The organism is Oribacterium sp. P9, assembly GCF_046365365.1.
In the GTDB taxonomy this organism is placed as follows: domain Bacteria; phylum Bacillota; class Clostridia; order Lachnospirales; family Lachnospiraceae; genus Oribacterium.
Genome location: NZ_JBKEIS010000001.1, coordinates 212,129 through 442,814, shown reverse-complemented (window position 1 = coordinate 442,814; position 230,686 = coordinate 212,129). Strand labels below are relative to the sequence as shown.

The 230,686-nt window shown below is 54.0% G+C and carries 184 protein-coding genes, 1 tRNA gene, 1 rRNA gene, 2 pseudogenes and 1 riboswitch; of the genes and pseudogenes, 23 read left to right on the top strand and 165 right to left on the bottom strand.

All coding sequences use genetic code 11. The features are described from left to right. Nucleotides 1-79: 79 nt before the first annotated feature. The gene (locus ACK8P7_RS01840; RefSeq protein WP_410042516.1) at nt 80-1,321 is read right to left on the bottom strand and encodes an SPFH domain-containing protein; all 1,242 of its coding nucleotides are present in this window, start codon (nt 1,319-1,321) and stop codon (nt 80-82) included. A 296-nt stretch (nt 1,322-1,617) separates the two neighbouring features. On the opposite strand from ACK8P7_RS01840, the gene ACK8P7_RS01835 reads away from it, so the two are divergent. Then, complete coding sequence (locus ACK8P7_RS01835) at nt 1,618-2,097, top strand: S-ribosylhomocysteine lyase (RefSeq protein WP_410042515.1); 480 nt, start codon at nt 1,618-1,620, stop codon at nt 2,095-2,097. Nucleotides 2,098-2,389: 292 nt separating this feature from the next. Here ACK8P7_RS01835 and brnQ read toward each other — a convergent pair whose 3' ends face one another. The 19 genes from brnQ to ACK8P7_RS01740 all read right to left on the bottom strand — a co-directional run bounded on the left by brnQ (nt 2,390) and on the right by ACK8P7_RS01740 (nt 25,041). Then, entirely contained in the window at nt 2,390-3,514 is a 1,125-nt protein-coding gene (gene brnQ, locus ACK8P7_RS01830) for a branched-chain amino acid transport system II carrier protein (RefSeq protein WP_410042514.1), read from the bottom strand. A 77-nt stretch (nt 3,515-3,591) separates the two neighbouring features. Further along, the gene (locus ACK8P7_RS01825; RefSeq protein ID WP_410042513.1) at nt 3,592-5,406 is read right to left on the bottom strand and encodes a DUF5722 domain-containing protein; all 1,815 of its coding nucleotides are present in this window, start codon (nt 5,404-5,406) and stop codon (nt 3,592-3,594) included. A gap of 80 nt (nt 5,407-5,486) precedes the next feature. After that, nucleotides 5,487-6,047 carry a hypothetical protein gene (locus ACK8P7_RS01820; protein ID WP_410042512.1) on the bottom strand — a complete coding sequence of 187 codons (561 nt, stop codon included), beginning with the start codon at nt 6,045-6,047 and terminating at the stop codon, nt 5,487-5,489. 182 nt (nt 6,048-6,229) lie between these two features. Further along, nucleotides 6,230-7,450, bottom strand: a complete 1,221-nt coding sequence (gene tyrS, locus ACK8P7_RS01815; RefSeq protein ID WP_410042511.1) for a tyrosine--tRNA ligase — start codon at nt 7,448-7,450, stop codon at nt 6,230-6,232. An 85-nt stretch (nt 7,451-7,535) separates the two neighbouring features. Then, nucleotides 7,536-8,585, bottom strand: coding sequence for a 3-deoxy-7-phosphoheptulonate synthase (locus ACK8P7_RS01810; RefSeq protein ID WP_410042510.1), 1,050 nt, complete (start codon nt 8,583-8,585; stop codon nt 7,536-7,538). A 238-nt stretch (nt 8,586-8,823) separates the two neighbouring features. After that, nucleotides 8,824-10,176, bottom strand: coding sequence for a sensor histidine kinase (locus tag ACK8P7_RS01805; protein ID WP_410042509.1), 1,353 nt, complete (start codon nt 10,174-10,176; stop codon nt 8,824-8,826). A gap of 19 nt (nt 10,177-10,195) precedes the next feature. Beyond that, complete coding sequence (locus ACK8P7_RS01800) at nt 10,196-10,909, bottom strand: response regulator transcription factor (protein ID WP_410042508.1); 714 nt, start codon at nt 10,907-10,909, stop codon at nt 10,196-10,198. 191 nt (nt 10,910-11,100) lie between these two features. Further along, nucleotides 11,101-11,865 carry a phosphate signaling complex protein PhoU gene (gene phoU, locus ACK8P7_RS01795; protein WP_410042507.1) on the bottom strand — a complete coding sequence of 255 codons (765 nt, stop codon included), beginning with the start codon at nt 11,863-11,865 and terminating at the stop codon, nt 11,101-11,103. 11 nt (nt 11,866-11,876) lie between these two features. Next, nucleotides 11,877-12,083 (bottom strand): hypothetical protein, encoded by a 207-nt coding sequence (locus tag ACK8P7_RS01790; protein WP_410042506.1) that lies wholly within the window; start codon nt 12,081-12,083, stop codon nt 11,877-11,879. Between the two features lie 13 nt (nt 12,084-12,096). Then, nucleotides 12,097-12,849 (bottom strand): phosphate ABC transporter ATP-binding protein PstB, encoded by a 753-nt coding sequence (pstB, locus tag ACK8P7_RS01785; RefSeq protein WP_410042505.1) that lies wholly within the window; start codon nt 12,847-12,849, stop codon nt 12,097-12,099. A gap of 21 nt (nt 12,850-12,870) precedes the next feature. Continuing rightward, nucleotides 12,871-13,695, bottom strand: coding sequence for a phosphate ABC transporter permease PstA (gene pstA / locus ACK8P7_RS01780; RefSeq protein WP_410042504.1), 825 nt, complete (start codon nt 13,693-13,695; stop codon nt 12,871-12,873). A gap of 11 nt (nt 13,696-13,706) precedes the next feature. Next, entirely contained in the window at nt 13,707-14,606 is a 900-nt protein-coding gene (gene pstC, locus ACK8P7_RS01775; protein WP_410042602.1) for a phosphate ABC transporter permease subunit PstC, read from the bottom strand. 239 nt (nt 14,607-14,845) lie between these two features. Continuing rightward, nucleotides 14,846-15,817, bottom strand: coding sequence for a substrate-binding domain-containing protein (locus tag ACK8P7_RS01770; RefSeq protein WP_410042503.1), 972 nt, complete (start codon nt 15,815-15,817; stop codon nt 14,846-14,848). Between the two features lie 276 nt (nt 15,818-16,093). Further along, complete coding sequence (locus ACK8P7_RS01765) at nt 16,094-16,936, bottom strand: SDR family NAD(P)-dependent oxidoreductase (protein ID WP_410042502.1); 843 nt, start codon at nt 16,934-16,936, stop codon at nt 16,094-16,096. Between the two features lie 301 nt (nt 16,937-17,237). Continuing rightward, on the bottom strand, nt 17,238-17,459 hold the full coding sequence (locus ACK8P7_RS01760; protein ID WP_410042501.1) for a hypothetical protein: 222 nt from the start codon (nt 17,457-17,459) through the stop codon (nt 17,238-17,240). A gap of 572 nt (nt 17,460-18,031) precedes the next feature. Next, nucleotides 18,032-19,651 carry a Na+/H+ antiporter NhaC family protein gene (locus ACK8P7_RS01755; protein WP_410042500.1) on the bottom strand — a complete coding sequence of 540 codons (1,620 nt, stop codon included), beginning with the start codon at nt 19,649-19,651 and terminating at the stop codon, nt 18,032-18,034. A gap of 201 nt (nt 19,652-19,852) precedes the next feature. Then, nucleotides 19,853-20,024, bottom strand: a riboswitch (Lysine riboswitch). A 67-nt stretch (nt 20,025-20,091) separates the two neighbouring features. Continuing rightward, nucleotides 20,092-21,915 carry a coproporphyrinogen III oxidase family protein gene (locus ACK8P7_RS01750; protein WP_410042499.1) on the bottom strand — a complete coding sequence of 608 codons (1,824 nt, stop codon included), beginning with the start codon at nt 21,913-21,915 and terminating at the stop codon, nt 20,092-20,094. Between the two features lie 70 nt (nt 21,916-21,985). Further along, a complete protein-coding gene (locus ACK8P7_RS01745) occupies nt 21,986-22,681 on the bottom strand; it encodes an MBL fold metallo-hydrolase (protein ID WP_410042498.1) in 696 nt (231 codons plus the stop codon). A 101-nt stretch (nt 22,682-22,782) separates the two neighbouring features. Beyond that, nucleotides 22,783-25,041 (bottom strand): RelA/SpoT family protein, encoded by a 2,259-nt coding sequence (locus ACK8P7_RS01740; RefSeq protein WP_410042497.1) that lies wholly within the window; start codon nt 25,039-25,041, stop codon nt 22,783-22,785. Nucleotides 25,042-25,355: 314 nt separating this feature from the next. Between ACK8P7_RS01740 and ACK8P7_RS01735 the strand changes: the two genes are divergently transcribed. Beyond that, nucleotides 25,356-25,796 carry a CBS domain-containing protein gene (locus ACK8P7_RS01735; RefSeq protein WP_410042496.1) on the top strand — a complete coding sequence of 147 codons (441 nt, stop codon included), beginning with the start codon at nt 25,356-25,358 and terminating at the stop codon, nt 25,794-25,796. Nucleotides 25,797-26,010: 214 nt separating this feature from the next. Here ACK8P7_RS01735 and greA read toward each other — a convergent pair whose 3' ends face one another. The 9 genes from greA to ACK8P7_RS01690 all read right to left on the bottom strand — a co-directional run bounded on the left by greA (nt 26,011) and on the right by ACK8P7_RS01690 (nt 33,756). After that, nucleotides 26,011-26,514 (bottom strand): transcription elongation factor GreA, encoded by a 504-nt coding sequence (gene greA, locus ACK8P7_RS01730; protein ID WP_410042495.1) that lies wholly within the window; start codon nt 26,512-26,514, stop codon nt 26,011-26,013. Further along, nucleotides 26,514-27,044, bottom strand: coding sequence for an adenine phosphoribosyltransferase (locus ACK8P7_RS01725; RefSeq protein WP_410042494.1), 531 nt, complete (start codon nt 27,042-27,044; stop codon nt 26,514-26,516). Before ACK8P7_RS01725 ends, greA begins: the two co-directional genes overlap by 1 nt. A 93-nt stretch (nt 27,045-27,137) precedes the next feature. Beyond that, on the bottom strand, nt 27,138-27,695 hold the full coding sequence (locus ACK8P7_RS01720; RefSeq protein ID WP_410042493.1) for an NUDIX hydrolase: 558 nt from the start codon (nt 27,693-27,695) through the stop codon (nt 27,138-27,140). Further along, nucleotides 27,679-29,007, bottom strand: a complete 1,329-nt coding sequence (locus ACK8P7_RS01715) for a hemolysin family protein (RefSeq protein ID WP_410042492.1) — start codon at nt 29,005-29,007, stop codon at nt 27,679-27,681. Before ACK8P7_RS01715 ends, ACK8P7_RS01720 begins: the two co-directional genes overlap by 17 nt. Before the next feature lie 165 nt (nt 29,008-29,172). Continuing rightward, a complete protein-coding gene (locus ACK8P7_RS01710) occupies nt 29,173-30,030 on the bottom strand; it encodes a sugar phosphate isomerase/epimerase family protein (RefSeq protein ID WP_410042491.1) in 858 nt (285 codons plus the stop codon). Next, the gene (locus ACK8P7_RS01705) at nt 30,027-31,235 is read right to left on the bottom strand and encodes a glycoside hydrolase family 88 protein (RefSeq protein ID WP_410042490.1); all 1,209 of its coding nucleotides are present in this window, start codon (nt 31,233-31,235) and stop codon (nt 30,027-30,029) included. Before ACK8P7_RS01705 ends, ACK8P7_RS01710 begins: the two co-directional genes overlap by 4 nt. 3 nt (nt 31,236-31,238) lie before the next feature. Further along, nucleotides 31,239-31,928, bottom strand: coding sequence for a carbohydrate ABC transporter permease (locus ACK8P7_RS01700; protein WP_410042601.1), 690 nt, complete (start codon nt 31,926-31,928; stop codon nt 31,239-31,241). Next, a complete protein-coding gene (locus tag ACK8P7_RS01695) occupies nt 31,855-32,106 on the bottom strand; it encodes a hypothetical protein (protein ID WP_410042489.1) in 252 nt (83 codons plus the stop codon). Before ACK8P7_RS01695 ends, ACK8P7_RS01700 begins: the two co-directional genes overlap by 74 nt. 75 nt (nt 32,107-32,181) lie before the next feature. Continuing rightward, nucleotides 32,182-33,756 (bottom strand): glycoside hydrolase family 28 protein, encoded by a 1,575-nt coding sequence (locus tag ACK8P7_RS01690; RefSeq protein ID WP_410042488.1) that lies wholly within the window; start codon nt 33,754-33,756, stop codon nt 32,182-32,184. Between the two features lie 498 nt (nt 33,757-34,254). Between ACK8P7_RS01690 and ACK8P7_RS01685 the strand changes: the two genes are divergently transcribed. Further along, nucleotides 34,255-35,487: a 6-phosphofructokinase gene (locus tag ACK8P7_RS01685; RefSeq protein ID WP_410042487.1), complete on the top strand. Its 1,233-nt coding sequence runs from the start codon at nt 34,255-34,257 to the stop codon at nt 35,485-35,487. A gap of 52 nt (nt 35,488-35,539) precedes the next feature. Here ACK8P7_RS01685 and fsa read toward each other — a convergent pair whose 3' ends face one another. The 19 genes from fsa to ACK8P7_RS01590 all read right to left on the bottom strand — a co-directional run bounded on the left by fsa (nt 35,540) and on the right by ACK8P7_RS01590 (nt 62,477). Beyond that, the gene (gene fsa, locus ACK8P7_RS01680; RefSeq protein ID WP_410042486.1) at nt 35,540-36,202 is read right to left on the bottom strand and encodes a fructose-6-phosphate aldolase; all 663 of its coding nucleotides are present in this window, start codon (nt 36,200-36,202) and stop codon (nt 35,540-35,542) included. A gap of 14 nt (nt 36,203-36,216) precedes the next feature. After that, nucleotides 36,217-38,202: a transketolase gene (gene tkt, locus ACK8P7_RS01675; RefSeq protein ID WP_410042485.1), complete on the bottom strand. Its 1,986-nt coding sequence runs from the start codon at nt 38,200-38,202 to the stop codon at nt 36,217-36,219. 190 nt (nt 38,203-38,392) lie between these two features. Continuing rightward, complete coding sequence (locus tag ACK8P7_RS01670) at nt 38,393-39,757, bottom strand: MATE family efflux transporter (protein ID WP_410042484.1); 1,365 nt, start codon at nt 39,755-39,757, stop codon at nt 38,393-38,395. 158 nt (nt 39,758-39,915) lie between these two features. Beyond that, nucleotides 39,916-41,877, bottom strand: a complete 1,962-nt coding sequence (locus ACK8P7_RS01665; protein ID WP_410042483.1) for a fructose-1,6-bisphosphatase — start codon at nt 41,875-41,877, stop codon at nt 39,916-39,918. A gap of 281 nt (nt 41,878-42,158) precedes the next feature. Beyond that, entirely contained in the window at nt 42,159-44,231 is a 2,073-nt protein-coding gene (gene ftsH / locus ACK8P7_RS01660) for an ATP-dependent zinc metalloprotease FtsH (RefSeq protein ID WP_410042482.1), read from the bottom strand. Nucleotides 44,232-44,440: 209 nt separating this feature from the next. Next, entirely contained in the window at nt 44,441-44,755 is a 315-nt protein-coding gene (locus ACK8P7_RS01655) for a metal-sensing transcriptional repressor (RefSeq protein WP_410042481.1), read from the bottom strand. A 13-nt stretch (nt 44,756-44,768) separates the two neighbouring features. Then, nucleotides 44,769-47,360, bottom strand: a complete 2,592-nt coding sequence (locus ACK8P7_RS01650; protein WP_410042480.1) for a heavy metal translocating P-type ATPase — start codon at nt 47,358-47,360, stop codon at nt 44,769-44,771. 171 nt (nt 47,361-47,531) lie between these two features. After that, the gene (locus ACK8P7_RS01645) at nt 47,532-49,031 is read right to left on the bottom strand and encodes a hypothetical protein (protein ID WP_410042479.1); all 1,500 of its coding nucleotides are present in this window, start codon (nt 49,029-49,031) and stop codon (nt 47,532-47,534) included. Nucleotides 49,032-49,109: 78 nt separating this feature from the next. Beyond that, nucleotides 49,110-50,255 (bottom strand): lactaldehyde reductase, encoded by a 1,146-nt coding sequence (gene fucO, locus ACK8P7_RS01640; RefSeq protein WP_410042478.1) that lies wholly within the window; start codon nt 50,253-50,255, stop codon nt 49,110-49,112. Between the two features lie 263 nt (nt 50,256-50,518). After that, nucleotides 50,519-51,082 carry a phosphodiesterase gene (gene yfcE / locus ACK8P7_RS01635; RefSeq protein WP_410042477.1) on the bottom strand — a complete coding sequence of 188 codons (564 nt, stop codon included), beginning with the start codon at nt 51,080-51,082 and terminating at the stop codon, nt 50,519-50,521. A 25-nt stretch (nt 51,083-51,107) separates the two neighbouring features. Next, nucleotides 51,108-52,922, bottom strand: coding sequence for an arginine--tRNA ligase (argS, locus tag ACK8P7_RS01630; RefSeq protein WP_410042476.1), 1,815 nt, complete (start codon nt 52,920-52,922; stop codon nt 51,108-51,110). A 171-nt stretch (nt 52,923-53,093) separates the two neighbouring features. Continuing rightward, nucleotides 53,094-53,651, bottom strand: a complete 558-nt coding sequence (efp, locus tag ACK8P7_RS01625; protein WP_410042475.1) for an elongation factor P — start codon at nt 53,649-53,651, stop codon at nt 53,094-53,096. Nucleotides 53,652-53,954: 303 nt separating this feature from the next. Then, a complete protein-coding gene (locus tag ACK8P7_RS01620; protein ID WP_410042474.1) occupies nt 53,955-55,127 on the bottom strand; it encodes a [citrate (pro-3S)-lyase] ligase in 1,173 nt (390 codons plus the stop codon). A 10-nt stretch (nt 55,128-55,137) separates the two neighbouring features. Beyond that, complete coding sequence (locus tag ACK8P7_RS01615; protein WP_410042473.1) at nt 55,138-56,202, bottom strand: triphosphoribosyl-dephospho-CoA synthase; 1,065 nt, start codon at nt 56,200-56,202, stop codon at nt 55,138-55,140. 109 nt (nt 56,203-56,311) lie between these two features. After that, the gene (gene citX, locus ACK8P7_RS01610) at nt 56,312-56,845 is read right to left on the bottom strand and encodes a citrate lyase holo-[acyl-carrier protein] synthase (protein WP_410042472.1); all 534 of its coding nucleotides are present in this window, start codon (nt 56,843-56,845) and stop codon (nt 56,312-56,314) included. A gap of 242 nt (nt 56,846-57,087) precedes the next feature. Then, on the bottom strand, nt 57,088-58,650 hold the full coding sequence (gene citF / locus ACK8P7_RS01605) for a citrate lyase subunit alpha (RefSeq protein ID WP_410042471.1): 1,563 nt from the start codon (nt 58,648-58,650) through the stop codon (nt 57,088-57,090). Nucleotides 58,651-58,652: 2 nt separating this feature from the next. Further along, nucleotides 58,653-59,555 carry an aldolase/citrate lyase family protein gene (locus ACK8P7_RS01600; RefSeq protein ID WP_410042600.1) on the bottom strand — a complete coding sequence of 301 codons (903 nt, stop codon included), beginning with the start codon at nt 59,553-59,555 and terminating at the stop codon, nt 58,653-58,655. After that, complete coding sequence (gene citD / locus ACK8P7_RS01595) at nt 59,555-59,854, bottom strand: citrate lyase acyl carrier protein (protein WP_410042470.1); 300 nt, start codon at nt 59,852-59,854, stop codon at nt 59,555-59,557. Before citD ends, ACK8P7_RS01600 begins: the two co-directional genes overlap by 1 nt. A gap of 325 nt (nt 59,855-60,179) precedes the next feature. Then, the gene (locus ACK8P7_RS01590; RefSeq protein WP_410042469.1) at nt 60,180-62,477 is read right to left on the bottom strand and encodes a hydratase; all 2,298 of its coding nucleotides are present in this window, start codon (nt 62,475-62,477) and stop codon (nt 60,180-60,182) included. Nucleotides 62,478-62,690: 213 nt separating this feature from the next. Between ACK8P7_RS01590 and ACK8P7_RS01585 the strand changes: the two genes are divergently transcribed. Next, a complete protein-coding gene (locus ACK8P7_RS01585) occupies nt 62,691-63,608 on the top strand; it encodes a LysR substrate-binding domain-containing protein (protein WP_410042468.1) in 918 nt (305 codons plus the stop codon). 52 nt (nt 63,609-63,660) lie between these two features. Here ACK8P7_RS01585 and ACK8P7_RS01580 read toward each other — a convergent pair whose 3' ends face one another. Both ACK8P7_RS01580 and ACK8P7_RS01575 read right to left on the bottom strand, forming a co-directional pair. After that, nucleotides 63,661-65,982: a hydratase gene (locus ACK8P7_RS01580; RefSeq protein WP_410042467.1), complete on the bottom strand. Its 2,322-nt coding sequence runs from the start codon at nt 65,980-65,982 to the stop codon at nt 63,661-63,663. Between the two features lie 148 nt (nt 65,983-66,130). Next, a complete protein-coding gene (locus ACK8P7_RS01575; protein WP_410042466.1) occupies nt 66,131-67,102 on the bottom strand; it encodes a LysR family transcriptional regulator in 972 nt (323 codons plus the stop codon). A 186-nt stretch (nt 67,103-67,288) separates the two neighbouring features. On the opposite strand from ACK8P7_RS01575, the gene ACK8P7_RS01570 reads away from it, so the two are divergent. Beyond that, entirely contained in the window at nt 67,289-67,504 is a 216-nt protein-coding gene (locus ACK8P7_RS01570) for a type II toxin-antitoxin system Phd/YefM family antitoxin (protein WP_410042465.1), read from the top strand. Between the two features lie 137 nt (nt 67,505-67,641). On the opposite strand, the gene ACK8P7_RS01565 is transcribed toward ACK8P7_RS01570, so the two are convergent. The 6 genes from ACK8P7_RS01565 to ACK8P7_RS01540 all read right to left on the bottom strand — a co-directional run bounded on the left by ACK8P7_RS01565 (nt 67,642) and on the right by ACK8P7_RS01540 (nt 74,918). Beyond that, nucleotides 67,642-68,586 carry an AEC family transporter gene (locus ACK8P7_RS01565; protein WP_410042464.1) on the bottom strand — a complete coding sequence of 315 codons (945 nt, stop codon included), beginning with the start codon at nt 68,584-68,586 and terminating at the stop codon, nt 67,642-67,644. 239 nt (nt 68,587-68,825) lie between these two features. Next, a complete protein-coding gene (locus ACK8P7_RS01560; protein ID WP_410042463.1) occupies nt 68,826-70,001 on the bottom strand; it encodes an isocitrate/isopropylmalate family dehydrogenase in 1,176 nt (391 codons plus the stop codon). Between the two features lie 275 nt (nt 70,002-70,276). Next, the gene (locus ACK8P7_RS01555; protein ID WP_410042462.1) at nt 70,277-71,152 is read right to left on the bottom strand and encodes a LysR substrate-binding domain-containing protein; all 876 of its coding nucleotides are present in this window, start codon (nt 71,150-71,152) and stop codon (nt 70,277-70,279) included. Between the two features lie 192 nt (nt 71,153-71,344). After that, nucleotides 71,345-73,327, bottom strand: coding sequence for an aconitate hydratase (locus ACK8P7_RS01550; protein ID WP_410042461.1), 1,983 nt, complete (start codon nt 73,325-73,327; stop codon nt 71,345-71,347). A gap of 337 nt (nt 73,328-73,664) precedes the next feature. Then, nucleotides 73,665-74,249: a nitroreductase family protein gene (locus tag ACK8P7_RS01545; RefSeq protein WP_410042460.1), complete on the bottom strand. Its 585-nt coding sequence runs from the start codon at nt 74,247-74,249 to the stop codon at nt 73,665-73,667. 15 nt (nt 74,250-74,264) lie between these two features. Next, nucleotides 74,265-74,918, bottom strand: coding sequence for an HAD hydrolase-like protein (locus ACK8P7_RS01540; protein WP_410042459.1), 654 nt, complete (start codon nt 74,916-74,918; stop codon nt 74,265-74,267). A 268-nt stretch (nt 74,919-75,186) separates the two neighbouring features. Here ACK8P7_RS01540 and ACK8P7_RS01535 point away from each other — a divergent pair, with 268 nt between their 5' ends. Beyond that, nucleotides 75,187-76,113, top strand: a complete 927-nt coding sequence (locus ACK8P7_RS01535) for a LysR family transcriptional regulator (RefSeq protein ID WP_410042458.1) — start codon at nt 75,187-75,189, stop codon at nt 76,111-76,113. A gap of 142 nt (nt 76,114-76,255) precedes the next feature. Here ACK8P7_RS01535 and ACK8P7_RS01530 read toward each other — a convergent pair whose 3' ends face one another. The 41 genes and pseudogenes from ACK8P7_RS01530 to yajC form a co-directional block, all read right to left on the bottom strand. After that, entirely contained in the window at nt 76,256-77,116 is an 861-nt protein-coding gene (locus ACK8P7_RS01530) for a YitT family protein (protein WP_410042457.1), read from the bottom strand. 205 nt (nt 77,117-77,321) lie between these two features. After that, nucleotides 77,322-78,230: a hypothetical protein gene (locus tag ACK8P7_RS01525; RefSeq protein ID WP_410042456.1), complete on the bottom strand. Its 909-nt coding sequence runs from the start codon at nt 78,228-78,230 to the stop codon at nt 77,322-77,324. A 127-nt stretch (nt 78,231-78,357) separates the two neighbouring features. After that, nucleotides 78,358-79,695 (bottom strand): 2-hydroxycarboxylate transporter family protein, encoded by a 1,338-nt coding sequence (locus tag ACK8P7_RS01520; RefSeq protein ID WP_410042455.1) that lies wholly within the window; start codon nt 79,693-79,695, stop codon nt 78,358-78,360. A 256-nt stretch (nt 79,696-79,951) separates the two neighbouring features. After that, nucleotides 79,952-80,758: a type I 3-dehydroquinate dehydratase gene (gene aroD / locus ACK8P7_RS01515; RefSeq protein ID WP_410042454.1), complete on the bottom strand. Its 807-nt coding sequence runs from the start codon at nt 80,756-80,758 to the stop codon at nt 79,952-79,954. A 43-nt stretch (nt 80,759-80,801) separates the two neighbouring features. Continuing rightward, the gene (nrdR, locus tag ACK8P7_RS01510) at nt 80,802-81,278 is read right to left on the bottom strand and encodes a transcriptional regulator NrdR (protein ID WP_410042453.1); all 477 of its coding nucleotides are present in this window, start codon (nt 81,276-81,278) and stop codon (nt 80,802-80,804) included. After that, nucleotides 81,275-82,249, bottom strand: coding sequence for a DUF975 family protein (locus tag ACK8P7_RS01505; protein ID WP_410042452.1), 975 nt, complete (start codon nt 82,247-82,249; stop codon nt 81,275-81,277). Before ACK8P7_RS01505 ends, nrdR begins: the two co-directional genes overlap by 4 nt. A 158-nt stretch (nt 82,250-82,407) precedes the next feature. Further along, nucleotides 82,408-82,965, bottom strand: a complete 558-nt coding sequence (gene nrdG / locus ACK8P7_RS01500) for an anaerobic ribonucleoside-triphosphate reductase activating protein (protein WP_410042451.1) — start codon at nt 82,963-82,965, stop codon at nt 82,408-82,410. 106 nt (nt 82,966-83,071) lie between these two features. Further along, nucleotides 83,072-85,318: an anaerobic ribonucleoside-triphosphate reductase gene (nrdD, locus tag ACK8P7_RS01495; RefSeq protein WP_410042450.1), complete on the bottom strand. Its 2,247-nt coding sequence runs from the start codon at nt 85,316-85,318 to the stop codon at nt 83,072-83,074. A gap of 349 nt (nt 85,319-85,667) precedes the next feature. Further along, complete coding sequence (locus ACK8P7_RS01490; protein WP_410042449.1) at nt 85,668-86,615, bottom strand: MetQ/NlpA family ABC transporter substrate-binding protein; 948 nt, start codon at nt 86,613-86,615, stop codon at nt 85,668-85,670. 83 nt (nt 86,616-86,698) lie between these two features. Next, nucleotides 86,699-87,361 (bottom strand): methionine ABC transporter permease, encoded by a 663-nt coding sequence (locus ACK8P7_RS01485; RefSeq protein WP_410042448.1) that lies wholly within the window; start codon nt 87,359-87,361, stop codon nt 86,699-86,701. Nucleotide 87,362: 1 nt separating this feature from the next. Then, a complete protein-coding gene (locus ACK8P7_RS01480) occupies nt 87,363-88,388 on the bottom strand; it encodes a methionine ABC transporter ATP-binding protein (protein ID WP_410042447.1) in 1,026 nt (341 codons plus the stop codon). Between the two features lie 162 nt (nt 88,389-88,550). Further along, entirely contained in the window at nt 88,551-89,948 is a 1,398-nt protein-coding gene (locus ACK8P7_RS01475; protein WP_410042446.1) for a Sapep family Mn(2+)-dependent dipeptidase, read from the bottom strand. A 106-nt stretch (nt 89,949-90,054) separates the two neighbouring features. Further along, nucleotides 90,055-91,647, bottom strand: coding sequence for a peptide chain release factor 3 (locus tag ACK8P7_RS01470; RefSeq protein WP_410042445.1), 1,593 nt, complete (start codon nt 91,645-91,647; stop codon nt 90,055-90,057). Between the two features lie 110 nt (nt 91,648-91,757). Next, complete coding sequence (gene ftsZ / locus ACK8P7_RS01465; RefSeq protein ID WP_410042444.1) at nt 91,758-93,002, bottom strand: cell division protein FtsZ; 1,245 nt, start codon at nt 93,000-93,002, stop codon at nt 91,758-91,760. A 245-nt stretch (nt 93,003-93,247) separates the two neighbouring features. Further along, nucleotides 93,248-94,006 carry a cell division protein FtsQ/DivIB gene (locus ACK8P7_RS01460; protein ID WP_410042443.1) on the bottom strand — a complete coding sequence of 253 codons (759 nt, stop codon included), beginning with the start codon at nt 94,004-94,006 and terminating at the stop codon, nt 93,248-93,250. 125 nt (nt 94,007-94,131) lie between these two features. After that, entirely contained in the window at nt 94,132-95,265 is a 1,134-nt protein-coding gene (locus ACK8P7_RS01455) for an FtsW/RodA/SpoVE family cell cycle protein (RefSeq protein WP_410042442.1), read from the bottom strand. Between the two features lie 18 nt (nt 95,266-95,283). Then, complete coding sequence (gene murD / locus ACK8P7_RS01450; protein ID WP_410042441.1) at nt 95,284-96,639, bottom strand: UDP-N-acetylmuramoyl-L-alanine--D-glutamate ligase; 1,356 nt, start codon at nt 96,637-96,639, stop codon at nt 95,284-95,286. 31 nt (nt 96,640-96,670) lie between these two features. After that, nucleotides 96,671-97,633 carry a phospho-N-acetylmuramoyl-pentapeptide-transferase gene (gene mraY / locus ACK8P7_RS01445; protein WP_410042440.1) on the bottom strand — a complete coding sequence of 321 codons (963 nt, stop codon included), beginning with the start codon at nt 97,631-97,633 and terminating at the stop codon, nt 96,671-96,673. A gap of 138 nt (nt 97,634-97,771) precedes the next feature. Beyond that, nucleotides 97,772-99,946 (bottom strand): peptidoglycan D,D-transpeptidase FtsI family protein, encoded by a 2,175-nt coding sequence (locus ACK8P7_RS01440; protein WP_410042439.1) that lies wholly within the window; start codon nt 99,944-99,946, stop codon nt 97,772-97,774. Nucleotides 99,947-100,025: 79 nt separating this feature from the next. Then, nucleotides 100,026-100,565: a cell division protein FtsL gene (locus ACK8P7_RS01435; protein WP_410042438.1), complete on the bottom strand. Its 540-nt coding sequence runs from the start codon at nt 100,563-100,565 to the stop codon at nt 100,026-100,028. Between the two features lie 38 nt (nt 100,566-100,603). Continuing rightward, nucleotides 100,604-101,554, bottom strand: coding sequence for a 16S rRNA (cytosine(1402)-N(4))-methyltransferase RsmH (gene rsmH / locus ACK8P7_RS01430; RefSeq protein WP_410042437.1), 951 nt, complete (start codon nt 101,552-101,554; stop codon nt 100,604-100,606). Further along, nucleotides 101,547-101,975, bottom strand: a complete 429-nt coding sequence (gene mraZ, locus ACK8P7_RS01425; protein ID WP_410042436.1) for a division/cell wall cluster transcriptional repressor MraZ — start codon at nt 101,973-101,975, stop codon at nt 101,547-101,549. The genes rsmH and mraZ overlap by 8 nt, the downstream gene beginning before the upstream one ends. Before the next feature lie 269 nt (nt 101,976-102,244). Beyond that, nucleotides 102,245-103,342 carry a redox-regulated ATPase YchF gene (gene ychF / locus ACK8P7_RS01420; RefSeq protein WP_410042435.1) on the bottom strand — a complete coding sequence of 366 codons (1,098 nt, stop codon included), beginning with the start codon at nt 103,340-103,342 and terminating at the stop codon, nt 102,245-102,247. A 258-nt stretch (nt 103,343-103,600) separates the two neighbouring features. Next, the gene (gene lgt / locus ACK8P7_RS01415) at nt 103,601-104,461 is read right to left on the bottom strand and encodes a prolipoprotein diacylglyceryl transferase (RefSeq protein ID WP_410042434.1); all 861 of its coding nucleotides are present in this window, start codon (nt 104,459-104,461) and stop codon (nt 103,601-103,603) included. An 84-nt stretch (nt 104,462-104,545) separates the two neighbouring features. Next, nucleotides 104,546-106,552 carry an NAD-dependent DNA ligase LigA gene (ligA, locus tag ACK8P7_RS01410; RefSeq protein WP_410042433.1) on the bottom strand — a complete coding sequence of 669 codons (2,007 nt, stop codon included), beginning with the start codon at nt 106,550-106,552 and terminating at the stop codon, nt 104,546-104,548. A 104-nt stretch (nt 106,553-106,656) separates the two neighbouring features. Further along, the gene (locus tag ACK8P7_RS01405; RefSeq protein ID WP_410042432.1) at nt 106,657-107,508 is read right to left on the bottom strand and encodes a pseudouridine synthase; all 852 of its coding nucleotides are present in this window, start codon (nt 107,506-107,508) and stop codon (nt 106,657-106,659) included. Between the two features lie 188 nt (nt 107,509-107,696). Further along, nucleotides 107,697-108,713 (bottom strand): annotated as a pseudogene (gene queA / locus ACK8P7_RS01400) (tRNA preQ1(34) S-adenosylmethionine ribosyltransferase-isomerase QueA); the annotation flags it as partial. A gap of 146 nt (nt 108,714-108,859) precedes the next feature. Beyond that, nucleotides 108,860-110,062: a hypothetical protein gene (locus ACK8P7_RS01395; protein ID WP_410042431.1), complete on the bottom strand. Its 1,203-nt coding sequence runs from the start codon at nt 110,060-110,062 to the stop codon at nt 108,860-108,862. A 22-nt stretch (nt 110,063-110,084) separates the two neighbouring features. Beyond that, nucleotides 110,085-110,918, bottom strand: coding sequence for a hypothetical protein (locus ACK8P7_RS01390; protein ID WP_410042430.1), 834 nt, complete (start codon nt 110,916-110,918; stop codon nt 110,085-110,087). 122 nt (nt 110,919-111,040) lie between these two features. Beyond that, nucleotides 111,041-111,847 carry a VTT domain-containing protein gene (locus ACK8P7_RS01385; RefSeq protein WP_410042429.1) on the bottom strand — a complete coding sequence of 269 codons (807 nt, stop codon included), beginning with the start codon at nt 111,845-111,847 and terminating at the stop codon, nt 111,041-111,043. Next, a complete protein-coding gene (locus ACK8P7_RS01380) occupies nt 111,844-112,110 on the bottom strand; it encodes a TIGR03905 family TSCPD domain-containing protein (protein WP_410042428.1) in 267 nt (88 codons plus the stop codon). Before ACK8P7_RS01380 ends, ACK8P7_RS01385 begins: the two co-directional genes overlap by 4 nt. Before the next feature lie 81 nt (nt 112,111-112,191). Continuing rightward, nucleotides 112,192-113,385, bottom strand: coding sequence for an elongation factor Tu (gene tuf / locus ACK8P7_RS01375; RefSeq protein WP_410042427.1), 1,194 nt, complete (start codon nt 113,383-113,385; stop codon nt 112,192-112,194). Between the two features lie 234 nt (nt 113,386-113,619). Then, entirely contained in the window at nt 113,620-115,692 is a 2,073-nt protein-coding gene (gene fusA, locus ACK8P7_RS01370) for an elongation factor G (protein WP_410042599.1), read from the bottom strand. Nucleotides 115,693-115,758: 66 nt separating this feature from the next. Then, nucleotides 115,759-116,229 carry a 30S ribosomal protein S7 gene (gene rpsG / locus ACK8P7_RS01365; protein ID WP_410042426.1) on the bottom strand — a complete coding sequence of 157 codons (471 nt, stop codon included), beginning with the start codon at nt 116,227-116,229 and terminating at the stop codon, nt 115,759-115,761. Nucleotides 116,230-116,401: 172 nt separating this feature from the next. Beyond that, the gene (gene rpsL, locus ACK8P7_RS01360) at nt 116,402-116,821 is read right to left on the bottom strand and encodes a 30S ribosomal protein S12 (RefSeq protein WP_410042425.1); all 420 of its coding nucleotides are present in this window, start codon (nt 116,819-116,821) and stop codon (nt 116,402-116,404) included. 118 nt (nt 116,822-116,939) lie between these two features. After that, nucleotides 116,940-120,659, bottom strand: a complete 3,720-nt coding sequence (rpoC, locus tag ACK8P7_RS01355) for a DNA-directed RNA polymerase subunit beta' (protein ID WP_410042424.1) — start codon at nt 120,657-120,659, stop codon at nt 116,940-116,942. 11 nt (nt 120,660-120,670) lie between these two features. After that, entirely contained in the window at nt 120,671-124,795 is a 4,125-nt protein-coding gene (locus tag ACK8P7_RS01350) for a DNA-directed RNA polymerase subunit beta (protein WP_410042423.1), read from the bottom strand. 601 nt (nt 124,796-125,396) lie between these two features. Continuing rightward, on the bottom strand, nt 125,397-125,885 hold the full coding sequence (locus ACK8P7_RS01345; RefSeq protein ID WP_410042422.1) for a hypothetical protein: 489 nt from the start codon (nt 125,883-125,885) through the stop codon (nt 125,397-125,399). 106 nt (nt 125,886-125,991) lie between these two features. After that, complete coding sequence (locus ACK8P7_RS01340) at nt 125,992-126,402, bottom strand: DUF1934 family protein (protein ID WP_410042421.1); 411 nt, start codon at nt 126,400-126,402, stop codon at nt 125,992-125,994. Further along, the gene (locus tag ACK8P7_RS01335; RefSeq protein WP_410042420.1) at nt 126,399-126,797 is read right to left on the bottom strand and encodes a helix-turn-helix domain-containing protein; all 399 of its coding nucleotides are present in this window, start codon (nt 126,795-126,797) and stop codon (nt 126,399-126,401) included. The genes ACK8P7_RS01340 and ACK8P7_RS01335 overlap by 4 nt, the downstream gene beginning before the upstream one ends. A 74-nt stretch (nt 126,798-126,871) precedes the next feature. Then, nucleotides 126,872-127,168: a preprotein translocase subunit YajC gene (yajC, locus tag ACK8P7_RS01330; protein ID WP_410042419.1), complete on the bottom strand. Its 297-nt coding sequence runs from the start codon at nt 127,166-127,168 to the stop codon at nt 126,872-126,874. A 257-nt stretch (nt 127,169-127,425) separates the two neighbouring features. Here yajC and ACK8P7_RS01325 point away from each other — a divergent pair, with 257 nt between their 5' ends. Beyond that, nucleotides 127,426-128,763, top strand: a complete 1,338-nt coding sequence (locus ACK8P7_RS01325; RefSeq protein ID WP_410042418.1) for an MATE family efflux transporter — start codon at nt 127,426-127,428, stop codon at nt 128,761-128,763. A gap of 42 nt (nt 128,764-128,805) precedes the next feature. On the opposite strand, the gene ACK8P7_RS01320 is transcribed toward ACK8P7_RS01325, so the two are convergent. From ACK8P7_RS01320 to ACK8P7_RS01230, 19 genes are all read right to left on the bottom strand, one after another. Next, nucleotides 128,806-130,161 carry an MATE family efflux transporter gene (locus tag ACK8P7_RS01320; protein ID WP_410042417.1) on the bottom strand — a complete coding sequence of 452 codons (1,356 nt, stop codon included), beginning with the start codon at nt 130,159-130,161 and terminating at the stop codon, nt 128,806-128,808. 1 nt (nt 130,162) lies between these two features. Then, nucleotides 130,163-130,573, bottom strand: coding sequence for a hypothetical protein (locus ACK8P7_RS01315; protein WP_410042416.1), 411 nt, complete (start codon nt 130,571-130,573; stop codon nt 130,163-130,165). 119 nt (nt 130,574-130,692) lie between these two features. After that, complete coding sequence (locus ACK8P7_RS01310; RefSeq protein ID WP_410042415.1) at nt 130,693-131,601, bottom strand: LysR family transcriptional regulator; 909 nt, start codon at nt 131,599-131,601, stop codon at nt 130,693-130,695. Between the two features lie 146 nt (nt 131,602-131,747). Next, nucleotides 131,748-132,530, bottom strand: coding sequence for a hypothetical protein (locus ACK8P7_RS01305; RefSeq protein WP_410042414.1), 783 nt, complete (start codon nt 132,528-132,530; stop codon nt 131,748-131,750). Between the two features lie 107 nt (nt 132,531-132,637). Further along, a complete protein-coding gene (locus ACK8P7_RS01300; RefSeq protein WP_410042413.1) occupies nt 132,638-133,618 on the bottom strand; it encodes a diaminopimelate dehydrogenase in 981 nt (326 codons plus the stop codon). A 154-nt stretch (nt 133,619-133,772) separates the two neighbouring features. Next, the gene (locus ACK8P7_RS01295; protein WP_410042412.1) at nt 133,773-135,032 is read right to left on the bottom strand and encodes an alanyl-tRNA editing protein; all 1,260 of its coding nucleotides are present in this window, start codon (nt 135,030-135,032) and stop codon (nt 133,773-133,775) included. Then, nucleotides 135,032-136,861 carry an aminopeptidase P family N-terminal domain-containing protein gene (locus ACK8P7_RS01290; RefSeq protein ID WP_410042411.1) on the bottom strand — a complete coding sequence of 610 codons (1,830 nt, stop codon included), beginning with the start codon at nt 136,859-136,861 and terminating at the stop codon, nt 135,032-135,034. The genes ACK8P7_RS01295 and ACK8P7_RS01290 overlap by 1 nt, the downstream gene beginning before the upstream one ends. A 371-nt stretch (nt 136,862-137,232) precedes the next feature. Continuing rightward, nucleotides 137,233-137,664 (bottom strand): aspartate carbamoyltransferase regulatory subunit, encoded by a 432-nt coding sequence (locus ACK8P7_RS01285; protein WP_410042410.1) that lies wholly within the window; start codon nt 137,662-137,664, stop codon nt 137,233-137,235. Nucleotides 137,665-137,675: 11 nt separating this feature from the next. Next, nucleotides 137,676-138,593, bottom strand: a complete 918-nt coding sequence (gene pyrB, locus ACK8P7_RS01280) for an aspartate carbamoyltransferase (RefSeq protein ID WP_410042409.1) — start codon at nt 138,591-138,593, stop codon at nt 137,676-137,678. 54 nt (nt 138,594-138,647) lie between these two features. Further along, nucleotides 138,648-139,292, bottom strand: a complete 645-nt coding sequence (pyrE, locus tag ACK8P7_RS01275; protein WP_410042408.1) for an orotate phosphoribosyltransferase — start codon at nt 139,290-139,292, stop codon at nt 138,648-138,650. A 123-nt stretch (nt 139,293-139,415) separates the two neighbouring features. After that, on the bottom strand, nt 139,416-140,114 hold the full coding sequence (pyrF, locus tag ACK8P7_RS01270) for an orotidine-5'-phosphate decarboxylase (protein WP_410042407.1): 699 nt from the start codon (nt 140,112-140,114) through the stop codon (nt 139,416-139,418). 24 nt (nt 140,115-140,138) lie between these two features. Then, the gene (locus ACK8P7_RS01265; protein ID WP_410042406.1) at nt 140,139-141,050 is read right to left on the bottom strand and encodes a dihydroorotate dehydrogenase; all 912 of its coding nucleotides are present in this window, start codon (nt 141,048-141,050) and stop codon (nt 140,139-140,141) included. Beyond that, nucleotides 141,044-141,769 carry a dihydroorotate dehydrogenase electron transfer subunit gene (locus tag ACK8P7_RS01260; RefSeq protein ID WP_410042405.1) on the bottom strand — a complete coding sequence of 242 codons (726 nt, stop codon included), beginning with the start codon at nt 141,767-141,769 and terminating at the stop codon, nt 141,044-141,046. The genes ACK8P7_RS01265 and ACK8P7_RS01260 overlap by 7 nt, the downstream gene beginning before the upstream one ends. 141 nt (nt 141,770-141,910) lie before the next feature. Next, entirely contained in the window at nt 141,911-143,236 is a 1,326-nt protein-coding gene (locus ACK8P7_RS01255) for a dihydroorotase (protein WP_410042404.1), read from the bottom strand. 133 nt (nt 143,237-143,369) lie between these two features. Beyond that, complete coding sequence (locus ACK8P7_RS01250; RefSeq protein ID WP_410042403.1) at nt 143,370-143,642, bottom strand: type II toxin-antitoxin system HicB family antitoxin; 273 nt, start codon at nt 143,640-143,642, stop codon at nt 143,370-143,372. Nucleotides 143,643-143,645: 3 nt separating this feature from the next. After that, on the bottom strand, nt 143,646-144,536 hold the full coding sequence (locus ACK8P7_RS01245) for a helix-turn-helix transcriptional regulator (RefSeq protein ID WP_410042402.1): 891 nt from the start codon (nt 144,534-144,536) through the stop codon (nt 143,646-143,648). Between the two features lie 136 nt (nt 144,537-144,672). Continuing rightward, nucleotides 144,673-145,854, bottom strand: a complete 1,182-nt coding sequence (gene tgt / locus ACK8P7_RS01240) for a tRNA guanosine(34) transglycosylase Tgt (RefSeq protein WP_410042401.1) — start codon at nt 145,852-145,854, stop codon at nt 144,673-144,675. Nucleotides 145,855-146,139: 285 nt separating this feature from the next. Then, nucleotides 146,140-148,335, bottom strand: a complete 2,196-nt coding sequence (secD, locus tag ACK8P7_RS01235) for a protein translocase subunit SecD (protein ID WP_410042400.1) — start codon at nt 148,333-148,335, stop codon at nt 146,140-146,142. 222 nt (nt 148,336-148,557) lie between these two features. Then, on the bottom strand, nt 148,558-149,754 hold the full coding sequence (locus tag ACK8P7_RS01230) for an A/G-specific adenine glycosylase (protein ID WP_410042399.1): 1,197 nt from the start codon (nt 149,752-149,754) through the stop codon (nt 148,558-148,560). Between the two features lie 123 nt (nt 149,755-149,877). Between ACK8P7_RS01230 and ACK8P7_RS01225 the strand changes: the two genes are divergently transcribed. Beyond that, entirely contained in the window at nt 149,878-151,107 is a 1,230-nt protein-coding gene (locus tag ACK8P7_RS01225; RefSeq protein WP_410042398.1) for a PLP-dependent aminotransferase family protein, read from the top strand. 25 nt (nt 151,108-151,132) lie between these two features. Further along, nucleotides 151,133-151,660: a signal peptidase II gene (locus ACK8P7_RS01220; protein WP_410042397.1), complete on the top strand. Its 528-nt coding sequence runs from the start codon at nt 151,133-151,135 to the stop codon at nt 151,658-151,660. Nucleotides 151,661-151,790: 130 nt separating this feature from the next. Here the strand turns inward: ACK8P7_RS01220 and ACK8P7_RS01215 are convergent, their stop codons facing one another. From ACK8P7_RS01215 to ACK8P7_RS01190, 6 genes are all read right to left on the bottom strand, one after another. Continuing rightward, a complete protein-coding gene (locus tag ACK8P7_RS01215; protein WP_410042396.1) occupies nt 151,791-152,390 on the bottom strand; it encodes a manganese efflux pump MntP family protein in 600 nt (199 codons plus the stop codon). A gap of 17 nt (nt 152,391-152,407) precedes the next feature. Further along, complete coding sequence (gene cls / locus ACK8P7_RS01210; RefSeq protein ID WP_410042395.1) at nt 152,408-153,982, bottom strand: cardiolipin synthase; 1,575 nt, start codon at nt 153,980-153,982, stop codon at nt 152,408-152,410. Between the two features lie 81 nt (nt 153,983-154,063). After that, nucleotides 154,064-155,074, bottom strand: coding sequence for a GGGtGRT protein (locus ACK8P7_RS01205; RefSeq protein ID WP_410042394.1), 1,011 nt, complete (start codon nt 155,072-155,074; stop codon nt 154,064-154,066). 24 nt (nt 155,075-155,098) lie between these two features. After that, on the bottom strand, nt 155,099-155,791 hold the full coding sequence (locus ACK8P7_RS01200; RefSeq protein WP_410042393.1) for an iron-sulfur cluster assembly scaffold protein: 693 nt from the start codon (nt 155,789-155,791) through the stop codon (nt 155,099-155,101). Between the two features lie 171 nt (nt 155,792-155,962). Further along, a complete protein-coding gene (gltA, locus tag ACK8P7_RS01195) occupies nt 155,963-157,357 on the bottom strand; it encodes an NADPH-dependent glutamate synthase (protein ID WP_410042392.1) in 1,395 nt (464 codons plus the stop codon). Nucleotides 157,358-157,371: 14 nt separating this feature from the next. Continuing rightward, the gene (locus ACK8P7_RS01190; RefSeq protein ID WP_410042391.1) at nt 157,372-158,253 is read right to left on the bottom strand and encodes a sulfide/dihydroorotate dehydrogenase-like FAD/NAD-binding protein; all 882 of its coding nucleotides are present in this window, start codon (nt 158,251-158,253) and stop codon (nt 157,372-157,374) included. 383 nt (nt 158,254-158,636) lie between these two features. Between ACK8P7_RS01190 and mgtE the strand changes: the two genes are divergently transcribed. Then, on the top strand, nt 158,637-160,229 hold the full coding sequence (gene mgtE, locus ACK8P7_RS01185; protein ID WP_410042390.1) for a magnesium transporter: 1,593 nt from the start codon (nt 158,637-158,639) through the stop codon (nt 160,227-160,229). 141 nt (nt 160,230-160,370) lie between these two features. Here mgtE and ACK8P7_RS01180 read toward each other — a convergent pair whose 3' ends face one another. Continuing rightward, on the bottom strand, nt 160,371-161,588 hold the full coding sequence (locus ACK8P7_RS01180) for an iron-containing alcohol dehydrogenase (RefSeq protein WP_410042389.1): 1,218 nt from the start codon (nt 161,586-161,588) through the stop codon (nt 160,371-160,373). Between the two features lie 393 nt (nt 161,589-161,981). Between ACK8P7_RS01180 and ACK8P7_RS01175 the strand changes: the two genes are divergently transcribed. Continuing rightward, a complete protein-coding gene (locus tag ACK8P7_RS01175; RefSeq protein WP_410042388.1) occupies nt 161,982-162,626 on the top strand; it encodes a hypothetical protein in 645 nt (214 codons plus the stop codon). A gap of 83 nt (nt 162,627-162,709) precedes the next feature. On the opposite strand, the gene addA is transcribed toward ACK8P7_RS01175, so the two are convergent. The 3 genes from addA to ACK8P7_RS01160 form a co-directional block, all read right to left on the bottom strand. Next, the gene (addA, locus tag ACK8P7_RS01170) at nt 162,710-166,336 is read right to left on the bottom strand and encodes a helicase-exonuclease AddAB subunit AddA (RefSeq protein WP_410042387.1); all 3,627 of its coding nucleotides are present in this window, start codon (nt 166,334-166,336) and stop codon (nt 162,710-162,712) included. Beyond that, nucleotides 166,320-169,880, bottom strand: coding sequence for a PD-(D/E)XK nuclease family protein (locus ACK8P7_RS01165; protein ID WP_410042386.1), 3,561 nt, complete (start codon nt 169,878-169,880; stop codon nt 166,320-166,322). Before ACK8P7_RS01165 ends, addA begins: the two co-directional genes overlap by 17 nt. A gap of 216 nt (nt 169,881-170,096) precedes the next feature. Beyond that, nucleotides 170,097-171,410, bottom strand: coding sequence for an O-acetylhomoserine aminocarboxypropyltransferase/cysteine synthase family protein (locus tag ACK8P7_RS01160; RefSeq protein ID WP_410042385.1), 1,314 nt, complete (start codon nt 171,408-171,410; stop codon nt 170,097-170,099). 480 nt (nt 171,411-171,890) lie between these two features. Here ACK8P7_RS01160 and ACK8P7_RS01155 point away from each other — a divergent pair, with 480 nt between their 5' ends. After that, nucleotides 171,891-172,472: an ECF transporter S component gene (locus tag ACK8P7_RS01155; RefSeq protein ID WP_410042384.1), complete on the top strand. Its 582-nt coding sequence runs from the start codon at nt 171,891-171,893 to the stop codon at nt 172,470-172,472. Between the two features lie 204 nt (nt 172,473-172,676). Here the strand turns inward: ACK8P7_RS01155 and add are convergent, their stop codons facing one another. From add to ACK8P7_RS01075, 16 genes and pseudogenes are all read right to left on the bottom strand, one after another. Beyond that, nucleotides 172,677-173,690, bottom strand: coding sequence for an adenosine deaminase (gene add, locus ACK8P7_RS01150; RefSeq protein ID WP_410042383.1), 1,014 nt, complete (start codon nt 173,688-173,690; stop codon nt 172,677-172,679). A 15-nt stretch (nt 173,691-173,705) separates the two neighbouring features. After that, nucleotides 173,706-173,795, bottom strand: a pseudogene (locus ACK8P7_RS01145) (type II toxin-antitoxin system mRNA interferase toxin, RelE/StbE family); the annotation flags it as partial. Between the two features lie 13 nt (nt 173,796-173,808). Beyond that, on the bottom strand, nt 173,809-174,081 hold the full coding sequence (locus tag ACK8P7_RS01140) for a type II toxin-antitoxin system RelB/DinJ family antitoxin (protein ID WP_410042382.1): 273 nt from the start codon (nt 174,079-174,081) through the stop codon (nt 173,809-173,811). Nucleotides 174,082-174,181: 100 nt separating this feature from the next. Next, the gene (locus ACK8P7_RS01135; protein ID WP_410042381.1) at nt 174,182-175,417 is read right to left on the bottom strand and encodes an NAD(P)-dependent oxidoreductase; all 1,236 of its coding nucleotides are present in this window, start codon (nt 175,415-175,417) and stop codon (nt 174,182-174,184) included. Nucleotides 175,418-175,704: 287 nt separating this feature from the next. Beyond that, complete coding sequence (locus tag ACK8P7_RS01130; RefSeq protein ID WP_410042380.1) at nt 175,705-176,853, bottom strand: glycerate kinase; 1,149 nt, start codon at nt 176,851-176,853, stop codon at nt 175,705-175,707. A gap of 1 nt (nt 176,854) precedes the next feature. Then, nucleotides 176,855-177,328 carry a PPC domain-containing DNA-binding protein gene (locus ACK8P7_RS01125; RefSeq protein WP_410042379.1) on the bottom strand — a complete coding sequence of 158 codons (474 nt, stop codon included), beginning with the start codon at nt 177,326-177,328 and terminating at the stop codon, nt 176,855-176,857. Nucleotides 177,329-177,345: 17 nt separating this feature from the next. Continuing rightward, nucleotides 177,346-178,896, bottom strand: coding sequence for a PrpR N-terminal domain-containing protein (locus tag ACK8P7_RS01120; RefSeq protein ID WP_410042378.1), 1,551 nt, complete (start codon nt 178,894-178,896; stop codon nt 177,346-177,348). 237 nt (nt 178,897-179,133) lie between these two features. Continuing rightward, nucleotides 179,134-179,988: an aldo/keto reductase gene (locus ACK8P7_RS01115; RefSeq protein ID WP_410042377.1), complete on the bottom strand. Its 855-nt coding sequence runs from the start codon at nt 179,986-179,988 to the stop codon at nt 179,134-179,136. After that, nucleotides 179,988-180,887 carry a dihydrodipicolinate synthase family protein gene (locus ACK8P7_RS01110; protein ID WP_410042376.1) on the bottom strand — a complete coding sequence of 300 codons (900 nt, stop codon included), beginning with the start codon at nt 180,885-180,887 and terminating at the stop codon, nt 179,988-179,990. The genes ACK8P7_RS01115 and ACK8P7_RS01110 overlap by 1 nt, the downstream gene beginning before the upstream one ends. Nucleotides 180,888-181,104: 217 nt before the next feature. Continuing rightward, nucleotides 181,105-181,992 carry a 2-hydroxy-3-oxopropionate reductase gene (garR, locus tag ACK8P7_RS01105; RefSeq protein ID WP_410042375.1) on the bottom strand — a complete coding sequence of 296 codons (888 nt, stop codon included), beginning with the start codon at nt 181,990-181,992 and terminating at the stop codon, nt 181,105-181,107. 283 nt (nt 181,993-182,275) lie between these two features. Next, nucleotides 182,276-183,625, bottom strand: a complete 1,350-nt coding sequence (locus ACK8P7_RS01100) for an enolase C-terminal domain-like protein (RefSeq protein ID WP_410042374.1) — start codon at nt 183,623-183,625, stop codon at nt 182,276-182,278. A 122-nt stretch (nt 183,626-183,747) separates the two neighbouring features. After that, nucleotides 183,748-184,614: a hypothetical protein gene (locus ACK8P7_RS01095; RefSeq protein WP_410042373.1), complete on the bottom strand. Its 867-nt coding sequence runs from the start codon at nt 184,612-184,614 to the stop codon at nt 183,748-183,750. 228 nt (nt 184,615-184,842) lie between these two features. Continuing rightward, nucleotides 184,843-185,889: a tripartite tricarboxylate transporter substrate binding protein gene (locus ACK8P7_RS01090; RefSeq protein ID WP_410042372.1), complete on the bottom strand. Its 1,047-nt coding sequence runs from the start codon at nt 185,887-185,889 to the stop codon at nt 184,843-184,845. 89 nt (nt 185,890-185,978) lie between these two features. Continuing rightward, nucleotides 185,979-187,481, bottom strand: a complete 1,503-nt coding sequence (locus ACK8P7_RS01085) for a tripartite tricarboxylate transporter permease (protein ID WP_410042371.1) — start codon at nt 187,479-187,481, stop codon at nt 185,979-185,981. A 16-nt stretch (nt 187,482-187,497) separates the two neighbouring features. Then, on the bottom strand, nt 187,498-187,992 hold the full coding sequence (locus ACK8P7_RS01080) for a tripartite tricarboxylate transporter TctB family protein (protein WP_410042370.1): 495 nt from the start codon (nt 187,990-187,992) through the stop codon (nt 187,498-187,500). A gap of 452 nt (nt 187,993-188,444) precedes the next feature. Further along, the gene (locus tag ACK8P7_RS01075; RefSeq protein WP_410042369.1) at nt 188,445-189,776 is read right to left on the bottom strand and encodes an enolase C-terminal domain-like protein; all 1,332 of its coding nucleotides are present in this window, start codon (nt 189,774-189,776) and stop codon (nt 188,445-188,447) included. 289 nt (nt 189,777-190,065) lie between these two features. On the opposite strand from ACK8P7_RS01075, the gene ACK8P7_RS01070 reads away from it, so the two are divergent. Next, nucleotides 190,066-190,995: a LysR family transcriptional regulator gene (locus ACK8P7_RS01070; RefSeq protein ID WP_410042368.1), complete on the top strand. Its 930-nt coding sequence runs from the start codon at nt 190,066-190,068 to the stop codon at nt 190,993-190,995. Between the two features lie 29 nt (nt 190,996-191,024). Here ACK8P7_RS01070 and ACK8P7_RS01065 read toward each other — a convergent pair whose 3' ends face one another. From ACK8P7_RS01065 to ACK8P7_RS01055, 3 genes are read right to left on the bottom strand one after another with little or no spacing between them, the layout of a single operon-like run. Beyond that, entirely contained in the window at nt 191,025-191,924 is a 900-nt protein-coding gene (locus ACK8P7_RS01065) for an alpha/beta hydrolase (RefSeq protein ID WP_410042367.1), read from the bottom strand. Next, the gene (locus ACK8P7_RS01060) at nt 191,917-192,828 is read right to left on the bottom strand and encodes an alpha/beta hydrolase (RefSeq protein WP_410042366.1); all 912 of its coding nucleotides are present in this window, start codon (nt 192,826-192,828) and stop codon (nt 191,917-191,919) included. Before ACK8P7_RS01060 ends, ACK8P7_RS01065 begins: the two co-directional genes overlap by 8 nt. 13 nt (nt 192,829-192,841) lie before the next feature. Then, on the bottom strand, nt 192,842-194,143 hold the full coding sequence (locus tag ACK8P7_RS01055) for an SLC13 family permease (protein WP_410042365.1): 1,302 nt from the start codon (nt 194,141-194,143) through the stop codon (nt 192,842-192,844). A gap of 192 nt (nt 194,144-194,335) precedes the next feature. Here ACK8P7_RS01055 and ACK8P7_RS01050 point away from each other — a divergent pair, with 192 nt between their 5' ends. Genes ACK8P7_RS01050 through ACK8P7_RS01040 form a run of 3 tightly spaced genes read left to right on the top strand, consistent with a single transcriptional unit; the run spans nt 194,336 to nt 196,444 of the window. After that, nucleotides 194,336-195,322 (top strand): LysR family transcriptional regulator, encoded by a 987-nt coding sequence (locus ACK8P7_RS01050; RefSeq protein ID WP_410042364.1) that lies wholly within the window; start codon nt 194,336-194,338, stop codon nt 195,320-195,322. Beyond that, entirely contained in the window at nt 195,319-196,221 is a 903-nt protein-coding gene (locus ACK8P7_RS01045; RefSeq protein WP_410042363.1) for a LysR family transcriptional regulator, read from the top strand. The genes ACK8P7_RS01050 and ACK8P7_RS01045 overlap by 4 nt, the downstream gene beginning before the upstream one ends. After that, nucleotides 196,169-196,444, top strand: a complete 276-nt coding sequence (locus ACK8P7_RS01040; RefSeq protein ID WP_410042362.1) for a hypothetical protein — start codon at nt 196,169-196,171, stop codon at nt 196,442-196,444. The genes ACK8P7_RS01045 and ACK8P7_RS01040 overlap by 53 nt, the downstream gene beginning before the upstream one ends. 228 nt (nt 196,445-196,672) lie before the next feature. Here the strand turns inward: ACK8P7_RS01040 and ACK8P7_RS01035 are convergent, their stop codons facing one another. Continuing rightward, a complete protein-coding gene (locus ACK8P7_RS01035; protein WP_410042361.1) occupies nt 196,673-198,196 on the bottom strand; it encodes a UxaA family hydrolase in 1,524 nt (507 codons plus the stop codon). Between the two features lie 137 nt (nt 198,197-198,333). On the opposite strand from ACK8P7_RS01035, the gene ACK8P7_RS01030 reads away from it, so the two are divergent. Then, nucleotides 198,334-199,245 carry a LysR family transcriptional regulator gene (locus tag ACK8P7_RS01030; RefSeq protein ID WP_410042360.1) on the top strand — a complete coding sequence of 304 codons (912 nt, stop codon included), beginning with the start codon at nt 198,334-198,336 and terminating at the stop codon, nt 199,243-199,245. A gap of 86 nt (nt 199,246-199,331) precedes the next feature. On the opposite strand, the gene ACK8P7_RS01025 is transcribed toward ACK8P7_RS01030, so the two are convergent. The 7 genes from ACK8P7_RS01025 to ACK8P7_RS00995 form a co-directional block, all read right to left on the bottom strand. Further along, the gene (locus ACK8P7_RS01025) at nt 199,332-200,522 is read right to left on the bottom strand and encodes an iron-containing alcohol dehydrogenase (RefSeq protein WP_410042359.1); all 1,191 of its coding nucleotides are present in this window, start codon (nt 200,520-200,522) and stop codon (nt 199,332-199,334) included. A gap of 240 nt (nt 200,523-200,762) precedes the next feature. After that, nucleotides 200,763-201,737, bottom strand: a complete 975-nt coding sequence (locus ACK8P7_RS01020) for a mannonate dehydratase (RefSeq protein ID WP_410042358.1) — start codon at nt 201,735-201,737, stop codon at nt 200,763-200,765. A 29-nt stretch (nt 201,738-201,766) separates the two neighbouring features. Beyond that, nucleotides 201,767-202,690, bottom strand: a complete 924-nt coding sequence (locus tag ACK8P7_RS01015) for an alpha/beta hydrolase fold domain-containing protein (protein WP_410042357.1) — start codon at nt 202,688-202,690, stop codon at nt 201,767-201,769. A gap of 44 nt (nt 202,691-202,734) precedes the next feature. Beyond that, the gene (locus ACK8P7_RS01010) at nt 202,735-203,628 is read right to left on the bottom strand and encodes an alpha/beta hydrolase (protein WP_410042356.1); all 894 of its coding nucleotides are present in this window, start codon (nt 203,626-203,628) and stop codon (nt 202,735-202,737) included. Between the two features lie 98 nt (nt 203,629-203,726). Next, nucleotides 203,727-205,217 carry a tripartite tricarboxylate transporter permease gene (locus tag ACK8P7_RS01005; RefSeq protein WP_410042355.1) on the bottom strand — a complete coding sequence of 497 codons (1,491 nt, stop codon included), beginning with the start codon at nt 205,215-205,217 and terminating at the stop codon, nt 203,727-203,729. A 19-nt stretch (nt 205,218-205,236) separates the two neighbouring features. Then, on the bottom strand, nt 205,237-205,740 hold the full coding sequence (locus ACK8P7_RS01000) for a tripartite tricarboxylate transporter TctB family protein (protein ID WP_410042354.1): 504 nt from the start codon (nt 205,738-205,740) through the stop codon (nt 205,237-205,239). A 76-nt stretch (nt 205,741-205,816) separates the two neighbouring features. Further along, nucleotides 205,817-206,905, bottom strand: coding sequence for a Bug family tripartite tricarboxylate transporter substrate binding protein (locus tag ACK8P7_RS00995; protein WP_410042353.1), 1,089 nt, complete (start codon nt 206,903-206,905; stop codon nt 205,817-205,819). A gap of 227 nt (nt 206,906-207,132) precedes the next feature. Here ACK8P7_RS00995 and ACK8P7_RS00990 point away from each other — a divergent pair, with 227 nt between their 5' ends. Both ACK8P7_RS00990 and ACK8P7_RS00985 read left to right on the top strand, forming a co-directional pair. Continuing rightward, nucleotides 207,133-208,122 carry a LysR substrate-binding domain-containing protein gene (locus ACK8P7_RS00990; RefSeq protein ID WP_410042352.1) on the top strand — a complete coding sequence of 330 codons (990 nt, stop codon included), beginning with the start codon at nt 207,133-207,135 and terminating at the stop codon, nt 208,120-208,122. Next, nucleotides 208,122-209,006 (top strand): LysR substrate-binding domain-containing protein, encoded by an 885-nt coding sequence (locus tag ACK8P7_RS00985; RefSeq protein WP_410042351.1) that lies wholly within the window; start codon nt 208,122-208,124, stop codon nt 209,004-209,006. Before ACK8P7_RS00990 ends, ACK8P7_RS00985 begins: the two co-directional genes overlap by 1 nt. Before the next feature lie 95 nt (nt 209,007-209,101). On the opposite strand, the gene ACK8P7_RS00980 is transcribed toward ACK8P7_RS00985, so the two are convergent. After that, on the bottom strand, nt 209,102-210,040 hold the full coding sequence (locus ACK8P7_RS00980) for a LysR substrate-binding domain-containing protein (protein ID WP_410042350.1): 939 nt from the start codon (nt 210,038-210,040) through the stop codon (nt 209,102-209,104). Nucleotides 210,041-210,285: 245 nt separating this feature from the next. Here ACK8P7_RS00980 and ACK8P7_RS00975 point away from each other — a divergent pair, with 245 nt between their 5' ends. The 3 genes from ACK8P7_RS00975 (at nt 210,286) to ACK8P7_RS00965 (ending at nt 213,911) form a co-directional block, all read left to right on the top strand. Then, on the top strand, nt 210,286-211,122 hold the full coding sequence (locus ACK8P7_RS00975) for an MBL fold metallo-hydrolase (RefSeq protein WP_410042349.1): 837 nt from the start codon (nt 210,286-210,288) through the stop codon (nt 211,120-211,122). A gap of 95 nt (nt 211,123-211,217) precedes the next feature. After that, nucleotides 211,218-212,504: an SLC13 family permease gene (locus ACK8P7_RS00970; RefSeq protein WP_410042348.1), complete on the top strand. Its 1,287-nt coding sequence runs from the start codon at nt 211,218-211,220 to the stop codon at nt 212,502-212,504. A 192-nt stretch (nt 212,505-212,696) separates the two neighbouring features. After that, the gene (locus ACK8P7_RS00965; RefSeq protein ID WP_410042347.1) at nt 212,697-213,911 is read left to right on the top strand and encodes a DUF819 domain-containing protein; all 1,215 of its coding nucleotides are present in this window, start codon (nt 212,697-212,699) and stop codon (nt 213,909-213,911) included. 63 nt (nt 213,912-213,974) lie between these two features. On the opposite strand, the gene ACK8P7_RS00960 is transcribed toward ACK8P7_RS00965, so the two are convergent. After that, nucleotides 213,975-215,804, bottom strand: coding sequence for an ABC-F family ATP-binding cassette domain-containing protein (locus ACK8P7_RS00960; protein ID WP_410042346.1), 1,830 nt, complete (start codon nt 215,802-215,804; stop codon nt 213,975-213,977). A 97-nt stretch (nt 215,805-215,901) separates the two neighbouring features. Here ACK8P7_RS00960 and ACK8P7_RS00955 point away from each other — a divergent pair. Beyond that, nucleotides 215,902-215,974, top strand: a tRNA-Val gene (locus ACK8P7_RS00955). Between the two features lie 175 nt (nt 215,975-216,149). Here ACK8P7_RS00955 and ACK8P7_RS00950 read toward each other — a convergent pair. The 10 genes from ACK8P7_RS00950 to ACK8P7_RS00905 all read right to left on the bottom strand — a co-directional run bounded on the left by ACK8P7_RS00950 (nt 216,150) and on the right by ACK8P7_RS00905 (nt 230,598). Then, nucleotides 216,150-217,550, bottom strand: coding sequence for a serine hydrolase domain-containing protein (locus tag ACK8P7_RS00950; RefSeq protein WP_410042345.1), 1,401 nt, complete (start codon nt 217,548-217,550; stop codon nt 216,150-216,152). Beyond that, nucleotides 217,547-218,632 carry a mandelate racemase/muconate lactonizing enzyme family protein gene (locus ACK8P7_RS00945; RefSeq protein WP_410042344.1) on the bottom strand — a complete coding sequence of 362 codons (1,086 nt, stop codon included), beginning with the start codon at nt 218,630-218,632 and terminating at the stop codon, nt 217,547-217,549. Before ACK8P7_RS00945 ends, ACK8P7_RS00950 begins: the two co-directional genes overlap by 4 nt. 32 nt (nt 218,633-218,664) lie before the next feature. Next, nucleotides 218,665-219,687, bottom strand: a complete 1,023-nt coding sequence (locus ACK8P7_RS00940; RefSeq protein WP_410042343.1) for an ABC transporter ATP-binding protein — start codon at nt 219,685-219,687, stop codon at nt 218,665-218,667. Then, complete coding sequence (locus ACK8P7_RS00935; RefSeq protein ID WP_410042342.1) at nt 219,687-220,673, bottom strand: ABC transporter ATP-binding protein; 987 nt, start codon at nt 220,671-220,673, stop codon at nt 219,687-219,689. Before ACK8P7_RS00935 ends, ACK8P7_RS00940 begins: the two co-directional genes overlap by 1 nt. Before the next feature lie 12 nt (nt 220,674-220,685). Then, the gene (locus ACK8P7_RS00930; RefSeq protein WP_410042341.1) at nt 220,686-221,603 is read right to left on the bottom strand and encodes an ABC transporter permease; all 918 of its coding nucleotides are present in this window, start codon (nt 221,601-221,603) and stop codon (nt 220,686-220,688) included. A gap of 3 nt (nt 221,604-221,606) precedes the next feature. Next, nucleotides 221,607-222,539, bottom strand: coding sequence for an ABC transporter permease (locus ACK8P7_RS00925; protein ID WP_410042340.1), 933 nt, complete (start codon nt 222,537-222,539; stop codon nt 221,607-221,609). A gap of 147 nt (nt 222,540-222,686) precedes the next feature. Further along, nucleotides 222,687-224,303: an ABC transporter substrate-binding protein gene (locus ACK8P7_RS00920; RefSeq protein WP_410042339.1), complete on the bottom strand. Its 1,617-nt coding sequence runs from the start codon at nt 224,301-224,303 to the stop codon at nt 222,687-222,689. 357 nt (nt 224,304-224,660) lie between these two features. Next, complete coding sequence (pepF, locus tag ACK8P7_RS00915) at nt 224,661-226,457, bottom strand: oligoendopeptidase F (RefSeq protein WP_410042338.1); 1,797 nt, start codon at nt 226,455-226,457, stop codon at nt 224,661-224,663. A 126-nt stretch (nt 226,458-226,583) separates the two neighbouring features. After that, nucleotides 226,584-227,483 carry a LysR family transcriptional regulator gene (locus ACK8P7_RS00910; RefSeq protein WP_410042337.1) on the bottom strand — a complete coding sequence of 300 codons (900 nt, stop codon included), beginning with the start codon at nt 227,481-227,483 and terminating at the stop codon, nt 226,584-226,586. Between the two features lie 238 nt (nt 227,484-227,721). Then, nucleotides 227,722-230,598: ribosomal RNA gene (locus ACK8P7_RS00905) — 23S ribosomal RNA — on the bottom strand. Nucleotides 230,599-230,686 lie beyond the last annotated feature (88 nt).

The following is a 230,686-nucleotide window of genomic DNA, read 5'->3' as shown; positions in this document are numbered from 1 at the left end:
TCCGAATGCCCCTGTTTCAGATACATATACAAAGTGCGATGTCCATTCGGACATCGCACCACAAATCTACTGCATCCGCTTACGCCTTCGGTGTTCCACAGTTCGAGCAGAAATTACCTGTATTGCCCTGATGTCCGCACTTCGGGCAGGTCCAGGTCGACGGCTGTGGCTTCTGGCTTCCACAGTTCGAGCAGAAGTTGCCCGTATTCACGGTTCCACATGCACAGGTCCAGCTGCCTGCCGGAGCAGCGGCAGCTACGCCAACACCTGCGGCCGCCGGTGACGGTGTCGTCGGCGGTGTCTGCTGCGGTGCGCCACCCATACCATAGAGCTGCTGACTGTTCATTCCACCGACCATGTTCGCCATGTTCATACCGGCGAAGGCCAACATCGGTCCGGTCGCGGTATTGTTCGCCGCATCCTTCATCGCCTGTGCCTGCGCAGCTGCGATCGTTGCGGCTGCCATCGTCGGATCCTTCAGTGCTGCGTTCATCTGAAGCACCTTGATGCGCTCTGCATCCTCGTCCGAAATCGTCGCGGAGCTGAGACCGAAGGCTGCGATTTCGATACCGTAGTTCTGTCCCCAGGTATTCGAAAGCTCCACATCCAGTGCCCGTGCGATGTCATCTGCATGCGCCGGAAGCTGTGAATAACGTACGCCCTGCTCGGATACAGCGGCGAATGCCGGCTGCAGTGCCGTAAGCAGCTCCGTCTTCAGCTGGCTGTCGATACGATCTCTCCGGAACTCATCGCTTACGTTTCCGCAGAGCTTCTTATAGAACAGGATCGGATCGGCCAGACGATATGCATACTCACCATGGCAACGAACCGCAACATCGGTATCGAGGTTGATGTTTCGGTCGATGATACGGAACGGAATCGGATTCTGTGTTCCATACTTGTTTCCGATGATGTCCTTCGTGTTGAAGAAGTAGATGCGCTGGTCCGTCGCGGTATCGCCTCCGAACGCCACACGCTTCTTCCATGTATTGAAGGAATCCACGATACCCTTCTTCAGTCCACCATAGAAAATCGACGGCTCGGTCGACGCATCCCATACAAACTTACCCGGCTCGGCACTGACCTCTACGATCGCACCGTTGTCGACGATGATCATACACTGACCTTCGTTCACCGCGATGATCGCGCCGTTCGTGATGAGGTTATCTGACTTCTTCGTATTAAATGCTCTTCTCGCCTGCCGCGCCTCGCCCTTCTTCATGAGGACGTCTTCTGTCAACGCATCGCAGTAAAAATATTCACGCCACTGATCCGAAAGAACAGATTCCGCAGCGCCTAAACCAACCTGTAAAAGGCCCATATTATTTCCTCCTTTTCGATAATACTCCGTCGAAACGGTTTCACGGCCATACTCTAGCTTTATTATAAGCGAGAACGCGGAAACGCTCAATCAATATCGGTGAAATCGAGGAAATTAATTTCAACTCTATATTTTCAATGATCCTCCGCTTTTTCATCATTCCGGCATTCATCCAGGCGCTGCCGAAGAAGCGCCACTGTACTGTGCTTCGTTTTCACGCACAGCTTGCGCACACCAGCGCTTTTTTCTATAATAATTGAACTTACACACTACTATTCTCTTCCAGGAGGTACACCATGGAAAAAATCGCAAGCTTTACCATCAATCACGAGAAGCTGGAGCCGGGCATCTACGTTTCCAGAAAAGATAAAGTCGGCGCCGAGACCCTGACGACCTTCGATCTTCGTATGACGAGACCGAATCGTGAGCCGGTCATGAATACCGCCGAGCTTCACACCATCGAGCACTTAGGTGCCACCTTCCTCCGAAACGACCCGGAATGGGCCGAGAAGACCATCTACTTCGGACCGATGGGCTGCCGCACCGGCTGTTACGTCATCTTCGCCGGCGATCTCAGCTCCCGCGACATCGTATCCGTCATCACGCGTATGTTTGAGTTCATCCGCGACTTCCATGACCCGATCCCGGGCGCGGCACCTCGCGACTGCGGAAACTACCTCGACCAGAACCTCGGCATGGCAAACTGGCTCGCGAAGCGCTACCTCGACGAAACGCTCTACGTGATCGATGACACGCATCTGGTGTATCCGGCCTAAAGCAAGCATGGAGGCAGAAAGGTTTTTTTAGCCATTGCCTGCGGTGTTAAAAATCAAAAACGGAACCCTAAGTGGCACTAGGCCCTCTGCAAACGACTGAGTTTTCTTTATGAAAACTCAGTGTTGCAGAGGGTGCTAAGGAAAATAAATCCAAGTGCCACTAAGGGTTCCGTTTTAAGATTTTTATACATCCTCGGCAGAGTCACAAAAACCTTTCTGCCTCTATGGTGCTTCTGCTGCCGGCCCTTCGAGGCCATGGCGAAACGAATAGCTTCCCCGCTCTTCTGACCGATTACTCCGCCTGGCGCTTCTTCACGAGGCCGAAGATCGTCACGGCGATGGCGATCGGACACATTACCTTCAGGACCGGGAAGGAGAAGCTCAGGATACGATACAGTCCGGCGCTGGAAATCACGAAGCTGAAGATCGCGAAGCCGAACAGCCAGGTCTTATAGCTGATCTTCGGCACCAGCTTATGGAAATACTCCGAGCCGCTGGACAGCAGTCCGCAGCAGACGTTGAAGCAGGCGATGAAGAAGATGAGTCCGGCGATGATCTGTCCCGCCGCACCGAAGCACTGCTGGATCGCATACGACAGGATACCGGCACCGGTTTCCGTCTCGGTCAGGAGTCCCGGAACGCCACTCGAGATCGCACCGATATAGGAGGTTGCGAAATATACAAGAGCCAGCATGACACCGGCGATGAGCCCGGCCTTCACCGTTTCACCTGCGATCGCCCGACGATCATGCACACCGAAATCCTCGATGTTCATCGCGATGACGAGTCCGAAGTTGAGCGCCGCCAGGATATCCATCGTCTGATAACCGGTCATGAAGCCGGTCATGATCGGATGCTCCTGATAGCCGATGGTGGATGGCGCTGCGACCGTCACCGGCAGCTTCATCACGGTTCCCACGAAGGTGACGACGATCAGTATGACCAGAATCGGCGTCATGATTCTGCCCAGGATATCCTTCAGCTTATTCGGGTGCAGGGCCACGAAGGTCGCACCGGCGAAGAATACCATGGAGTAGAGAATACGTGCCATCATGAGGACCGATCCGCTCTCAGACGGCAGGAACTGTGCGACCGCCATCTCGAAGGAAGTACTGCAGGTACGCGGGATCGCGACAAAGGGGCCGATCATCAGGCAGATGAGGACCGTAAACACTGATGCAAACACCGGATGGATCATCGAACCGAGCTTCACGAGATTATCATGCTTCGCGACGGCAGCGACGGCCAGAATCGGGAAGCAGACGGCGGTGATGGTCAGTCCGACCATCGCCAGAACCGTACTGCTTCCAGCCTGTGCGCCGAGAAGCGGTGGAAAAATCAGATTACCAGCGCCGAAGAACATAGAGAACAGCATGAAGCCGATCGTGATCGTCTGTCGAAATCCTAGTTTTTGCATAATTGCCTCCTCTAATAAAAAAATTATAGCAATTATAATCCCTATTTATCTATGGAGGCAAGTGTAAGTTTAAAACATCAGAAATGAAATCCCGGAATGGCCTGTGCCCAGTCGCTGATGCCGATGATGGTCTTCGCAAAATCCGATACCATGAGCGAGGTGTTCGGATCGTCGATGTACTTGAAGACCTCGCGCGCCGGCTTCGCGACGAGCGAGGCACCATCTGCGCCGACGGAAGACAGTCCGAAGTAGAGTCCATCCTTCGTTTCGGCGGCATTGTCCAGATGACGGGAAAGCATGTAGGCATCGATGTCCGGGTTGTTCTCGACGATATAGTGGCCATAGGCGACGGCCGCCGCCTGCTCCATCTGTGCGTCCTGTGTAAGCTTCCGGACGGAGCTGAATCCCTCCTCGGTCATGAAGATATTTCGTACCTGACCTCCCTTATCCAGCATATACTGACTGTGCATATAGTTCGTCAATACCGAAAGGTTTGCATAGCTGATGACCGGTGTGGTGAGGTCGTTCGTCACCTTGCCAGAGGAGAAATCATCCCAGAAATTCGGATCGGTCAACGGATACGGGTACGGATGGATCGCCAGTGCCCAGTTGGTCTTTCCCTCCTCCTGATCGATAAACATAAAGTTATCCAGCACATCCTTTCCCGGATACTTTCCGACCGATCCGGCCTCCGGTCGGATCGTCCAGTACTGATCCAGCGAGAACATGACATTATCGCTCGCCGAAACCGATTTGATGGCGGTATAGAACACACGGAAGGTCCGCTGGAAAATCCGCGTATAGTCCCGGACACTGTAATTTCCGACATAATTCCAGTACTGGTTATTGATCTCGTTTCCGATGACCCAGTTTGTGATCTTTCCGTACCCGTTATGCCCGTTGTAGCGGCTCGCAAGGAAGGTCGCCATCGCCTTCACCAGCTGGAAGCCATCCTCGGTTTCGACATTGAAGCCATAGTACAGCGCCGCATCGCTCGTGACCACCTTCGTGCCCGGACGGTAGAGCGCCGGCTGCGTCGGATTCCATCCATTTACGAGGTTTACCGTGACCGCCACCCCTGCGCCTGAAAGACGGCTGATCTCCTGATCCAGCTGCTGAATCAGGGCCGAATCGAAGGAATAGACTTTTCCATCATAGTTGTAGCTGACGCCGGTGCCGAAAAGCTGTGCGGTTGTGACCGGGATAAAGGCATGCTTGATCCCGAGGTCGATGGCATCATCGAGGATGTTCGGATCCACCAGCAGTCCCTTCTTCCCGCGGTTCAGCGCCGGCGACTGGTCTGCCGCGATCAGCTCCGGATTCCCGATGTAGCAACGGTTCGATACGATCTGATAGCCGTTCCCACTGGCGATGGCAACTACGAATGCATCATAGGTCCGAAGACTGTTCGGGCCGTCCTGCAGATCCGCCGTGAATTGAAGACTGCCGTTTCCGACCTCCTGCACCGCCAGATAGTCTGTCCGGCCATCGAGGTTCATCTGGTACGGCTTCACCGCAAACAGGTAGAGCTGCTGCCCGCTTCCGACGAGTGACGCTGCATCAACCGTAATATCGATGACCGCCGGATTTGCGGTATCGATCTCCGCTGACTGCACCGTCGCGTAGTGAGTGCCAATGCTCTGGTCCTGTGCGATCGTCGCTCCGCCCGTCGGTAGCGCCGCCGCTGCGCTCTGTCCGGCCGTCGCACTGTTTCCACCGCCCGGCAGGCTCATCTGGTACGCCGACACATCGACACCGCTGGCCGCCACGCTGCCTGCCACCGCCGTACCGGCACATGCCAGCACCATCGCGCCCGCCAGTACCAGTGCCGGCAGAAGCCTTCCTGTATCTGATGTTCGATATGAATCTTTATGTACTACATGATGTCTCATTCTTTCATCCTCCAAAAAAGCGGAGCCCTTTCGGTGCTCCGCCTCCATTCGTATTTCATATACCCATTTTACGGATGCAGCTACGCCGAAATCTTCAGCGCCTTCAGCTCCTCCTGTACACGCTCATACTCCGCCTTCATCTGCTCATAGGTCTGGTCATCCACGAGGCCGAAGTAGTAATCCTCGTAGAGCTTTCCGTCATGATCCAGATAGACGCGGATATCATAGCAGCGGTTCAGGAAATCATAGCCCGTACCATCCGCGGTGCAGCTCTCATAGACGTCCTCCGGGAGCATCGTCAGATCCTCGCCGATCTTCGCCAGCTTCTTCTGGACACGATTATGGATGCCCATATCCTGTCCCTCGACGAAGGAATTGATATAGAAAATCACATCCGTGCTCTCCATCGATGTGGACTCCAGATGGAAAGCCGCGTTATCGCGCACGATAAAAGCCGTTTTCGTCTGACGCGAAACCGGATCATTGACCTTACCTGTGATATAGTCGCTGTCGACGACCAGCTTTACCGGACTCTCCAGCTTGTTGGCGATCGTACGATTCGCCGCGAGTGCCGTCACCACCATCATGCAGGAAAGCATGGCCGTCAGCATCAGCACACGTATACCTCTCTTAAAAACCATGATTACTCAGGGCTCCTCTACTCAAAAAAATGAAAAATCAAATTTGAAAATTCACTTTTTAATATCTGTTTCTTGCATTATAAAGAAAAAACGGGAAGTGTTCAAGACACTTCCCGTTTTTGTAAGTTTATTGTAAGGAACGCCCCGGCGCCTGTGATGAACACAGACCGGCGGCCCCGCGCTTAGCTGAAGATCTTTACGAAGTTCTTCTTACCACGCTGAACGACGACGCCGTCCTTGAAATCCTCCGCGGTGAAGCTCTTCTTCACATCGGTGATTTTTTCCCCAGCGACCTGCACACCGCCTTGCTGCACATTCTGACGAGCCTCGGATCTCGACTTCGACAGGCCGGAAACGAAGAGCATACCGCAGATATCGATGCTGCCATCGCGGTAATCCTCTGCCTTCAGGGTGTACTTCGGCATATGCTCACTGTCGCCACCGCCGACGAAGATCGCCTTTGCGGCTGCCTCTGCCTTCTCCGCCTCTTCCTTACCATGGACGAGATCGGTGAGGGAGTATGCGAGTCTCTCCTTTGCCTTATTGAGGTCTGCGCCCTCCCACTTCGCCATCTCCTCGATCTCCTCGATCGGGATGAAGGTGAGCAGCTTCAGACACTTGATGACATCGGCGTCATCGACGTTTCTCCAGTACTGGTAGAACTCGTATGGTGTCGTCTTATTTGCGTCGAGCCATACCGCACCACCTGCGGTCTTTCCCATCTTCTTGCCTTCCTTGTTGGTCAGCAGGGTGATGGTCAGCGCATAGGCATCCTTGCCCTCCTTCTTACGGATCAGCTCGGTACCGGCCAGCATGTTGGACCACTGATCATCGCCACCGAACTCCATATTGCAGCCGTAGTCCTTATACAGACGGTAGAAGTCATAGCCCTGCATCAGCATGTAGGAAAACTCCAGGAAGGTCAGGCCCTGCTCCATACGATTGGTGTAGCAGCGTGCACGCAGCATATCATTGACCGAAAAGCACGGTCCGATCTCACGCATGAAATCCAGGAAGTTCAGATTACGCAGCCAGTCGGCGTTATTGACCATCTGGGCCTTGCCCGGTCCGAACTCGATGAAACGGCTCATCTGCTTCTTGAAGCACTCACAGTTATGATCGATCTGCTCGATGGTCATCATCTTACGCATATCGGAACGACCGGACGGGTCACCGATCATACCGGTACCACCGCCGACCAGGGCGATCGGCTTATTGCCGGCCTCCTGCAGACGCTTCATCAGGGTCAGTGCCATAAAGTGACCTACATGCAGAGAATCTGCCGTCGGGTCAAAGCCGATATAGAAGGTCGCCTTCCCGTTATTGACCAGATCACGAATCTCCTTCTCATCGGTAACCTGCGCAATCAGTCCTCTGGCTACCAGCTCCTCATAAACACCCATTTTACTTGCTCCTTATAAATCACATCTTTATAAACTTCAGGCTTCATCCCCTACAGGATCCTGCCCTTCAGGGGAACGCTCTTCTTTAATGATTAAAATCCGTTACAGATACATAATCATAGACCGTCGAGATCAGACGCTTCGTATCATCCCAGCCGATGCAGGCATCGGTGATGGACTTTCCGAAGATATGATCCTCCGGCTTGCAGTTTCCCTCTTCGATATAGGATTCTACCATAAGTCCCTTGACGAAACCAGCGAGCTCCGGAGAATACTTTCTGGAGTGCATGATTTCCTGAGAGATCCGCAGCTGCTCCTTGTACTTTTTCGCCGAATTGCAGTGGTTCGTATCCACCACGACGGCCGGATACACGAGATCCTTCTTCATATAGAGATCGTACAGAAGCTTCAGATCCTCGTAGTGATAGTTCGGAACGATCTGGCCGTGCTTCGACTGGGAACCGCGGAGAATCGCATGGGTATACGGGTTTCCGTCCGACTTTACCTCCCACTCGCGGAAGATGAAATCATGGGCATGTTGTCCCGCATAGATCGAGTTCAGCATGACGCCGAGGTCGCCGGACGTCGGGTTCTTCATACCCGTCGGTACATCGATACCGGACGCCACCAGGCGGTGCTGCTGGTTCTCCACCGAACGCGCACCGACGGCCACATAGCTCATGATATCACTGAGATAGCGCAGATTATCCGGATACAGCATCTCATCCGCGGTACTGAAGCCGGTCTGACGAAGCACCTCCATGTGCAGACGGCGGATCGCTCCGATACCGGCGAGCACATCCGCCCCCTTCTCCGGATCCGGCTGATGCAGCATGCCCTTATAGCCCTCACCCGTCGTACGTGGCTTGTTCGTATAAATACGTGGCACGATCATGATCTTATCCTGCACCTCGTCCGCAATCTCCTTCAGACGATTGCAGTACTCGAGTACTGGATCCGGATGATCCGCCGAACACGGTCCTATAATTAAGAGGAACTTATGTGAGTCCCCTCTGAAAATTGCCTTGATTTCCTCATCGCGCTCTGCCTTGATCTTCGCAAGGTTCTCCGGAAGCGGAATCTGCTCACGGATTTCTGCGCTGGTCGGAAGCTTCGATCTAAATTCAAATCCCATACTGGTCTCCTTCTTCTGAACGGGCCCTCTGCTGGTCCTTTCCGAGGACTGAGTCTGCCAATGTCTACATCCGGCACCTGCGCGCATAGCCACGAAGGTCCACTCAGCCGCATACCCGCAAGTATACGCGGAAAGAACCGCAAAATCAAGTGAACACGTGGCATGGTTCCCATTCCTTCTGATCTGTCACATAAAAGCAGTGCGGACAGGCAGCGATGCTGCCCGCCCGCACGGTATGTTACTTCGGGAAGGTGATGGTGATCTTCGTGCCGCGGTTCAGCTGCGAGCTGATGTCCACCTTTGCGTGGTGGAGCTCGGCGACGTGCTTCACGATCGAGAGGCCGAGGCCGGTGCCGCCGATGGCGCGGCTGTGGGACTTGTCCACCCGGAAGAAGCGCTCCCAGACGCGGTTCAGATCCTCCTCCGGGATGCCGATGCCGTCATCCTGTACCGTGATGGACCTGCCTTCACAGATGACGTAGACATGCCCATCCGGATGGTTGTACTTGATCGAATTATCGATGAGATTATAGATCATCTCCTCGATGTTCGTACGAACACCGGTGATTTCCGCACTGCCGCCCGACAGATCGACCGAAACCTGATGCTTCATCGCTTTATCGCGGAGACGATGGATGATTGTCTCCGAAAGGAGATAGAGATTCACCGGCTCCTGCTCCATCTCGACGCCGGCTTCCAGTCGGCTGAGATGCATGATGTCATCGATCAGCGCCAGCAGACGCTGGGACTCATCATAGATGGTCGTCGAGAACTCCTGCACATGCGCCGCATCGGTCACCATGCCATCCTTCATCAGCTCGGCGAAGCCGGAAATACTCGTGAGCGGTGTCTTGAGCTCGTGCGAGACATTGGCCGAAAATTCTTCTCTTACCTGCTGTGACTGTTTCACTGAATTCACAAATGGTCGTAGCTCCTCATAAACATCTTCATCCGTCAGGTCCACCGTCGGGGTATCCATCTTCTGAATCTGCTCTGCCATATGATCAAGCGGTGCCACGATCTGATGTGTCAGCCGGTTCGCCATCTGCGTCGCGAGCAGAAAAAGCAGCACCATGATGCTGAGAATCGCCGGCAGGATGCGGAGGAAGATCCCGATGATGTTCGAGGTTTCCAGGCCGAGGCGGATGACATATCGTCCGCCGGCGGTGAGCATCGCTGCATAGTGGGCATTTCGTCCGAGGGTCTTCGAGAGACGCACGGCATGCCCCGAGCCCTTCGTCATGGCTTTCTCGATTTCCGTCCGGTCGAGATGCGAGTCCATGGTTTCGGTGTTTCCCTTCGAGTCATACAGGACCTGCCCACTGCCCGCATCCACCAGGGTGATACGCAGCTCTGCATTCTTCGAGCGATGGATATCCTTCAGATACTCATTCAGAAAATCCTCTACCTTCTCGCTTCCCTCTTCTGCGATTTCATTGATGCCGGCACAGAGCGCATCGGTCTGCAGCATCAGATTCTCATCGGTCTGCTTATCGTAAAACCGAAAATACAGCACCTGGCTTGCGAGCGTACTGAGAATCAGTGCAAGCAGGGCTGTGATACATAGGCTTCTGTAAATACGCTGTTTCAATGTATATCCTCTTTAGTCATCAGTCTGCGCTCAGACGATAGCCGACGCCACGGACGGTTTTGATGTACTGCCCGGCTTCCCCCAGCTTCTGTCGAAGGGTCTTCACATGCATGTCGATCGTACGGCTCTCGCCCTCATAATCATAATTCCATACCTGACCCATGATCTGATCACGGGTCAGCACGAGCTCCTGATTATGCATCATATAGTCGAGCAGCTCGAACTCCTTCAGCGTGAGCTCCGGATGAATCTCCTCGCCGCCTTCCTGCACGCTTACCCGGTGCTTCGCCTCATCGAGGGTGATCTCGTGAAAGCGGAGCGCAGGTCGTATGACCTGCTCCGTCGCCTCCTGTACGCCACCCATCTTCGCGCGCCGGAGCAGAGCCTTGACACGGCTCAGCATCTCCATGACGCCGAACGGCTTCGTCATATAATCATCGGCACCGAGGTCGAGGGTGGAGACCTTATCCGCCTCGGCCGACTTTGCGGTCAGCATCATCACCGGAATCTCCGCGAACTTCGCGCTTCTCCGGAGACAGCGCAGGACCTGGATACCATCGATCCCCGGCATCATGACATCCAGCAGCACCAGTGCAGGCTCGAACTTCTCGGCATCATCAAGGAAGGTCTGGCCATCACTGAAGCCGCGCGCCTCGTAGCCATTGGCGGTCAGCGCATAGGTTATCAGCTTCTGAATACTCTCATCGTCTTCTACAACTGCAATTCTCGTCATCTCTTATCTCCTGTACTGTATGCATCCTGAACACCGCTGCATCCAGCACTGACCAGGGATGTCGGCGGAAGCCGATGCGTTTCGCTTTTCCCTATTATAAAAAACTCTGGAATACCTGACTACGACAGAATAGGAATTTTCTGTTTAAATTCTCGTCCAGACGTAACCGTTCCCTCAGGCAGGCCGTTGCTTTACTGTACGCGCTTGAAAACGCGTTCATCTCGGGCCAGCTTCTTTTCTTCCATGGTCTTCTGATCAAAGGTATACTTCGTCATCACCGGGCGCTCACCGGTGATGGAAAACTCCACCCACTCCGCTACATTCGTCGCATGATCGCCGATCCGCTCGAAATACTTCGCCACCATCAGGAGATCCAGCATCATCTCGCCACGATCCGGATACCTCGCGATCAGTTCGACGATTTCCTTCTTGATCTCGTCAAACATGTTATCCACAACATCATCCGATTCCTGCACACTCTTCGCAAGCGCGAGGTCCTTCTGGATGAAGGACTCGACGGCCCTCGTCACCATGCGCATCGTCGCGCTGGCCATATCCTGGATTCGAATCGTCGACTCCATACCATCCTGATCCTTACCATAGAGATACTCTGCGATATCGGCGATATCCGAGCACTGATCACCGATCCGCTCGAGATCTGAAATCATCTTCAGTGCCGAGCTGATGTAGCGAAGGTCCCTCGCTACCGGCTGCTGCTCCAGTAAGAGGCGGAGACACTCCGACTCGATCAGTCGCTCGAGCTTATCGATTTCCGCATCCGACTCATAAATTTTATTGATCATCTGACGGCTCTTCTCGCTGAGCTCTGCATTCTCTGCCGCTGCGATATCCTGCAGGGTCAGGGCCACCTGTCCGATACAGTTTTCACAGCAGGAGCCCATCTCAATCAGGTTCTGCTTCATCTCATCCAGCTGTCGATCCAACCTGCTACGCATCCTGTTCCTCCTTACATCTCACCATTCTGTACGATATTCTGTGTGCGGCGTACATCGCGCATGCGGTACACCTCTGCCTTTTCCTTCTTTTTCTCCCGGAGACTGTGCTCCAGCACGAAGCCGGCCTCCTGCAGCTTTCCTGTCAGAAAGCGACGCGGCTTCGCCGTCCATGTAAACCATGCAGCGAAGAGATCAAATAAATCATAGCTTTTCATCATCGTTTTCCTCTGATTAACCGAAACGTCCCGTGATATAATCCTCTGTCCGCTTGTCCTTCGGCATCGAGAACAGCTTCTCGGTCTTGTCTGCCTCGACCAGCTCTCCGAGAAGGAAGAACGCGGTCTTGTCGGAGATACGGGTCGCCTGCTGCATGTTGTGGGTGACGATGACGATCGTGAAATCCTTCTTCAGCTGCAGAGTGAGGTCCTCGATCTTCGAGGTGGAAATCGGGTCCAGTGCGGAGGTCGGCTCATCCATGAGGAGAACATCCGGCTTGACCGCGAGTGCACGGGCGATGCAGAGACGCTGCTGCTGTCCACCGGACAGGCCGAGTGCGGACTTTCCGAGACGATCCTTCAGCTCATCCCATATGGCCGTCTCACGAAGTGAGGTCTCGACGATCTCATCGAGCTCCTTCTTGTTGCGGATACCGTGTGTACGTGGACCGTAGGCAACATTGTCATAAATCGACATCGGGAACGGATTCGGCTTCTGGAACACCATGCCGACGCGCTTACGAAGTGTATTGACATCGACATCCTTCTGATAGATGTCCTGACCATCGAGAAGGATCTGACCGTCGACACGGCAGCCCTCGACCAGGTCGTTCATGCGGTTCAGTGACTTGAGGAGTGTGGACTTGCCACAGCCGGACGGTCCGATGAAGGCCGTGATCTCATTCGGCGCGATGCTTAAGTTGATGTCATGAAGCGCATGAAATGCGCCATAGTGTAAATTCACATCTTTGATTTCAAACTTATCCATAATCTTCGTTATTCCTTCTCCTTACGCCTTCGATGCGAGTTTCTTCGCCAGCATCGATGAGAGTGCATTGATCATCGTCACCACAAGAAGCAGTACCACGGCGGTTGCATAGGACTGGTTTGTATAGAGGCCTTCGTTCGTGAGTACATACATGTGGATCGCGAGGGTTCGTCCGGAGCCCATGATGGAGTTCGGGATGCCGGCGACCGTACCTGCGGTATAGATCAGCGCCGCTGTCTCACCGACGATACGTCCGATGGCGAGGATGATCCCCGCGAGGATGCCTGGTACAGCAGATGGAAGCACGATGGAAAAGATCGTACGAAGCTTGCCGGCACCGAGGCCCAGCGAGCCCTCTCTGAAAAGATCCGGCACCGCCTTCAGCGACTCCTCGGTCTGACGCATGATGAGCGGCAGGATCATGATGGAGATCGTGAGTGCACCACCCAGGATGGAGTAGCCGAAGTGCAGCTGGATGACGAACAGGAGGTATCCGAACAGTCCGTAAATGATGGACGGAATACCGGACAGGGTCTCGGTCGTGAGCCGAACCAGCTCGACGAACTTCGATCCGCGCTTCGCATACTCGACAAGGTAGATGGCCGAACCGACACCCATCGGGATCGCGATCAGAAGCGACAGCACCGTCATCACGATGGTGTTGATCATCGCCGGCATCAGCGAAACATTGTCCGTATTGTATTCCCAGGCGAAAAGACTCGGCTTCAGATACGGGATGCCGCGGATCAGGATGTAGATGATGAGGAACAGCAGGGTTCCGACGGTCAGCGCGGCAGCCAGCAGCGTCACCGCACGCAATAAAATGCTTTCAGTTTTCTGGTTCATGTCCTACCCTCTTAGTACTTGGATTCCGACTTGTGCTTGATGAAGCTAAAGATCAGGTTGATGCACAGCAGGAAGATAAACAGGACGACGCCCGTCGCGATCAGGGCTTCGCGGTGAAGGCCGACGGCATAGCCCATCTCGAGGACGATGTTGGCGGTCATGGTACGTGTTCCCTGAAAGATGCCCTTCGGCATACGCGGCTGGTTGCCGGCGATCATGATGACGGCCATGGTCTCACCGATGGCACGACCGACACCGAGGACGATACCGGCGAAGATACCGGAGCGGGCGGCCGGAACCATCACATGGAAGATGGAGCGCTCATGGGTCGCGCCCAGTGCGAGACTTCCCTCATAGTAGCTCTCCGGCACCGCATCGATGGCTGCCTTCGCACAGCTGATGATGGTCGGCAGGATCATGATGCCGAGCAGGATGGACGCCGTCAGAATCGACTTGCCCTTGCCGCCGAACGGCCGGGTCAGTACGGCGATGACCGGAACGATCACGACGAGGCCGAAGAAACCATAGACGACGGATGGGATACCGGCAAGCAGCTCGACGGCCGGATTGATGATTTTATAAACTCTCTTCGAGCAGAACTTCGAAAGATAAACCGCCGTCAGGATGCCGATCGGCACACCGACGAGGATGGAACCGAGGGTGACATAAACCGAACCCACGATCATCGGCAGGATACCGAAGATTTCGTTCTTCGGCTTCCAGACCGTGCCGGTCAGAAACTGCTTCACACCGATCTTCAGAATCGCCGGAATACCATTGGAGAAGAGAAAATAACAGATCAGGATGACGAGAAAGATACTCATACTTGCGAGCAGCATGAACACATATTTTGCGATGCTCTCGCGAACCGCTGCGGCGCCGCTGCCACGAAGCGGGTTGTCACCGGTCACACGCGCACTCGTTTTTTCCGCCTGCTGTGCATCCGCTCTTCCTGCAAGGCCCTGCGATACCGGCGTATTTCCCAGTACCTGATCGTTTGCGATGTTCATACACACAGAGGAGCCCGTTACCGGGCTCTCTGCAGCTGTTTCATGAACTTCGTGGACTACATGATGTAATGTAAGTTCGTTTTCCATACGATTTCCTTATCTAAGTGAAGTCTCAACGTTTCATCTTTCACAGGATGGAATTATGCCAGGTCGGACCAGTCGGTGGTGTCACCTACATAGATGTCCTTTACCTGCTCGGAAGTAAGATCATCGACCGGGTTGTCGTTATTTACCACAACGGCGATACCATCCATCGCGATGACCTGACCCTGTGCACCCTTGGCGGTCTCCTCATCCTTCAGATCGCGGGAAGCCATACCGATATCACATACGCCCTCGATGGAAGATGTAACACCAGTGGTGGAATCCGACTGCTGAACCTCTACGGTTACATCACTGTTGAGTGCCTTGTATGCCTCTGCCAGCTTCTCCATCACCGGTGTAACAGAGCTGGAGCCTGCGACGGTGACCTTACCGCTCTTACCAGATGCTGTATACGCGCCCTGGTTGCCCTGGGAGATATAACCGTTGTCCTCAACGACCTTCTGGCCTTCCTCGGAGAAGATGAAGTTGATGAAATCCTGTGCCACATCGGAAACCTCACCGGTGGTGACGATGTTGAACGGACGTGCGATCTTGTAGGTGCCATCCTTGATGTCATCTACGGTTGCGGCTGCGCCGTCGATCTTCAGTGCCTTTACGGAATCGTTAAGAGATCCGAGGGAGATGTAACCGATGGCCTGCTTATCACCTGCGACGGAGGTGATCATAACCTCGGTGGAGTTGGTGATCTCTGCGTCATCGGTGGTGTAATCGACCTTTTCACCGGAAGCATCCTTCTGCTCTACACCGAAAAGCTCGATGAATGCGCCTCTGGTACCGGAACCATCCTCACGGGAGATGACATCGATGGCACCCTCCATGGAAGCGCCGGCTGCCTCGGTCTGTGCCTCGCTTGCTGCGGCCTCGGTATCTGCGGCTGTGGTATCTGCGACTGCCGCTGCAGTTGTGTCTGCAGCTGGTGCAGCGGTCTCTGTGGTGCTCGCGCCACATGCGGTCATCATCGACATCACCATCACAGCGGCAAGTGCAAGCTTGTTTGACTTCTTCATAATTTTTCATCCTCCTGAAAGTTGCGAATCGTCTGGGCAGCCATTTCATCGGCTTCTGTATGTTCTGTAATCCCCGTCGATTCCTTTTTTCTTTTTACTTATATTTGGTTTTCTTGACTACGCCTACATACTAGAGGACTTTTGTAAAGTCGTCCCTCACCCTTCTGTAAATTTTATGTAAAAAACTCCGAAGGGCCGGTAACGAAACACCAATGGTGTTGTTACCGGCCCTCCGGAGTTTTCTGCGGAAAAGCAGCAGACATCATGTTCTGTTTTTCAGACGCCCTGGTAGATGTGGAAGCCGCCGTCGATCGGGAGGATGGTGCCGGTGACGAAGCGGGAGCCGCGTGGGTCGACGAGGTAGAGGAATCCGCCGACGAGGTCTTCGATTCTGCCGAAGCTGCCCATCGGGGTGCTGTCAACGATGTGCTGTGTGCGTGGCTTTGGAGTGCCGTCTTCGTTATACTGAAGGGCGTGGTTCTGTGTCGTATGGAAGAAGCCTGGTGCGACGGCGTTCACACGGATGCCGCTCTTTGCGAAGTAGATCGCACACCACTCAGTGAAGCTGGCGACACCGGCTTTTCCTGCGGAGTAGCCTGGGATGCGGGTCAGCGGATGATACGCGGACATCGAGGAGATGTTCACGATGTTCGCATTCTCCTGGCCCTTCAGTACCTCACCGAAGACCTGGGTCGGCAGCATGGTGCCGTAGATGTTGAGGTCGAGCTCACGATGCACATTCTCGAGATCGATGGAGAAGAAGGTATCCTCTCCCTCGGCGGCCTCGCAGAAGTAATCCTGCGGAACCTGCGCGGACTTCACGGCGCCACCGGCACAGTTCACGAGGATGTTGAGGTGACCGTAGTGGGCGAGGATTTCTTCGCGGGCGGAGATCAGACTTTCCCGGTCGAGTACATTCGCAGACACCGCCATGGCCTCGCCACCATCCGCCGCGATTTCCGCCACGACCTTTTCTCCGTTCTCCCTGCTTCTGCCGAGCACGGCCACCTTCGCGCCACACGCTGCCAGTGCGCGTGCATACATGCCGCCGATGACACCGGTGCCGCCGGTCACCACGGCCACCTGTCCGCTGAGATCAATCTTAAATGGTACGTCCATCGTTTCTTCCTCCTGCCATTCTCTGTAGAAATCATGAATCTGCTGTCATTATGCACTACCCGTTTCCAGATGTCGAGCGTTAAATTATTAACCGGTTTACCGTGCGTAATTTCGTGCTTTTGCTGAAATCACAAGCCTCGTTCACCAAGCCCGAAAAGGCAGCCTTCACAGCGAGACCACGCAAAAGAAAACTGCTCCGCGCATCTGTCTTCTGCAACAGATACACGGAGCAATCATCTATAGGGGTTATCAATTTAAGAAAATATCAACTATCATCATGCAGGAATCGATCCAGACGCCTTCAGGCATCTACATAATGTACCACGATACCGCATGCCACGATGCCGACCATGGCTACGAAGAAATACTGTAAGCACTGCGCTGCTGCCGGAAGACCTGCACTCATCAGCAGTCCGCTGAGAAGCAGTGTGACACATGCAACCACGATGGCTCCTGCCTCGAATGTAACCAGGAGCTCCGAAACGAAATCCATAAATCCATTGATTCTTGACGTATCGTTCATAAAAACATCTCCTCTCGACCATGCTCTCATGACCACGTACAGCAGACAGCTGCTGTCATGAAAAAATCCTGTGAAACATCCTGTGGGAATGGTTCTCATTCCTTCTATTTATATTGTATCGTATTTTTTTCAGTTGTGAAGAGCTTTATATGAATGATAAATTTCTTTTATAGCACCGATTAATCGAAGTTATTCTACGCGCACATTTGTCCGCAACACGCGGACAAATCGTAAATTTCAAACTACACCGATCAGCCAGAGCCCCGGAGGGCCGGCAACAGAAACCATACGGAGAGGTCGTGAAGAATCAAGCCGTGGCCCCTTAGCGGCACTTGGTGCTATCTCTCCTTGGAACCCTCTGCTTGGAACCCTCTGCAATGCTGAGTTTTCATCAAGAAAACTCAGTGATTGCAGAGGGCCTAGTGCCGCTTAGGGTCCCGGCTTAGAGTCTTCCGAGCTCGCAGTACTGTGTTTCGGTTGCCGCCCCTCCGGGAGCCTGGCGTAGTGATATCATCCTGCCATAGAAAAAGCGGCCCTCCTATGAGAGCCGCTTTGATCATTCAGTGCGCTGTTTATTCTGATTCCTTACCGGTGGCGTGACGGAACGCAAGCATCGCGAGAAGCAATACGACGAAGCCGGAAATCAGTCCGGAGACCGCATGCTTCGTGAAACCAGCCACGATATAAGCGATCGCCGAGGAAAGTGCCGCGGTCAGCGCATACGGGATCTGCGTCGATACATGGTTGATGTGCAGGCACTGTGCGCCGGCACTCGACATGATGGTGGTATCGGAGATCGGTGAGCAGTGGTCACCACAGACCGCACCGGCCATGCAGGCCGACATGGAAAGGATCATCATGTTGTGGTCGATGCCCTGGAAGCAGGCTACGACGATCGGGATCAGGATACCGAAGGTGCCCCATGAGGTACCGGTTGCGAAGCTTAATCCGATGGCGATCATGAAGATGATAACCGGAAGGAACTGCAGGAAGTTTTTCGCAGAGCCCTGTACGACACCGGCGACGAACTCCTTTGCACCGAGGCTGTCGGTCATGGCCTTCAGAGACCATGCGAGCGTGAGGATCAGGATGGCCGGAACCATCTGCTTGAAGCCCTCCGGCAGGCAGTCCATGCACTCGTTGAAGCTGAGTACGTTACGGATCAGATAGAACGCAAGGGTGATGACCAGTGCGCAGAAGGAACCGAAGACGAGACCGACGGAGGCATCCGAGCCGGCGAAGGAATCGATGAAGCTGACACCACTGAAGAAGCCGCCGGTGTAGATCATACCGATGACACAGCAGATCACGAGCGAGAAAATCGGAACCAGCATGTCGATGAGGTGTCCGCCCTCTCGTCTCGCCTCGTCGGCCGCATTCTCGAACGGACGCTCCGGCGTGGTATAGAGATCGTGGTGCTCGATCGCATTGACCTCATGCTGGTGCATCGGGCCGAAATCCACCTTCAGGGCCACCATCAGGATCATCATCGCGATGGTGAGCAGTGCGTAGAAGTTATACGGGATGGTCTGCAGGAAGAGGCTCATGCCGTTCTCTCCCTCGACGAAGCCGGACACGGCCGCCGCCCAGGAGGAAATCGGGGCGATGATGCAGATCGGTGCCGCGGTGGAGTCGATGAGGTACGCCAGCTTCGCACGACTGATCTTATGCTTATCGGTCACCGGACGCATGACGGAGCCGACCGTCAGACAGTTGAAGTAGTCGTCGATGAAGATGAGGCAGCCAAGGGCGATCGTGGCGAGCTGTGCGCCGGCCCTCGTCCTTATGTGCTTCGATGCCCAGTCACCGAACGCGGCAGAGCCACCACTGCGGTTCATGAGCTGTACCATCGCACCGAGGATGACGAGGAAGCAGAGGATGCCGACATTATAGCTGTCGGACAGAACCGAGATGATACCATCGACGAAGATGTGGTTGATGGTGCCCTCGAAGTGATAACCGGAAAACAGGAGCGCACCGGTCAGGATACCGAAGAAAAGGGAGCTGTATACCTCCTTCGTGATGAGCGCGAGTGCGATGGCGATGACCGGCGGCACGAGCGCCCAGGCGGTCTGCTGCACCGTATCAGCGGTGGTGATGAAGCCGGCGACCACGATAAACACGAGGACGACAGCGATGGCGGTCAGCGATGCGAAGCGGTTGCTTCGATGCTCTCTGTCTTTAAACTGCATAAAATCTCCTTACCGGGGCGCGTGCCCCTCTGCTCCCTCCCGGGAGAATCCTGGGTAGACAATAGCCGTTTCGCAGAACAGTTTCGGCCCCGCCGGGCTCTGGTCTTAAGAATTTTGTAAGGGGGTCAGACCCCCTTACGAAATTCTTAAGAAAAAGGCAGTGATTTCATACGAACCACTGCCTCATAAATATGCATTCTATGAAACAATAGCTCCAACACATTTCTGTGAGAGTCTGCCGTCTCTTAAACGGCAGCCCAACTCGGTGCGTGTGCATCACACTCCGGTTTCGGCGTCTCATCCTTTCACTGCATCTCATGGACTATGCGGTCTCCATGCAGCTACTGATAATCAACGCGCCTCTATTGTCAACCTGTTAAATTTTCATATGCATCGCAACGCGATACATGCATGCATTATATGCTTTCCTATTATATCCGTCAATCCTTAAAAAGGGCGAATAAGCTCTTCTTTCGCTCGATAAACTTGTCGATATGGTCGAGATAGTCCGGAATCGACTTGCCGTTATCGCAGCGCTCCACCCGTTTATGGTAGAGATCCCCATCACGGGACGGCAGGACGACCTTCGTGCTCGTGCCGGCGCCACAGCCGACGACGGTATGCTTCTCCTCCATCATGAGGATGTTATAGAGGCATTCCTTGCCCTCCTCGCAGTACCCGACGTTCTCGAGATTGCCGGCCATGTTCTTCTGCCGGTAGAGATAGTACGGCTTCATCCCGAGGAGCTCTGCGGTATACTCCGAGGCGAGCATCATGCGCGTGATCTCCGGATAGCGGAAGTCGGCCACAGCAGCGTTCTCCTGCTGCTGCGTCTCCGCGAGGATCTCGTGCTCGTCACCCGCACGGTACACACCGGCCCAGAAATCGCGCTCGAGGGTCAGCCGCGCCGCCCGCTTGATGGCGAGGCTGTGTACGGTCAGGCTGTCCGGCCGGAGCCGTCCGATCTCCGAGAGCGTATGCGTCACCTCCGGGAGCTTCTCGCCCGGCAGGCCCAGGATGATGTCCATGTTGATGTTTTCGAAGCCGAGCGAGCGTGCGAGCGCATACTTCTCGATGACCTCCTCCACGCTGTGCTTTCGACCGATCAGGTCGAGGGTCTTCTGGCAGAAGGTCTGCGGGTTCACCGAGATCCGGTCGACACCGGCCGCCTTCAGAATTTCCAGCTTCTCCCGCGTGATGGAGTCCGGTCGTCCTGCTTCGACCGTGAACTCGACGATGCCCGGCATCCCCGTCACGGTATGCATCCACGGTGCCTCGTCCATGTCCGCCGCTGCCGGCTTCGCCAATGCTTCCGCCGTGCCATTGTCACGCTGCGCTTCGTCTGCAACAGGCGCTGCGTTTGCACGCAGGATGGAGACATTGGCCTCCCCACAGATCTCGTGGACAAGATCCATCAGAACCTGCAGCCAGTGCTCGTCGAGGGCCGTCGGCGTGCCGCCGCCGATGTAGATGGTCTGCAGCGGTCGATGAAGCTCGCCGCACATATGCTGCACGGTGAAGCGGAGCTCCTTCCGGAGGTTCTCCATATAGTCGCCGAGGCGCTTCTCCCAGGCGTCGATCGTGTTGCTGAGGAAGGAGCAGTAGAGGCAGCGGGTCGGACAGAACGGGATGCCGATATAGAGGCTCCAGCCCTCTTTATAGTTCCGGCCGGTGGTCTCGCGGATGCGATCGAGGATGCGCTGCTCCCGGACCGCGATGTCGACCATGAGATCGAGCTTCTCTCCGCGGATGCAGTACTCTCGCCGGAGATCGGCACGGATCTTCCGGAGCGCCTCCTCCGGGAACGTATGCCCTGGCAGTGCCTCCAGCAGCGGGCTCACGAGGGACACCGGACGGATACCGGTGAGGTCACCCCATGGGAGCTCCTTTCCGGTCATGCCGACCAGGGTATCGTAGAGCTCGGCCTTAATGACGGACTTATCCTCCTTTCGAACACCGGTCAGCGGAAGCGCGGCGGCCTCTACGGTGAAGCTCAGGCGGATGCTGTCCTCCTCCATCCCCTCCGGGGTGACCTCGGAGGCCATACGGGCACGGTTCTTCGTGGACTTTTTATTGACGGCGGTTACCTCACCGGTGGCCTGCGCCTGCTTCAGCGCGTTTTTCTCCTCCTGGGTGGTGTTCGAAAAATGTACGCCCTCCGGGGTCCGGATCTCGAACTCCTCCCCCGGATAGAAGGCCTGCACCAGCTCCCGGATGTCCTGCTCATAGCCTGCTGCGATACTGTCTAAAACTAATCGGATCAATGTTTCTACCTCTTCATCCTGTACGCGTAAAAGGACAGGTGCGGTGATGTCAGCGCCTGCCCTTCTCAATTTAAAGATTCACCCTGCCTAAGAATACCGCCGGGTTGTACTTCTGCTCGTTTCCGATCGAGCTCTGTGCCTCATGGCCCGGGAATACACTGGTATCCGCCGGGAGCACCAGCAGCTTCTCTACGATGCTCTTCACGATGGCTTCCTGCGATCCGCCCGTGAAGTCGGTGCGTCCGAAGGACTCCTTAAAGAGCGTGTCACCGGAAAACAGCACCGGATAGATCTTCGGCTCCGTCGCGCCCTCCGGCTGGAAGGACAGTCCGTCTGCGATATAGAAGCAGCAGGAGCCCGGCGTGTGGCCCGGGGTTTCCAGCACCTTCCACTCCCGACCGAGGTGGTGCAGGGTATCGCCGTCCCGGAAGGTCTCATATTCCCCCGGCTGCAGGGTGACCTCGACGCCGAAGTTTCCGCTCAGGTTCCGCTTCGGATCTGCAAGGGTCTCCGCCTCATCTGCACAGGCGAAGATCTTTATGCCGAAATGCTGCGCCACATCCTTCGCCGCCATGATATGGTCGAAGTGGCCGTGGGTGAGGAGGATCGCCTCCGGCTTCAGATGGAGCTCCTCCTCGATGATTCTGATGATATGCGGTGCGTTCGCTGCCGGATCGATGATGACGCAGGCACGCGTTTCATCATCGTAGCAGAAGTAGACATTCGTCTGCACCACGCCGGTTACATATTTTGATACTTTTAACATGATCCCTCCGGGATTTACAAAGTAGCCTTGCCGCTGGCAAGGCTTTGAATACGTTCGCCACTAGGGCATCACGGTTGTGCACTTTCAGCGCACAACCGTGATTAACCTTGTGCTCTTTCTATATCAATCACGCCGCTGATTTTACGAAGCTTCGAAACCAGTGAGCTGAGTTCTTCTTTGTTATGGATGTCGAAGGAGACGGTGATCGTCGCCTTTTCGTTTTTGCCGACACGGGAGGTCAGGGACTTGATGTCGATGTTCGCATCGGTCAGTACCTTCGAGACGTCGACGAGGAGGCCGACACGGTTTGTCGTAAAGATCTCGAGCTCGGTTGCGTAGGTTTCCTGTGCGTTATCGGACTGCCACTCGGCCTCGATGAGGCGGGCCTTCTCGTCCTCCGGCAGGTTCATCATATTGATGCAGTCCGTGCGGTGGATCGTGATGCCACGGCCACGGGTGACGAATCCGACGATTTCATCGCCCGGCACCGGCGAGCAGCACTTCGCGTAGCGCACGGCGAGATCATGAATGCCCTTCACCACGATACCGGACTTCGACTTCCGGATGACCTCCGGCTTCTTCGTCATGCCCTCGATGTTGTGCAGGATATCCTCGTCCGAGACATTGGCCTCATCCGACTTATGCTTTAGCTCGATGAGCTTCGCGATGACCTGGGACTCCTTGAGCCCGCCACGGCCGACGGACGCCAGCATGGACTCCCAGTCGGTGTAGCTGTAACGGCGGATGACGCTCTCGACATACTCCGGCTTCGTCAGCTCGCTGAGCGTGTAGCCCTTCGACTTCGCATAGTTCGTGAGGAGGTCCTTACCGCGCTCGATATTCTCGTCCTTCTGCTCACGCTTGAACCACTGGTTGATCTTGTTCTTCGCCTGCGTCGATTTGCATATCTTCAGCCAGTCACGGCTCGGACCTCTCGAGTTCTGCGAGGTGATGATGTCGACACGGTCGCCGTTCTTCAGCTGATAGGTGACCGGCACCAGCTTGTCGTTGACCTTCGCACCGACCATCTTGTTGCCGACCGCTGAGTGGATCGCATACGCAAAGTCGATCGGGCAGGAGCCGGCCGGCAGGTTCTTGACATCGCCCGTCGGTGTGAAGCAGAAGACGTTCTCGTTAAAGAGGTTCAGGTCGGACTTGACCATGTTCATGAATTCCTTCGAGTCGGACTCGTCCTTCTGCCACTCGAGGATCTCATGCAGCCAGTTCATCTTCACATCTTCCTGCTCGCTGGCCTTTTCCTTCGATCCGCCGGACTCCTTATACTTCCAGTGCGCTGCGATACCGAACTCTGCCGTACGGTGCATCTCGAAGGTACGGATCTGGATCTCGAACGGTACACCGTCGGAGCCGATGACCGTCGTATGCAGCGACTGGTACATGTTCGGCTTCGGCATCGCGATGTAGTCCTTGAAGCGGCCCGGAATCGGAGTGTACATCTTATGGATTACGCCGAGCGCCGCATAGCAGTCCCGCACCGTTTCCACGATGATACGGATCGCAAACAGATCATAGATCTGGTCGATGGTCTTATTCTGGTTCACCATCTTACGGTAGATGGAGAAGAAGTGCTTCACACGGCCGCTGATCTCGGCATCGATGCCCGACTCCTTGATATGCTTCGAGACCTCAGAGACAATGTTTCTGATCCGGGCTTCTCTGGCTTCCTTCTTCAGGTTGACCTTCGCCGCGAGATCATAGTAGATATCCGGCTCGAGGTACTTCAGCGACAGATCATCCATCTCGATCTTGATCTTACTGATACCGAGACGCTCCGCGAGCGGTGAGTAAATCTCGAGGGACTCACGTGCCTTCTCCTTCTGCTTCGCCGGCGTCTGGTACTCCAGGGTCCGGAGGTTATGGAGACGGTCGGCGAGCTTGATGATGATGACACGGATATCCTTCGCCATCGAAACGAACATCTTTCGGAGATTCTCCGCCTGCATCTCGACCTTATCGGTATTGAGATTGAGCTGTGTCAGCTTCGTGACGCCATCGACGAGCAGCGCCACATCCGGATTAAACTCCTTCGTGATTTCATCGAGCGTCATGCCGGTATCCTCGACGACGTCGTGCAGAAGTCCCGCGGCGATGGTTTCCTTATCCATCTGGAGATCGGCGAGAATGATCGCAACACAAAGAGGGTGAATGATGTATGGTTCACCCGATTTCCGCTTCTGATCCTTATGCTGTTCCTTCGCTACCTGATAGGCCTTCTCGATCATCGTGAGATCATCGGATGGATGATATGCCCGGATGGCCCTGATCAGTTCCTTATATAATTCCTCCGGTGGTGTGTTATCCGCAGGTCTCTCCAGTACTACTTCTTCCTCTGTCATCATAGCGCTATCCTCATCATGAAGTGCTGTTCCGCGCAGACAGATGCGCTGCGCACACTTCTCTTTATAAACATATAGTCAAATTTAAATTTTACTATCAGTATGGAATAATGTCAAAAGATGTATCGATTTTCGGCATATCCAGGCGCTGTTCGCGCGTCGTATGCCCGGCTTCGCATGTACTTCTGCATCACGCGCCGCCGCGCCTTGTACAAATATCCATACAATCTTTATGAATTTTTAACGATTCCGTCATAGCTTGTACATACCTTTCGGTTAAAATAGATATAGAATCGAAAACAAATGGAGGACTTTTCATGAATATTCTTTTCTTCCTGACTCCGAAATGTGATGTTGCATATCTCGAGGAAGATTATACACTGCGGCAGGCGCTCGAAAAAATGGAGTTCCACCGCTACTCTACCATCCCGATCCTGACGAAGGACGGCAAATACTATGGCACCATGACCGAGGGTGACCTGCTCTGGGAAATCAAAAACGATCTCCACATGGAGCTGAAGGACACGGAAAAGATCCGGGTGGCCGACATCCCGATGAAGAATCACTATGAGCCGGTGAAGGTCAACGCCAGCATGGAAGATATCATGAAGCGCGCTTCCCGGCAGAACTTCGTTCCGGTCGTCGATGATTCGGACCACTTCATCGGTATGATCCGACGGAAGGAGCTGATCAATTATCTCTACGAGCATTCCGACATCAAGGATGCCCTTCTCGACGCCGTAAAAAAGGTCATCTGATCGATTTCTTTTTCACGGACAATCCCGGCAACGCATCGTCGGTCAATGTAAACGATCCGTGGGGCACGTACCCACCCATCTAAAAGAGGCTGCTGCAGGAATCCGCCGGCAGCGGTTCTGATGTACATCAGATTCCGCCGCTCAGGATTCTCTGCAACAGCCTCTTTGCCTGTTCTGATTTTCTTTTCGTCCGCCTGCTTCGATCTGACACGGCTTAGTATGCCTTGATCTGATCATCCGCCGATTCTCCGGTGTTTTCGATGTTTCGGATGATGACATCATAGCTGATGCCGTTCTCCATCCGGACGGTACAGCGGTCGCCGACCTTATGTCCCATGATGGCACGTCCGATCGGGGATTCGTTCGAGATGAGTCCGTGAATACTGTTTCCACGAATCGAGGTGACGATGCGATAGGTCTCCTCCTCATCATCCTCCTCGAAGTACAGGGTCACGGTATTATTGAGCCCGACCTCGTCGTCCTTCGACGAATCATCGATGATCCGTGCGAAGCGAAGAACCCGCTCCAGATAATTGATACGACCGTTGTTTTCACGATTGGCCTTCTTCGCAGCATAATACTCGAAGTTTTCCGAGCGGTCCCCCTGCGCGGTTGCCTCCGCGATTTCCTTCGTGATCTGCGGACGGAGCACCAGCTTCCGATGGTCGATCTCGGCCTGGATCTTCTCGACGTCCGACTTCGTAAGCTCCTGTCCCATCACTTACCCTCGTAGGTGATCAGGGAGGTCAGCGGATACTTCCGAAGCTGATCACGACCGTTCAGTCCCGCAAGCTCCATCACGACAGCGATCTGTGCCACTTCACCCTGGAGCTGCTCCACCAGCTTGCAGGCAGCAGCGAGTGTACCACCGGTTGCGATCAGATCATCGACGATCACGACCTTCTCGCCCGGCTTGATCGCATCCTTATGGATCTCGATCTCTGCCTGACCATACTCGAGATCATACTTCGCAGAAACGGTCTCTCGCGGAAGCTTGCCCTTCTTACGCACCGGCACGAAGCCCTTATGCATCGCATACGCGATCGCGGTTCCGAAGATGAAGCCTCTGGACTCCAGGCCCAGCACCACATCGAAATCCACGCCCTCCAGGGCCCTGATGAGACCATCCACCGCATCCTGCAGGCCGTCCGGATCCTGTACCAGGGATGTGATATCACGGAACATGATGCCCTTCTGTGGGAAATCCGGAATGGTCAGTACATAATCTTCCAAATGCTCTCTCTTCATAACGTCTCCTCGCTTTTCGTTTCATACTATACCGGCGATGACTCGCCGTACAGACGGATCGGGGCCTGCAAAGAAGCCCCGTCGCATCATCGCTTAGTTCTTATGGTACTTTGCTGCATAGCTCATGATCGCGGCGACGGTCTTTCCATCCGTCATCTTCCCATCATAGATCAGCTGCTGCAGATCCTTGAGCTCCCAGGCCTCGACCCCGAGCTCCTCATCCTCATCCCAGTGAACCTTTCCCTTCTCGAGATGATCCGCCACATAGATGCCGATCTTCTCATCGAGAAAGGCGATGGTCGTATTGACATACAGCAGGAAATCGAGGTGATCCGTCTTATATCCGGTCTCCTCCTCGAGCTCACGCATCGCACACTCCTCAAACGGCTCGTCCTCCCGATCGCGCTTTCCCGCCGGAATCTCCAGGGTATAGCGGTCGAGTGCATGACGGAACTGGCGCACCATCAGGATACGACCATCCGGAAGCACCGGCAGTACCGCAGCGGCGCCCTTATGATGGATGAAGTCCCAGTGGGTCTTATGCCCGCCGACATCCACATAGTCATCATAAACGGTGATGACCTTGCCCTGATATGCAAGCTTCCGCTCGATCAGCTTTACCGGTTTCTCTGCATTATTTTCGTTCAACATAACTGTTCTCCTGTGCTTCCGCACTCTCCTTCACTTTCTTCCGGACGATCGTCTTTCCGATGCGCCGGTTCTTGATGTAGGCAACATCGACATTCAGTTCATCCGTCTCGAGATGGAAGGAGCTGCCATCATCCGGCACGGTACCGATGATGCCCATCAGATAACCGCCGAAGGTATCCGCATCCTCCGTCGGGATGTTCACCTTCAGCTTTTCGTTGACATCCTCGATGTCCGCCGTGCCGAGTACGATCCACTCGTTCTCGCCGATCGCTTCGATCGGATCCGGCTCCGGTACTTCATCCTCATCCTGCAGATCACCCACGAGGGCCTCGATCAGATCATGCACGGTGACGATGCCGGTCATACCGCCGTACTCATCGATGACGATGGCGTAATACTTCCGTGTGCGCTTCATCGTCGCGAAAAGATCCGAGACCTTCATGTTCTGCGACACGAAGAACGGCTTGTCGACCGCGTTTTTCATGACATTTCCACGGGACTGATCCGGCAGGCGGAAATAGTCCTTCGTATCGAGTACACCGACGATATCGTCATCATCCTCTCCACAGATCGGATAGATCGCATAGCGATGGCTGTAGATCGTCTTCCGCCACTGCCGGTCCGTGTCCTCGAGATACAGCATCGCCACATCCGGACGGTGCGTGCAGACATCCTCCACGGTCAGGTCGTTAAACTCGAAGACGTTCTGGATCATCTCGTTCTCGACGGTTTCGATCGTACCCTTCTCGGTCCCCTCATCGAGCATCAGCTTGATATCCTCCTCGGACACCTTCTCCTCGACATCCTCTGGTCGGATGCCCAGCATGCGCAGTACACGATTGGTCGAAGTGGTAAGAAGCCATACGAACGGGGCGAAAATCGTCGATGCCAGCTCCAGGATGCCGGCGATGCTGAGTGCGATCTTCTCGGTATAGGCCTGTGCCAGCCGCTTCGGAACCAGCTCGCCGAACACGATGCTGACATAGGAAAGGATCATGGTGATCAGGATGATCGCGACGTTCTCGATGACCTCCCGTGCAACCGGAAGTCCGGTCAGCAGAACCACATCGGTGAGTGGCTTCGCGAAGCTGTCCGCCGCAAACGCCGACGACAGGAATCCGGCCAGCGTGATCGCCACCTGAATCGTCGACAGAAACTTCGCCGGCTCGACGGTCAGCCTGAGCAGCTTGTCTGCCCGTTTATTCCCATCCTCACTCAGCTTGCGAAGCTTCGCATCACCGACCTGCAGCACGGCAATCTCTGCGCAGGAAAAAAGTCCATTAATCAGAATCAGCACAATCAGCAGTAACAATCGTCCAACCATAAATTCACTTACCACCCTCCGCGTGGCACCACCCAACGTTCCCGTGCCCGTTTTCCGGCACTCATCTATCCACCATATCGCAAAGGGCACAGAAATACAAGCCCCTTCTTGCGGACAGCCGCTCAGGCAGGGCCCCGGAGGACCCTGCCTGCGTCAGATGGCGTACTTCTCGTACATGGCCTGGAGATAAGCGCAGTCCGCTGCATAGCGGTCTGGAGAAGAATTCTCGAGGGTACCGATGATGTACGGCTTCCACTGTGCTACCTGCCGCATCAGCTCTTCATAACAGAAGATACCCTCGCCCGGATGACGGTACTTCTGGTCCTCGCCCTCGAAGACACAGTCCTTCAGATGGAGGGTCGTGATGCGGTCGCCATAGAGCGTAAAGGCCTGACGGATCAGGGCATTCTGACCGGTCGGGTCGTGCGCAAGCTCCGGGGTGATGAGATTCACCGCATCCAGGATGACGTCGAAGTTTACGGAATCGATGTCATCGAGGAAGCGACGCATCATCTCCGGTGAGCGTAAGGTGTGGTTATACACGCTCTCAACGCCGACCATCACGCCGAGCTTTTCCGCCGCATCGCGGATTCGCTTAAAGCTGTCCAGTACACGCAGGTAGTTTTCCTCGGTATAGGTTTCCGGTACGACCTTCATCTCCGGATCGGCGCGTCCGGTTTCGGTCCCCACCATGTCTGCGCCGATCAGCTTCGCATACTTCATATGCTCGATGAAGCGCTGTACCTGCTGAAGCCGCTTCTCCTCATCCGGATGGGCCGGATTGATATAGCAGCCGAGGATGGAGACATGGAGGTCCCGCTTCCGTAACTCCGAAGCGACATAATCGCCGAGGCCTGCACTGAAATGGCCGACGGAGGTATCCACATCGGAAAAGCTCTTATTCATCGCGAGGTGAATATAGTGGATGTGCAGCTTCTGCACCTCATCCAGCACCTCGCACACACTGCCCTTCGGACAGATGTCATGTACACGCATACCAAACTGAATCATCTTTTCTCCTTTATACTGGTGTCGACGGTTTTACGATACTGTACCGGCGTATGGCCGGTGGTCGTCTTAAATACCTTTTCGAAATACGTGATGTTTCCGAAACCGCAGAGATCCGCGATTTCGGTGATGGAACGGTCGGACTCCCGGAGGAGCTGCTGCGCCTTCTGGATCCGGATGTAGGTCATATACTCGACGACGGAGAAACCGGTGACGTTCCGGAAGCTCCGGGTCAGATAGGAGCGGCTCATGAAGAAGCGCTGGGCCAGCTCCTCGAGCGAAACGCTCTCGTGGATATGGGTCTGCAGATAGAGTGCGACCTCATGTACCTTCTGATGCACACCCGTCTTCACGACGGTTTCCGGTATGACTTTCTGGTTTGCCTCGAGCTCCGCATGGAGCAGCCGGCGTCTCGCCTTCGCGAGGTCCAGCAGCATGTGCTGGAGATGTACTCTTTCGGCCCCCATCGGAAGATCCTTCATGATCTCCAGTACATCGACGAGGCCCAGGATGAACCAGCCCTCCGCACGCAGCCAGAAGTTCGGGCTGCAGCCGGTGTCCGGATCTGCCCAGTACATCTTCCGGGAGGCATCATAGCCATGATAGTAGAGACCGGTTTTCGGGTCCCGCATCCTGATCTCAACATTGGCGATCTGACGACAGATATACTCACAGTCCTTCTGTGCGTCGAAGCACTTTTCGTACTCCATATAGAACGGAAGGGCCATATAGATGCCGTCGAGCCAGACCTGGTTCGGATAGATCAGCTTATGCCAGAAGTTCCCCTCCGGGGTCCGTGGCATGGTGCTGAGCTGAGAGCGTACGAGCTCGAGGGCCTTCCGGTACTTCTCTTTTCCGGTGAGATCATACAGCGTAAAAAGATTCTTGGCCGGGTTCACATTATCGAGCGAGTACTCCGCCGGATCATAGGTACGGATGCGGCCATCCTCCTCGACGAAGCCGCTCAGGAAGCGGTCCGCGAAGTCAAGAAAACGTGCCTCGCCGGTGATCTCATAGCGCTCGAGAATGCCGGTGATCATGCAGCCGTCGATATAGTTCCACTTGTTGCTCTTCCAGCTTCGGATCATCTCGAGATTCCAGGCCGGATGCTCGGAATCCGAGTGGTCCATGAGATAGTCGATGTACTCATCAAGAAGCTGTTCGGTTGCTGCCCGATCCCCCTGAAGGTGATGTCGTTTCTGATCCATTGCTTACCCCTTTACAGAACCCGCGGTGACACCATCGATGAACTGATCCTGTGCCAGGAAGAAGACAACGAGGGACGGGATGATGGAGATCAGGGACAGCGCGAGGATACGGTTCCAGGAGAAGCCGGTATCTGCATCCATGGACATCTTTACGAAGATGGCGGCCGGATAGCGCTTCGGCGTGGAAACGTAAAGCAGCGGTCCCATGAAGTCGTTGGTGGACCACATGAACTGGAACAGTGCCGCAGAGGTCATGGCCGGCTTCAGCACCGGAACGATGACATGCCAGAGGGTACCGAGGGCGGAGCAGCCATCGATCTTCGCCGCCTCATCGAGCTCCTTCGGGATATTGCGAAGGAACTGGATCAGCATGAAGACGAAGTAGGTATCCTGTGCGAAGAGCGTCGGCACGATCAGCGGAAGGTACAGCGGGGAATCTACCCAGCCCCATTTGTTGTACATGATGAACTGCGGAACGTTCAGTACGACGTTCGGCAGGAAGAGGATCGCCATCAGAAGCATGAACATGAAGTCATGACCCTTGAACTTGAAACGTGCGAAGCCGTATGCCGTAAAGGTGCAGGATACGATGGTCAGGATGACCTTCGGGATGACGATCTTATAGGTGTTCAGCATGGAGGTCCAGATATTGATATCTCCGCCGTAGCCTTTCAACAATTCGAAGCGTTGCATTGCCACTGGAAGCCTCCTGTGCAGCTGCCGTCGTCGCAGCTGCAGCCTCCGCCGCCTTTGTGATCTCTGCGGCGGCCTGTGTGGTGGATCCGGAATCAGAAGAACCACATGCGGCAAGTCCGAGCACCATGGATGCAGCGAGTGAACCTGCAAGTACCTTTGTGAATGACTTTTTCATATTTACCTCCTTGGGAGCCGCTCTGCAGCTCCTCTGTATAAAGACCTTTCGGTCCAGGTTGATGATTTTATGGTCTCAGTTGATCGAGACATGGACGCTGTCATAATCCAGCACGTCCTGAAGCACCGGCTCGGTATCGTCGGAGCCTGTGATCTCGACATTCTCGAGGGTGAGACGCTTTACATTTCTCGCATAGATGGCTCTTCCGCTCATCTCCGGGAAGTGATCCATCATGATGGTCTGGCGCGGCTTTCTCTCCGATTTCGGGAGGAAGTCGACCTTTATGTTCTTGAGAACGATGTTCTCGATGTAGCGCTCCGGCAATCCATACGCCACCAGCATACAGGCATCGGCGCCGGTACATGTGATATTCTCGGCCCGGATCGTTCCGATCGTCGGGGTCTTATCATCCACCGGATGGAAGCTCTGGTTCTGTACGTAGTCGCTGTGACCGTCCGGATCGCAGAAGTAGAACATATTGAAGGTGAACGGCATGTGCACGTCCTTCATGATGATGTCGTGGAAATATACCCCATCATACCGTGTTTCCGGTCCGCGACCGCGGCGGGTCTTGATCCGAAGTCCCCGGTCCGTCCCATCGAAGATGCACTGTGCCACCTCGACGTTGATCACGCCACCGGCCGCTTCCGAGCCCACCGTCACACTGCCGTGTCCTCTTTCGAGGAAGGAGTTCCGAATCGTGAAGTGATCCGAGATCTTATGATGGTTCTGACTCATATAGTACTTTCCGGACTTCAGGGCGATACAGTCATCGCCGACAGAAATCTTCGTACCGAGGATCAGGATATCATCGCAGCTCTCCGGATCGAAGCCGTCTGTATTCGGCGAATCGGATGGGTTCCAGATTGTGATGTTGTAGACGCCGATATGATCGGTATAGTACGGATGGACTGTCCAGCTCGGGGAATTCTTCACCGTGATGGACTGAAGACGTACATGGCGGCAGTGATTCAGGAAGATGGTGTTCGGACGCCATGCGGTTCGCATCACCTTCGGATTCTGCCACCAGTCACCCTCGGCACCGCCACCATCGATGTGGCCCCGACCGACGATGTCGACGTGCTCTGCACCGATCGCCGAAATGAGGGAGGCGAAGGAGGTCTCCGGGTTTCCTTCCCAGCTCGCGAGATTATACTCGCACGTTCCATCCGTCGTCTTCGTCATACCCGGCATCAGCGGATAGTGATTCCGGTCCGGATCGCCCTTCAGCACGGCCCCCTCGTCGAGCCATAAGCTCATGTAGCTCTTCAGGAAGAGTGGCCTCGACAGGTAGGTTCCTGCCGGCACGTACACGGTTCCATCCTTCGGACAGGCACTGATCGCCGCCTGCAGGTAAATCGTGTCATCGGTCTCACCGTCGCCATGGGCACCGAAGCTCCGGACATCGAGCAGCACCGACTCGGCTTCCGTATGGAAGGACTGTGTCTCCTCTCCATCCTCTGTCCTTAAGCTCAGGGTATAATCACTGTCCGGCTGAAGACCATCGACCGTGAGAACGTTCAGCGTCGATCGCGCACGTTCCTCACCATCGAGGAGCACACTGTACTCCTCCGGTGCATAGCAGATCGTCTGATTGTCACATTCGATAGTGACGCTCCGCTTAAACACCGCCTGGATCGTGAATTTCATGTCTTTTCTCCTGTGATCAACTAGTCAAATCTTTAACGTTATGAAATATCACCAACAAGTTTCGTAACTTGGCTTAAGTATACGAGCAAATATCACAGAATGCTTATATAAAAGGACCTTTTTTACACGCACTTATCTGATCGGACACTCATCTGGCATTAATTCACCATTTGTAAGCGCTTTTTTATGGATTTTCATATCCGAAAGCTTGAGCAAGTATGATAAAGTCTTATAATAGACAGGACAATGTCTAAGATATTTATACAAATGGCGCTGCCGATCGCGGCGCGGCGGCCGCCGAATATGCGCTTGAAAAGGTCGTCTCTTTTGCAGTAAAGAAGGAAAAAGTATGATATACTGACAAATCGGGGCCTGCATCACGCATATCTCTGGAAATCCATCGTCGGTACAGCGTACCGGGGCCCGTCCGAATCATCATATATAGTATGCCATGCCTTAGCATCATCTGCAGGTATGCACCGTTTTGAAGGAGAAGCTATGGGAAAGAAGCTTTTAGTCGCACAGTCCGGCGGACCGACGTCTGCCATCAACGCTACGCTGGCCGGCGTCATCGAGGCCGCGATCCGAAACCCGGAGGTAAGCGATGTGCTCGGTGCACGCTATGGTATCCAGGGCGTGCTGCGTGAGCAGTTCCTGGATCTGAGCGGTATCGAACACATCGAGGACATGCTCGCCACCCTGGCCGTGACCCCGGCCGCCGCACTCGGCTCCTGCCGCTTCAAGCTGAAGGATCCGGCGCAGGACCCGTCGGAGTTCGAGGAGCTCATCCGCATCTTCCAGAAGCATGAGATCGGCTATTTCGTCTATATCGGCGGAAACGACTCGATGGATACCGTCTGGAAGCTCTCGGATTATATTAAGAAGCATAACATCCCGGACATCGTCGTGGTCGGAGCGCCGAAAACCATCGATAACGACCTCTTCGGCATCGATCACTGTCCTGGCTTCGGTTCTGCCGCAAAGTATATCGCAACTTCCATCTCCGAGCTGGAGCGTGAGCTCGAGGTATACGATACACCGTACGTCATCGTCGTCGAGATGATGGGCCGGAATGCCGGCTGGCTGACGGCAGCGGCCGCACTCGCCGAGAGCGCAAACAGCAACGTTCCGTATCTCATCTATCTCGAGGAGCGTCCGTTCGATCTCAATGACTTCATCTCTGATCTCCGGGGCGAGCTCGCGGTCGGCAAGGACGTCATCGTCGCTATCAGCGAGGGTATCCGTGACCGAAGCGGAAAGATGATCTGCGATTATGCTGATCGTGACCAGTCGACGGATGCCTTCGGTCATACCATCGCGACCGGTGCCGGCAAGGTGCTGGAGAACGCGATCCGCTCAAACATCGGCTGCAAAGTGCGCTACATCGAGCTGAATCTCCTGCAGCGCTGCGCAGGCCATCTCCTCTCCGAGACCGACATCACGGAGTCGACCGAACTTGGTCGCAATGCTGTCCGCCTCGCTGTCGATGGACAGAATGGCGTGATGTCGACACTGACCCGTACGTCGAATCACCCGTACAGTGTAGCCTACGGTGCCGCGGACATCGCCGACATCGCGGATCGGGAGAAGAAGGTCCCGGACAGCTGGATCACCTCCGAGGGCAACGGTGTCACCGAAGAAATGCTCGAGTATCTGCGTCCGCTCGTGCAGGGTGAGCGCTCCTGCAAGTTCGAGAACGGCATTCCGAAGTACGTCGTCTTTGATAAATAACGCTTAAAAGAAAATGGGGCTGTCGCTCGAGCGACAGCCCCATTTTCTTTTATCAGTTCTGTTTTCCGAATACGGCTTCGTAGTCTTTGCGGAAGCGCTCGATGCCGATGTCGGTGAGCGGATGCTTCACCATCTGCATGAGTACCTTGAACGGAACGGTGGCGATATCTGCACCGGTCTTCGCACACTCAACGACGTGCATCGGATGACGTACGGAGGCGCAGATCACCTCGGTCTCGATATCCGGGTACATCTGGAAGATATCCTCGATGTCCTGGATCAGGGCGATACCGTCGGTGGAGATATCATCGAGACGGCCCAGGAACGGGGAAACATAGGTCGCACCGGCTCTGGCTGCAAGCAGTGCCTGGGATGCCGAGAAGACCAGTGTCACATTCGTGTGGATGCCTTCCGCTGAAAGCACCTTGACGGCCTTCAGTCCCTCGGTGGTCATCGGAATCTTCACTACCATATTCTTATGAATCTTCGCGATCTCACGGCCCTCGGCGATCATGCCCTCAGCATCCGTCGTGCTGGCCTTCACCTCACCGGAAATCGGACCATCGACGATCTCTGTGATCTCCTTCAGGGTCTCCATGTAATCTCTTCCTTCCTTTGCGATCAGGGAAGGGTTGGTGGTGACACCTGCGATGATCCCCATATCATTCGCTTCACGAATCTCATCTACATTTGCCGTATCAATAAATAATCTCATATTGTTCACCTCCTTCAGAGGCTGTTTACAGTTTCCACGACATTCTCCACCGTGAAACCGAAGTGCTTAAAGAGAACCGAGCCGTTGCCGGACGCACCGAAGCCATGCATGCTGACGACCTTACCGTCCAGGCCGACATACTTATACCAGCCGAAATCGGAAAGTGCCTCGATGGCGACTCTCTTCCGTACGCTGTTCGGAAGTACCGACTCCTTATACGCCGCATCCTGACGATCGAAGGCCTCCATGTTCGGCATGGAAACGACACGTACCTTCTTTCCCTGCGCGCCGAGCTCTGCCTTCGCCTTCACCGCGAGTGCGACCTCGGATCCGGTCGCGATCAGAATGTACTCCGGTGTGCCCTCACAGTCATCGATGATGTAGGCACCCTTCTCTACCTTACGCGCATCCGCACCCGGCAGCTGCTCGAGGTTCTGTCTCGTCAGCACGAGGGCCGTCGGACGATCCTTCGCTTCCATGGCCATCAGCCATGCGCCCTCCGTCTCGGTACGATCGCAAGGACGGATGACATCGAAGTTCGGAATCGAGCGGAGCATCGCGAGCTGCTCGATCGGCTCATGGGTCGGGCCATCCTCACCGACACCGATGGAATCATGGGTCAGTACGAAGATCTGTGGAATCTTCATCAGCGCGGCCAGTCTCGCCATCGGCTTCAGATAGTCACTGAAGACGAAGAAGGTCGCCACGAAGGTACGAAGACCGCCATGGAGCAGCATGCCGTTTGCGATACCGGCCATCGCCATCTCACGAACACCGAAGTGGATGTTCTTTCCTTCCGGCGTCTCCGCGCTGAAGTAGCTCTCGCCCTTCATCTCGGTCTTCGTGGAAGGTCCGAGATCCGCTGAACCGCCGAAGAGGTTCGGAAGCTTATCCTTCATGTAGTTGATGACGACACCAGAGGAGGCTCTCGTCGCCTCTGCCTTCTCGGCCTTTGCGAAGAATCCGGCATCCTCACGAAGTGCCTTCACATCCTCATCCGAGTGGTAGCGGGCCCACAGCTCCGCCATCTCCGGGAACTTCGCACAGTACTCGTCGAAGAGCTTCTTCCAGGCATCCTCTGCCGGCTGCTTCGCCTCCGCGAGTGCCTTATAGTGTGCGTATACCTCCTCCGGCACATAGAACGGCTCCTGAGACGGCCACTCCAGCGTCTCCTTCATCGCCTTTACATTCTCCTCTCCGAGCGGCTCGCCATGGGCTGCTGCGGAGCCCTGCTTTGCAGGACAGCCGAAGCCGATGGTGGTCTTCACCTTGATGAAGTATGGTGCGGAATCATCCTGAAGCGCTGTATCCAGTGCGGCTGCGATCTTCTGAAGATCATTACCGTCATCCACCTCGAGGGTCTTGAAGCCGAAGGCCTCGGCACGCTTTACCACGTCCTCACGGAACGCGATGTCTGTGGAACCCTCGATGGAAATCTTATTCGAGTCATAGAGCACGGTCAGCTTGGAAAGATTCCAGGTACCGGCCAGTGACAGTGCCTCGGAGGAAATACCCTCCATCAGATCGCCATCACCTGCGATGACGAAGGTACGGTGATTGACGATCTCATAGCCCGGCTTGTTGAAAATCGACGCCAGGTGCTTCTCTGCTGCCGCCATACCGACCGCCATACTGATACCTGCGCCGAGCGGTCCGGTCGTCGCCTCGATACCGACCGTGTGGCCATACTCCGGATGGCCAGGTGTCAGGGAACCGAGCTGACGGAACTGCATCACATCTTCCTTCGTGAGCCCGAAGCCGAACAGGTGAAGCAGGGAATACAGCAGCATGGAGCCGTGTCCGCCGGAAAGAATAAAGCGGTCTCGATCCTCCCATGTCGGATCGACCGGATTGATGTTCAGATAATGTGCCCACATTTCATAGGCCATCGGTGCCACACCGAGTGGCAGTCCCGGGTGTCCAGAATTCGCCTTCTGGATCGCATCTGCTGATAAAACGCGGATGGCATTTACGGCCATCGTTTCCATATCTTTCGTCATGATATATCCTCCACCTTTACTTACTAAAGCATAGAACCTGCGCCATGCTCCTGTATTCAGACATAGCTGATTTCATTTTAAAACGCAAAGCCTGTTATAGCAACTATGTATTTACAGGATACTGCCTTTTGAATGTTCAAAAAACAGTTCAGGCAGGGGACCCGGAGGGGTTCCCTGCCTGAACTGTACGTTATGCGCTCGTAGGATACTGCTTCTTCAGCTTTTTCAGGCAGTGATAGAAGCACGGAATCAGGAAAGCATCTGCAAAGATCCACGCAAGAGGTGACGCAAAGCAGGACGCGATGTAGCCGAGCCACGGAACGAACACGAAGCCGACCAGTCCACGGGCCACCATCTCACAGACACCGGCGAGAATCGCAAGGCCGGAGAAGCCCATGCCCTGGATCGTAAAGCGCCAGACATTGACGATGGTGAGCGGAATATAGAACGCCGCATTGCAGACGAGGAAGAGATGCGCATTTGTGATGACCTCCGTTTCACCGGCATCCACAAACAGCTTCGGAATCTCTCCACCGAAGAAGATCAGGATCACACAGATCAGCACCGAATAGATGGCGCCCTGGATTGTCGCGGAACGCACGCCCTCACGGATACGATCGAAGCGGAGGGCCCCGACATTCTGACCGGCATAGGTCGCCATGGTCGCACCGAGTGAATCGAAGACGCAGCAGACGAAATTACTGATACGCTGGCCAGCCGTGATGGCCGCCAGGGCGATCGCGCCGAGACCATTCACTGCGGTCTGCAGGATGACAGAGCCGATGGCCGTAATGGAGTACTGAAGGCCCATCGGGACCCCCATACCGAGCAGGGTCAGCACCTTCTCACCATCCGGCTTCAGCTCCCCCGTCTCGAAGTGGAGAACCGGGAATTTATATACCATATAGACGAGGCACAGCACGCCGCTCAGCCCCTGTGAGATGACGGTCGCATACGCCGGTCCCTCGACTCCGAGCCCCATGAGACCGATGGAGATATAGTCGAGCAGGATATTGAGAAGTGCTGCAAAAATCAGGAAATACACCGGCGTTTTCGCATCACCGAGGGAACGGATGATGCTGGCCGTGATGTTGTAGAGAAAAATCGCCGGTGTCCCCAGGAAGATGATGAAGATATAATCGAAGGCATAATCAAAGATCGAGGCCGGCGTATTCGTGCCGATCAGGATGCTCTTCGTCAGTGCGCCGATCACCACGGTCATCAGCACGGAAATCGCCACCGTGAGGTAGATGATCTGCGCAACGTACTTTCGAAGTCCTTTAAAATCCTGCGCACCGAAACGCTGCGCGACCGGAATCGCGAAGCCGGCCGTCACACCGATGACGAAGCCATTCACCATGAAATTGATCGCACCGGTGGAGCCGACACCGGCCAGCGCATCGACGCCCAGAAAACGACCGACGATGATGGTATCCACCATGCTGTAAAACTGCTGAAAAAGTGTTCCGAGCAGCATCGGAATCGCAAATCCCAGAATCAGCTTCGTCGGATTTCCGCTCGTCATGTCCTTCATGCTTGATTTTGTAGCCATCATTCCCCCTGTTGTTCAGCTGCGCTCTTCGCTGTGCCAGTGAGCATGCTCGTTCGTCCCAGCGTGATGCGCCTCATTTTGCCTGTATAAAGCGTTTTATTACATAAAAAACGAGATCTGTAATTTGATCCCGTTTTTTATAGCACCATTCTTTTTTTGAATCAACGTCTCTTTTGTACAATTTCGCCCTTCTCACGGATATCACCGTTGCGATACGCTGTGAGCAGTTCCTCGAGGTCGGCGATCTGACGCTGCAGCTCCTGCCCATTATCGGTTTCACCGACATGGATGCGGTGCTTCATCTGCTCCACGATCTGAATCTCCGGCGTATTCTCGGATCCCTTCTGGAAGCCCTTATGCTCTGCCAGTGCCAGATGGCGGGAGTTGAAGATGAGCGTATAGCCGGCGATGCCGGTGCGGGAATGGTAGGCCTTCGAGATACCGCCATCGATGACGAAGAGCTTGCCGTTTGCCTTGATCGGAGACTCGCCACGCTTCGTTTTCACCGGCACATGGCCATTGACCACATGGCCCCTCTCCGGATCCACACCGAATTCCGCGAAGATCCGGTCGACATAGCGCTCCTCCTTCGAGAATTCATAGTAGATGTTAAACTTCTCCACATGTGTATCCGGATCCTCGATGAAGCAGTGCTCGAAGGTCGTCATCTTATCCTTTCCGAAGAGTGGTGAGCATGGTCCACACCACATGTACCAGAAAAGATCCGTTGCATAGATCTTACCCTTCGGGTCATTTTCTCCATTCAGGAAATAGGCATCGATCGCCCGCTCATAGAAGTAATCCATGAGGGCCTTTCCGCCGACACTGCCCTTCGCCGTCTCGAGCTGCAGGAAGGAGCCGTCCACGTTCATCGGGATACAGCCATGGTAAAGGATGTTGTTATTGACCACCTTATACATCGCGCCATTCGTAAAGAAGAAACGGATGTGCTTCTGCAGCAGCTGCGAGTGGGTGAAGCTGTACACCAGGGTGTTCATCAGCTCCTTTTCCTTCTCTGTCATCTTATACGGATCCTTCGGGTCGATGGTCGGGAAATTCGTATCCCGGAGCGGATAGCTCTCTCCATCGATGGTCACCGTGCCCTTTTCATAATCGATCTTATCGAGGAGCATACGGTGGTCGAGCTTATACTCCGGATGGCGGCGGATCAGTGCCCCCTCCTCCTTAAACAGGATGATACTGATGGCCTTGCACATCTTCGCGGCGAGGCGAGGATCTACCGAGTCAGAGACATTGGTATCCAGGAGATGCGGCTGAAAGCAGTCACATGGATCATCACCATACACCTCCTCCGCATACATCGAAAGCGGGCGCAGATTGATGCCATAGCCGTCCTCGAGCACATCGAAGGAGTTATAGGAGGTGGCGATGCGGAGAACGCTTGCGATGCAGGCCGGATTACCACAGGCGGCCCCCATCCACTCGGCATCATGATTTCCCCACTCGATATCCACATCATGGAAGCTCATCAGCTCCTCCATGATCTGGTCCGCATGCGGGCCTCGGTCGAAGACATCGCCGATGATATGGAGATTATCGACGACGAGGTTCTGGATCAGCTCCGACAGGGCCACGATGAAATCATCGCCCATGTCGATGTCGATGATGGCATCCATGATGCCGCGGAGATAGCCCCGCTTATCCTCATCATGACTGTCGAGGTGCAGGAGCTCATCGATCGCGTAGGCATACTGCTGTGGCATCTTCTTACGCACCTTCGAGCGGGTGTACTTGGAGCTGACGCAGCGGCAGATATTCACGAGACGATTGATCGTGATGCGCTGCCACTCCGGTGTATCCTTCGCCTTGTGTGCCGGATTCGAAAGAATGTCTCTCGGATAGTAGATCAGGTTCGCAAGCTCCAGCTGTTCCTCCTCCGGCAGCAGATTTCCGAAGGTTTCATCGATCTTATCACGAACGATTCCGGAGGCCGACCGCATCAGGTAGATGAAGGCGTCACTTTCACCATGCAGGTCTGAAAAGAAATACTCTGTACCCTTCGGGAGTGCACAGATCGCACGCAGGTTGATAATCTCCGCACCTGCAGCCGTTGCAGTCGGAAACTGCTTCGCGAGCAGCTTCAAATAATCAAGATCACGCATAATACTTCCCTTGTAAAAAAATCGCAGATACCCCTTCCGCGAAGGCCCTGGCGGTCCCTGCCCGAATGGTATCTATAGTTGGTTTTATTATACGTAAACTAAATCGGTTTTGTCACCGTTCCGGCAGATTGTTCAGAATAAAAAAAGGCTCGTTACAGTTTTCTCAAACTGTAACGAGTCTTCACATTCTACATATATGGCCATACGGGATACGATTCGGTTTATCCGGATTTTCTATCCGATGTACACATCCTCCATCCGCATCCTTTCAGGCAGGATGCTCAGACCTGTGTGCCCGGTGCCACTACCGACGGATCGATCTCCTTCCGGTTCAGGATCTCCATGAACTCTGCGCCGGTGATGGTCTCCTTCTCATAGAGGTACTTCGTGATCTCGTGGAGCTTCGTGATGTTGTCACTCAGCAGCTGATAGGCCTTATCATGCTGCTTCTTTACGAGGTCCACGGTCATCTGGTCGATCTTCGTCTGCGTTTCCGGCGAGCAGGTGAGGGATGCATCGCCACCGAGGTACTGGTTCTGGACCTGCTCCATCGCCACCATACCGATATCATCCGCCATACCATAACGGGTAATCATCGCACGGGCATACTTCGTTGCCTGCTCGATGTCGTTGCTTGCACCCGTCGTGCAGGTATGGAAGATCAGTTCCTCGGCACAGCGTCCACCGGTGAGCGTCGCGATCTTATTCTCCAGCTCCTCCTTCGAGTAGAGGTAGTGGTTTCCTTCATCCTCGACCTGCATGGTGTAGCCCAGTGCACCGGAGGTTCTCGGGATGATCGTGATCTTCTGTACCGGTGCCGAGTTCTTCTGAAGTGCAGCAACCAGTGCATGACCGACCTCATGGTAGGAAACGATCAGCTTCTCCTTATCCGTCATCACGTTGTTCTTCTTCTGATAACCGGCGATGACGACCTCGATCGACTCCTCGAGATCCGACTGGATCACGCGCTCACGACCGGCACGTACCGCACGAAGTGCTGCCTCGTTGATGATGTTCGCAAGCTCGGCACCACTCGCGCCGGCGGCTGCCTTCGCGATGGCACTGAGATCGACATTTTCCGCCATCTTGATGCCTCTGGAGTGCACCTTCAGGATGTCCACACGTCCCTGGAAATCCGGAAGCTCGACCGGTACACGACGGTCGAAACGGCCCGGACGAAGCAGTGCAGGATCCAGGGAATCCGGCTGGTTCGTCGCTGCCAGGATGATGATGGCCTTCGAGCTGTCGAAACCGTCCATCTCCGTCAGGAGCTGGTTCAGGGTCTGCTCACGCTCATCATTGCCCCCCATCGCACCGTTGCCACGCTTCTTACCGATGGCATCGATCTCATCGATGAAGATGATACATGGCGACTTTTTCTTCGCCTGCTCGAACAGGTCACGTACCTTCGCCGCACCCATACCGACGAACATCTCGACGAACTCGGAGCCGGCGATGGAGAAGAACGGTACGTTCGCCTCACCGGCTACGGCCTTCGCAAGCAGGGTCTTACCGGTTCCAGGAGGGCCGACGAGCAGCGCGCCCTTCGGGATATGCGCACCGATCTTCGTATACTTATCCGGCTCCTTCAGGTAGTCGACCATCTCGGACAGAAGCTCCTTCGCTTCATCCTCGCCGGCGACGTCCTTAAAGGTCACCTTGTTTCCGTCCTTCGCCTCGTACTCACGGGCGTTCGACTTGCCGAAGCCACCCATACCGCCGAAGCCGCCGCCCGCACCGAGCGAGCTCGCCATGCGCTTGCTGAGCCAGTTGCCGAGCGCCCAGAACAGAAGAATCGGGAAGATCCAGGTCAGCAGGAAATTCAGCAGCGGGCTGGTCTCCACTGGGATCGTCTCATCGAAGTTGACACCCTGCCGGTAGAGCTCCTGCAGTACCTGTGCCTCGGTGTACTCGTTCTTCAGTCGGCCGGTCTGGCAGGTGAGATCCTCCCCGTTTACCGTCGCGACATAGGTGATGGTATCATCACTCAGATTCACCTTCGTGATGGCCTGGTTGTTCACGGCGTTCATGAACTCCGTATAGCTCGTCTGCCGGATCGACCGTGTCAGGAGCGACGGAAATACGAAGGTATTCAGCAGCAGGATGATGAGAAGCGCGATGAAATAATAGAAAATCAGCGGCTTTTTATTCTTCGGTTGATAGCTGTTATTTCCGTTGTTCCCATGATTTCCACCATTCGCGCCGTTCTGACCGTTCGTGAACTGGTTAAAGAAATCATTGAAATTACCGAAACCATGATCGTCCTCCGGATGGTTCTGGCCGTTGTTTCCATTTGCGAGCGTCATCTGCCTTTTCAGCCGATGCCGCTGGAAGATCTGTACTATATTTCCCATAAGATTCATCCTTTCATGTGACAGAGGATACCTTTCCTCCATCTGATGCTCCTAAATATAAAGCAGAAATGTGTTAACTATGTGAACGAAGCAAAAAATTAGCAGTCTTTTCAAAAGACTGCTAATCACGCTATCCTTATGTCACATGCACAGAGCCGACGCCATCAAATGTACCGGTGGCCCAGGCACCAGCGGACGCTCTCGTGGGCCTACTTCATCGTTTTCTTCAGCAGCTCGCAGAGCTCGTCCACCGCTTCCTCCTTCCCCTCCCGGATGTCATCGACGACGCAGGTTTTGATATGCGTCGCGAGCAGCTCCTTATTAAAGGAATTCAGCGAGGACTGCACGGCGCTGACCTGCATCAGAACATCCGGACAGTACCGATTTTCCTCGATCATTTTTTTGATGCCGAGGATCTGCCCGTCGATGCGGTTCAGGCGCGTCACCAGCGACTTCACCTGCTCCGGCGTCCGCGGCTTATGCTTCTGTCTTCCGCTTTCATCCTGTCCACAGCAGCATGCCATGTTTCCACCCCATTTACTTTACGATCGATACGAACTCGAAATCGAGGGCCTCGATCGCCTTCTGAATCGCCGCATCGTCAACCGGCGCACTCAGCTTCAGCTCTGCGGTACCACTGGTGTGGGAAACCACGGCCTCCTCGATACCATCGAGCTTCTCGAGAGCCTTCTTTACGCTGGCCTCACAGTGTCCACACATCATACCCTTGATATTTACAGTCTCTGTCATCTTTTTACTCTCCTTTTTCGTTCTCTTTCTGATTTTTCTATCCTGTGAAGCGTCATGTACCTTACAGAGGTTGAGACGCAACGCATTCATACATACGGTGAAGCTCGACAGGCTCATCGCCGCCGCGCCGACCATCGGGCTCATCTCGAATCCGAGTCCCAGCACAGCCGTGTAGAAGCCGGCCGCCAGCGGGATACAGATCACGTTATAGAAGAAGGCCCAGAACAGGTTTTCATGGATGTTCCGAAGGGTCGCCCGCCCGAGACGGATCGCCGCCGACACATCCGTGAGCCGGTTCTTCATCAGTACCACATCCGCCGCATCGATCGCGACATCTGCACCGGCACCGATCGCGATGCCGAGATCCGCGCGGGTGAGGGCCGGCGCATCGTTGATGCCGTCTCCGACCATCGCGACACGCCCCTCGGTCTTCAGTCGACGGATCACCGCTTCCTTTCCATCCGGCAGGACACCAGCGATGACATGTGTGACACCAGCCTGCTGCGCGATGGCCCGCGCCGTTTTTTCATTATCGCCCGTGATCATATAGACGTCAATGCCCATATGCTGAAGTTCTGCGATGGCCTGCGCGGAATCCTCCTTGATGGCGTCCGCGACCGCGATGATCCCCACCGGATGCCCGTCACGCACGAAGAAAAGCGGGGTCTTTCCCTGCTCCGCGAGGGCCTCATACTGCTGCTCCATCCCGTCCGTGACACCGAAGCGCTTCTTCATATACGTATAGGAACCTCCGCAAAGCTCCGCCGCATCCTGCATCGCGTGCAGTCCGTTGCCGGGCAATGCGGAGAACTCCGTCACCACGCGTGGGGTCATGGCCTGCGTCTCCGCGTAGCGCACGATGGCACCTGCCAGTGGATGCTCGGAGTACTGCTCGAGGTCGAGGGCCAGCTGGAGGAGCGTTTCCGCCGATACCCCGGCGGCCGGAAGAACATCCGTCACCACCGGCTGCCCCGACGTAATGGTACCGGTTTTATCCAGCGCGACGATCTCGATGCGACCGGCCTGCTCCTGCGCCGCTGCCGTCTTGAACAGGATGCCGTTTCGTGCACCCTGTCCACTGCCGACCATGATGGCCACCGGTGTCGCCAGGCCGAGCGCGCACGGGCAGGACACCACCAGCACGGCGACGGCTCGCGGAATCGCAAATTCCACACCCTTCCCGGCCAGCATCCAGGCGATGAAGGTCAGCAGCGAAACGAGGATCACGGCCGGCACGAAGATACCGGCCACCTGATCCGCGATCCGGGAGATCGGTGCCTTCGTCGCAGCTGCGTCCGACACCATCCGGATGATCTGGCTGAGCGTCGTGTCCTCTCCGACACGCGTCGCCCGCAGCTTCAGGAAGCCATCCGTGTTGATGGTCGCCGCGGATACAGGATCACCGACGGTCTTATCCACCGGGATGCTCTCACCGGTGAGGGCGGCTTCATTGACCGCACTGCCGCCCTCGAGGATGACGCCATCGACCGGGATGCTCTCGCCCGGACGTACCACGAAGAGATCCCCGGACTGCACCTCTGCGATCGGCACCGTCACTTCCTTCCCATCCCGCAGCAGCACCGCGGTTTTCGGTGCCAGCTTCATGAGACTTCGAAGCGCATCCGTCGTCCGTCCCTTCGACATCGCTTCCAGCATTTTTCCGACCGTGATCAGCGCCGGAATCATCGCCGCGGTTTCGAAATACAGATTGTGGTGCAGGTGATGCACGGTCTCCATCTGTCCGCCCGCCAACGCAAGGCTCATCAGAAAGAGCTCCACCAGCGAATACAGAAAAGCAGCACTCGAGCCCAGTGCGACGAGGGCATCCATGTTCGGCGCCCGGTAAAGGAGCGAGCGGAAGCCACCGACGAAGAATTTCCGGTTGATATACATGACGGTGAGCGCGAGCAGCATCTGTACGATGGCACCATTTACCGGATTTTCAAAAACAGTCGGAAGCGGCCAGCCCGCCATATTATGGCCCATGCTGAAGTACATCAGCACGGCGAGCAGCAGAACGGACTGAAGGAGACGCTTCTTCAGCTTCGGCGTCTCATGATCCCGCAGGGCCTCTTCCTCTGCCGCCATCGGATCGAGACCGCAGCCCGCAGCGGAGCAGGCTGCCCCCTGCATCCCCACATCCTGTTTACTTCTCGGGCGGATGCCTCCATCTGGATGCCCGCCCTTCTCGCTGGCGCCATAGCCCGCGTTCACCACGGCCTTTATGATGTCCTCCGGTGCCGCATCGCCCTCGACGGCGAGGGTATTGGTCAGCAGAGAGACCGTCGCCTCCCGCACCCCCGGCACTGCCCGCGCGGCCTTCTCGACACGCGCCTGGCAGGCTGCACAGCTCATACCGGTCACGATATACTGTTTCATAGATGCCTCTTTCTGTGTACAAGTCACGGTAGGGATATACCCCCACCCCGTATATTCAGCCGATATCAATATACCCATTAGGGGTATGCGTTGTCAACAGAAAATATACTGTTGCCTGCCATACCGGAAGCCCAGGAGGGCAGCCGGCTTCGCAGCAAGTGGCTGTATTCATCAACCCATCGGGCCACCCTGGAGGAGATCATCGGATGCGCCCGGACCGGCGGGTGCGGCGGATGGATCCGGGCCGGCCGGTGCGGCTGGCTGTGGTGCAGGAGAAGCGGCAGTTTCTGCCGGCCTCTGCGCCTCTTCGATTTCTACATGCTTTTCACTCGTTTCGGTTTTCTTCTCGGATTCGTGCGTTTTCTCGCCCTCTTCCTTCTTTTCGTCGTTCTTTTTCTTCTCGCTCTCCTCTTCTGTTTCGTTTTCGCGTTTTGTATGATTTTCGCGCTTTATGTCATCCTGCTTCTGATCCTGCTCTGTATCTGTGTCCTCACGCTTCTTCGATTCGGTGTTCTCGTCTTCGTCCTCATCTTCGTCTTCTGAATCGTTTCCATAGGATGCCGCATCATCGTAGCGACTCACGGAGCTGCTTTCCTCCGGTTCCGTCACAGCATATCCATAGTAGAAGTCCTCGCCTGGGATACTGCGGCCGATCGCTGCCGAATCGACCTCCGCGATGGCGATGAGGTAGGCACCGATCTGACTCTTCATCTGGTCACCGGTGATGCACTTGAGATTCGCATACGGGAGGGCCAGCGGAACGACCGCAGCCTGTGTGATACCGAACTTTCCGGCGAGCTTCGCCGTCTGATTTGCAGCCCGCTCCGCCTTTACGATCGACATCGCGGTCTCTCGAAGAAGATGATCTACAGATGAGCGCTTATTCTCATAGTCATTCCGGTGTACGAGGGTCACACTGGAGATCAGGCTGCCAGTCGCGGTGACATTCTCCCAGCTGTCCTTCAGTGAAAACGCACGCACGGTACCCGGCACGCCGGCCAGAAGGCTCGAGGCATCCGGCTCTGCGACGATGGCGGCCTTCGACGGATCCGCCGTAAGCTGCGCCGTGATGTCCTCGATGCTCGTATACTGTACATCGAACTGCGTGCCATATTGACTCTTCAGGTACCGAAGCACATACTCCGGCTGCTCGCCCTGTCCGACGCTCAGTACGGTCTGTCCCTTCAGTCCCTGAAAGCTCTTCAGTTCGCTGTTGCCGGTGATGCAGTACAGCTCGTTGCCTGCATTGATATTGACGATGACCGCACCGTCCTTCGCATCATGGTAGGCCCGTGCTGCACTTTCCGGTGAAAGGACCGCGACATCCGCCGCTCCGGTGATGAAGTCCGACAGGACCTCTGCTTCACTGCTCTTCAAATCGAAATGGTAGTCTCCCTGTGTCGCACCCAGCTCGGACTCCTCCATGAGATGCGCGAAGCCGAGGGCTGCTGCCCCCTGGGAAAGCTCGATCCGCATCGCATCTGAATCTGCCGGCTCCACGACCTGTTCCGCCGGGATGGTCGTTTCCAGGATCGCCTGCGTTTCTTCCGCCGTCGTCTCCTGCTTCGACGCGACATGCTCCACAAGCTCCGTAAAGTGTCCACATCCGGACAGGAGCAGCATCAGGGCTACCGGGATCATCCTGTATTTCCATGCTTTTTTCATCATCATCTGGCCTTTTCTTTCTGATAAACTCTGATGCCTATGGTAGCACAAAAAAGCCCCCGGAGAAAACTCCGGGGGGAATATTTACATTAACTTTCTGAACATAGCTTCGAAGTCAGCGATGCTTGCCTCTCTCGGGTTACCAGGTGCACATGCATCAGCGGCAGCGGACTCACACAGGAACGGAAGATCCTCTTCCTTGAGTGCCTCCAGCTTCGTCGGGATGCCAACATCTACAGAGAGCTGCTTCACGGCATCGATGGCCGCCTTACGATAGGTCGCTGCATCCATACCGGTCGTGTCGATACCAAAGGCCTCTGCGATGGCCTTGAACTTCTCGCCAGTGTACTCCTGGTTGAACTCCATCACGATCGGAAGCATCATCGCACATGCAACACCGTGCGGTGTGTCATAAACCGCGCCGAGGGTATGTGCCATGGAGTGTGCGATACCGAGGCCTACGTTCGAGTATGCCATCGCGGTTACATACTGTGCAAGTGCCATACCTTCACGTCCATCCGGATCGTTCGTTACAGCCTTACGAAGGTTCTTTGCGATGAGCTTGATGGCCTCGAGGTCGAGTACATCTGCGAGCTCCCATGCACCCTTGGTGGTGTAGCCTTCGATCGCATGTGTCAGCGCGTCCATACCGGTCGAAGCCGTGAGGCCCTTCGGCATGGAGGACATCATATCCGGATCAACGACGGCGATATCCGGGATATCGTTTGCATCGACGCAGACGAACTTTCTCTTCTTCTCAACATCGGTTACGACATAGTTGATGGTGGACTCTGCGCCGGTGCCACCGGTTGTCGGAACGGCGATGGTGAATACGGTACGATGCTTGGTCGGTGCGACACCCTCGAGCGAACGGATATCTGCAAACTCCGGGTTGTTGATGACGATACCGATGCCCTTACCGGTATCCATGGAAGAGCCACCACCGATGGTGATCATGCAGTCTGCGCCGCAGGACTTGTATGCCTCTACACCGTGCTGGATGTTCTCGATGGTTGGGTTCGGCTTGATGTCATCATACAGGAAGAAGTCGATGCCGTTCTCCTTCAGAAGATCCGTCACCTTGGCTGTTACGCCGAACTTTACGAGGTCAGGATCGGATGCAACGAAAGCCTTATGATAGCCTCTTGCCTTGATGAGACCCGGGATCTCCTTGATTGCACCATGTCCATGATAAGAAATACCATTTAAGACGAAACGATTCACAGCCATAATTCTACTCCTTTAAAATAATATGAATGCCCTGGCAGAAAGACCCATTCTTCCTGTGCAGGCATAATGATACCAACCATTCGATTACGTTGTGCACTTTGTCTACTATGCACAACCAAAACCTTTTTTATCTTAACAGATTGTAGATTAATTATCAATAGGCTCGCAGAATATGACAAAATTCTACTTCTTCGGCTTAAAAAAATACCCTTCGGCCGTCAATATGCCGAAGGGTACGATAAAACATCTCGTCAATATGTCGTTTACGCATTCAGTGAAATCGAGGCGATCGTGTGGTCATCGAAGTCATATACCGTGAACATATCCTCATCGAGGATGGCATAGGTATTCGGGTTTCCACCCTTCGGAAGGGAGGTGCTGCCCGGATTCAGATGGAAGAACGTACGTCCATCCTCTGCCGTCAGCTTCTCCGCCTTCAGAAGATGGGTATGGCCATGCAGCAGTGCATCGCCCGCCATCAGTGGCGGAAGCTTCGTCTCATCGAAAAGATGCCCATGGGTCGCAAAAATCGTATGACCGTTCAGTGCGAGGATCGCATAATCCGCCATCACCGGGAACTGCAGCACCATCTGATCGACCTCCGCCTCACAGTTGCCACGTACCGCCCAGATTCTGTCCTTCAGCGGATTCAGCATCGCGATGACCTCCTTCGGTGCATACTCCTGCGGAAGGTCGTTACGTGGTCCGTGATAGAGGATGTCTCCGAGGAGGATCAGGCGCTCTGCGCCGCTCTTCTCGAACTTCTCCAGGGTCCTGCGGCACCAGTATGCAGAGCCGTGGATATCACTTGCAATGAAATATTTCATATTCTGTCTTCTCCTTTATTCTCGATTACATCCGCTCTGGTGCACCGAATCCCAGTGTATGGATGCAGGTGCTCAGTACACGGAAGGTCAGCATCAGAAGCGCCATGCAGCTCTCCTTTTCCTTCTCCGGCAGGCTCAGGAACTTCACATCATGGTAGAGACTGTTGAAGTTGTTCGCCAGTGCATAGATATAGGAACAGATGCGGTGCGGCGCGAGATCCTTCCATGCACCGTTGATCTCATCCTGATAACGTGTGAGAAGCATCTGGACATCATGTGCAGACTTCTCCTTCATCGGCAGGATCTGGAAGTCGGTCGCATGGGCCTTCACATAATCCTTTACATGCACATCATCGCTTACGCCACGCTCCTGCATGAACTTACGAAGGATCGAGTTGATCCGTACGATGGTGTAGAGGATGTATGGACCGGTGTTGCCCTCGAAGGACGTGAATTTATCGATGTCGAAGATGTAATCCTTCGTCGCCTGATTCGAGAGATCACCGTACTTCAGTGCGGCGAGACCGACACGAACGGCGATGGCGGCTGCCTCCTCCTCGCTGAGCTCCTCACCACGGGATGCGCGTACACGCTCGAGGACCTTTTCATTCGTCTCCTGGATCAGCTTCTCGAGACGGAGCACACCACCCTCGCGGGTCTTAAACGGCTTTCCGTCCTTGCCGTTCATCGTACCGAAGCCGATGAAGCGAAGCTCCTCCTCCGGACGTACGAGGCCTGCCTTCCGTGCCACACGGAAGAACTGGGTATAGTGAAGAGACTGTCGGCTGTCCGCGATGTAGATGTACTCATCCGGATGATACAGCTTCTCACGCTCGACGATGGTGCCGAGGTCAGAAGTCGCATACAGTGCCGCACCGTCCGACTTACGGATCATGCATGGCGGAATCTCCTTCGCATCGCTCTCCTCCGCGACATCCACCACCAGCGCGCCCTGGGACTCATACGCAAGTCCTTTATCAATCAGTTCCTGAATCAGACCAGGAATGTACTGCTGCGCATCACTCTCACCCTTCCAGAGGTCGAAGTGAACGTCGAGGTTTCCATAGTTCTTCTTCAGATCCGCGATGGAAACCTTCATGATTTTATTCCATACCGCACGGTAGGTCGGGTCACCATTCTGCAGCTTCAGCGTCGCCTGATGTGCACGCTCGGCATACTCCGGGTTGATCAGCTCACCCTTATGCGGGCCATCCTCATACTTCGCCTTCGCCTTTGCAGAGGCGAACGGATAGATCTCCTCCAGCTGGGAGATCTCGAGATCTGCATCGAGCTGTCCGCGGTCCTCGAGCTCCGTGATGATGAGGCCCATCTGAAGACCCCAGTCACCGAGATGTACGTCACCGATGACATCATTGCCCTGCTGAATCGCCATCCGCTTGATCGCCTCACCGATGACGGCCGAACGAAGGTGGCCGACATGGAGCGGCTTCGCCGCATTGGCTCCGCCGTAGTCGATGATGATCTTCTTTCCCTCATGGGCATCGAGACCGAGGTCCTCATGGAAGTTCATCTCATTCAGATACTTCGTGGTGAGCTCCTCGGACACGTTCAGGTTGATGAAGCCCGGCATCACCGCAGACACCTCGGAGAACATCACGATATCGCCCTGCTGCATGGTCTTCAGCTTCTCCACCACCTCGCCTGCGATATCCATCGGCTTCTTATGATACTGCTTCGCACCGGCCATCGCTCCGTTCGACTGGTACTCACAGAGGTCCGGACGGTTGGAAATCGACACGCGGCCGAGCTCTGCGTCATAGCCGGCCAGCACAAACGCAGTCCGCACGGCGTCGGTGATAACATTCAGAATCGTAGTCAAATCAATACTCCTTTAACTATGCCATGAGAGGCGCGGCCTCCCATGAATCGACGGTTTCTTAAGAATTTCGTAAGGGGGTCTGACCCCATAAACTCGAAAAAAAGAAGGCTTCCCGTTTGGGAAACCTTCTCACAAACGGATCGCTCCGTATATGTTCTGATCACGCAGATATCAGCCGCGGGACTCGTACTCACCAGTCTGGGTAGATACGATAACCTTATCACCGATGTTGATGAACAGCGGAACCATGATCTCTGCACCGGTCTCAAGGGTTGCCGGCTTCTGAGCACCGGTTGCGGTGTTGCCCTTTACGCCCGGCTCCGTGTGGGTAACCTCGAGGGTAACCTTCAGAGGCGGCTCAACAGCGAATACCTTACCCTGGTAGGAGTCTACACGAACGGTCTCGTTCTCCTTTACGAACTTCATCTCATCTGAAATCTGCTCGTGGGAAAGGGAAATCTGCTCGAAGGTCTCCGGGTTCATGAAGTTGTACATGTCACCATCATCGTAGAGATACTGCATATCCTGACGGTCGATGTGTGCTGGCGGGAACTTCTCGGTCGGACGGAATGTACGCTCGATTACACCACCGTTGATAACGTTTCTAAGCTTCGTTCTTACGAAAGCTGCGCCCTTACCAGGCTTTACATGCTGGAACTCGACGATCTGAACAACCTGACCATCAATCTCAAGTGTGACACCGTTTCTGAAATCACCTGCTGATACCATAAAATCCTCCTAAAATGAAAAACCAAAATATCTCTATTCTGGAAACATGAAGTTTTTATATTCTAATCGTACTTTCAGGCCCGAATCAACGTCCCTTCGGATGCGCCAAGCTCACAAAATACTGATGTATTTTAATATAAATACATCAGCAATGCAAGCATTTCTTAGGTTTCCGGCCTATTCTCCACTGTTTTTCCGTAACTGTTCAGATCGAGGAGGCCGGAGGGCGGCAACGGAGGCACAGTACTTCGAGACTGTCCCTCCGGGTCCGCCGGTCTGAACTGCTGCCATTTTCGAAACCAATCAGTAATGTACGACCTCTTCTGCTGCCCGGATCCGCCCGATCACGGGTGCTGCTTCCGGCGATGTGAAGTAGCGGTAGGTCGTTTCCGGCACGAGGCCGCGGATCTCCTCGAGCCGTCCATCATGGATGCAGCTCCGTACCGTGGAGGCTGAAATGGCCTTTCCGTCCGCTTCCTTCCGCGGGATGATGTGACACGCCACGCCGGCCTCCGGCAGCGCCGTCGACAGGATTTCATTATAGATGCCCGTCACCACCGACGTCGGTTCATCCCCGACGAAGCGATCCGTGATGCCGAGCGCCGCCGCGATCTGTGTGAAAATCTGTGCATCGATGCCCGCCTGGCTTCGGATCACCGCGTTGTCTCCCTTCTGGAAGTACGCCGGAAAGGTCGCGGAGCTGATGATATATGAGCCGGCTTCATGGTAAACGATGCCCGGGATATCCTTCGTTCCTTCAATTATCAGCTTCTTCCGCACGGAAAACGGTACGAGGCTCACATCCTCCGACACCATAAACAGATGCAGGACCCCACAGGCCGTCCGCGCCTGCTCGACGAGGTAGCGGTGCCCGAGGGTAAACGGATTCGCGTTCATGACGATCGCCCCGACACGTCCGCTCTGGTTCAATGCTGCAGGGCCGACTGCACATGACCCTCCCGGGAGCACAACGGCTTCGGCCGGGTGCGACGGATCCGGCTCGCCTGCATTGGCCTCATCCAGGGCGGTGATCTCCACCTGCTGCGTCTCCCGCTGAAGCGCCGCGAGGTAATCCCGGAAGCCGGTCCGCTTATTCTCCATGAAAACGATGTTCTCCTCCGGCACGCGCGTGATTTCATAGAAGCCGAGGTTCCCGAAGAAACGTGCGGAATCACACTTCGTATACAGGAAGAGGTGGTAGTTTCCGCGGCTGTACTGCACCTCGACGAGATGGGAAACGATCGCGTTCATGAGGGACTCGCCCTGGTGATCAGAGCTCACCGCCATACAGCGGAGGGTGTTTCCGAACAGACTGCCGGTCGCGATGACATGATAGTCCTCGTCGAGCATCGCGGCCGTATAGTCAAGATGCTGATCGCGGTGGATCCCCTCCCGCTCGAGAAGCGCGTCCACCTCTGCCTGCATATAGCGGTCACCCGGACCGACCGATGAGATCGCATACGTTGTATCTGACATAATTACCTCTTTACAGTTTCAAAAGCAGGATCGCTACCGCGAGGATATCCGCAGCGCCCCCCGGGCTGATGTTCTTTTCGATGCAGGCCATGTTCAGTGCTTCGATCGCCCGCACACCCTCCTCCGTAAACATCGCACCCATGTCGAGGATCGTACTGCTTTCTGCCTGCAGCCAGCACATGTCCTCATAGGAGCTTCGGATGAACACGTTCGTGTCGTTCAGCACCGACATAATCGCGATCAGTGTGCTGACATGCACCGCATTCTCGAAATGCTCGGCGTGCATGCTGCCGGTATCCTGCAGGAGTCCGCGGCGGAGCGTCGCATGCGCAGCGAAGGCCTGCTGCAGCGCCTCATCGCTGCCCAGATTTCGAAAACGACGCAGCCATGGCACAGCGGTATCCCGGAGGATCGGAAAGCCCTCCATCGCCTGTCCGCGGATGCCTCGCTCACCATAGGTCTGAAAGAGCCGCTCCCCATGCGTCTTCGGCGGGTGCTCGAGCATCCTTCGGAAGTCCTCCGCCATGCTCCGCGCGGTCATCTCACGCGCCATGTCGAGGATCGCGTCCACCGTGATCTGCCCGGCGATGACTTCTGTTTCCGGCATCGCCGCTCCTTCGGCTGCCGCCAATGTCTCCGGCTTCACCTCATCTTTCAGCCGTCCTGCTGCCTCTTCGCGCCGTGCATACAGGGTGCCCGCCGCCGCCAGCACGATGCCCATGGTGAAGATCATGCCCTTATGGGTATTGACGCCATCGGTCGCCGCATACATCGCCTGCTCCGCCTCGAGGCCGATGCCGCGAATCGCCCGGAATACTTCTTCCGGCGTATGGCCAGCTGCTGTCGCATCCATCCCCTCCGCAAACATGCGCACCATGTACGGTGTGATGGCTTCGGTGCTCACGAGGAAGGTCTCGTAATTCATATCGCGATGCGCGCCGGTATCCCGACGATCCACGAGGCCCGGCTTCGGTGTCGCATAGACCTCGCCGAGCAGGGCGTTCCGTACCCGCCAGCCGACGCGCTCAAGAAGAGCCGCACGTGCTGCGGGATTCCTGTCTGTTCCTGTCCTCACATCTGCCCTCCTCATCCTGCGCACGCAGCGTGCGCTTTATGCAATCCAGATGATCTGCCATTTCCCGAGCGTCCCTGTCGTCTCCACAACACTCGTCTCCGATAAGGTCTCAGCCTCTCGCCTGTTCGATGATGTGGTGGATCTCCGCGACCATGTCCGGCACCGCATGGGTCCGGTTCCGTGCACAGAGATGTGCCTCCTCCTCGCACATGAGGCACTTCCGCGGTGGCATGCCGAACTCCTCACGGCTCACCTTCTTCCCATCCTTCCGGATGACATCGATGTCGAAGATCCGGCCGAGCCGGTCCGCATCCTCGATGAGACACATGAGCTCCTTCACACGGATCGCCTCCGCATCCACGGAAGCGTAATACACATATCCGGTCACCTCGACGTCCTTCTCCTCTGCTTCGATACGGATACCGTTCTGGTCGAGGCTGTGTCCTATGCGCTGCAGCCCGGTTTCGAAGGCCCAGTAGAAATCCTCTCCCACCTTATGTGGACCCGGGATGTTCAGCATGAAGCAGATCACCGGATGATGGAAGCGCGCGATGAAATCCCGCTGCTGCTCCACCCGATGATCCCGCGCGGCCAGCATCTCCGGCACTGTCACCTCATGTGTAAAATCAAGTTTCCTTTCCATAGCAGGTCTCCTCTTCTTTCTGTTTACAGCCTATTCTAACACACGACAGGGATATGAGGCGAAGAAAATCCCTCCGTTCGAAATCATCCCGGCACGGCGTTGCACAGCGCCCGCATGGACGGATACGAAAAAAGCGCTCTAGTTATCCCCCTAACCAGAGCGCCTTCGTTCATGAGAAGACCGTGTTATGCACGGAGAGGTCATGATCTGCTGACCCGAATCAAAACTCAGGTCCTGTATGATCAGTCTTTAAACTCGAATGGCTTGATCTGACGAACGACATCCATGACAGAGCCGTCACGTGCTTCGATGATACCGACAACACGATCACCGAACTGAACCTTCTCCGGCTCACCGGTGATGGAGTATGCGATGTCACGAAGCTCCTCGATGGTCTTGATCGGAAGACCCTTACCAGCGACAGCGTCGATGAGATCCTGACGCTTCGGATTGATGGCGATACCATAATCGGTTACGACGACATCGACATCCTCACCCGGAGTGGTGACGGTCGTACAGTCGCTGCAGATCGTCGGGATTCTTCCCTGCATGATCGGAGCGATCACGATGGTGCACTTCGCACCGGCAGCCGTATCCGGATGTCCGCCCTGTGCACCGGTGATGACACCGTCAGAGCCCACAACGACGTTACAGTTGAAGTGTGTATCGACCTCAAGTGCAGCGAGGATAACGAAATCCAGCTTGTTTACGTATGCACCCTTGTTGAACGGGTTTGCATACTCATCTGCCGTGATGTAGAAGTGGCGTGGATGAGTCGCTGCGGACTTGATCGCATCCTGGTCGAAATCCTGGGTATCGACGAGACAGCCTGCGAGACCCTCATCGAGGAGATCACACATCGGCTTCGTAAGACCGCCGACGCCGAAGGACATGTGGATATTACGCTCACGCATCACCTCTGCGAGGTACTTGGTGGAAGCGATGGAGGCACCGCCGACACCGGTCTGGTAGGAGAAGCCCTCCTTGAAGTACGGTGTGTTTACAACGAAATCTGTGCAGTACTTCGCCATGAGCAGCTTTCTCTGATCGGTCGTCGGCTTCGCTGCACCGGTCGCGATCTTCGTCGGATCACCGATCTCGTCGACCTTTACGACATAATCCACCTTGACCTGAGAAATCTGTGCAGGAAGGTTCGGGAATGGTACCAGTGTATCGGTAACTGCAACTACGCGGTCTGCATACTCAGCATCCACTGCGGAGTAGGAAAGCACACCACAGTCTGCCTTACCGCCGTTGGCGTTCAGGTTACCGTACTCATCTGCGGTTGGTGCGCCGATAAATGCGATGTCGATGTGGGTCTCACCACTCATGATGGCTCTGGAACGCGCACCGTGGGAACGCATGATGGCGAGTCCCTGCAGACGACCATTTGAAATCGCCTTACCGATCTCACCACGTACACCGGAAGACTCGATGTTTGTGATGGTGCCGTCGTCAAGCATGTATACGATCGGATCGTTCTGTCCACCGAGGGAAGAAGCGCAGATCGTGATATTCTTGATGCCCATGGCATGAACCTCTTCCATGACCATGTTGAGCACCTTGTCACCATTACGGAAGTGGTGGTGGAAGGAAAGGGTCATACCGTCCTTGATGCCGCACTTTACGAGTACATCATGGATGGAATCTACGAGCTTGGAGCCATTCGAGTTAATCACGCACTTCACCTTATGGGAAGCGGTCTCAAACTCATGGCCGTCGAAATGGTGGGTTCCCTGGAATACTTCCTTGCCGGTCGCCTTTAAAATCTCCTCCGGAATATCTCTTCCTACTGCATTTAACATAATTAAAGATCCCCCTTATACACACCGGCTGCCTTTGCGAGCTTGATAGTTCTCTGTGCGCCGTCATAGAAAGCGATATCGATCATCTTACCGTCAACGGTGAAGACGCCGATGCCCTTTGCCTTCTTATCATCGATTTCCTTAATTACCTTCTCTGCGAAGATGATATCCTTTGTGGTCGGTGTGAAGATCGCATGCACGATATCGATCTGACGAGGATTAACACAGGACTTTCCATCGAAGCCCATGTCATGAATCGTCTGAACATCCTTACGGAAGCCCTCCATATCATCGAGGTTCGTCCATACGGTATCGAAGCACTGTACGCCAGCGGCACGTGCAGCGATGATCATCTGCTGACGGGCACCCATGAGCTCTACGCCGGTACCGGTGATATGTGTCTGCAGATCCTTCGTATAGTCACCACCGGAAAGGGCGACACCGATCAGACGGTCTGAAGCAGTGCAGACCTCGTAGGCATTCATGATGCCCTTGCAGGACTCGAGTGCGGACATGATGAGGGTAGAACCCGGCTCACGGTCGAACTCTTCCTCGGCTGCTACGACCTTCTCTTCTACGGCACGTACCATATCGGCCGACTCGGTCTTCGGGATACGGATGACATCCGCGCCTCCAGCTACGCAGCAGCGGATATCCTCCTCCCAGAGGTCGGTATCGAGGCCGTTGATACGAACGACACGCTCAGATCCACGGTAGTCGATGGTGGTCAGTGCATGGTAGAGTGAGAAACGTGCGGTATCCTTCGCGGTTACCGCAACGGCATCCTCGAGGTCCAGCATGAGTGAATCACACTTGTAGATGTACGGATCCTTGATGAGTGACGGCTTCTGTGCGTTCAGGAACATCATGGATCTTCTCAGTCTCTTCTTGTTCGGATTCTCAATCATCGGATGGCACCTCCCCATGGTAAATTCGTGTACTGATCTACCGAACGGTATACAGCACCTTCGATACGCGCCTTGATCGTGCAGTCGAGTGCACCCTTGTCGACGATGGAGATCTTGACACTATCGATGCCCAGATTCTTCAGGGTTTCCATGGTGACCTTGCGGATCTCGTTACCAAACTGATGTGCAACTGCGGAATCGAGAGTGAAATCGATCTTTCCATCTCCCGGCTCAACCGTTACCTGGCAGTCACTGGATTCCATCGTGCCCGCTACAGCAGGTTTCTTAATTTCCATAGTTTCCTCCTTGTCAGCAGAAGCGATCCCCCAATCGCTCCCGCAGCTCCATAAGTTACGTGTTTCGACTTAACCAACGCTTTTCTGTGTTTAAGCTATAGTAATTATACACTTCAGAGCGCCGGATAATTCTTATTTTTTGTGGTAATTCCATAATATAGCAGTTGGGAGATATAGTAAAATAGTTATATCATTATGGATGGCATAAGTTGTTCCTATATTTATACAATTCTGTATACACGAACGGGGAGATGACATGGATCTCCCCGTTTTTCATCATCCGAAGCGAGTTCAGAACGCCCTGGCTCTGTGATGATGGCGTGTTTTAAGCATTGGCATGGCCCAGCCTGTTAAAGTTGATGAGGCAGCCATCCTTCACAATCTGTCGTTCATTCTCCGTCATCGGAAGAACATAGAGCTCGATCTCGGTCGCCTGGCCGTCCTTCAGAACATAAGCCTTGATATCGTCGAGTTTATTCTCGCTGAGTGCCTGGCGGATGCCCGGTACGTAGATGTAGTCGCCGACCTCGAAGCTGTCCGGCTCACCCTTCAGGTGGAACGGGACCATACCCCAGTTCATGCAGTTACTTCTGTAACGCTTGGTTGCATACTCCTTCGTGATGTTGGCGAGGGCACCGAGTACACGCTGGCAGGAAGCGGCCTGCTCACGGGCAGAGCCGTCACCCGGCTTGTTCGCGTAGATGGTGGAACCGATCTCGACCTCGGAAGCCTGTACGTTCTCCTGGCCCGGGATCTGGTGGATCAGCTTGAATACCTCTTCTACCTCAGCGGCGTTCTTACCGGCCTTACGTGCATCCTCGAGATCACGTACTGCCTTCGCACGGGCTACGTACTCCGGATCACGTCTCGAAAGCGTGAACTCTGCGAGGCCGAGCGGGTTCGAACGATAGGACGAGGTCTCACCGGACGGGATGAGCTCATCGGTCGTGGTAACCGGATCGAGGATCTTCGAAGCGACCTTCAGAAGGATGTTGTCGGTCATCTCCTCCTGCTCCGGCCAGTCCTTGATGTTCGGTCCGAAGCGAAGCGGCAGCTCGAGATCGGCCTTGCCCCAGCCCTGGTATACACGGTTCTGGTAGGCCTTATCATCGTAGTTGTACTCCGGGATATCGCCCCAGCAGTCCAGCTCCTCGGCAGAGGTCAGCTTACCGCCGTTTGCAGCGGTCGCGGCGATGGAACGAGCGTCCATGAGGCATACGGCCGACATCTGACCTGCGCCCGGCTTCGAGCCCTCACGGTTCGGGAAGTTACGGGTCGTATGACGGATCGAGAGTGCGTTGTTCGCCGGTGTGTCGCCGGCACCGAAGCAAGGTCCACAGAAGGCGGAACGGATGATCGCGCCCGCATCCATAAGATCAGCGAGGAGACCCTTGCGGTCGAGGTCGGTATAGACCGGCTGTGAGGACGGGTAGACGCTGAGATAGAACTCGCTGTCGCCAATGTTCTTATTCTTCAGTGCATGCGCTGCCTCGACGACATTGGTATAGTTACCGCCTGCACAGCCGGCGATGATGCCCTGCTGTACCTGGAGACGGTGATCCGCGGTGATCTTATCGAGGAGGGTGAAGTGGGCTCTGCCCTCTGCGACCTTCTCGGCTTCCTGCTCGGTCGCACGGAGGATGTCCTCGAGGTTATCATAGAGCTCGCTGATCTCGTATGCGTTCGACGGATGGAACGGAAGCGCGATCATCGGACGGATGCTGGAAAGATCGACCTCGACGCAGCCGTCATAGTATGCGACATCTGCCGGATTCAGCTCCTTAAACTCTGCACCTCTGTGATGCTGGTCAAGGAACGCCTTCGTTGCGGCATCGGTTCTCCAGATAGAGGACAGGCAGGTGGTTTCCGTCGTCATGACATCGACACCGTTACGGTAGTCTGCCGTCATGCTGGATACGCCAGGGCCGACGAACTCCATCACCTTATTCTTGACATAGCCGTTCTTGAAGACCGCGCGTTCGATCGCGAGTGCGACATCGTGCGGACCGACGAATGGCTGTGGCTTACCGGTGAGGTAGATGGCTACCACGCCCGGATAAGCGACGTCATAGGTCTGCTGCAGGAGCTGCTTACTGAGCTCTCCGCCACCCTCACCGATGGCCATGGTACCGAGGGCACCATAACGGGTATGGGAATCGGAGCCGAGGATCATCTTTCCGCAGCCGGCGAAGTTCTCACGCATGAACTGATGACATACAGCGATATGAGGTGGAACGTAGATTCCGCCGTACTTCTTTGCAGCGGAGAGTCCGAAGTAGTGGTCGTCGTCATTGATCGTACCACCGACTGCGCAGAGTGAGTTATGGCAGCAGGTCAGCACGTATGGAAGTGGGAACTTCTCCATGCCGGATGCACGTGCAGTCTGGATGATGCCGACGAAGGTGATATCGTGGGATACCATCGCATCGAACTTGATCTTCAGCTGATCCATGGTCTCCGCCGTATTGTGAGACTTCATGATACCATAGGCGATCGTGCCCTTCTTCGCCTCTTCCTGGTTTGCCGCCTTTCCGGTCAGCTGCTCGACTCTTGCGGACTCCGATGCCGGAACGATCTCGCTTCCGTGCACCAGGTAGACGCCACCTTCATGTAACTTTACCATATGTACCTCCTTGGGTTGTTATGTTGCTGTCCGGCCCCATGCCTGAACAGTAATCTATGTTCTCTATATAAGAATAATAGCTTATATTCAGATATCGCAGAATCCGATATTCTGCTATACTAGTTATCGATAATTCCGATATAATACGTAATTCTGTAATTTACAGATATAATTAATAATAATTATTAGAACAAGCAGAGAGGTGCCGTACAAATGGAACTGAAGGATCTGAATTTTCTGATTGCGATTTATGAGGAGAAGAGCATTTCGCGGGCGGCGGAGCGTCTGTACATGGCGCAGTCGAGTCTGTCGCAATTTCTCTCGAATTATGAGCGGGCGCTTGGGTACCGAATCTTCGTGCGCACGGCGAGTGGTGTGCGTACGACGGAGGCGGGGGAGCTGCTACTTCAGTACGCGTATAAGGCGACGGCGGAGTATAAGCGCGTCCAGGACGAGATGCAGGATACGGCGAATCTGAAAAGCGGCAGTGTTATTCTCGGCATCAATACATTTCGGGGATCCTATATGCTGCCGCCGGTGCTTAATGCCTTTCATATGAAGTATCCAAACATCCATGTGAAGGTCGTCGATGGTCGTACGCGTATGCTCGAGCAGCTCCTCACGAATGGAGATCTCGATCTCGCTCTGCTCGCCACACCGGATAAGCACAGCCGGATCGAATCCGAGTACCTGATGACCGACGAGATCTGTCTCATCACGAGTCCGACGCACCCGATCATGAAAAAAGCGAAAAAAAATCGACAGCACAGCGGAAACTCGCAGATTCCGATGTACGTCGATCTTCAGGATGCGGCGAACTATGAATTTAATCTCTGTGGTACCGATACGATGCTCGGGCAATATGCCCGTCGTATCTTTCTGAAAAATGAGCTCACGCCGATCACGTATAACGACAATATGTCTGTCCTGCTGGCTTCCTCGCTCGGAGCTGCCGGGCAGGGGCTCGCCTTCACCTACTACAGTTCCCGTCACTACTTCCGAAACGCGGAGTTCCTCTCCCTCGGGAAGGATGGCGGCACCATCGAGATCTCGACGGCACTGGCACCGGGTCGCTACCACAGCAAGGCCACACTTGCGCTCCGGGATGTCATGCACGAGATTCTCACGTAATCATAACCGAGTGTATAGAAAAAACCGCCGATCAACGGCGGTTTTTCGTTTATCAGTCGTTTTTATAGTGGTTGATCAGACAACCGCTCATGAGGATTTCTCTTTCCTCCTCCGTCAGCGTGTCGAGCGTTGCGTGGATGATCTGTACACTGTGTGCCTTCAGCTCTGCCGGATTCAATGCACGTACATCTCCTTCACTCTCTACCTGTATACTGCTGTCAAGTACATGCAGCTCGACTTCACTTGCGCCACTTCGAAGGAGGCTTCGGATTCCTTCGATGTAGACATAGCTGCCGACCGGAAGCTGCAGCTTTTCTTCTGTGCGAAGCGGCAGCAGTCCCCAGTTGATCAGGTTCGAGCGATAGCGCTTCGTAGAGTATTCCTGCGCGAGGTTTGCGAAGCCGCCGAGAACCTTCTGGCAGGAGGCCGCCTGCTCACGGCTGGAGCCATCCCCGATCTGGTCGGAAACCATGAGCGAGCCGAAGGTCACGCCATTCGGATCACCCGCATCCCTGGATGTTTTCGGTGCCTGCTCGAGGTTTGGTGCCGCTTCGAGGGCACGAATCGCCTGTGCCGTCGGTACATACTGCGGATCACGTGAAATCATCGTGAAGCCGGAAATCTTCTCCGGATTCGAGCGATAGGAGCTGGCTTCACCAGATGGCACCAGCTCATCGGTGGTGACAGAGCCCTGATAGGAACCGGCCACCTTCAGAAGGAGATGCTGCTTCAGCGGTGCCATCTCCGGCCAGTCCGCGATGTTCGGACCCTTGACGAGCTCGACCTTCGGATCTGCATGACCATAGTTATCGTAGATCTGATGCTCATAGATCCTCTCATTAAAATGATGATGAAGGTTCCGGTACTTTACGTTCGTAAGCTCGGTCGCGGCCGTCAGCCGCCCACCGTTTCGAACCGTTGCGGCGATCGAACGCGCATCCATGAGGCATACCGCCGCCATCTGTCCCTGCCCAGGCTTCGAGCCCTCGCGGGTCGCGTAGTTTCTCGTCACATGACGGATGCTCAGCTGGTCGTTCGCCGGGGTATCGGTGACACCGAAGCATGGGCCGCAGATGCATGGCCGCATCGTAACGCCGGCGATGGCCAGCTCTGAGCCGATGCCCTGGCGCATCAGGTCCTCCATCACCGGAAGAGAAGCCGGGTTCACGTGCAGGTTCAGGCCGTTGCCCGGGATACCATAGATGGTATCGGTGCCTGAAGTGTTCTCGTCATCGTTCAGTGGTGCACGGAGAATATCCGCGACGGCGACGATGTTCTCGAACAGTCCGCCCGCACAGCCGGATACCAGTGCCTGATCCGGATAGAATGCGCCGTCATGTACATGCTGCATGATTCGGAACGGCTCACCGTGGTCCCCCTTGATCTTATTGCCTTCTGCCTCGACTTCATGAAGCACTTCTTCCATATGCTCTTTGAATTCCCGGATCGGCATCGCATGACTCGGATGGAACGGAAGGGCGATCATCGATTCGACCGTATCCATATCGATCTCGATGTAGCGGTCATAATAGGCACCGGCTTCGGGTTCGAGCTTCTGATAATCTGCCGCACGTCCATGCTCGGCGAGATAGGTCTCCGTCTTCTCGTCGGTACACCAGATGGAGCTGAGCGCCGCGGATTCGGTCGTCATCACGTCGATACCCATACGGAATTCCATGGAGAGATTTCCGATACTCGGACCGAAAAGCTCGAGTACGTTGTTCTTGTTAAAGCCGTTTGCGAAGGTCTTCGCAATCAGTGCGAGAGCCACATCCATCGGACCGACGCCCGGTTTCGGATTTCCACAAAGCCGGATACCGATGATCTTCGGATAGGCGAGATCATAGGTATGCCCCACCAGCTGCTTCACAAGCTCTCCACCGCCTTCACCGATACCCATGGTGCCCAGCGCCCCGTAACGAGTATGGGAATCCGATCCGAGGATCATCTTTCCGCCACCAGCCATCTTCTCGCGCATGTACTGGTGGAGGACGCCACGATAAGGCGGCACGAAGATACCGCCGAACTTCTCTGCATTGGATAAGCCGAAGGCATGGTCGTCCTCCAGGATCGTACCGCCGACGGCACAGAGGGTGTTGTGGCAGTTGGACAGCACATACGGCATCGGGAACTTCGTGAGTCCGGATGCGCATGCCGTCTGCAGGATATTGACATAGTTGTTGTCCGGGGAGACCATGCTGTCGAACTTCAGCTCGAGATGCTGCATGTTGCCACTGTGATTGTGAGCCGCCAGGATACGATAGGCCATGGTTTTCTGACGACCATCCTCGACCGCCTGGGAAGGTGCCGCACTGGCGTCGGAAACATTGCCCGCCGCATCGAGGATGACGCCGTGATCAAATAAAGTTACCATCTTTTCTCCTTTTACGATGTTCCGGTGCTCATCACCTGAATCGCAGGAAATGATATCAAAAGAGCACCCTGTACTTGAGTCTAATTATACGGGTGCTCCTTCTTATAAGTAAAATATATTGATTTGTATATTTCACATGCAGTATTTTCTATCCGTTATTGCTTTTCCTTCTTTCTACTTTAAACACCTGCTGCATCGTTTCGATCAGGCCGCGCTCTGCCTCGCCGAGGTAAATGCTTTCCTTATAGACCGCATTGACCTCCCAGCAGTCCGGCGTCGGACCGTAATTATAAACACGGAAGTTCGGATTCTGGAACGGCACGATGGCACGTTCCGGCACGATGGTCACACCGAGCCCGGAGGCAGCAAGCTGCGTCGCGGAGATGCAGCTCGACACCTCCATGATTTCCTTCGGCACGAAATCGAAGCGGCGAAAAACCTCATCTACCTTCCGGCGGATATACTGCCCGCGCTTCATGATGATGAACGGAAGATCCCGGAGCATCCGAAGGTCGACCTCCGGAAGATCCTCCAAGATGTTCGAGGCATCGCACACCATAGGGCCACCCGGCGAAACCAGCATCTCCTTCGTAATCATATCTTTCCCGGCGACGAGGAAGAGACGCTCCGTGTAGATGTATTCGGTCTTCACGCCGACCGGCAGATGGTCCGTACCACCCGGCAGCACGCAGAAAGCGATCTTATCATTCATGAGATTCGTGATGATCTCCTCAGACTTCGATTCCTGAAGATGGATCTCAATATTCGGAAACTGTGCCCGGAACGGCCCGATCACCTTCGGCAGCATGTAGCCCGCCCGCTCCGTCGGGATGCCAATGTTGATGCGCCCTTTCTGCCCATGGCCGATATCTGCGAGCTCCCGCCGGAGATTATCCTTCAGCAGCATAATCTCCCGCGCTGTCTTCACATAGCGCTCACCGGCATAGGTCAGCGAGATCGGATTCGTCTTCCGGTCAAACAGCTTCACCCCGAGATCCTCCTCCACCTTCGAGATGATGTAACTCAGGGAAGGCTGTGAAATATACAGCTTCTTCGCCGCTTCCGTCACGCTATGATGATCCGCCACCGCGATGATGTAGCTCAGCTCCCTGAAGTCCATACGCATGCCTCCGTCAGATAAATGTCAAAGTCTATTATATATTAAAGAAGGCAGTTTTCATAGATACATTCTATAAGCCAACACCAAACCAAATCGTACGAACAGTAGTAGAAAATGTGCGAAATATTGAAGAAATCGTACGGCGATGGTATGATGAAGATACAAAAAGGAAGGAGGGACGCTCACATGTCAATCACGGCTACGGAATTAAAGAGTAATCTTGGAAAGTATCTAATGCTTGCCAGAACGGAAGATATTTATATAACGCGTAATGGAAAAATCGTTGCGAAGCTGTCGAATCCTCAGCAGGACAAAATTGACGTTGCAAAGTCTCTGTTTGGTGTGCTTCCAGCTGATATGACACTTGAAGAAGCAAGAGAGGTGCGACTGAATCAGATATGAAATACTACAGCAAATCGTCCCTACCGATTTTTGCTCCGGAAGAATTCATCAGCCTCCTCATAAATCGTGAAGAGGAATGATGTCAAAAAAACCGCCGATGACCGGCGGCTTTTTTATACAGCAAAAATAAAGGAAGTTCAGATCAGTCCCAGCGTCTTAACAAGCCATAACCAGAACGTCAGCGAAAATGCGCTGAAGAGGGTCGTCAACATGACGACCGACGAGGTCAGTGTACCCTCATGGTGCATGTTCCGCGCCATCACATAGCAGCTCACGGTCGTGGCAGAGCCGAGCATGACGAGAATCGCCACCAGCTTCTCGGTACGGAAGCCGAGCGCGACCGCCATCGGCAGAAAGAGGATATTAAAGCCGATGAGCTTCAGGAACGTGGCTCCGAAGGCCGGACCCAGCTTGCCGAAGGCCTTCTTAAAATCAAACATCGCGCCCATCGCCATCAGGCCGAGCGGGGTGCCGAGTGCCCCGACCTTGCTGCAGGTCGTGATCAGGATCTTCGGCTGCGGGATACGGAGAAGCGACCAGAGAAGACCCACCAGAATACCGATGATGATCGGATTCGTCACGATACCACGGGCGGTCTTTGAGAGCGTCTTCTTATCGAGTCCCGTATTCTCCGGATCGGTCAGGCTGAGTGCCACGACGGCCATCACATTATAAAGCGGTACCGCACCGATGATCATAAGCGGCGCCATGCCGGCGGTACCATAGATATTCTCGATGAAAGCCACCCCGATCAGGGAGGCACTCGAACGGTACGCCGCCTGTACAAATTCGCCGCGCTCTGCATGGTTATGAAGCATCCGTGACAGAAGTGCAGCGATGAGGACGCTCAGCAGCGTCGCGACGAAGCAGAATACGACGAAACGGGTATCCCAGGCTTCGCGGATGTCGAGTGCCGATACCTGCACGAACAGGTTCACCGGCAGTGGTATCAGAAATACAAACTTGTTTAACTTACTTGCAAAATCTGTATCAAGCCAGCCGATCTGGTGCAGCGCATAGCCCAGTACCATCATAAGAAAGATCGGCATCGTTGCATTGAGACTGAAGATCAGATTTTCCATAGAATTCTCTATATCCTTTCACATCATACCCCAAAGGCTGTCCCTTGAGCTGCGCCCGATTTCGGAAGCATACCCGATTCGGTCCGGCACAAGGAGCTGTCCCCTAGTATACGCCGACTTTTCTTCGATGGATAATCGATATTTCATATCGAAGTCATACAGACTGCTTATACACTCTTTTTGATTTTCAACATGTGCTTTTCGGTCTCATACAGTTTCTGGTGCTGTTCCAGATTCCGTTACTTCTCCAGGCCCTGGATGGTCTCGATGAGGTAATCGGTGAACTCGGCTGCGGAAGCATCCTTGGTCTCGGTGGTCAGTACGACCTTGCGCTCGGTCACGGTGCAGATCTCGAGGGCCTGATCCAGGATCGCCTTCCGGTCACCATAACCGATATGTGCCATCATCTCGCCCATCGCACGGATGAGGGAGCATGGATTTGCATAGTTTCCGCGGCCGTGGCTCATAAGGTATGGTGCGGTACCATGGATCGCCTCGAAGAGTGCATACTGGTTACCAATGTTGGAGCTGGATGCGGTGCCGAGACCACCCTGAAGCTCGGCTGCGACATCGGTTACGATATCACCGTAGAGGTTTGGAAGAACCACCACCTGGATGCCGGCGTTAAACTCCGGATCGGTCATCTTCGCTGCCATCGCATCGACGAGCTTGTCCTGTACCTCGATCTCCGGATACTCCTCTGCACCGATGCGGTGAACGGTCTTCAGGAAGTTACCATCTGCCAGCTTTACGATGTTGGACTTCGTTACGACAGTGACGTTGGTCTTGCCATTCTTACGTGCAAACTCGAACGCGGCACGTGCGATGCGCTCTGCTCCCGGCTTCGTGCAGACCTTGAAATCCACACCGAGATCCTCATTCACCTCGATACCCTTATTACCCCAGATATACTCGCCCTCGATATTCTCGCGGAAGAAGGTCCAGTCGATGCCCTTATCCGGCATCTTGATCGGACGTACAGCTGCAAAAAGATTCAGACCTCTGCGAAGCAGTGAGTTTGCAGACACCAGGTTTGGATACGGATCTCCCGGTCTCGGTGTAACGAACGGTCCCTTTACGAGAACGTCACACTTCTTGCACTCTTCCATCACGTCCTCCGGAAGCGACTCCATAAGCTCGGATCTGCGCTCGATCGTCATGCCCGGGATCTCATGAAGCTCGACACGACCGGATGCGATCTCATCCTTCAGAAGCTCCTCTACTACACGAACAGCCTGCTCCATGATGATCGGTCCGATACCATCGCCTGGCAGGATGCCGACCTTGATATGTGAAAGCTTCGAGAAGTCCTTCACCTCACTATCCTGCTTCATCGCTTCGATTCGTGCATTCTCCGCACGGATAAGCTCACCAAATCTGGCCTCTGCTGCTTTGATCTGCTCCTCAGTAATCATCGTCTCTCTCCTTTTTCCACCGTCCTGAACGGCGCTCTACAGTATTCATAACCGAGTGCCCAACGCACTTTTCGTGTGCACTCCTTCTATAGTGAAAGTATATCGGCGATGATCCATATAGTAAAATATATATAAAAATATATACGTCATCAGATATTTTCTATGTTGATTCATTAAACGAATACGACGTGGCATACTTCATCCAGCATCCTTTCCATGTGCGGAACGTTGAAATCCTTCAAACAGATGGCTCCTGTTCTCAGCCTCACAGACGCTCATCCCCGGATCTTTACATGCTTTTCCACATACTGAATCAGTTCATCCACCACCGCCCGGCGATTCTTCTCCTTCTTATAGATGAACCAGCTGTCTCTCGTGATCTGCTTTCCATCCTTCGCGAGAAGCGGTGTCAGGGTCAGTTGAAATTCATTGACGAAATTATCCGGCAGGAAGCAGAGCAGATACCGGTTTCCTGCGGCAATGCTTCGGAATGCAAATTCGATGTAGCCCGCATCCTCTGCCGGCTCCGGCAGTGTCGTGCCGTAGCGCTCCATCCACCACGCTTCGATCTTCCCGATCGTCTTCTGATTGGTCTGATAGGCCACCTGTTCCATCGACGGCAGCGCATCGAGATCCACCGGATCCCGCGTCACGCAGTACGCGGCGGTATGGTCCACGAGCTCATGGTAGACGCCCGCCGTATAATCCGAGCGGATAAACGCCGCATCGAGCTTCCCCTCCATCAGCATCTCATACAGATAATTACTCTGTTTATTGATGACACGGACGCTGATGTTCGGATGCGCTGCAGTAAACGGATTCAGCACATCATAAAGTGAGTATTTCGTATAGGTATACGCTGACCCGAGAAGAATCGTCTCCTTGTGTTCCTCCCGAAGCTTCCGAAGCCCCTCCTGCGTCTCATTTTCCAGCTGCAGATACTTTTCCGCCATCTGAAACAGGAACTCCCCCTCCTTCGTAAACGTCACGCCCTGTGGCGTCCGCTCCACGATCCGGCACGCGAGCTCCTCCTCCATCGACTGCAGTCGCTTCGTAATCGCCGACTGCGACTTATAGAGAAGCCCCGACACCTTCGTGATGCTCGGATTCTGATGCAGCTCGTAGATGATTTTCCAGTCACTGTCCCGCATAAAAAACCTCCTTCGTGATGTCATCTATCATACCATCACGAGGGAGGTTTTCCTCATACTATTCTACTGATTCGACGTATCCGGTTTTTTCTATCGGCCTGTCCTTCACACCATATAGCCAATGCTTCCGGCGCGACATCCTCACGATGCCTCTGCGGTCACGAAGCCGCCGCTTCCAGCATCCTATTCTCTTTACTGTTCGAGCTCCTCTGCCTTGAGAACCCCCATCTCGACGAGCTGCTGCTTCAGATAGCGGAGCTGTCCACCGGCGAGCACGACGGCGAGCTCGGCATCGGAAAGCTCGAGTCGGCACTTGAAGCTGAACTCCTTCGTCACGTCGCGTACGATGACCTCTCTCGTCGGAATCTGCGCGGTGAAATCATCGATGGCGAGCTCATCCATCTGATCGAGCTTGTCGTAATCCGCCGGATTCTCGAACATCATCGGCACAACGCCGTGATTTATGAGATTACCCTTATGGATACGGGCGATGCTCTTTGCGATGACGGCCTTCACACCAAGGTACATCGGGTTGATGGCGGCATGCTCACGAGAGGATCCCTGGCCATAGTTTTCACCACCAACGATGATCGACTGCACGAGTTCTCTTGCACGCTCTGAAAATTCCGGATCATAACGGTTATAGCAGTACTTCGACATGAGCGGAATATTTGATCGCATTGACGAGAACTCAGCACCGGCCGGTGTGATATCATCGGTCGAAATATTGTCCCCAGCCTTTAATGAGATTCGTACGTTCAGATTTTTCTTCGGCTTCTCCGGTACCGGAAGGAAGGCGATATTCGGTCCCTTCAGAACCTTCACCTTCGCACGCTCCTCTTCCGGAAGTGGCGGGATGATCATCGCATCATCGACGATGTAGTGTACCGGCTCCTGGATAGCAGCGAGCTTTTCCACATCCGCGCCCATGATTTCCTCCGCCGTTGCGAATGTGCCCTTGATGGCCGTTGCTGCCGCCGTCTCCGGAGACACCAGATAAATATTGGCATTCGGTGAACCAGCGCGGCCACGGAAGTTACGGTTCGAGGTACGAACGGCGACACCATTCGTCGGTGGCACCTGACCGATCGCACAGCATGGTCCACAGCTCAGCTCCAGGATACGCACACCGGCGTCGATCAGCATATCGAGGTAGCCGTCCTTCAGAAGCTGCTTATAGATCTGCTTGCTGGCGATCCCTGCCGTACACTGAAGATTTTCATGGACATGACGTCCCTTCATCACGAGGGCGGCCTTTGCAAAATCGCTGTAGGAGCCGTTGGTGCAGGAGCCCATGAAGACCTGCTCGACCACCGGATGCTCCTCGAGGGTGCTCATCGGTACAACATTATCCGGCTGATGTGGCAGCGCGATGAGTGGCTCGAGACTGCTCAGGTCGAGGTTCATCTCCTCATCGTACTCTGCATCTTCGTCCGGAAGGAATTCTCTATACTGCTCACCACGCTCCTGTGCCTCCATAAACGCCTTCACGATTTCATCCGCCGGAAAGATCGAGGTGGTGGCACCCATCTCCGCACCCATGTTCGCGATGGTGAGACGCTCCGGTACAGACAGCGTCTTTACACCCTCGCCGACGTACTCGAAGACCTTTCCGAGACCGCCCTTGATGGTGACACGGCGAAGCATCTCGAGGACGACTTCCTTTGCGTTCACACCGGCCTTCAGCCTGCCCGTGAGGTTCACCTTGACAACCTTCGGCATCGTAAGACGCATCGGAATGCCTGCCATCGCGGTCGTGATGTCCATGCCACCGACACCGATCGACAGCATGCCGACGGCACCACCCGATGGGGTATGGCTGTCACCACCCATCAGAAGCTCACCCGGGATCGCGAAACGGGAGGTCTGTACCATGTGGCAGATACCGTTTCCCGGTCTCGATACATATACGCCGGTCTTCTCTGCGATGGTCCTAAGATAGTTATGATCGTCCGGCGTCTTGAAATCGATGTACAGCAGATTATGATCCAGATACGATACCGAGGTCTTCACCTGCGTCGGAATGCCCAGCTGCTCGAAGCCGAGATAGGTCATGACCGCATTGATATCGTGCGTGAGCGTCTGATCGACCTTGACAAACACATCCTCACCTGCTGTCATCGACCCCTTCACCATGTGGGAACGGATGATCTTTCTCGTTAATGAATCGCCCATGTTTACCTCCTGAAATAAACCATGTTTCCATCCACTCTTTTCATGCGGCCGTCTGTCCTCAGATATTCTCGCATATGCGACGCAGGGGCAAAAAGAAATAGCTTATGTCACTATCCGTCATGAAAGTGGTTATTTATTTATCATTCTGTACTTCGATTGTACTGTGCCACGCATGTGAAAAGGAAATGCAATTAACAAATAAGGGCATTCCATAATGGAATGTCCTTACCTGAATGTTTCTTTTATTCATAGATTTCATCTGCTCAACCGTCGTATTACAGTTTACCAGTGTTTACTCAGTTTTACCTGACTCAAGTAAAACTGAGTAAAATCGATTTTATTCCTTTTCCAGCACGATGTCCTCGAGCGCGCGCTTCGGCACGTAGTGGGTGCCGTTTTCATCGCGATAATAATTCACGTCGCCGTTCTCCAGTACCGGAACCAGCTCGATCTTCTCTGCCGGCGCACCGATGGCGATGACCAGCACCGGCACGAGACTCTCCGAAAGTCCCAGCACCTCGGTCAGTGGCTTCAGACCGAAGTTCCGAATCATGAGGCAGCCGAGACCCTTCTCCGTCGCTGCCAGCGTAATCGTCTGTGCGGCGATGCCGACGTCGATCATCGCCGCCTGCATGTTCGGCTGAATGTCACTATCCTGCAGGATGATCACGAACGCGGTCGGATGCGTGCCCGGCTTCGGAAGGTGGAGCTCCGGAAGGGCGGCTGCCCACTTCGTCGTCGCGAGGATGGCCTCCACCTCCTCGTGTTCCGTCGAAATATAGTACTTAAGTGGCTGCTTGTTACCGCCGGACGCGGTCAGACGGGCCATATCTACCATATCGATGAGCTCGTCTCTCGTCACCTTGCGATCCTCATGATAGCCACGATAGCTTCTGTCCTTTAATACCAGATCCTTCAGCATAGCTTTCTCCTTTTACTAAATCCCGATCACGGAGAGGATCTCCTTCGGGGAATCCACGATGTACATGGCGCCTGCATTGACCAGCTCTGCACGGTCGCCGAAGCCGTAGGTGACGCCGATGGAATCGACACCTGCCTCGACGGCACCCTCGATATCAAACATGCGGTCACCGATCATGACGCAGTCCGCCTTGTCGAGCTTAAGCGCTTCGACGGCCCGGTTGATGAGGCGTGCCTTCCGGCTGTCATGGTCACCAAGCTCCGGGCCGGTCTGATAGCAGAAGTACGGCGCGAAGCCGAAGTGCTCGAGGATACGCTCTGCGAAGATGTGCGGCTTCGAGGTCACGAGGACGAGCTTACGCTCACTCGCCTGAATCGCACGGAAAACGTCCTCGATACCGGCATATGGGGTGGCGTCAAAGATGCCATCAGTCGGATAGACCTCGCGGTAGAGGGCGACGGCACGCTCCGCGTCCTGCGGATTCATGCCATAGAAGTTTGTGAAGCTGTCCATAAGGGACGGGCCGACAAACTTCCGAAGCTTTTCCTCCGGCTCATTCGGGTAGCCGAAGTGGTCGAGCGCGTACTGTACAGATTTCATGATGCCAGGACCGGAGTCCATGATCGTTCCATCGAGGTCGAAAAGAATGGCGGTATAGTTCTTCTTCATATCATTTCTCTTTCTGCTTTCTGATGATCCCGTAATGAGAATGATCGAAGATAGCGTCTCTCGGTTCGTTCTCAGTCGGCATCCGTAAATGCTGATTTTATTTCGTATGCAATTTATCTTAGCATATTGATTCCGGCTGTGGTACAGTTAAGTTTATCTGTTTGTATAAAACGCAAAGGCAGTGATGAACTCCCGGTATACATCTGTATCTTTCGGGAGCAGCAGGCATGTTTTTCCGCCGCACGTAAACCAGATGGAAGGATAGATTATGACCACACGTGAACTTCTCTATGTAAAAACCACCGCCGACACCGGCAATATCTCGAAGGCTGCAAAGAAGCTCTTCGTCACGCAGCCTTCGCTCTCGCAGTCACTGCAGCGCATCGAGGACTCGATCGGCACGAAAATCTTCGTGCGCAGCCCCGATGGTCTGAAGCTCACCTTCGCCGGTGAAAAGTACTATCAGATGGCCTGCCAGGTGCTGAAGATCTATGATGACTTCTCATCGGAAATCACGGATATCAATGATCTGAAGGTCGGTCATATCAGCTTCGGTGTCACGCATCACCTCGGTGCGATCGTCCTGCCGCAGATTCTTCCAGAGTACAATGCACTCTATCCGGGCATCTCCATCGACCTGTTCGAGGGCTCCACTGAACCGCAGGAGCAGCATCTGATCTCCGGCGAGATGGACTTCTCCATCATGCATGCGCCGGTCTACGATGTGCTCGCGAACCCGTCACTTCAATACGAGGTACTGAAGCGCTATTCCTTTATCATCGCGATGTCCCGGAATAATCCACTGACTGAAAAGGCTGTACCGACGCCGGGCTATCCTTATCCGGTGCTGGATGTAAAGCTGCTCGCCGACCAGCCGCTGCTGACGCTGCATAAGGAGCAGCGTATCCGCCATGTCACGGATTCCGTGCTGCGGAAGGCCGGGATCCAGCCAGAGATCCGCCTTCTGTGCCGAAACTACATGAGCCTCGAGAAGCTCGCCGCCGAGGGCATGGGCGTGACCATGCTCCCATCCGAGTATGTCGCCGCAAACAGTTTCGAAAACCCGCCGGCCTTCTTCTCGATCGATGCCTCCTACCCGGCCTACTGGGATCTCTGCATCGCGACACTGAAGGGTGCCTTTCTCTCGAAGGCCGACGAGTACCTGCTCGAGATTCTCCGAAAGAAATTCAGCTGAGACTCCCGTCCTCGCCGCCCGGAGTCGCCGGGCGAAGCACGAAATTCCCGTGACGAGATGACATACCCGCCGGAGACATTGCCCGGACATAAAAAGCCGCCCACAGCATACGACTGTGCGCGGCTTTTACGTTTATTCAGATTTAATCCTTCGGCTTCATGTAGAAGCGTCCGGAGAGCTCGGTCGTGCGGATGGAGTTCACGAAGGCATGCGCATCGATATCACGGATGCGCTTGATCACATGACGGGCGCTGTCCGCCGCGATGACGGAGTAGAGCACCTGATGATCCTTATGCTCATGGGAACCCTCGGCGTGCATGATGGACGCACCATGATGGGTTTCATCGAAGATCATCTTCGCGATCTCCTCTGCCTTATCCGTAACGACAAAGAGCGTCTGGCGCTGGAAATCACGGTAGAGGGTATGCAGGGTCTGGGTGGACACATACTGGAACACGATCGAATACAGCGCCTTATCCCAGCCGAAAAGCACACCAGCGGCACCGAGAATCAGGACATTGAAGCCGAGAATCAGGTTCCAGGTCTCCATGCCGCACTTCTGGCTGAGGTAGATGGCGATGAAATCCGTACCACCGGTGGTCGCATCTACACTCAGGCAGAGGCTGATGACCACACCGTTGATGATACCGCCGAAGACGGCGATCAGCAGGGTGTCATAGGTGATTACATGCGCCGGCATCATATCGGTGAAAAAGCCGGTCAGGAGAATCATGATCAGCGAGAAGAAGGTGAACTTCTTTCCGATGAAGCGGAAACCGATATAGACCGGGATCGCATTCAGCAGGATATTGATCGGCGAGTATGGAATCTCATGTGGCAGATACATCTGGCTGATACGCTGGATCAGGATCGTCAGTCCCGTCGCACCACCCGGATAGAGTCCACCGGTACGGACAAATGTTTTGATATTGATCGCCATCAAGAGCGAGGCCAGCACCACGGTAATCAGACGGCGCAGATCCCTCTTCGCTTCGATTTTCATTTCTACCCCTCCTGCCCCATGGCAGATATGATAAAACGCATAAAAAGCAGGTCCATCAGAACCCGCAAACATATTAGTCATAGCAGATATTCATATATCTTGCAAGATAAATCCACTTTTTTCTCTATTCTCTTTATCGTTCGGGTAACAGTTCAGCTAAGGGGCCCCTTAGCTGAACGCTTACGCTTAAAAGACGCACCGGTCATCACTCCCGGATAACCACGAAGCCGTCACTGTCCTCTTCGCCGATTTTCTCACCGTGCTCGTCGCGGAAGGCCTTCGTATATTTCGTATATGCCTCCGGATGTGCGAGGAGTTCATCGGCGCGTTTCTCGGTATACAGACCCTTCCGGTCTGCGATGATGGCCTCAAGATAAGCATTCGCCTTCTCCTGATCACCGGTACGAAGCGCATACTCGGCGAGCTCAAGCTGCATCTCCTTCCGGTAGATGGCATTTCCGGCGTACTGAACCTCCTCCTCGAGATACGGGATGTCCGCATCCAGGCGTCCCTCTGCCGCCGCGATCCGCGCCTCATGCACACGAATCTGCTGCGCGAGGTTTTCAGCGAGCCGTGCGGCACGCTTTTCCGAAACCACCTTCAGCTTCTTCAGATCCTCGATCTGAAAGCTCGCCGCCTCGAGATCACCGCGCAGAATCTGCAGATTTGCCTTCTGATTTACGATGAGAGCAGAGCTCGTCAGCGCATGGATACGAAGTTCGTCCGGCTTCAGATCCTTCACCGCATCCCAGGCACCCTCGAAATCACCGAGCGCTTCCTTCGCAAAGGAAATCCAGTGCTGACCGTTCGCATACTCTGCGAGATTCTTTGGGACACGGGCATTGACCGCCTCGAAGTTCTGCAGGAAGCCGGCCGGATCCGTATCGGTATAGAGCTGTTTCTGCACGGCCTGCAGACGCTTATTCGCGAGCATCGCGGCGAGCAGACGCCCGACGATGACGCCGGTGAATACCCAGAGTGCCCAGACGAACACCGCTGTCTTATCCGGATTATTCAGAATCCGCCCGTGAAAATAGATGAGGCCGAAGACACCGCCGAGCACCGCGCCGAGAAGCATGATGGCGTTCGCCATCCGCTTGTAGTAAACGATCATAGAAAATCCCCCTTTATGGATGTGATGAAGCTCTTATCAAAAAGGGTCGCCCGCGATGGACGACCCATACTGAACCAGCTGCTTATGGTTCTGCCATATTCAATTGTCAGTTTCTCTACAGCGCGTATTACAGCATGAAGGAGAATACGAAGGCTGCGATGATGAGGACGATACCGCCACCAAGACGAGAAGAAAGCTGTGAGTAAGCGATCAGATCCATACGGTCTGCAGCACCGAGGCACGCGAGGTCGCCGTTACCACCACGGTTTGCCATGCAAAGACCAGCGGTGATCGCGGAATCGATCGGATAGAAGCCTACGAGGTAACCAACCGCTGCGGAACCGATGATGGCACCGATCACGATCATGAGTGCCATGATGATGTTCTTCGGAGCGATCGCGTTAAAGAGCTCTGCGAGGTTGAAGTCTGCGCCCATGCCGACCATGATGATGATACCGAGCTGACCGGAGAAGAAGCTCTGCAGTCTCTTCGCACCAGCACGTACTCTGGCAGGGATGAGACCGGTTGCTGCAAGGATAACGACGAACACGATCATGTACGCATACTTATGAATCGGTGCACCTGCGATCTTCGGAAGGATCTTACCGCTCATGAGCTCGCCGACAGCGAAGCATGCGAATGCAAGAAGAAGTGCGCCTGCGAGGTCGTTGTTGTCGGTCTTCACCTTCTGATCGTCTCTTGCAAGCTCCTCTGCACCACGGATCAGGGTCTTCTTATCACCGGTCAGGGTCGGAACCTTCTCACCGAGTGCGTTCAGCGCTGCGGAAGCGATGATACAGAAGATGTTTGCGATGGTCAGTACGATGATCGCGAAGGAATAGTAGTTCGCTGCAGCATCACCGGTTACCTGCTCATAAATCTGAGAGAGCGGAACGGCACCTGCACCATTACCACCACCCATGATCGGAAGTGTGTACTTGATCAGGGTATCTGCAAACGGAATACCGAAGATGGCACCTGTGATACCACCGAGAATCGTTGCTGCGAGAAGTCCGCCGAGGATCGCTGGGATATAACCTGCGAAGGAACGGATCAGGATGTCACGCTCAAGTGAAAGCACAGAGCCGACAATCAGCATAACGATGAAGAGTTCAAGGAAATTCGCATCATCTGAGATGAAGGAGTTGATTGCATCGAGTCCTGCCTCCGGAATCAGACCGAACTGTCTGAGGAGAGCGACACCGAAGAAGGTTGCGAGAAGTCCGCCACCGATGTACTTATTCCAGATCGGAACACGCTCACCGATCTCGTTAAAGATGACTGCGAAGCCGAAGCAGATACCCAGTACCGATGTCATGGTCGTTGCGGCCAGCATCACCGGGTTACCGTCCTTCATCTTCGTCACATAGACCGGAAGAAGTACCAGTACGATACAAATGAGAGCCTGCCACCAAGGAAGGCCACCGAGCCAGAGCCCACTTCTAGAGTTTTTGTCTTCTGCCATATTAAAATCCCCCTTTAATATGATTGGAACGAAGCAGCACGTTCCATTTTGATATGACGTTCCAGGAGCTACCTGGATGAATCCTGCGTAAGCAGAGCAGGATTCAATGTTGAATACCGTAACATATTACCATAAGACATTTGCTTTTACAATCATAACTGGTAAATATGGCCATACACTGTTCCCCTGGATGCACAAAAAGGGCTGGCAGCAGAAGCTTCACTCTTCTGTCGCCAGCCCTCCGGTCTCTCCATCACTAATGAAGCGAAAGCTGTGTCAGCGCTGCCCGCACCGCTTCGATCGGCATCTGTCCAGGTGCACTGCTCTCTCCGACCGTCGCAAAGGTGAGCATGGAGCCAAAGGCCCCACCGACGAGTCGGCTGATCTGACCGATCTCTCCCATCGACATCGTGATGAGCGGATGCGTCGCCGCATCCTCCTCCCGGAAACGGGCCGTCGCTAGAAGAAGCGTGGCGACATCCGAGGTTTTCGTCGGCATGTAGGCCGCTTTCAGGATATCGGCGCCCGTCGCCCGAAGCGCGCGAAGCTTCTCGAGGATTTCCTCGACCGCCGGTGTTTTCTCGAAGTCGTGGTAGGACGCGATGACGCGAACGCCCATTTCATGGGCAAGCGTCATCAGCGCACGGCTGTCCTCTGCCGGTGTCGTATCCTCGAGATCGAGGTAATCGAGCCGCGCGGATGCAAGCGCCAGGGTGCAGAACCGCCGGTACGCTGCCGCATCGTTCGGGAAGCTTCCTCCCTGTCGCTGTGTACGGATCGTGAAAAGCAGCTCCTTTCCGGGAAGCAGTGCCCGAAGGCGTGCGATCATCGCCTGCAGCTGCCGGGCGTCCTCCGAAGCCGCATCGATCTCTGCACTGCTGCCATCTTCCGCGGCATCCCGAGTGTGTGCATTGGCCCCCTGTACCGACGGATAGAGCGCCATCGCGAGGTCGAAACGCCACTCCACGACGTCCGCGTCGGTCGCTGCGATGGCGTGGGCCTGCTGCTCAATCTCTGTCTGATTCTGTCCGGTAATCGGAACACATACCTTCACTTTTTCCATACTCTCTCCGCCTTATTCTGTCTCGTCTACGCTTGTCCTGCGCTTACTCCGCACTGCTGTGCTGTGCCTGATTCGTAAGCAGCTTACCGATCTCCTCCACGAAGGTGTTCACGTCCTTAAACTCCCGGTAAACCGAGGCGAAACGGACATAGGCGACCTGATCCACGGACTTCAGCTTATCCATGACGAGCTCTCCGATGCGGGAGGTCGGAACCTCCTTCTCCCCGGTCGAGAAAATCTCGTTCTCGATCTCGTCCACCATCCGGTTGATCTGCGCCGTGGAGATCGGGCGCTTGTGGCAGCTGTGGATGATGCCGGCCTCGATCTTCGAGCGATCGTATGGCACGCGACTCTGGTCCTTCTTGATCACCATCATCGGCATGGTCTCGAGCTTCTCATAGGTGGTGAAGCGCTTGCCACACAGCTCGCACTGGCGGCGCCGACGGATGGCCGTGTTCTCATCCGCCGGTCTGGAGTCGATGACCCGGGTATCCTCTGCATTACAAAACGGGCACTTCATAGATTCTCTCCTTCTGTATCCGTGTCTGTTCCTACGCTTTCCTGCGTATATTCTCTACGTACATCATCGAAGCTTCGAGATGCGGTTTTCTCATCGCTCGGGTGGACGCCCGTATCCTGCGTCGCCCGATCGGCAGGCTCCTTCACTTCACGATAGTCTGCCTCCTCCACCTCGCGGTACTCTGCCTCCTCGACACCGGACGGATAGTCATCACTATAGGCGCTGAGGTAGAAGATCGTCACCGCCTGACTGAGGTAGGGCTGCACGAAGATGCCGGCGAGACCGAGGGTGAAGACCATGAGCAGTACCCAGCCGAAAAAGCTGAGATACAGACCGAGCAGTTTCATCTTCTTATTTCGCATCATATGAAGCGAGGTTCGGAGTGCCGTCCAGGCGCGCATCGACGGATGGTCCGCGGAGGCCAGCGCTGCCATCGAGAGGTACAGACCGATCACATACACGATGAAGCTCGTGATCGTCTGCGTCACGCGGTAATCGAAGGTGCCGGTACCGTAGTGATGCCCGATCATGATCTGTGGGATCTCCAGCACGATCTGGATGAACCAGATCACGAGAAGCGTACCGAAGAAGTGCGTCATGTGCGGAAGGTTCCGGAAGCCATGAAACACATCCGTCACGCGGACGCGGCGGCCACGTGCGACCGCGAAATACATCTGCTGCATCCCCAGTGACAGGCCGGCATAGAGCCAGAGCCCGAGAAAGAGGAGCGCGGCGATCACGATGCCGAGCAGTGTCTGGATGGCGAGTGGCACAGCCGGATCCATCCGAAGTGACCAGACGGTGGAGTGCCCGAACAGCGGCGAAAAGCTGCCGAGAACAACGACCGCATACAGCACTACGAAATATGCGAACATCGAAAACAGAATCAGAAAGCCGGCACCGATCACCGCGCCCCAGTTGCCACGCAGCTGGTTCCGGGCGAAGGCACGAATCTGAGTATTTGTCATCATAGGCTCTATCCTCCATGGATATCTTCAGCATGCACGCATGTTCCTTTCATCCAGCTATCCGACATCGTCTTCACCCGCCGAAGCAGGTACGAAGCCGGACGCTTTGCGTGCATAATCAAAACGGAGCTGTTCTTCACAGCTCCATAAGTATACCACATCTAGAGATGTGCCGTATGTGAAATTGTTGTGTCTTCACCCGGATCCCACTGTATGATGTGGCCGGCCTGCAGCGACTTCTGCACATCGATGGTCCGCTGATTTGACGAGCCCTTGAACAGCAGGGTCACATCCTTCTCCGCCATGATAAACGGCCCATCCACGAGAACATCGATGTAGCTTAGAAGCTCCTTCGTTTCCGGCACCTCTGTCACCATCTTTCCGAGAAGATCGCGGTCATAGAGGTAACCGCTGAAGCACCAGAGATCCTTCTCCGGATACAGGGCCTTAAAGCGGCGTACGAGGGACAGCACGGCCGGCTGGTTCTGCGGCTCCATCGGCTCCCCGCCGAGCAGCGTCAGACCCTGGTATGCCGGGTCTGCAAGGTTCCGGAGAATCTCATCCTCCGTTTCCTTCGTGAATTCCTGTCCATAATCAAACGGCCAGGCGATCTCGTTGAAGCAGCCCGGGCACTTATGTGTGCAGCCCGAAACAAACAGGCTCACTCGAACCCCCGGACCGTTCGCGATATCAAAATACTTTATTTCTGCGTAATGCACCTCTGCACCTCCCGCCGTTTCCAGAACAGCTGGACCGGTCACCTGATCCAGCTGTTCTGCGTCTTACTTGCGATAGCGTTATTATATTTGAGATAGAGTTATAGATTTACAGGTGAAGCACTCTATCCTTGATTTCCTGTGTCCGTCCCTGGTTCCAGAACTGAGTGCCGATATAGCCGCAGGTTCTACGCGCAACCGACATCTTCGTCTGATCACGGTTTCCGCAGTTCGGGCACTCCCAGACGAGCTTTCCATGCTCATCCTCGATGATCTGGATCTCACCGTCGTAGCCGCAGCACTCACAGTAGTCCGACTTCGTGTTGAGCTCGGCATACATGATGTTGTCGTAGATGAACTTCATGACACTGAGCACCGCCGGGATGTTGTTCTGCATGTTCGGCACCTCGACATAGGAGATGGCACCGCCCGGTGACAGCTTCTGGAAATCCGCCTCGAACTTCAGCTTCGTGAAGGCATCGATCTTCTCACGAACATTCACATGATAGGAGTTCGTGATGTAGTTGTGATCCGTAACACCCTCGATCATACCGAAGCGCTTCTGGAGGGCCTTCGCAAACTTGTAGGTCGTCGACTCCATCGGTGTGCCATAGAGTGAGTAGCTGATGTTTTCTTCCTTTCGCCACTCGGCGCACTTGTCATTCAGATGCTGCATAACCTTCAGTGCAAACGGCTTCGCCTCCGGATCGGTATGGGACTTGCCGGTCATGCGTACGCACATCTCATAGAGGCCGGCGTAGCCGAGGGACAGGGTGGAGTAGTTTCCGAAGAGAAGCTTATCGATCTTCTCGCCCTTCTTGAGACGAGCCAGTGCACCATACTGCCAGAGGATCGGTGCGACATCCGAGGTGGTGCCCATCAGGCGCTCATGACGGATACGGAGTGCACGATGGCAGAGCTCCAGGCGCTCATCGAAGATGCGCCAGAAGGCTTCCATATCGCCATGGGCGGAGCAGGCCACGTCCACGAGGTTGATCGTCACCACGCCCTGGTTGAAGCGGCCGTAATACTTATGCTGACCCTTCACGAAGTTGCCGGCATCGGCCTTATTATCATCGTTGCAGAGGCCCTCCGGCTGCTGCTCGTTATCCGGTGTCAGGAAGGAACGACAGCCCATGCACGGATAAACATCGCCCTTATACTCCCGCATCTTCTTCGCTGAGATGTAGTCCGGTACCATGCGCTTCGCGGTGCACTTCGCTGCCAGCTCCGTCAGGTAGTAGTACTTGCTCTCCGGATAGATATTGTCCTCATCCAGTGCGTAGATGATCTTCGGGAAGGCCGGTGTGATCCAGACACCCTTCTCATTCTTGACGCCCTGCATGCGCTGCTTCAGAACCTCCTCGATGACCATCGCGAGGTCATCACGGGTCTGCCCCGCCGGTACCTCATCGAGGTACATGAACATCGTAACGAACGGTGCCTGGCCGTTACAGGTCATGAGGGTGATCATCTGATACTGGATGGTCTGTACTCCACGTACGACCTCCTCCTCCAGGCGCTTCTCCACGACCTTCCGTACCTGCTCGTCGGTCATGCTCACGCCGGCCTCTGCATTCTCCTCCAGCACGCGGCCCGTGATCTTCTGACGGGATACGTCCACGAACGGTGCCAGGTGGCTGAGGGTGAAGGACTGTCCGCCATACTGGTTCGATGCCACCTGCGCGATGATCTGTGTCGTGATATTGCAGGCCGTATAGAAGCTGTGCGGCTTCTCGATCATGGTGCCGGAGATCACGGTGCCGTTCTGCAGCATATCCTCGAGATTCACGAGATCACAGTTGTGCTCACGCTGTGCGAAGTAATCAGAATCATGGAAGTGGATGATGCCCTCGCGGTGTGCCTTCGTGATCTCCTCCGGGAGAAGCACACGGTTGGTGAGGTCTCTCGATACATAGCCGGCCATATAGTCACGCTGTGTGGAGTTGATCACCGGATTCTTATTCGAGTTTTCCTGCTTCGCCTCCTCGTTTGACTGATCGAGAAGGGACAGGATTTCTTCATCGGTGGTATTCGCCTTACGCGCCAGCTCACGGGTATAGCGATAGCGCACGTACTTCTGTGCGACCTCATAGCCACGCATCTCCATGATGCCGGTCTCGACCATATCCTGGATCTCCTCGACAGAAACCGCACGGTCCAGCTTCGCGCATTGGCCCGCTACGTTTTCCGCGATGCCCTCGATCTGGTACTCATTCATCTGGTAGATCGGCTCGACCTCCTTGTTCGCCTTCCGGATCGCATTCGCGATCTTCGAGATATCGAAGTTTACCTCCTTACCATTTCGCTTGATGACGTTCTGCCTCGACGCGAGGTCCTTTTCCTGTGTTCCCATGACTGTTCTCCCTTTTCTCTTTTATTCCGTCCGACGGATTTTTCTTTTTTATAGTTAACGGTTTGCAAAATATTGTTTTTATACTACTGCTCATATACTATATCTTGTGTGCAGAGTCTACTATACTACGACAGGAGCAAAATAGGAAGGGTCAAATGCAAAAGTTATGGCACCCGCTCTTTCCATTCTCTTTTTTATATCCGTCCGCTTCACGCGCCCGCGTGACTCGTCGAACGCACGAAAAAACAGGCCCTGGAGCTTTCTCCAGAGCCTGTCGCCTGTTCACTTTTTTCTGGCCAATGCAGTCGAAATCAACACGGATGGCTGCTTCCTGTCTGCACGATCCGTTTTACTGAAGAGGGATGACACCGCCCTCATACTTCTCGTTGATGAAATCTGCAACCTTCTTCGACTGAAGAACCTCGACGAGCTTCTTCGCCCAGTCCGCGTCCTTATCCTTCTCTGCTACAGCGACGATGTTACCATAGGTCTGTGCAGCCTCGGAGTTCGGATCCTCCTGAACCAGTGCGTCGGACGGCTTGAAGCCAGCCTCGATCGCGTAGTTACCGTTCATGCAAGCGAAATCTACGGAATCAACCGATCTCGGAATCTGCGCAGCCTCTACCTCGAGGAGCTCTACATTGTGCGGATTCTCGACGATATCCTGCTTGGTGGCCTTGAGACCAGCACCATCCTTCAGGGTGATGATGCCGTTATCCTGCAGGAGGAGAAGCGCACGTGCCTCGTTGGTGGTATCGTTCGGAACCGCGATCTGTGCACCATCGGCGATGTTTGCGAGATCAGAAGACTTGCCGGCGTAGATACCGAACGGCTCATAGTGGATCTTGCCTACAGATACGAGGCTGGTCCTGTTCTCTGCATTGAAGTCATCGAGGTATGGCTGGTGCTGGAAGTAGTTTGCCTGGATCTCACCCTGCTCGGTCGCGAGGTTCGGCTGTACATAATCGTTGTAGGTCACAATTTCAATGTTTACACCAGCGGCCGCAAGGTCATCCTTCGCTGCCTCGAGGATCTCTGCGTGTGGGCTTGGTGTCGCACCGATCTTGATGTCGACCGGCTCAGCGAGCGGCTCGATGGCGTCGGATGCCTCTGCAGCAGCGGCGGTCGTCTCAGCAGCCTCTGTCGTCGCTTCCGTTGCAGCCTCTGTCGCTGCCTCGGTTGCAGCGGCGGTCGTAGCAGCTGCAGTGGTTGCCTCTGGTGTGCTGGATGAACCGCAGGCTGCAAGGGATGCAGCAGCGAGAACAGCAGCAAGTGCAAGTGTGATGTTCTTCTTCATAATTTTTTCCTCCTCACCGGTCCTCGACCGGTTCTTCGATACCATATGCATCGTTTATTTATATCCAGTGGGATATACAAATGTTAATTTCTGGCCCGCTTATCGGTTTTCGCACTTAAGCGCATCCAGAATTCCTGAATGATCTGTACGAGGATCACCAGTACTGCGACCGCGATCAGCATGATGTCGGTCTGATAACGATAGTAGCCATAGTTCAGTGCGATCGCACCGAGTCCGCCACCACCGACGAAGCCGGCCATCGCCGAGTAGCTGAGGATCGTCGTGATACAGATGGCTGCACCGACGAGAAGACTCGGCTTCGCCTCCGGCAGCAGCACCTTGAAGATGATCTGCGTGTTCGTCGCACCCATGGACTTCGCTGCCTCGATGACGCCAGCATTGACCTCCTTCAGACTCGACTCCACCATACGTCCGATGTACGGTGCCGATGCGATGATCAGCGGTGGAATGATGGCCTTCGGTCCCAGTGTCGTGCCGACGAGCATCTTCGTCAGCGGCAGCACCATCACCAGCAGGATCAGGAACGGAATCGAGCGGAAAATGTTGATGAGCACCCCGAGCACCGTATGAACCGGTGTCATCGGATGGATGCCATCCTTATCTGTCACCACCAGGATCACGCCCAGCGGGATACCGATCAGGTACGAGATACTGCTCGAGATCAGGGTCATATATATGGTGGCCCAGGTTTCCTTCAGATACATGGAAATCGATGATGCATCCATCTTACTTCACCTCCTCAAAGCGGATATCGTTCGATCTCAGATAGTGGGTGATGCGTTCTGCCTCCTCCACACTGTCCGGAAGCTCTACGACCATCTGTCCGACGGCCTGGCCCTCTACCTCCTTCGTGTTGGCGAAGAGGATATTGACCGGCGCGTTGCAGCTCAGTACGATGTCCGAGATGATCGGGCGATGTGCCTTCTGTCCATCGAAGATGATACGGATCTTCGGATTCGCGCTGTCGCCGAAGTTCACCGGCTGGATCGCATTGGCATTGCCATCCCCGAGGATCAGACGGCGTCCGATCTCTGTCTTCGGATTACTGAAGACCTCCGATACCGGACCGCTTTCCGCGATGTGACTGTGGTCAATGATGGCGACATTATCACAGATGGCTTCGATGACGGACATCTGATGCGTGATGACGATGACCGTGACGCCCATCTCCTGATTGATTTTCCTCAGAAGATCGAGGATCTGCTTCGTGGTCTTCGGATCCAGCGCCGAGGTCGCCTCATCACAGAGGAGCACCTTCGGATTCGTCGCGAGCGCCCGGGCGATCGCCACTCGCTGCTTCTGTCCACCTGACAGCTGGGACGGATAGTTCTTCACCCTGTCCTCGAGGCCGACGAGCTTCAGCAGCTCCATCGCCCGCTCCTGTGCCTTTTTCTTCTCGACCCCTGCGATCTCCAGCGGGAAGGTAACATTCCGAAGAAGATTCCGCTGATCCAGCAGGTTGAACTGCTGGAAGATCATGCCCATCTTACGACGTGCCTCCCGGACCTCCTTATCACTCATATCCCCGAGGGACTTTCCCTCGAAGAGAACCTGTCCGCTCGTCGGGACCTCCAGATAATTGATACAGCGGACCAGTGTCGACTTGCCCGCACCGGAGAGACCGATGATACCCTGTACCGAGCCCTCCAGAATGTCCAGATTGATGTCATCGAGCGCATTCACGTCCCCACTCGAGGTGTGAAAGGTCTTGCCCATATTCACCATCCGGATGATCTTATCACCCTTTGCCATACTACATCCTCCCGAGGCCGCGGGTTCGACGTCTTTCACTCGCCGCCTCTTTTTAATGTCCACAGTTTACGACTTCTATAAGCTAAAAGCAAATACATAATAACAATAGTCCGCTATAGGGCGTGCCTATAGCGGACTCAACTCTCGATGTTTCTTTATGTATTATGAGCAGAGCTCGATGATGGCTTCTGCATAGACCTTGGTCGCCAGCACGATGTTCTCGAGATCGAAAAACTCATCCGCACCATGCATGTGCGTGTCGATGCCAGGAAGAACCGCACCGAAGGCCACACCATTCTTGATGTCATGAACGTAGGTACCGCCGCCGATAGCCATCGCCTCACCCTTGAGACCAGTCACCTGCTCATAGGCACGAAGCAGCTTCTGAACGAATTCACTGTCTGCAGCCACTCTGTGTGGCGGAATCATACCCGGGGTCTCGAAGTCGAAGCCATGGGCATGCGCCGTCTTCTCCGCTGCATCCTGACAGTTTTCCTTCGTCGCCATCACCGGTGTACGGCTGTCGAACTTCACCTCGACATAGCACGGATCCACATGATAGAGGTCCGGTGTACAGGTCAGTGCATGGGACTCCGCATCCTCCATCTTGATACCGAGGTGCGCACCGTCGGTCTCCGCCCACGGGAAGATCTCCAGCATAGCCTTAATCGCATCGATCTGTGCACAGGCAGCGAGCGGAAGCTTCGTCGCCAGGATCATCGCAGCGAGACCTGCGTTCTTACCACCCTCTGGGGTAGACGCATGTGCAGATACACCGACGATGGTGATTTCATCCACACCGGTCTGTGTGCACTCTACACCGCAGAGCTCGCTGACCTCGTTCATCGGTGCCTCTGCGAGGTTCATATCGAGACCCTCGAAACGAAGGGTCGCCTTCTGAGGAACGGCATTCAGTGCAAGACCTGCCTCGAGTGAAACGAGACGTGGGAGTGCGGTCGACTCCTCTACCGTCTTCGAAATCGTGCCACGGAACTGGCCCTTCTCGATGTTGATGAGCGGGAACTCGGCATCCGGAGAGAAGGTCATCTCAGCCTCCGGCTCGGTCGCATAGTACTTCGCGATATCGGTACCGGAGCCGGTCTCCTCGTCCGCACCCATGATGAGACGAACGCCCTTCTTCAGCTCGACACCGGTCTCCTTCAGTGCACGCATCGCATACAGCGCACAGAGAAGCGGTCCCTTATCATCGGAGGTGCCACGGCCATAGATACGGCCATCCTTCACGATCGGCTTGAACGGCTCCGTCACCGTCCAGCCCTCGCCTGCCGGTACGACATCAGTATGTGCCAGCATATCGAGGCATCTCGGAAGAGAAGGATCGAAATCGGCGGTACCTACATAGCCGTCGTAGCTCTGCACAGGGAAGCCATACTTCGCTGCCAGATCGATACCGAAATTCAGCGCATCGAAGGAACCATCTCCATACGGCTTTCCTTCCTCATATGCGCCCTTTACAGAATTGATCGAGCAGAAATCGATCAGATCCCTTGTATACTCGTCGATGTGCTCTTCGATCCACTTATTTACTTTCTCATTCATAACAGTCTGTCCTTTCAACTATGATAGCTCCTGTCAGATGACAGTTTTTTCATCGAAAACCCGCGTGCACAGCCGCCGGCTTTCGTTTTTAATAGTAGAAGCCGCCTTAGTTCCGGCTGAATTCCGTCAGCTTCAGTTCCTTATTCCGCTCGAGTACCATACCGACGGACCACTCGTGTGCAAACAGCAACAGCGGACGATCCTTCAGATCCTTTACGATCTTCATGTCGGAGGTTCCCTGGATATGATCGATGTCGACCTCGGTGTAGTTCTCCACCCAGCGGATATAACCATATGGCAGCTGATCGAGCTTGATCTCAACATTGTACTCGTTCTTCAGACGGAAGCTCAGTACCTCGAACTGGAGAACGCCGACCACGCCGACGATGATCTCTTCCATACCGGTGTTGTACTCCTGGAAGATCTGGATCGCACCCTCCTGTGCGATCTGCGAGATACCCTTCACGAACTGCTTCCGCTTCATGGTATCCACCTGACGCACACGTGCGAAGTGCTCCGGTGCGAAGGTCGGGATGCCTTCATACGAAAACTTCTTATTGGAAAGCTCCAGTGTATCACCGATGGAAAAGATGCCCGGGTCGAAGATACCGATGATATCGCCCGCATACGCCTTCTCCACGATCTTACGCTCATCCGCCATCATCTGGGTCGGCTGGCTCAGCTTCACCTTACGACCGGTCTGCACATGGTTGACTTCCATGCCGGCATCAAACTCACCGGAGCAGATACGCATGAATGCCACACGATCACGGTGCTTCGGATCCATATTGGCCTGGATCTTGAACACGAAGGCAGAAAATGCCTCGTCCACCGGACTGATGATGCCCTGGTCACTGCTTCTCGGAAGTGGCGGCAGCGTCATCTTCAGGAAGTGCTCCAGGAAGGTCCGAACGCCGAAGTTGGTAAGCGCCGATCCGAAGAAGACCGGTGTCAGGTCGCCGCGATCGACACGCTCCTGGTCATACTCGTCAGAGGCACCATCGAGAAGCTCCAGGTCCTCCTGCAGCTTATCATAATACTCGAAGCCGACCATGTCCTTGAGGCCAGGATCATTCACCGAAACATCCTGCTCGGCCACGGCCTTCGTACCGCCGGCGTTTGCCGTAAAGAGCTCCACCATCTCAGTCTCACGGTCATAGACGCCCTTAAAGTTACGCCCACAGCCGATCGGCCAGTTGATCGGGCAGGTGTGAATACCGAGGACGTTCTCGATCTCATCGAGCAGCTCGTATGGATCCCGGGCCTCACGGTCAAACTTGTTGACGAAGGTAAAAATCGGGATATGGCGCATCACACAAACCTTGAACAGCTTGATGGTCTGCGGCTCGACACCCTTCGCACCATCGATGACCATGACCGCACTGTCGGCTGCCATGAGTGTCCGGTAGGTATCCTCCGAGAAGTCCTGGTGTCCCGGTGTATCCAGGATGTTAATGCACTTTCCTTCATAATTAAACTGAAGCACAGAGGAGGTAACCGAAATACCTCTCTGCTTCTCGATCTCCATCCAGTCGGAAACCGCATGCTTGGTTGCCTTACGCCCCTTGACGGTACCTGCGAGATTGATCGCGCCTCCATACAGAAGGAACTTCTCCGTCAGTGTCGTCTTGCCGGCATCCGGGTGAGAAATAATCGCAAACGTACGTCTCTTCTCGATTTCTTCTTTTAAACTTGCCATTCTATCCTCAATAATCTAAAAACACACACAAAATCGTCAATCATCATAGCACAAAAAAGGCTATGCCGTAAAGACATAGCCTCTCATTTCTATCTTCAGGGTTGAAGTGATTACTTTCTGTTTCTCAGGAAGTCCGGAATATTGATGGACATTTCCTTATTCTGCTGCGGACGGAAGGTCGGCTGCTGCGGCTGTACCGGTGCTGCGCCCTGTGCAAGCGTCTGCTCCTGTGGTGCTACCGTCACCGGAGTCGTCGGACGAAGCTGCGGCTGGAAGCTGGTGTTTCCGTTCAGGAAGCTCGGCATGGTCGGTCTGACCGTGGTCTCTGCTGCCTGCGCTGCTGGTGCGGCTGCCTTCGGCTGCGCCGGCTTCTTCAGCGTATCAAATGCAGAGCTGGTCGCCGCGGAATCCTCGATACCGGTTGCGATGACGGTGATCTTACACTCATCCTGGGCATTCTCGTCATACATCGCACCGAAGATGATGTTTGCATTATCACCTGCCAGCTCCTCGACATAGGAAGCGGCTTCGTTTGCCTCTACGAGGGAGATGTCTCCGGAGATGTTGATAATCACATCTGTAGCGCCCTCGATGGTGGTCTCGAGAAGCGGGCTGGAGATCGCCATCTTCACCGCCTCGGTCGCCTTCTCGTCACCCTTGGCTGCGCCGATACCGACATGCGCCACACCCTTATCCTTCATAACAGAAGAAACATCTGCGAAGTCGAGATTGATGAGGCCTGGAACATTGATCAGATCCGTGATGCCCTGTACAGCCTGCTGGAGAACCTCGTCGGCCTTCTTCAGTGCATCCGGCATCGTGGTTCTGCGATCTACGATCTCAAGCAGACGGTCATTCGGGATGACGATCAAGGTGTCTACGGACTCCTTCAGCTTCTTGATGCCATCAATCGCGTTCGTCATACGCTGACGTGCCTCGAAACGGAACGGCTTCGTCACGACGCCGACGGTAAGGATACCCATATCCTTCGCGATCTTCGCGATGACCGGTGCTGCACCGGTTCCGGTTCCGCCACCCATACCACAGGTAACGAATACCATATCGGCACCCTGCAGTGCAGCGGTGATATCCTCAGAGCTCTCCTCTGCAGCCTTCGCACCTACCTCTGGTCTGCCGCCGCAGCCGAGTCCCTTCGTCAGCTTCTCGCCGATCTGCATCGTGGTCGGTGCCTGGCTGTACTGAAGCGCCTGCTTATCGGTATTGATGCCGATGAACTCGACGCCCACGATACCATCCGTCACCATGCGGTTTACCGCGTTGTTACCTGCGCCACCAACACCTACGACGATAATCTTTGCAGCTGCCTCTGACTCAGGAAGCTTAATCTCAAGCATAATCTTCCTCCTTCAATCCCTCATATATATTCATTATATAAGATAACCTGTTTTACTGCGGCCACATACGCATATGACTGCACAATAAGATAATATACAAACAAAGCTATCAGATTGCAATAGCTTAGTCCATATAATATTACCACGCTTAGAAGTGGAGCTCTATCGAAATTTTCACATTATTTCTTACTTTTTTATAACTTCAGCCGTCGTTATGCGCAGAAAACGGTGCTGTTATGCGCAGATCAGCCCGTCTTTTCCTTGAAAATATAGGACTCATGATCCGAGGTCTCCGAATAATCTGAAAGATTCAGCTCCCCCTTCCGTCCACTGAGATGGGGCAGGATATCATGCAGCGTCGAGATTTTCATCTCCATGTCCTTATTACTGCCGAGGCGGACGCTGATGTCGCCGATGCGGAGTGTGGCATTCAGAAGTGAATCGTACTGAATCTCCTCACAGTCGATATCGTAGGTACGAAGTGCGCCGGTCAGGTTCAGGATATTATTGAAGACATCCTTATTTTCTACCGGCAGCTCCCGGTAGAGAACGATGGAGCCGAAGCTGAGACCGCTGATGCGCGGGATTCCCTCCAGCCGGTTGCCGGTGGACTCTACGATGATACCATCCTTATCGAAGTACATATGACTCGACATATAATCCACATAGCCGACGACATTTTTCTCATAGACGGTGATGCTCACCGCGAAGGGACCGTCGAAGTCGATATCATAACGCTGCACAAACGGAAGTTCCTTGTGCGGCTTCGTCTTATCCTTCACGAAGCACCAGGCCGTATCCGTATCCCATGGATCCGAAAAAATCATCTGGACGATCTCATCACTGCTGTACTGTGTATTCCCCACCACCGTGAAACGCTGAATCCGTACACTGGCGAGCAGGATGGCGATCAGCAGGAGCAGGACGACGATGCTCCAGCGAAGCAGATGCCGCTTATTCTGGTCCCTCGGATCATCGTAGCCGTAAAAATCTCTATCTGTCATTCTATACGTTCTTTCTGTTTACGTTCTGTTCCATTGCGATTTTTGCAATGCACACTGTCTGTTCTTTTCGGTTCTTTACTCTACCATAAAAAAAAGAGCTTTGCCATGGGCAAAGCTCTGAATACTTACGTCGGATCTTCCAGTCGGATCTGCCGTGAAACCGACAGCGCGAGACCGATCTCCGCCATCAGCAGAATCAGTGAAGTACCACCATAGCTGACAAACGGGAGCGTAACACCGGTATTCGGGATGGTGTTCGTCGCGACACCTATGTTCAGGATGACCTGCAGCGAGATGTGGCACAGAATTCCGATCACCAGCATTGACCCATAGAGGTCACGGGCATTTCGTGCGATATCGAACAGCCGGTAGATGATAAACACATAAATGAGAATCAGTGAGATCGCGCCGAAGAGGCCGAGCTCCTCACAGATGATCGTAAAGATCATATCATTTTGTGCCTCCGGCATGAGGAACTTCTGTACGGACTCACCGAGGCCCTTACCGAAGATCCCGCCGGAGCCGATCGCATACAGGCCCTGCAGGGTCTGAAAGGTTTCATCTGAGTAGCTCGCCGGATCCTTCCATGCGAAGATACGTGTCAGCTGATAATCCTGCAGGATGTTCAGCGCGGACAAGAGCTTCGCCATCGGATAGGCGAAAATGTACACGAGGACGCCCGCGACGCCACAGAGAACGAAGGGCCAGTACTTCTTCGATGCGATCCACATCATAAAAAAGGTGATGCCGAGGATGATCATGGCGGTCGACAGGTTCGTCGCCGCGACCACGATGCCCGGCGCGATGCCGACCAGCGCGACCTTCCACCAGGTTCTCCCGTTGTTGATCTGATATCCATAGTGGGTAATCAGATACGAGAGCAGTACGATCACCGCGATTTTCATGATCTCCGAGGGCTGGAAACGCACACCACCGAGTCGGATCCACCGCGCGGAGCCGTGGGAGGCGACACCGATGACCATGGTCGCTACGATCAGCAGCCAGGCCACGATATACAGGATCTTCGAAAAGATCGCGGTCAGGTGGTAATCGATGACCGACACGATCAGCATCGCTACGAGGCCGCCGGCCGCGAACACCGCCTGATGCCGGAGAAAGTACATGGCATCATTCATCTGGCTCTGCGCCGAGTAGCCGGAAGCCGAGTACATCATGATCATACCGAAGCCGGTGATGAAGATGACGGCAAACAAAAGGCTGTAGTCATAAAAATATTTTCTTTTCTTCTTCGCTGCCATCCTTCCTCCTGTCCATATTTACAGATTCTTTACGCACTCCTTGAAGATGCGTCCACGCTCTTCATAGTTCGGGAACATGCCCCAGGATGCGCAGGCCGGGCTCAGAAGGACATAGTCGCCTTCATCCGCATATGCCGCACAGTCCTTCACGGCCTCATCCATATCCTCTGCGAACATGACATTCGTAAAGCCGTACTTCTTCGCACACTCTGCGATGATGTTCCGTGTCTGCCCGATCAGAACGAGGTACTTGACGCGGCCCTTAAAGAGCTTACACCAGTCATCGAAAGGGATCTCCTTGTCATAACCGCCGCCGATCAGAACGACCGGCCCCGGCATCGCCAGCAGTGCCTTGATGGCTGCATCCGGATTGGTGCCCTTCGAGTCATTATAGTAACGAACGCCATTGCGCTCACGTACGAACTCGATGCGGTGCTCCACCGGCTTGAACTTCTTTACGGCCGAGATGATCTTCTGCATCGGCACGCCCATCTCCATAGAGACAGCGATGGCGCACATGATATTCTCGTAGTTATGTGCACCGAGAAGGTTCGTATCCCGTACATCGAGCAGAGCCTCATCCTCGCCATCATGCGCATGATGAATCTCGAAGTTCTTATAGTAGAAGCCATCCTTCAGCTCATGTGCAGAGCTGAACCAGATGACCTGTGGCTTCAGGGTCTTTCGCTTTCCGAACTTCCGAAGCTCCGGATCTTCATAATTCAGGACGATGAAATCCTCCTCGGTCTGGTTCAGCGCGATGCTCTCCTTCACCTTCACATAGTTCTTCATCGTTTTATGACGGTCGAGATGGTCCGGGGTGATGTTGGTGATGCAGGATACATGCGGATGGAAATCCATGATGGTCTCGAGCTGGAAGGAGCTCACCTCGAGGATCGTCGCAGAGGCATCCGTCGTTTCCAGTGCTTCGGCCGTAAACGGATTACCGATGTTTCCACATATATGCGTATCGTCGTAGGTCGTTTTAAAGATTTCACCGATCAGGGAAACCGTCGTGGTCTTGCCGTTCGTTCCAGTCACGGCTGCAAGTTTCCCCTTGCTGGACTGATACGCGAGCTCGATTTCACCCCAGATCGGGATCTTCGCCCCATCGATCAGCTTCACAAACGGCTTATCGAGCGGGATACCCGGGCTGATAACTGCGAGATCTACGGATACGAGATCCGTCGGCTTCAGTTCTCCGACCACCAGTGAAATCCGATCTCTCTTTCTGAAATTTTTCATCACCTTCACGGTGTCCAGCTTTTCATTGGAATCGAACAGAACGACCTGTCCTCCCAGCTGTAAAATCTGCTTTGCGGCGCAGATACCGCTTTTTCCCGTGCCGAGCACGAGCACCTTCTGACTATCCATCTAATCCACCCCTATTATGTTCTACTGTCTCTTACATCCCCAGGCTCGCCACCAGACATAAGAGCACTGTCAGCACTGTGAAGACTGTCACCACCTTCGTCTCCGACCATCCTCCGAGCTCGAAGTGATGGTGGATCGGTGCCATGCGAAAGATCCGCTTTCCATGTGTTTTCTTAAAGTAGGTCACCTGGATGATGACCGACAGTACTTCCACAAGATAAATCAGTGCAAAGATCGGTATAAAGAGCGGGATTCCCATCTCGAAGGCCGCTGCCGCGACGAAGCCGCCGAGTGCCAGTGATCCGGTATCCCCCATAAATACCTTTGCAGGGTAGCAGTTAAACATCAGAAAGCCCATCAGTGCCCCGAACACCGCACCGGAAATCGGTGCAAGCTGCCCATCTGCCTTGCCGAAATACAGGCTGACGAAGCCGAGGAACAGTGCGATCACAGCCGTGACAGAGCTCGCGAGTCCATCGAGACCATCGGTGAAGTTCGCACCATTGTCCGTACCGAGCACGATGAAGAGCAGTGCCGGCACATAGAACCATCCGAGATCGAGATAGATCTCCGTAAACGGGACCTGCATACGATGATCATAGGCAGGCGAGAGATAAAGATACAGTGCGAAAATCACACAGAACACCAGCTGGCAGAGAAACTTCTGCTTCGGGTTGAAGCCCTCCGACTGATGCTTCACGACCTTCAGAAAGTCATCGATGAAGCCGACGATACCGAAACCGACCGTGAGAAGCATCACCGGAAGGATCTTCGGATAGCGGCGAACATAAACGAGGCTGACGATCACGATGACCAGTACAAACACGAGGCCACCCATCGTCGGTGTGCCCTTTTTCTTAAGGTGTGCCTTCGGTCCATCGTCCCGGACCTCCTGCCCGAATTTCAGCTTGTGAAGCTCCGGAATGGCGAAAGGCATCGCAAGGGCTACCAGCGCAAAGCCCATAAGAATAGAAACAACAAAATCAAGATACATAATCTAACTCCATATATAAATCATCCGCTGCCTGTGACCCGGATAAGCAGTGAATCTTAAGAAAATCGTAATGGGGTCTGACCCCCTTACGGTGAGCTTAAGAATTTCGTAAAGGATTCTTAATGGGGTCAGACCCCATTAATTTTCGGCGGAGGTTTCGGTTTCGCCTTCGCTGCTCTCGCCCGGCACGGCCTCCGGGAGCGCGAAGCTCGCGTCGTCACCCGCCGGTTCGATGTACTCGTCGGTCACCGTTGCAGCCGTGGTCGGCGTCATCACATTGCCATCCGCATCGGTTTCGGTGCTCGTTTCGTCCGCCGTGGTTTCACTCTCCGCGCCGTTCTCACCGCCTACCTGTGCACCCATCGTCTCGGAGGAGATGCCCTCCGGGTTCTGCTGAAGCTGCGCGTTGATGGAATCCTCCGGATCGGTATCTCCGGATGGTGCGATATTCAGGAACTGCAGCGCATCGTTCATGATTTCACGCTCGATGTTCACGGCGAAGGAGGCCGTCGCCTGTGCCTCTCCGACGAGGTTCGGCGTATCGACGATGACGTAAACAAGTAACTGCGGATCCTCCACCGGCGCGAAGCCGCAGAAGGAGACGAGGTAGTTCTTCGCCGAACGTGGCAGCTTCTCGGCGGTACCGGTCTTGCCACCAACATGGTAGCCCTGGATCTTCGCCTTCTTACCGGTACCCTCTTCTACGGTGGTATAGAAGGCCTGCTTCAGGAAGTTACTCGTCGACTTCGAGCAGGTGGTGCGGAGAAGCTCCGGCTTCACATCCTCGATGACGGTGCCGTTGCCGTTCAGGATCTGCTTCACCACATGTGGCTTGTAGTAGCTGCCACCGTTGATGATGCTGCAGTACGCAGCCGCCATCTGAATCATGGTGACGTTAAAGTTCTGGCCGAAGGAGTTGGTCGCGAGGGCCGTACGTCCCATGTTTTCTGCATTGTACACGAGGTCCGTGGTGTCGGCCTCTGCCGGCAGGTCGATGCCGGTATACTCACCGAAGCCGAAGATATGCTGGTACTTCACGAAGTTCTCGGCGCCTTCATTGAACGCGGTATTCATGAGGTATACGTTACAGGACTTCGCAAGCCCCATCGTGGCATCGAGCACGCCGTCACCGTTCCGGTTATGACAGCGGATACGCCAGGTATGGATACCGTCGTTCAGCTCGATGTAGCCCTGGCAGTCGAAGGTCGTATTCGGTGTGATGGACTTCTCCTCCAGTGCACCGGCGATCGTGATGCTCTTCGCTACCGAACCCGGCTCATAGGTATCGGATACCGGGATATTTCGCCACAGCTGGTTCCAGGCCACCTGACGGCCATAGGACAGGATGTCCTCGGTCGAATAGTACTTCGACACCTCATCCTCTGTGATCGCGGCGGCATCCGGATTCTCTCGATGATATACGCCGACGGCCTCCTTGCGGCCGAGCTGCATGAGATACTCATCGGTATAGACCGAGCTGTCCAGCGCACGCGGATCGTTCAGGTTAAACTGATTGGTGGAGCCCATCGCGAGCACCTCGCCGGTGTTCGGATCCATGACGATCGCCGCCGCCATCTTTGAGCCCACATCTTCTGTCTGCCACTTGTTGAGGTACTTCTCCAGCGACATCTGAATATTCGTATTGATGGTCGTCACGACGGAATTACCGTCGGTCGGCTCCTTCAGTACGGACTGCAGCTTCGTATCGCTGTCGAGGTAGCCGTACTCCCGGCCATTGACGCCCATCAGGGTATCGTTGTAGTACTGCTCGACGCCACCGGTTCCGCTGGAGCCGTCGGCACTCGAGAAGCCGATGATGTTGCAGGCGAGGGAATCGTACGGATAGGTACGCTTGTACTCATCCTCGAACCAGATGCCCTTGATGCGTGCCTTCGAGCCACTGCTGACATACGCGGCATTCTGCTCCTTCACATACGCTTCCCAGGCCGATTTCTGGTCGTAGCTCAGTCCCTTCGCATACTTCACATAGGACTTGTCGGCCTTTTCGCTGAGCATCTTTCGAAGCTCGGTCTCATCGTATTCGAAGCAGGCGACGAGCGCCTGAATCGTCGGATCCACATAACGCTCATCTTGACCGGAGTAGATGACACGCGGGTCGATGATCAGGTTATATACCTTCTGGCTGGTCGCCAGCACCGTACCATTCCGGTCCATGATGTCGCCACGCCGGAACGGAATCGTACGTGAATCATAGGATGCCTGTCGCTGGGACAGAACGATCTTGTTGTACTCCTCGCTGTTGTTTTTTACCAGATTATAAATCTCCAGGATAAGCGCAATTAAAGCTAGCATGATCACACATAGTGTGACGGCTAGCTTTCTCTGCATGTACGGGGGAAGAATCTTCCCCCGGTTTCGTCTCTGGTTTTGATCAGTACTTCGGGATGTCCTCATATTGTCTTACGTACTCGCTTTCCGTCTTGTCATAGGTAATCGTCTGATCCTTGCCGGCATATACCATGCCGAGCTCCTGCGTGGCTACCCGATAGATCTCATCGAGATTCACGGACGTATCTATGCTGTTCTGAAGCGCGTCGTTCTCAGACTTCAGCTTGTCCAACTGCTGCTTTTTCGTCTCAATCGACGAAATCCGCGTATTGATCGAGGTCTGCATCTGAATATAGGAAAAGCAGAGTCCCAGCGTAAACAGAGAGGCGATGATCAGCACCGCAAGGTAGGTCCGATCGACCACGACCGTCTTATGGCGAAGTCGCTCCTGCTGCGCACGGTACTCCATCTCACGCTCGTCGAGGATCCGCTGCCGCTCCCGCATACGCGCCTGCCGTCTCCGCTCCAGTTCCTCCGGATTCGGACGACGCTTCGGCTGGATGCGACGGACCGTATTACCATCTATATAGGTCCCTGTCGTCCGCGGCGCACGTACCGCGGCTGCCTGTCTCGTTCTGGTCATACTACTCTTTCTCCCATTTTCCGGATCGGTTCCGGATTCTAAACTTTCTCATCATGTTTCTCGAAGATCCGAAGCTTCGCGCTCTTCGATCTCGAGTTCTCCTCGAGCTCCTCGGCACTCGGCAGGATCGGCTTTCGGGTGATCACCCGGCCCTTCGACTTCCGGCCACAAACGCATACCGGAAACTCCGGCGGACAGATGCACGGCTTCTCAGCAGTGCGGAACTTCGTCTTCACGATCCGGTCCTCGAGGGAGTGGAAGGTGATGATACAGAGGCGTCCACCCTCTGCGAGATCATCGATCATGCGATCGATGCTGTCCTCCAGTACATCGAGCTCACGATTCAGCTCGATTCGAATCGCCTGGAAGGTACGCTTCGCCGGATGGCCTCCGGTGGCACGAATCTTCGCTGGAATCGCACCTGAGATGATCTCGGACAGCTCCAGCGTCGTCTCGATGCGCTTCGTCGCACGATACTGGCAGATATGCTTCGCGATGTTCTGTGCGAAACGGTCCTCTCCATAGTTTCGAATCATATGGAAAAGCTCGGATTCACTATAATCGTTCACGATATCGGCAGCGGTGATCGGATTCCGGTCATCCATCCGCATATCGAGCGGTGCATCGCTCCGGTAGCTGAAGCCACGCTCCGCGGTATCCAGCTGGTAGCTCGATACTCCGAGATCGAGGTAGATCCCATCGACCTTTCCGATGCCGAGTTCCTTTAACACATCATCGATTCTTTCGTAATTACTGCGGACGATCGTCACGCGGTCCCGTACATCCGAAAGCCGCTCGCTCGCTGCCTGAATCGCATCCTTATCCTGGTCGATGCCGATCAGGCGACCGGCCGGTGAAAGATGGGTACATACCTCATGGGCATGTCCGCCACCACCTAAGGTTCCGTCGACATAGATGCCATCGGGCCGGATGTTGAGTCCATCCACGGTTTCGTGGAGAAGTACGGAATAATGCTTAAACTCAGACACCTAAGCCCTCCCAGTCTGCTTCTAATGCAGCTTCATCATCGAAGCTGTACTTTTCTTCGTACGTGTTTGTATCCCAGATCTCGATATGGTCACCCACACCGAGTAAGGTGATATCCTTGTCAAGGCCCGCCCGATCACGGAGGACCTGTGGAAGAAGGATTCTGCCCTGCTTATCCAGCTCACAGATCGCGGCTGACCCCAGCAGAAAGCGCTTCAGGCTTCTCGCCTTCTCGTTCGTCATCGGAAGCGCATTCAGCTTCTCTTCGAGCGCCTGCCACTCCGGAGCTGCGTACATAGCAAGACAACCGTCCAGGCTTCTAGTGACCGTAAACTCGTCTCCGAGCTGGTCCCGAAATCTGGCCGGTATGATCAGTCTGCCCTTGGCATCCAGATTGTGGCGATACTCTCCTGTGAATGACATTTCCCTTTTCTACCACTTTCTACCACTTCTTACCACTTCATGACATAATAATGCGCTAATTTGGGTTTAGTGTCAAGGCAGGATACAGCAATAAATTAAAAAAAGAAGCCTCTCGAATGAGAGACTTCCTTCTATATAACGATATATTATCTGTCCTGAAAGGTCTGCAGCAGGCAGGCGGCACGCTTTTCCATAAATTGATCAGCACCCGCACCAGAGCTGCTGCACGGCGGCAGGCGGCACACTTCCTTCTATAGAATGATGGCGAATTATACGTTGAAGCGGAACTCAACGACATCGCCGTCCTGCATCACATAGTCCTTACCCTCCATGCGGACGAGGCCCTTTTCACGTGCTGCCGCGATAGAGCCACAGTCGAGGAGATCCTGGTAGTTGATGACCTCGGCCTTGATGAAGCCACGCTCGAAATCGGAGTGGATCTTACCGGCCGCCTGCGGTGCCTTCGTACCCTTCCGGATGGTCCATGCTCTGGTCTCCTTCTCACCGGCGGTGAGGAAGGACATGAGGCCGAGCAGATCATAGGAGGCACGCACGATCTTGTCGAGACCAGACTCGCTCATACCGAGGGACTCGAGGTACTCTGCCTTCTCATCGTCCTCGAGCTCGGAGATCTCCTCCTCGATCTGCGCAGAAATCACGAAAACACCGGAGCCGTTCTCTGCCGCGTATTCACGCACCTTCTGGACGTATGCATTGGACGCACCATCATCGGCGACGGAATCCTCGGAAACATTCGCCGCATAAATCACCGGCTTACGGGTCAGGAGGTCGAGGGTGTCAATGAAGGCGTTCTTATCATCATCACCGGCGTCGAAGCTGATCGCCAGCTTATCTGACTCGAGGTGGTCGTGGAGCTCTGTGAGGAGCGTATACTCTGCCTTCGCATCCTTATCGTTCATCGCGAGCTTCTTCGTCTTCGCGAGACGACGATCGAGGAGATCGAGGTCGGAGAAGATGAGCTCGAGGTTGATGGTCTCGATATCGCGAATCGGATCCACGGAACCATCGACATGCACGATGTTGTCATCATCGAAGCAGCGAACGACATGCACGATCGCATCGGTCTCACGGATGTTCGAGAGGAACTGGTTACCGAGGCCCTCTCCCTTGGAGGCACCCTTGACGAGACCTGCGATATCGACGAACTGGATCACCGCCGGCACGATCTTCTGCGTATTATAAAGTGCGCCCAGCTTCTCCAGACGCTCATCCGGCACAGCGACGACACCGACGTTCGGCTCGATCGTGCAGAACGGATAGTTGGCTGACTCTGCGCCCGCCTTCGTGATTGCGTTAAACAGTGTAGACTTACCGACATTTGGCAGTCCGACGATACCTAATTTCATAATCTAAATCTCCTTTATCCTTCCCTGCATCCCCCGTTTCCGACAGTGCCGAGAAGGTCGATAGCAGTTCCATCTATAAAATACAGCTAAAAAAGCATCGCTATTATAAACCAGAAGTTTCCGCTTTACAATGCCGGATATGCAACGCCCGTGTTCATCCCCTCGGCTGCAGTAAGCGTTCAGGCAGGCAGGGGAACCCGGAGTGGCGGCAACGGAGGCACAGTACTCCGAGACCGGTGACTGTTACAGGCTGCATCCTCACTTCGCCTTCCGCACACCGCGGAGGATCATCGCGAGACCGAGTACGGCGAGGGCCCCTGACAGGGCCTGCGAAACGGCGATATTCGTCCCCCAGAGGAGCAGTGAATCCGTGCGGAGCCCCTCGATCCAGAAGCGACCGATGCCGTAGAACATGAGATACTCCCAGAAAATCTGTCCGGTGAACTTCTTCTTCGGCCCGGTGATCCAGAGGAAAATCAGGGTGCAGAGATTCCAGACCGACTCATAAAAGAAGGTCGGGTGCACCTGGATGAACATCTCGTCACCGATCCGGATCGCATGTGTGAGCACGTTCTCGTTCAGCATGTTCGGGTTTACGATGGATTCCTTGATCCGCATCGCGAGCAGTGAATCCGTATAGCGGCCGAAGGCCTCTGCATTGAAAAAGTTTCCCCAGCGGCCGATGAGCTGTCCTGTGAGAAGGCCGAGCACCGCAGAGTCCGCGATGGAGAAAAACTTCACCTTCCGCCGGTAGCAGAAAATCACGCAGCAGAGGATGCCGGTCAGGATGCCGCCATAGATGGCGAGACCGCCCTGCCGGAGGTTGAGGATCTCCCCGAGATGCTGCGAGTAGTAGTCCCACTCGAAGATGACATAGTAGGCACGCGCACCGAGAATGGCGAAAATGATGCTGTACAGCGCGAGGTCTTCGATGTCCTCTGACTTCTGTCCACGGCGCTTGTAATCAAAGCTCGCGATGAGCACGCCCATCAGCATACCGATCCCGATGATGATGCCATAGTATGCGATGCGGAAGCCGAACACGGAAATCGAGTTTCCGAGATGCTCGACGCCGATCCCGAGATGCGGGAAATAAATATCATAATTGTCTGTATTCATCCAGTCTGTCCCTTTCCTGCAGTGCCAGGCGAGTGCGATCTATGCCCAGCCCGCGTCTTTCTGCCGTTACGGCATCCACGACGCTTATACTTCTCCCTTTAAGATCCGAAGAAACTCTTCCTCGGTGACGATCGGAACGCCCAGCTCCTTCGCTTTTTTGTTCTTGCCAGAGGTCGATGTGATGTCGTTGTTGACAAGGTAGGCGGTCTTCGCGGATACCGAACCTGCTGCCCGGCCACCGGCCTCTTCGATGAGCGCCTGCAGCTCCTTCCGGTTCTCGAAATGGTCGAGCGATCCGGTAATCACGACGGACTTTCCTTCCATCGTCTTCGGCGTCGTATGGTCTTCCACCTTCTTCTCGATGTCAAGATCCTGCAGCAGCGCATCCACCTGCTTCATCACCGTTGCATCCTGGAAGTAGCGCACGAGGTTCTCTGCGAGCACCGCGCCGATGCCGTCCACCTCCTGCAGCTCATCCACGCCTGCTGCCCGCAGCTTCGTGAAATCATCCCCGAAGTGTCGGCAGAGGACCTTCGCGTTTGCGAGGCCAATGCCGGCGATCCCGAGTCCATACACGACGCGGTAAAGCTCCGTATGGCGGGCACGCTCTGTCGCCGCCATCAGATTTTCATAGCTCTTCTCACCGAAGCCCTCCATCGTCACGATGTCGGCACGGTAGCGATCGAGATGGAAGATATCACTGTAGTGATGAATGAAGCCATGCGCGATGAACTTCTCCAGCGTCTGCTCGCTGAGGCCCTCGATGTTCAGTGCATCACGGCTCACGAATAGTGAGAAATTCTTGATCTTCTTCGCCGCACAGTCCGGATTCGAGCAGTACAGGAACTTCGCCTCATTATCCGAACGAATCTCCGTCGGCTGTCCGCAGACCGGGCAGACCTCGACCGGCTTCAGATTTCCGGAGCGTGTCCGGTTTTCCGCAATCTGCGGAATGATCATGTTTGCCTTATACACGGTGATCCGGTCCCCGATGCCGAGCTCCAGCTCCTCACAGTAGGAGAGGTTATGGAGACTTGCACGACTGACCGTCGTGCCCTCGAGCTCCACCGGGTCGAAAATCGCCACCGGATTGATGAGGCCGGTACGGCTCGGTGACCACTCCACCTCACGAAGAACGGTCTCTGCCTGCTCGTCGCTCCACTTGAAGGCGATGGCGTTTCGCGGGAACTTCGCGGTACGGCCGAGGCTGAGGCCATAGGCGATGTCCTCGTAGATCAGCACGAGGCCATCCGACGGGAAATCGTTGTGCTGAATCGCCTCCGAGAACCACTGTACCGTTTCCGCGATCGTAGCATTCGTCACATGCTTATACTCGACGACATCGAAGCCCTGGGCACGAAGAAATTCATACTGCGCCGCACGGGAGTTCTGGAAATCCACATTTTCGCCCTGCGCATCCACGGCACTCACGAGTGCGAAGGCCATCAGATTCACATGTCGGGATTTCGTCACCTTTGGGTCCAGCTGACGTACCGAGCCAGAGCAGAGATTCCGCGGATTCTTATACTTCGCATCCGCATCCGCGATGGTTTCGTTGATCTTTTTAAATTCGGAATACGTGATGATGGCCTCCCCGCGGAGCACCAGATCACCGGCGAAGGAAATCCGCGTCGGGACGTTATCAAACATCCGCGCGTTCTGTGTGATGACTTCACCGATCTCACCGTTGCCACGGGTGACTGCCTTCACCAGCTCCCCGGCATGGTAGCTCAGGACGACGGTGAGCCCGTCCATCTTCCAGCTGAGAAGGCCCTCTTTATCCCCCAGCCAGGAGGCCAGTTCCTCGACGGACTTCGTCTTATCGAGGCTCAGCATCGGGCTCGGATGACGCTCCTTCGGAAGCTCCGACAGCACCTCGAAGCCGACACGCTGGGTCGGCGAGCCGCCGAGAATCATGCCGGTCTCCTGTTCGAGCTTCTCAAGCTCATCATAGAGCTGGTCATAGCTCAGGTTCGACATGATCTCATTGCCATCCACATAGTACACACGGGCCGCTTCATTCAGGGTGCGGATGAGCTCCTTCATGCGTGCAAGCTTCTGGTTTTTCTCTTCGTTATGGGAAACACTCATAGTATCTTTACCTGTTCCAGTTTACTGTTTTTTATTTCCATGTCCGATGGAGGACGCGAATCACCCTCCATGGCAACGCCGCTTTCGAAAAATTTCTCTGCCCACTACTTTCCGGCATTTTCTTCCATATCCTCTTCCCGGAGGCCGAGCTCGGACAGCTCGATCTCGCGATACTGCCCCGGCTTCAGTCCATGCAGGGTGAGGTCCATGATACGGATGCGCTTCAGCTTCTTCACCTCATAGCCGAAGGCTGCACACATACGACGAATCTGACGATTCAGTCCCTGTGTGATCACGATATGAAACTCCTGCTGACGAAACTTCGGCGGACGGGTCATGTCCTGCCACACCTCACATGGGCGGGTCGTCGCATGCAGTTCCTTCAGCTCGACGCCATCGGCGAGCGCATCCAGGAACTCCTTCGTGCACGGCTTATCCACGGTCACGACGTATTCCTTCTCATGGTAATTCCGTGCACGGTTGATCCGATTTACGAGATCGCCCTGATTCGTCAGAAGGATGAGTCCCTCCGACTCCTTATCGAGACGACCGATCGGGTACACTCTCGTGTGGTAGTGGATCGCTTCGATGATGTTCGGTGCTTTATCCTTATCACTCGTCGTGCACACGATCCCACGCGGCTTGTAGTACGCGAGCAGCACCGGTGCCGGACGGTCATAGTCCTGCCCCACCGTCGAAATCTGCTCTCCATAACGCTTCGCCATCCGGCGCGACTCCGTATGGAGAAGGTACTGTGCTTCCGGATTGCCGGCAGCGGCGTTCAATGCATGCGGATTCACGCACTGTCCGTCCAGCTCGATCGAGTCTGCTTCCGTTACCTGCTGGCCGAGCTCGACCGGCTTCTTATTTACAGTGACACGGCCCGCAGCGATCAGCTTATCCGCCTCGCGGCGGGAGCAGACGCCGAGCTCCGATAAACGCTTATTCAGTCTCATCTCGCATCCCCCGCGTTTTCCGCCGTCTTCCAGAGTGGCGCTTCATCGGCTGCGAGCGGCCAGCTGTAGCTCTTTCCAGGGATACCCTCGACCTCTGCGACGGCATCCTCCGGAAGGAAGGTGACTTCATGGTTCCGGTTCGGATCCAGCTCCGCCGGAAGCTGTGCGTCGTTCTTGAGATCTGCGAAGAAGCAGGCATCGCCGAAGCTGAAGAAACGGTACTTCTCGCGCACCGCCACCTTATACGCGCGGAGCACGTGCTCACGCTTCGTAAAGGCAGAAACCAGCATGACGAGGGTGGATTCCGGCAGATGGAAGTTGGTGATCAGCGCATCCATGCACTTAAACTGATAGCCCGGATAGATGAAGATATCGGTCCAGCCGGAGGTCGCCGGCATGGTGCCATCCGGAAGTGCTGCGGCCTCGACGGTACGGCAGCTGGTGGTGCCGGTGCAGATGACACGATGGCCCTCTGCGTGGGCGCGATTGATCTTATCCGCTTCCGACTGCTCGACGATGTAGTACTCGCTGTGCATATGGTGTTCCTCGATCTTGTCCGCCTTGACCGGACGGAAGGTGCCGAGGCCGACATGCAGGGTGATGTGGGCGATCTCCACGCCCTTCTCCTTCACGGCCTGAAGCAGCTCCTCGGTCCAGTGGAGACCGGCGGTCGGGGCCGCCGCAGAGCCGTCATTCTTTGCATAGACGGTATTGTAGCGTGCCTTTTCCTTCAGCTGATGATGGATGTACGGTGGGATCGGCATCTCGCCGAGGCGGTCGAGCACCTCCTCCCAGATGCCCTCGAACTCGAAGCGGATGATGCGGTTGCCATCATCGATCGTGTCGATGATCTCGCCCTTCAGCAGGCCCTCGCCGAACTCGACGCGCGCACCATTCCGGAGCTTCTTTCCAGGCTTGACGAGGCACTCCCAGTCAGTCGTGCTGAGGCGGCGAAGAAGCAGTACCTCGACATGTGCGCCGGTACCGGACTTCTCGCCATGCAGACGTGCCGGGATGACCTTCGTATCGTTGATGACGAGGCAGTCACCCTTATGAAGATAGTCGATGATGTTATAAAAATGACGGTGATTGATCTCGCCGGTGAAGCGGTCCATCACCAGAAGCCGGCTGTCCGAGCGCTTCTCGAGCGGATCCTGCGCGATCAGCTCCTCCGGCAGGTCATAGTAAAAGTCTTTCGTTTCCATACTGTGTTTTCTCCTTTTCTGCTGTCTCACGACATGTACACGGTGCAGAGCGCACCATAAACCTTATTATTATATACTGTCTTTCAGGTTTCTTCTACATAAAAGAGCAGGCGAATGCTTCTGCATTCGCCTGCATTTGTAAGTGTTCAGCCGACCGGGCCGTCATCGGAGATGACGGCATCTCCTGCCGGTGCGTTATCTGCAGCCCCCGGCTCTGCGATGGTCTCGCCGGAAGCCGCCGCTGCGGTCGTTTCTGCCTTTCCGCCTGCGCCCGTGTTTTCGGAGATGGTTTCTCCTGCGGTCGTCGTTTCCGTCGACTTTTTCGTCTCGGTCGTGCTCTTCTCCGAGCTCTTCTGATCGCTGTTCTTCTTACTGCTCTCCTTCGTTTCTTCGTTCGCCGTATCTCGATCAGACGGTGCCGTGGTTTCTGCCTCGGTCACGGCGGCCTCGGTTTCTACAGAGATCAGGGAAACCTCGCTGTCGATTTCTTCCTGCGAGTCTGTGTAGATACGTCCGCTCTGGATAGCATCATAGATGACCGCGAGCCGCTGATCACTCGAGATGGCCTCCAGCAGACGCGAGTTGGTCGCATTGATCAGCTCCTGTACCTCACTGTGATTCGTGATATAGCTGTTCACAAACTTCGTCTGCTCCGGCGACATGTTCTCGACGATTTCGAAGCTGTTCTGATCGTTTACCTTCACATAGCAGTACATGATGCCCGGTGCCAGCGTATCTGTCCGGCGGAACTTCACATTATAGGTGACGAAAACGAGCTTCGTGTTCTTCTCGAGTCCATCTACCGCATACTGCTGGATATCCTGGTATGTCTCGATGTAGCCGGCCTGGGTCTTCAGCTTCTTCTGAAGACTCGCGGTCTGCTCCTCGGTCTGATTCGTGACGCCGGTCAGACGGTACAGTGTATCGGTATCACCCTCGAGACGTGCGTTAAAGTAATCCTGGAAAAGCTTCGTCATATACTCGTCATTATACTGACGTACGAGTGACGCGTCCTCGTCGGCACCCGCGTTGCCGTCGGCAATGCCGGGAGATGCACTCTCATCGTCGCCCCCCGCGTTTTCAATTTCGGAAGCGCTGGCCACCTGCGGACCACCACTCTGTGCATCCGGATTCTTCGGATTCCGATCCAGAATCAGGATGATGATGATCAGCACGACCACCAGTGCCGGAATGCCCAGGAGACCAAGCATCTCATGAAGCTGCTCCTGTTTCTGACGTTTCCTCATATTCGCGATGCGACGCGCACGCTTGCGCTCGATCACACCCTCGACCGGTTTTTCCTCCAATGCCCGATCGACATCATCCAGATCTTTTAATTCTCTGTCCATTCTTTCTGCCTCATCTGTTTCGTCAGTTTACTCTCGCACCGTCCGCTCCGAAAAAGAAGCTTCCGATCCAAGCGTTCTGCAGCAGTGCACCATCCTGACCTGCATAGTAGTATCTGCCATCTGCGAGCAGCAGTCCCGGTCCCTGCAGCTGTCCACTGTTCGGTTCAAAATAGTATAGCCGGCCACTGATATTCTGCAGCCCACGAAGCATCTTCGCATCTGCCCCTACATAATACCAGGCACCATTCGCCTCGTAGATCCAGGTATTCACCTCGAGGTAGCCACCCTGGTTAAAATGATAATTTGCGCCATCGATACTGCGCCAGGAGCTGACCGGATAGGTCCCATCCGGATAGAGGTACCACATACCGTTATTTTCGAACTGCCAGCCGTCCTTCAGGTAGGTGTTCGCCACCACACGACGTGCATTGATCACCGTCGAGCTCGAGCTGTAGTGATTTCCCGCCGGATTCATCTGCGACGGATTCGTCACCTGTGCGAGTCCCGTCGCTGCCTGGTTTCCCGCCATCGGCCCGACGTTCAGTGTATTATACAATACCCCATTTACATAGTAGCCGCCCGTCGTACCGGTATAGTTCGTCGTATACATGGTATGATTCGTACTGCTGCTGTTCAGATACGGATTTGTATTCGCATCGGATGAAGGCGTCGCATGATAGACGACACCGCCCTGGCCATCCGGACTCACCGCGGACACCTGTGTCACGCTCTGTCCAGATGTCATCCCGGTATAGGCCACACCACCGCGGCCATCCGGACTCACCCCAGCTAACGCTGGACCCGCAAGCACCAGTGACATCACGATCGCCACGGTGCACACTCTATGTACTCTCATAAAAACTCCGATTCAGCATCACATAATTTTACATACACCATCATACTATATGCGATCCGAAGATGATAGTAGCAAAGTTCTTACAAAAATGTCATCCGAAGTAACTGTTCAGGCAGGAGGCTTTACTTCAAACTTCCGAGCAGCGCTTCTCTCTTCCAGCTGATCAGCCCGATGATGACGAGCTGCGCGACGAACACGATCGCCGCTCCGAGGTATTGCCCGAGAATCAGAAAATAACCACAGAGACAGTTCGTGACACACTGCAGCCAGGCGGTCGCCGCAACGGCGCCGACATACCCCCGACCTGTAATATCCGCACGCGACGCAATATACGGTATCGCGCCATTCGGCACGGCCGGTACCATGCAGGCGATGGCAACCACAAACGCCGGATGCGTCGAGTTGATTTTCTGTGTCAACCAGTTCTGGCGGTTCAGTCCCGGAATGAAATTCCCGAGTCGACGCCCGAGCCGCCTCGCCACAGCAAATACAAACGCATTTCCCAGGACAAAGCCGATATAGCAGGCGATCGACGCTTTCAACCAGCCATAAATCATACCAACCGCCAGGTGGATCGGAAGTCCCGGCAGAACGATACTCACCACCTGCAGCGCAGACAGTACGACTGCCAGCATCAGACCCTTCCACTCTCCCTCCAGCTCGAGATAACGTGCGATTCCCTGCTCATCGCCAGCCTTCAGAAGCGGCCATAAACCAGGAAAAATGTGGTTAAAAGTCACATAGAAAATCAGGACGATCAGGAGCAGAAGCAGCACGATCGCAGAAATACCGATCAGTTTCTGGTGAAATTTCGGCTGATCTTCAGACGAATCCGATCGTATCTGACTGCTGTTCTGCGCTTCATTCTCCCGCTCAGAAACATGCACCTGCTTCATGACATCCTTCAGCCTCCCGCAGTTCTGCTTCATGCGATCTTCTCAGCAAGCGCCTGATCGATCGCCTTTGAGAGCTGATCAGCGCAGGAGGTCGGACGTGGTCCACATGTATTTCCGCGCAGAATCTCTGAAACCTTCGACGCCTCCTGACCCTCTACGAGCCGCCCGATCGCCTTCAGGTTGCCATTGCAGCCACCACGAAAGTGAAGATTGTGAATCTTATTTTCGTCATCCAGCTCAAATGTAATCTCCGTAGAACATACCATCTTCGGTCTATATGTAAATTCCTGTGTCATATGATTTCTCCTATATTTCAAAAAACAGCGTGGAGATTTCTCTCCACGCTGTTTAAATGCTTAGCTTATCGCCTGACAGAATTAGTCGAGGATGCTGATTACTCTACCAGAACCAACGGTTCTACCACCCTCACGGATAGCGAAACGGAGACCCTCCTCCATAGCTACCGGGTGAATAAGCTCAACAGTCATCTCGGTGTTATCACCAGGCATGCACATCTCTGTACCCTCTGGAAGCTCGCAGACACCAGTTACATCAGTTGTTCTGAAGTAGAACTGCGGTCTGTAGTTTGTGAAGAACGGAGTATGACGACCACCCTCGTCCTTGGTAAGAACGTAAACCTGAGCGGTAAACTTCTTGTGGCACTTTACAGTACCCGGCTTGCAGAGAACCTGACCTCTCTCGATCTGATCACGGTTGATACCACGAAGGAGAAGACCTACGTTATCACCAGCCTCAGCCTCGTCAAGAGTCTTACGGAACATCTCGATACCAGTTACGACAGTCTTCTGAGTCTCCTCGGAAATACCAACGATCTCAAGCTCATCGGATACGTGAAGAACACCACGCTCTACACGACCGGTAGCTACAGTACCACGACCTGTGATGGTGAATACGTCCTCGACTGGCATAAGGAATGGCTTATCAGTCTCACGAACTGGCTCAGGGATGTAAGAGTCAACAGCGTCCATGAGCTCCATGATCTTATCGCCCCACTCAGACTTCGGATCCTCAAGAGCCTTCAGAGCAGAACCGTGGATTACAGGGATCTCATCGCCTGGGAACTCGTACTCGTTCAGAAGGTCTCTAACCTCCATCTCAACGAGCTCAAGAAGCTCAGGGTCATCAACCATGTCGCACTTGTTAAGGAATACAACGATAGCCGGAACACCTACCTGACGAGCAAGAAGGATATGCTCTCTGGTCTGTGCCATAACACCATCGGTAGCAGCTACAACGAGGATAGCACCATCCATCTGTGCAGCACCAGTGATCATGTTCTTTACGTAGTCAGCGTGGCCCGGGCAGTCAACGTGAGCGTAGTGACGCTTCTCAGTCTCGTACTCAACGTGAGCGGAGTTGATGGTGATACCTCTCTCTCTCTCCTCCGGTGCCTTATCGATCTGATCGAAAGGAACAGCTGGCTCCATGCCAAGTCTGTCAGCGAGAACAGCTGTGATTGCAGCTGTAAGAGTGGTTTTACCGTGGTCTACGTGACCGATGGTACCAATGTTACAATGTGGCTTCGTTCTGTTAAAATGTGCCTTTGCCATTTTAAAATACCTCCATTAAATGTAATACAACGAGAATCATGTCAAGCACTATGCATGCGCTTGCATGCTCCGTGCAATACATTATGCTTCTGAGCGCAGTGTATGCTCAATCAGCAAACATGATTTTATCATCGTTATTCTATTTTATCAAGTATTTTTAGGTGTCCGAACGCCGTCGGAGGCCCGAAAACACTTGATTTTTATGATATGGACTGAAATCATCCACCGCGGTCATTACTTACCGTTACGCTCCTTGAGTACAGCATCCTGAACGTTCTTCGGGCACTTCTCATAGTGATCAAAGAACATAGAGTAGTTTGCACGACCCTGGGTCTTGGAACGAAGATCGGTTGCATATCCGAACATCTCAGAAAGCGGAACATACGCGTTTACCTGCTTACCGGATGGGATATCCTCCATGGACTCGATACGGCCACGACGAGAGTTGACGTCACCGATAACGTTACCCATGTACTCCTCCGGAGTCGTGATCTCGACCTTCATGATCGGCTCGAGAAGAATCGGATCAGCCTTCGCCATCGCGTTCTTGAATGCGATCGATCCGGCGAACTCGAATGCACGCTCGTTAGAGTCGACATCATGGTAGGAACCGTCGTATACGTTTGCGTCTACGCCGAGTACCGGATAGCCTGCAAGTATACCAGACTCTGCTGCGCTGCGGATACCCTTTTCGATTGCCGGGATGTACTCCTTCGGAATCGATCCACCGACAACGGTCGACTGGAACTTGAAGGTCTCCTCGCCGTTCGGATCCATCGGTGTGAACTTAACCTTACAGTCACCATACATACCGGAACCACCGGACTGGTGAACGTAACGGCCCTGTACATCGACAGCCTTGGTGAAGGTCTCCTTGTACGCTACCTCTGGTGCACCTACGTTTGCCTCAACCTTGAACTCACGGAGAAGACGATCAACGATGATCTCCAGGTGAAGCTCACCCATACCGGAGATGATGGTCTGACCGGTCTCTTCATTGGTTCTTACACGGAAGGTTGGATCCTCCTCGGCAAGCTTTGCGAGTGCGTCGGTCATCTTGCCCTGAGAAGCCTTGGTCTTCGGCTCGATCGCTACGGAGATAACCGGCTCCGGGAACTCCATGGACTCAAGAATGATCGGATGGTTCTCATCGCAGAGAGTATCACCAGTCGATGTGGTCTTGAAGCCTACCGCAGCTGCGATATCACCCGAGAATACCTCATCGAGATCCATTCTCTTATTTGCATGCATCTGAAGCAGACGGCCTACACGCTCCTTCTTACCCTTGGTAGAGTTCAGGCAGTAGGAACCGTTCTTGAGGGTACCGGAGTACACTCTGAAGTAAGCAAGCTTACCTACGAACGGGTCGGTCATGATCTTAAATGCGAGTGCAGAGAACGGAGCATCATCAGAAGAAGGTCTGCTATCCGGATTTCCATCCTCATCGGTACCCTCAACATCCGGGATGTCGGTAGGAGCCGGAAGGTAATCGATAACCGCATCGAGCAGCTTCTGAACGCCCTTGTTTTTGTAAGCAGTACCGCAGAGGCACGGGATCGCATCGCCGGCGATGGTTGCCTTACGAAGGACAGCCTTCATCTGCTCTACGGTCGGCTCCTCACCCTCGAGGTACATCATCATCAGATCATCATCGAGCTCACAAACCTGCTCTACGAGCTTGTCGTGATACTCCTGCGCTGCATCCTTGTACTCCTCAGGTACGTCGGTAACCTCGATATCCTGGCCCTTGTCATCTCTGTAGAAGTAAGCTCTCATCTCGAAAAGATCGATGAGACCTACATAGGTATCCTCAGCGCCCATCGGGTACTGAAGGATAACGCAGTTCTTACCGAGACGATCAACGATGGTCTGTACAGAGTGGAAGAAATCTGCACCGACGACATCCATCTTGTTGATGAATGCAAGTCTCGGTACGTGATAAGTATCCGCCTGTCTCCATACGTTCTCAGACTGAGGCTCAACACCGCTCTTCGCGTCAAATACGCCGACAGCGCCGTCAAGTACACGGAGAGAACGCTCAACCTCTACGGTAAAGTCTACGTGGCCCGGAGTATCGATGATGTTGATACGGTACTCAGGTGCACCGGCGATCTTCTTATGCTCATGCTCTGGGATCCAGTGACATGTGGTAGCGGCTGATGTGATGGTGATACCACGCTCCTGCTCCTGGGCCATCCAGTCCATGGTTGCAGTACCGTCGTGGGTATCACCGATCTTGTGATTAATTCCAGTGTAGAAGAGAATACGCTCTGTAAGTGTGGTCTTACCGGCATCGATATGTGCCATGATACCAATATTTCTTGTATGCTCAAGTGAATACTGTCTCTTATCAGCCAAAGTATTTCCCCCCTATCAGAATCTGTAATGAGCAAATGCCTTATTAGCGTCCGCCATTCTATGCATTTCCTCTTTACGCTTTACAGCTGCACCCGTGTTGTTTGCAGCATCCATAATCTCGTTTGCCAGTCTCTCAGCCTGTGTCTTCTCAGATCTCTTACGTGAGAACTCAGTAAGCCAGCGAAGACCAAGGGTCTGACGTCTCTGAGGCTTAACCTCCATCGGTACCTGGTATGTAGCACCACCGATACGCTTAGCCTTAACTTCAAGAACAGGCATGATGTTGTTCATAGCCTCTTCAAATACTTCTGTTGCTTCCTTGCCGCTCTTCTCAGCGACAATGTCGAATGCACCATAGACGATCTTCTGAGCAATACCCTTCTTACCATCAAGCATGATGGAGTTAACCAGCTTGGTTACAAGCTTGGAATTGTAAACCGGGTCTGCAAGTACGTCTCTGTGCAGAGTATGTCCTTTACGTGGCACGTTACTTCCCTCCTTAAAAATTTGTTTTAGATCATCGGTACTCTTCGCAACTGCAATCTATCATTGTGTTTTGCGAGTTCATGCGGACTTCTGGACATCTCTTCTTATATAATAATGAGTTCCATTATCCGTCATTTTAACCATGTCTTTTTACAACGTAGATCGAGGCTGATTACTTCTTAGCCTTCGGTCTCTTGGCACCGTACTTTGAACGGGCCTGCATTCTGTTTGCAACGCCGGCTGTATCCAGTGTTCCACGGATGATATGGTATCTTGTACCAGGAAGATCCTTAACACGGCCGCCACGAATCATTACAACAGAGTGCTCCTGCAGGTTGTGGCCCTCTCCAGGAATGTAGGATGTAACTTCGATACCGTTGGAAAGTCTTACTCTGGCGATCTTACGAAGAGCGGAGTTCGGCTTCTTCGGTGTTGCTGTCTTAACAGCTGTACATACACCACGCTTCTGAGGAGCGCTATTGTTAGTTGCAACCTTCTTTAAAGAGTTGAAACCTCTCTGAAGTGCAGGCGCTGTGGACTTCTTCTTAGCAGAAGTTCTGCCCTTTCTTACTAACTGGTTAAATGTAGGCATTTGGTTCTCCTTTCATTAGGTTTATTCTCTCGTTTTGGTCCCTGGAAACAAAAAACAGGGCATGCTTTTGCGCATGCCCTAGTAATATACTTCAATCGAATTTTCTTGTCAATGAGTTTTACAGAATGTTTTCCTTTTCCTTCTCGATCCGGCGGCGTGCAGCGATACGCTCTACGCCCTCCGCATCGATATCGAAGGCCTCATCCGCTGTGAACATCTGATCGTGATCATCCTGAAGATCCTGCTCGTCCTGACTGAGCTCTACATTTCTGTAGCGTCTCATACCGGTACCAGCCGGAATCAGCTTACCGATGATAACATTCTCCTTGAGACCGATCAGCTGATCTGACTTACCACTGATGGCCGCCTCGGTCAGAACCTTGGTGGTCTCCTGGAAGGATGCAGCGGACAGGAAGGAATCGGTCGCGAGGGACGCCTTCGTGATACCAAGCATCACGCGCTTACCCTCTGCCGGCTTCTTGCCCTCGGCGATCAGGCGCTCGTTCTCATCCTCGAAGTCGAGGCGATCGACGGTGGTGCCAGGGATGAAATCGGAATCACCGGCCTCCATGATACGCTCCTTCTTCATCATCTGATGAACGATCATCTCGATATGACGATCCTGAATCTCTACACCCTGCAGACGGTATACACGCTGAACTTCAGAAATCATGTAATCCTGTACTGCCTTGGTGCCCTTGATCTTCAGAAGATCGTGCGGGTTGATGGAACCCTCGGTGAGAACATCACCGGCCTCGAGTATCTGTCCATCCATGACCTTCAGTCTGGAACCATACGGAATGAGGTAGGTCTTCGACTGGCCTCTCTCCGCATCCGTGATGACAACCTCTCTCTTCTTCGCTGTTTCCTTGATCTCTACGACACCCGGAATCTCAGTAAGAATTGCAAGTCCCTTCGGTCTACGAGCCTCGAAAAGCTCCTCGACTCTCGGAAGACCCTGTGTGATATCACCACCCGCAACACCACCGGTATGGAAGGTTCTCATCGTAAGCTGAGTACCCGGCTCACCGATGGACTGTGCAGCGATGATACCGACGGCCTCGCCGACCTGTACCGGCTGACCCGTTGCCAGGTTCGAGCCGTAGCACTTCGCACAGATACCATTCTTCGAACGGCAGGTGAGGACGGTTCTGATCTTCACCTTCATCTTCTGCTTCGCATCGTGCTTTCCTTCCGCAACCTCCTGATCGAAGCGCTTCTGGAGTGCAGCGATGACCTTCGGTGCCCGCTTCGGGGTAACCATACGGTCTGCCTGTACGACAAGCTTGCCGGTCTCCGGATCGTATACATCCTCTGCGATGTAACGACCGGTGATACGCTCCTGCAGTGACTCGATCTTCTCCTGGCCTTCCTCCAGTGCGGAGATCTCCAGGTATGGAATCTTATCCTTATCTGCAGAGCAGTCAAGCTCACGGATGATCAGATCCTGGGTAACGTCAACCATTCGTCTCGTAAGGTAACCGGAGTCTGCCGTACGAAGCGCGGTATCGGAAAGTCCCTTACGTGCACCGTGTGCGGAGATGAAGTACTCGAGTACGTCAAGACCCTCACGGAAGTTTGACTTGATCGGGAGCTCGATGGTACGTCCGGTCGTATCCGCCATGAGTCCTCGCATACCAGCGAGCTGCTTGATCTGCTTATCGGATCCACGGGCTCCGGAATCGGCCATCATGAAGATGTTGTTGTAGGCATCGAGACCGCCGAGAAGATCCTTGGTCAGCTGATCATCGGTCTTCTTCCAGGTATCGATTACCTCCTGGTAACGCTCCTCCTCGGTAACGAGACCACGACGATAGTTACGTGCGATCTTGTCAACAATAGCCTGTGCGTCTGCCAGCAGCTTCTGCTTGCTCGCCGGAACGGTCATATCCGAGATGGATACGGTCATCGCCGCGAGGGTGGACTGCTTATAGCCCATCGCCTTGATATCATCCAGGGTGAGGGCCGTCTGGGTAGCGCCATGTACATCCATGACTCTCTCCAGAATCTTCTTGAGATCCTTCTTCTTTACGATGAAGTCAATCTCCGGAAGAATCTCATTGCCCGGAATCGAACGATCCACGAAGCCGAGATCCTGCGGGATGATCTCGTTGAAGATCAGACGACCTACCGTGGTATTCACCACGCCCTCGATGATCTTCTCGCTGCCATCCTCTGCCTTTACGACCTTACGGATTCTGCACTTGATCAGGGTGTGCATCGAGATGTAGCCATTCTCCTTCGCGAGGATCGCCTCGTTGATGCTCTTGAAGAACATACCCTCGTTCGGCTCACCCGGACGCGCCTGTGTAATATAGTAGATACCCAGTACCATATCCTGTGAAGGAACGGCTACAACACCACCATCCGACGGCTTCAGGAGGTTATTCGGAGAAAGCAGCATGAATCTGCACTCTGCCTGTGCTTCCTGTGTCAGTGGAAGGTGGATCGCCATCTGGTCACCATCGAAGTCGGCGTTGAAGGCCGCACATACGAGCGGGTGAAGCTTGATGGCCTTACCCTCGACGAGGGTCGGCTCGAAGGCCTGGATACCGAGTCTATGCAGGGTAGGGGCACGGTTCAGCATAACCGGGTGGCCCTTGATGACATCCTCGAGGATGTCCCATACCTGCGGATCCAGACGGTCAACCATCTTCTTCGCATTCTTAATGTTGTGGGCCTTACCGGACTGTACCAGCTCCTTCATCACGAACGGCTTAAACAGCTCGAGGGCCATCTCCTTCGGAACACCGCACTGATAGATCTTCAGCTCAGGTCCTACGACGATAACCGAACGTCCGGAGTAATCTACTCGCTTACCGAGCAGGTTCTGACGGAAACGTCCCTGCTTACCCTTTAACATATCAGAAAGGGACTTCAGGGCACGGTTACCTGGACCGGTCACTGGACGGCCACGACGGCCGTTATCGATCAGCGCATCGACCGCCTCCTGCAGCATACGCTTCTCGTTACGTACGATGATTTCCGGAGCGCCCAGCTCGAGGAGACGAGCCAGACGGTTGTTACGGTTGATGATTCTTCTATAGAGATCATTGAGATCCGAGGTTGCGAAACGGCCACCATCGAGCTGAACCATCGGACGAAGATCTGGCGGAATCACCGGAAGGTTCGTGAGGATCATCCACTCCGGCTTATTACCGGAGGAACGGAAGGCCTCCACGACCTCGAGACGCTTCACGATTCTGGTTCTCTTCTGTCCGGAAGCGTCGTCGAGCTCCTGACGAAGCTCTGCATACTCCTTCTCGAGATCGATACCACGAAGCAGCTCCAGTACAGCCTCCGCGCCCATGCCAGCACGGAAGGAGCCATAGCCATACTGCTCGATCGCATCTCTGAACTCCTTCTCGGAGAGGATCTGCTTGTAATCCAGGCCGGTCTCGCCCTTATCGAGTACAACATAGCTTGCGAAATAGAGCACACGCTCCAGAATACGCGGGCTGATGTCGAGGATCAGACCCATTCTGGACGGGATACCCTTGAAATACCAGATATGAGAAACTGGCGCCGCCAGTGCGATGTGTCCCATACGCTCACGACGAACGGAGGACTTGGTCACCTCAACACCGCAGCGGTCACAGATGACGCCCTTATAGCGGATCTTCTTATACTTGCCGCAGTGGCACTCCCAGTCCTTGACCGGTCCGAAAATACGCTCACAGAAGAGTCCATCCTTCTCCGGCTTCAGCGTTCTGTAGTTGATGGTCTCCGGCTTCTTCACTTCGCCGTGGGACCACTCCAGAATCTTCTCCGGAGAAGCCAGGCCGATCTTGATCGAATCAAACTGAACAGGCTTATTTATATTATCAAGCTGTGCCATCTTTCCTCCTATTATTCATGATCGCCGTCGCCGTAGTCGTCATCCGACTGGGAAACCGCGCTGTCACCGTCATCGAACATATCCGAGTCCATATCCTCGCTGAAATCGCCATCATCGGAGAGATCTGCAGAAATTGCGGATGCAAGTGCATCGTCGCCTTCATTGACATAATCATCCTCCGCTGCGTTCTCTTCAGCGCTGTTTACAAGCTCGCCGTCCTTAAACTCCTGGGTCTCGTAGCCGTACTGTCCGTAATTTTCATTACGCTCATAGCGGCTGTCACCACCGGAAAGGAGACGGTGCATATCCTGGTTTGCATCATAGAGATCCTCTGTGATCTCGATCTCGTTCTGATTCTCATCGAGAACGCGTACATCCAGGCAGAGAGCCTCAAGCTCCTTCAGCATAACCTTGAAGGACTCTGGAACACCCGGTGCCGGGATATTCTGGCCCTTGATGATCGCCTCGTAGGTCTTTACACGGCCTGCAACATCGTCGGACTTCATGGTCAGAATCTCCTGCAGTGTATATGCCGCACCGTATGCCTCGAGTGCCCATACCTCCATCTCTCCGAAACGCTGTCCACCGAACTGTGCCTTTCCACCGAGCGGCTGCTGTGTAACGAGAGAGTACGGTCCCGTGGAACGTGCATGGATCTTATCATCTACCAGGTGATGCAGCTTCAGGTAGTGCATGAACCCGATCGCGGTTCTGCCGTCAAATGGAAGACCGGTACGTCCATCGCGGAGCTGAACCTTACCATCGGTCGAGATCGGAACACCCTTCCACTCCTCACGGTGATCGAGGTGTGCACCGAGGTACTCATAGACCTCCGGATCCAGCTCATCCTTATGAAGTTCCGAGAACTCCTCCCAGCTCTTGTTTGCGTAATCGTTCGCAAGAATCAGGGTCTGGGCGATATCATTCTCGTTTGCGCCATCGAAGATCGGGGTAGAAACATTGATACCCAGAACCTTCGCAGCGAGGGAAAGATGCAGCTCGAGCACCTGTCCGATGTTCATTCGGGAAGGTACGCCGAGAGGGTTCAGTACGATATCGAGCGGACGACCGTTCGGAAGGTAAGGCAGATCCTCTACCGCAAGTACGCGTGAGCATACACCCTTGTTTCCATGACGGCCGGCCATCTTATCGCCGACACCGATCTTTCTCTTCTGTGCAATATAGATACGAACGGACTCGGACACACCCGGCGCCAGCTCGTCACTGTTTTCTCTTGTAAATACCTTTGCGTCTACGACGACACCATATGCGCCGTGCGGAACCTTGAGGGAGGTATCACGAACCTCACGTGCCTTCTCACCGAAGATTGCACGAAGCAGTCTCTCCTCCGCGGTCAGCTCGGTCTCACCCTTCGGTGTCACCTTACCGACGAGGATATCACCGGCACGAACCTCTGCACCGATGCGAATGATGCCGCGCTCGTCGAGATTCTTCAGTGCATCGTCACCGACACCCGGAACGTCCGAGGTGATCTCCTCCGGTCCGAGCTTGGTATCACGTGCCTCACACTCATACTCCTCGATATGGATGGAGGTGTAGACGTCGTTCTGGATGAGCTTCTCGGAAAGGAGAACCGCATCCTCGTAGTTGTAGCCTTCCCAGGTCATGAATCCGATCAGCGGGTTCTTACCGAGTGCGATCTCACCCTGGCAGGTGGACGGACCATCGGCGATAACATCGCCCTTCTTTACATGGTCACCGGCGAACACGATCGGCTTCTGGTTGTAGCAGTTCGACTGGTTGGAGCGCATGAACTTGGTGAGCTTGTACTCATCGAGGGTTCCATCGGAATCACGACGGATCGTGATCTTGTTGGATGCGGAGATCTCAACCACACCGTCATACTTTGCAAGGCAGCATACACCGGAGTCGACCGCAGCCTTTGCGGAGATACCGGTATCGACAGCGGCACGCTCGGTCACCATCAGCGGCACGGCCTGACGCTGCATGTTCGATCCCATCAGCGCACGGTTCGCATCATCGTTCTGAAGGAACGGAATCATGGAAGTCGCCACGGAGAATACCATCTTCGGGGATACGTCCATCATATCCACGCTTGCCTTCGGGAATGCCTGCGTCGCCTCTCTGAAACGACCGGAAACGTTATCATGCACGAAATGTCCGTCGGCGTCGAGCGGCTCGTTTGCCTGTGCTACGACATAGTTATCCTCTTCGTCTGCCGCGAGGTATACGACGTCCTTCGTAACCTTCGGGTTCTTCGGATCCGACTTGTCCACCATACGGTACGGAGCCTCGATGAAGCCGTACTCGTTGATACGTGCGTAGGATGCCAGCGAGTTGATCAGACCGATATTCGGTCCCTCAGGTGTCTCGATCGGGCACATACGACCATAATGTGTATAGTGAACATCTCGAACCTCGAATCCGGCACGGTCTCTGGAAAGACCACCTGGTCCGAGGGCGGAAAGTCTACGCTTGTGTGTAAGCTCCGACAGCGGGTTGTTCTGATCCATGAACTGTGACAGCTGGGATGATCCGAAGAATTCCTTCACGGATGCCGTCACAGGCTTGATGTTAATCAGAGACTGCGGTGTGATCTCCTCGATGTCCTGTGTCGCCATACGCTCGCGGACGACACGCTCCATACGGGAAAGACCGATGCGATACTGATTCTGAAGCAGCTCACCGACCGCACGGATACGACGATTGCCGAGGTGATCGATATCATCGTGACTGCCGATCTCCTCTTCGATGTGCATGCAGTAGTTGATGGAAGCGAAGATGTCTTCCTTCGTGATGTGCTTCGGAACGAGCTCATGGATGTCCTTGATGATCGCGATACGAAGTGCACGCTGATCGTCGGCGTTCTCCTCCATCAGACGCGCGAGCTCAGGATAGTAAACGAGCTCCTCCGGTACATCCTTATCGATGATGGCCTGCTTCTCTTCTACAGACAGGGCATCCCAGAGCTTCTTCTCTGCGTCCTGGCTCAGGAAGCTGTTCGTACGGTCAGCCTGGCGCTGGAAGTACTCACGTACGTGGTCGTACTCACGTGCCTCCTCGTAATCGATCTCCTGTGCCTCGAAGCTCACATACTTCGAAAGGTCGACCTCCATCGAGGAAAGTACCTTCTCCTTACGGGTCGGTCCCTCGATCCATACGAACGGAACGGCTGCATCCTGGATCTCTACAGCCTTCGCGAAGCTGATCTGATCACCCGCCTGCGCGATCACCTCACCGGTGGTTGCGTCGATGACGTCCTCTGCCAGTGTGTGGCCCTTGATTCTGTTTTTAAAATGAAGCTTCTTATTAAACTTATAACGTCCAACCTTCGCAAGGTCATAGCGGCGTGGATCAAAGAACATGCCGTTCAGAAGAGAGCTTGCGGAATCGACGGACAGCGGCTCACCCGGTCTGATCTTACGATAGAGCTCGAGCAGACCACCCTCGTAGTTCTGTGCCTCCGGCTGCTCCTTCTCGAAGGAAGCAAGAAGCTTCGGCTCCTCACCGAAGAGCTCGATGATCTCCTGATTCGTGCTGACACCCATCGCTCTGATAAATGCCGTCACTGGAACCTTACGGGTTCTATCCACACGTACCCAGTAAATATCATTGGAATCGGTCTCGTACTCGATCCATGCGCCACGGTTCGGAATCACGGTACAGCTATAGAGCTCCTTACCAACCTTATCATGGTCTACGCCATAATAAATGCCAGGAGAACGAACGAGCTGTGATACGATTACACGCTCGGCACCGTTAATTACAAATGAGCCGGTATCTGTCATCAGTGGCAGATCGCCCATGAAAATCTCGTGTTCATTGATCTCATCCTTGTCCTTGTTGATGAGACGTACTCTTACCTTGAGCGGTGCGGAATAGGTAGCGTCGCGCTCCTTGCACTCCTCAATGGTGTACTTCTTCTCATCCTCGCAGAGCTTGAAGCCTACGAACTCGAGGGACAGGTGTCCAGCGAAGTCCTGGATCGGTGAGATGTCATCAAATGCCTCTTTCAGGCCGTCCGTCAGGAACCACTTATACGAATCCTTCTGAACTTCGATCAGATTCGGCATCTCCAGTACTTCGTCATGCTGAGAGAAAGTAAATCTGACGTTTTTGCCGTTTTTCACGACACGCATCTTGCTTTTTTCCATTGACCGTTCACCCCATAGTAAATTCGTTTCACTCTCTGCCGGAAACGCGGCAGCTCGAAAAACTCATTTACTTGATCACTGTGATTCATAGAAAGATGTGGATTTCAAAATGTGCATTCATCGTTACGAGCATTGTATTTCGATGTATCAACATTTCAATGAATCGGTTTTCGTTTCATCTTATCTTAAAGGAGCGGTGGTGCCGGGCGTGTCTAAAAAAAGGCGCACTGAGCCCACGTCTCCAAAATAAGCAAACTTTATCCTACCATGGCAGTGAATTTTCGTCAATACGTGAAATTTTATTTTTTGCAATGCATCGCAATAGACGGTGAGACGATGCCATCTGATGCGCCTGCGGCGTGGGCATCGTCGTTTGATTTTGCCGCCTCCGCGGCAAAACGGGCTAAGTAGCTTTGCTAAAGCAAAGCTCTGAATACGCTCGCCGCTAAGGCCTCCCAAGGGAACTCTAAAGGATATTCCCTTGGGAGCTGTATCTCGCCGCCCGGGGGCATCCATGCGCCTCTCCGCGCTTCGCGCGGCCCTCTCATGGATATGTACAAAAAAGGAATCGACGATCGTCGATTCCTCTCTGCTTTCGTGATTACTTTCTGGAAGCCATCTCTCTGGCGCGTGCCAGGATGCCCTTCTTCTTTTCCGGTGCCTTCGGGATGCTGCCGCCACGGACAGACTTGATTCCACGGATGTAGAGACCGGAGATGGAGCACTTGCACTCCTTGCCCTTCGGAAGCTGCTCGAATACGTTCGGGTCTGCGATGAGGGTCATCATACGTGGACCGATCTTCGCCTTCACGACCGGAAGCTTCTGCCACTTGAGATAGAATGGTGTCTGCTCCTTGATTGCCTCCGGAAGGCCGGCTGCGATCGCCTCTTCGATGGAGAGCTTTTTCTTATCGATGATCAGCATCGATACATCCTGCGTGTTTGCATCGATGATCGGCTGCTGCTCTGCCTGCTGACGGGAGAGCTTCTTACCGTAGTAGTACATAACCGCCATTAGTACAACCAGGATGATCGCGATAACGACCAGTACGGTTGCCACGGTATTCCAGTGGATCGCCATTAATGTCATAGAGTAAATCCTCGTCTTTCCATAAATCTGCCCTTAATCTTACTATTTAGCGCATCAAAATGCAACCTTAAAAGGGGACGCCCCTCCGGGTTACCTGCCCGCACGGTCACCGTTCGCTGATCCGAATCCGGACTTCGTTGTCGCTCACCGGCTGTCCGCCCTGGGTGATGGTATAGACGAGGCGTATCTCCATCAGGCAGTCCCGATGGATGCGGTCGATCTCGACATACTTCGTGTCGAAGCCGAGCTCCATCATTCCCATCGGGGTCTCATAGTTCATGATGTGGTGCTTATTCTGCTTATAATGAAACTGATTTTCCTGCTTCCAGTTCCGGGTCACGATGATCTCCTCGCCGGAGACATCAATCCGCATCTCGTTATGGATGCCATCCTGAAAATAGGTCAACACATGCTGTCCCTCGGAGAGGTCGCGCAGGATACCCTCCGCACTGTGCTCCATGATGTCCGTATCGCCGTCGATGGTCTGGCGTGTCTGCATATCGATTTTTACTCTCATTGTTTCTCCGTCCTGTCTTCCTTCATCCAGCGGTTTTCGTCCGTCACCCGCTCTCCGTCTGCCGGCGCTGACGCCGAAGCAGGTGACCCGCCCGCAGCGGATGCCCGCTCCCGCCGCGTGTTCTCCTTCCACTCCGCCAGCATACGCTTCTGCATCCGAAGCTCATCCGAGCGCAGCTCGCTCGGCTTCAGCTCGCTGAAATCCACCTCCGAAATCAGGTCCTCCACCGAGCAGTCCAGCACCTGTGCCATCCGAAGAACGGTCCGCGCCTTCGCGGCTCCCAGATCCTTATGTCCCTGTTCGTAGTCCTGAATCGAGCGGTACGACAGCCCCGTCTGATCCGCCAGTTCCTTCCGACTGATTCCCTTTAATTCTCTCAGCGTTTTAAGATTCATACGAAACCCTCCGCTCCCCTGCAGCAGCAAAAACCCACCGTGCAGAACACGGTGGGCTTTTGAATCGCGCTGGATTACTTCTTATCGTCAGACTTTACAGCCGTGGTCGGCTTCTCAAGCTGTGCGATGGCTGCCTTCTGCATCGGGATACGGCAGTTCTTGTTATTACCGAACTCAACGATCACCGTGTCATCGGTCATATCGATGATCACACCATAGAAGCCGGATGTGGTCAGCACTGTGTCGCCGACCGCTACGGATGCAAGGAGAGCCTCCTGCTTCTTACGCTCCTTCTGTGATGGCTTGATACCGATAAAATAAAACATCGCCACGATGGCAATGATATAAATTACCCAACCAATTACGCTCATTCTTTTTTCCTCCATGAAAGTATACTATCGGCGCAGGCAAAAATGGCGGATACCAGTCGCTCACCGAATCGTCTAAATCAACATTCTACCATAGTAGTCCTCAAATATCCAGCGAATATTATCGCCAGCGCGCCGGCGTCGTGCTATAATAGCAGGCACATCTGAAAGCGCTTTCAGTACAGACCGTTCATGCGAAGTATGCGCCATCCGTAGCGCGCAAGGATCACTCTATGTCCTGTGTTTAAAGGGGAACCACTATGCGAAATATGACCTCCGGCAGTATCTACCGCCATCTTCTTGCCTATGCCATCCCGCTGATTTTCGGAAATTTTCTTCAGCTCACCTATAACGCCGTCGATTCCATCCTCGTCAGTAAGGGGGCCGGTGTCGCAGCGCTCAGCGCCGTATCTGTCTCAAATCCGGTATCGGTCCTGCTGGTGCAGAGCATCTCGGGCCTCGGCATCGGCGCGTCGGTCTACATGAGCAAGTTCTATGGTGCAGGCGAAGGCGAGAAGCTGAAGCGCTCGCTCTCCACCACGATCCTCTTCGGTACGATCGCCGGCGGCATCACCACCCTGCTCGGCATCCTGCTTGCAGCGCCGATCCTCGAGGCCATGCATACCCCACTCGATATCATGCATGATTCCGCGGTCTATCTCCGGCTTCTCTTCCTCGGTAATTTCTTCACCTTCCAGTACAACATCATGTCGAGTGCACTGCGGGCAGTCGGGGATTCGAAAACGCCGGTGACCTTCGTCGGCATCTCGTCGGTACTGAATGCATGCCTCGACTGGGTCTTCATCTTCCTCTTCCACTGGGGCGTCTTCGGTGCCGCACTCGCGACGGTCATCGCCGAAGCCCTCTCCGCAGTGCTCTGCTATATCTATGTCTACCGGCATATCCCGGCACTCGCCCTCCGCCGGGATGAGCTGATCCTCGATCACAGGCTCCTCCGCAGCATCCTCTCCAGCGGCCTCATCACCGCACTGCAGCAGTCCTGCCAGCCGATCGGAAAGCTGCTCGTGCAGAGTGTGATCAATGTTCAGGGCATCGACGTCATCGCGGCCTTCAACGCCGGCTGTAAAATCGAGGACTACGGGCGCATTCCTGCCCAGACGATCAGCCATGGCATGATGACCTGTGCCGCACAGAATCGTGGTGCCGGTGACCGGAAGCGGGTGAAGGAAACGCTGTGGAAGGGCATCCTGATCGGACTCATCTACTATCCGATCATCTGTGCGCTCATCCTGCTCTTCCGTCATCCGCTGATCCAGCTCTTCGCTCCGACCAGTGGCGGCGAGGAAATGGTTCGTCTCGGCGTGAGCTACCTGTCCATAAAGGCCTTCACCATCATCTTCCCATGCGTCACGAATGCGATGCAGGGCTTCATGCGTGGCATGGGCAACATGACCATCACGCTGATTTCGACGATTCTGCAGATTTCGATCCGCACCCTCTTCGTCTATATCCTGGTTCCGAAGATCGGCATCACCGGCGAAGCCTACGCCTGCGCGATCGGCTGGACCGTGATGATCCTCTTCGAGTACAGCTACTACTTCCTCTGCCGAAAGAAGCTCTACGCCGCGATGCAGTGAAAAAAAGAACCGTCGGAGGCCTCCGGCGGTTCTTTTCAGTATTCAGGCATCGGCCTTCGGGAACTTCCGCCGGACGCGGAGGAAGGTGATGAAGTGCGCGGTGAAGGTGATGATCCAGGTAATCGGATAGCTCATGTACAGCCAGTTCAGAGAGTGGAAGTACGGGAGCCGGAACAGGGTCAGGATGAAGATGATCCGCAGTCCGCAGGCACCGATCAGGCTTACAAACATCGGGATCACCGAGTAGCCGAGTCCACGGAGCGAACCAACCATGACATCCATGATGCCGCAGAGGAAGTATGGTCCGCAGACCACCAGCAGTCGCTCCTGTCCATAACGGATAACTTCTGCATCCGTCGTAAAGAAGCGCAGCAGCCATGGATCCAGCATCACCGCACCGATGCCCATGACGAGGCCGATGAGGACGACGGCGATCAGGCAGTCCTTCAGGATGCGATTGATGCGACTGTACTTCCGGGCGCCCAGATTCTGTGCGGTAAACGAAAGATTCGTCTGATAGATCGAGTTCATCGAAGCATATACGAACGATTCGATATTCTGTGCCGCTGTCGCACCCGCCATCGCAACCGATCCGAAGGAGTTGATGGAGCTCTGGATGACGACATTGGACAGACTGAACACGGTGCTCTGGAGACCAGCCGGCAGACCGATTTCCATAATGGAGCGAAGAAGCTTCCAGTTGACATGAAGCTTCCGAAGATCGAGGTGCAGCGCCCCCTTCTCCCGCATGAGCGTGATGAGCAGGGCGATGCCGGAAAAGCCCTGTGAAACCGTCGTCGCGATCGCAACACCCGCCACGCCGATGCCCACCACGAGGACGAAGAACAGGTTCAGAATGACATTGATCACCCCGGCGATCATCTGAAAATACAGCGGGCGCTTCGTATCACCGACGGCACGCAGAATCGCCGCTGCAAAGTCATACAGCATGATCAGTGGCATACCGAGGAAGTAGATGCGAAGATAGAGCACCGAGTCTTCGATGACATCCGCGGGGGATCCCATCAGCTCCAGCATCGGTCGTGCCAGAAACAGGCCGGCGATGCAGAGAATCGCACCGAAAATCACCGACACCAGGATCGATGTGTGGATGGTATCGGACATGTCCTCCTGACGCTTCGCTGCATAATACTTTCCGACGCAGACATTGACACCGATGGAGAAGCCGACAAAGAGCTGGATGATGAGGTTCACCAGCGATCCGGTCGATCCGACGGCGGCCATCGCCTGCGGGCTCACGAAACGGCCGACGACCACGATGTCGGCCGCATTAAACAGAAGCTGAAGCACAGACGCCACTATCAGCGGCAGTGCAAAGGTGATGACCTTCGGCATGATGACGCCGGTGGTCATATCCATCTCATATTTCTTACTCATATCACATACCAAGCAGCTTATGAAGCTCGTTCTCTACTGGTTCGACCGAAGGGCCGATGATGATCTGTACAGCGTTTTTACCCGGGCGAAGCACGCCGCCCACCTGGGCAGAGCGGATCTTCTTCTCATCGACGGCATCATACTGCCGGATCGCCACCTTGAGCCGTGCACCGTCATGCTGTACCTCGCTGACGTTCTCGCGGCCGCCGAGGCCTTCCAGGATGATCCGGGCGACCTCCGCCGCGTCGGATTGATCATCGAGTGTGATATGAAGCTTCTCGTCCTCACGGAGCTTCATCGAAAGCTTATCTGCATTTTTCCGCTTCTGATTTCTCTGTACGATGTACAGCCCCACGGCAAGCAGCAGCACGAGTGCGACCACTGCCATGATGATGACCGACGTATTCAACATAGTATTCCTTTCTGCACCCAGGGGTGCCGGCATGCCACACCGAGATGCACCTTCGGCATTACGAGACCTGCAGACGAAAGTGCCTGTGCTTATGGGTGTGTATGTAAAACCTCTGCAGACTACAGTGCCTGCGCCTTATATTTCTGAAGCTCCGCCACGTAACGTGCGCCGATCCCGGACAGCGGAATCTTCTTTTTCTTGATGTAGCCGATGGTCATGATCTCATCCGTATCGAGGCGGACCGCCGTATACTCATCGCCGTTCAGCTCCTGGCATATGATGCCGGAGCAGAGCGTATAGCCGTTCAGTCCGACCATCAGATTCAGGAAGGTCGCCCGGTCATCACACTTGATGATCCGCTTGTAATCGTAGGTGCTCAGCACCTCCTCCGAAAAGTAGAAGGAGTTTCGCTCACCCTGATCGAAGCTGAGGCAGGGATAATCCGCGAGCTCCTCCATGCGGATGATGTCCTTCCCGGCCAGCGGATTTCCCTTACTCATGAACACATAGATGTTACAGTCGAAGAGCGGGATAAACTCGAGCGAATCCTCCCGCAGGATCTTTCCGATGACCTTACTGTTGAAATCATTCATATAGATCACGCCGATCTCCGAGGTCTGGTTTCGTACGTCGTTGATGATTTCCATGGTCTTCGTTTCCTTGACCGCGAACTCGTAGGTATCCATGCCATACTCCCGTGCGAGGTGGATGAAGGCCTCGACCGCGAAGGTATAGTGCTGCATGGAGACGGAGAATTTCTTCTTCCGGGTGCCGACATTGACATACTTGTCTTCCATCAGCTGATACTGCTCGACGATCTGTCGTGCATACCCCAGAAACTCTTCGCCGTCGGCTGTGGTCACGATCCCTCGGTTCGACCGGAGAAAGATCTCGATCCCGATCTCCTTTTCCAGTTCCTTGATCGCCGCCGAAAGGGACGGCTGTGTGATATAGAGACGCTTTGCGGCCTCGTTCATGGAGCCGCTGTCCGCGACGGCGATCACCTGTCTAAGCTGCTGTAATGTCATGTATGTCCCCTCTCCCAGATGACAGAATAGCGCTGCCGATGGCAGCGCTGTGATGTTGTTTACGTTGAAGCCCCGACCAGGCTCTATGATCCGGGGATGCCTGGTTCGTCAGCACGTTCACTGTAGATGGACATGACCGGACCCTGTCAACCCTCATCCGATGCGTAGCTGATGAAGCCCGCCGGATCGATCTTAATGTGTGCCGCCGTCCACTGCTGGCGGTCCTCCTGGATCAGCCCGAACGGTCGGATATAGCGGATGCTGCCATCGCTCTCCTTTCGCTCGATCAGCGCGTCGAAACGGAAGGCACCATCGCCCTCGAACACACGCTTCCCCTTCTGTCCGTCCTCGGTCGGCTCATACAGCTTCATCGTCGCATAGATGACCCAGGTAAAGCCCCGTGCGGTCTCCCGCAGGATCTGATGACCTGTGCCGCTCGTACGATCTGAGAATTCCGCGATCAGATTCGGATTCTCCCTGAGAAGCTCCCGGTAGGTGTAGGTCTTCTCGTTCAGCTCCTCCACCGGATACTTCCCGTCCATGCGCGAGCCGTTGTAGGCGAGCTTTACGCCGTCCGGGGTCGTCGTGTCGCTCATCGCGGCACCATCCTCGCCGACATAGAAATTACCCACCATCTGACTCACCGCCATCGCGCCCGTCGACGGGTCGAGATAGTAAAACTTCCCAGCGTCGATGATCCAGCCCGTGGCGAGTACGCCATTTTCGAAATAATAGCAGCTCCCGCCGTTCGGATCCTGGTACCAGCCCTGGTATTCACTCGCGGCGCCGTTTTCGTCGCAGGTGACGAAGCGACTCGCGCCATCCGCTGTCGTGATCCACATTTCCTGTGCCAATGCAGGCACCGTGGATGTCATGGCTGCGGCCGCGGCGATCATGGCAGCGGCCAGCAGCTTTCTGAATTTTCTCATCATAAACCTCTCACATTCCGCGTCAGCTGACAGCCGCGCAGACAACGTATCGTTCGGGTACGTCACTTCATGTCGTCGCACACGCGATCTGTGATACTGATGCCTGCTTACAGGAGCGTATGACGCTGCTCCTCCTCGGACTTCGGGTTCAGGTACTTCGGTGCGACATCGAACACGCTGATGCAGCCCGTCTCGCCCTTCGCGGCCATACGGCTCACCGCTCTCGCATACGCAGCGAGTACCGAGCCCGTAAACTCCGGATTCGAATCCAGCTTCAGGCTGTACTCGATCAGCTCATGGTTGTTTCCATCCCCGGTCACACCGGAACGCATCACGAAGCCACCGTGTGGAAGTGCGGAATGCTCCCGCTGCATCTCCTCCTCGGAAATGAAGTGGATCGTCACATCATAATCGGCATAGTAGTTCGGCATGGACTTGATCTCCTGCTCCACCTTCGCTGCATCCGCGCCCTCCTCGAGCACGACGAATACCTCTCTCGTATGCATCTCACGTGCCGTAAAGTTCGGCTGGCTGCCGCTGCGTACGGCGTCCATCGCACTCTCGACCGGAAGCGTATAGGAGCGAGCATCCTTGACGCCCTCTACTCGACGTGCGGCATCACTGTGGCCCTGGGAAACGCCCTTGCCCCAGAAGGTATAGTGCTTTCCATCCGGCAGTACCGACTCCGCGTAGATACGTGCCAGGGAGAACATGCCCGGGTCCCAGCCACAGGAAATCATCGCGAGCTTTCCGGCCTTCTTCGCTGCTGCGTCGACGGCGGCGAAATGCTCCGGAATCTTCGCATGGGTATCGAAGCTGTCGATGACGTTGAAGTACTGTGCATATGTCGGCGTCTGGGTCGGGAGATCTGTCGCCGAGCCGCCGCAGATCATGAGTACATCGATCTCATCCTTATATGCGAGGATATGATCGACGGAATCGACCTTGACGCCATCGGTGTGAATCTTTACACTCGCTGGATCGCGACGTGTAAATACCGCTACGAGCTCCTCATCCGGGTTCCGCTTGATGGCAGCCTCGATGCCGCGGGACAGGTTTCCATAACCAAGTAAGCCAATTCGAATCATATTTTATCTCCTTATGTGCTGTAACATTCCGTCTATTCATCTTTTGATAAGACGCGAATATTATAACACAGCTGTCTGCGTGCGCAAACAGCTGCCTGAGAACCGTTATAGAACTGTAAGGAATTCCAGGCAAAATCAGAAGGTGGCTGCACTCTTAGAACTCATCACCGAAAATTCGATTCATCGCATCCTGAATTTTCTCTTCCGACGCCTGGAGGCTGCCCTGGATCATCTCCTTCTGTCCGCCGCCACGGCCGTTAACAAGGGCGTTAAAGGCCTTCGCCTGTGCGCGTACATCGACGTTCGTGGAGCCGATGACGTAGCTGTAGGAAGCGATGTCCTCTACAGGCGCTGCTCCGTCCGTATCGCCTTCGTCCTTCCGGCAGAAGACGCCGACGACGGAGGCTTTCGTGTGCTTCATGAAGTAGTCACAGCACTTCCGTACCTCGACCGCGTTCATACCTTCCTCGAAGTCGATGAGTACGCCGGTCTCCTCCTGCAGGGACTGTGCCTTCAGCTCGTAGTAGCGGGTGTTCAGCGCAGCGATGCGGCGATCCTTCCGGAAGCTGTCTGCCATGTAGGTCTTCAGTGCATCGACGATATCGGATGGCGCTACATTCAGCAGGCGGGAAATCTCCACTACCTGCTCGTGCTTTCGTGCGGCGTCCTGAAGTGCATCGTCGCCACAGAAAAGCTCGAGGCGGACGCCGCCCTTATGGCCGAGTACGGAGAGGATCTTGATCGGGCCGATCTCGCCGGTGCTGAGGACATGGGTTCCGCAGCAGGCGCAGAGGTCGGCACCACCGAGGTCCACGATGCGGACATCTCCGGAGAGGGGCTTCTTCGAGCGGTAGTCGATCACCTCCAGCTCTTCCGGGGTCGGCCAGATCGCGCGCACACAACGATCCTCGAGGACGACGGCATTGGCCTCCTGCTCGATCAACATCAGCTGTTCCCAGCTGAGCGGACCGTCGAAATCGATGGTCATCACCTCGCTCATGTGGAAGCCGACGTTGTGATAGCCATAGTGCCGGTGCACGAGGCCGGACACGATGTGCTCACCGGAGTGGTTCCGGCTGTTTCGCATGCGGCGTGCCCAATCGATCACGCAGTGATATGTCTCGCCGACCGTCAGCGCCCGGTCCACGGTATGCAGTACACGGACGACGACATTGCCCCGTACATCCCGCTGCTTCTCACCGCTCGCCGGGTCGGTCACCGGCACCTCCTGCACATCCAGCACGGCTGCCTCGCCGATACTACCGTGGTCCGCGTCCTGACCACCGCCCTCCGGATAGAAGCCATGGACACTGAGCTCGACGAGATACTTCCCGTCGGCAGCGGTGCAGCTCGTCACCTCCGCGTCGAACGCCTTCACATAGTGATCCTGATAATAAAGCGCGTTTTTATCCATTAAAGCTGTACCTCACGTGTTGCATGCTTAAGCCATGCGAGCTTGTCACCGCTGAAGTATGGTGCCAGTGTCGCATAGACCTGCTGGTGATACTGATTGAGGAGCGCGAGCTCATGCGGCTCGAGCAGACGGACATCGATCGCGTCGAGGTCGAGCGGGACCATCGTGAGGAAGGAGAGACGGAAGAAGTTCCCGAACTCATTCTGGAAGGCCTTCTCAACGAGGGTCAGATTCTCGAGACGGATGCCGTGGGAGCCCTCGATGTAGATACCCGGCTCGTCGGAGGTGATATTGCCCTCGTGGAGCGGCATATGTTCCATGCGTCCCTGCGCCTGACGATAGCGGAATGCATTCGGACGCTCGTGGACATTCAGGCAGAAGCCGACGCCGTGGCCGGTGCCGTGGTTATAGTTGAGGCCCTCACGCCAGAGCACCTCCCGTGCCGCGAGGTCCAGGGTGATGCCGGAGGAGCCCTCCAGGAAGATCACATCGCCGAGGCGAAGCATGGACTTCAGTACGAGGGTGAAGTGCTTCCGCTCGATCTCCGTGATCGGTCCCATCGCGATGGTACGGGTGATGTCGGTGGTACCCTCGAAGTACTGTCCGCCGGAATCGAGGAGGTAGAGTCCCTTCGGCTCGATCACGCGGTAGCTCTCCGCCGTCGGAGCATAGTGTGGCAGCGCCGCATTCGGACCATAGGCTGAAATCGTCGTGAAGCTCGGTTCAATGTAGCCATCCTGCTCTCCACGGTAGCGCTCGGACAGCTTCGCCGTATTCCACTCGTTCATCTCCTCGCTGCCGAGCAGCTTCTTCGCCTCCTCTGTAAGCTGTCCATCGGCTGTGAATGCATGCTTCATGAAGTACATGAAATTCGTGACGGCGACGCCATCCTTCACATGTGCCTTCTTCGTGTTCTCGATCTCCACCGGATTCTTCTGGGACTTCCACATGGATGTCGGCAGCATCTCATCGAGGATACGCACCGAATCCGGGAGCTCGCTGATCGTCGCGTAGTTCGTCTTCGCAGATTCGAGCAGGACGGTGGTATCCTTCAGCTGATGCACCGCCTCATAGAAGCGGTCGTACGGAGCGACCTTTACCCGGAGGTCCTCGAGGTAGGCTTTCACTTCCTCATCGAGGTCAGCCGGATTCACGAAGAGGTAGGCACTCTTCGGATCGATGATCATATAGGACAGGAACACCGGATTGCACGGGATATCGTCGGCACGAAGGTTCAGAAGCCATGCGATGTCGTCGAGGCTCGTGATGATATGGAAGCCGGCACCCTTCTGCTGCATCAGTGCACGAAGCTCCGCGAGCTTCTCTGCGGCACTCTTGCCAGCGAAGCGATCCTCGAGGATCCATACACGGGAGCTTGCGAGGGCCGGACGGTCCGTCCATACCTGACCGACGAGGTCCTGCTCTGCCTTCACGGCGACCGCCTTCTCCGCGAGACGATCCCGCAGGGTCATGCCGTGATGGAAGTCGACACAGCGGCCATCGAAGCCGAGGTAGCCTCCCTCCGGGGTCACGGAAACGAGGTAATCATCGAGCGCCGGTACCCCCGGCTCGCCCATACGCATCAGCTCGACATCCCGACCGGCCATCTCCTGCTCCGCCTGGATAAAATAGCGGCCATCCGTAAAAAGCGCGGCGCTGTCCTGCGTCACCACCAGATTTCCCTCACCGCTGAATCCGGACAGGAAGCGGATCGCACGGAAGTACATGCCGACATACTCGCTCAAGTGAAAATCATCCGTCGGTACCAGGTAGGTATCGATGTCATACTTCTTCATCTGCTGACGCAGAGCATCCAGTGCTGCATTCATTTCAGTACTCCTTTTATATCATTTTATTATGGTTTACATTCTTTTCTATATTTCTCCCTAGTCTATCATTTTTCTCATGGAGATGGAAGCGGTGGACGATGGAATAGGCACTTCGTTTGATACAGCAAGGGCCCCGGAGGACCGACAGCAGAAACCATACGGAGAGTTCGTGAATAAATCCAAATTGGGCCCTTAGAACCAGTTAGAGTAATTTTTCCTTAGCACCCTCTGCAACGCTGAGTTTTCATAAAGAAAACTCAGTGATTGCAGAGGGCTTACTGGTTCGTAGGGCCCAATTTGTGATTTTTCCGAACTCGGAGTACTGTGTTTCTGATGCCGGCCCTCCGGGGCCATGGCGTACGATGATGTATTTACTTCAGCTCTTCGTTCCGTACGATGGTGTCGCAGTACGCGCAGCGATAGAGTGCGCGGTTCCGGTCGACGATCTTGAAGACCTGCGGAAGCTCCTGCTCGGTCGAGCTGATGCAGCGCGGATTCTTGCAGGTCAGCACGTTTGTGAGGGTCTCCGGCAGGCTCAGTGCCTTCTTCTCCACACGTGCACCGTTCTTGATGTAGTTTACGGTGATACCCGGATCGATGTAGCCGAGGACATCGAGGTCGATATCGAGATCCTCAGAGATCTTCACGATGTCCTTCCGTCCCATCTTTCCGGAGCTGCAGTTCTGGATCAGCGCCACCTGTGACGTGAGGCGATCGAGGTGCAGGTACTTGTACACCAGCATCCCCTTTCCAGCTGTGATATGGTCGAGTACGATACCATTCTCAATTCCATCTACCTTCATGTCATGCCTCCTTACTTATCCAGTCCTAAAAGATACAGAATCAGTGCCATACGCATCTGCTTGCCGCAGCGGGTCTGGTAGAAGTACTTCGCACGCGGATCCTGGTCCACCGCAACGGAGATCTCGTTGACTCTAGGGAGCGGATGAAGGATGGCCATATCCGCCTTCGCGGTCTTCAGCTTCTCCGGGGTCAGGATATAGATATCCTTCAGACGAAGGTAATCCTCCTCGTTGAAGAAACGCTCCTTCTGCACGCGGGTCATGTAGAGGATATCGAGCTCCGGCATCGCCTCCTCGAGGGATTTCGTCTCGACGAACTCAGCACCCGCCTCCTTCAGCTTATCGATCTCATACTCCGGAAGACGAAGCTCCTCCGGGGAGATCAGGATGTAGCGGTTATTCGGATAGCGGAGCATCGCATCGATGAGGGAGTGCACGGTACGGCCGAACTTGAGGTCGCCGCAGAAACCGATGGTCAGGCCCTCGACGGTGCCCTTCGTACGACGGATCGTAAGAAGATCCGCGAGTGTCTGGGTCGGATGGAAGTGTCCGCCATCGCCTGCATTGACCAGAGGAACACTGGTGTGCATCGCTGCCACGACCGGCGCGCCCTCCTTCGGATGACGCATCGCGATGATGTCAACATAGTTCGATATCACCTCGATCGTATCGGCCACCGACTCACCCTTCGACGCACTCGTGTTCGATGCACCGGCGAAGCCCAGGGTCTGTCCCCCTAGTGCGAGCATCGCGGACTCGAAGCTCAGTCTCGTACGCGTGGACGGCTCGAAAAACAGTGTCGCGAGCTGCTTATGTGCGCATCGATCCTGATACTTCTCCGGGTGCTGGTCGATATCATCGGCGAGATCCAGCAGATGATGAATCTCATCTACTGAAAGATCCAGAATATTTACAATACTTCTTGCCATCAGAAAGCCTCCTTCAGTCTTATATCTTATGCCAATGTCTCATGTATGTATGTTTTATCCCTTGTGGGTCATCCAGGATTCGTCGGAAGGATTATCACGGAACTTGAGCAGCTTCGCCTCATCCTCCGGCTTGATGTAGTTCTCTTCAACCGCTACCTTGACGAGCGTGTCGAGGTCGCAGAGCGAGGTGTTCACCACGTTCGCTGCACTCAGGCGGTCGATGCCCTTCTGCATGCCATAGGTGAAGATGGACACGATGCCGAGCACCTCTGCGCCGGCCTCACGAAGTGGCTCCACGCAGTCGAGCACGGAACCACCGGTGGAGATCAGATCCTCGATCACGACGACCTTCTCACCCTTCTCGAGTCTTCCCTCGATCTGGTTCTTGCGGCCGTGATCCTTCGCAGAACCACGCACATAGCCCATCGGGAGTCCGAGGATGTCCGCTGCGATCGCTGCATGTGCAATACCCGCGGTGCTGGTGCCCTCGAGTGCCTCTGCCTCCGGGTAGAGCTCCTTCACCTTATCGGCGATGGCATGCTCTACGAGGGAACGAACCTCCGGGTAGCTCAGTACCAGACGGTTGTCACAGTAGATCGGGGACTTGATGCCCGACGCCCAGGTAAATGGATCGTCCGGCTTTAAAAATACTGCCTTAATCGATAACAGACCTCTTGCGATATCTTCCTTCGTTGCCATAGTCATACTCCTTATTCTAAGCGGATCAGCGGCCGTGCTTCGGACACCGATCTGTTTCTTCTGTTCTTATGTTCCTGCGTCCAATGCTTCCGGCTTCACATCATCACGAAGCGCCACAGCGTCTCAGCCGACGAAATCCGCCATCGCGCGCTCGTACGCCGCGACCGGATCGGCGGCTGCCGTGATGGAGCGGCCGACCACGATGTAATCAGAGCCGATCTCACGTGCCTTCGCCGGGGTCGTCACACGTGCCTGATCACCGACCGCATCGCCTGCGAAACGGATACCCGGGGTGATGGTCTGGAAGTCTGCACCGACCTCCTCATGGATACGACCTGCCTCGAGCGGCGAGCATACGACGCCCTCGAGTCCGGCTGCCTGCGCGTTCTTCGCATACTGTACGACGACGTCTGCGATCGGACGATCGATGAGCAGCTCCTCGGTCATGGTCTCCTGGGAGGTAGAGGTGAGCTGTGTCACCGCGATCAGGATCGGACGGGTGCCATCCTCTCTGGTGAGTCCCTCGACCGCCGCCTTCATCATGCGGATACCGCCGCTCGCATGTACGTTCGTCATGTCGACGCCGAGATCACGCAGGGACTGCATGCCGCCCTTCACGGTGTTCGGGATATCGTGGAGCTTCAGATCGAGGAAGACCTTGTGACCGCGCTTTTTGATCTCACGCACGATCTGTGGTCCCTCGGCATAGAAAAGCTCCATACCGATCTTTACGAACGGCTTGCGGCCGGTGAACTGATCGAGAAAGCGGTAGGTTTCCTCCGCGCTCGGAAAATCCAGTGCAATAATTACGTCCTTACCCATATATTCCTCCTATATATTAAATATTTATTCCACGCAGCCGATGATGTCGCTGAGGCGCTCGATGCCGAGCTCCGCGCATACCTCCGGCAGGTCCTCGATGATGTCACGGCAGACATACGGATTCACGAGGTTCGCAGCGCCGACCTCGACCGCACTGGCACCGGCCATCATCATCTCGATGACGTCCTTCGCCGTGGAGACACCGCCCATACCGATGACTGGAAGCTTCACCGCGTGCGATACCTGGTAGACCATACGGACCGCAACCGGGAAGATCGCCGGACCGGAGAAGCCGCCCATCCTGTTCTTGATCACCGGCTGGCGACGACGGATGTCGATACGCATGCCGAGCAGGGTGTTGATGAGGGCGAGACCGTCTGCGCCGGCCTCTTCTGCCGCCTTCGCGATCGATACGATGTCGGTGACGTTCGGGCTCAGCTTGATATACACCGGCTTCTTCGCGACCTTCTTCACCTCACGGGTGACCGCCGCCACGTTTTCTGCGCTGGTACCGAAGGCCATGCCACCGCCATGTACGTTCGGGCAGGAGACATTGACCTCGAGGATACCGACCTCCGGCACCTCACTCATGGCCTCCGCGAGCTGTACGTACTCCGGGATACTGAAGCCGGAGATGTTCGCTACGAGTGGCTTGTGGAAGTGCTCCCGAAGCTCCGGAAGCTCCTTCTCGATGACCTCGTGCATGCCTGGATTCTGGAGGCCGACGGAGTTGATCATACCGGACGGGCACTCAGCGATACGCGGAAGCTCGTTGCCGTAACGCTCCTCGACCGTCGTTCCCTTGAAGGAGATGGAGCCGAGGATATCGAGATCATAGAGATCCCAGTATTCCTTTCCGTAGCCGAAGGTTCCAGAGGCCGGAATGACCGGGTTTGTCAGTTTGATGCCAGAAAGCTCTGTCGTGATATCTACCATACGATCTCCTCCCATGTGAAAATAGGGCCATCCTTGCAGACGCGCTTGAAGCCGTGCTTCGTCTTCTTGCTGCAGCCCATGCAGGCACCGAAGCCGCAGCCCATGCGTGCCTCGAAGCTGAACTGTCCATCCTTTACGCTGTTGTATACGGCCTTCAGCATCGGCTCCGGGCCGCAGGCGAAGGCGTAGTCGTGGTGATCACCGAAGATGTCGGTGACGAAGCCCTTCGCGCCGTGACTGCCATCGACGGTGGCGACATTGACCGGCACCCCGAGCGCACGGAACTCCTGCTCATAGAACACATCGTCCTTCGAGTTGAAGCCGAGGGCTACATACGGGGTGATGCCCTGCTGCTTCAGTGCCTTCGCCAGTGCGTACATCGGCGGTACACCGACACCGCCGCCGGCGATGACCGGGTTCTTCGGGATATTCCGGAGGTCATAGCCGTTGCCGAGGCCGGTCAGTGCGGTCAGGTACTCGCCCGGCTCCATGAAGCTCAGATCCTCGGTGCCCTCACCGACGACCTTATAGATCAGGGTCAGTTTCCCCTCGCTCCAGTCACACACGGAAATCGGGCGACGGAGATATCGTCCCGGGATCTTGATTTCGACGAACTGCCCCGGCTTCGTGATGTCCGAGGTGTCGCCGTCCAGCGTCATACGGAAGATGTCCTGGGCGATCATTTCGTTGCTCAGTACTTTAAATTCAACGTCCTTCATAGGTCTCTGATTCTCCTCCTGTTCTGTATTCTGATAAAAAGGCTTCGTCCGCGCCCTGCGGGCTCTGCCTGGTAATCAAATGATACCATGTATGCGGTCGTACGATGCGTTTTTGTGATCAATGCCATTTCGGTCAGCCAGTCAACGCTCGATGCCCTTTTCGCGGTCATAGACCTCGCGGCCGCCGACGAAGGTCTTCACGACCTCACCCTGCACCTCCATACCATCGTAGAGGGTGCTGTGTCCTTGTGAGTAGAACTTCGTACTGTCGACGGTCCATACCTTATCGAGGTCGAGGATCGTGAGATCCGCTTCGACGCCATCCTCGATGTACTGCGGGCCGGCGATACCGAAGATCTGACGCGGGTTCACGCACATGAGCTCGATGAGCTTCTCCAGTGTGATCGCGCCCTTCCCGGATGCCGGATGCTCCGGGTCACGCAGCACGAGATTCCGGTACAGTGCCGGGAAGCAGGTCTCCAGTCCGACGATACCGAAGGAGGCCTGATCAAGTCCTCTCGACTTCTCCTCCGCACTGTGCGGTGCATGGTCTGTGATGATGCAGTCGATGGTGCCGTCCTTGATGCCCTCGAGGAGCGCATGACGGTCCTCCGCGCTGCGGATCGGCGGATTCATCTTCCAGCTGCCAGACTCCTGAAGATCCATATCCGTAAACATCAGATAGTGCGGGCCAGTCTCACCGGTCACGTGGGTGCCGTCCTTCTTTGCTTCGCGGATGATATCCACAGATTCCTTCGTGGAAATATGGCAGACATGGTAACGCACACCCGTCTCTGCCGCGAGACGTACATCGCGCTCAACCTGCTTCCACTCAGACGCGGAGTTGATGCCGATATGGTGGTGCAGACGTGCATACTCACCGTCATGGATGCAGCCGCCCAGTACGAGCTCACGCTCATCCTCGCAGTGCGCGACGATCATACGGTCGAGGCGCTTCGCCCGCTGCATCGCCTCCCGCATAGAGGCTTCGTCCTGCATGCCCTTTCCGTCATCGGAGTAGGCGATCACATACGGCGCGATCTCCTCCATCTTTCCGAGGGCTCCGCGTCCGGTCTGCTGCTCGGTGATGGTGCCATACGGGTAGACATGCACCAGTGCATCCTTCCGGATCGCCTCAAGCTCCGGCTGCAGGTTCGCGAGGCTCGATGGTGCCGGCTTCAGATTCGGCATCGCGCAGACCGCGGTATAGCCGCCATGCGCCGCGGCATCGGTGCCGGTGCGGATCGTTTCCTTATACGAAAAACCGGGCTCACGCAAATGTACATGTACATCAACGAAGCCCGGAATCATGAACAAACCGTTTAAATCATAAACGGTATCAATGGTATCAGCTGTTAAATTATCAATGGAATCTGTAAACAGTACTCTGTGATCAGAGATCAGAACGTCCTGCTTTCGAAAGCCCTGTTTCGTGAAAATCGATGCATTTTTAAGAAGAGTAGACATGGTTCCTCCTATCCGTGCGGTCCTTAGTTCCGAGATACTATAGCACAGGGAGTACCCCTTTGCAAGGGGCGAAATCATGGTATCGGAGGCCCTGGAAACAAAGTACTTCGAGTTCGGAAAAATCTAAAATTGTCTACTCGTCCCAGCCTTCGCGCGGCATGATGATCATCATGTCGATGAATTTCTCACCTGGTGCCAGGTGAACATCCGCCTGTACGGTGTGTGGTGGGAGGTCGTTGGTGTCCTCGAGTTCGAGCTGGATCCAGTTGATGGCGTTATAGCGGGCATCGGCGAGGGCTTCCTCTTCGGTCGGGCCGACGCCGTAGCAGTCGTCGAGGTCCAGGAAATCGACACGATAGCCTTCGCTCGTCTTATTACGAATAATTGCAGGATAGTATAAGGTCATGGTTTAATCGTCCTCTCTTCCAAACTGTTTACGATATTTATGTGGTGTCTGTCCCATGAAGGACCGGAAGATCTTGATGAAGTTTCCGATATTATGGAAGCCGCACTGCTCCGCGATCTCATAGACATGGGTGTCGGAGTCCTTCAGGAGGCGGGCCGCCTGCTCCACGCGATAAGCATTGATATAATCGAGCGGAGACTCGCCGGTTACGCTTCCGAAGAAGCGGATGAAGTACTGCTCGTTGAGTCCGGTGAGCTCCGAGAGGTTCCGGACATAAATCTTCTCCTGGTAGTGCTCGCGGATGTACTGAATGGTCTCCTTAATGGCAAGCACCTGCTTCTCGGAGTCGCTCTCCTCGCGTTCGTGAACGAGGCCGTTCGCATCGAACATGGCGATGAGGCGCAGAAGGTCGGCCATGATCATCAGCTGATCGGCGACCGCCGGCAGTGCGTAGGTCCGGACACTGCTGTCCTCCTGCTCGGTCTTCGTTCCGTAGTCCCGGAAGCGGCGCACCATCTCGTTAAACAGGCGCAGGATCTGCAGGAAGCCGAAATCTGACACGGTGATAAAATCCGAAAAGCAGAGCTGTCCGCCGGCGAGCGGCTCGAGCAGGGCGGTATTGACCGGGTCCTCCGCCTGACGGAAGCAGAGATCCGCGAGATGAAAGCGGAGGGAGTAGGCATTGCCCTTCGTCCCGATGGACTCGAGCTTGCGCAGCACGCCAGCGTTCACGATGCAGATGCACTCATCCTGGATCTCATACTCCCGGAGGTTCAGGGTCAGCTTGTAGTGCCCGTTTTTAAAATAGATGATTTCCGGGTCATCATGCCAGTCCAGACTGACCTTCAGCTGCTCCTCTGCCGTATTGATTGACTCATAAAGTATCGCGTTCATCCTGTCTCCGATTCCGATTATCGACGGTCTATACTCTTCCAAAATAGTATGAAGTCATGATAGCATAATTTTTTTACGCAATCAAACCATTTTGTGTGGGGGTGATTTTTCGAAAAATCAGTTTGGTAACAGTATATTATTCTTCGCCACGGTCGTAGGTCTCGAGCTTATCGAGGGCCTCCGCCTTCCAGCTGTCCCAGTAGCCTCCACGGATCGCACCGCGGATTTCCTCGGTCAGGTGGTTGTAGAAGTACAGATTATGCAGTACGCACATACGCATACCGAGAATCTCCTTCGCCTTCAGGAGGTGACGGATGTACGCACGGCTGTAGCCGCCGGTGTAGCTGCCATCCGCAAGCTTCCGTCCGGCACATACCGGGCACTTGCAGCCCTCCTCGATCGGACGATGGTCGAGCTCATACTTCTGGTTGAAGAGATTGATTTTCCCCTTATGCGTGTAGACATGACCATGACGTCCGTTTCTCGACGGATATACACAGTCGAAGAAGTCAATGCCTCTGTCCACGGCTTCGATGATGTTCGCCGGGGTACCGACACCCATGAGGTAGGTCGGCTTCTCCTTCGGCAGATGCGGCACCACGACATCGAGGATGTGGTACATCTGCTCGTGGGTCTCACCGACCGCGAGGCCGCCGACGGCATAACCATCGAGGTTCATCGCTGAAATCGTATCGGCATGCGCCGTACGGATGTCCTCGAAGATACCACCCTGGTTGATGGCGAACAGGAGCTGCTCCTTATTCACGGTATCCGGCAGACTGTTGAGACGGGCCATCTCATCCTTACAGCGCTGCAGCCAGCGGGTCGTACGCTCGACGGATGGCACGATGTACTTCCGGTCCTCGAGGGCCGGCGGGCACTCGTCGAAGGCCATCGCGATGGTCGAGCCGAGATTTGACTGGATCTGCATCGACTCCTCCGGTCCCATAAAGATACGGCGACCGTCGATGTGACTGTGGAAGGTGACCCCCTCCTCCTTGATCTTTCGTCCGGTACCGGCCAGGGAGAAGACCTGGAATCCGCCGGAGTCGGTCAGGATCGGACGATCCCAGTTCATAAACTGATGAAGACCGCCGAACTCCTTGATGAGCTGATCGCCGGTACGCACGTGGAGATGGTAGGTGTTGCTAAGCTCGACCTGGGTGCCGATCTCCCGAAGATCATCCGTCGACACGCCGCCCTTGATGGCAGCGACCGTGCCGACATTCATGAAGACCGGTGTTTCGATGTTTCCATGTACCGTCTCCATGTGAGCGGATTTCGCGCGTCCGCTGGTCGCGACAATTTCATACTTCATTCTCTGAACCTCGATTGCTTGATTCTCTCAAACGCAGACCGGGAAAGCAGCCCGGCGCGCATAGTTCCATTTTTTGATAGGGCTTCCCTCATGAAGAATCCATAACATATGGGGGTCAGACCCCCTTTCTGAAAGGCGTAAGTGGGATGCATCCCTCCGAGAGGGGGTCTGACCCCTTGGCCAGGATTTCAGTTAGGTATAGAAAAAGACCGATCCCGGAGGATCGGTCTCTAATGTAACGGAGATTTACAGATACGTCAAGCGCTCTGTCGAAAGCCGCAGGGCTTAAACCTGCTGGCCCTTCTGCATCTTCTGTGACTTCTTTTCAGCCTTCGCTGCCTTCTCGGCGGCCTTCTTCGCTGCCTTCTTCTTCGCAGCGTACATGCTGAGGTCATACCAGAGCGGGCCTGCGATCGTTACGGAGGACCAGCATCCGGAGACGATACCAACCATCAGCGGCATGGTGAAGTCGCGGATGGAGGATACACCCATCACGAAGAGTACCAGGACCATGATGAAGGTCGTGAGGGAGGTATTGATCGAACGGGTGAAGGTCTGGGAGATTGCGTCATTCACAACATTTGCCAGATCACCACGCTTCGTCGGATCCTCGAGATTCTCACGGATACGGTCGAATACAACGATGGTTGCATTGATCGAATAACCCACGATGGTCAGGATGCAGGCGATAAACGTAGAACCCACGGCCCACTTCAGTGCTGCATAGAACGCGGTCGTGATCAGAACATCGTGCGTCAGCGCCATAACCGCTGCGGATGCAAACTTGATATCCTTGAAACGGATCCAGATATAGATCAGCATGCAGACGATAGCGATCAGGAATGCCCAGACGGCATCCGCCTTCATCTCCTTCGATACGGCACCGGAGATGTTCTCGGTCGTAATCTTCGCTTCATCTACCTGGAACTCGTCGACGAGATCCTTATAGAGCTCGGTACGCTCCTCGGTTGTCAGTGTTCTGGTCTTGATGATGACCTCGTTCGTGCCGGCAACCTTCGAAGCCTGTACGGAAGCGGTGCCACCGGTGATGTTCTTGAAGATCGGTGCAACCTTCGCATCGATCTCCTCAAGGGACATGTCCTCGTTGAAGGTGACGTTCGTAGAAGAACCACCCTGGAAATCGAGGTCATAGTTGAACAGGTTTCCGAGAGAAGCCTTATTCATGCCCATGAACAGGAAGCCTGCGATGATAACCACCGCGGAGATGGTGTAGGCGATCTTACGGAACTTGATGAAATCAAGGATCTTCACATCCTTACGTACACCATAGAGTGCCGGACTCGTGCAGCCGAAGCTGATAAAGCATGCAAGGAGTGCTCTCGTAACGAAAAGTGCCGTGATCAGGGAGATCACGATACCGATCGCCAGGGTCGTTGCGAAGCCCTTGACGGTTCCGGAGCCTCTCAGGTAGAGAACGGCTGCTGCGATGAGGGTCGTAACATTACCATCGATGATGGCAGAAAGTGCCTTGCTGTAACCCGCCTTCACGGCCTGCTCGATCGTGCGACCGGCGCCCAGCTCTTCCTTCATACGTGTGAAGATGATGACATTGGCATCCACTGCCATACCGACAGAAAGGATGATACCGGCGATACCCGGGAGTGTCAGGGTGACCTCAAAGGCCTGCAGAAGCACGAGCTCGAGGCCGGTATACATGATCAGCGCAAGGGATGCTACGAAGCCCGGCAGTCTGTATACCGCGATCATAAAGAGCATAACGAGGACGAGGCCGACGAGACCTGCACGAAGGGAGGTCGAAATCGCTTCCTGTCCGAGGGTTGCACCGATCACGTTCGAACGAAGCTCCGTGAGCTGTACCGGAAGTGCACCGATACGGATCGTGGAGGCGATACGGGTCGCCTCATCGTAGTCGGTAATACCGGTAATGGAGGCCTGTCCACCCGTGATAGCTTCCTGTACGTTCGGTGCGGAGATGATCTGATCGTTATAGATGATGTAGAGTGGCTTACCGACATTGGCAGCAGTTGCATCTGCAAACTTCTTCGCACCGGCCTCGTTAAACTGAAGCTGGATGATATACTGACGGGATCCGTTCTGATCCGTCATACCCGCACTTGCGTTCTTTACATCATCACCGGTCAGGAGCACCTGGCCCTGCGAATCTGCGAACTGGAGTGTACCCGGCTCACCGAGCTCCTCGAGAATTTCATTTGCATCGGTTGCACCAGGGATATCGATGTTGATACGATTGCTTCCCTCCTGGTAAACCTGGGCCTCGGTCGAGTAGCCCTGTGCCTTCAGCTGGAGCTTATAGACGGTATCCGACATCTGCTCAGAGGTCGGGTTGTCTTCGGTGGTCTGGTAGGTGATGGAAACACCGCCGTTCAGATCCAGGCCCAGCTTAATGTCCTTCGCACCATGAACTCCGAGGAAGCAGAAACCGACGGTAATCGCCAGCACTGCCAGAAGTCCCAGTGCACCCTTCATCTTCTTGTTCATTGGAAAATCTTCCTTTATTATATAAAATTTGCCGGCTCCCGGGCGTGTACAGAGACCTCACCTGAGGGCAATAGCAAACGATATTATAACAAAACGCGGTATGACTAGCAAGGTTTCTGCGAAAAGACCTGTGTTTTCCGGGCTTTCCGGTCTCGTGTGACCAGGACAGGAGCGCCCGGAGGGCTGCCACCAGAAGCACAGTACTCCGGGCTTTCCTGCTTCTCATCCCTCTTCCGGGAGCAGGCTGCGATAGGCGGCGAAGGCGGAAGGGATCGAGTAGGTTTCGGCGAGCTCCTTCAGAGAGACGAGGAGGAGCTGATCGCTGTCGAAGGGGGCGAGTTCGTCAACGGTGATGGCGTAGCCGATCATGTGCCACTCGATGTGGCTGAAGATGTGCTTCGCGGCCGGCAGCGGGCGGATGCGGAGCGCCTGGATGCCGAGGCCGGCCACATACCGGAGGGCGTCCGCTTCGGAGAGGTGGCCTTCGGTGTTCGGAAACTCATAGAGGCTTGCGAGCAGGCCTTTCGGCGGTCGCTTGCCGATGACGATTCTTCCTGCGTCATGAATCAGCAAAACCGTGCGGTCCTCGATGCGACGTGCCTTCTTCTCTGGCATGACAGGGTAGGCGGTCTCTTCTCCACGGGCGTGCGCCGTGCAGAAGTCCCGGAGCGGGCAGTCTGTGCAGAGCGGTGCACGGTTCGGGAGGCAGATCGTCGCCCCAAGATCCATGAGGGCCTGGTTAAAGCTGCCCGGTGTGTAGAAACCGTGAGCAGCACACGTCGCCCGCTCTGCAACACGGTCTGCATCCGGAACGCCCGCCCCCGTATCCGTCAGTGACAGACGCGCTGTCTCAAGACATTTTTCTGCTGACGCCGTACCCTGCGTGGTGCGTACGCCCTCCGGCATCCAGCGAAGGTAGTATTCGGCAGCCACCTTTCGTGCCTTCTCCGTCTTGATATTCTCCGGATACGCGCTGAGCCGGGCGAATACGCGCAGGAGGTTTCCATCGACCGCCGGTACTTTCTCCCCGAAGGCGATGGAGGCGATGGCCGCCGCGGTATACGGTCCGATGCCTGTGATCCCGAGAAGCTTCTCATAGCTTCCCGGCATCTCCCCGCCATACGCTGTCATAATCTCCTCTGCCGCCTTATGCATATTCCGCACGCGGGAGTAGTAGCCGAGCCCCTCCCAGAGCTTCATGTAGACGTCCTCCGGGGCCTCTGCCAGCGCACGGATATCCGGGCAGCTCGCGAGAAAGCGTGCATAGTAGCCCTTCACGGTATCTACCCGGGTCTGCTGCAGCATGATCTCGGAGATCCACACATGGTACGGGGTCGGATTCTCACGCCACGGGAGGATCCGGCGCTTCTCCGCATACCACTCGATCAGCTTCTGTGTCATCTGTTCTGATATTTCCATCATTTGATTCCTATATGTCCTGTTGGTTCTGAAGCTATAGTATATACGCTGATGCCGATTTCGCACATCGAAATTTTCATGTTATAATCTGATTATAGATTTTCACGTCAGAAAAGAGAAGTTATGCGACCAGCAGATGAAACGAAACGACCAGCCTATCTGAAGATTTACGAAGCACTCCGCGGCGACATCACGAGTGGCGCCTATGCGCTCGGTGAGCGCGTACCGTCGAAGCGGACGATGGCGGAGCAGACCGATACCTCGGTCATCACGGTGGAGCACGCTTATAATCTCCTCATCGACGAGGGCTACATCGAGGCGCGCGAGCGCAGCGGTTACTTCGTCTGCTACCGCTCAGAGGATGCCTTCCCCGTCGGGGATGCTTCGGACGATGCAGACGGCCGGCACGCAGATGGCACGCCTTCCGGCTCTTTCGTCACCACCGGAGACAGTCGGCCGGCAGAGAATATGACCTTCCGAGCTTCAGCAGAAGCAGCGGGCGGAACCATGATCTCTGCATTGACCCAGGCAGAAGGCGTACCGGCGACGGATCAGTACGAGGCAGCCGCCACAGAGCTTTCCTTCGCGGGCTTCGCACGGACGATGCGGCGCGTACTGTCGGAATATGCGGAGGAGTGCATGCAGCGCTCACCGAACGAGGGAACACTCTACTTCCGCGAGAGCATCGCGCGCTACCTGCAGCGGAGCCGAGGCATCCATGTCGATGTTTCGCAGATCATCGTGGGAGCCGGATCCGAGTACCTCTACAGCCTGATCGTACAGATGCTCGGGCGTGAGCGGGTCTATGCGCTGGAGGATCCTTCCTACGAAAAGATACGGAGGGTGTATGAGGCGAACGGTGCGCACTGCGAGCTTCTGAAGCTCGGCCATCACGGCATTCACTCGAGTGAGCTCCGGCGTTCGAACGCAGGCGTACTGCATGTGACACCCTTCGACTCCTATCCGAGCGGTGTGACGGCGACGGCCGGCAAGCGACAGGAGTACATCTCCTGGGCGAAGCAGCGCCAGGCTATGATCATCGAGGATGATTACGCCTCCGAATTCTCACCCTCGACGAAATCGGAGGACACGCTCTTTTCGCTGGCACCAGAGGAGACGGTCATCTATATGAACACCTTCACGAAAACCATCTCCCCGGCGATCCGAACCGGTTATATGCTGCTCCCGAAGAAGTGGGCGGCGGAGCTGAAGGCAAAGATCAGCTTCTACTCCTGCACTGTTCCGACCTATGATCAGTATGTGCTCGCGGAGTATCTGAACAGCGGTGCCTTCGAGCGATATATCAACCGGGTGCGCCGGAAACGTCGTCAGGATCGAAAAAAACTGATATAATATAGTTTATAAAAGGAGGTGCCTTATGGGACTGATCAAGAATATGAAGACCACACATCTGATCTGGACGATTTCAGGTGAGTTCATGCACTATACGGCGATTGCGAGCCTCATCTGCTCCATCGACCAGATGTTTAAGACAGCGATCGATACCGAGCCGGAGGAGAACTTCCCTCGCGAGATGCCAGGCACAAAGGGCTATGTGCAGATCATGCGCGCACATAATCCGGGCTTCTCGAAGGGGCATCTCAAGGAATATCCGGAGTTCGTAAAGCTGAGCTCCATGGCCGCGGTCGGCTTCCTCGCCGGTGGACTCCAGTATATGACCGCCTACTTCCCGAAGCGCTATAAGCTCCGGAAGCTCGGCATGTCCATCGTGATCGGCGGTGCGCTCAGTAACGTTCTCGACCGCGGAATGCATGGCGAAGTCACGGACTACCTGAACATCCGCATCGGAAGCCTGAAAAAGATCATCGTGAACATCGGTGACATCGCGATCTGCCTCGGCGGCGCGCTGTATGCACTCGCTTCGCTTTTTGGGAGAGACGACTGATTCACAGAAGACGCCGCGCCACGTGTGCTTCACTCATGCCTATAAGAACAGCCAGCGGTCGAAAGGCCACTGGCTGTTATCATACGTACGACTATTCTGTCATGATCGGCAGATACCGCTGGTGAGCAGCTCATCCGAAAAACAGACCGCTGACGAAAATCTCGATCCCGATGCCGATCAGGATCACACCGCCGAGGATGGCCGCCTTACCGCTCAGCTTCGTGCCGGCCACGCGTCCGATCTGGAGTCCGCCGCTACAGATCACAAAGGTCACGACCGCGATGAGGATGGTCGCGGCCAATGCTTCCATCAGGTGGTACTCCGAAATCGTGAAGCCGACCGAAAGTGCATCGATCGAGGTAGCGACGCCCTGCATCGCGAGCTTCCCGAGCGGAAGCTTCGCATCCGTCTCTTCGATGCCACACTCCTCTCCCTCCGGGTTCCGAATCCCCTCCAGCAGCATGCTGCCACCGATATAGCAGAGAAGAATCAGCGCGATCCATGGAATCAGCTTCTGAAAGGCCTGAAAGTACAGCACGATCGTGTGGACCAGCACCCAGCCGAGCATCGGCATAAGCCACTGGAAGAACGCGAAGCAGCCGGCGATCCGGCCCATCTCCGCGCGCGGCATCTTCGGATTCGAGAGCCCATCCGCCATCGATACGGAAAAGGCATCCATCGCCAGACCGACGCCGATCAGCACGCTGTTTACTACAAAAGAAATTCCCATATACCTGTTCTCCAGCATCACATCAGCTCTGCAAAGAGGCGAAGGAAGAGCTGCCACAGTCGCTTAAAGGTTCCCCGGCGGCCGATGTGGTACTCATCCGTCACCTCGCGGCACTCCTTAAACGTACGGTCAAAGTCCGCCTTGATCTCCTGTACCGCTGCGCAGTCCGCCAGGAAGCAGCCGTTCTCGAAGTGGTGATACAGGGAACGATAGTCAAGGTTGATGGTACCGCAGGTCGCCATCCGATCATCGGCCACGCTCATCTTCGCATGGCAGAAGCCCGGCGTCCACTCGAAGATGCGGACACCATTCCGCACGAGGCCGTTATAGAAGGAGCGAGTGACACCGTAGACCATCCGCTTATCCGGGATACCCGGCGTGATGATCCGCACATCCACACCTCGCTTCGCCGCGAGTCCGAGTGCATGGTTCATCTCATCCGTGATGATCAGATACGGTGTGATGAAGTAGCAGTACTTCTCTGCTTTGTTCGCCATACTGATGTAGACATTCTCCCCGACCTGCTCGTCATCCATCGGACTGTCGGCATACGGCTGGATGAAGCCCGTCGGCTCCTTCGCGGTATAGTGATAGCTCTTCAGGAAACGAAGCGCATCCGGGTCGTCCCAGTCGGTCGCGCGGACAGCATTCCACATCTCGAGGAAGGTGAGGGTCATGCTCTGCACCGCTGGTCCCTCGATGCGGATACCGCTGTCCTTCCACTGCCCGTATGGGTGTGTCACATTGAAATACTCATTGGCGAGATTATAGCCACCGGTGAAGCCGACACGGTTATCGATGACGGTGATCTTTCGGTGATCACGGTAATTCAGGAAGAGGTTTGCGCCTGGTGCGAACGGATTAAATACACGGCAGTGAATCCCGAGTCGCTCCATCTTCTTCACGAAATCCGTCGTGATGAAGCCGATGGAACCCATATCATCATAGAACACACGCACATGGACGCCGGCCTTCACACGCTCGACGAGCACCTCCTCGATACGCCACCAGGACTCCTTATCCTCGATGGCATGGTACTCCATGAAGATGAACTGCTTCGCCTTCCGAAGGTCGCGAAGCTGCGCCTCCAGGCCCTTCGCGGCATCATCGTAATACTCGACATCCGTGTTCCGGTAAACCGGGTAGGAGGCATAATTCTGAAGATACTGTGCGATGGAGGCCGCTGCCGGATTCTCCTTTTTCAACGCTTCCAGATCCGCCGGATCCGCAGTATCCTTCAGTGCCGGGAACAGCACATGATCGATTTTCTGGTAACGCTCCCGCATCTTCCGTGTCGACACATCGAGACCGATGAGGAAGTACAGGACGATACCGAACACCGGAAACGCCATGATGAGGATGATCCACGGCATCTTCATCGAGCTCGTCTTATGCTGCCCGTAGATGACAAGCACCATGAGCAGTGCGATCACCTCCGTCACATTCTGTACCCACTCCGCGTACCGGCTCAGTCTCGTAAAAAAGGAGATGATCAGAAGAATCTGAATGATCAGTGCCAGCCCGACGAAAAGTGCCCGCAATATACCGTTTTTATTCGCTGCCTTTCCTTCTTCCGTGCTGAAATCAGCCATATATTCACATCCTTTCGATTTTTAAAAACGAGGGGCTATCGAAGCGATAACCCCTCGTTCGTATAATTGTGGAAAAATCCTTTAGAACTTGCCAGCCTTTGCAGCCTCAGCGACAGCTACGGCAACGGATACAGTAGCGCCAACCATAGGGTTGTTGCCCATGCCGATCAGACCCATCATCTCTACGTGTGCAGGTACAGAAGAGGAGCCAGCGAACTGTGCATCACTGTGCATACGGCCGAGTGTATCGGTCATACCGTAGGAAGCAGGACCTGCTGCCATGTTATCCGGGTGAAGTGTACGTCCGGTTCCTCCGCCTGATGCTACGGAGAAGTACTTCTTACCAGCCTCGAGGCGCTCCTTCTTGTAGGTGCCTGCAACCGGGTGCTGGAATCTGGTCGGGTTGGTAGAGTTACCAGTGATGGAAACGTCTACGTTCTCCTTCCACATGATGGCTACGCCCTCTGGAACAGAGTTTGCGCCATAGCAGTTAACCTTCGCTCTTGGGCCATCGGAATAAGCGATGCGCTCTGTCTCGGTGACGGTGTTGGTATATGGATCATACTCAGTCTCAACGAAGGTGAATCCGTTGATTCTGGAGATGATCTTCGCAGCGTCCTTGCCGAGGCCGTTCAGGATAACACGAAGCGGCTTCACACGAACCTTGTTTGCGTTGTTTGCGATACCGATCGCACCCTCAGCGGCTGCGAAGGACTCGTGACCTGCGAGGAAGCAGAAGCACTCGGTTTCCTCAGAAAGGAGCATCTTGCCCAGGTTACCATGGCCGAGACCTACCTTACGGTTGTCTGCTACGGAACCAGGGATGCAGAAGGACTGAAGTCCCTCACCGATTGCAGCGGCAGCGTCAGCTGCGTTTCTGCAGTTCTTCTTGATTGCGATTGCAGCACCTACGATGTAAGCCCAGCAAGCATTCTCGAAGCAAATGGTCTGAACGCCCTTTACCATGTTGTAAACATCGAGGCCAGCGTCTTCTGTAATCTTACGAGCTTCTTCGATATCAGCGATACCGTACTTATTTAAAGCTTCATTGATCTGCTTGATACGTCTCTCGTATCCCTCAAATAATGCCATCTTAATTTCCTCCTTCTGAGCTTATCACTGCTTACGTGGATCGATGAACTTAACAGCATCGTCGATACGACCGTACTGGCCCTTTGCCTTCTCCCATGCTGTGGTAGGATCATCACCCTTCTTGATGAAGTCTGTCATCTTACCGAGGTTAACATACTTGTAACCGATAATCTGATCATCCTTATCCAGTGCGATGTCAGTTACATAACCCTCAGCCATCTCAAGGTAACGAGGTCCCTTCTTCAGTGTACCGTACATGGTACCAACCTGGGAGCGGAGGCCCTTACCAAGGTCCTCAAGACCTGCACCTACGGCAAGTCCGTCATCGGAGAATGCAGACTGAGAACGGCCATATGCAATCTGGAGGAACAGCTCTCTCATGGCTGTGTTGATTGCATCACATACGAGGTCGGTGTTTAATGCCTCGAGAACGGTAAGACCCGGAAGAATCTCTGCAGCCATCGCAGCAGAATGCGTCATACCAGAGCAGCCGATGGTCTCGACAAGTGCCTCCTGGATGATACCTTCCTTAATATTCAGAGAAAGCTTGCAGGCACCCTGCTGTGGTGCACACCAGCCTACACCGTGTGTGAATCCGGAAATATCCTTTACTTCCTTGGACTGTACCCACTTTCCCTCTTCAGGAATAGGAGCAGCACCATGATGAACACCCTGTGCGATAGGGCACATGTTCTCAACCTCATTTGTATAGGTCATATGAATCTCCTTTCAACAATCCACGCAAATTCGAAAACGTGAACGACGCAAAATTCAAATTTCCACAGCATAAAACACTGTCTTGGAAACTTTGTCTATTTTCTCACAAAGAAGGCGTGTATTCAAGTGAATACACGCCGAAAATTTCATGTATACAAAATTCTTTTATGATTACTCTGTGGTGCGGCCCATGAGATAATCATCGATGCCCTTTGCAGCAGCCTTACCGGCACCCATCGCAAGGATAACGGTTGCAGCGCCGGTTACAGCATCACCACCGGCATAAACGGCGGTCTTCGAAGTCTGTCCGTTCTCCTCCTTCGCGATGATACAGCCATGCGAGTTGGTGTCGAGACCAGCGGTTGTATCCTTGATGAGCGGGTTCGGAGAGGTACCGAGGGACATGATGACCATATCGCAATCCATGTCATATACATCGCCAGGGATCGCTTCTGGTCTACGACGACCGGATGCATCCGGCTCACCGAGCTGCATACGCTGAATCTGAACGCCCTTTACCCAGTCATTCTCATCGGTATAGATCTGAATCGGATTCTCGAGGAGATCGAAGATGATACCCTCCTCCTTCGCGTGATGAACCTCCTCACGACGTGCCGGAAGCTCTTCCTCGGAACGACGGTATACGATATGTACCTCTGCGCCGAGACGAAGTGCGGTTCTCGCAGCATCCATCGCTACGTTACCACCACCGACAACGACGACCTTCTTACCAACCTTGATCGGCGTATCGGAATCATCACGATAAGCCTTCATAAGATTATTACGTGTCAGGAACTCATTTGCGGAGTAAACACCGTTTGCAGACTCGCCCGGGATGTTCATGAAGCGAGGAAGACCTGCACCGGAGCCGATAAATACGGCATCGAAGCCCTCTTCTGTGAGCAGGTCATCGATGGTCAGGGAACGACCGATGATAACGTTGGTATCGATCTTTACACCGAGCTTCTTTACGTTCTCGATTTCCGGCTTTACGACACGATCCTTCGGAAGACGGAACTCTGGAATACCATATATGAGAACGCCACCTGGCTGATGGAATGCCTCAAAGATGGTTACATCGTAGCCGAGCTTTGCAAGATCGCCTGCGCAGGTCAGTCCGGAAGGACCGGAACCGATGACGGCTACCTTCTTGCCATTCGGTGTGCCCGGCTTCGCAGCCACATAGTCATGCTCTCTCGCCCAGTCCGCTACGTAACGCTCGAGCTTACCGATGGAGATCGCCTCACCCTTGATACCACGTACGCACTTACCCTCGCACTGTGTCTCCTGAGGGCAGACACGTCCGCATACTGCTGGAAGTGCAGAGGACAGTGCGATCACATCTGCTGCTGCCTCGATATTGCCTTCCTTTACGTGATGGATGAAGCCCGGAATGTTGATGGAAACAGGGCAACCCTTCACGCACATAGGGTTCTTACACTCGAGGCAACGGGTCGCCTCAAGGTGTGCTTCTTCGTCATTATATCCGAGACAAACCTCTTCGAAGTTTGTTGCTCTTACCTTCGCATCCTGCTCGCGGACAGGAATTCTATTCTTAACGTCCATTCTCTGCCTCCTGATTATTTATCTGCTTCGCAGCCGCCGGAGTGTGTAGCACCCTCCTGTAATGCGAGCATCGCTCTTCCCTCTTCATCCTTGTACTGTCTCTGACGCTTCATCGCGAGGTCGAAGTCTACGAGATGTCCATCAAACTCAGGTCCATCCACGCAGGCAAACTTCACCTTATCGCCGACGATCAGACGGCAGGCACCGCACATGCCGGTACCATCGATCATGATCGGGTTCATGGAAACGATGGTCGGGATGCCGAGATCCTTTGTGGTGAGGCAGGCAAACTTCATCATGATGACTGGTCCGATGGCTACGCACTTCGTATACTTCTTGCCGTCTTCATTGACCAGCTTCTTCAGAATGTCGGTTACGACACCCTTCTCGCCGTAGGAGCCATCATCTGTACATACATAGACATTGGCCGCCACCTTGCGAAGATCCTCTTCCATAATCAGAAGATCCTTGTTTCTCGCACCGAGGATGACATCCGCCTCGATGCCGTGCTCATGCAGCCACTTCACCTGCGGATAAACCGGCGCAGCACCAACACCGCCGGCAATGAAGATAAATGACTCCTTCTTCAGCTCCTCGATCGGTGTGTCGATCATCTCGGACGGTCTGCCGAGCGGTCCTACGATATCCGTGAAAGAATCACCGGCCTTCAGGTGGCTCATCTTCTCGGTGGAAGCGCCGACTACCTGGAATACGATGGTGATGGTCTCTGCCTCCCGATCGTAATCTGCGATGGTAAACGGAATTCTCTCGCCCAGCTCTCCGAGCTTCGCAATCATAAACTGACCAGGCTCACACTTCTTGGCAACAAATGGTGCCTTGATGACCATAAGCCAGTCCTTGTCAACAAGGTGCTCAACTTTGGTTATTTCGTACATGATTTCCTCCATGTTCTTCGTTCTCTGAGATTCCAGAACGCAGAGCGACTTCTGCGACTGAATCACAATACTTTTATTATAACATTTCCCATCGCAATCTCAACAAAAGTTTCACAGGATTGCTGTTTATTTAACGATCTCTTTATGGCTTTTATACATATCATTCATATATTCTCCGGCTGCTTCACAGCAGAAAGTACGTTTTCTGCCACTTCTGTATCGTCAGTGATGCCGCTTCCTATATATAAGGAAAACGGTGGATGCTTATCTGTCCGTACAATTCAAAAAAAGGTTGCCATATCGAAGCCGAATTTTTAAAATGGGAAGAGAAGTAAACGGTATGCAGGGGTTTCTGCCCTCATGCATAGATCAGGAGGTGCGCCATGGATGAACTGAAGCAGCAGGATGAAGAACATAAGCTGAATCAGGAAACAAGCGCTGCAGGAAAGTCTGTTTCGAATGTCGATCCCCGTTCATGGGAAGACGACGAACCGGAGATTCCGGAGGAGTCGCGCCCGAACCTGACCGACCTTTTCGAGTCCATCCCGGATGATGATAAAAAATCAGACGATGATGAGCGAAGCCAGATCCATACTGATACCGATGACTTCGATGAGGACAGAGCAGACGAACCGGAACGTGAGGACGAACTCGAAGAGCTCATCGACGAGGGGAATAAGGAAGAGATCAGTGAGTACTACGAGGAGATGCAGCCGGCCGACTTCGTCGAAGAGGTCGATGACCTCGATGATGAGGACCTGCAGAAGCTCCCGAAGTTCCTGAATACCGAACAGCTGACCGAGATCATGGAGGAGGCAGATGATGACACGCGTCAGCGTATCAGTGAGCACCTCGATGATGATACCCTGCTCGCCATGTTCGAGGACATGTCGAAGGATGATATCGTAGATATCCTGGGCGAGATGGAAATCGCTCATCAGAAGCGACTGCTGAACCGCATGAAGTCCGGCGACCGTCGGATCATTCATACCCTCCTGCAGTATCCGGATGACAGTGCCGGTGGTATCATGACCACCGAGTACATCGCCCTGCGTGAGGACCGTACCTGTGCCCAGGCACTCGACACGATTCGTGACATCGGTCCGAAGACCGAGGTCATCGAAACGATCTATGTCACCGACGAGGAGCGCCTGAAGAAGCTGGTCGGCACCGTCGACCTCAGAGATCTCCTGAGCTCTCCGCGTAACACAAAGCTGTCCGAGATCATGGACGATCAGGTCGTGTCCGTCGAGCCGGAGGTCGATCAGGAGGAGGTCGCCCAGGTCGTATCGAAGTATGATCTGCAGGCCATCCCCGTCGTGTCCAGTAAGGGTTCCATCCTCGGCATCATCACCGTCGATGATATCATCGATGTCATCAATGAGGAGCACGATGAGGATATCGCGCACTTAGGAGGTACCTCCGCAGAGGAGGGTCTCGATACGACCCTCTGGGAATCGGTACGCATGCGTCTGCCGTGGCTGCTGATCAACCTGCTGACGGCATTCCTCGCGTCCTTCACCGTCAAGATGTTTGAATCGACCATCGCGAAGGTGGTCGCCCTCTCCGCGACGATGACCATCGTCTCCGGTATGGGCGGCAATGCCGGCACCCAGACCATGTCCGTCATGGTCCGTGAGCTCGCAAACGGCGAGATCACGTTTAAGGAGAACTGGAAGCCCTTCGTGAAGGAGATCCTGCTCGGCGTCGTCGATGGTGCGGCTACCGGTCTCGTTACCGGCATCGTGGTCGCCCTTCTCTATGGCAATGTCTATCTCGGACTCATCATCTTCCTCGCGATGATCGGCAACCTCGTGGTTTCCGGCATCTTCGGCTTCCTCGTACCGCTCACGCTCGAGAAGCTGCATGCTGACCCGGCCCTCGCGTCGAGTATCTTCGTGACAACTGCGACGGATGTCCTCGGATTCTTCATCTTCCTCGGACTCGCCAGCGCGTTTCTCCCATATCTTGAATAATCTGAATCTTCATGGGCGCAGGGCCTCCAGGGCCCTGCGCCCATTGTTTTACCCAAAAAGGAGCGCCGCCCGGATGGGCGGCGCTCCTTTTAAGAGAAAAAGTCATTGACTAAGCTTTCGTATGGATCAGATCAGGTCTGATTAGAAATCTACCTCTGTGTCATAGTAGCAAGCCTTCAGCAGCTTCTCCATCTCTTCCTGAGACGGCTGACGAGGGTTGGAACCGGTACATGCATCACCGATCGCTCTCTCTGCGATGCCAGGGAGTCTCTCAAGGAATACATCCTCAGGTACGAATCCCTGCTCTGTCGGATAGGAATCTGCGCCATAGTTCTTGATGCAGTGCGGGATGTTCAGCTCATCGTTCATCTTGCGGAGATACTTGATGAGGTTTGCAACCTTCTCATCATCGTTTGCGCCCTCGAGGTGCATGTAATCAGCGATGACACCATATCTCTTCTTTGCGGTCTCGTCCTTTGCGTTGAAAGCGATAACCTTCGGAAGGTACATAGCATTTGCGGCACCGTGGATGATGTGTGCGCCGTAATCAGCGAATACAGCACCGGTCTTGTGTGCCATAGAGTGAACGATACCAAGCAGTGCGTTCGAGAATGCCATACCAGCGAGGCACTGTGCATCATGCATGGTATCACGCGCAACCATATCCTCGTTGTAGGACTTTACAAGGTTGTTCTGGATGAGCTCGATGGCATGGATTGCCAGCGGATCGGTGTAGTTGCAGTTTGCGGTAGAAACATACGCCTCGATAGCATGTGTCATCGCATCCATACCAGTGTGCGCAACGAGCTTCTTCGGCATGGTCTCTGCAAGCTCAGGATCAACGATCGCAACATCCGGTGTGATCTCGAAGTCAGCGATCGGGTACTTGGTGCCCTTCTGATAATCCGTGATGATCGAGAAGGCAGTTACCTCGGTTGCAGTACCGGAAGTAGAGGAAATCGCACAGAAGTGTGCCTTATGGCGAAGCTCCGGAATACCGAATACCTTACACATATCCTCGAAGGTGCAATCTGGATACTCATACTTGATCCACATTGCCTTCGCAGCATCGATCGGTGATCCGCCGCCCATCGCGATGATCCAGTCAGGCTGGAACTCGATCATGGCTGCAGCGCCCTTCATAACGGTCTCAACGGATGGATCCGGCTCGATACCCTCGTAAAGCTGAACCTCAAATCCAGCCTCCTTCAGGTACTCCTCTGCTCTCTGGAGGAAACCGAAACGCTTCATGGATCCACCACCGACGCAGATCATCGCCTTCTTACCCTTGAAGTTCTTGAGCTCTGCTAATGCGCCCTTACCGTGATAAATGTCTCTTGGTAAACAGAATCTAGCCATAGTATATTCCTTCTTTCTTTTTGACAAGCCTCTGTCGCATCACGAACGATGTGTCCGCCCGCCGAGGTTTGTTATTTCTTTAACATTCAAAGACATTATAGCATTTTGCTCAGTCAATAGCAATGGTGATTAAGTGATTTAGTATAATTTCAACAAATTATTCGCATTTTTTTTGACAAAGTAGACGAAAGTTGAAGCCACTGCGGATTCGTCAGGAAGCCCGGAGCGCAGGCAGCAGAAGCCCTACGGAGAGGTCCCTTCTGCGTAACCGTTCCGCTACCTGATCTCCGGCCCATGCCTGATCTGTATTCCGTTTCCCTGCGATATCTGTTAATATAGAGGCATTGACCCAAACCTGATCGAAAAATCGATACACATAAGAAAGAGGTATACATGTTAAAAGTCGAAAGAACATCCGTGATGAATCTGGAAAACGCGATGCGCGGTGCCCGGAATCCGCTGAACTCCTGGGCACGCTCCGACAGCTACTACGATGAGGATGGAAACTATGTGCTGGGACCGAATGATCTCTCCCTCGCAAAGCGTCTCCGTCTCGCCGGCTCCGATCACCGGAAGTATGTCCGCCAGATCTTCGTCTGCTGTGATGTCACAGCACCGCTCTACTGGTGGAAGGAGTACGATACCTATAAGGTGGCGACCGTCGCAAACTCTACCTCAACCATGCATAAAATCCACAGTAAGCCGATCGAGCTCGAGGATTTCTCGCATGATCATCTGACCGACGATGCACTCGAGATCATGAAGAATTACATCGCGGAGATCGAGAAGATCCGCCTCCGCTATATGGAGAACGGGAAGGATAAGGCCGACTGGTATGATCTCATCGAGATGCTCCCGGAGTCCTACAACCAGATGCGCACCATCTCCCTGAACTATGAGACGCTGATCAACATCTACTTCGCACGGAAGAATCATAAGCTCGACGAGTGGCATACCTTCTGCCACTGGATCGAGACCCTCCCCTACGCGAAGGAGATCATCCTCGCGGAGACGGAAAACGCGGAACCGGAGGCCTGAGACCACGCACAGCGCACATAGATGCATAGTAAAAGACCAGACGAGCGACTGCCCGCCTGGTCTTTTTATATACTTATGAAATATCATACCGGAATCGTCCGCTCGAGGATGATGGAGTAGATAAGCTTTTCCTTCACCCGGAGCCCGGTGATCTTCTCGAGGGCCTCCGCGTAGAGCTCGAGCTGCTTCTGGTAGCGTCCGATCAGCGTCTCCGCCTCCCGGACATGGTCGGACTTGTAGTCCACGAGAACGATCTCACCGTCTTCGATGAAGAAGGCGTCGATGATGCCCTGCAGGATGACCGGCTCCGACGTGTCACTGCCCGGGAAGAGATAATCATTCGGCACCTGCTTCATGAAATGCTGCTCACGGTAGAGTGTATCCGCCGCCTGCGCCTTTCGGAAGCGTGCCGCGAGCGGTGACTGCAGAAAGGCCTGAAAACGTTTCGGATTTACGAGCTTATATTCCGCTTCCGGCAGCTTCTTCTCGAGCTGCGCCATGAAATCCGCCGTATCAAGATAATCGTACTTCTCCAGCGCATGATGATAGGCATCGCCGACATCTGCGCCCGCCTTTTCCTGGTAGTGCACCGGCTTTTCCTGGGTCCTGCCGGACGGATCGGTCTCGCTGTGATCCACCTTGAGCTGCCAATGCTCCCGGCCGGCACGTGCGTGGGCTTCCTCGAAGGCCTCCATCGCCGTTTCCTTGATTTCGGAGACGGAGTGCTTCGGATAGAGCCGGGTCGCCGCCGCATGCGGATAGTGATAGGAAAGATCCGCCATGGCCTCCACATAGGATGCCGCGCCCGGGTCCACTGCGGCGACGGCCTGCTGCAGCTTCTCTGCCTGGCGAAGACGGTTCAGTGCCGTCTGCTCCGCGGCGAGATGGATATCGTGCAGGGTATAATCGAAGAGCTCGATGACATCCCGCGTTGCACCGACCCGCTGCAGCTTTTCAGCACCCTCGGCCATCATGATCCAGTCGAGATAGCAGCGGGCGCTCTCGAGCGCCGCCCCGGAGAGCGGTGCATCCGCATCCGGATACTTCTGGAGAAGCTTTTCGATGTCGCCCGTCGTAGCGGTCAGGATCAGCTTCTCCTCGGCGCGTGTCATCGCAACATAGAGCACGCGAAGCTCCTCGCCGAGCTGGTCGGTCTCCAGCTTTTTCCGAATCGCCGCCCGCTTCAGGGACGGAATCTTCACTTTATTTTCGAGGTCCACATAATCACAGCCGATGCCCAGCTCCGCATCCACCAGCACCGCTTCGTTCAGCGAGCGTGTGTTGAACTTCCGGCTCATACCGGAGAGGAAGACCACCGGGAACTGCAGGCCCTTCGACTTATGGATCGACATAATGCGTACGAGGTCATCCTGATCGGAGAACACCGTCGCCTCGCCCTGGTCACTGTCGTACTTCTTCAGCTTTTCGATATAGCGGATGTAGTCGAAGAGGCCCTTGTACGAGGTCTTCTCGAAGGAAAGCGCCATATCGATCATCGCGTCGAGGTTCGCCTTTCGACGCCGACCCGCCGGCATCGCCGAGACATAGTGATCGTAGCCGGTCTCGTCGAAGATCCGGTACAGAAGCTCATGAATCGACAGGTAGTGGGCCATGGCGCGGTAGCGCGCGAGGTCTGCACAGAAGTGGTCGAGCTTCGCCTGCAGTGCCGGTGCAAGCGGAGGCTTCGCCTCGTTTTCCGCGGATGAGCCGTCGACCGCGTCGGCCTCCGCTCTTCCGCAGTCGCTCACATCCGCACTGCCATCGGCTGTACCGTCGGCAGCATTGGCCTCAGATACCTGCGGCAGCGCGGCCTGCAGGGATCCGAAGTGTGCGACGAGCGCTGCCAGCTCCTCGTCCGTAAACCGGTAGATCGGCGAGTGGAGGACGGCCGCCAGCGGGATGTCCTGCTGCGGGTTATCGATGACATCGAGCAGCGCCAGCACAGTCTCCACCTCGACGGTATCGAAATAGCCCTCGTTGCTGGTGCAGTAGGCCGGGACGCCATCCGCACCGAGGATCTCCACGAGGGTATCCGCCCAGGAGCCCGGGGAGCGAAGCAGGATCACCATATCACGGTACTTCACACCATCCGCATGGAGGCGCTGGATGCGCTCCGCAATCATATGGGACTCCGCCTCTTCCTTCGACATCTGTGCACCGAACAGCTCCTCTGACGTCTCCTTCGAGACCTCGAGCAGCAGAAGCTCTGTCTGATAGCGCGGATCGATGTCCTCACTTTCCGGTGCCTTCGGATAACCATAGTGAAGCGCCACCTTCTCGTTGTAGTCGATGCCGCCCAGCATCGGGCGCATCACGCGGTGGAACACGCGGTTGACCGCCCGCACTACCTCGTTGCGGCTTCGGAAGTTCCGGCTCAGCTCGATCTTCGGATAGTCCGGATCCTGGTATTTCATGAGGAAAAGATCCGGGCGCGCCTGACGGAAGCTGTAGATGGACTGCTTCACGTCACCGACCTGGAAGACATCCGGACGACCGAAGCGTGCCGCCGAAAGGGCACGGATCAGCTCCTCCTGCACGAAGTTCGAGTCCTGGTACTCGTCCACCAGGATCTCACGATACTGCTGTGCGACATCATCCGCGATCGCCGACGGGTGGCGGACGCCCTCTGCATCCGTGGTATAGAGGATCTCCAGCGCCTTATGCTCGAGATCACTGAAATCCAGTACATGCCGCTTTTCCTTCTCCTCCTGGTAGCGCGCACTGAACTTCTTCGTGAGACGTACGAGGCCACGCAGGCTGCACTCGATGCCCGCCTCCATCTTCTCCTCCGCCTCCGGATCCAGGGCGACCGGCAGCCCGGCGATGTCCTTCGTATCCTTCTTCACCTCATCACGGATCGCCGTCACGCGTGTCTTCAGTGCGGATTTCGTCGGCTTCAGGCGGTCATAACGGATCGCCTGCGTTCGGAGAACCAGCTCTGAAAGATCCTCCGCTGCGGCCGCATACTGGAGGGCCTGCTTTTCCTGCGCCACATTCGTAAGATAGCTTTCCGGTCCATCCGGCTCAGCACAGATGGACAGCGCATAGCCCATCCGCTCCGCATCATCGCGAAGACGCGCTGCGAGCTGCTCCAGCAGAAACTTCTTTCCATCCGCGGATTCCGCCGCGAGACAGTCCTCGAGGTACTCCTCCGGCCATGGGTGGGAGACCGCGCTCTCGTACAGCTTCTGGATCAGCTCTGCGATGCCCGCGTCGGTCTTTCCCTGCGCGAAGGTGTCGACGAAGTGAAGGAAATCCGCTTCGCCGGCCGCATACTCCTCCTCCAGCAGATCCTCGAGGATATCGCCCTGCAGCAGCCGGAGCTCTCCCTGGTCGCCCATGCGGAAGCCCGGGTCGAGGTCGATCGCCGCATAGTTTTCCGTGATGAAATGCTTACAGAAGGCATCGATGGTGGAGATGCTCGCATTCTGTATACTGCCGGCCTCGCGGATCAGCTCTGCGCTGTCCGGATGCTCCCGGAGCTTCTCCTCAAGCGCCGTCTTGATCCGGTCCCGCATCTCCTGTGCCGCCGCCTCTGTGAAGGTCATGATCACCATCTCGGACAGCTTCACCGGATCCACCGGGTCCATGATCCGGGAAATCACATGCTGCACGAGCACCGCCGTCTTGCCGGAGCCCGCCGCTGCGGCGACCAGCAGATCACCCGCTGTATGATTGATTACACTTTCCTGTTCAGTCGTCCACTGCATCACTCTTCTCCTCTGGTGAAATCTCGTTCCAGATTTCCTCTGCCGAAAGCTTCTCTCCGCTCCGGTAGGCGTAGCCGTCGATCCGCGGGTCGAAGCGACAGATACTATGATACGGACACCAGCTGCAGGCCGTCGTATCCGTACTGATCCGGATCGGGTCGACGCGGATGCGGCCATCGCGGATCTCCTGTGCGAAGCCCTGCATCTTCCGGTCGACGAAGCGTCCGAGGTCCCGGAAGCGCTTCGTCGAGGCGACATTTTTCTTCGTCGCATCGACGGCACCCGCCCGGATCGTCACCGGCAGGATATCCGACGCCTTCTCGATGCCCGTATCCAGCTTCTGTACGACCGACAGCTCTGTGTTCACGAGGCCGTCAACCATCAGCTTCCGGAGACGTGCACGTTCACGGTCCTCCGCACTGGCTGCCGCATCATAATCGAGCACCGGATCGTCGATGCGATAGTAGAACATCGCCGCCGGCACGATCTCCTTCTCCGGATAGCGCAGCTGATACGCGTTCATCGCAACATTCATATAGGTCGTGAGCTGCAGCTGCGTTCCGTTGTAGACGCGGCTTAAATCGAAGCTCGTCTTTCCGGACTTGTAGTCGATGACCTTTACGTAGACATGGCCCTCGTCCTGGGCGACATCGACACGATCAATCCGCCCGGTGAGACGCATGCCGTCGCGGATGTAGTCGAAGTTCTTCTCGAGTCCGTCCACATGAAACTCGCCACGGCGCAGCTGCTCTGCCAGCGCCCACAGCGTCGTCCGCGTGATGGCCGTCGCCTTCCGTACGAGGTACTGGTTGCGCGCCGTATCCATCATAAGTCCATGATTGTAGCTCGCGGACACCTGTGTAACGCTCTCCTCCGCGAGTGTACCGATCTCCTCCTCGCTGAGCGTCTCCAGCTTTTTCTCCGCCTCCAGCGTACGCCGGAAGCTCTGCTCGATCGCTCCGTGGTAGAGATTTCCGATATCATACATCTGAAGATCGAAGCTCTCCCTCTCCTGCAGCTTAAGACCATAGCGGAGGAAATGCTGGTACGCGCACTGGCTGTAGCGCTCGAGGCGCGTGATGGAACCGAGGATCCGTCCGCCATAGAGCTCCTCAGCGACCTTCCGGGACAGCATATCCTCCTCGTAATGCGTGAACGCCGCTGCCATCAGCTGCTGCGCCTTCGCATGCTGTGCCGGATCCCGGTCGAGGATGGCGAGATACTCCAGCAGACGTGTCAGCTTCGCCGTCTCCTGTTGCTGCGCCTTCGCACGATGATTCTGTGAAGCTGCCGCATCCCCTGTCCTGGTGCCCGCCGCCGTGTCCTGCGCCGTCCTCTGTGCTTCCGGCGTCAGCATTGGCCCTGCGTCCTGCGCGGCCAGTGTCTCGAGCTCCTGCATCGCGCCGGCGATCAGACGCTCGGCCTCCTTCATCGTGTAGGCGCGTGGCGCACGATCACGCAGCTTCTCCACCGGAAGCTCCGTGAACATATCGCGAATCTCCTTGATCAGACCGGACGCACGGCAGCCCTTGCCGTCACGCCCCTTCAGGGCATAGCTCAGCACCAGGCGCTCCGACGGATTCAGCAGTGCACGGTAGATATAGAAGCGCTGCACGAGCGCACTCTCCACCCGGTCCGGGGCGAGTTCAATGTCTAAGTCCCTGAACAGATGGCGGTCCCGGTCGGTCAGCAGCTTCGTGTCGGGCTCTGCCTTCGGCACCTCATCCGCCGTCAGTCCGGCCACGAAAAAGAGGCGTGGATTCGAGAAGCGCGAGCGCGTGAGATCACCGATCACGACCTGGTCGAGGGTCGCCGGAATCACGCGCACCGAGGCCTGACGAAGGCCAGCATCGAGCACGTCCCGGAACTCTGCGCGGGATACCGAGGTCTCCCCCAGCAGCGAGCGAAGCTGCCGGAGCACCGCATCGATCGCCGTCACACTCTCCTCGAGCGCCTCCGCACGGTTCTGATCACCGGCCGCTCGGAGTGCAGCTACCAGCGCTGCGATGGCCTCTGGGGCCGCAATTTCATGCATCAGCGCCTCCAGTGCTTCCACGCGGGTCGCCACGCTCGCACCACGCTCGCCGGACCGTGTGCGAAGATGCAACAACGGCAGGATCAGCTCCTGACGGAGGGCCTCCCGCTCGCCCACACTACCATCTGCTTCCGTCCATACCGCGTCATATTTCGAAGCACCACGGATACCGGTGGCCCGCAGGATATTATCGAGCCGGTCGATATGCTGCTCCTTCTCCGGTGTTACAGACGGCAGGGCACGCAGGAAACGAAGGACCGCATCGAAACTGAAATTCCGGTCGACGGCCTCCAGTGCCGCCCGCATGAGCTCCGCGTATGGAGAATCAAGCAGACTTGCCGGGTCATCGAAGAAGTACGGAATGTCCGCCTCGGAAAATACCTTATAGACGATGTCCCGGTAGCTCTCCGGATTCGTCAGGATGATGCCGATGTCCTGGTAGCGGAGACCATCCCGACGTACGGCCTCCTCGATACTGGTGGCCATCGCCTCGACCTCCTGACGGAGATCCGCCGCCTCGCGGATCACAAGGGAGCTGTCCGGGGCTGCTTTCTCACTCGCTGCGTCGAAGCGGTAGAGGCGTGCCTCGATCGTGGAGAGCGCCGGTGCCTTCACGAAGCGCGGCAGTACCGCACCCGCCGGTCGCGGCTCTCCGGTGCGCGCATCGAAGCGGTTCACATCGATCGGTGCCTCCACCAGAAGCTTCAGATCGGAGGCCATCTTCGTCAGCTTCGCCACGGTCTGCCGTGAGAGATAAAAAAGATCCTCCGGACCGCGCAGCTCATAGATCGAGTCGTGTGCATCGAGACTCACCTCGCAGCTCACGAGGGTCTCCGCTGTCACCGGCAGGATCTCCTCAAGAATACGAAGCTGGATCGGTGTGAAGCCGGTGAAGCCATCGAATGCCACGACCGCATCCCGCAGCAGCTGAGACTCTGGAAGGTGCGCATACAGCTGGTCGAGGATTTCCTCCTGCGTATGATAGCCGTGCTCCTCCATGTACTGCTGAAAATGCTCATAGATCAGCGCGATATCCTGGAGCTTACTCCGGGTATACTGCGACTCGGCGCGCTCTGCAGCGAGGTCCAGCATCTCCGGCGTAATGTGGTACTGATAGAACTCAGAGATCTGAGACTTCAGACTCTCGAGGAAGCCCGGCTTGTTGAGCTCACGCCGGTACAGGCGCAGCTTCCCCCTGATTTTCTCCGTTACGGAGCGGAGGATCATGATCTTTCCGGTATCGTCGATGATGGTCATCGCCTGAAGACTGAGCTCCTCGAAGACACGATAGGCCAGACGGTTAAAGCTCAGCACATCGATGTTCAGGATGCCGCCGCCCGGATTCGCCGAATGCGCGAGGATCTTCTTCTGCATCGCCAGGGTATCCTGCTCCGGCACGATCAGGAACCAGTTCTTACGGAAATTCTCCGGGGCGTGCTTCAAGAAGTACTGTAAAAGATATTCGGTTTTACCAGCGCCACTCGCGCCGAAAATGAAACGTAAGCTCATAAGCTACCTGCCTTTTTTCTGATAGCTCTATGATAGCACAGGGACAGGTACATTTTTCAGCACATTGGTTGAAATAAAAATTGTGCAACAGACTGTTGCACAATTTTCTGGCAGCACAGCAGACTGTAGATGTCAGCATATCCTTCAAATAATGGACGAAAAAACCGGAAGCCTGGGGCTTCCGGTTTACGAGATGATCTGTGTTATGAAATTTTATCAGTCTCCGAAGACGGCCTTAAATGCGCGGTCGAGGTCAGCGATGATGTCTTCGACGTTCTCGATGCCGATGGAGAGACGGATGGTGTTCCGCTTGATGCCCTGATCGGCGAGCTCGGCGTCGTTGCACTCTGCGTGGGTCGTGGTTGCAGGGTGTACGACGAGAGACTTCACGTCGGCAACATTGGCCAGCAGTGAGAAGAGCTCGAGATTATCAATGAAGTCCTTCGCCTTCTGCTCGTCACCGTCGATGTCGAAGGTAAAGATGGAGCCGGCACCGTTCGGATAGTACTTCTGATAGAGGGCCTGCTGTACCGGATCCTTCGAGGCAGCCGGATGAGAAACGTAGGCCACATGCGGATTCTTCGACAGGTAATCGACGACCTTCAGTGCATTCTCGGTATGACGCTCTACGCGGAGCGCCAGGGTCTCGATGCCCTGCAGGAGCAGCCATGCATTGAGCGGTGCAAGGGTTGCGCCCTCGTCACGCAGAATGATGGCACGAAGATAGGTAGCGATGGTGGCCGGTGCGCAGTCGGTAGCGAAGGTCACACCATGGTAGGACTCGTTCTTCGTGGCGAGCCATGGCCACTTCTCCGGCTGGTTCCAGTTGAACTTGCCGGCATCGACGATGACGCCGCCGATGGTGGTTCCGTGACCACCGATGAACTTCGTCGCCGAATGAACGACGATGTCGGCACCGTGCTCGATCGGACGGATCTGTACCGGGGTTGCGAAGGTGTTATCGATGATGAGCGGGAGGTCATGCTTGTGAGCGATCTCTACCCACTTGTCGAGGTCGAGGACCTCACCGTTCGGGTTACCGAGGGTCTCGGCATAGAGGGCCTTCGTGTTCAGCTGGATGGCTGCCTCTACCTCCTCGTAATTGTACGGATCGACGAACGTGGTCGTTACGCCGTAGTCGGTAAAGGTATGGGCGAGGTAATTGTAGGTTCCGCCGTAGATGTTCTTCGCGGAAACGATGTGGTCACCGGCATGCGCAACGGCCTTAAATGCGTAGGTAACCGCAGCTGCACCGGATGCAACACCGAGGGCGGCGACACCACCCTCGAGGGCGGCGACTCTCTGCTCGAAGACATCCTCAGTCGGGTTCGTCAGTCGCGCATAGATGTTACCTGCATCCTTCAGCGCGAAACGGGCGGCTGCATGATCCGCATCGTTAAATACGAATGCGCTGGTCTGGTAGATCGGAACCGCTCTCGCACCGGTGGCTGGATCCGGGTTTTCCTGTCCTACATGGATGGCCTTGGTATCAAATCCGTAATTTCTGTCTACATATGGCTTCTTCGGCATGATGTTCTCCTTCTGCAGCTCCGGCTGCGCGTTCCTATCTGCGAGGCGCCCAAACTCTCCTCTATGATTCAGGTGGCTTCTGCAGTCTGCATCGGTGTTTTCATTCCGATGTTTTCATCTTTACGTTCATCAGTTTCTTAAGTGATTTCCTTCAGCTGATGGTGAAATCATAGCACCCGTATCTGCTATTGTATAATACTTGCTGTTTGGAGTCAGATATAAATCGGCTTTATATCAATGTCGAAGAGAAGACGCAGGGGACCGGTAACAGAAGCACAGAACTCCGCCGCCGGAAAAATCTAAGCCAGGTCTCCTGCGGCTCCCAGACGATCCATTGTCTATTCTATAGCAGATGTGGTCTCATCCAGCCATCTGGTTATATAAAATAAATATTATCTGGTAGTTACGATATCGCCAGCTGTAACCTATAATGCAGGGCAGAACAGGCAGATGCCTGAACACACCTGAGGAGGCAACACTATGAAAAACTCGAAAACCTATCAGCTCGCGCTTGCCGCTCTGTTCGCAGCGCTTTCCTATGCAGTCTTCACCTTCCTGCAGATCAAGATTCCGGTCGGTGCGGATATGACATCCATCCACCTCGGAAATGCCGTCGTGGTACTCGGTGCGTTCATCATCGGTGGTCCGCTCGGGGGTATCGCCGGTGCGATCGGCATGAGCATCGGTGATCTGCTGGATCCGGTCTATGTACCGCTCGTACCGAAAACACTGTTCTGCAAGCTGCTCATCGGTCTCATCACCGGCTTCGTCGCACACAGAATCGGCGGCATCACGACGACCGATGATCCGAAGCACATCCTTCGCTGGACCATCATCGCCGCTGCCTGCGGTCTGATCTTCAACATGTTTGCAGACCCGATCATCGGCTACTGGTATAAAATTCTCATCCTCGGAAAGCCGGCAGCGGATCTGTCCCTGAAGATCAACTTCGTCGCCACCACGATCAACGCGGTCGTATCCCTCGTCGTATCTGTGGCCGTGTATGCGGCACTGCGCCCGGCACTTCAGAAAGCCGGCTTCTTCATGAAGCTTACGCACTGATGGCAGCACAGGAAACAGAGAGAATGGACCCATACCGGACAGGCCTTCCAGTCCTATCTTCATAAGAATAAGAAGTTCCGCGAGCAGGAGCATGAGAACTTCGGAAGAAAAAAGTAAACATAAAGTATAAAAAGTGGCACTGCAGGCAAGATTGATACTGCCTGCAGTGCCACTTTTCCATTTCAGGAAATCAGTTTAAAACGATCACATCTCGGCGATCAGCTTCCGGAGCCGTGCTTTTTCATCCTCGCCACCGAAGATTGCGTCGGCTGCATTGAGCAGAAGCTGCTTTTCCTCGGCTGCGGTCAGGCCGATGGCCTGCTCGAGCTTCACGAACTCCTTCGACTCCGTGGTATCGGAGACGGTCATGTTGTCGGTGTTGACCGTGGCTTTCACGCCGGCTTCGAGCAGCGCACGGATCGGATAATGTGCCATGTCCGGGAACATCTTCGTGTTGAGATTCGAGGTCGGGCAGCACTCCAGTGGAATCTGCTTTTCGGCGAGCTCCTTCACGAGCGCGGCATCCTCGAGCGCGCGGACACCATGGCCGATCCGGCGGGCACCGAAGGCAAGCGCGGTGCGGATGGAGTCTGGTCCAGCGGCTTCCCCGGCATGGATCGTAAACGGTACCTCGAGCTCTCGAGCCAGTGAGAAGACATCCTCGAAATCCCGCGTCGGGAACAGGGCCTCCGCACCTGCGAGATCGAGCGCCACCACGCCCTTTCCGAGGTACTTCGCAGCCACTCGAACGGTCTCCAGATTTGCTTCCTCATTACCAGCGCCACGCATCGCACAGAGGATGAGACCGGCATGAAGCTCCGGCGTCGTCTCCGTGCAGGTACAGCTGTACTGCTCCTTCTCGAAGCGACGAAGCCCCGCCACGGCCGCCTCGACCACCGCCGCCTGCGTGAGCCCCTGCTGACAGTGGAGCTGCGGTGCGAAACGGATCTCCGTATACACGAGGCCCTCCGCGCGCTGCACGGTCAGAAGATCATACACGATCTGTTCAATGTTTCCGGCGCTCTGCATGAGCTGAAGCGGAAAGTCGAACTTCTCCAGATATTCATTGAGATCCCGGCAGTCCTCTGGCACCGAAAGCAGCGGATAGAGCTCCGTATCTGTCTTCGCCGGCAGTCCTTCCTTCTTCATCAGTTTATGGACGGTTTCGTACGGAAGCGAACCATCCAGATGGACATGTAAATCAATCAGTCGTTTCATAGCACTCACCCTCTTCTACATATTCAGCAAATCTGAATGGCTTCCTGTATCTACTAAAGTTAATGTGAGAATATCATTTTCAATCAGATAGATCAGTAGCCAATCTAATCTCTAACACTTATTCTTCCAGCGCTTTTTTCAATGCTTCCATGCTGGTATATCCCGGTGTATCAGGATCACGGGAAATACGTTTTGCTTCTGCCATAGCGTCAAGTACAGCCTGAGAATACTGTGGCACCTCAATAGTAAACGGAATTCCACCTCTCAGAATACACTGCTTCAGAAAAATATTAACTGCGCTGGACATATCCATCCCAAGGGTTCCGAATAGTTCATTTGCCTGCTTTTTCACTTCTGTATCAATGCGAATTTGTGTAGGAACTGTAGCCATAATGTCATCTCCTTTCACTTCGGATATTACTACTTTCGCAATACATCGTCAACTTTTTGAGCATTGTGGCAACGGATACAAGATGACTATCTTATATTATTCAGGCGTTCACATCGTCCTTGTGCGCCTGCATATACTGGTCCATCTCCTCCGCGATCATCTTCGATACGTGAACGGCGTCGACGACGGTCTTTGCGCCGGTCACGACGTCGCCGGAGGCGAAGACGCCCGGCATGGTGGTTTCACCCTCGGCATCGGTCGCGAGGGTACCACGCTCGTTCAGCTTGAGGCCGGAGTTGTGCTCGACGAGACGGTGCTTCGGCACCTGGGAAACGGCGATCACGACGGAATCACACGGAACGAAGTGCTCCGTTCCCGGCTTCGTCACGACCTTGCCATCCTCCTGCACCTCCGTCTCGGAGAGCATCACGCCATCATCCTTGATGGCGGTAGCGGTCTCGTGGAACTCGAACTGCACACCATCAAGCTTCGCAAACTCAAACTCATCCGGGGAGGCGGTCACCTTATCACGACGCTCGTATACCGTTACGTTCTTCACGCCCTGACGGATCGCGGTACGTGCGACATCCATCGCCGAGTTTCCGGAACCGAAGATCGCCACAGACTGGCCGAGGTCGACAGACTCCGGATTATTAAGATAATTGATCGCATAATGCACATTGCCGAAGGTCTCACCCGGAATCAGCATACGGCGCGGACGCCATGCACCAGTGCCGATAAAGATGGAGCGATAGCCATCGTGGAAAAGATCCTCGAGGGTGATGTTTCCGCCGATGGTAAAGTTTGGACGGAAGAGGATCCCCATCTCACGCATCTTCGTGTAGTAGCGGTCAAGGATGCTGTGCGGCAGGCGGAACTCCGGGATACCGTAGCGCATGATACCGCCGATCTTATCACGGCTCTCGAAGACGGTGATCTTATAGCCCTTGCTGGCGAGCAGGATCGCGATGGTGATGCCGGCCGGACCGGCACCGATGACCGCTGCCTTCATGCCGTTCGGCTCCGCCATCTTCACCTTGATACGCTCGAAGCAGGAATCGGAAATATAGTTTTCGATGGACGAAATATGAACCGGGGAGCCCTTGATGCCGCGAACACAGTGGCCCTCGCACTGCTTTCCATGATTACATACGAGTGAGCATACGACGGAAAGCGGATTGTTCGCAAACAGCATCGCGGCCGCGGTCTCCAGCTCATTTTCCTTAAAGAGACGAATCATCTCCGGAATGTTGGTGTTGATCGGGCAGCCCTTTCGGCACTGTGGATTCTTACACTGCAGACAGCGATTGGCTTCCTCCAAAACATGAATGGGCATCTTCAAACCTCCCCTGATATCGAATCATCTGTACTTTTTCAAACTCAACACGCTCCATCCTAATACAGGATTTCACGAATGTCATGCGTTAAATACATAACTTATCTGACAAGAAAAGAACGTTAAATTTCTGACTTCCGCGTTAATTTTATAACCTGTGCCCGAATCGAATTTCAGCGCAGATCGTCATGCAAAAACGATCTGCGCTGATGTAAAAATAGATTTCACTCGTCCGAATAAACACTCTATTTCGTCTTTTGGACTATGAATTTATGTTCATTGTTTGTTTATTCGTGCTTGTTCATCTGCATGCCGGTCTGGAGGAAGCGGAACATGCGGATCGCGCCCTTATAGTAGAGCTCGCTCGCGTTGTCCAGGGCCTCCTTCAGTGGCATCGGGCCGTCGACGGTCGTCATGATCGAGCTGATCCCATGGGCATAGATTTTCTCATAGTCCGGGCCGAGTCCGCCGCAGAGTGCCGCTACCGGTACCTGGTGCTTCGCACTGCGGTCACCGACACCCTGCATCACCTTGCCGAAGCAGGACTGCCAGTCGGTTCGGCCCTCACCGGTCACGACGAGGTCAACACCCTCGAGGCGTGCATCGAAGTCGATGAGATCAAGCACGGTCTCGATGCCGGACTTCATCTCTGCGTGCAGGAACACCTTCAGTGCGGCACCGAGTCCACCGGCCGCACCACTGCCCTGGATCTCATCCGGGTTGATACCGAATTCACGGATGATGACATCACGGTAGTTCTGCATACCCTTTTCGAGACGATCGAGGATTTCCGGTGTGCCGCCCTTCTGCTTTCCGAAGGTATAGGTCGCGCCATTCGGACCGCAGAGTGGATTCGTCACATCACACATGACGGTGAAGTGCGCCTTCTGTACCGCCGGATCGAGGCCGCTCATATCGATGTGCGCCACCTTCTCGAGGTTCTCGCCACGGCCTTCCAGTACATTTCCCTCCTGATCGAGGAAACGAATGCCGAGGGCGGATGCAAACCCCATGCCGCCATCATTGGTCGCCGATCCTCCGATCGCGATCGCGATCTCCGTGTAGCCGGCATCCAGCGCCGCCTTCAGCAGCTCACCGGTGCCATAGGTGGTGGTGTTCAGCGGATTCCGCTTCTCTTCCGGCACCATTGGAAGTCCGGATGCCGCCGCCATCTCGAGGATGGCCTCCGTGTCCGACAGACGGCCATAGAAGCCCTGCTCCATCTCCATCAGCGGGCCATGTACCGGCACCGTGATGATCTCGCCACTTCTCGCCTTCACCACGGCATCAGTGGTACCCTCACCGCCGTCTGCGACCGGCACACCACTCGTCTCACAGCTTCCGAAAACCTCCTCGGCTGCCTTCGTGAGGAGCTCGATGGTCTGGTCGCTCGTGAGGGTTCCTTTAAAGGAATCCGAAGCAAAAAGAAATTTCATGTTATACCTCCTGCTGCCCTTCGGCAGTCATTATATGATCATTTTTACTGCTGAAATCAAAAAGATTCAGTCCGGTCCCCGTGATTTCGTCCTTCTTCCGGCCGACCTGCCCGTCGATGACCGTGAGGAAGATCTCCGCCGTTCCACCGATGCGCACGGACTTCAGATGTCCGCCGAAGGCATGTCCATCCACATCCGCAACCGTGATATGCACATGGAGATACGGCTTTCCATCCATCTCCGTGACGCTGCCGATGATGGACGTGATTTCGAGCGGCTGATCCAGCACGGTCTCCGTGAATTTCTGCGCCTCCACATCGTAGAGCCCCATCACGAGATGATCGGCCGCGCCGAGTCCGCTGATGGACGCGAGATGTACATTTTCCTTTTCACAAAGTGCTGTAATCTCCGTCATGACCTCTTCATCACGATCCACACGTAACACGATCTGATTTCCGAATTTTCTGTAATCCATGCCAACCTCCTAAGAATTTAAATGATCTGATACTGTCGGAGCTTTCGCCACAGGGTCGTCTTACTGATACCGAGCTTCGCAGCGGCTTTCTCCCGGCTGCCCATGCATTCAGAGAGCACCCGGACGATGCGCTCCCGCTCCATCGCCTGTACGGATGTGACCGTCGCATGGCGTGCACGATCTGCTTCCGCATCAGAGCACGCTGCATCGCTTTCTGCCCTTCCCCCGACCGGCTTTCGGTCCGCTCCATCTCCATCGGCCAATGCTTCTGCCCCGTAGATCGTCGCGTACAGCTTCGTGATGTCGTCCGGGCGGATACTTCGATGATCCGCCGTGATGACGAGACGCTCGAGGAAGCTCTCCAGCTGGATACGTCCGCCATTCCATGGAAGCGCCGCGATCGTTTTCATCGCGTCCTTCGTCAGTACATGGTAGCGCCCATACTGCTCCGCAAGCCGCCGCATATAGAGATCCGCGAGAAACGGAATCTCTTCCGGCGTTTCCATAAGCATCGGAATGCGAATCGCAAACGCGATCAGACGCTCATAGAGCTCCGGCAGCAGATACGGTCGAAGGTCCGTCTTCTTCGTCACGACGATGACGTTCCGGAACATCAGGATCTCCAACAGCTTCTTCTGCGAACGCAGATCCAGATGCTCGATAAAGTTGATCTGAAGGGTGCCCTTCGCGGCATCGTTCATCTTTCCGAGACGCCCGAACAGCGCCTCATAGGCAGACTCTCCAGCGATGCAGTCGTACTCCACGAGCTTCTCCTGCGAATGCTTCGACTTGTTGTGTATGGCATTGGCAAAGGCACGGTAGAGACGCCCCACCGGCTCGATCAGAAGCTTCGGACAGTCTGTCGCGGCCAGCTGCTCCGCCAGCGTCACCGCCGCCTGCATACGCGCACTGCTGTATGGGAAATTCACGAAGGACGAAGCCTTTCCGCCCATTTCCGGCTTCCGGTATTTCGCCTCCGGAAGCCCGCCATTTCCATCGAAGGTTGCTGCCAGCTGAAAGGCCTCCCGGATCGCTGCCTCGACGGCATCCTCCGTATTCGTGATAAAAATCGATGGAATCCCCGCATCATCCGCGACGGTCAGCACCGTCTGTCCCCCGATGATGAGGTCCACCTTATCCTCGATCGCCTGCATGGCCGCCGGTCGCAGCAGCTCCGGGTTCTGCACGAAGTACTCATGGAGATGTACCCCGCACTGCTCATCGAGCCCAGACATGTCGCAGGCCATGTTCTTGAAGGTCACGATCGCGATATGCGGATGGGACTTATGCACGACCCGCTTCGCACGCTCGAGCATGTCGATCACACCCTGCCTGGTCAGCACGATCTCCACCACCGGAATGTCCGTGTACTGCTTGATGATCGTCGCCTGCAGACCACGCGCGATGATGATATCGGCCCCCTGGTTAATGGCCTGCCGCGCCTCCATCACAGCCCGCTCCGACTCGATGACCTTCATCAGAAACAGACGCTTCTGCTGCTCCTGCAGCACATCATGCGTCAGACGGAACAGCTCATCATTCGGAACCAGCAGTGCAATGTTGGCCATGGTACACCTCGTTTTATTTCAATACATTTCAACTTATTCCATCATACCATAGTCGTGGCCATAATGTAAGAAAACGGAGCAGGGCACTCCGCTAAATTGCGAATTCAAAGAACAGGTTCCAGTGGAGTGTCCGCGTCCGATATGCAGAACGCGTTCTGTCAGATCGGACACGGACACTCCGCTGTGGTTCTGTACTTTGAACTGAGTGAGTGCGGAGTGCCCTGTCCGTTTTCGTATTTACTGCATGTCTAAATACTCTTTGTGCGTCGGCTTCGGATATACGCGGTCGATGGCCTGCAGTTCTTCTACGCTCAGTGTAATCTGATCGGCGCCTGCATTGGCCAGCGTATGCTCCGCACGGGAGCTGCGTGGAATCGCAATGGTGTGTCCGTCACGGATGTTCCAGGCGAGCAGAATCTGCGGCACCGTCGCATGATGCGCCTCGGCGATGCTCTGCAGGGTCTTGTTTGAGAAGAGGCCACTCCGGAGTGAGCCGGCCTGTGCGAGCGGACAGTACGCCATGAGCGCTACCTGATTTTTCCGCATCCACGGAAGGAGGGAATACTCGATGCCACGGGAGCCGGTATGGTAGAGCACCTGGTTCACCTGGCAGTTCCGGCCCTCCGGGATCGCCCAGAGCTCCTCCATATCATCGATGTCGAAGTTGGAGACGCCCCAGGCCCGGATCAGGCCCTCGGCGCGCAGCTCCTCGAGGCAGCTCACCGTCTCCTCCAGAGAGTAGTTGCCTCTCCAGTGGTAGAGATAGAGGTCGAGGTACTGCTGCCCCATGCGCTCGAGGCTGCCCATCAGAGCGCGGCGCATACGCTTGCCGCCGGCATTGCCAGGAAGCACCTTCGACACGAGGTAAAGCTTCGAACGATCCTCCGTGCTGAGCGCCTCTCCGAGCATATCCTCTGCAGCACCACTGCCGTACATCTCCGCGGTATCGATGAGGGTCATGCCGGCCGCGATGCCCTGGCGGATGCCCTCGATTTCCTGCTGACGCTGCGCCCGGTTCTCGCCGAGGTACCAGGTCCCCTGGCCGAGTGCCGGAACGACGGCACCGTTTGCGAGTGTGACTGTGTGCTTCATCAGATCAGACCTGCCTCCTTCATCACCTTCTTAAAGTGTTCAAGGGTAGCTTCGTTTGTGGTCGGAAGGGATGGAAGGTACGGATCACCGACCTCGAGGCCGCGGATCGCTGCCATATCCTTCGCAGCTACCGGGAAGGATGCCTTATCCATCGCAAGGCGTACCGGATTCAGCTTGAACTGTGCCTCACGGGAACCCTCGAAATCGCCCTCGGTGTACTTCTTATAGACATCACCGATCAGCTCCGGCATGAAGTTACCAGCGGTGCATACGCCGCCGACCGCGCCGACGCAGAGCGATGCGAAGAGAAGGGTGTCCTTGCCACCGAAGACCTTGAAGTCGACGTCACGGTTTCTGCGTACGCACTCCTCGGTGAGGGTGATGTCGCCGGAGGTATCCTTCATGCCGACGATGTTTGCGACGTCATGTGCAAGCTCAGTCACGATATCTGCACTGAGGCCATAACCTACACGGCCAGGGTTGTTGTAGAGAAGCACCGGCGTCTCCGGAATCGCATCCGCGATGGCTTTGAAATGACGATAGAGCTCGTCATGGGTCGGCTTCAGGAACATCGGCTGAAGGATGGAAACGCAGGATGCGCCGTTTGCGACGGCCATCTTGGCGAGGCGGATGCACTTCTTCGTATTGATGGCACCGATGCCGAAGTAAACCGGCACACGACCAGCGGCCTGATCCACCATGATCTTGAGACCGCGCTCCATCTCGTCCTCCTCGAGCTGATAGAACTCGCCGTTGGAACCGAACGCCAGGATGCCCTGAAGGCCTCCATCGATGACATAATCCACCTGCTTCCGCATGCCGGCCTCATCGATCTTCTCATCCTGATCGATGACGGTAATAATCGGAACAACTACACCCTTGATAAACTCTGTATTCATGAAAATCCTCTTTCTGATTCTATAATCATAATATTGATTGACTGCTTTTCATTCTGGACGAATGATTTCTTATCCTATGGTAAAGCTTCAGTCCAGACCCTATCCGGCTGGATATTTCCGAATACAAAAAGCCCGGCAACCGGCGTTAAAATGGAAGGGAAAAGCGCTCGGTGCCGGGCTTCAGATCAGTATGAAGCTATAACACTATTTTGTAAGATTACTTTGCGATGGAAACACCGGTCATTCTCTCATAGTAGCGAACGATGTCGTCGTGATCGCAGGCACCCTCGTCGTGGTTCTTCAGCTCCTGCATAACCTCCATCATGTGTGCGGTCATCGGAACCGGCATATTGATGGCATGGGAAGCGTTGAGGGCGTTGTTCAGATCCTTGATATGAAGGTCGATTCTGAAGCCTGGGTTGTAGTTACCGGAAAGCATCATCGGAGCCTTGGCATCGAGAACAGTGGAACCAGCGAGACCGCCACGGATTGCCTGGTATACGAGCTCAGGATCAGTTCCAGCCTTCTTAGCGAAGGTCAGTGCCTCTGCAACGATGCCAATGTTGGCAGCTACGATCATCTGGTTTGCAAGCTTTGCAACGTTACCGGAGCCCAGAGGTCCAACATATACGACAGAACCAGCCATCACCATGAGCATGTCATAGTACTTGTCGAAGGTCTCCTTCTTACCACCGACCATAACGGAAAGGGTTCCATCGATGGCCTTTGGCTCTCCACCGGATACAGGTGCATCGAGCATATCTACGCCGAGCTTCTCGAGGTCAGCACCGATCTTCTTGGACTCAACCGGGTCGATGGAAGACATATCGATGAGTACGGACTCACCCTTGCGGAAGCCCTCTGCGAGGCCCTTCTCGTTAAATACAGCGGCACGTACGTGTGGGGAGTTCGGAACCATGGTGATGACAACATCTGCGAACTCAGCAAGATCCTTACCGCAGGTACCAGCCTTTGCGCCAGCAGCTACCAGCTCATCAACTGCAGCCTGGTTGAAATCAAATACCATCAGCTCGTGACCAGCCTTGAGCAGGTTCTTCGCCATCGGTCTACCCATGATACCAAGTCCTAAAAATCCAATCTTCATGTTTATTCCTCACTTTCTTAATGAAAAAAAATGTTTATGCACTTATGTAGTGGAGTGCTTTCGCATCTCACGCTGTTATCTTACTGAATCCATACGTTTTAAACTAGAATGAAACTGGCCAAAGATTTTTCATTTTCTGCTCGATTCGTCAAATCTCTGTTATTTATTTCATATCATTTCATTTTAATCCGTATTTATTCATTTGCTGCAACGTTTCGTTTCATCTGATTCAGATATGTTTCAAAATGCTTCTATGAGCTTCGACTATCTATAGAAGCCGCACTTATCTTACCAGTGCCGGTTTCTTGTGATCATACTTCCAGCCCGGAATCAGATACTGCATCGCCTTCGCATCATCACGATCATGGGATGGCAGGCTGTTGTAAAGCTTATTTGCCTTCATGACCTTCTCCATGTTGAGATGTACGCCGAGTCCCGGTGCATCCGGAACCTGCAGCTTGCCGCCGATGATCTGTGGCGTATCATCGAGGAGATTCTGACCGTCCTGCCAGATCCAGTGGGTATCGAGCGGTGCCGGATCGCCGACCGCAGCGGCACCCACCTGTGCAAAGGCTGCCAGTGTGATGTCGAAGTGGTTGTTCGAGTGTACGCCCCAGGTAAGACCCCAGGAGTTGAGAAGCTGTGACATACGGATCGCACCATCGAAGCCCCAGAAGTGCGGATCTGCGAGGATGATATCGCAGGCATTGAGGCTTACGGTGTGATAGAACTGACGCCAGTCGGTTGCGATCATGTTCGTCGCCACCTGGAACTGTGTCGCATTCTTAAACTCGCGCATGATCTCACGGCTGGAATAACCGGCCTCTGGTCCGCATGGATCCTCCATGTAGGTGATGATCCCATGCATATCCTTGCAGAGCTCGATGGCCTCCTTCAGGCTCCATGCGCCGTTCGGGTCAATGTTGATACGTGCATCCGGGAACCGCTTCTTCAGTGCACGCATCGCATCCATCTCCTCGGAGCCCTTCAGTACACCGCCCTTCAGCTTGAAGTTGCGGAAACCGTACTTTTCGGTCAGCGCCTCCGCCTCTTCGACCACTCTCTCCGGTGTCAGAATCTCCTCACGGCGCAGACGGAACCATGGATCCGAGCTGTCGCTTTCATCGAGATACTGCATCTCGCCTGCCGGTACTTTCTTCTTATCGGATACATAGAAGAGATAGCCGAGCATCTCGACTTCCTTTCGCTGCTGTCCCTCACCGAGAAGATCACACATCGGTACGCCCAGGAACTGACCCATCAGATCGAGCATCGCACACTCCAGTGCCCACTCACTCTTTACGACGAACTTCAGCTTCGAGATATCCAGTGTCTGGATACCCTCGCCATCGTCCTCTGCGGCCGGGTTCGCCAGCTTATGGATCTTCTGGAGGATCTGACGATACTTCGCGATCGGCTGTCCTTCCACAAGCGGCTTCACCGCATTGAGACAATCGCAGGTGTAATCTCCTCCGTGAATCTCACCGATGCCCTGATGTCCCGCACTATCCTCGAGAATCACCAGATTTCTTGTAAATGCCGGTGCATGACAGCCCGACAGAGTCATCAGCATACTGTCATAGCCAGCCACCGGGATGACCTGCATCTTCTTAATAATAGGTGTATCTGCCATTTTCATACCTCTTTTCTTCTATGGTGCATAAGCGCCGGAAAAATGAATCTTCCAACATGAATCGTATGCTCACCTTTTCTGCAGTAAAGGTGCTTATAAAAGCAGCAGCGAAGCTACTGAAATTATCGAATTAAAAATGAGACGAGCTCGAGAACGTGATGGAGCTCCGGATATGGATCTCTCGTGAGTTCCTGCTTCGTAACCGCTTCGCGAACAGAAAAACCGGCGCTTAAAAAGCGATTTCGGATATAGACGTCGAGAACATCGTCCTCGATGCTTACGGAGATTTTTCCAGGTGTATATTCTGAAAAGGCGCGAAGCTTCTGTAGGAAGGCACTGCTTGGAAGCTTCGCGTCCTGATCAGCGGTATAGAGATGCATCGACGAAGGGACGCCCTCCGGACGTGCTGCTTCGTCAAGCTGCTGTTTTTTATAGAAGTCTGTCTGAAATTCTACCGGGAACACGCCATCCTCAAGGATGCGTACATTCAGTCCGGTGGATTTCGGGAGTCGAATACGGATCCAGTTGCCGGTATTGATGTCAGCGGCAACGCCCTTTTCATGCTGGTGCTGTGCGACGGAGCAGTCCGTCGAGCGGATCTCGAGCTTTCCCTTCGTGCCATGAATGGATTTGAAAAAGCTCGCGGTCTTCGGCACAAACGGCAGAAGTCCGGCGGCTTCCAGATCCTGCTCGGAAAGCTGCGTTCCCTTTTCTTCGATTTCGGTATCACTGAAATCCTTCAGTGTGCTCAGCTCGAGATTCGTGTTTTCACACTTTTTAAGATAGGCGCGCTGCTGCTTTCGTACGACGAAAATCTGATACAGGATGGCGACCACCAGAAGGATGGAGGTGAGCATAAACTGCTTTAAGACGGAAACCACGATGACCGCGATGAGTAGAACGATCAGCGCATACGCCATGTAATGAATGCGCTTGTTCTCCTGCACCAGCTCCTGTACGTACTGATCCTGCGTTTTTCTGACTGCCATAAGAACCTCTTTCCTGTGATGAGCACGTAGGGAGTGCCGGCTGAAAACGCGGGGTTCCCCCGTGATGCTCTGATGACGAATGTATATAGACATAATCTGTGAAGCTTATAAAAGGGTCATAGATCACCATATGATTCCTCATCTGATGATCTCTGATTCTTTTAAATTCCGGTTCCGGCAGACTGCCGGAACCGAGCTAAAGGAAGTTATATGGAGAAGATTACGTTTTTACTTTTCAACAGAATCAGCAACCTCCTTGAAGATTGCAAGGTAGTTCTTATCGTTCTCTACAGAATCTGCAGCAGAGAGATAGTACGGATTGATCTCCATGTTCTTGAGGTCCTCCTGGCACTTCTCGTTCTCTGTGACGGTCTTTGTGGTGTTCTCAAACCATGCGATCACAGAAGCATCTGTTCCTGCCGGGAAGTAAAAGGAGTAGTCACAGTCCGGAAATACGAGATCGATGCCCTGCTCCTTCAGTGTCGGAACATCCGGCATCAGTGCGGATCTCTCTTCTGTGGGGATACCTACACATACAAACTGACCTGCATCAAGATAATCCTTTGTGTTTACGAATGCACCCGGCATCATATCTACCTGACCGGAAAGCATCGCCGTTACCTTGTCGGAGTTGGATCCTACGTCTACGAGGTCGAGATCGATACCAGCTAACTGTTCAAACTTGAGGAGCTCGTAGTAAGTATATGCACCCACCTCGGTACAAGCCTTCAGCTGACCAGGGTTTGCCTTGGCAGCCTCCAGGAACTCATTGAGGTCCTTATACTTATCCGGATTTACATAGAGACCCGTTGCATCATTCTTTGCGAATGTTGGTCCGAGTGTAAATGCGGTGTAGTCATAATCGGTGATGCCGGCAACATTGGCCACATTTACGAGGTTGTGACCGTACAGAACGGTCTGGCCATCGTTGGCTGCGGACAGAACCTGATTTGCAGCAACGGATCCGGATGCACCACTTGCATTTACAACGACGAAGTCAACGCCGGTTGCTTCCTTTGCATACTGTGCGAAGATACGAGCGGAAAGATCGGTGTCTCCACCTGCACCTGCCGGAAGAACCAGAGAAATCGGGCCGGATGGCTGCCAGTCACCTGCGGTGGTGCTTGCAGCTGCATCTCCGGATGCAGCGCTCTCTGCAGCCTTCGTCTCTGCCGGTGCAGCAGCGGTGGTGCTACCGGTTGAGGAAGAGCCACATGCAGCGAGGCCGAGTGCCATGCTACCTGCAAGAAGTGCGGATAAGATTCTTTTTTTCATAGTTTTCTCCTTTTTCGGGGCGCCCCCCGGCGCCCATGATTTATTACTTCTTCCGTCTCGCGGAAGTTTAGTACAGTTTTTGTTTTCACTTAGTCATCGACTTTCTTGCCACCGTGCTTGAGCTCCTTAAACATAGACCAGAGGAGAACGCCGCAGGCGATGAAGAAGAATACATCGAAGATCGGATGTGTGAAGAATGCGCCGAAGCTCTTGTAGCTCATGATGCCTCGACGGAGGTAGGTCTCCGTCATCGAGCCGACCAGGAAGCAAAGGACGAACGGTGTCGTCGGAAGACTCAGCTTGTGATAGATGTAGCCGACCACACCGAAGACGATGATGGACTGCACATCGAAGACACGGTTGTTGGTTGCATATGCACCGACTGCGCAGAGTACGAGGATCAATGGCATCAGAATGTGCTTCGGAACCTTCAGAATCTGTACGAAGCCCTTGATACATGTCCACTCAACGATCAGCATGATAAGGTCACATACCATACATGCAGCGAAGATGCCGTATACGACGTCGGCATTCTTTACGAAGAGGAGCGGACCGGCGGACAGGCCGTGAATCAAGAAGCCGCCAAGCATCATCGCGGTAACACCGTCGCCCGGGATACCGAGAACGAGAAGCGGAATCATCGCACCACCGATCGTTGCATTGTTCGCACACTCGGTTGCAACGATACCTTCCGGATCACCTGTACCGAAGGTTTCCGGATGCTTGCTCATGTTCTTTGCGGTTACGTAAGACAGCATACCGGAGGTGGAACCGCCGATACCCGGAAGGATACCGATACCAGTTCCGATGAGTGCTGCTCTCAGTGCACCCGGAAGCCAGGAAACGAACTCCTTCATGGAGAAGCCGAAGCCCTTCACCTTTGAGGTCGGGATGGTCTGTACACCCTTCGCATTCATCTCCTCTGCGGACTTCAGAATATCTGCGACAGCAAAGATACCGATGAGAGTGGTCAGCTGGTTGAAGCCGGCAAGAAGATTCGCATTGCCGAAGGTAAAACGTGCCGTACCGTCGATTGGTGCCATACCGATGAAGCAGAACACCAGTCCGAAGAGGCCTGCGAGGAGACCCTTGATCATATTTCCTGAGGAGAGGATCGCCACCATCGTAAGAGCGAAAAAGCAGATACCGAAGTTCTCAACCGGAGTGAACTTCAGCGCAACATCTGCAAGCATCGGTGCGAAGAAGGACAGGATAAAGAACGAAAACAGTGATCCGAGGAAGGAGAAGACGATGCCGACACCAAGTGCCTTCATCGCTTCACCCTTCTGCGCCATCGGGTAGCCATCAAAGGTGGTCGCGATGGAAGAAGCGGTACCCGGCATGTTGAGGAGGATCGCGGAGATCAGTCCGCCGGAGATACCTCCGATGTAAACAGCAACCAGGGTGTTCATACCGAGGGAGGCTTCCATGCTGAAGGTCAGCGGGAGCATCAGGGCGACGGCCATGGATGCGGAAAGACCAGGAATCGATCCGAAGATGATGCCGATTGCCACACCGGCGATCATAAAAAGTAAGGAAACCGGCTGGCAAACTGAAACGATGCCGGCACCTAACTGTGCTAATGCGTTCATTCTGTTTCCTCCTTTATTACAGTGCGAAGATTCCTGCCGGAAGGACGATCTTGAATCCGTAGCGGAACAGGAAGTAGACGATAAATGTAAATACAACATCGATGACCAGATACTGGATCAGATCCTTTTTCGTACGATGTGCATCCGGCGCGAGGATCGTGATCTGAATGAACAGATAGAGCAGCGTACTGATGATGAAGCCGATCGGCTCGAGGATGTTCACATACACGATAGCGGATACGAGGCTTCCGAGTACTCTCTTATAATCGGATGTATCCTTATAATCAGATGCTTCCACCTCCGTGACATGCTTCTTCAGTCCCTTGACAGTCCAGAACAGAAGCAGAAGTGCCAGTACCAGGATGATGATGCCTACCAGACGTGGCATAAAATCCGGACCGATTTCCATTACCTTCGACTTCGGCAGCTTTCCGGCACCGATGATCAGTGCGATGCCTAATGCCGCGTAGAAGATGCCGACGATCATGTCGCCATATTTCTTTAAGAACATTGAAGTTCCCCCTTTCCTGTCCGTTCCCCGGACACTCCTCTGTGCAACACAGAAGTATATCTTCCATAGGCCCCCGCCAATGAAATTCAAGCTTCACAAGTCAGCACATGCTGTCTTTATATGCTTAGTATAATTTTCACAATATCGTTCGTAAAGCAGATAAGTCTAATGTCAGCTTTAGTAAAACTTATAAAATCCATGTACTTCCATAAGTTTTGCTTTTAGCCTCGCTTATGTAAGCATTAGAAAAACTTACGTTAAATTATTGACGTGCATTTTCATTAATCGTTGTGCGTTTCAGTTTGGCGGACACTCCGCTGCTGCATCCACTTTCAGGTAGAAAAAAGCTCCCTCTAAAGTGGGCAGGAACCATAGATTCCTGTTCGCCTTAAAAAGAGCCCATTTTCAAAACGTGGACGCCTCCGGTACGGATGCCGGAAGTGCGCACTACATCAGCGAACCATGCAAGGACGCTTGTTATCAAACTTCCAATTCGGTACCAGGAACTGCATGCCGATGGCATCATCACGTGCACCGAGGCAGTTATCCATATAGAGCTTGTTTGCCTTCATGATCTGCTCACGATCGACCTCGACACCGAGGCCCACCATCTTATCGATGTTGTGGATGCATCCACCCTCGATCTGCATCGGGTTCTTCGTCAGACGGTTTCTGCCCTCCTGCCAGATCCAGTGCGTATCGATACCGTTCATACGGCCAGGGATGGCAGCGGCACACTGTGCAACCATCGCGAGGGAAATATCGAAGTGGTTGTTGGAGTGGCAGCCCCACATCAGACCGAAGTCGTTGCACAGCTGACCGACACGTACCGAACCTTCCATGGTCCAGAAGTGCGGATCTGCCAGCGGGATGTCGACTGCCTTCAGCTCGATGCAGTGACGCATCTGACGCCAGTCGGTATCGATCATGTTGGTGGCGGTAAACATGCCGGACTCCTGACGGAACTCCGCCATCACCTCACGGCCGGAGAAACCATTTTCTGCGCCGCATGGATCCTCGATGTATGCCAGGATCTCCTTAAACTTCGGTGCCATCTCGAGCGACTTCTCGAGCGACCAGCAGCCGTTCGGATCGAGATCGACACGTGCATTCGGGAATGCCTTCTTGATGGCAGCGACTGCCTTATACTCCTCTTCCGGCTCGAACACACCGCCCTTCAGCTTGAAATCCTCGAAGCCGTACTTCTCCGCCGTTGCCTTCGCAAGTGCGACGATGTGCTCCGGGTCCATCGCTTCTTCGTTACGAAGTCTGTACCACTCACAGTCTGAGTCGGACTCATCCATGTATGGAAGCGTGGTCTTCTTACGATCACCGACATAGAAAAGGTAAGAAAGGAAACGTACGGACGTTCTCTGAAGGCCATCACCCATGAGAGAAGCCGCCGGAACCTCGAGGAACTTACCCATAAGGTCGAGAAGAGGAGCTTCGATCGCCGTTACAACATGTACACCGGTACGAAGGTCGAAGGTCTGAAGTCCTCTGACATCATCCTTGATGTTTGCATCGAGCCATGCACGTACACGATTTAAGGTATTCTTATAATCTGAAATCTTCGTGCCGATGACGAGATCCTTTACCGCCTCCAGTGCGTTTGTGATCTTCTGACCGCCCGGAACCTCGCCGATACCCTCTACACCGTTTGAATCGGTCAGGATGACGATGTTTCTGGTGAAGTATGGTGCATGCGCACCGGAAAGGTTCAGCTCCATGGAATCGAAGCCGGCAACTGGAAATACTTCCATCTTTTCTACTACTGGAATCATGTTCTATCCTCCTTACATGAATCATGCACACACGCTTGTGTACATCGTTTCTGCAGTTCAGAAGCTGTCCACACACCACAGTGCTCTGCAGAAATACTCGATTGCTTATATAGAAATTATAGATTTTTCAGCTTTTTTAGTAAAGCGCGTAACTCTTATGGTATACTAAGCACAACTTATGGTTCTTTGCATTTTCAATAAGTTTTGCTTTTAGCTTTACTTATGGAAGCATTAGGAAAACTTACGTTGAATCATCGATATGTAACGATCTTTTTATAAGGAGGAACACATGGATTTCCGGGAATGTGAGTATATGGTTGAAATTGCGAAGGAAAACAATATAACGAAGGCTGCGAGAAATCTCTTCATCTCCCAGTCTGCCCTGAATCAACAGCTTCTCAAGCTGGAAAAGGAGTTAGGTACGCAGCTCTTCGTGCGTTCCCGTACCGACTGGCATCCGACCGAAGCCGGGGAAGCCTATCTGCAGGGCGCGCGCAAAGCCCTCCTGATCAAGCAGGATACCTATAAGAAAATCTACAATATCACACACTCCGGAAAATCCGAGCTGAGGATCGGTCTTACAACCAATCGTGGTATCCGCATGTTCACAGAAATATATCCTGCGCTCCACCAGAAGTACGACGAGCTGCGCATCAGTCCGCAGGAAATGAGCGTGTCGAATCTTCAGAAGGAACTGAATGCCGGAAACATCGATCTCGGCTTCGTCACACTGCGGAAGGATCAGCGGACCAGCGACGATTATCTGACCGTCGGTTCCGAAGAGATGTGCGTGCTGGTGCCGAAAACGCATCCTCTCTGCGATCGCTACTCCTTCAGCGGCCCGGAGCTTCCGGTCATCGATCTCCGAGACCTGCAGTACGAGCCATTCGTCGTGCTCTCCCATGCATCGACGAATCGCCAGATCACCGATGATATCTTTCGGAATGCCGGCTTCGAGCCGATGATCCTCATGGAAACAAACTCGACCGCCAGTCTTCCGACCCTGGTGGAAGCCAGTCTCTGCTGTGCGATCGTGCCGCGCTACTACGCAGACGAAAAAAATCCCAAGATCGGATGCTTCGTATTACCGAATCACCCGACCTGGGATCTCTGTATCACATATCGAAAAGGGGCATACCTCACCGACGCCGCGAAGGATTTCATCGCCATGGTACGCGCGTACTGGACTGAGCACCTGACACCGGTGCAGAATAACTAAACAGCCAGAATATCGAACCCGTCGCACTATCAGTCTTCTGTGATTTCGCGCACCATAAGCTCTGTAGCTTCTTGCCAGCCCTCCATAAAGTGCGGAATGAAGCCATGCGATTTTCCAGGGAAGCGTTTCAGAATCACCTCTACTCCAGCTTCCGCCAGGCAAAGCGCATAATCTTCATCTTCATAGCGGAAATTACAAAGCCCAGCTGAAATAATCAGCGTTTTCGGCTGTCTGGCAAGTAATTCTGTCGGTGCATAGAGTGGCGAATTATGATAATCTTCGAAGTTCTCTTTCTTATCATCGAAGTACAGATCCGCAAAAGCTTTCGAGCGTTCCATGCCGATCTGGCGATCATAGGAATCAATCTTGTACTGATCCGGAATCCTGTATTCCAGTGGCGGATACGCAAGAATTAAAAGCTTCGGCATGAATCCTTCTCGCTCTGCACAGCAAATTCCCATCGCCGCGGTCAGAGAAGCACCCGCGCTGTATCCAGCCACCGTGATGTTTTCTTTCGATGCTCCCCACTCCTCTACATGGCTCACTACATAATCCAGCGCATCCATACACTGGTACAGAGCGACCGGATAAGGTGCCGTATCCGAAAGTGTATAATCGATATCCACTGTGATTCCGCGAATCTGATCCGCCACATATGCACTGTAATAGCTGTCATTTTCACGATGCGGTCCTATAAATCCGCCACCATGGATATTTATAAAAACCGGACAGTCTGCAGATCTGTTTTTCGCATTTAAAATGTCCATTCGATACGAAAAACCATCGACGGTTCTGGTGATAGACCGAATCGCTTCGCATCGCTCCAGATATGCACGAATTTCTTCTGGATAGGATGGCGCGGCTGAAGCAGGCCTGCGATTCGTCTTTTTAATAATGTTCAGTATTTCCTGTTTTCTCTCTTCAGTCATTTTCCTGCACCTCTCTGACTTTGCTATTGCGAAGATAGCGAATCATCAGCTCCTGCGCATCCTGCCATGCACCGGTCATGCGAACCGTAAAACCATGTGCACTTCCTCGATACGATTTAAAAGCGACCTCATTTCCTGCCTGCGCCAGTCTCTGACCATAACGTTCTGTAATCTTACGGAACGGGCAAAACTCTGCATTGATCACTAAGGTGCGTGGCTGGTTCTTCAGCATTTCATCGGAAGCAAACACCGGTGAACAGTATGGACTGCTTAAAAGGCGAATGTTTCCGCCACAATAGAGGGTAGAGAATGCCCTGCTTCTTTCATTTCCGGCCGTTTCAAATGCCATCGCATTATCCAGAGCAGCATAATCAAGTATTTGCAGCGCGAAGTGCATGTGCCCGCTCTTCGCAGCACGAAGGCATACTGCCGCAGCCAGCGCTCCACCAGCACTATGCCCGCCGATCGAAATCCGTGTCGAATCCGCTTTCAGTTCCTCTGCATGTGCAAACACCCACTCCGCTACATCCCATACCTGCTCAAACGCGGTCGGAAATACATAATCCGGAGTTACAGCATAATCCACATCGATTACCAGTCCCTGTATTGCATTGGCAATATGTGCACAGAGCAAATCATCATCCGAATCCTGCGGATGGATGAAGCCGCCTCCATGGAGGTTGATAAAAATCGGCATCGATTTCAGACAGTCCACTGCTTTGGTGAAAACGCATCGTACGGCCACACCTGTCGAAACACTTTCCAGCATTCTCTCCGTCCGCTCTACTTTCGTCTGATACTCCAGATAATCCTCCGGAATCACCCGCTCCTTAGCTGCATTTTTATGCATATTTGTGCGATCCAGAATTTCGAGCTGTTCCTTCACCTGTTCTTCACTTAACATCATCGCCTCCTTATCAACCATACACTGGGTAGAAAATACTTGCTGAAATAATCACAGAGATACACCCCAGGATCAGGTACGGAATCGTAAAGCGAAGAAGCTTTACCGGATTGTGATTTCCGATGGAGTATGCCATCATGGATGCCGCACAGCCGGTTGGAAACGCAATTGCAAGACAAGAAGATAGGACAACCACTAAAACAACCGCTTTCGGATTCATACCACCAGCCAGGGCCGTCGATGCCGCAATCGGTGTCATTATTGCCACCGTACCGTTATTACTGAGGAACGTCGTCATCACGACTGTCACCACACAGAAAACCGTAATGACCATAACACTTGACGGGTTACTTCCTAAAAGTCTCAGCACGAAATCACCGATCATCTGACCCGCACCAGAGGAGTTTAATGCTGAAGAAACCACAAGAACACCTGCAACGCAGAAAACCATATCACCAGCCAGTATGCAGGACGCCTCCTGCTGAGATACGACCTTGGTTAATATCAGTACGATACAGCCGGCAATCGGCAGAAGATAAATCAGATTTCCAAGCTGTGTAGAGAAAATAAACGCAAGCATGATGATGATAAATACTACAAATATAATCTGCTCCTGGCGCTTTGTCATTTTGGATGCCTGCTCTCTGCCGCCCTGCTGCTGCATGGCATCCATATCCATCTTTGTTTTCGGAATCAGTTTCCAGGCAAACAGGCAGTACAGTGTAAGTACGATCGATGGAATCATACCGGCCTTCATATAGTCAAACACAGTTAAAAGATACTCTGGATTGCTCTCCACAAGACCTTCATAATAAGCATTCTGCATAAGTGGAAGCGCCGCTCCCATGCCGACCGGAAAACGGCCGAACCAGGCGATGTTGATGGCTGCAATCAGAAAAAAGACACGAGACTGCGACAGATCCGTTGTATCATCCAGGGTGACCACCAGCATAACCATAACCGACATAAGCGCCGTCATGCCGATCAGCTGTGTCAAAAGAATCGTGAATCCGAAGATGGCAAGCAGAAGCAGCAAACCACTTTTCTTCTGAATGGTAGACATATGTCCACGGATAACGCTGACGAGACTGGTCTTTCCGATCGAACCTGCAACCAGCATCATGGTTGCCACGAGAATCGTGGTTTTATTTGAAAAACCCGAAAAAGCGGTGGGCAAGTCGACAATACCTGTCATGGCCAGTACCAGCATACAAATCATGCCTGTCATTCCATAGGATATTTTTCTCATCATAAACGATACCGCCATAAACGCCAGTACCGCCAGTGTGATCACCAATTGTACATTCATGTTCATTTGACCTCCTTGACAATAAATGAACTGCATATATAGGATGCGACTTCCAGGCCCGGCTCACATTCCAGCCGTTGTTTTCACGGCTACTCTATGCTCCTATGGTACGCTTGATGCACTTCTGATTCTAATATATACTGAACATATAACTATAAGGAAAAAGCATAAGGCTTTTTACGAGACAGGACGATCTACATGAATATTCTTCACTATGATTATTTTATCGCTATAGCAGAGAACAAGACCCTGACGCAGGCTGCACATGCGCTTCATGTATCGCAGTCTGTACTCAGCAGATACCTTCAGAATCTGGAAACGGATACCGGTATTCGTCTTTTTGCTACCGCCTCCGGAAGCTATGAGCTGACAGAAGCCGGTACCCTCTACTTGAAAAGTGCTCGAAAGATTCAATTCCTTCAGTCGCAGCTTCATCAGAAACTGAACGGTGCACGCACCCCAAATCTTCTTCGCTTTGGCATCCCACCCATCCGTGGCGGTGCTTCTCTGGCCTATATTTATCCCCATATGCTTGAGCGCTATCCATCGCTGCACGTTTCGGTCATCAACGAGAGATCAACCCTGCTTTATCAGAAGCTACTGGCGGGAGAGCTCGATTTCATCCTTCTGATGACCGAAGACAGGATGGACCTGAAGCCTTTGGATGTTCACTTTTTGCCACTGGAAAAAAAACGAATTCTGATGGGGATTCCCAGCTTCCATGCCCTGTATGTACAGGGCGGAACGGCCACCGCACCTTCCGTTTTATCTATAGAGGATTTCGCTTTAATGAAAGATGCCCCCTTCATTCTTCCTGATGAACTGACGGTCATCGGACGGTGCGTGAATCACTTCCTGAAAAGCCATCAGATTCAGCTGAATATTCAGCTTCAAACGTCGAACCGACTGACCAATCATCAGCTACTCATGGAAGGAAACTACGCCGGCTTTGTCGATGAAGAAAGTGCCACCCATATTTCAGGACTGCGTTATTTCACCCTGTCTGGACTGCCGGCTCTTACGGAAGGGATGGCTTTTCCGCTATATCGCACGCTCACGGATCCGGAACGTTTCTTTTTTTACCTGGAATATCAGCGGCTCAGGCAAAGCGGTTCCCGTTTTCTTGCCACCAATGAGGAAGTCCAGCACCTGCTCCACTCCTTCGACGAAAGGCTTTCACCATGAATTCAAAAATCTATGAATATCTTCTGGCGATTTACGAGGAATCAAATATCAGCCGGGCCGCTGCCCGCTGTTATCTTTCTCAGCCAGCACTTTCACAACAGCTGAAGCTCTATGAAGAAAAACTCGGTTTTTCTATTTTTGAACGTTCCAAGTCTGCCATGACGCCAACCCCTCGGGGCGAACTCGTGATCGATACAGCGCGTCAAATCGCAGCGGAAGAAAGAGGACTGCAAGAGGCACTCGAAAAGCTGAAAGAAACGGCCATTCATAATGTGTCTATTTATATTGAATTCACGATGCGGAATATGTTTCTTCGGGATATCTGGCCGGAAGTACGAAAAGTTTACGATGAGGCTCATCTGACCTTAATCGCCGGCGAAACTGACACTGCATTACAAATGCTCCAGAATGGTTCAGCCGATCTTCTCATTTATATGACACAGAAAGAAGTTCCCAAACCCTATATCCAGAAAACTTTCCAGGAAGACAGCTATGTGCTGGCAGCTTCACGCGAATGGTATACAGAACATGCACTCCAGGAAAAAATCTTGAAAAAGACTGGATGGACGCATGATCGGGTATTTGTTAAGGAAAATTACGCGCTTTCCCCTTCATTTCAGGAAGAAGCCATGACTGGAATCGGGCTGTCGGACTGTCCTCATATAGAAACCACCAGCACTTTTCAGGAGGCAGCGCACCTATGCGCCACCAGGAAAGGACTTTCCGTATTGCCCGAAAGCCTGTTCCATCTATTGAAAGAAGACTTTTTAAAACTCCCGCTACCGGAAGGATTCCCGGTAAAAGGCGTCACCGTATTTAAAGAAGAGCAGGCGCTGAATCCACTTTATGCGCTCATATGGAAACTTCTTAAAGAAAAGTATCAGACGCTCAAAGTATGACACGAGACCTGGCAGCGCCTATCTCTGCTGCGCGATCGTACCGCGCTACTACACAGACGAAAAAAATCCCAAGATCGGATGCTTCGTATTACCGAATCACCCGACCTGGGATCTCTGTATCACCTACCGTAAAGGTGCGTACCTCACCGACGCCGCGAAGGATTTCATCGCCATGGTACGCGCGTATTGGGCTGAGCACCTGGCACCGGTACAAACGAATTAAGGTAGTGAATAAAATCAGTGCTTATTTCGCGCCGCCACTGGCGGTGCGAGATGACGGGGCAAAGACGATCTATTTTCTTGCTTCAAGCAGCGCCTATCTCACGCCGCCTTCGGCGACGTTCGATACCGGGGCAAAGCCCCTATAAAATCGAAGAAGTCCACACAGGGACTCATGCGAGCATGGTCCCTGTGTGGACTTCTTCGATTTTGCACTGCTTGATGCAAGCGCCTACGTTATTGGTGCCGGGTTAAATACGCAGAGGTCGTTGGCGAAGCCGTACTGTTCGGTGTATGGTTTTTTGATGCCGGAGGCGACGTCGAGGATGAAGTCAAAGAGTTCTTCACCCTGTTCTGCGATGGTGCGGTCGCCGACGGCAGCCGGGCCTGCGTTGAAGTCGATGATATCCGGCCACTGTTCCTTCATTTCGTTTCTGGAGCAGAGCTTGATCACTGGTGCTGCGGCGAGTCCGTATGGTGTGCCACGTCCGGTCATGAATACTTCGAGGCCCATGCCGGAGGCGAGCTGAGACGGTCCGCAAACGAGGTCAGAGGCTGGTGTCGCTGCGAAGATTTCGCCGTGCTTCGTCGGCTTGTCGCCAGGGGACAGAACTTCAACGATTGGGGACGAGCCCGACTTTGCGATGGAGCCCATGGACTTCTCGATGATGTTCGAGAGGCCACCCTTCTTATTCCCTGGTGTAGTGTTCGCACCACGGTCGACACCACCCTTCTTCAAGTAATTATCGTACCACTTCATCTCTTCCACGAGACGCTTCCCTACCTCTTCGTTGATGCAGCGATGGGCGATGAACTGTACACCATCACGCACCTCGGTTACCTCGGAGAACATCGCGGTTCCGCCCCCGGAAACGAGGAGATCGGCGGCATAACCGGCTGTCGGATTCGCGGTGATACCGGAGAATGCATCCGAACCACCGCACTGCATGCCGACGAGCAGGTCGGACAGGGGCAGTTCCTCCCTCTTCCGCTCGTTCAGAATCCGCAGCTTCTTTTCTGCCATCTCGCAGATGGCATCCATCATGGCCTGGTATCCCTTATAGTTCTGAAGGACGATGACATTGTCCTCGTTATTCAGCTCCGGCCACCACTCGCAGAAACGGTCGACGGTAAACTTCTCACAGCCTAAACCAACCAGCATAAATACGCCGCCGAAATTCGGATGGGCTGCGATGTTGCGGATGATCTTCTGCGGAATGTAGGCATCCGGTGCATCGATGGCGACACCGCAGCCATATGGATGATTGATGGCGACGACGTCATCTACGTTCGGATACTTCGGCAGGATCTCCCGCTTGATGCGCTGGATGGCAACATTGAGCACACCCGCAACACACTGCACGGTCGTGTTGATGCCGAGGATGTTCCGGGTGCCGGCGTAACCACCGTTCGGATTACGATAGCCCATCCAGGTCGTTCTCTTCGGCTTCGGAAGGTCCGTGCGGATGTTCGTCGCAAATTCCATCTGATCGAGATCCGGTGCCGGTGCCATGATGAGGTTCTTCTCATTGATCCAGCCGCCGACCGGGATATCCTCTGCGGTCGTGCCGAGCACCACACCGTAGCGAATGACTTCGGATCCCTTCGGAAGTGCCTTCAGCGCGATCTTATGTGCCTGTGGGATGTCTTCCACGGTGACCACGCCCGGCATGACTTCGGTACCTTTCGGCACATCATGGATGGCGATGGCGACGTTATCACGCTCAGTGATTTGAATGCATAATCTATTTGCCATGCTTTTTCCTCCTTACTTTGGTTAAAAGCGATTGCTCATTCACTTGATATACTCATTATATTGCGTTAAAATATGTTAGTAAAATTAATTAATATGAATGCAGGATTAGTTTTCCTAACATCGCAGGTTTACTATTTATGGATACAAAACAGATCGAATACATCATTAAAATCGCCGATGAGGGATCCATCACCCGTGCTGCAGAGAAGCTCTTCATCACCCAGTCCGCACTCTCTCAGCAGCTTCAGAAGCTCGAGAAGGAGCTGGGCGCTCCGCTGTTCGTACGCAACAAATCAGACTGGACACTGACCCCGGAGGGCAATGTCTATGTCGAAAATGCGCGTGAGATGCTCCGCATCAAACAGAAAACCTACACGCTGATCGCCGATATGGCCGACACCCATCGTGGCTTTCTCTCCGTCGGCATGACACCGGGGCGGGGCTCCGATATGTTTCCATATGTCTATCCGAAGTTCCATGACCTGTATCCGGATTTCACGATCGAACCACGCGAACTCAGTGTGCGAAAGCAGCAGGAAGCAATCCACAAAGGTGAACTGGATATCGGTTTCGTCACGATCTCCGAACAGCAGAAAACCAACGACGAGTACATCGATATGTTCGATGAAGAAATCTTTCTGGCGTTACCGGAGCAGTATCCGCTCCCGGATGAATATCTGCAGACAGATGCACAGTATCCGGAGGTTCCTCTCTCGCTGTTCCGTTACGAGCCGTTCGTGATGATGTATAAGGAATCGACGATTCGTAAAACCGTGGATCAGATTTTTCATGATGCCGGCTTCAGCCCGACGGTTCTGTTTGAAACTTCGAATAACGCAACGATTCTATCCATGGTCAGTGCGAAGATGGCCTGTGCCCTCATTCCATACCACTATGTAAAAAAGCAGCCGGAAGGGGTCCGCTTCTATAGTCTCACGACACATCCGACATGGAAGGTCTGTGTTAGCTACCAGAAGAACACTTATCTCAGCAAAGCTGCGAAGGATTTCATCCAGCTGGTCGATGATTACTGGGAGCATGGGAAGTAAGAAAAAAACGTGCGCCGCCAGGCGCACCTTAATAAAGAGCCTGCATCAGCAGTCGCTGACGCGGGCTCTTTTTCGATACATCTTTTTTAATATGCCAGTCGGTAAATCTTCTCCATATCCTCGAGCTTCAGTCTAAGAATCGAACCGATGCCTCCATTCGTGGCCTTAAAGCAACCTTCTGCGAGGAGTTTATACTCTTCGTCGGTCGGGTTTACACCGAGCTCACGAAGGTTCGTCGGCATATGAATCGAACGGAAGAAATCTTCCATCGCTACGATGCCACGGAGTGCGGTCTCTTCGTCGTCTGCTCCTGCCTCGACACCGAGTACATTGACACCGAACTTTGCGAAGCGGGCCGGATTATGCTTATACACATAGCGTGCCCAGGTGCCCCAGATGGCCGCGAGGCCTGCACCATGCGCGACATCATAGAGTCCGCCGAGCTCATGCTCGAGGCGATGGCAGGACCAGTCGCCACCATCCGTGCCACAGCCGGTCAGTCCGTTATGGCTGAGGGAGGAGGCCCACATGATCTCTGCGCGCGCGTCATAGTTTGTCGGATCCGACATCAGGATGTGTGCATTGGCCATCACGGTACGAAGCAGGCCCTCTGCGATCGCATCCGTCAGCTCCATCGAACCCGCTTTATTAAAATAACGCTCCATCGTATGCATGCAGATGTCGGCAGCACCGGACATGGTCTGGTACTCCGGAAGGGTCATCGTAAGCTTCGGATCCATGATGGCGAAGCGCGGACGCGCGAGATTCGTGTTGTAGGAACGCTTGATGCCACCCTCATCCGTCATTTTCGTAATCACAGAAGAGTTCGACATCTCGGAACCGGTCGCCGCAATCGTCAGTACGACGCCCTGCGGCGTGCATGCACTCGCCTTCCGCTTGAAATCATAGAAATCCCAGACATCGCCCTCGGTCTTATCCGCGAGTCCATAACCGATGGCCTTTGCAGAGTCGATGACGGAACCACCGCCGACGGAAAGGATGAAGTCGACGCCTTCCTTCCGGCAGAGTTCGATGCCCTCATAGACCTTACTGAGGTGCGGATTCGGTACGACACCGCCGAGCTCGACATAGCCGATACCCGCTTCCTCGAGCTGCTTCTCGATCATCGGTACGAGCCCAGACTTCTTCACACGCTCACTTCCATAGTGGATCAGGACCTTCGTCGCGCCCTGCTCCTTCACAAGCTTTCCGGTTTCCACGGCCGTATCCGGGCCGAACACCACCTTCGTCGGTGCATAATAAACAAATGGCAGCATATGATTTCCTCCATTTTCCATCGTCATGTCTGCGCTGGTGGATATCATGCGATGTGAACGCAGATGCACCTTTGCAGATCAGGTTTTAGAATAATTTCATTGTAGCATAAAAATGCGGGCCGGGCAGACATTCTGCCTGCATCTTCGGTCAAACCACGGCACAGAAAAAGGATGCTGCATGCACAACACCCTTTTTCTATGCCTCATACGGCTCATCCTCTGAAAATCGCCGGATAAATACTATTCAGATTTTTTCTTCTCTTCTGCCTCTGCGCAGTGAAGCAGTGCCTTCATGTAACCGGTGTAATACGCAGCGGAGCGCTCGGAGAATCCCTTCCCATCTGCATTAAAAAACGGATGGTCAATGTTGAGATATCCGTCGAAGCCACTGCGTACGATCACCTTCATAATCTGATACATATCCGCATAGCCATCCTCGAGAAGCGTCTCCTCGAAGTACGGAAGCTGTCCGCTGACATTGCGGAAGTGAATGATCGGGAGCTTATCGGCTTTCACGAACTCTTCGATGTCCTGATAGAGATCACCGAAGTGCTCAGACTCCAGCCAGCAGCCGACGCACATCTTCATCGTGAGATACGGGCTGTTACCGGCTAGTTCGAAGGCTCGACGATAGCAGTCGGAATTCCAGATGAGGCAGGCTACGCCACCAGCCTCCGGAATCGGTGGATCGTTCGGATGAAGTGCCAGCTTGACATCGGCTTCTTCACATACCGGAAGTGCCTTATCCAGGAAGTATTTGAAGTTCTCCCAGATTTCCTGCTCTCCGTATACGCGGTCATTTGAAATCGGACGGGACTGAATCTCGTCGAGATCACAGATAAAGGAATTCTGACCGTGGTTATACTTGCCGGCACCGATCCGGGTACGGAAGATACCATTCGGCTGCCATGCGATATAGTTGATCGGAACGCCGGCCTGACCAAGTGCTCTCGTGAACTCGTTGTACTTCGCGATCCACTCGTCACGATCTTCACGGCCGAGATGAATCGACGGGCACTTCTGCAGCTGCGGGCAGCCTGCATTGGAAATCTGAAGATCATACTTCGCCGCACGCTCCTGGAAACGCAGGATGCCATCGTAATTTGCATCATCGCCGATGAAGTTCACGGCAAGATAGTGGATGCCCTGTCCCTGCTGGTAGCGCATCTCCTCATCCGTCATCTTACTCGAACAGTTGCTTTCGATTTTGATCATGGCTGTACCTCTGTTCGTCCGATACGTCGTCACTTAAGATTCTTATCAAAAAATGCACGGATGATTTCCTTCGTTTCCTGCTGGAAAAACTCCTTCGTTCCATGGCCCGCACCATGAAGGATATAAAGGTCTGCGCGATCTTCCATGCCCGCCTTTACGATATCGTCATAAAATGCTTCACTGATGTCACAGGACACCAGCTTATCGCAGTCGCCATGCAGAATGAGAATCGGACACATCTCCTTCGTCAGGATATATGGCGGACAGTATGGCTTCGCACGTTCCTTCAGGGTCGACATATCGCCACCGAAGAGCGCACCTGCATGTGTATCCTCTGGCTTTTTCCAGCGACAGTTCGGATTTGTCTTCATTTCACGCGCATCATCGTCGATCAGCTTCACGAAATCAACCGGTCCGAACATATCACAGCAGGCCTGCACATGCGACGAATACTCGCTCCACTCAGCACTTTCATACGCATCTGAATTCATGGCAGCGAGCGCCGACAGCTGTCCACCCGCGGAGCGTCCGATGATACCGATATGCTCCGGATCAATTTCATATTCATCGGCATGTGCACGAAGGAATCGAATCGCCGTCTTCACGTCGATGATCTGTGAAGGCATATGCTCCTCGGCACTGCTACGATAATACATCGATGCAACCACATAGCCTGCATCCGCAAGGAACGCCATCTCCGCTACCATAAGGTTTTTATCGCAGCCACGGTAGCCGCCACCCGGAACCCACAGAATCGCCGGCTTCGGTGTCTTATCATCTGCCTCGTCGTCATGACCGGAGGCGAGTCGCATCTCACTGTTTCCATTCTGCAGCATGATGGACATCTTCAGCTCCATCTCCTGTCCGTTCAGATTCTTCTGTCTCGAATACACGATATTGTCAATAAAATTAATACTTTTTCTGGTTCTACCCGGCTCAATTACTTTTTTCATATACTTTCCTTTCCAGTAGCACTCACTCTACACTTACTGTTCTTTTACAGTGACGCTCGTTGAATCGTATCGATGACCAGCTGCTGACCAGCTTCCCATTCATCTGTGCAATGCACGATAAATCCATGATACGAATCGAGGAAACACTTCTGTGTCACCTTTACACCCGCCAGCACGAGACGCTTCGCGTACTCGGCATCCTCGAATCGGAAATTATCATGACCGGCACTGGTTATGAGCGCTTCCGGAAGTCCCTTCAGCATCTCCTCTGATGCGAGTAATGGACTGCAGTACGGGTCCTTCAAATTCTCAAGCTCACCATCCGTATAGGCGAGACTGAACATTCGTCCTCTCTCCACCGGAATCATGTTCGTCTCTGCCTCCGGTTTATCTGCCGGATCCGTCACCATATCAAACGCACCATAATCCAGCACCTGAAGACAGAACTGAAATTCCTTTGTCTGATTTGCCTTTAAACATACGGCTGCCGTCAGGTTTGCACCTGCACTATGTCCGCCCATGGATACGCGCTTCACGTCGGCACCCCAGTGCTGCAGCATGGAAAACACCCATCTGCATACTTCATACGTTTCATTAAATGCTTTTGGATATGGATACTCCGGTGCCAGACTATAGTCCACATCCACCACGATGCCCTGAATCGCATCGGCTACCTTTGCAGAGTAAATCTCATCCCGTAAAACATGTGGGCGTACAAATCCACCACCATGGACATTGATATGGACCGGACAGTTCCGTGTACGATTCTTTGCCGTAAAGATATAGCACGGAACCGGACCTTCGGATGTGGTTACGCTGACCTCTTCACGTTCCGCGAGATCCAGGTTTTTTTTGTATTCTTCTGTGATATTTTCCTTTGCTACGCTGGTGCCACGAAGCGCAACAATCATCTTTTCTTTTTCTTCCTGTGTCAACATCGTCTGATTCCTCCTTCGATATGTATCTTTCTCATGAAAACTTCTAAAAATGAGAGTAGAAAAGCCGAAGCCTTGCAAGCTTCGGCTTTCATGAATTTTCAGGCCGTCGCCTTCTTTTTCTTAAGCATCTTTGAAATCAGCGGACCGATTACACTGTAAACAGCAATCAGGATAAAGATAAGAGAAATCGGACGGGTAAGGAAAGAGGTCATATCCCCCTTCGCATAGGAGCATCCCATACGGAAATAGCTCTCGATTTTACTTCCCAGAATAAATGCAAGCATAAGCGGCGTACTCGGCATCTTAAAGAATTCCATCAGGATACCGATTGCACCAAATACCAGTACCAGGTAAACACTGAACATCGACGTCGACGCAGAGTATGCACCAAGGAAGCAGATCATAAGAATCGCACTGTACAGATAGTGATATGGTGCCTTTAAAAGCATCGGGAACCAGCGCTTCGTCAACAGCTCTGTGACGAAAATCAGAATTGCAGCGATCAGCACGGTAGCAAAAATAAGATTTGCCAGTAAAGGATTGTTTTTGATGAACATCGGCCCCGCCTGCAATCCATGAATCGTCATAGCAGACATCAGTAGAACGGTCGTCCCATCACCTGGAATGCCCAGTGCGATCATCGGGATGATGGCACCACCGACACCCGCGTTATTTGCAACCTCCGTTGCCCAGATACCTTCATCGATACCGGTTCCGAACTTCTCCGGATGCTTGCTCATCTTCTTCGCCTGTCCATAGGCGATCAGGTTTGAAATACCGGAGCCCATACCCGGCAAAAAGCCGATCCAGAGTCCGATGAAAAGTGATGTGATGATCACCTTCAGATTATCCTTAAAATCCTTAAAGCTGAAACCGAAGCCCTTCAGCGATCCGGCGTCTACTTCCGGCATCGTCAGATTATTCTTTGCATAGCTTGAAGCAACCTGCTGTAGTGCGAAGGTACCCATCAGGAGGCATACGACATTGATTCCACCATAGAGGTTCGTATTATGAAAAGTGAAACGAAGCTGGTTCGTTACCATATCCGAACCAACCGTAGAAAGCCACAGTCCGAAAAAGGCTGCCAGAAGACCCTTAAAAATGGAGCCTTTACTTAATCCAACGACCATCGTGATGGCCATCAGGCAGAGACTGAAGTACTCCCATGGTCCGAGTTTCAGTGCAACATCTGCGATAAAGGTAGAGCAGAAAGTCGCTACGAGAATAGAAACCAGCGTACCGATGAAGGAGCCGGTGATACCGATGGAGAGTGCGCGTGCCGCCTGTCCCTTCTGTGTCATCGGATAACCATCATAGCAGGTTCCGATCGACGCAGCAGATCCAGGGATTCCGACGAGTACCGCTGCAATAAAGGAGCCGGATACACCACCAACATACATGCCGAGCAGCATCGCGAAGCTTAAGTTCGTATTTAAAGCGAACGTCATCGGAAGAATCAGTGTGATGCCGAGACCTCCGGACAGACCAGGAATCGCGCCCAGAACACATCCAACCAGAGAACAGATATACATCATGATGAAGTTCACTGGCTGGAATAACACGCCAAGTGCAGAAAGATAACTTGCCATTTTTATTTTCTCCTTCCAGTTAAGGCATCCGAATGCCGAGTGCCTCAAAAAGCACACCCTTCGGAAGTGGAATATTGAAGCCCTTCGTAAATCCGAAATAGCAGAGACTGCCCAATGCGACACTTAATACGACAGCAAATAGAATATTGATCTTCTTATCTACCTTCAGTGTCATGATGAACATCATCATGCCCATCATCGACGTAATCCAGAAGCCGATCAAATTCATCGCCACACAGAAAAGAATGCACTCCAGCATGATCCGTCCGAGACGCTTCCATCCATCTTTATCAAGATACGGAGCTGCGCCATGCTCATTCTCTTCTTTTTCTTTTTTGCCATCGAAAATCATCGAAAGAATCGCCATGATAATCATGCCGATCGCAGAAATAAATGGAAAGAGCTTCGGTCCAGGCTCGTTAGAAACCAGCTTTTCAGGTATCAAGGCCGTTTGAAATGCGACCCACACAGCGAATACGATAAATGCGATTCCCATCACATAGGTACGATTCAGTTTTTTCATTGAAACCCCCTTTTCAAAAATACCGGCTGCCCGTAAGGACGGCCGGACATGTTTCAGTTTCGTTCAGTTCGTATCATCAGCGAACCTTCAGCCCCATGGAACCTACGAGTTCATCCAGGGAGCTCCACTCTGTTTCGAGAGCCTTCTTTGTATCCTCATAGTTCACAGCCGCGATATAGGTTGCCATTTTATTATTGCCATCGATGAAGGACTGAACCGTGGTTGCCTTCTGAATCGCCTCATTGATTGCCTCACAGATTTCATCCGGTGTATCCTTCGGAACGACTATATAGTAATTTGAATCCCATGTCAGACTTACATTCTGCTCCTGTGTGGTCGCAAACTTCTTATCCAGCTCTGTACCTACCAGCTCGCTCATGTTTTCCAGTGTCGCCGCCTTTGGTCCGATACTTCCCAATATGGTCAGCTTTCCATCGGCATCATAGGATACCGCGTTCGGGATGGAGCAGTTTGCGATATCAATCGAGCCGGCTGCAACATTGGTCAGCTTATCTGCCTCGGAAGAGCACTGCACATAGTTTACCGAATTCGCATCACCGGTCAGCTCTTCGATGAGTGACGTGAACAGCACCTGCGTCGTACCGCCTAAAGAACATCCTACAACGACATCCCCCGGATTTGCCTTGATATACTCTGCAAGCTCTGTAAAATTCGTGTATGGTGCGCCTGGTTTCGCGATGATGGCCTGCGGACCACCCTGGTTCATGATGCCCACCGCCTTAACATCATCCTTGATATTTACTTCCGAGGATCCGGCCAGATACTGAATGATCGAGCCACCATGGCAGGCACCGAGTGTTAAACCATCTGGCTTCGCATTCTTCACATGCTCCATGCCGACTTCACCGGTATCGTAGTTTGTAACGACGAAGTTCACACCTGGACATACCTCGCTGAGTGCCTGCGTCAGATAACGAGTATATAGATCGGTTCCGCCGCCTGCCTTCGCAGGAACATCGACATATACATTATCTCCGGACTTCCATGGTCCTACGCCTTCACCGGCTGCCGCTGCTGCAGCTTCTGTGCCTGCATTTCCAGAAGCTTTCGTTGCTTCCGGAGCTGCAGATGAGCCACATCCTACGAGACCGGCAGCCAGGATGCACGTAGCCATCATACCTGCAAATAATCTGTTTTTCTTCATAACGTTTCTCCCTTTCTTTGCGAAATATAATATGATTTTATGTTTCATTCACGTTTCCTCATTCGTCATCTTTCTTAATTGAAAGTAATCCTATTCAGAAATACGTGATTTTGTTCAGCTCGCATCGTTTATGCCTGTATTATGCTGCGCAAAATGACGATTGACAAGCTTGAAAGACTTATGTAATTTATAAGCAAAAGTAATGCAACTTTACGTAAGGAATCACTATGAATACAAAGCAGCTACACTATATACTGGCTATTGCAGAAGAAGGAGGCTTAACTGCGGCTGCGGAGAAGCTTCACATAACGCAACCAGCACTTAGCAAATATCTGGCAGAGCTCGAAAAAGAACTGGGAACAGAATTATTTTTCCAGCACAAAAAACGTTACTACCCTACCGCCGCCGGTAAAATCTATCTGGATGCCGCTTCCCGCATCATCGCCGTAAAAGAGCAGACCTATCAGATGATTTCTGAGCTTTCGGTCGGTTATCAAAAAACGATCACCATCGGAGTTACACCGCTGCGTGGTTCTATTGCAATTGCGAAAATTTTCAATCAGTTTCATCGGCGCTATCCGAATGTAAAAATCGAAATGAAGGAGCACTATATGGCAGGACTTCGAAAGGCCGTGCAGGTTCACGAGGTCGATCTGGCACTTGGCACCTGTGACGATCCGGATGAGCCCGGCATCGTGCATACCTCCTTTCATGAAGAGGAGGTGGTTTTGTTTGTCCCTGCCTTTCACCCACTCGCTTATCAGGCAAGCCATGACCTCTCCCATCTGACTGCGATCGATATCCGAAAATTTAAGGATACCCCTTTCATTCTGGCAACGCACAATTCTACCATACGTCATACGACAGATATGCTTTTACAGCAGAATCAAATGCAACCGACCATCGTATATGAAGCCGATAATAACTTGATTCTGAAAAACATGGCGGATCAAGGCGCCGGCGTCACGATTCTGGCACGTAGTCATATGGAGCCGTCGAGAAACCTGGTTTACTTCAGCCTGAAGCCAAAATGTTTCGTCCACATGACCGTAATGTCCGCGCCGGATCATATTCTGTCAGAAGAAGAACGCTATCTTATCGCTCTGAACTATCAGATGGAAGCTCAGAATCCGAACTATCATTTCAGCCCGAATCAGGCAGCGAAGAATCTGATTGAAGAATTCCAGCTTTATCACATAGAAAGGCACACGCTCTGATGGATACAAAACTGATCGAATATGTCATCGCCATTGCAGAAGAAAAAAGTCTGAGCAAAGCCGCCGAACGCCTCTATCTCTCACAGCCAGCGCTTAGTCAGCGTCTGAAAAAGCTCGAAGACGAGCTCGGGACGCAGCTGTTCGTCCGAGAGCGCGATGGTCTCACACTTACAGATGCAGGTCGAATCTATATCAATGGCGGGCATTCCATCCTGCAAATAAAGAGAGAGGCACTTCGTAAAATCTCCTCTCTCACGCACAGTAGTAAAAATTCTCTTCGTTTTGCCTGCGCAGCTTCTTCTGCACTGGAATGCATTCCTGCATTTCGAAAACATCATCCGGAAATCGAACTTATGGTACGGCGCAGCAACAGCTTAACCGCAAAGGAAGATCTCATCATGGGACATGCGGATCTCGGTGTTCTGCTCACTTCATCCCTGCAGCACTCCGTACTCGAGTATATCCCACTCTGGACCGGAGAACTTCTTCTCGCTGTTCCGGATGGGCATCCGACGCTCCTTGCCGAGGACATCGAGAAAGGAGACTACTCCGCGATTCAGAATGACTACTTCGTACTCACTCATGCGCCTTCTTTCGTGCGTAACGCAGAGGATCAGGCCTTGCGTAATATGCAGATTCAGCCGAATATCCTCTGCGAAATCGAGGATGATGTTTCTCGACGCTATATGCTGAATAAGGGGCTCGGTAATGCTTTCATTCCGAGTCATCTGTCTCACCCAGAAGATACGTTTTATACATACTCCCTGAATCCTCCGCTCACGTTTTACATCGTTGCTGCTTATCAGAAATCCATCAACCTGTCCGAACCTATGAAGCAGCTGATCCGTCTTCTTCTCACTGAATATGATCAGCTTCCATCCTGAATAACATCAAAACCTGGACTCGCACCATCTCGGTACGCTCCAGGTTTTTCTTTTTCATTCGCATATTCTGTTTTTCCGACTAGAAGTAGCTTTCTTTATCCTGGCACAATACTCTTAAAATTACTTACCCGCGTATTATACTTCCGTATCAGATCTACGAGCACGAGCTCCGGTACGGAAAGATAGCTTCCCTTTCGATACGCAACCGAGGAATGCCAGTGAATATGTGGCTTCACAGTGAAATAAACGATCGGTGCATCCGGATCCACATAGAACGCCGGAAAGAAAGCACTGGCAAGCTGCGCCTTTACAGAGCGGATTCTGGTTTTACTTCCCGAAGAGGTATAGAGTACCTTCGGCTGAAAACCCGCCGTTCGAAAAATCTCTGCCTCGATATCCGAGCTCTTCGTCTCCGGCGCAGCCAGCAGGAACTGCGTATCCTTAAACAGACTGAGCTCCACCTCCGGCAGGCGCTCTGCACTGTTTTCTCCGGCGAGATAAGCGAGCGGATGTGAGGCCGGTACACCTAATACGATTTCCTCCTTCACATTCGCAATATAAGATAAGCTTGGATTCTGCTGCCCCTCTGTAAAGGTCGTACAGGCGAGATCCACCTCCTTGTTGATGAGTGCCTGCTCCATACGTTTATTCCGCAGCTCCTTCGTATGAAAGCGGATCTCCGGATACAGCATATGAAACACCGGAAATACTTCAGAAAACATATCGGCACCGCGCTCCGGCGTATACGCGATCGAAATGGTGCCATGGCCTTCCTGGTGGAGATCATTCAGCTTTTTATACGTATTTTCCTTTATCTGCAGGATGTCTCTCGCTCCCTCCAGATAAATCTGTCCGGCTTCCGTCGGCACCATGCTGTGCTTCCGACGTTCAAACAGCTGCATTCCGAGCTCTTTCTCCAGCTTCAGCAGCTGCTGATTCAGCGCAGACTGCGTGAGAAACAGGCGCTCTGCAGCCCGGGAAATACTTCCCTCGCCTGCGATCGCCAGGATATTTTCGATCTGCTTCAGTTCCATATCTCGACACTCCTTTCCACGGCCGTTTCTTAATCGAGTTAAGTTTAAATCTAATTTTCTATAAGTTGAATTAAGAGTACATCCATCCTATGATGATTTCAACAGATATATCACATAACTGTTTCGCATCTCTCGATTTTCTGAAATCCAGAGCTACAAAACATGTCAGAATAAACAGAGCGTAGCACTACGCGTCAAAGCTTACCGAGCAGTGCCTTCTGACCGAACACGAAAGGGGAAAACATATGTCATTTAAGTGTACGAAGCCGATGGCGGATCCGGTTGCAACGCTCGCATATCGCCCATGGACCGCAGCCATCGAACCATTTCAGGTATCACCGAGAACCTGGTATGTTGCTGGTCAGACCTGGGTCGGCTGCTGGCTTATCGAAACGAGCGAAGGCTGCATCCTGATCGATACCGCGATCCCAGAGAGCGCCTATCAGCTCGTCGACAGCATCTATAAAACCGGTCACAAGCCATCCGACATCAAGAAGATCCTTCTCAGCCACGCACACTTCGATCACTGCGGTGCCGCACAGATCATGAAGGAGCTGACCGGTGCCGAGATGTACATGTCGAAGGAAGACTGGGATTTTTATCAGGAGGTACCGGAAGAGACGATGGTACTCGATAAAGATTCCCATCCAGTCGATTTCCAGATCGACCATTTCTACGACGACGCTACACCTGTTGTTCTCGGCGACATTTCGATTCGCACCATGCTTACCCCAGGACACACCATCGGATGCACCAGCTTCTTCTGGGAGGAAACAAATCCGGTGGATGGAAAAACCTACACCCTTGGTATGCACGGCGGCGTCGGTGCAAACACCATGAACGATGATTACTACAAGACGAGTAAGAAGCTGACACCGGCACTTCGTGACCGTTTCCTCGCGGATGAGGAGAAGATTGCAGCCATCCATGTAGACATTGCCCTCCCAAGCCACCCGAATCAGATCGAGGTAATCGATCGTGCCGGCCAGTACACAGATGAAAACAACTGCTACTATGACCCGACCGTCTGGGCCGATTTCATTCATGAACGTGTACGTCAGGTTCGTGTACTGATGAAATAATCAACTATTTGAAAAAACGAAATGGGCGTCTGCATCCTGCTTTCCTCCATTTTGTGTTATGACTTCACTTTTTGATGAAAGGATAAAATCGTATTATGTCACACTTAACCATCGTTCTTCTCGTGACGCTGTTTATGATGGTCATGTTCATCTGGCACAAGGTGCCATTTGGCGTGACAGCCATGACCTGCTGCCTGATTCTCGCTGCGACCGGTGTCGTCGATCTGAAATCTGCCTTCATCGGCTTCGGTAATAAAACCGTCGTTCTGATCGCACCGATTCTCGCACTTTCTTCTGTACTCACAAAGACTGCCCTCGTCGATAAGATTTCCGGTACACTGAATATGGTTCAGGGCAAGAGCGGTATGATGCTGATCATCGCATTTTATGCGGTTGCGGCTCTTTTCTCTCAGTTTGTACCATCTACTGCTGCACTCGCTATTCTGGTCGTTTTTCTGACCACGCTGAATAAATCTGGTGAAATCACCGCAAATCGTCTGCTGCTTCCGCTTCTCGGTGTCATGGTTGCCTGGAAGTTCCGCCTTCCGATCGGCCTCGGTGCAACCACCTTCGCAACCCTGAATGGTTTCTACGAGGGAATCGTCGGTGAGGGAAATCCTCAGTACATGATCGGCCTTCTAGATCCACTGAAATTTGCAATCATTCCGATCATTGTTCTGACAACGTACTGCCTGTTCGCATGGAAACTGATGCCGAAGGATCAGGAAGTTGATACGACGAAGCTGAAGAAAGGCGCTGTCGTTGAAAAGCTCCCTCAGGCTAAGCAGATGATCGTATACATCGTATTTACAGTCGTTATGCTCTGCCTCATCTTTAACCAGATTACGAAGAACTGGATGTACCTCGCACCGGCAGCCGGTGTCATCATCCTGATTTTCACCGGCTGTATCGATGCAAAGGACGCATCGAAGGATATGACCCAGGATATGATCTGGATGCTCGCCGGCGTACTCATCGTTGCAGACGCCATCGGATCTTCCGGTGCCGGTGAAGTCATCGGTCAGTTCATCCTGAACATCATCGGTCAGAATCCGAGTCAGTTCAAGGTTATGCTGATTTTCTCTGCTGCCACCGTTATCATGACGACCTTCATATCGAACATGGGTACACAGTCCGTACTGATTCCGATCGCTGCTTCGGTTGCACTGGCCGCTGGCTGGGATCCGAGAGGTCTCGTTCTTATCATCGGTACCGCAAACTACTTCGCGGTCGGCTTCCCATCCGGATCCGGTGAGTGTGCTGTAGCTTTCGCTGCCGGCGAGTATAACCCGGCGAAGGTTCTGAAGTTCACTCTTCCGTATATGATTCTGGCGATTCTTTCCTGCGCCGTATCCGCTACGCTCTTCTATCCGCTGGGATAAAATCCTGATTCCTGCTATTTTATATCCATAATCCCCCGACAAAGAACGGCTGTCGCACGCGCGGCGGCCGTTCTTTCGTTCTGTTTTGCATAATTAATAGATAGAATCATCATTTTACGCATGATTCCGCCTGCGATATAATGAGAAACATCATGATTCTTACGTGAAATTTATAGCTTAGGAGATAACACGATGAACACACTCATTTCCGCAGATAACACCTGGGTGCTGATGAGCATCATGGTGCTGGTGGTCGCATTTTCCATCTGGATGGAGCAGACCTACGCATGGGCCAGTAAGATCAGCGGTGCCATCATTGCCCTGATCTGTGCACTGCTGCTCACGAACCTGAAGATCATCCCGGCGAGCGCGCCGATCTTCGATGATGTGGTCTGGGGCTTCGCGGTGCCGATGGCGATTCCGCTGCTGCTTCTGCAGGTGAACCTGTCGAAGATCTGGAAGGAAACGGGACGGATGCTCGGCATCTTCCTGATCGGTGCCCTCGGCACGGTGGCCGGCGCAGTGCTCGGCGTCCTCATCCTCGGGAAGTTCATCCCGAATCTTCCATATGTGGCAGCGATGATGACCGGTTCCTACATCGGCGGCGGTGTCAACTTCACGGCCCTCGCCGACGCCTTCCATGTGGACCAGACCCTGATTTCTGCGGCGACCGTCGCCGATAATCTGAATATGGCGATCTACTTCATGATCCTCATCGCGTTTGCAGGCAACGCATGGCTCCGAAAGCACTATCCGCATCCGCACATCGATCACGTCCTCGCGCATGGTACAGACGCTGAGGAGGGCAAGACCCTCGCTGCGAAGTACTGGGGACGGAAGGAGATTTCGCTTCGTGATATCGCGATCGACTTCGCCTTCTCTATCATCGTCGTGACGATTTCAAAGGCCATCGCCGGTGTGCTCTCTACAGCGATTCCGACCGGAAACTGGTTCCTCAATATGCTGAACACCTTCTTCGGCAGCCAGTATGTATGGATCACGACCGTCGCGATGCTGTTCGCCACCGTTCTTCCGGAAAAGGCGGAGGCCATGCATGGCGCGCAGGAGCTGGGGACCTACCTCATCTACCTGTTCTTCTTCGTCATCGGTGTGCCGGCGTCGATCCCGCTCATCATCCAGCAGGCACCGCTGCTTCTCGTCTTCTGCCTCCTGATGGTGATCGTCAATATGCTCTTCTGCTTCATCGGCGGTAAGCTCATCGGTGGCTCCCTGGAGGAGATCATCCTTGCATCCAATGCCAACATCGGTGGCCCGACCACCGCAGCCGGCATGGCGATCGCCCAGGGCTGGAATAAGCTTGTCGGCCCGTGCATGCTTGTCGGTACCTTCGGCTATGTCGTCGGCACCTACCTCGGCATCGTCGTCGGATCACTACTGATCGGATAAATATATGACATAAAAACAGGAGGCGATGACAACGGCCATCGTCTCCTGTTTTATTTCATGTATTTAATTCCCCGGTTCCTGCTGCTTCAGTTCTTCCAGCTGCTCCGAGATGGTCTCCCAGTTTTCGTAGAGATCCCCGAGGCGGGCATCATTTTTCTCATGCTCCTTATGGAGCTCCATGAGGCGTCCGACGTCGGCAGCGATGTCCGGATTCATATAGTCATCGTCCAGCTCCTCGTTGCGGGCCTCAAGCTTCTGAATCTCTTCTTCCGTCGACTTCAGATCGCGCTGAAGCTTCTGAAGATTCTTCTTATACTCCTTCTGCAGCTCCCAGTCGGTCTTCTGCTCCGACTTGATTTCAGGATTCGGTACCGCGGAGGTACGTGGCTTCTGGCTGTTTGCGCTCGCATCCAGTACAGAGCCGCCGTACTTCCGGACATCCTCCTTCTTCTCGAGGTAGTAATCGTAGTCGCCGATGTAGTTATCGAAGCGGTTCTCGAAGAGCTCGAGGATACGGGTCGCGGTCTTGTTGATGAAGTACCGGTCGTGGGACACGTAGAGCACGGTGCCCTCGTAGTTCCGGATCGCGTCCTCCAGCACCTCACGGCCCTGGATATCCAGATGGTTCGTCGGCTCATCGAGGATGAGGAAGTTCGCGTTACTGAGCATCAGCTTCGCGAGGGATACACGGCCCTGCTCGCCGCCGGAGAGATCGCCGATGCGCTTGTACACGTCATCGCCACGGAAGAGAAAGGCCGCGAGCACGTTACGCACCTTTGTATCGTTCAGGTACGGATAGTCGTCCTGAATCTCGTCAAAGATGGTCTTCTCCATATGGAGCACGGCATGCTCCTGATCGTAGTAACCGATCTCGACATTCGTACCGAGCTTGAAACTGCCGGTCGTCGCCGGTTCCTGTTCGTTCAGGATTTTCAGGAGCGTCGTTTTACCGGTACCGTTCGCACCGATGACGGCGACATGTTCGCCACGCTTGATTTCGAAGGAAATGTTCGAGAACAGTGTCTTCTCGCCGAAGGACTTACTGAGCTCCTTCACGGACAGCACATCGTTTCCGGACTGAAGATGCGGGGTCAATGCTAACCGCATCTCATTATCGAGCTCCTCCGGCTTATCGAGAAGCTCCACCTTTGCGAGAGCCTTCTCACGGGACTCCGCGCGCTTGATGGACTTCTCGCGGTTAAACTGCTTCAGCTTATCGATGACCGCCTGCTGGTGCGCGATGTCCGCCTGCTGATTATAGTAGGCCTTCAGCTCCGCATCCCGGATCTGTTTTTTCTTCTCGGCATACTCGGAGTAGTTGCCGCGGTACATGCGGGCTCTTCCGTTATCGAGGTCGATAATCTTCGTCACGACATGATCGAGGAAGTACCGGTCATGGGAGACGAGCAGAACCGCACCGTCGTAGCGCTTCAGCACCTTCTCAAGCCATTGAATCGACTCGATATCGAGGTGGTTCGTCGGCTCATCGAGGATGAGCAGGTCCGGCTTCGTGAGGAGGATCTCCTCGAGGCGCTTCCGGGTCTTCTGACCTCCGGACAGGGTATCGAAATCATCACCGAAGGCCTCGATCTCCTGTTTCATCGCGAGGGCCTTCGCATCCGTGAGATCCGTCGGGATATCCTCTTCTGCGCCCGGCATATCCGCATGCTGCTGCGCGAGATAACCGATTTTCTTTCCCTTCGAAAGAGCGATTACCGTCTCGGAGTCATCCGGCTCCTCCTCGCCCAGAATACACTTAATAAGCGTCGTCTTGCCGGATCCATTGATCCCGACAATCGCCGCTTTTTCCTTGTCCTCGATATGAAAGGTGACGCCCTTTAAAATCTGTTTTCCAACGTATGTCTTATTAAGGTTTGCAATATTTAAAATCATAGTGAAGATATTATACCGTATCGCGCATAAAAAAACCAGCAATCGACTACGGAACTGCTTGTTTTTTGATTTCAGCGTGCTAAAATCATGTTTGTTTGGAGGGTTAGCTCAGCTGGTAGAGCATTTGCATCACACGCAAGGGGTCGCAGGTTCGAGTCCTGTACTCTCCATCCGGTCGGGAATGATTTCATTCCCGGCTTTTTTCATGCGCTGATTTTCATTTACGACATTTTTACGACACTTGCAAAAACAGACCGTCAACCAGCGATGCGCTTTTGCATTTCTCACGAAATAACAAAGGCACACGTTCACTGGGAACGCGTGCCTCCGTTAAACTCTTATAATTTACATCTTCGGGAAGATACGGCTGCCGTAATGTGCGGCATAGACATGACCTTCCTCATCGCGGATGGCGGTCAGGTAGATATCTGCATACTTCTTTCGTACCATACCCTGCCATGCATATACCGACTGAAGCTCTGCCGGCTTTCCATTCATCGTCATGGATAAGCTGCCGTTTTCTGCCTTCAGACTGAACGCGTCACCCTCACCGGATACATACTCACCGGCAAGCTCTGCGACTTCTTCTTCCGTCCAGTTACGCTCCGCATGCTCCGGACGCGGTTCTTCTGCATCGAGCCCGAAGTATACGCGCATCGCTGCATCGGCGATCGCTGCTACGGAAACATCCATCGTGTTGCAAAGCACCACGACGCCGACATTTTCCTGCGGGCAGAAGGAGAAGTTCGAGGAAACACCTGGAAGACTTCCACCATGCTCCACAATCGTGCGATCCTCCACCTGCTTGCACTCGAGTCCATAGCCGTAGTACACACCCGGCTTCATGAACTGACGCGGCTTCACCATCTCCTGGATCGAATAGCGGTCGATGATACGCGTTCCGTCTGCGGCTGCACCCTCATTCAGGTACATCGTCGCATACTTCAGCATATCTCCGAGCGTAGACTTCATGCCTCCACCGCCATGCAGAACGAAGGCATCATTCTGATAATCTCGGTCCGCTCTCCAGCCATCCTTCTCCAGCGAGTACAGGGTCGCTGCATTTTCATCGAGGGTATTGCGGATGAAGCTGATGTTACTGCGCGTCATACCAAGCGGCTTCAGGATCTTCTGATCGAGGTACTCTGCGAAGGAGCCATAGCCTCCGTGACGACGCACGATATCGGACAGTAAGCCGAAACCGTCGTTACAGTAGCTGAGGCGCTGTCCCGGACGTCCGGTAAACTGCGTCTGTGCATCCAGGCGCTCGGCTACGCGCCGTACGCCCTCCTCGGCGAAATCGTCGCGATAGATCAGCTCATTCTCGAGGGAGTCCTCGATCTGCATCTCCTGCGCCGTCTTATCGATGACGATACGCGGCAGCGGGAAGAAGCCACCGCTGTGGCACATGAGGTGCCACAGCTTGACCGGTGCGCTCTGATTCTTGTTGGTGAATTCCGGAACATACTTCGAAACCGGATCATCGACAGATAAACATCCGTCCATCTGCATCTGCATGATGGAAAGTGCGGTGAAGGACTTCGTCACCGAGGCCATACCGAAAATCGTATCCCTGTTGATCGGAAGCTTCTTTTCTTCATCACGATAGCCGAAGTACTGCTCATACTGGATCTTTCCGTCTGAATCGACGATCCCGACCGCGATACCGCGTGCCTGCCCGTCCTTCATCACCTCATGAACCAGCGCTTCGAGCTGCTTTCGGCCGTTTTCTGTCATTCGATTCATGAAAGCATCTCCTTATGAAGGCCTGTGATTCCGAGACCAGGCTCAGAAGAAAGCACGAGATGACAGGTATCCTTCACCGTAAGTCCTCCCTCGAACGGAAGCTGCTTCAGTGAGAAGGTTGCATCGAGATCTGCACGCGTGATGTTCTTCAGTGCCGCACCGAGGGCAGCAGAAGCGTTGATGGCGATACCACTCTCCTCTGTCATGCAGCCGAGCATCACTTCGACACCGGCTGCCTGGGCGATGGCATTGATCTTCTTCGCCTCATAGAGACCACCGCACTTCATGAGCTTGATGTTGATGAAATCCACGGCACGCTCGGAAACGAGGCGGAGTGCATCCTTCGAATCCCAGCAGCTCTCGTCGGCCATGATCGGTACGGAGCTGTTTGCAGTGACATACTTCAGTCCATCGAAATCGAAGCGCGGAACCGGCTGCTCTACGAGCTCGATATCGTACTCGTCAAGACGACGGATCAGCTCGACCGCCTCCTTCGCCTTCCATCCCTGGTTTGCATCGAGACGGATCTTCACATCATCACCGACCGCCTCACGAATCGCACGTACTCTCGCAAGGTCACTTGCGAAATCTGTGCCGACCTTGGTCTTGATGGTATCGAAGCCTGCTTCCACATGTGCCTTCGCCTGTGCGGCCATCACCTCTGGCTCGTCGATGCCGACGGTCATATCCGTGACGATTTCATCGGAATAACCACCGAGTACCTTATAGAGCGGCATACCGGCACACTTACCGATAATATCATGACATGCCAGATCGATGGCAGCCTTCGCCGTGCCGGCATGGGCTACCGCACGATTCATCACGGTATAGATCGCCTCGATATCACATGGATCCATGCCGATCAGATCCGCCTTCAGCTTCTCGATCGTCGCAACCGTACCCGCCAGATTCTCACCGGTGATCAGTGGTCCCGGAGATCCCTCTCCATATCCGAGGATTCCGGCGTCGGTCTCGATCTCGACGAGACAGCTCTCAGCATGGGTGATCAGACCCAGTGCGATGCGGAACGGCCGTACCAGCGGAACCTGCATCTTGTAGGTTCTGATGTTCGTGATTTTCATAATATTAGCCTTCCTTTCTTCATAAAATATCTTTATTTTTCTTCAGACTTCTCAGCCTGAGCACATGCGCCGCCACAGAAGTGGCATGCACATAAGTGTCCATTTCCGATATCTCTCAGCTCCGGCTTCTGCTGTGCACAGATGTCCTGTGCCATGAAGCAGCGTGTATGGAACACACAGCCGGATGGTGGATTCGCCGGGCTCGGAAGATCGCCCTGAAGCAGAATCTTCTTTCGTTTCGCATGGCGGTCCGGTACCGGAATCGCCGACAGAAGAGCCTGTGTATATGGGTGAGAAGGATTGTCAAACAGCTCCTTCTTATCCGCGAGCTCCACGACATGACCGAGATACATAACCATCACACGATCCGAGATGTGCTTGATGACACTCAGATTATGAGAGATAAAGATGTAAGCCATGCCCATCGATTCCTGCAGCTCACGAAGCAGGTTCAGTACCTGTGACTGAATCGATACATCGAGCGCGGAAACCGGCTCATCACACACCACCAGAGACGGGTTCAGCACGATCGCACGGGCGATGCCGATACGCTGACGCTGACCACCTGAAAACTCGTGTGGATAACGATTGTAGTACTTCGTATTCAGACCGACAACTTCCATCACCTTCAGCACGTGTGCTCTGATTTCTGCCTCGGTCTTATAACGCTTCTGTATCTTCAGCGGCTCTGCGATGACTTCACCGACCGTCATACGCGGGTTCAGTGATGCATACGGATCCTGGAAGATGATCTGCATCTCTGAACGCAACTTTCGAAGCTCTGCACCGCTGGCCTTCGAAAAATCTGTTCCTCTATAGATGATATCACCGGATGTCGGTTCAATCAATCGAAGGACGGAGCGTCCCATCGTGGACTTGCCACAGCCGGACTCACCGACCACGCCCAGTGTTTCCTTCGCATTCAGCGTAAAGGATACGCCATCCACCGCCTTGATCCAGGCCTTATCCTTCTGGAAAAAGGACGACTTTCCCGGGAACAGCTTACGCAGATTCCGTACCTCCAGAAGCGGCGTCTTCTCATTTACTTCACTCATCAGACGTTCTCCTCCCACTCCTTCGTATATTTGAAGCAACGTACCTTACGACCTTCTACATCCACGAGTTCCGGCATCTTACAGCGACAGATCTCGCGTGCCTCCGGACATCTCGGACAGAAGGCGCAGCCCGCCGGCATATCGTCGAAGCTTGGGACCATACCCTTGATGACGCTCAGCTCCTTCGTGTCATCGTCATCGAGCTTCGGAATACACTTCATCAGGCCATCGGTATACGGATGCAGCGGCTGATCGAAGATCTGATCACAGCTTGCCTTCTCGACCACCTGGCCGGCGTACATAACCATGACATCATCCGCCACTTCGGCGATGACACCGAGATCATGGGTGATCATCATAACCGAGGTACCGGTCTTCTCCTTCAGCTCGTTGATCAGATCGAGGATCTGCGCCTGGATCGTCACATCGAGGGCCGTGGTCGGCTCGTCACAGATCAGGAGCTCCGGATTACAGCACAGTGCCATCGCGATCATCACACGCTGACGCATACCACCGGAAAGCTGATGCGGGTACTCGTCGAAGCGACGCTCTGCGAGCGGGATCTTCACGAGCTTCAGCATCTCGATCGCACGCTCCTTTGCTTCCTTTTTCGTCATGTTTTCATGAAGAAGAAGTGCCTCGATGAGCTGCTGTCCGATGGTAAACACCGGATTCAGGGAGGTCATCGGCTCCTGGAAAATCATCGCGATCTTCTTGCCGCGGATCTTACGCATCTCATCCTCGGACATCTTTACGATATCTTTTCCCTCGAGGAGGATCTCGCCGCCCTCGATCTGCCCCGGCTTCTCGATCAGTCGCATGATGGAAAGAGAAGTCATACTCTTTCCACAGCCGGACTCACCTACGATACCCAGCGTTTTTCCTTTCTCCACATCGAAGGAAACATCATTGACCGCTTTTACGAGGCCGGCCTCGGTATGAAAGTAGGTTTTCAGATTCTTTACCTGTAAAATTTTATCTGCCATCTCTCATGCCTCCTATCCACGTAACTTCGGGTCCAGTGCATCTCTCAGACCATCGCCGAAAATGTTAAATGCAATCACCGTGATCATGATCGCAACACCCGGCATGATGCTGTATACCGGACGGTAACTGATGAAGGTCTGTGCGGCACTGATCATGTTGCCCCAGGATGGGGTCGGTGGCTGGATACCGATACCGAGGAAGCTCAAGGATGCCTCATACATGATGGCATTCGGGATACCCAGGGTGACCAGGACGATGATCGTGGAGAGACAGTTCGGAACCAGTCCCTTCATGATGATCCAGTAGGTCGATGCGCCACAGGCGCGGCTCGCCTCGATATACTCCTTTTCCTTCAGCTGCATGACCGATGCACGAATCATACGTGCAGTACGTACCCAGGTGAGCAATCCGAGCGCGATGAAGAGGTTCAGCACGCCCTTGCCCATGAAGGTCATGATGGCCATCGCGAAGATCAGATCCGGGAAGGCCTGGAAGATTTCCATCACACGGGAAATCACATTGTCGAGCCATCCGCCATAGTAACCGGCGAGGGATCCGAGTGCGATGCCGACGATCGATGCGACGATCTGTGCGACGATACCGATACTGATGGAGACTCTGGAACCATAGAGGATACGTGAGAGAATATCACGACCATACTCATCGGTTCCGAAAAGATGCGCTTTACATGGCTCCCCGAGTACCGCGTTATAATCCTGATAGTTCGGATCATACGGTGAGATCAGTGGGGCCAGAATCGCGATCAGGATAAGAATCAGTAAGAGACCGGCGCAGAACATCGCCATCTTATTCTTCTTTAAGCGGTGCAGCGCATCCCCGTAGAAGCTGGAGTACTGCATGCCGCCCTCGGTGATGTCCTGTTCGAACTGCTTCTGTTTATTAAAAAATCCAAATACTTTTTTTGCCATCGCTTAAGCCGCTCCTTTCCCATAACGGATACGTGGGTCCAGAAATGCATAGGAGAGATCGACGATCAGATTGACGATGACGAACACAAATGCAATATACATTACTGTACCTTCCAGGAGAGGCAGATCACGGTTCGACATCGCATCGACCGCGAGCTTTCCGATGCCCGGAATGGAGAATACCTTTTCAATCAGCATAGATCCGGTCAGCATATAACCGAAATCCGTTCCGACGAGTGTTACGATCGGAATCATCGCATTTTTCAGCGCATGCTTCATAACGACGGACCAGCGGCTGACACCCTTCGCCTTCGCGGTACGGATATAATCCTGTCCCATCACCTCGAGCATACTGGTTCTCGTAATTCTCGCCATACTTCCCGCGTAACGTGCACCCAGCGCGATACTCGGAAGGATGTACGACGCCGGCGTATCGAAGCCGGAAATCGGGAGAAGGTTGAGCTTTAAGCCGAAGGCGATCTGTAAGATGATCGCTACCCAGAAGGCCGGTGCCGAGACACCGATCATCGCCAGTACCATAACGACGGTGTCGATGCCCTTGCCTCTCTGTACGGCTGCGAAAATGCCACACGGAATACCGATGATGGCAGCGAAAACGAAGGACATGCAGGCGAGCTTCGCGGTCACCTTGAAGCTGCGGATGAGTGCATCGGTTACTGCTTCCTTCGTAAAGTAGGACGTTCCGAAATCCAGATGAATCGCGCCCTTGATAAAATTCAGATACTGCACATGATACGGCAGATCCAGACCGAGCTGGCTGCGTACCTTGGCGATTGTTTCAGGATCGGCACGTTTTTCAAGCATCAGGGCTACCGGATCGCCCGGTACGACCTGAAGAAGAATAAACGTGATCAAGCTGATGCCGACCAGTACGAAGACTGTCTGCAGCAGACGTTTTCCCGTATAAGAAACCATGCTTTTTCTCCTAAATATAAGAGAAAAGAGGGACTGTAGACATTCACAGCCCCCTGTTCTCTGAAAAATGTAATTCACTTTCATGGACTTCGATCATCGTTCCAGCATGTTCTGCGGAAGTTTCATCGAAGTGCGATCAACGTTTCATTACTGAATATCTGCGTTCTTCCAGAACATACGGAAGGTGAAATCCATCTGGAATCCAGTGATCTTCGAGTTTAATAAGTAGAACTTCGTCTCGTTATACAGCGGTGTCGTCGCCCAGTCTTCTCTGGTCATGATGTGCTCTGCCTTCGCATAGATCTCCTGACGCTTTGCATCATCGGTCGTTGCGATACCATCCTCGAGGAGCTGATCGAACTCCGCGTTATGCCAGAAGCTGGAGTTGGTATCGGTCTTTGTCATCGGATAGAGCATGCTCTCCGGATCAGTATAATCTACATACCAGTTACTAATACCACAGTCTACACCACCGTTCTTCTTCATGTCAGACCATGCCGCAGAGTCAACCTGCTCTACCTCTACACGGATGCCAGCCGGCTTCGCCTGCTGCTGAAATGCAGTGGCGATGGCTACATTGCCCGCATACTTCGTATTTACAGTTACGCGAAGATCGATGCCATCCGGATAACCAGCCTCCGCGAGAAGCTCCTTCGCCTTTTCCGGGTTATACTCGAACTCTGGAAGGCTGTCATCGTGACCGAGGATACCGGACGGGATGTAGGAGGTCGGTACCGTTGCTGTGCCATGCAGAATGCTGTCACAGATTGACTTACGATCGACACTGAGTGCGATCGCTTCTCTTACCTTCGGATCCGGGAAAGTCTTTGAGTTTAAGGTCAGGCTATAGTTACCAATCGGCTGGAAGCCGTGCATCTCATCCTTGAGATCCGGATTGCTGGAGTATACCGGATAGATGGACGGATCAACATCTACGTAGTCAACATTGCCCTTCTGGAACTCGAGTACCTGTGTATTCACATCCTCGATGAACTTATAAGCCACACCAGACAGCTTGGCAACATCACCATGATAATCATCAAAGCGTGAAAGAGTAACACCAACACCATTCTGGTAGCTGTCCAGCTTGAATGGACCGGTACCGATCAGGGTGCTCATACCCCAGTTATCTCCGGCAGCCTCACAAGCAGCCTCTGGATAAATAGCACAGTACGCAGTTGACAGAACAGAAAGGAACGGTGCATATGGCTTGCTAAGCTTAATGGTAAAATGTGTATCGTCCTGTACCTGAATACCGGAGAGTTCATCAGCCTCACCATTACTGAATGCCTCATAGCCCTCGACATTCTCGAGCAGTGTCGCCATCTTCGCCATTTTAATCAGACGCTCGTAGGAATACTTTACATCCGATGCCTTCAGTGTGGTTCCATCATGGAACTTCACATCCGGAAGCAGCTCGAAGCTGTAGGTCAAGTTGTCATCGGAAATCGTCGGCATCGCAGTCAGCAGTGTCGGCTCGAGACCCTCTTCCGTGGTCGTCAGCAGCGACTCCATCACGTTATCCGTGATCTTCATGACGATACTGTACGTATACTGCTGTGGGTCGAGTGCGACCTGTGGATCTACCGTCGCCACACGTACGACCTTATCGCCCGTGGCAGTGGCAGCTGCCGCTGTTTCTGTACCTGCAGAGGCAGGGTTGCTGGATGGAGCTGTGCCTGCGGAATCCTTTGATCCGCCACATGCAACGAGAGATGCTGCCAGCACACAGCTCAGGAATAATCCTGCTAGTGTTTTTTTCATTTCTGTTTCCTTCTTTCTTTACCCCTATTCGCTTTCATATGATGTGCAAAGTCGTTAACCACATGTAAACGCTTTAAACCACCACCACATAAAAGCTTTAAACTATTCTATCCATCGACGCATAGTTATGCAAGCATTATTTGACATGATTTTTAGAAATAATAAAACTTTTTCAGTACTGGTTATGATGAAATTGCGTTAAAAAACCGCTGAACACTTCCGTCTCCTCATCCGTGTTCAGCGGTACTGCCTGTTTTATCCTATTCCCGATTTTATGATCGCTGCCTCTGTCCATCGACCACACAGGTCCCGAGAGCACAGCTTAACATCTCCGCGAGACGCAGCTCGCTTCGCCGCTCACTCCGCGATCAGCTTCTCCGCCGCATCCAGCACTTCTTCAAACTTCCGAAGCGCGGCCTCCACCGGTGCCGGGCTCGTGAAATCCACCCCGGCATGTTGCAACTCATCGAGCGGATCCATGGAACCGCCGAGCGACAGAAACGCGAGGTAGCGCTTTCTCGCCGCATCTCCCTCGTGCAGCAGCGCGTCGGAAATCGCCACCGCAGCGGAGTAGCTCGTCGCATATTTATAAACATAAAACGGCGAATAGAAGTGCGGGATCCGTGCCCACTCGTACTGTACCTCCTCATCGATCACGAGCTCCGGTCCGAAGTACTGCGCGATCAGCTCGCGATAGAGCTTACTCAGTGAGGACGCGTGGAGCGCCTCCCCTCGCGCGGCCATCTCATGCGCCCGCTTCTCAAACTCAGCAAACATCGTCTGTCGGTACACCGTCCCCTTGAAGCCCTCGAGGTACTGATTCAGCAGCGCCATCTTCTCCTGGGCATCACAGCTCTGCGAGAGGAGATCTTCCACCAGGAGGTTTTCATTGACCGTCGATGCCACCTCGGCGACGAAGATGGTATAGTCGGCATTCTGCTGCGGCTGATGGTGGTTCGAGAGGTAGCTGTGCATGGAGTGGCCCATCTCATGCGCGATCGTCGACACCGCGTCGAGCGTCCCGGTGAAATTCGTGAGGATGTACGGCTTCGAGCGGTAGGTGCTGTTCGAGTACGCGCCACCTTCCTTACCTCTGTTCGGATATACATCGATCCAATGCTCCCGAAATCCACGCTGGACCGTCGCGCGATAGTCGTCGCCGAGCGGACGAATCGCGTCTAAGATCATCGACTGCGCCTCTTCATAGCTGTAGCTGCGCTGCACACCCGCGGAGAGTGGCGCATAGAGATCATAGTAGTGAAGCTCGGATACCCCGAGAATTTTCTTTCGAAGGGCCACATAGCGATACATGAGCGGCATCCACTTATGTACCGCCGCGATGAGATGATCACAAACCGTGGTCGGAACGCCTTCTCCGAAAGCATACATCGCCTGCGCAGACTCATAATGCCGCATCCCCGCCTCGGCGATATCCGCCTTTACCTGGCCGGCATACGCCGCTGCAAATGTATGGATATGATTCTGGTAGCTCTTGTAGAAGCTACGAAACGCATTCTCACGAAGGGTTCGATCCTGGGAGGTCTCCAGCAGGATGAAGTTCGAACTGTTCAGCTCATGCTCCTCGCCTGCACTGTCCTTCACCGCATCGAAGAGAAGGTCCGCGTCCTGCAGATTATCCGCTACGTTCTTCGGCACCGCCATCACTTCACCGAGCCCTGCCAGCAGCTTCTCCTCCGCTGCACTCAGGGTATGCGGCTTCTGGCGAAGCAGCTTTACCATCTGATAGTGATACGGCTTCAGCACCTCCGTCTCTGTAAAAGCCCAGAGTGTCTCCTCCGGCAGCGACAGTATCTCCGGTTCCGCGAAGCTCATCGCAGTCTCCGCCTGCACATACTTCGCATACGCGCGGCTGTACATACTCTGTGCCGCCTCCTGCCGCGTGTCCTCACTCTTCCGCATAAACGCATACGAAAAAACATCCGACAGCTGACCGCCGAGCTCGGTACTCGCATCGAAGTAGGCGCGGATCGCCTCCGCCGTCGTCAGCGTCCCCTCAAACGCCGCCGTTTTCGTGATGCACTCATCGAGTCCCTGAAGCGCCGTCTCCCATGCCGCATCATCCGTATATAAGCTTGACAGATCCCACTGATATGCCGGATCCATGTCTTTCCGTTCCTTTAAAGCTTCTGCCATATTACCTTCCTTTCTGCAGCCACGATGCTGCATCGCCTTTCTTCCATATAGAAGCATCACCGTTCATGCTGAAAACGATGAAAGCACTTAGCTGTACCGGATTCATCGCTACCAGTCCGTGCCCGTCTACACATCCTCCCCTGCCAGCCACAGCTTGAGCAGTCGTATCACCTCGTCCGTCAGGCGTGCCGTCTCCTGTCCGGCATTCCGATTCGTCACCGCGATGGCGACACGTTCCGGAACATCCGGGGCCAACGCATACATATGTAAATCGTCATTTCCCCGCCGTTCTTCAATCAGCGTCTGTGCAACCGATTCCGGCAAAATCGTCCAGTCCTTTTCATCGGTTAAAAAGTCGATGGCGACATGCGCGAGATTAACACGTGCCTTTTCGTTGCCCGGATGGATCCAGTAGTTATGCCAGCGATTGAAGTCCTGCGAGAAAATATGATACACCTCATGAGCCGGATCCAGCATTTTCATATGAACTTTTTCACCCTCTCGACGTTCCTTCTTCTCGTGCGTCACAAGCACATAGCTTTCTCTGAAAAGTTCATGCTTCTTCAGTTCAGCGAAGGGAACGATATTATTCGTGATGCCGATGTCGATCTGACGGTCCCGCACCATCTCACTGATCGGAATGGAGTCCGACATCATCAGTGTGATCCCCGAATCGCGGAACTCCTCGACCAGGCGGCGAAAAAACGGCTTCAGTTTATAGGACATGATGCTGTCCGGCACGGATATCCGAAGACGGTTCTTCTTCGAGTGCTGGCCAAGCTGCAGCATATCCTTCTCCATGCGGAGAAGCTGAGCTGAGAGCGGCACCAGCTGTTCACCAGCGGGTGTCAGGGCGATGTTTTCGACGCCACGGTTTCGTATCACCAGGCGGGTATCCATCTCCTCCTCCAGCATCTGGAGCCGGCGGCTCACCGTCGACTGCGTCATATTGAGACTTTTCGCCGCAGCACTGATATTCTTCAGGCGCGCGATTTCGAGGTAGATTTTCAGATTATCTGTATCCATCATGTACTCCTCATATATACAGGAATCGTATATAGTTTCTTCAATAATAGCACATTTTGCATAAATCGAAACAAAAAAAGAACCATGGAAAACTCCATGGTTCTGAACATTCACTGAATACTGCTCATATGTTTATTCTGTAGATAAAACATCAAACCTACCAGCACATCTACTGTCGTAGATGCCGCATACTCGTGAATGTGGAAGTAAACCTTCACGCTTCACTCGTCTTGCGCACATTGGATAAGCCCTCGACCTATTAGTAACTATCACCTGAATGCTTTGCAGCACTTACAGCTTAGCCCTATCAACCTTGTAGTCTTCAAGGGGTCTTACTCTTGCGATGGGATATCTCATCTTGAGGGTGGCTTCACGCTTAGATGCCTTCAGCGTTTATCCAGTCCCGACATGCCTACCCTGCGATGGCTTTGATAGCCAACAGGTCCAACAGAGGTCAGTCCATCCCGGTCCTCTCGTACTAAGGACAGCTCCTCTCAAATATCCTACGCCCGCGCCGGATAGGGACCGAACTGTCTCACGACGTTCTGAACCCAGCTCGCGTACCGCTTTAATGGGCGAACAGCCCAACCCTTGGGACCGACTTCAGCCCCAGGATGCGATGAGCCGACATCGAGGTGCCAAACCTCCCCGTCGATGTGAACTCTTGGGGGAGATCAGCCTGTTATCCCCAGGGTAGCTTTTATCCGTTGAGCGATGGCAATCCCACTTTCATACCACCGGATCACTAAGTCCTACTTTCGTACCTGCTCGGACCGTCGCCCTCGCAGTCAGCCTCCCTTATGCCTTTGCACTCTATGGATGGTTTCCAACCATCCTGAGGGAAACTTTGAGCGCCTCCGATACTCTTTCGGAGGCGACCGCCCCAGTCAAACTCCCCACCTGACATTGTCCCATGACCAGTTCATGGCCTATAGTTAGAAATCCAATAACGCAGGGGTGGTATCCCAACAGCGACTCAATGAAAACCGAAGTCCTCACATCAAAGTCTCCCACCTATCCTGTGCATGCATTACCGAATCCCAGTATCAAGCTGGAGTAAAGCTCCATGGGGTCTTTCCGTCCTGGCGCGGGTAGCCAGCATCTTCACTGGCACTTCAATTTCACCGGATGTACTGTCGAGACAGCGCTCAAATCATTACGCCTTTCGTGCGGGTCGGAACTTACCCGACAAGGAATTTCGCTACCTTAGGACCGTTATAGTTACGGCCGCCGTTTACTGGGGCTTGAATTCAAAGCTTCGCTTGCGCTAACCTCTCCTCTTAACCTTCCAGCACCGGGCAGGCGTCAGCCCATATACTTTACCTTACGGTTTCGCATAGACCTGTGTTTTTGCTAAACAGTTGCTTGAGCCTTTTCTCTGCGGCCCACTCTCGTGGGCACCCCTTATCCCGAAGTTACGGGGTCATTTTGCCGAGTTCCTTAACAGTACTTCTTCCGTCGGCCTTAGGATTCTCTCCTCATCTACCTGTGTCGGATTGCGGTACGGGCTTATAGTACACAATAGCGGCTTTTCTCGTCACAGGATCCTGCAGCTTCGCTACTTTAGTTCGCTCCCCATCACGTCCTTGCCTTACTGAACGGTTTTGCCTGCTCAGCAGCTCTTACGCTTGGACCGGTCTTTTCATTCCCGGCTCTGCCATCTCCCATGTGTCCCCACATTTCTGATACTATAAGGTACTGGAATCTAAACCAGTTGTCCATCGACTACGCTTCTCAGCCTCGCCTTAGGCCCCGACTTACCCAGGGCAGATCAGCTTTACCCTGGAAACCTTAGATATTCGGCCTGGAGGATTCTCACCTCCATCTCGCTACTCATTCCGGCATTCTCTCTTCATGCACGTCCACGGATCCTTACGGTACCGCTTCTGCCATGCATCAATGCTCCTCTACCAACATTTCTGTTCCTAAGCTTCGGTGTTGTGTTTTAGCCCCGTGAATTTTCGGCGCAGGACCTCTCGACTAGTGAGCTATTACGCACTCTTTGAATGTGTGGCTGCTTCTAAGCCAACATCCTAGTTGTCTATGAAATCCCACATCCTTTACCACTTAACACACACTTTGGGACCTTAGCTGTAGGTCTGGGCTGTTTCCCTTTTGACTATGCAATTTATATCGCGCAGTCTGACTCCCGTTTATATCTTAACGCCATTCGAAGTTTGATATGTCTTGGTAGACTTTGACGCCCCCTCAACAATTCAGTGCTCTACCTGCGTAAGACTCACAACGAGGCTAGCCCTAAAGCCATTTCGAGGAGAACCAGCTATCTCTGGGTTCGATTGGAATTTCTCCGCTATCCACACCTCATCGCCACCCTTTTCAACGGATGTGCGTTCGGACCTCCACCAAATTTTACTTTAGCTTCATCCTGGACATGGATAGGTCACCCAGTTTCGGGTCTATACTTACTGACTTGACGCCCTATTCAGACTTGCTCTCGCTTCGGCTTCAGACCTTAAGTCCTTAACCTTGCCAGTATATATAACTCGCCGGACCGTTCTACAAAAAGTACGCGGTTCACCTTGCGGTGTTCCACAGCTTGTAAACACAGGGTTTCAGGTTCTCTTTCACTCCCCTCCCGGGGTTCTTTTCACCTTTCCTTCACAGTACTCATCGCTATCGGTCACTAAGGAGTATTTAGCCTTGGGGGGTGGTCCCCCCGACTTCCTGCCAGGTTCCACGTGTCTGACAGTACTTCGGATACTGCTCATCCTCTTCTACTTCCTGTACGGGATTTTCACCCTCTCTGATCACACTTTCCAGAGTGTTCCAGTCGTATCTGAGGACTAAATGCAGTCCATAACCCCACGGTGCACGCACCATGGTTTAGGCTCTTCCAATTTCGCTCGCCGCTACTTTCGGAATCGAGTTTTCTTTCTTTTCCTCCGGCTACTTAGATGTTTCAGTTCACCGGGTTCCCTCCTGCAGGCTATGTATTCACCTGCAGGTACTGGAGGTTTACTCCAGTGGGTTTCCCCATTCAGAGATCGATGGATCACTTCGTATTTGCCAATCCCCATCGCTTATCGCAGCTTATCACGTCTTTCGTCGGCTCTTAGTGCCTAGGCATCCGCCCTATGCTCTTAATGCTTAACCAATTTTCGTGAGTTCCTTCTCACTCATCGATTCTAGCGTGAATCGATGTTGGCTGTGTGATGATGTTTCCACCATCTGGTTTTTTAATT

What these genes read in the sequence shown, in the direction of transcription:
- ACK8P7_RS01840 (WP_410042516.1), bottom strand. Translation starts at nt 1,321, where the DNA reads ATGGGCCTTTTACAGGTTGGTTTAGGCGCTGCGGAATCTGTTCTTTCG.
- ACK8P7_RS01835 (WP_410042515.1), top strand. Translation starts at nt 1,618, where the DNA reads ATGGAAAAAATCGCAAGCTTTACCATCAATCACGAGAAGCTGGAGCCG.
- brnQ (WP_410042514.1), bottom strand. Translation starts at nt 3,514, where the DNA reads ATGCAAAAACTAGGATTTCGACAGACGATCACGATCGGCTTCATGCTG.
- ACK8P7_RS01825 (WP_410042513.1), bottom strand. Translation starts at nt 5,406, where the DNA reads ATGAGACATCATGTAGTACATAAAGATTCATATCGAACATCAGATACA.
- ACK8P7_RS01820 (WP_410042512.1), bottom strand. Translation starts at nt 6,047, where the DNA reads ATGGTTTTTAAGAGAGGTATACGTGTGCTGATGCTGACGGCCATGCTT.
- tyrS (WP_410042511.1), bottom strand. Translation starts at nt 7,450, where the DNA reads ATGGGTGTTTATGAGGAGCTGGTAGCCAGAGGACTGATTGCGCAGGTT.
- ACK8P7_RS01810 (WP_410042510.1), bottom strand. Translation starts at nt 8,585, where the DNA reads ATGGGATTTGAATTTAGATCGAAGCTTCCGACCAGCGCAGAAATCCGT.
- ACK8P7_RS01800 (WP_410042508.1), bottom strand. Translation starts at nt 10,909, where the DNA reads ATGACGAGAATTGCAGTTGTAGAAGACGATGAGAGTATTCAGAAGCTG.
- phoU (WP_410042507.1), bottom strand. Translation starts at nt 11,865, where the DNA reads ATGCGTAGCAGGTTGGATCGACAGCTGGATGAGATGAAGCAGAACCTG.
- ACK8P7_RS01790 (WP_410042506.1), bottom strand. Translation starts at nt 12,083, where the DNA reads ATGATGAAAAGCTATGATTTATTTGATCTCTTCGCTGCATGGTTTACA.
- pstB (WP_410042505.1), bottom strand. Translation starts at nt 12,849, where the DNA reads ATGGATAAGTTTGAAATCAAAGATGTGAATTTACACTATGGCGCATTT.
- pstA (WP_410042504.1), bottom strand. Translation starts at nt 13,695, where the DNA reads ATGAACCAGAAAACTGAAAGCATTTTATTGCGTGCGGTGACGCTGCTG.
- ACK8P7_RS01770 (WP_410042503.1), bottom strand. Translation starts at nt 15,817, where the DNA reads ATGAAGAAGTCAAACAAGCTTGCACTTGCCGCTGTGATGGTGATGTCG.
- ACK8P7_RS01765 (WP_410042502.1), bottom strand. Translation starts at nt 16,936, where the DNA reads ATGGACGTACCATTTAAGATTGATCTCAGCGGACAGGTGGCCGTGGTG.
- ACK8P7_RS01760 (WP_410042501.1), bottom strand. Translation starts at nt 17,459, where the DNA reads ATGAACGATACGTCAAGAATCAATGGATTTATGGATTTCGTTTCGGAG.
- ACK8P7_RS01755 (WP_410042500.1), bottom strand. Translation starts at nt 19,651, where the DNA reads ATGCAGTTTAAAGACAGAGAGCATCGAAGCAACCGCTTCGCATCGCTG.
- ACK8P7_RS01745 (WP_410042498.1), bottom strand. Translation starts at nt 22,681, where the DNA reads ATGTTAAAAGTATCAAAATATGTAACCGGCGTGGTGCAGACGAATGTC.
- ACK8P7_RS01740 (WP_410042497.1), bottom strand. Translation starts at nt 25,041, where the DNA reads ATGATGACAGAGGAAGAAGTAGTACTGGAGAGACCTGCGGATAACACA.
- ACK8P7_RS01735 (WP_410042496.1), top strand. Translation starts at nt 25,356, where the DNA reads ATGAATATTCTTTTCTTCCTGACTCCGAAATGTGATGTTGCATATCTC.
- greA (WP_410042495.1), bottom strand. Translation starts at nt 26,514, where the DNA reads ATGGGACAGGAGCTTACGAAGTCGGACGTCGAGAAGATCCAGGCCGAG.
- ACK8P7_RS01725 (WP_410042494.1), bottom strand. Translation starts at nt 27,044, where the DNA reads ATGAAGAGAGAGCATTTGGAAGATTATGTACTGACCATTCCGGATTTC.
- ACK8P7_RS01720 (WP_410042493.1), bottom strand. Translation starts at nt 27,695, where the DNA reads ATGTTGAACGAAAATAATGCAGAGAAACCGGTAAAGCTGATCGAGCGG.
- ACK8P7_RS01710 (WP_410042491.1), bottom strand. Translation starts at nt 30,030, where the DNA reads ATGATTCAGTTTGGTATGCGTGTACATGACATCTGTCCGAAGGGCAGT.
- ACK8P7_RS01705 (WP_410042490.1), bottom strand. Translation starts at nt 31,235, where the DNA reads ATGGATCAGAAACGACATCACCTTCAGGGGGATCGGGCAGCAACCGAA.
- ACK8P7_RS01700 (WP_410042601.1), bottom strand. Translation starts at nt 31,928, where the DNA reads ATGCAACGCTTCGAATTGTTGAAAGGCTACGGCGGAGATATCAATATC.
- ACK8P7_RS01695 (WP_410042489.1), bottom strand. Translation starts at nt 32,106, where the DNA reads ATGAAAAAGTCATTCACAAAGGTACTTGCAGGTTCACTCGCTGCATCC.
- ACK8P7_RS01690 (WP_410042488.1), bottom strand. Translation starts at nt 33,756, where the DNA reads ATGAAATTCACGATCCAGGCGGTGTTTAAGCGGAGCGTCACTATCGAA.
- ACK8P7_RS01685 (WP_410042487.1), top strand. Translation starts at nt 34,255, where the DNA reads ATGGGAAAGAAGCTTTTAGTCGCACAGTCCGGCGGACCGACGTCTGCC.
- fsa (WP_410042486.1), bottom strand. Translation starts at nt 36,202, where the DNA reads ATGAGATTATTTATTGATACGGCAAATGTAGATGAGATTCGTGAAGCG.
- tkt (WP_410042485.1), bottom strand. Translation starts at nt 38,202, where the DNA reads ATGACGAAAGATATGGAAACGATGGCCGTAAATGCCATCCGCGTTTTA.
- ACK8P7_RS01670 (WP_410042484.1), bottom strand. Translation starts at nt 39,757, where the DNA reads ATGATGGCTACAAAATCAAGCATGAAGGACATGACGAGCGGAAATCCG.
- ACK8P7_RS01665 (WP_410042483.1), bottom strand. Translation starts at nt 41,877, where the DNA reads ATGCGTGATCTTGATTATTTGAAGCTGCTCGCGAAGCAGTTTCCGACT.
- ftsH (WP_410042482.1), bottom strand. Translation starts at nt 44,231, where the DNA reads ATGGGAAATATAGTACAGATCTTCCAGCGGCATCGGCTGAAAAGGCAG.
- ACK8P7_RS01655 (WP_410042481.1), bottom strand. Translation starts at nt 44,755, where the DNA reads ATGGCATGCTGCTGTGGACAGGATGAAAGCGGAAGACAGAAGCATAAG.
- ACK8P7_RS01650 (WP_410042480.1), bottom strand. Translation starts at nt 47,360, where the DNA reads ATGAAACAGTATATCGTGACCGGTATGAGCTGTGCAGCCTGCCAGGCG.
- ACK8P7_RS01645 (WP_410042479.1), bottom strand. Translation starts at nt 49,031, where the DNA reads ATGATGATGAAAAAAGCATGGAAATACAGGATGATCCCGGTAGCCCTG.
- fucO (WP_410042478.1), bottom strand. Translation starts at nt 50,255, where the DNA reads ATGGCTGTGAATCGTTTCGTCTTAAATGGTATTTCTTATCATGGACAT.
- yfcE (WP_410042477.1), bottom strand. Translation starts at nt 51,082, where the DNA reads ATGAAATATTTCATTGCAAGTGATATCCACGGCTCTGCATACTGGTGC.
- efp (WP_410042475.1), bottom strand. Translation starts at nt 53,651, where the DNA reads ATGGTATCAGCAGGTGATTTCAGAAACGGTGTCACACTTGAGATTGAT.
- ACK8P7_RS01620 (WP_410042474.1), bottom strand. Translation starts at nt 55,127, where the DNA reads ATGTCAGATACAACGTATGCGATCTCATCGGTCGGTCCGGGTGACCGC.
- citX (WP_410042472.1), bottom strand. Translation starts at nt 56,845, where the DNA reads ATGGAAAGGAAACTTGATTTTACACATGAGGTGACAGTGCCGGAGATG.
- citF (WP_410042471.1), bottom strand. Translation starts at nt 58,650, where the DNA reads ATGTTAAATGCAGTAGGAAGAGATATTCCGGAGGAGATTTTAAAGGCG.
- citD (WP_410042470.1), bottom strand. Translation starts at nt 59,854, where the DNA reads ATGGAAATTAAGAAACCTGCTGTAGCGGGCACGATGGAATCCAGTGAC.
- ACK8P7_RS01590 (WP_410042469.1), bottom strand. Translation starts at nt 62,477, where the DNA reads ATGGTAAAGTTACATGAAGGTGGCGTCTACCTGGTGCACGGAAGCGAG.
- ACK8P7_RS01585 (WP_410042468.1), top strand. Translation starts at nt 62,691, where the DNA reads ATGGAACTGAAGGATCTGAATTTTCTGATTGCGATTTATGAGGAGAAG.
- ACK8P7_RS01580 (WP_410042467.1), bottom strand. Translation starts at nt 65,982, where the DNA reads ATGGTAACTTTATTTGATCACGGCGTCATCCTCGATGCGGCGGGCAAT.
- ACK8P7_RS01575 (WP_410042466.1), bottom strand. Translation starts at nt 67,102, where the DNA reads ATGGACTTCAGGGAGCTGAGCTACATCATCGCGGTGGCGGATCATCAT.
- ACK8P7_RS01570 (WP_410042465.1), top strand. Translation starts at nt 67,289, where the DNA reads ATGTCAATCACGGCTACGGAATTAAAGAGTAATCTTGGAAAGTATCTA.
- ACK8P7_RS01565 (WP_410042464.1), bottom strand. Translation starts at nt 68,586, where the DNA reads ATGGAAAATCTGATCTTCAGTCTCAATGCAACGATGCCGATCTTTCTT.
- ACK8P7_RS01560 (WP_410042463.1), bottom strand. Translation starts at nt 70,001, where the DNA reads ATGATTACTGAGGAGCAGATCAAAGCAGCAGAGGCCAGATTTGGTGAG.
- ACK8P7_RS01555 (WP_410042462.1), bottom strand. Translation starts at nt 71,152, where the DNA reads ATGCGGGACAGTGACTGGAAAATCATCTACGAGCTGCATCAGAATCCG.
- ACK8P7_RS01550 (WP_410042461.1), bottom strand. Translation starts at nt 73,327, where the DNA reads ATGGGCGATTCATTAACGAGAAAGATCATCCGTTCCCACATGGTGAAG.
- ACK8P7_RS01545 (WP_410042460.1), bottom strand. Translation starts at nt 74,249, where the DNA reads ATGCTGAAGGATCTGGTATTAAAGGACAGAAGCTATCGTGGCTATCAT.
- ACK8P7_RS01540 (WP_410042459.1), bottom strand. Translation starts at nt 74,918, where the DNA reads ATGAAGAAGAACTATACCGCCATTCTTTTCGACCTCGATGGAACGATC.
- ACK8P7_RS01535 (WP_410042458.1), top strand. Translation starts at nt 75,187, where the DNA reads ATGACCACACGTGAACTTCTCTATGTAAAAACCACCGCCGACACCGGC.
- ACK8P7_RS01530 (WP_410042457.1), bottom strand. Translation starts at nt 77,116, where the DNA reads ATGAAAATCGAAGCGAAGAGGGATCTGCGCCGTCTGATTACCGTGGTG.
- ACK8P7_RS01525 (WP_410042456.1), bottom strand. Translation starts at nt 78,230, where the DNA reads ATGATCGTTTACTACAAGCGGATGGCGAACGCCATCATGCTTCTCGGC.
- ACK8P7_RS01520 (WP_410042455.1), bottom strand. Translation starts at nt 79,695, where the DNA reads ATGGCAGAAGACAAAAACTCTAGAAGTGGGCTCTGGCTCGGTGGCCTT.
- aroD (WP_410042454.1), bottom strand. Translation starts at nt 80,758, where the DNA reads ATGGAAAAAGTGAAGGTATGTGTTCCGATTACCGGACAGAATCAGACA.
- nrdR (WP_410042453.1), bottom strand. Translation starts at nt 81,278, where the DNA reads ATGAAGTGCCCGTTTTGTAATGCAGAGGATACCCGGGTCATCGACTCC.
- ACK8P7_RS01505 (WP_410042452.1), bottom strand. Translation starts at nt 82,249, where the DNA reads ATGATGACAAATACTCAGATTCGTGCCTTCGCCCGGAACCAGCTGCGT.
- nrdD (WP_410042450.1), bottom strand. Translation starts at nt 85,318, where the DNA reads ATGGGAACACAGGAAAAGGACCTCGCGTCGAGGCAGAACGTCATCAAG.
- ACK8P7_RS01490 (WP_410042449.1), bottom strand. Translation starts at nt 86,615, where the DNA reads ATGAAGAAGAACATCACACTTGCACTTGCTGCTGTTCTCGCTGCTGCA.
- ACK8P7_RS01485 (WP_410042448.1), bottom strand. Translation starts at nt 87,361, where the DNA reads ATGGATGCATCATCGATTTCCATGTATCTGAAGGAAACCTGGGCCACC.
- ACK8P7_RS01480 (WP_410042447.1), bottom strand. Translation starts at nt 88,388, where the DNA reads ATGGCAAAGGGTGATAAGATCATCCGGATGGTGAATATGGGCAAGACC.
- ACK8P7_RS01475 (WP_410042446.1), bottom strand. Translation starts at nt 89,948, where the DNA reads ATGAATGAGAAAGTAAATAAGTGGATCGAAGAGCACATCGACGAGTAT.
- ACK8P7_RS01470 (WP_410042445.1), bottom strand. Translation starts at nt 91,647, where the DNA reads ATGGCAAGTTTAAAAGAAGAAATCGAGAAGAGACGTACGTTTGCGATT.
- ftsZ (WP_410042444.1), bottom strand. Translation starts at nt 93,002, where the DNA reads ATGCTTGAGATTAAGCTTCCTGAGTCAGAGGCAGCTGCAAAGATTATC.
- ACK8P7_RS01460 (WP_410042443.1), bottom strand. Translation starts at nt 94,006, where the DNA reads ATGACAGATAGAGATTTTTACGGCTACGATGATCCGAGGGACCAGAAT.
- ACK8P7_RS01455 (WP_410042442.1), bottom strand. Translation starts at nt 95,265, where the DNA reads ATGGCAGCGAAGAAGAAAAGAAAATATTTTTATGACTACAGCCTTTTG.
- murD (WP_410042441.1), bottom strand. Translation starts at nt 96,639, where the DNA reads ATGGATAGTCAGAAGGTGCTCGTGCTCGGCACGGGAAAAAGCGGTATC.
- mraY (WP_410042440.1), bottom strand. Translation starts at nt 97,633, where the DNA reads ATGTATCTTGATTTTGTTGTTTCTATTCTTATGGGCTTTGCGCTGGTA.
- ACK8P7_RS01440 (WP_410042439.1), bottom strand. Translation starts at nt 99,946, where the DNA reads ATGCTAGCTTTAATTGCGCTTATCCTGGAGATTTATAATCTGGTAAAA.
- ACK8P7_RS01435 (WP_410042438.1), bottom strand. Translation starts at nt 100,565, where the DNA reads ATGACCAGAACGAGACAGGCAGCCGCGGTACGTGCGCCGCGGACGACA.
- mraZ (WP_410042436.1), bottom strand. Translation starts at nt 101,975, where the DNA reads ATGTCATTCACAGGAGAGTATCGCCACAATCTGGATGCCAAGGGCAGA.
- ychF (WP_410042435.1), bottom strand. Translation starts at nt 103,342, where the DNA reads ATGAAATTAGGTATCGTCGGACTGCCAAATGTCGGTAAGTCTACACTG.
- lgt (WP_410042434.1), bottom strand. Translation starts at nt 104,461, where the DNA reads ATGAATACAGACAATTATGATATTTATTTCCCGCATCTCGGGATCGGC.
- ligA (WP_410042433.1), bottom strand. Translation starts at nt 106,552, where the DNA reads ATGAGTGTTTCCCATAACGAAGAGAAAAACCAGAAGCTTGCACGCATG.
- ACK8P7_RS01405 (WP_410042432.1), bottom strand. Translation starts at nt 107,508, where the DNA reads ATGAGACTGAATAAGCGTTTATCGGAGCTCGGCGTCTGCTCCCGCCGC.
- ACK8P7_RS01395 (WP_410042431.1), bottom strand. Translation starts at nt 110,062, where the DNA reads ATGGACAGAGAATTAAAAGATCTGGATGATGTCGATCGGGCATTGGAG.
- ACK8P7_RS01390 (WP_410042430.1), bottom strand. Translation starts at nt 110,918, where the DNA reads ATGAGAGTACATAGAGTGTGCACCGTGGCGATCGTGATGTCACTGGTG.
- ACK8P7_RS01385 (WP_410042429.1), bottom strand. Translation starts at nt 111,847, where the DNA reads ATGAAGCAGAACTGCGGGAGGCTGAAGGATGTCATGAAGCAGGTGCAT.
- ACK8P7_RS01380 (WP_410042428.1), bottom strand. Translation starts at nt 112,110, where the DNA reads ATGACACAGGAATTTACATATAGACCGAAGATGGTATGTTCTACGGAG.
- tuf (WP_410042427.1), bottom strand. Translation starts at nt 113,385, where the DNA reads ATGGCAAAGGCACATTTTAACAGAACGAAGCCACATTGTAACATTGGT.
- fusA (WP_410042599.1), bottom strand. Translation starts at nt 115,692, where the DNA reads ATGGCACATATCGATGCCGGTAAGACCACACTTACAGAGCGTATTCTC.
- rpsL (WP_410042425.1), bottom strand. Translation starts at nt 116,821, where the DNA reads ATGCCTACATTTAACCAGTTAGTAAGAAAGGGCAGAACTTCTGCTAAG.
- rpoC (WP_410042424.1), bottom strand. Translation starts at nt 120,659, where the DNA reads ATGGCACAGCTTGATAATATAAATAAGCCTGTTCAGTTTGATTCGATC.
- ACK8P7_RS01350 (WP_410042423.1), bottom strand. Translation starts at nt 124,795, where the DNA reads ATGGAAAAAAGCAAGATGCGTGTCGTGAAAAACGGCAAAAACGTCAGA.
- ACK8P7_RS01345 (WP_410042422.1), bottom strand. Translation starts at nt 125,885, where the DNA reads ATGACATTAATGGCGATCCACTGGAATACCGTGGCAACCGTACTGGTC.
- ACK8P7_RS01340 (WP_410042421.1), bottom strand. Translation starts at nt 126,402, where the DNA reads ATGAGAGTAAAAATCGATATGCAGACACGCCAGACCATCGACGGCGAT.
- ACK8P7_RS01335 (WP_410042420.1), bottom strand. Translation starts at nt 126,797, where the DNA reads ATGAATCTTAAAACGCTGAGAGAATTAAAGGGAATCAGTCGGAAGGAA.
- yajC (WP_410042419.1), bottom strand. Translation starts at nt 127,168, where the DNA reads ATGAGCGTAATTGGTTGGGTAATTTATATCATTGCCATCGTGGCGATG.
- ACK8P7_RS01325 (WP_410042418.1), top strand. Translation starts at nt 127,426, where the DNA reads ATGCGAAATATGACCTCCGGCAGTATCTACCGCCATCTTCTTGCCTAT.
- ACK8P7_RS01320 (WP_410042417.1), bottom strand. Translation starts at nt 130,161, where the DNA reads ATGAGTAAGAAATATGAGATGGATATGACCACCGGCGTCATCATGCCG.
- ACK8P7_RS01315 (WP_410042416.1), bottom strand. Translation starts at nt 130,573, where the DNA reads ATGTTGAATACGTCGGTCATCATCATGGCAGTGGTCGCACTCGTGCTG.
- ACK8P7_RS01310 (WP_410042415.1), bottom strand. Translation starts at nt 131,601, where the DNA reads ATGACATTACAGCAGCTTAGACAGGTGATCGCCGTCGCGGACAGCGGC.
- ACK8P7_RS01305 (WP_410042414.1), bottom strand. Translation starts at nt 132,530, where the DNA reads ATGAGAAAATTCAGAAAGCTGCTGGCCGCTGCCATGATCGCCGCGGCC.
- ACK8P7_RS01300 (WP_410042413.1), bottom strand. Translation starts at nt 133,618, where the DNA reads ATGATTCGAATTGGCTTACTTGGTTATGGAAACCTGTCCCGCGGCATC.
- ACK8P7_RS01295 (WP_410042412.1), bottom strand. Translation starts at nt 135,032, where the DNA reads ATGGATAAAAACGCGCTTTATTATCAGGATCACTATGTGAAGGCGTTC.
- ACK8P7_RS01290 (WP_410042411.1), bottom strand. Translation starts at nt 136,861, where the DNA reads ATGAATGCAGCACTGGATGCTCTGCGTCAGCAGATGAAGAAGTATGAC.
- ACK8P7_RS01285 (WP_410042410.1), bottom strand. Translation starts at nt 137,664, where the DNA reads ATGAAGGTAGATGGAATTGAGAATGGTATCGTACTCGACCATATCACA.
- pyrB (WP_410042409.1), bottom strand. Translation starts at nt 138,593, where the DNA reads ATGGCAAGAAGTATTGTAAATATTCTGGATCTTTCAGTAGATGAGATT.
- pyrE (WP_410042408.1), bottom strand. Translation starts at nt 139,292, where the DNA reads ATGGCAACGAAGGAAGATATCGCAAGAGGTCTGTTATCGATTAAGGCA.
- pyrF (WP_410042407.1), bottom strand. Translation starts at nt 140,114, where the DNA reads ATGGGTAAGGACGTAATTATTGCACTGGATTTTCCGAGCGCGGAGGAA.
- ACK8P7_RS01265 (WP_410042406.1), bottom strand. Translation starts at nt 141,050, where the DNA reads ATGGTAGATATCACGACAGAGCTTTCTGGCATCAAACTGACAAACCCG.
- ACK8P7_RS01260 (WP_410042405.1), bottom strand. Translation starts at nt 141,769, where the DNA reads ATGAAGGACGTTGAATTTAAAGTACTGAGCAACGAAATGATCGCCCAG.
- ACK8P7_RS01255 (WP_410042404.1), bottom strand. Translation starts at nt 143,236, where the DNA reads ATGTCTACTCTTCTTAAAAATGCATCGATTTTCACGAAACAGGGCTTT.
- ACK8P7_RS01250 (WP_410042403.1), bottom strand. Translation starts at nt 143,642, where the DNA reads ATGACCTTATACTATCCTGCAATTATTCGTAATAAGACGAGCGAAGGC.
- ACK8P7_RS01245 (WP_410042402.1), bottom strand. Translation starts at nt 144,536, where the DNA reads ATGAACGCGATACTTTATGAGTCAATCAATACGGCAGAGGAGCAGCTG.
- tgt (WP_410042401.1), bottom strand. Translation starts at nt 145,854, where the DNA reads ATGAAGTATGAAATTGTCGCGACCAGCGGACGCGCGAAATCCGCTCAC.
- secD (WP_410042400.1), bottom strand. Translation starts at nt 148,335, where the DNA reads ATGAACAAGAAGATGAAGGGTGCACTGGGACTTCTGGCAGTGCTGGCG.
- ACK8P7_RS01230 (WP_410042399.1), bottom strand. Translation starts at nt 149,754, where the DNA reads ATGGAAATATCAGAACAGATGACACAGAAGCTGATCGAGTGGTATGCG.
- ACK8P7_RS01225 (WP_410042398.1), top strand. Translation starts at nt 149,878, where the DNA reads ATGCGACCAGCAGATGAAACGAAACGACCAGCCTATCTGAAGATTTAC.
- ACK8P7_RS01220 (WP_410042397.1), top strand. Translation starts at nt 151,133, where the DNA reads ATGGGACTGATCAAGAATATGAAGACCACACATCTGATCTGGACGATT.
- ACK8P7_RS01215 (WP_410042396.1), bottom strand. Translation starts at nt 152,390, where the DNA reads ATGGGAATTTCTTTTGTAGTAAACAGCGTGCTGATCGGCGTCGGTCTG.
- cls (WP_410042395.1), bottom strand. Translation starts at nt 153,982, where the DNA reads ATGGCTGATTTCAGCACGGAAGAAGGAAAGGCAGCGAATAAAAACGGT.
- ACK8P7_RS01205 (WP_410042394.1), bottom strand. Translation starts at nt 155,074, where the DNA reads ATGGCATTATTTGAGGGATACGAGAGACGTATCAAGCAGATCAATGAA.
- ACK8P7_RS01200 (WP_410042393.1), bottom strand. Translation starts at nt 155,791, where the DNA reads ATGACCTATACAAATGAGGTTGAGAACATGTGCCCTATCGCACAGGGT.
- gltA (WP_410042392.1), bottom strand. Translation starts at nt 157,357, where the DNA reads ATGGACGTTAAGAATAGAATTCCTGTCCGCGAGCAGGATGCGAAGGTA.
- ACK8P7_RS01190 (WP_410042391.1), bottom strand. Translation starts at nt 158,253, where the DNA reads ATGTACGAAATAACCAAAGTTGAGCACCTTGTTGACAAGGACTGGCTT.
- mgtE (WP_410042390.1), top strand. Translation starts at nt 158,637, where the DNA reads ATGGATGAACTGAAGCAGCAGGATGAAGAACATAAGCTGAATCAGGAA.
- ACK8P7_RS01180 (WP_410042389.1), bottom strand. Translation starts at nt 161,588, where the DNA reads ATGGCTAGATTCTGTTTACCAAGAGACATTTATCACGGTAAGGGCGCA.
- ACK8P7_RS01175 (WP_410042388.1), top strand. Translation starts at nt 161,982, where the DNA reads ATGTTAAAAGTCGAAAGAACATCCGTGATGAATCTGGAAAACGCGATG.
- addA (WP_410042387.1), bottom strand. Translation starts at nt 166,336, where the DNA reads ATGCAGTGGACGACTGAACAGGAAAGTGTAATCAATCATACAGCGGGT.
- ACK8P7_RS01165 (WP_410042386.1), bottom strand. Translation starts at nt 169,880, where the DNA reads ATGAGCTTACGTTTCATTTTCGGCGCGAGTGGCGCTGGTAAAACCGAA.
- ACK8P7_RS01160 (WP_410042385.1), bottom strand. Translation starts at nt 171,410, where the DNA reads ATGCCGAAGAAGCCATATGTAGACAGAAATTACGGATTTGATACCAAG.
- ACK8P7_RS01155 (WP_410042384.1), top strand. Translation starts at nt 171,891, where the DNA reads ATGAAAAACTCGAAAACCTATCAGCTCGCGCTTGCCGCTCTGTTCGCA.
- add (WP_410042383.1), bottom strand. Translation starts at nt 173,690, where the DNA reads ATGAAACGACTGATTGATTTACATGTCCATCTGGATGGTTCGCTTCCG.
- ACK8P7_RS01140 (WP_410042382.1), bottom strand. Translation starts at nt 174,081, where the DNA reads ATGGCTACAGTTCCTACACAAATTCGCATTGATACAGAAGTGAAAAAG.
- ACK8P7_RS01135 (WP_410042381.1), bottom strand. Translation starts at nt 175,417, where the DNA reads ATGCCCATTCATGTTTTGGAGGAAGCCAATCGCTGTCTGCAGTGTAAG.
- ACK8P7_RS01130 (WP_410042380.1), bottom strand. Translation starts at nt 176,853, where the DNA reads ATGAAATTTCTTTTTGCTTCGGATTCCTTTAAAGGAACCCTCACGAGC.
- ACK8P7_RS01125 (WP_410042379.1), bottom strand. Translation starts at nt 177,328, where the DNA reads ATGGATTACAGAAAATTCGGAAATCAGATCGTGTTACGTGTGGATCGT.
- ACK8P7_RS01120 (WP_410042378.1), bottom strand. Translation starts at nt 178,896, where the DNA reads ATGGCCAACATTGCACTGCTGGTTCCGAATGATGAGCTGTTCCGTCTG.
- ACK8P7_RS01115 (WP_410042377.1), bottom strand. Translation starts at nt 179,988, where the DNA reads ATGAAGCACACAGTCACACTCGCAAACGGTGCCGTCGTTCCGGCACTC.
- ACK8P7_RS01110 (WP_410042376.1), bottom strand. Translation starts at nt 180,887, where the DNA reads ATGAATACAGAGTTTATCAAGGGTGTAGTTGTTCCGATTATTACCGTC.
- garR (WP_410042375.1), bottom strand. Translation starts at nt 181,992, where the DNA reads ATGAAGATTGGATTTTTAGGACTTGGTATCATGGGTAGACCGATGGCG.
- ACK8P7_RS01100 (WP_410042374.1), bottom strand. Translation starts at nt 183,625, where the DNA reads ATGGCAGATACACCTATTATTAAGAAGATGCAGGTCATCCCGGTGGCT.
- ACK8P7_RS01095 (WP_410042373.1), bottom strand. Translation starts at nt 184,614, where the DNA reads ATGGCAGTCAGAAAAACGCAGGATCAGTACGTACAGGAGCTGGTGCAG.
- ACK8P7_RS01090 (WP_410042372.1), bottom strand. Translation starts at nt 185,889, where the DNA reads ATGAAAAAAAGAATCTTATCCGCACTTCTTGCAGGTAGCATGGCACTC.
- ACK8P7_RS01085 (WP_410042371.1), bottom strand. Translation starts at nt 187,481, where the DNA reads ATGAACGCATTAGCACAGTTAGGTGCCGGCATCGTTTCAGTTTGCCAG.
- ACK8P7_RS01080 (WP_410042370.1), bottom strand. Translation starts at nt 187,992, where the DNA reads ATGTTCTTAAAGAAATATGGCGACATGATCGTCGGCATCTTCTACGCG.
- ACK8P7_RS01075 (WP_410042369.1), bottom strand. Translation starts at nt 189,776, where the DNA reads ATGATTCCAGTAGTAGAAAAGATGGAAGTATTTCCAGTTGCCGGCTTC.
- ACK8P7_RS01070 (WP_410042368.1), top strand. Translation starts at nt 190,066, where the DNA reads ATGGATTTCCGGGAATGTGAGTATATGGTTGAAATTGCGAAGGAAAAC.
- ACK8P7_RS01065 (WP_410042367.1), bottom strand. Translation starts at nt 191,924, where the DNA reads ATGACTGAAGAGAGAAAACAGGAAATACTGAACATTATTAAAAAGACG.
- ACK8P7_RS01060 (WP_410042366.1), bottom strand. Translation starts at nt 192,828, where the DNA reads ATGTTAAGTGAAGAACAGGTGAAGGAACAGCTCGAAATTCTGGATCGC.
- ACK8P7_RS01055 (WP_410042365.1), bottom strand. Translation starts at nt 194,143, where the DNA reads ATGAACATGAATGTACAATTGGTGATCACACTGGCGGTACTGGCGTTT.
- ACK8P7_RS01050 (WP_410042364.1), top strand. Translation starts at nt 194,336, where the DNA reads ATGAATATTCTTCACTATGATTATTTTATCGCTATAGCAGAGAACAAG.
- ACK8P7_RS01045 (WP_410042363.1), top strand. Translation starts at nt 195,319, where the DNA reads ATGAATTCAAAAATCTATGAATATCTTCTGGCGATTTACGAGGAATCA.
- ACK8P7_RS01040 (WP_410042362.1), top strand. Translation starts at nt 196,169, where the DNA reads ATGCGCTCATATGGAAACTTCTTAAAGAAAAGTATCAGACGCTCAAAG.
- ACK8P7_RS01035 (WP_410042361.1), bottom strand. Translation starts at nt 198,196, where the DNA reads ATGGCAAATAGATTATGCATTCAAATCACTGAGCGTGATAACGTCGCC.
- ACK8P7_RS01030 (WP_410042360.1), top strand. Translation starts at nt 198,334, where the DNA reads ATGGATACAAAACAGATCGAATACATCATTAAAATCGCCGATGAGGGA.
- ACK8P7_RS01025 (WP_410042359.1), bottom strand. Translation starts at nt 200,522, where the DNA reads ATGCTGCCATTTGTTTATTATGCACCGACGAAGGTGGTGTTCGGCCCG.
- ACK8P7_RS01020 (WP_410042358.1), bottom strand. Translation starts at nt 201,737, where the DNA reads ATGATCAAAATCGAAAGCAACTGTTCGAGTAAGATGACGGATGAGGAG.
- ACK8P7_RS01015 (WP_410042357.1), bottom strand. Translation starts at nt 202,690, where the DNA reads ATGAAAAAAGTAATTGAGCCGGGTAGAACCAGAAAAAGTATTAATTTT.
- ACK8P7_RS01010 (WP_410042356.1), bottom strand. Translation starts at nt 203,628, where the DNA reads ATGTTGACACAGGAAGAAAAAGAAAAGATGATTGTTGCGCTTCGTGGC.
- ACK8P7_RS01005 (WP_410042355.1), bottom strand. Translation starts at nt 205,217, where the DNA reads ATGGCAAGTTATCTTTCTGCACTTGGCGTGTTATTCCAGCCAGTGAAC.
- ACK8P7_RS01000 (WP_410042354.1), bottom strand. Translation starts at nt 205,740, where the DNA reads ATGAAAAAACTGAATCGTACCTATGTGATGGGAATCGCATTTATCGTA.
- ACK8P7_RS00995 (WP_410042353.1), bottom strand. Translation starts at nt 206,905, where the DNA reads ATGAAGAAAAACAGATTATTTGCAGGTATGATGGCTACGTGCATCCTG.
- ACK8P7_RS00990 (WP_410042352.1), top strand. Translation starts at nt 207,133, where the DNA reads ATGAATACAAAGCAGCTACACTATATACTGGCTATTGCAGAAGAAGGA.
- ACK8P7_RS00985 (WP_410042351.1), top strand. Translation starts at nt 208,122, where the DNA reads ATGGATACAAAACTGATCGAATATGTCATCGCCATTGCAGAAGAAAAA.
- ACK8P7_RS00980 (WP_410042350.1), bottom strand. Translation starts at nt 210,040, where the DNA reads ATGGAACTGAAGCAGATCGAAAATATCCTGGCGATCGCAGGCGAGGGA.
- ACK8P7_RS00975 (WP_410042349.1), top strand. Translation starts at nt 210,286, where the DNA reads ATGTCATTTAAGTGTACGAAGCCGATGGCGGATCCGGTTGCAACGCTC.
- ACK8P7_RS00970 (WP_410042348.1), top strand. Translation starts at nt 211,218, where the DNA reads ATGTCACACTTAACCATCGTTCTTCTCGTGACGCTGTTTATGATGGTC.
- ACK8P7_RS00965 (WP_410042347.1), top strand. Translation starts at nt 212,697, where the DNA reads ATGAACACACTCATTTCCGCAGATAACACCTGGGTGCTGATGAGCATC.
- ACK8P7_RS00960 (WP_410042346.1), bottom strand. Translation starts at nt 215,804, where the DNA reads ATGATTTTAAATATTGCAAACCTTAATAAGACATACGTTGGAAAACAG.
- ACK8P7_RS00950 (WP_410042345.1), bottom strand. Translation starts at nt 217,550, where the DNA reads ATGAATCGAATGACAGAAAACGGCCGAAAGCAGCTCGAAGCGCTGGTT.
- ACK8P7_RS00945 (WP_410042344.1), bottom strand. Translation starts at nt 218,632, where the DNA reads ATGAAAATCACGAACATCAGAACCTACAAGATGCAGGTTCCGCTGGTA.
- ACK8P7_RS00940 (WP_410042343.1), bottom strand. Translation starts at nt 219,687, where the DNA reads ATGAGTGAAGTAAATGAGAAGACGCCGCTTCTGGAGGTACGGAATCTG.
- ACK8P7_RS00935 (WP_410042342.1), bottom strand. Translation starts at nt 220,673, where the DNA reads ATGGCAGATAAAATTTTACAGGTAAAGAATCTGAAAACCTACTTTCAT.
- ACK8P7_RS00930 (WP_410042341.1), bottom strand. Translation starts at nt 221,603, where the DNA reads ATGGCAAAAAAAGTATTTGGATTTTTTAATAAACAGAAGCAGTTCGAA.
- ACK8P7_RS00925 (WP_410042340.1), bottom strand. Translation starts at nt 222,539, where the DNA reads ATGGTTTCTTATACGGGAAAACGTCTGCTGCAGACAGTCTTCGTACTG.
- ACK8P7_RS00920 (WP_410042339.1), bottom strand. Translation starts at nt 224,303, where the DNA reads ATGAAAAAAACACTAGCAGGATTATTCCTGAGCTGTGTGCTGGCAGCA.
- pepF (WP_410042338.1), bottom strand. Translation starts at nt 226,457, where the DNA reads ATGGCAGAAGCTTTAAAGGAACGGAAAGACATGGATCCGGCATATCAG.
- ACK8P7_RS00910 (WP_410042337.1), bottom strand. Translation starts at nt 227,483, where the DNA reads ATGGATACAGATAATCTGAAAATCTACCTCGAAATCGCGCGCCTGAAG.